General features: G+C 68.0%; 173 protein-coding genes, 14 tRNA genes and 1 other RNA gene (2 of these 188 only partly in view). 78 read left to right on the top strand and 110 right to left on the bottom strand.

Annotated elements, in window-relative coordinates:
* The 31 genes from ACRSCF_RS09675 to folC form a co-directional block, all read right to left on the bottom strand.
* Positions 1 to 13,893, bottom strand: the 5' portion of a protein-coding gene (locus tag ACRSCF_RS09675) for a non-ribosomal peptide synthase/polyketide synthase (RefSeq protein WP_432675622.1). 4,641 nt of this gene lie to the left of the window's left edge; the window shows 13,893 of its 18,534 coding nt (coding positions 1-13,893); it begins with the start codon at positions 13,891 to 13,893; its stop codon lies beyond the left edge, outside the window.
* On the bottom strand, positions 13,893 to 23,864 hold the full coding sequence (locus ACRSCF_RS09670; protein ID WP_244387951.1) for a non-ribosomal peptide synthetase: 9,972 nt from the start codon (positions 23,862 to 23,864) through the stop codon (positions 13,893 to 13,895). Before ACRSCF_RS09670 ends, ACRSCF_RS09675 begins: the two co-directional genes overlap by 1 nt.
* Positions 23,865 to 23,874: 10 nt before the next feature.
* Positions 23,875 to 28,572, bottom strand: coding sequence for an SDR family NAD(P)-dependent oxidoreductase (locus tag ACRSCF_RS09665; RefSeq protein ID WP_244387950.1), 4,698 nt, complete (start codon positions 28,570 to 28,572; stop codon positions 23,875 to 23,877).
* Complete coding sequence (locus ACRSCF_RS09660; RefSeq protein ID WP_244387949.1) at positions 28,572 to 33,926, bottom strand: non-ribosomal peptide synthetase; 5,355 nt, start codon at positions 33,924 to 33,926, stop codon at positions 28,572 to 28,574. The genes ACRSCF_RS09665 and ACRSCF_RS09660 overlap by 1 nt, the downstream gene beginning before the upstream one ends.
* A gap of 20 nt (positions 33,927 to 33,946) precedes the next feature.
* Positions 33,947 to 34,936 carry a TauD/TfdA family dioxygenase gene (locus tag ACRSCF_RS09655; RefSeq protein ID WP_016450666.1) on the bottom strand — a complete coding sequence of 330 codons (990 nt, stop codon included), beginning with the start codon at positions 34,934 to 34,936 and terminating at the stop codon, positions 33,947 to 33,949.
* Positions 34,933 to 35,622: a 4'-phosphopantetheinyl transferase family protein gene (locus ACRSCF_RS09650; protein ID WP_016451432.1), complete on the bottom strand. Its 690-nt coding sequence runs from the start codon at positions 35,620 to 35,622 to the stop codon at positions 34,933 to 34,935. The genes ACRSCF_RS09655 and ACRSCF_RS09650 overlap by 4 nt, the downstream gene beginning before the upstream one ends.
* Positions 35,600 to 36,343, bottom strand: a complete 744-nt coding sequence (locus ACRSCF_RS09645) for a thioesterase II family protein (protein ID WP_034363656.1) — start codon at positions 36,341 to 36,343, stop codon at positions 35,600 to 35,602. The genes ACRSCF_RS09650 and ACRSCF_RS09645 overlap by 23 nt, the downstream gene beginning before the upstream one ends.
* 5 nt (positions 36,344 to 36,348) lie before the next feature.
* The gene (locus ACRSCF_RS09640; protein ID WP_034363732.1) at positions 36,349 to 36,630 is read right to left on the bottom strand and encodes an MbtH family protein; all 282 of its coding nucleotides are present in this window, start codon (positions 36,628 to 36,630) and stop codon (positions 36,349 to 36,351) included.
* 151 nt (positions 36,631 to 36,781) lie between these two features.
* Complete coding sequence (locus ACRSCF_RS09635; RefSeq protein ID WP_034363653.1) at positions 36,782 to 37,306, bottom strand: sigma-70 family RNA polymerase sigma factor; 525 nt, start codon at positions 37,304 to 37,306, stop codon at positions 36,782 to 36,784.
* A gap of 730 nt (positions 37,307 to 38,036) precedes the next feature.
* Positions 38,037 to 38,113, bottom strand: a tRNA-Asp gene (locus ACRSCF_RS09630).
* 44 nt (positions 38,114 to 38,157) lie between these two features.
* A tRNA-Glu gene (locus ACRSCF_RS09625) sits at positions 38,158 to 38,233 on the bottom strand.
* A gap of 38 nt (positions 38,234 to 38,271) precedes the next feature.
* A tRNA-Ala gene (locus ACRSCF_RS09620) sits at positions 38,272 to 38,347 on the bottom strand.
* 126 nt (positions 38,348 to 38,473) lie between these two features.
* Entirely contained in the window at positions 38,474 to 38,809 is a 336-nt protein-coding gene (locus tag ACRSCF_RS09615) for a P-II family nitrogen regulator (RefSeq protein WP_016450797.1), read from the bottom strand.
* 16 nt (positions 38,810 to 38,825) lie between these two features.
* Entirely contained in the window at positions 38,826 to 41,915 is a 3,090-nt protein-coding gene (locus tag ACRSCF_RS09610) for an efflux RND transporter permease subunit (RefSeq protein WP_244387948.1), read from the bottom strand.
* Between the two features lie 4 nt (positions 41,916 to 41,919).
* Positions 41,920 to 43,137 (bottom strand): efflux RND transporter periplasmic adaptor subunit, encoded by a 1,218-nt coding sequence (locus ACRSCF_RS09605; protein WP_016450795.1) that lies wholly within the window; start codon positions 43,135 to 43,137, stop codon positions 41,920 to 41,922.
* A 38-nt stretch (positions 43,138 to 43,175) separates the two neighbouring features.
* Entirely contained in the window at positions 43,176 to 44,630 is a 1,455-nt protein-coding gene (locus ACRSCF_RS09600) for a TolC family protein (RefSeq protein ID WP_016451428.1), read from the bottom strand.
* A gap of 226 nt (positions 44,631 to 44,856) precedes the next feature.
* Positions 44,857 to 45,225: a hypothetical protein gene (locus tag ACRSCF_RS09595; RefSeq protein WP_017407525.1), complete on the bottom strand. Its 369-nt coding sequence runs from the start codon at positions 45,223 to 45,225 to the stop codon at positions 44,857 to 44,859.
* 278 nt (positions 45,226 to 45,503) lie between these two features.
* A tRNA-Asp gene (locus tag ACRSCF_RS09590) sits at positions 45,504 to 45,580 on the bottom strand.
* Between the two features lie 44 nt (positions 45,581 to 45,624).
* Positions 45,625 to 45,700, bottom strand: a tRNA-Glu gene (locus ACRSCF_RS09585).
* Positions 45,701 to 45,739: 39 nt separating this feature from the next.
* Positions 45,740 to 45,815: transfer RNA gene (locus ACRSCF_RS09580), tRNA-Ala, on the bottom strand.
* 13 nt (positions 45,816 to 45,828) lie between these two features.
* Positions 45,829 to 45,905: transfer RNA gene (locus tag ACRSCF_RS09575), tRNA-Asp, on the bottom strand.
* Positions 45,906 to 45,949: 44 nt separating this feature from the next.
* A tRNA-Glu gene (locus tag ACRSCF_RS09570) sits at positions 45,950 to 46,025 on the bottom strand.
* Positions 46,026 to 46,096: 71 nt separating this feature from the next.
* Positions 46,097 to 46,173: transfer RNA gene (locus tag ACRSCF_RS09565), tRNA-Asp, on the bottom strand.
* A gap of 44 nt (positions 46,174 to 46,217) precedes the next feature.
* Positions 46,218 to 46,293: transfer RNA gene (locus ACRSCF_RS09560), tRNA-Glu, on the bottom strand.
* Between the two features lie 38 nt (positions 46,294 to 46,331).
* A tRNA-Ala gene (locus ACRSCF_RS09555) sits at positions 46,332 to 46,407 on the bottom strand.
* A 70-nt stretch (positions 46,408 to 46,477) separates the two neighbouring features.
* Positions 46,478 to 47,884: a glutamate--tRNA ligase gene (gene gltX / locus ACRSCF_RS09550; protein ID WP_017404949.1), complete on the bottom strand. Its 1,407-nt coding sequence runs from the start codon at positions 47,882 to 47,884 to the stop codon at positions 46,478 to 46,480.
* Positions 47,881 to 49,095 carry an O-succinylhomoserine sulfhydrylase gene (locus ACRSCF_RS09545; protein ID WP_016449260.1) on the bottom strand — a complete coding sequence of 405 codons (1,215 nt, stop codon included), beginning with the start codon at positions 49,093 to 49,095 and terminating at the stop codon, positions 47,881 to 47,883. Before ACRSCF_RS09545 ends, gltX begins: the two co-directional genes overlap by 4 nt.
* 195 nt (positions 49,096 to 49,290) lie before the next feature.
* Entirely contained in the window at positions 49,291 to 50,799 is a 1,509-nt protein-coding gene (gene purF, locus ACRSCF_RS09540) for an amidophosphoribosyltransferase (RefSeq protein WP_016449259.1), read from the bottom strand.
* A gap of 133 nt (positions 50,800 to 50,932) precedes the next feature.
* Positions 50,933 to 51,424 carry a CvpA family protein gene (locus ACRSCF_RS09535; RefSeq protein ID WP_012206569.1) on the bottom strand — a complete coding sequence of 164 codons (492 nt, stop codon included), beginning with the start codon at positions 51,422 to 51,424 and terminating at the stop codon, positions 50,933 to 50,935.
* A 55-nt stretch (positions 51,425 to 51,479) separates the two neighbouring features.
* Entirely contained in the window at positions 51,480 to 52,412 is a 933-nt protein-coding gene (locus ACRSCF_RS09530) for an SPOR domain-containing protein (protein WP_016449257.1), read from the bottom strand.
* A gap of 71 nt (positions 52,413 to 52,483) precedes the next feature.
* Positions 52,484 to 53,806, bottom strand: coding sequence for a bifunctional tetrahydrofolate synthase/dihydrofolate synthase (gene folC / locus ACRSCF_RS09525; protein ID WP_016449256.1), 1,323 nt, complete (start codon positions 53,804 to 53,806; stop codon positions 52,484 to 52,486).
* A gap of 79 nt (positions 53,807 to 53,885) precedes the next feature.
* Between folC and ACRSCF_RS09520 the strand changes: the two genes are divergently transcribed.
* From ACRSCF_RS09520 to argG, 4 genes are all read left to right on the top strand, one after another.
* Positions 53,886 to 54,263, top strand: a complete 378-nt coding sequence (locus ACRSCF_RS09520) for an ArsC family reductase (protein ID WP_016449255.1) — start codon at positions 53,886 to 53,888, stop codon at positions 54,261 to 54,263.
* Positions 54,264 to 54,390: 127 nt separating this feature from the next.
* Positions 54,391 to 55,131 carry a glycine zipper 2TM domain-containing protein gene (locus ACRSCF_RS09515; RefSeq protein ID WP_034363652.1) on the top strand — a complete coding sequence of 247 codons (741 nt, stop codon included), beginning with the start codon at positions 54,391 to 54,393 and terminating at the stop codon, positions 55,129 to 55,131.
* A gap of 123 nt (positions 55,132 to 55,254) precedes the next feature.
* A complete protein-coding gene (locus ACRSCF_RS09510) occupies positions 55,255 to 55,572 on the top strand; it encodes a pyrimidine/purine nucleoside phosphorylase (protein ID WP_016449253.1) in 318 nt (105 codons plus the stop codon).
* A 120-nt stretch (positions 55,573 to 55,692) separates the two neighbouring features.
* Positions 55,693 to 57,027 carry an argininosuccinate synthase gene (argG, locus tag ACRSCF_RS09505; RefSeq protein WP_016449252.1) on the top strand — a complete coding sequence of 445 codons (1,335 nt, stop codon included), beginning with the start codon at positions 55,693 to 55,695 and terminating at the stop codon, positions 57,025 to 57,027.
* 201 nt (positions 57,028 to 57,228) lie between these two features.
* Here argG and ACRSCF_RS09500 read toward each other — a convergent pair whose 3' ends face one another.
* Positions 57,229 to 58,128 carry a LysR family transcriptional regulator gene (locus tag ACRSCF_RS09500; protein ID WP_034363649.1) on the bottom strand — a complete coding sequence of 300 codons (900 nt, stop codon included), beginning with the start codon at positions 58,126 to 58,128 and terminating at the stop codon, positions 57,229 to 57,231.
* A 138-nt stretch (positions 58,129 to 58,266) separates the two neighbouring features.
* Between ACRSCF_RS09500 and ACRSCF_RS09495 the strand changes: the two genes are divergently transcribed.
* Both ACRSCF_RS09495 and ACRSCF_RS09490 read left to right on the top strand, forming a co-directional pair.
* The gene (locus ACRSCF_RS09495) at positions 58,267 to 59,136 is read left to right on the top strand and encodes an MBL fold metallo-hydrolase (RefSeq protein ID WP_017407584.1); all 870 of its coding nucleotides are present in this window, start codon (positions 58,267 to 58,269) and stop codon (positions 59,134 to 59,136) included.
* Between the two features lie 98 nt (positions 59,137 to 59,234).
* Positions 59,235 to 59,597: an SPW repeat protein gene (locus ACRSCF_RS09490; protein WP_016451422.1), complete on the top strand. Its 363-nt coding sequence runs from the start codon at positions 59,235 to 59,237 to the stop codon at positions 59,595 to 59,597.
* 101 nt (positions 59,598 to 59,698) lie between these two features.
* Here the strand turns inward: ACRSCF_RS09490 and murB are convergent, their stop codons facing one another.
* A complete protein-coding gene (gene murB / locus ACRSCF_RS09485) occupies positions 59,699 to 60,799 on the bottom strand; it encodes a UDP-N-acetylmuramate dehydrogenase (protein WP_016449248.1) in 1,101 nt (366 codons plus the stop codon).
* 104 nt (positions 60,800 to 60,903) lie between these two features.
* Here murB and ACRSCF_RS09480 point away from each other — a divergent pair, with 104 nt between their 5' ends.
* From ACRSCF_RS09480 to ACRSCF_RS09470, 3 genes are read left to right on the top strand one after another with little or no spacing between them, the layout of a single operon-like run.
* Positions 60,904 to 61,389 carry a YajQ family cyclic di-GMP-binding protein gene (locus ACRSCF_RS09480; protein ID WP_012206580.1) on the top strand — a complete coding sequence of 162 codons (486 nt, stop codon included), beginning with the start codon at positions 60,904 to 60,906 and terminating at the stop codon, positions 61,387 to 61,389.
* A gap of 36 nt (positions 61,390 to 61,425) precedes the next feature.
* Positions 61,426 to 62,091, top strand: a complete 666-nt coding sequence (locus tag ACRSCF_RS09475) for a retropepsin-like aspartic protease family protein (protein WP_016449247.1) — start codon at positions 61,426 to 61,428, stop codon at positions 62,089 to 62,091.
* Between the two features lie 40 nt (positions 62,092 to 62,131).
* The gene (locus ACRSCF_RS09470; RefSeq protein WP_034363648.1) at positions 62,132 to 63,121 is read left to right on the top strand and encodes an HD-GYP domain-containing protein; all 990 of its coding nucleotides are present in this window, start codon (positions 62,132 to 62,134) and stop codon (positions 63,119 to 63,121) included.
* Positions 63,122 to 63,166: 45 nt separating this feature from the next.
* Here the strand turns inward: ACRSCF_RS09470 and ACRSCF_RS09465 are convergent, their stop codons facing one another.
* The 7 genes from ACRSCF_RS09465 to ybaK form a co-directional block, all read right to left on the bottom strand.
* Positions 63,167 to 64,927: an FAD-dependent oxidoreductase gene (locus ACRSCF_RS09465; RefSeq protein ID WP_052151617.1), complete on the bottom strand. Its 1,761-nt coding sequence runs from the start codon at positions 64,925 to 64,927 to the stop codon at positions 63,167 to 63,169.
* A complete protein-coding gene (locus ACRSCF_RS09460; RefSeq protein WP_034363641.1) occupies positions 64,906 to 66,450 on the bottom strand; it encodes a polyamine aminopropyltransferase in 1,545 nt (514 codons plus the stop codon). Before ACRSCF_RS09460 ends, ACRSCF_RS09465 begins: the two co-directional genes overlap by 22 nt.
* 87 nt (positions 66,451 to 66,537) lie before the next feature.
* Complete coding sequence (locus tag ACRSCF_RS09455; RefSeq protein ID WP_034363639.1) at positions 66,538 to 68,691, bottom strand: TonB-dependent receptor; 2,154 nt, start codon at positions 68,689 to 68,691, stop codon at positions 66,538 to 66,540.
* Positions 68,692 to 68,878: 187 nt separating this feature from the next.
* Positions 68,879 to 69,097 carry a DUF350 domain-containing protein gene (locus ACRSCF_RS09450; protein WP_016449242.1) on the bottom strand — a complete coding sequence of 73 codons (219 nt, stop codon included), beginning with the start codon at positions 69,095 to 69,097 and terminating at the stop codon, positions 68,879 to 68,881.
* A gap of 18 nt (positions 69,098 to 69,115) precedes the next feature.
* On the bottom strand, positions 69,116 to 70,648 hold the full coding sequence (locus tag ACRSCF_RS09445; RefSeq protein ID WP_244387947.1) for a DUF4178 domain-containing protein: 1,533 nt from the start codon (positions 70,646 to 70,648) through the stop codon (positions 69,116 to 69,118).
* 98 nt (positions 70,649 to 70,746) lie between these two features.
* The gene (gene plsY / locus ACRSCF_RS09440) at positions 70,747 to 71,427 is read right to left on the bottom strand and encodes a glycerol-3-phosphate 1-O-acyltransferase PlsY (RefSeq protein ID WP_016451416.1); all 681 of its coding nucleotides are present in this window, start codon (positions 71,425 to 71,427) and stop codon (positions 70,747 to 70,749) included.
* Positions 71,428 to 71,595: 168 nt separating this feature from the next.
* Positions 71,596 to 72,090: a Cys-tRNA(Pro) deacylase gene (gene ybaK / locus ACRSCF_RS09435; protein ID WP_012206589.1), complete on the bottom strand. Its 495-nt coding sequence runs from the start codon at positions 72,088 to 72,090 to the stop codon at positions 71,596 to 71,598.
* Between the two features lie 57 nt (positions 72,091 to 72,147).
* On the opposite strand from ybaK, the gene ACRSCF_RS09430 reads away from it, so the two are divergent.
* From ACRSCF_RS09430 to ACRSCF_RS09420, 3 genes are read left to right on the top strand one after another with little or no spacing between them, the layout of a single operon-like run.
* Entirely contained in the window at positions 72,148 to 72,696 is a 549-nt protein-coding gene (locus tag ACRSCF_RS09430; protein ID WP_034363636.1) for a DUF2975 domain-containing protein, read from the top strand.
* A gap of 2 nt (positions 72,697 to 72,698) precedes the next feature.
* Complete coding sequence (locus ACRSCF_RS09425) at positions 72,699 to 72,914, top strand: helix-turn-helix domain-containing protein (protein ID WP_013801570.1); 216 nt, start codon at positions 72,699 to 72,701, stop codon at positions 72,912 to 72,914.
* Positions 72,911 to 73,519: a hypothetical protein gene (locus tag ACRSCF_RS09420; RefSeq protein ID WP_244387946.1), complete on the top strand. Its 609-nt coding sequence runs from the start codon at positions 72,911 to 72,913 to the stop codon at positions 73,517 to 73,519. Before ACRSCF_RS09425 ends, ACRSCF_RS09420 begins: the two co-directional genes overlap by 4 nt.
* Before the next feature lie 17 nt (positions 73,520 to 73,536).
* On the opposite strand, the gene ACRSCF_RS09415 is transcribed toward ACRSCF_RS09420, so the two are convergent.
* The 3 genes from ACRSCF_RS09415 to ACRSCF_RS09405 form a co-directional block, all read right to left on the bottom strand.
* Complete coding sequence (locus ACRSCF_RS09415) at positions 73,537 to 74,598, bottom strand: aldo/keto reductase (RefSeq protein WP_244451702.1); 1,062 nt, start codon at positions 74,596 to 74,598, stop codon at positions 73,537 to 73,539.
* A 104-nt stretch (positions 74,599 to 74,702) separates the two neighbouring features.
* Positions 74,703 to 75,797 (bottom strand): 4-hydroxyphenylpyruvate dioxygenase, encoded by a 1,095-nt coding sequence (hppD, locus tag ACRSCF_RS09410; protein ID WP_016451413.1) that lies wholly within the window; start codon positions 75,795 to 75,797, stop codon positions 74,703 to 74,705.
* A 21-nt stretch (positions 75,798 to 75,818) separates the two neighbouring features.
* Positions 75,819 to 77,243 carry an amino acid permease gene (locus ACRSCF_RS09405; protein ID WP_016451412.1) on the bottom strand — a complete coding sequence of 475 codons (1,425 nt, stop codon included), beginning with the start codon at positions 77,241 to 77,243 and terminating at the stop codon, positions 75,819 to 75,821.
* 320 nt (positions 77,244 to 77,563) lie between these two features.
* Between ACRSCF_RS09405 and ACRSCF_RS09400 the strand changes: the two genes are divergently transcribed.
* A complete protein-coding gene (locus ACRSCF_RS09400; RefSeq protein WP_016449233.1) occupies positions 77,564 to 78,211 on the top strand; it encodes a TetR/AcrR family transcriptional regulator in 648 nt (215 codons plus the stop codon).
* Here ACRSCF_RS09400 and ACRSCF_RS09395 read toward each other — a convergent pair.
* From ACRSCF_RS09395 to ACRSCF_RS09380, 4 genes are all read right to left on the bottom strand, one after another.
* Positions 78,184 to 79,095: a LysR family transcriptional regulator gene (locus tag ACRSCF_RS09395; protein ID WP_016451411.1), complete on the bottom strand. Its 912-nt coding sequence runs from the start codon at positions 79,093 to 79,095 to the stop codon at positions 78,184 to 78,186. The two genes, ACRSCF_RS09400 and ACRSCF_RS09395, sit on opposite strands and share 28 nt — an antisense overlap.
* Positions 79,096 to 79,178: 83 nt before the next feature.
* Entirely contained in the window at positions 79,179 to 80,270 is a 1,092-nt protein-coding gene (locus tag ACRSCF_RS09390) for an ABC transporter ATP-binding protein (RefSeq protein ID WP_034363633.1), read from the bottom strand.
* 6 nt (positions 80,271 to 80,276) lie between these two features.
* The gene (locus ACRSCF_RS09385) at positions 80,277 to 82,016 is read right to left on the bottom strand and encodes an ABC transporter permease (RefSeq protein ID WP_012206599.1); all 1,740 of its coding nucleotides are present in this window, start codon (positions 82,014 to 82,016) and stop codon (positions 80,277 to 80,279) included.
* 97 nt (positions 82,017 to 82,113) lie between these two features.
* A complete protein-coding gene (locus tag ACRSCF_RS09380) occupies positions 82,114 to 83,442 on the bottom strand; it encodes an ABC transporter substrate-binding protein (protein ID WP_160852185.1) in 1,329 nt (442 codons plus the stop codon).
* A 209-nt stretch (positions 83,443 to 83,651) separates the two neighbouring features.
* Here ACRSCF_RS09380 and ACRSCF_RS09375 point away from each other — a divergent pair, with 209 nt between their 5' ends.
* Entirely contained in the window at positions 83,652 to 84,629 is a 978-nt protein-coding gene (locus tag ACRSCF_RS09375) for an alpha/beta fold hydrolase (RefSeq protein WP_034363632.1), read from the top strand.
* A gap of 35 nt (positions 84,630 to 84,664) precedes the next feature.
* On the opposite strand, the gene ACRSCF_RS09370 is transcribed toward ACRSCF_RS09375, so the two are convergent.
* Positions 84,665 to 87,199 (bottom strand): penicillin acylase family protein, encoded by a 2,535-nt coding sequence (locus ACRSCF_RS09370; protein ID WP_244387945.1) that lies wholly within the window; start codon positions 87,197 to 87,199, stop codon positions 84,665 to 84,667.
* Between the two features lie 185 nt (positions 87,200 to 87,384).
* Between ACRSCF_RS09370 and ACRSCF_RS09365 the strand changes: the two genes are divergently transcribed.
* Positions 87,385 to 87,765: a hypothetical protein gene (locus ACRSCF_RS09365; protein WP_034363630.1), complete on the top strand. Its 381-nt coding sequence runs from the start codon at positions 87,385 to 87,387 to the stop codon at positions 87,763 to 87,765.
* A 148-nt stretch (positions 87,766 to 87,913) separates the two neighbouring features.
* On the opposite strand, the gene ACRSCF_RS09360 is transcribed toward ACRSCF_RS09365, so the two are convergent.
* The 4 genes from ACRSCF_RS09360 to ACRSCF_RS09345 form a co-directional block, all read right to left on the bottom strand.
* A complete protein-coding gene (locus tag ACRSCF_RS09360) occupies positions 87,914 to 88,663 on the bottom strand; it encodes a sterol desaturase family protein (RefSeq protein ID WP_016449226.1) in 750 nt (249 codons plus the stop codon).
* Positions 88,664 to 88,682: 19 nt separating this feature from the next.
* Complete coding sequence (locus tag ACRSCF_RS09355; protein WP_034363628.1) at positions 88,683 to 89,675, bottom strand: LD-carboxypeptidase; 993 nt, start codon at positions 89,673 to 89,675, stop codon at positions 88,683 to 88,685.
* Between the two features lie 286 nt (positions 89,676 to 89,961).
* Entirely contained in the window at positions 89,962 to 91,281 is a 1,320-nt protein-coding gene (gene tadA / locus ACRSCF_RS09350; protein ID WP_432676086.1) for a tRNA adenosine(34) deaminase TadA, read from the bottom strand.
* 60 nt (positions 91,282 to 91,341) lie between these two features.
* Positions 91,342 to 92,583, bottom strand: coding sequence for a branched-chain amino acid ABC transporter substrate-binding protein (locus ACRSCF_RS09345; protein WP_034363626.1), 1,242 nt, complete (start codon positions 92,581 to 92,583; stop codon positions 91,342 to 91,344).
* A gap of 466 nt (positions 92,584 to 93,049) precedes the next feature.
* Between ACRSCF_RS09345 and ACRSCF_RS09340 the strand changes: the two genes are divergently transcribed.
* On the top strand, positions 93,050 to 95,056 hold the full coding sequence (locus tag ACRSCF_RS09340) for a peptidase U32 family protein (protein WP_016451402.1): 2,007 nt from the start codon (positions 93,050 to 93,052) through the stop codon (positions 95,054 to 95,056).
* Here ACRSCF_RS09340 and ACRSCF_RS09335 read toward each other — a convergent pair.
* Together ACRSCF_RS09335 and ACRSCF_RS09330 are read right to left on the bottom strand one after the other, a co-directional pair.
* Positions 95,020 to 95,301 (bottom strand): hypothetical protein, encoded by a 282-nt coding sequence (locus tag ACRSCF_RS09335; RefSeq protein WP_012206611.1) that lies wholly within the window; start codon positions 95,299 to 95,301, stop codon positions 95,020 to 95,022. The two genes, ACRSCF_RS09340 and ACRSCF_RS09335, sit on opposite strands and share 37 nt — an antisense overlap.
* A gap of 10 nt (positions 95,302 to 95,311) precedes the next feature.
* On the bottom strand, positions 95,312 to 97,654 hold the full coding sequence (locus ACRSCF_RS09330) for an FdhF/YdeP family oxidoreductase (RefSeq protein ID WP_244387943.1): 2,343 nt from the start codon (positions 97,652 to 97,654) through the stop codon (positions 95,312 to 95,314).
* Positions 97,655 to 97,782: 128 nt separating this feature from the next.
* On the opposite strand from ACRSCF_RS09330, the gene ACRSCF_RS09325 reads away from it, so the two are divergent.
* Positions 97,783 to 98,241 carry a GNAT family N-acetyltransferase gene (locus tag ACRSCF_RS09325; protein ID WP_034363624.1) on the top strand — a complete coding sequence of 153 codons (459 nt, stop codon included), beginning with the start codon at positions 97,783 to 97,785 and terminating at the stop codon, positions 98,239 to 98,241.
* Positions 98,242 to 98,253: 12 nt separating this feature from the next.
* On the opposite strand, the gene ACRSCF_RS09320 is transcribed toward ACRSCF_RS09325, so the two are convergent.
* Positions 98,254 to 101,004 (bottom strand): LuxR C-terminal-related transcriptional regulator, encoded by a 2,751-nt coding sequence (locus ACRSCF_RS09320; RefSeq protein ID WP_432675601.1) that lies wholly within the window; start codon positions 101,002 to 101,004, stop codon positions 98,254 to 98,256.
* A 177-nt stretch (positions 101,005 to 101,181) separates the two neighbouring features.
* Between ACRSCF_RS09320 and ACRSCF_RS09315 the strand changes: the two genes are divergently transcribed.
* The 15 genes from ACRSCF_RS09315 (at position 101,182) to ACRSCF_RS09245 (ending at position 117,504) form a co-directional block, all read left to right on the top strand.
* A complete protein-coding gene (locus ACRSCF_RS09315) occupies positions 101,182 to 101,964 on the top strand; it encodes an SDR family NAD(P)-dependent oxidoreductase (protein ID WP_016449219.1) in 783 nt (260 codons plus the stop codon).
* Between the two features lie 134 nt (positions 101,965 to 102,098).
* Positions 102,099 to 103,283, top strand: coding sequence for an acetyl-CoA C-acetyltransferase (locus tag ACRSCF_RS09310; RefSeq protein WP_016451397.1), 1,185 nt, complete (start codon positions 102,099 to 102,101; stop codon positions 103,281 to 103,283).
* Positions 103,284 to 103,352: 69 nt separating this feature from the next.
* Entirely contained in the window at positions 103,353 to 104,177 is an 825-nt protein-coding gene (locus tag ACRSCF_RS09305; RefSeq protein WP_046985185.1) for an ABC transporter ATP-binding protein, read from the top strand.
* Complete coding sequence (locus tag ACRSCF_RS09300) at positions 104,161 to 104,886, top strand: ABC transporter ATP-binding protein (RefSeq protein WP_034363622.1); 726 nt, start codon at positions 104,161 to 104,163, stop codon at positions 104,884 to 104,886. Before ACRSCF_RS09305 ends, ACRSCF_RS09300 begins: the two co-directional genes overlap by 17 nt.
* Before the next feature lie 5 nt (positions 104,887 to 104,891).
* On the top strand, positions 104,892 to 105,764 hold the full coding sequence (locus tag ACRSCF_RS09295; RefSeq protein ID WP_034363620.1) for a branched-chain amino acid ABC transporter permease: 873 nt from the start codon (positions 104,892 to 104,894) through the stop codon (positions 105,762 to 105,764).
* Between the two features lie 130 nt (positions 105,765 to 105,894).
* A complete protein-coding gene (locus tag ACRSCF_RS09290; RefSeq protein WP_244387941.1) occupies positions 105,895 to 106,932 on the top strand; it encodes a branched-chain amino acid ABC transporter permease in 1,038 nt (345 codons plus the stop codon).
* A gap of 29 nt (positions 106,933 to 106,961) precedes the next feature.
* Positions 106,962 to 107,816 carry an enoyl-CoA hydratase-related protein gene (locus ACRSCF_RS09285; protein ID WP_244387940.1) on the top strand — a complete coding sequence of 285 codons (855 nt, stop codon included), beginning with the start codon at positions 106,962 to 106,964 and terminating at the stop codon, positions 107,814 to 107,816.
* Between the two features lie 143 nt (positions 107,817 to 107,959).
* Entirely contained in the window at positions 107,960 to 109,180 is a 1,221-nt protein-coding gene (locus tag ACRSCF_RS09280; protein WP_244387939.1) for an ABC transporter substrate-binding protein, read from the top strand.
* Between the two features lie 35 nt (positions 109,181 to 109,215).
* Positions 109,216 to 110,871: a long-chain-fatty-acid--CoA ligase gene (locus ACRSCF_RS09275; protein ID WP_047218397.1), complete on the top strand. Its 1,656-nt coding sequence runs from the start codon at positions 109,216 to 109,218 to the stop codon at positions 110,869 to 110,871.
* 12 nt (positions 110,872 to 110,883) lie between these two features.
* Entirely contained in the window at positions 110,884 to 111,966 is a 1,083-nt protein-coding gene (locus ACRSCF_RS09270) for a CaiB/BaiF CoA transferase family protein (RefSeq protein ID WP_012206624.1), read from the top strand.
* Between the two features lie 9 nt (positions 111,967 to 111,975).
* Positions 111,976 to 113,538, top strand: a complete 1,563-nt coding sequence (locus ACRSCF_RS09265) for a long-chain-fatty-acid--CoA ligase (RefSeq protein WP_034363617.1) — start codon at positions 111,976 to 111,978, stop codon at positions 113,536 to 113,538.
* A 23-nt stretch (positions 113,539 to 113,561) separates the two neighbouring features.
* Positions 113,562 to 114,710, top strand: a complete 1,149-nt coding sequence (locus ACRSCF_RS09260) for an acyl-CoA dehydrogenase family protein (protein ID WP_046986420.1) — start codon at positions 113,562 to 113,564, stop codon at positions 114,708 to 114,710.
* Positions 114,711 to 114,787: 77 nt separating this feature from the next.
* Positions 114,788 to 115,678 (top strand): SDR family oxidoreductase, encoded by an 891-nt coding sequence (locus tag ACRSCF_RS09255; protein WP_034363614.1) that lies wholly within the window; start codon positions 114,788 to 114,790, stop codon positions 115,676 to 115,678.
* A gap of 17 nt (positions 115,679 to 115,695) precedes the next feature.
* Positions 115,696 to 116,508 carry a crotonase/enoyl-CoA hydratase family protein gene (locus ACRSCF_RS09250; RefSeq protein ID WP_034363612.1) on the top strand — a complete coding sequence of 271 codons (813 nt, stop codon included), beginning with the start codon at positions 115,696 to 115,698 and terminating at the stop codon, positions 116,506 to 116,508.
* Between the two features lie 258 nt (positions 116,509 to 116,766).
* On the top strand, positions 116,767 to 117,504 hold the full coding sequence (locus ACRSCF_RS09245; RefSeq protein WP_034363609.1) for a 3'-5' exonuclease: 738 nt from the start codon (positions 116,767 to 116,769) through the stop codon (positions 117,502 to 117,504).
* Here ACRSCF_RS09245 and ACRSCF_RS09240 read toward each other — a convergent pair.
* A complete protein-coding gene (locus ACRSCF_RS09240) occupies positions 117,501 to 118,559 on the bottom strand; it encodes a GGDEF domain-containing protein (RefSeq protein WP_227472559.1) in 1,059 nt (352 codons plus the stop codon). The genes ACRSCF_RS09245 and ACRSCF_RS09240 overlap by 4 nt on opposite strands.
* A gap of 434 nt (positions 118,560 to 118,993) precedes the next feature.
* On the opposite strand from ACRSCF_RS09240, the gene ACRSCF_RS09235 reads away from it, so the two are divergent.
* On the top strand, positions 118,994 to 120,283 hold the full coding sequence (locus ACRSCF_RS09235; RefSeq protein ID WP_016449204.1) for an O-acetylhomoserine aminocarboxypropyltransferase/cysteine synthase family protein: 1,290 nt from the start codon (positions 118,994 to 118,996) through the stop codon (positions 120,281 to 120,283).
* Positions 120,284 to 120,290: 7 nt separating this feature from the next.
* Here ACRSCF_RS09235 and ACRSCF_RS09230 read toward each other — a convergent pair whose 3' ends face one another.
* The 4 genes from ACRSCF_RS09230 to ACRSCF_RS09215 form a co-directional block, all read right to left on the bottom strand.
* A complete protein-coding gene (locus ACRSCF_RS09230) occupies positions 120,291 to 121,355 on the bottom strand; it encodes a hypothetical protein (RefSeq protein ID WP_432675593.1) in 1,065 nt (354 codons plus the stop codon).
* Positions 121,356 to 121,441: 86 nt separating this feature from the next.
* A complete protein-coding gene (gene egtB, locus ACRSCF_RS09225; RefSeq protein WP_034363602.1) occupies positions 121,442 to 122,752 on the bottom strand; it encodes an ergothioneine biosynthesis protein EgtB in 1,311 nt (436 codons plus the stop codon).
* The gene (egtD, locus tag ACRSCF_RS09220; RefSeq protein WP_034363599.1) at positions 122,739 to 123,797 is read right to left on the bottom strand and encodes an L-histidine N(alpha)-methyltransferase; all 1,059 of its coding nucleotides are present in this window, start codon (positions 123,795 to 123,797) and stop codon (positions 122,739 to 122,741) included. Before egtD ends, egtB begins: the two co-directional genes overlap by 14 nt.
* Positions 123,798 to 124,159: 362 nt before the next feature.
* On the bottom strand, positions 124,160 to 124,774 hold the full coding sequence (locus tag ACRSCF_RS09215; protein WP_016449200.1) for an OmpW/AlkL family protein: 615 nt from the start codon (positions 124,772 to 124,774) through the stop codon (positions 124,160 to 124,162).
* A 230-nt stretch (positions 124,775 to 125,004) separates the two neighbouring features.
* Between ACRSCF_RS09215 and ACRSCF_RS09210 the strand changes: the two genes are divergently transcribed.
* The 5 genes from ACRSCF_RS09210 to ACRSCF_RS09190 all read left to right on the top strand — a co-directional run bounded on the left by ACRSCF_RS09210 (position 125,005) and on the right by ACRSCF_RS09190 (position 131,678).
* Positions 125,005 to 125,520, top strand: coding sequence for a sigma-70 family RNA polymerase sigma factor (locus tag ACRSCF_RS09210; protein ID WP_016449199.1), 516 nt, complete (start codon positions 125,005 to 125,007; stop codon positions 125,518 to 125,520).
* Positions 125,517 to 126,554 carry a FecR family protein gene (locus tag ACRSCF_RS09205; protein WP_432675590.1) on the top strand — a complete coding sequence of 346 codons (1,038 nt, stop codon included), beginning with the start codon at positions 125,517 to 125,519 and terminating at the stop codon, positions 126,552 to 126,554. Before ACRSCF_RS09210 ends, ACRSCF_RS09205 begins: the two co-directional genes overlap by 4 nt.
* A 102-nt stretch (positions 126,555 to 126,656) precedes the next feature.
* The gene (locus ACRSCF_RS09200; protein ID WP_244387938.1) at positions 126,657 to 129,128 is read left to right on the top strand and encodes a TonB-dependent siderophore receptor; all 2,472 of its coding nucleotides are present in this window, start codon (positions 126,657 to 126,659) and stop codon (positions 129,126 to 129,128) included.
* A 279-nt stretch (positions 129,129 to 129,407) separates the two neighbouring features.
* Positions 129,408 to 130,940, top strand: a complete 1,533-nt coding sequence (locus ACRSCF_RS09195; RefSeq protein ID WP_244387937.1) for a hypothetical protein — start codon at positions 129,408 to 129,410, stop codon at positions 130,938 to 130,940.
* 117 nt (positions 130,941 to 131,057) lie between these two features.
* The gene (locus ACRSCF_RS09190; protein WP_016449195.1) at positions 131,058 to 131,678 is read left to right on the top strand and encodes a glutathione S-transferase family protein; all 621 of its coding nucleotides are present in this window, start codon (positions 131,058 to 131,060) and stop codon (positions 131,676 to 131,678) included.
* A gap of 35 nt (positions 131,679 to 131,713) precedes the next feature.
* On the opposite strand, the gene ACRSCF_RS09185 is transcribed toward ACRSCF_RS09190, so the two are convergent.
* Both ACRSCF_RS09185 and ACRSCF_RS09180 read right to left on the bottom strand, forming a co-directional pair.
* The gene (locus ACRSCF_RS09185) at positions 131,714 to 132,049 is read right to left on the bottom strand and encodes a type II toxin-antitoxin system YafQ family toxin (protein WP_034363593.1); all 336 of its coding nucleotides are present in this window, start codon (positions 132,047 to 132,049) and stop codon (positions 131,714 to 131,716) included.
* Positions 132,049 to 132,345 (bottom strand): type II toxin-antitoxin system RelB/DinJ family antitoxin, encoded by a 297-nt coding sequence (locus ACRSCF_RS09180; protein WP_016449193.1) that lies wholly within the window; start codon positions 132,343 to 132,345, stop codon positions 132,049 to 132,051. The genes ACRSCF_RS09185 and ACRSCF_RS09180 overlap by 1 nt, the downstream gene beginning before the upstream one ends.
* A gap of 262 nt (positions 132,346 to 132,607) precedes the next feature.
* On the opposite strand from ACRSCF_RS09180, the gene ACRSCF_RS09175 reads away from it, so the two are divergent.
* A complete protein-coding gene (locus tag ACRSCF_RS09175) occupies positions 132,608 to 132,862 on the top strand; it encodes a hypothetical protein (protein WP_016451380.1) in 255 nt (84 codons plus the stop codon).
* A 33-nt stretch (positions 132,863 to 132,895) separates the two neighbouring features.
* On the opposite strand, the gene ACRSCF_RS09170 is transcribed toward ACRSCF_RS09175, so the two are convergent.
* The 8 genes from ACRSCF_RS09170 to ACRSCF_RS09135 all read right to left on the bottom strand — a co-directional run bounded on the left by ACRSCF_RS09170 (position 132,896) and on the right by ACRSCF_RS09135 (position 144,042).
* Positions 132,896 to 133,702 carry a hypothetical protein gene (locus ACRSCF_RS09170; RefSeq protein ID WP_034363589.1) on the bottom strand — a complete coding sequence of 269 codons (807 nt, stop codon included), beginning with the start codon at positions 133,700 to 133,702 and terminating at the stop codon, positions 132,896 to 132,898.
* Positions 133,703 to 133,734: 32 nt separating this feature from the next.
* Positions 133,735 to 134,379, bottom strand: a complete 645-nt coding sequence (locus ACRSCF_RS09165; RefSeq protein WP_016451378.1) for a hypothetical protein — start codon at positions 134,377 to 134,379, stop codon at positions 133,735 to 133,737.
* Between the two features lie 340 nt (positions 134,380 to 134,719).
* On the bottom strand, positions 134,720 to 135,697 hold the full coding sequence (locus ACRSCF_RS09160; RefSeq protein WP_016449189.1) for a DUF808 domain-containing protein: 978 nt from the start codon (positions 135,695 to 135,697) through the stop codon (positions 134,720 to 134,722).
* A gap of 125 nt (positions 135,698 to 135,822) precedes the next feature.
* Positions 135,823 to 137,055: a VWA domain-containing protein gene (locus tag ACRSCF_RS09155; RefSeq protein ID WP_034363580.1), complete on the bottom strand. Its 1,233-nt coding sequence runs from the start codon at positions 137,053 to 137,055 to the stop codon at positions 135,823 to 135,825.
* Positions 137,052 to 139,619 carry a DUF5682 family protein gene (locus tag ACRSCF_RS09150; RefSeq protein WP_034363577.1) on the bottom strand — a complete coding sequence of 856 codons (2,568 nt, stop codon included), beginning with the start codon at positions 139,617 to 139,619 and terminating at the stop codon, positions 137,052 to 137,054. The genes ACRSCF_RS09155 and ACRSCF_RS09150 overlap by 4 nt, the downstream gene beginning before the upstream one ends.
* A 62-nt stretch (positions 139,620 to 139,681) precedes the next feature.
* Positions 139,682 to 140,764: an AAA family ATPase gene (locus ACRSCF_RS09145; RefSeq protein WP_016449186.1), complete on the bottom strand. Its 1,083-nt coding sequence runs from the start codon at positions 140,762 to 140,764 to the stop codon at positions 139,682 to 139,684.
* Positions 140,765 to 140,830: 66 nt separating this feature from the next.
* Positions 140,831 to 142,585 carry a DUF5691 domain-containing protein gene (locus tag ACRSCF_RS09140; protein WP_244387935.1) on the bottom strand — a complete coding sequence of 585 codons (1,755 nt, stop codon included), beginning with the start codon at positions 142,583 to 142,585 and terminating at the stop codon, positions 140,831 to 140,833.
* On the bottom strand, positions 142,582 to 144,042 hold the full coding sequence (locus tag ACRSCF_RS09135; RefSeq protein ID WP_026062073.1) for an SWIM zinc finger family protein: 1,461 nt from the start codon (positions 144,040 to 144,042) through the stop codon (positions 142,582 to 142,584). The genes ACRSCF_RS09140 and ACRSCF_RS09135 overlap by 4 nt, the downstream gene beginning before the upstream one ends.
* A gap of 481 nt (positions 144,043 to 144,523) precedes the next feature.
* Between ACRSCF_RS09135 and ACRSCF_RS09130 the strand changes: the two genes are divergently transcribed.
* Both ACRSCF_RS09130 and ACRSCF_RS09125 read left to right on the top strand, forming a co-directional pair.
* Entirely contained in the window at positions 144,524 to 145,843 is a 1,320-nt protein-coding gene (locus tag ACRSCF_RS09130) for a putative DNA modification/repair radical SAM protein (protein WP_016450772.1), read from the top strand.
* A 15-nt stretch (positions 145,844 to 145,858) separates the two neighbouring features.
* Positions 145,859 to 146,698: a TIGR03915 family putative DNA repair protein gene (locus ACRSCF_RS09125; RefSeq protein WP_244387934.1), complete on the top strand. Its 840-nt coding sequence runs from the start codon at positions 145,859 to 145,861 to the stop codon at positions 146,696 to 146,698.
* 65 nt (positions 146,699 to 146,763) lie between these two features.
* Here the strand turns inward: ACRSCF_RS09125 and purL are convergent, their stop codons facing one another.
* Complete coding sequence (gene purL / locus ACRSCF_RS09120) at positions 146,764 to 150,795, bottom strand: phosphoribosylformylglycinamidine synthase (RefSeq protein WP_244387933.1); 4,032 nt, start codon at positions 150,793 to 150,795, stop codon at positions 146,764 to 146,766.
* A gap of 178 nt (positions 150,796 to 150,973) precedes the next feature.
* Here purL and map point away from each other — a divergent pair, with 178 nt between their 5' ends.
* Both map and ACRSCF_RS09110 read left to right on the top strand, forming a co-directional pair.
* Entirely contained in the window at positions 150,974 to 151,789 is an 816-nt protein-coding gene (gene map, locus ACRSCF_RS09115; RefSeq protein ID WP_016450769.1) for a type I methionyl aminopeptidase, read from the top strand.
* A gap of 89 nt (positions 151,790 to 151,878) precedes the next feature.
* Positions 151,879 to 154,512 carry a [protein-PII] uridylyltransferase gene (locus tag ACRSCF_RS09110; RefSeq protein ID WP_046986780.1) on the top strand — a complete coding sequence of 878 codons (2,634 nt, stop codon included), beginning with the start codon at positions 151,879 to 151,881 and terminating at the stop codon, positions 154,510 to 154,512.
* 81 nt (positions 154,513 to 154,593) lie between these two features.
* Here the strand turns inward: ACRSCF_RS09110 and ACRSCF_RS09105 are convergent, their stop codons facing one another.
* Complete coding sequence (locus ACRSCF_RS09105) at positions 154,594 to 156,087, bottom strand: nucleobase:cation symporter-2 family protein (protein ID WP_016450767.1); 1,494 nt, start codon at positions 156,085 to 156,087, stop codon at positions 154,594 to 154,596.
* A 291-nt stretch (positions 156,088 to 156,378) separates the two neighbouring features.
* Complete coding sequence (gene def / locus ACRSCF_RS09100) at positions 156,379 to 156,918, bottom strand: peptide deformylase (protein ID WP_034368832.1); 540 nt, start codon at positions 156,916 to 156,918, stop codon at positions 156,379 to 156,381.
* 269 nt (positions 156,919 to 157,187) lie between these two features.
* Here def and ACRSCF_RS09095 point away from each other — a divergent pair, with 269 nt between their 5' ends.
* The 4 genes from ACRSCF_RS09095 (at position 157,188) to ACRSCF_RS09080 (ending at position 158,018) form a co-directional block, all read left to right on the top strand.
* Complete coding sequence (locus ACRSCF_RS09095) at positions 157,188 to 157,607, top strand: YbaN family protein (RefSeq protein ID WP_016450765.1); 420 nt, start codon at positions 157,188 to 157,190, stop codon at positions 157,605 to 157,607.
* Positions 157,608 to 157,693: 86 nt separating this feature from the next.
* Positions 157,694 to 157,769 (top strand) — tRNA-Asn (locus ACRSCF_RS09090).
* Positions 157,770 to 157,821: 52 nt separating this feature from the next.
* A tRNA-Asn gene (locus ACRSCF_RS09085) sits at positions 157,822 to 157,897 on the top strand.
* Between the two features lie 45 nt (positions 157,898 to 157,942).
* Positions 157,943 to 158,018: transfer RNA gene (locus tag ACRSCF_RS09080), tRNA-Asn, on the top strand.
* Positions 158,019 to 158,062: 44 nt separating this feature from the next.
* Here the strand turns inward: ACRSCF_RS09080 and ACRSCF_RS09075 are convergent.
* Entirely contained in the window at positions 158,063 to 158,389 is a 327-nt protein-coding gene (locus ACRSCF_RS09075; RefSeq protein ID WP_016447407.1) for a hypothetical protein, read from the bottom strand.
* 237 nt (positions 158,390 to 158,626) lie between these two features.
* Between ACRSCF_RS09075 and aat the strand changes: the two genes are divergently transcribed.
* The 3 genes from aat to ACRSCF_RS09060 all read left to right on the top strand — a co-directional run bounded on the left by aat (position 158,627) and on the right by ACRSCF_RS09060 (position 161,110).
* A complete protein-coding gene (gene aat, locus ACRSCF_RS09070; protein ID WP_016451369.1) occupies positions 158,627 to 159,412 on the top strand; it encodes a leucyl/phenylalanyl-tRNA--protein transferase in 786 nt (261 codons plus the stop codon).
* Positions 159,409 to 160,158, top strand: coding sequence for an arginyltransferase (locus tag ACRSCF_RS09065; protein WP_016451368.1), 750 nt, complete (start codon positions 159,409 to 159,411; stop codon positions 160,156 to 160,158). The genes aat and ACRSCF_RS09065 overlap by 4 nt, the downstream gene beginning before the upstream one ends.
* Before the next feature lie 127 nt (positions 160,159 to 160,285).
* Complete coding sequence (locus ACRSCF_RS09060) at positions 160,286 to 161,110, top strand: IclR family transcriptional regulator (RefSeq protein WP_016447410.1); 825 nt, start codon at positions 160,286 to 160,288, stop codon at positions 161,108 to 161,110.
* An 89-nt stretch (positions 161,111 to 161,199) separates the two neighbouring features.
* Here ACRSCF_RS09060 and ACRSCF_RS09055 read toward each other — a convergent pair whose 3' ends face one another.
* From ACRSCF_RS09055 to ACRSCF_RS09025, 7 genes are all read right to left on the bottom strand, one after another.
* Positions 161,200 to 162,297, bottom strand: coding sequence for a serine hydrolase (locus ACRSCF_RS09055; protein WP_016447411.1), 1,098 nt, complete (start codon positions 162,295 to 162,297; stop codon positions 161,200 to 161,202).
* A gap of 119 nt (positions 162,298 to 162,416) precedes the next feature.
* Positions 162,417 to 163,955, bottom strand: a complete 1,539-nt coding sequence (locus tag ACRSCF_RS09050; RefSeq protein WP_016447412.1) for a 2-isopropylmalate synthase — start codon at positions 163,953 to 163,955, stop codon at positions 162,417 to 162,419.
* 98 nt (positions 163,956 to 164,053) lie between these two features.
* Positions 164,054 to 165,739 (bottom strand): 2-isopropylmalate synthase, encoded by a 1,686-nt coding sequence (gene leuA / locus ACRSCF_RS09045; RefSeq protein WP_016451367.1) that lies wholly within the window; start codon positions 165,737 to 165,739, stop codon positions 164,054 to 164,056.
* Positions 165,740 to 165,965: 226 nt separating this feature from the next.
* Complete coding sequence (gene pssA, locus ACRSCF_RS09040) at positions 165,966 to 166,799, bottom strand: CDP-diacylglycerol--serine O-phosphatidyltransferase (protein ID WP_012206663.1); 834 nt, start codon at positions 166,797 to 166,799, stop codon at positions 165,966 to 165,968.
* A gap of 210 nt (positions 166,800 to 167,009) precedes the next feature.
* The gene (ilvC, locus tag ACRSCF_RS09035) at positions 167,010 to 168,026 is read right to left on the bottom strand and encodes a ketol-acid reductoisomerase (protein WP_034365514.1); all 1,017 of its coding nucleotides are present in this window, start codon (positions 168,024 to 168,026) and stop codon (positions 167,010 to 167,012) included.
* 73 nt (positions 168,027 to 168,099) lie between these two features.
* Positions 168,100 to 168,591 carry an acetolactate synthase small subunit gene (ilvN, locus tag ACRSCF_RS09030; protein ID WP_012206665.1) on the bottom strand — a complete coding sequence of 164 codons (492 nt, stop codon included), beginning with the start codon at positions 168,589 to 168,591 and terminating at the stop codon, positions 168,100 to 168,102.
* Positions 168,592 to 168,745: 154 nt separating this feature from the next.
* On the bottom strand, positions 168,746 to 170,527 hold the full coding sequence (locus ACRSCF_RS09025; protein ID WP_016447415.1) for an acetolactate synthase 3 catalytic subunit: 1,782 nt from the start codon (positions 170,525 to 170,527) through the stop codon (positions 168,746 to 168,748).
* A 277-nt stretch (positions 170,528 to 170,804) separates the two neighbouring features.
* Here ACRSCF_RS09025 and ACRSCF_RS09020 point away from each other — a divergent pair, with 277 nt between their 5' ends.
* From ACRSCF_RS09020 to ACRSCF_RS08995, 6 genes are read left to right on the top strand one after another with little or no spacing between them, the layout of a single operon-like run.
* Positions 170,805 to 171,377, top strand: coding sequence for an RNA polymerase sigma factor (locus ACRSCF_RS09020; protein WP_016447416.1), 573 nt, complete (start codon positions 170,805 to 170,807; stop codon positions 171,375 to 171,377).
* Positions 171,374 to 171,832, top strand: a complete 459-nt coding sequence (locus tag ACRSCF_RS09015) for a DUF3619 family protein (RefSeq protein WP_016447417.1) — start codon at positions 171,374 to 171,376, stop codon at positions 171,830 to 171,832. Before ACRSCF_RS09020 ends, ACRSCF_RS09015 begins: the two co-directional genes overlap by 4 nt.
* Before the next feature lie 20 nt (positions 171,833 to 171,852).
* Positions 171,853 to 172,704, top strand: coding sequence for a DUF3106 domain-containing protein (locus ACRSCF_RS09010; RefSeq protein WP_016451365.1), 852 nt, complete (start codon positions 171,853 to 171,855; stop codon positions 172,702 to 172,704).
* Positions 172,705 to 172,726: 22 nt separating this feature from the next.
* Positions 172,727 to 173,269 carry an RDD family protein gene (locus ACRSCF_RS09005; protein ID WP_016447419.1) on the top strand — a complete coding sequence of 181 codons (543 nt, stop codon included), beginning with the start codon at positions 172,727 to 172,729 and terminating at the stop codon, positions 173,267 to 173,269.
* Positions 173,270 to 173,307: 38 nt separating this feature from the next.
* Positions 173,308 to 173,721, top strand: coding sequence for a diacylglycerol kinase (locus ACRSCF_RS09000; protein WP_034365517.1), 414 nt, complete (start codon positions 173,308 to 173,310; stop codon positions 173,719 to 173,721).
* Positions 173,718 to 174,311, top strand: coding sequence for a TIGR00730 family Rossman fold protein (locus ACRSCF_RS08995; RefSeq protein ID WP_016451364.1), 594 nt, complete (start codon positions 173,718 to 173,720; stop codon positions 174,309 to 174,311). Before ACRSCF_RS09000 ends, ACRSCF_RS08995 begins: the two co-directional genes overlap by 4 nt.
* A gap of 88 nt (positions 174,312 to 174,399) precedes the next feature.
* On the opposite strand, the gene ACRSCF_RS08990 is transcribed toward ACRSCF_RS08995, so the two are convergent.
* Together ACRSCF_RS08990 and ACRSCF_RS08985 are read right to left on the bottom strand one after the other, a co-directional pair.
* Positions 174,400 to 174,738: a P-II family nitrogen regulator gene (locus ACRSCF_RS08990; RefSeq protein ID WP_012206673.1), complete on the bottom strand. Its 339-nt coding sequence runs from the start codon at positions 174,736 to 174,738 to the stop codon at positions 174,400 to 174,402.
* Positions 174,739 to 174,809: 71 nt separating this feature from the next.
* Positions 174,810 to 176,459 carry an NAD+ synthase gene (locus tag ACRSCF_RS08985; protein WP_016451363.1) on the bottom strand — a complete coding sequence of 550 codons (1,650 nt, stop codon included), beginning with the start codon at positions 176,457 to 176,459 and terminating at the stop codon, positions 174,810 to 174,812.
* 86 nt (positions 176,460 to 176,545) lie between these two features.
* Between ACRSCF_RS08985 and ACRSCF_RS08980 the strand changes: the two genes are divergently transcribed.
* The gene (locus ACRSCF_RS08980; protein WP_034365520.1) at positions 176,546 to 177,763 is read left to right on the top strand and encodes a GNAT family N-acetyltransferase; all 1,218 of its coding nucleotides are present in this window, start codon (positions 176,546 to 176,548) and stop codon (positions 177,761 to 177,763) included.
* A gap of 3 nt (positions 177,764 to 177,766) precedes the next feature.
* On the opposite strand, the gene ACRSCF_RS08975 is transcribed toward ACRSCF_RS08980, so the two are convergent.
* The 4 genes from ACRSCF_RS08975 to ACRSCF_RS08960 form a co-directional block, all read right to left on the bottom strand.
* Positions 177,767 to 179,593: a methyl-accepting chemotaxis protein gene (locus tag ACRSCF_RS08975; protein WP_016447424.1), complete on the bottom strand. Its 1,827-nt coding sequence runs from the start codon at positions 179,591 to 179,593 to the stop codon at positions 177,767 to 177,769.
* Between the two features lie 500 nt (positions 179,594 to 180,093).
* Positions 180,094 to 181,863 (bottom strand): methyl-accepting chemotaxis protein, encoded by a 1,770-nt coding sequence (locus ACRSCF_RS08970; protein WP_203400591.1) that lies wholly within the window; start codon positions 181,861 to 181,863, stop codon positions 180,094 to 180,096.
* Between the two features lie 180 nt (positions 181,864 to 182,043).
* Positions 182,044 to 182,571: an inorganic diphosphatase gene (gene ppa / locus ACRSCF_RS08965; RefSeq protein ID WP_013801496.1), complete on the bottom strand. Its 528-nt coding sequence runs from the start codon at positions 182,569 to 182,571 to the stop codon at positions 182,044 to 182,046.
* A gap of 153 nt (positions 182,572 to 182,724) precedes the next feature.
* Entirely contained in the window at positions 182,725 to 183,267 is a 543-nt protein-coding gene (locus tag ACRSCF_RS08960; RefSeq protein WP_034365523.1) for a DUF962 domain-containing protein, read from the bottom strand.
* A gap of 62 nt (positions 183,268 to 183,329) precedes the next feature.
* Between ACRSCF_RS08960 and ACRSCF_RS08955 the strand changes: the two genes are divergently transcribed.
* The 9 genes from ACRSCF_RS08955 (at position 183,330) to ACRSCF_RS08915 (ending at position 191,599) form a co-directional block, all read left to right on the top strand.
* On the top strand, positions 183,330 to 184,169 hold the full coding sequence (locus ACRSCF_RS08955) for a Crp/Fnr family transcriptional regulator (RefSeq protein WP_034365526.1): 840 nt from the start codon (positions 183,330 to 183,332) through the stop codon (positions 184,167 to 184,169).
* Between the two features lie 61 nt (positions 184,170 to 184,230).
* Positions 184,231 to 185,664 (top strand): aldehyde dehydrogenase family protein, encoded by a 1,434-nt coding sequence (locus tag ACRSCF_RS08950; protein ID WP_016447428.1) that lies wholly within the window; start codon positions 184,231 to 184,233, stop codon positions 185,662 to 185,664.
* Between the two features lie 73 nt (positions 185,665 to 185,737).
* Entirely contained in the window at positions 185,738 to 186,337 is a 600-nt protein-coding gene (locus ACRSCF_RS08945) for a DUF2889 domain-containing protein (protein ID WP_016447429.1), read from the top strand.
* A 24-nt stretch (positions 186,338 to 186,361) separates the two neighbouring features.
* Complete coding sequence (locus ACRSCF_RS08940; protein ID WP_016447430.1) at positions 186,362 to 187,147, top strand: SDR family oxidoreductase; 786 nt, start codon at positions 186,362 to 186,364, stop codon at positions 187,145 to 187,147.
* A 65-nt stretch (positions 187,148 to 187,212) separates the two neighbouring features.
* On the top strand, positions 187,213 to 188,349 hold the full coding sequence (gene moaA / locus ACRSCF_RS08935) for a GTP 3',8-cyclase MoaA (protein WP_016447431.1): 1,137 nt from the start codon (positions 187,213 to 187,215) through the stop codon (positions 188,347 to 188,349).
* Between the two features lie 62 nt (positions 188,350 to 188,411).
* Positions 188,412 to 189,107, top strand: a complete 696-nt coding sequence (gene mobA, locus ACRSCF_RS08930) for a molybdenum cofactor guanylyltransferase MobA (protein WP_074921390.1) — start codon at positions 188,412 to 188,414, stop codon at positions 189,105 to 189,107.
* Between the two features lie 29 nt (positions 189,108 to 189,136).
* On the top strand, positions 189,137 to 190,474 hold the full coding sequence (gene moeA / locus ACRSCF_RS08925) for a molybdopterin molybdotransferase MoeA (RefSeq protein WP_126312148.1): 1,338 nt from the start codon (positions 189,137 to 189,139) through the stop codon (positions 190,472 to 190,474).
* A gap of 14 nt (positions 190,475 to 190,488) precedes the next feature.
* Positions 190,489 to 190,821 carry a thioredoxin family protein gene (locus tag ACRSCF_RS08920; protein ID WP_034365530.1) on the top strand — a complete coding sequence of 111 codons (333 nt, stop codon included), beginning with the start codon at positions 190,489 to 190,491 and terminating at the stop codon, positions 190,819 to 190,821.
* A gap of 46 nt (positions 190,822 to 190,867) precedes the next feature.
* On the top strand, positions 190,868 to 191,599 hold the full coding sequence (locus ACRSCF_RS08915; RefSeq protein ID WP_223275354.1) for a TetR/AcrR family transcriptional regulator: 732 nt from the start codon (positions 190,868 to 190,870) through the stop codon (positions 191,597 to 191,599).
* Positions 191,600 to 191,646: 47 nt separating this feature from the next.
* On the opposite strand, the gene ACRSCF_RS08910 is transcribed toward ACRSCF_RS08915, so the two are convergent.
* The 7 genes from ACRSCF_RS08910 to ACRSCF_RS08880 form a co-directional block, all read right to left on the bottom strand.
* Positions 191,647 to 192,624, bottom strand: coding sequence for a Bug family tripartite tricarboxylate transporter substrate binding protein (locus tag ACRSCF_RS08910; RefSeq protein WP_026062757.1), 978 nt, complete (start codon positions 192,622 to 192,624; stop codon positions 191,647 to 191,649).
* Positions 192,625 to 192,678: 54 nt separating this feature from the next.
* Complete coding sequence (locus ACRSCF_RS08905; protein WP_016451352.1) at positions 192,679 to 193,500, bottom strand: TauD/TfdA dioxygenase family protein; 822 nt, start codon at positions 193,498 to 193,500, stop codon at positions 192,679 to 192,681.
* A gap of 38 nt (positions 193,501 to 193,538) precedes the next feature.
* Positions 193,539 to 195,782: a xanthine dehydrogenase family protein molybdopterin-binding subunit gene (locus ACRSCF_RS08900; protein WP_034365534.1), complete on the bottom strand. Its 2,244-nt coding sequence runs from the start codon at positions 195,780 to 195,782 to the stop codon at positions 193,539 to 193,541.
* The gene (locus tag ACRSCF_RS08895) at positions 195,760 to 196,206 is read right to left on the bottom strand and encodes a (2Fe-2S)-binding protein (protein WP_017404538.1); all 447 of its coding nucleotides are present in this window, start codon (positions 196,204 to 196,206) and stop codon (positions 195,760 to 195,762) included. The genes ACRSCF_RS08900 and ACRSCF_RS08895 overlap by 23 nt, the downstream gene beginning before the upstream one ends.
* 51 nt (positions 196,207 to 196,257) lie before the next feature.
* Positions 196,258 to 197,343: a porin gene (locus ACRSCF_RS08890; RefSeq protein WP_034365538.1), complete on the bottom strand. Its 1,086-nt coding sequence runs from the start codon at positions 197,341 to 197,343 to the stop codon at positions 196,258 to 196,260.
* A gap of 223 nt (positions 197,344 to 197,566) precedes the next feature.
* The gene (gene rnhA / locus ACRSCF_RS08885) at positions 197,567 to 198,013 is read right to left on the bottom strand and encodes a ribonuclease HI (protein ID WP_016447441.1); all 447 of its coding nucleotides are present in this window, start codon (positions 198,011 to 198,013) and stop codon (positions 197,567 to 197,569) included.
* The gene (locus ACRSCF_RS08880; protein WP_017404536.1) at positions 198,010 to 198,819 is read right to left on the bottom strand and encodes a class I SAM-dependent methyltransferase; all 810 of its coding nucleotides are present in this window, start codon (positions 198,817 to 198,819) and stop codon (positions 198,010 to 198,012) included. The genes rnhA and ACRSCF_RS08880 overlap by 4 nt, the downstream gene beginning before the upstream one ends.
* Positions 198,820 to 198,838: 19 nt before the next feature.
* On the opposite strand from ACRSCF_RS08880, the gene gloB reads away from it, so the two are divergent.
* Positions 198,839 to 199,612 carry a hydroxyacylglutathione hydrolase gene (gene gloB, locus ACRSCF_RS08875; protein ID WP_016447443.1) on the top strand — a complete coding sequence of 258 codons (774 nt, stop codon included), beginning with the start codon at positions 198,839 to 198,841 and terminating at the stop codon, positions 199,610 to 199,612.
* Complete coding sequence (locus tag ACRSCF_RS08870) at positions 199,612 to 201,150, top strand: transglycosylase SLT domain-containing protein (RefSeq protein ID WP_070080956.1); 1,539 nt, start codon at positions 199,612 to 199,614, stop codon at positions 201,148 to 201,150. Before gloB ends, ACRSCF_RS08870 begins: the two co-directional genes overlap by 1 nt.
* A 67-nt stretch (positions 201,151 to 201,217) precedes the next feature.
* Here the strand turns inward: ACRSCF_RS08870 and ACRSCF_RS08865 are convergent, their stop codons facing one another.
* From ACRSCF_RS08865 to dnaX, 5 genes are all read right to left on the bottom strand, one after another.
* Entirely contained in the window at positions 201,218 to 202,303 is a 1,086-nt protein-coding gene (locus ACRSCF_RS08865; protein ID WP_016447445.1) for an ABC transporter substrate-binding protein, read from the bottom strand.
* Between the two features lie 84 nt (positions 202,304 to 202,387).
* Complete coding sequence (locus tag ACRSCF_RS08860; protein ID WP_244387932.1) at positions 202,388 to 202,819, bottom strand: MAPEG family protein; 432 nt, start codon at positions 202,817 to 202,819, stop codon at positions 202,388 to 202,390.
* A 45-nt stretch (positions 202,820 to 202,864) separates the two neighbouring features.
* Positions 202,865 to 203,455 carry a recombination mediator RecR gene (gene recR / locus ACRSCF_RS08855; protein WP_034365541.1) on the bottom strand — a complete coding sequence of 197 codons (591 nt, stop codon included), beginning with the start codon at positions 203,453 to 203,455 and terminating at the stop codon, positions 202,865 to 202,867.
* A 146-nt stretch (positions 203,456 to 203,601) separates the two neighbouring features.
* Positions 203,602 to 203,934: a YbaB/EbfC family nucleoid-associated protein gene (locus ACRSCF_RS08850; RefSeq protein WP_012206701.1), complete on the bottom strand. Its 333-nt coding sequence runs from the start codon at positions 203,932 to 203,934 to the stop codon at positions 203,602 to 203,604.
* 47 nt (positions 203,935 to 203,981) lie between these two features.
* Complete coding sequence (gene dnaX / locus ACRSCF_RS08845; RefSeq protein WP_203400585.1) at positions 203,982 to 206,156, bottom strand: DNA polymerase III subunit gamma/tau; 2,175 nt, start codon at positions 206,154 to 206,156, stop codon at positions 203,982 to 203,984.
* A gap of 100 nt (positions 206,157 to 206,256) precedes the next feature.
* On the opposite strand from dnaX, the gene ffs reads away from it, so the two are divergent.
* Positions 206,257 to 206,353: signal recognition particle sRNA small type (gene ffs, locus ACRSCF_RS08840), an RNA gene on the top strand.
* Positions 206,354 to 206,418: 65 nt separating this feature from the next.
* Here the strand turns inward: ffs and ACRSCF_RS08835 are convergent.
* A complete protein-coding gene (locus tag ACRSCF_RS08835) occupies positions 206,419 to 207,795 on the bottom strand; it encodes a TIGR03862 family flavoprotein (RefSeq protein WP_034365544.1) in 1,377 nt (458 codons plus the stop codon).
* A 271-nt stretch (positions 207,796 to 208,066) separates the two neighbouring features.
* On the opposite strand from ACRSCF_RS08835, the gene trxA reads away from it, so the two are divergent.
* Both trxA and rho read left to right on the top strand, forming a co-directional pair.
* Entirely contained in the window at positions 208,067 to 208,399 is a 333-nt protein-coding gene (gene trxA / locus ACRSCF_RS08830; RefSeq protein ID WP_016447450.1) for a thioredoxin TrxA, read from the top strand.
* Between the two features lie 267 nt (positions 208,400 to 208,666).
* Positions 208,667 to 209,929 carry a transcription termination factor Rho gene (gene rho, locus ACRSCF_RS08825; RefSeq protein ID WP_016447451.1) on the top strand — a complete coding sequence of 421 codons (1,263 nt, stop codon included), beginning with the start codon at positions 208,667 to 208,669 and terminating at the stop codon, positions 209,927 to 209,929.
* Between the two features lie 66 nt (positions 209,930 to 209,995).
* On the opposite strand, the gene ACRSCF_RS08820 is transcribed toward rho, so the two are convergent.
* Complete coding sequence (locus tag ACRSCF_RS08820) at positions 209,996 to 211,405, bottom strand: CoA transferase (RefSeq protein WP_244387931.1); 1,410 nt, start codon at positions 211,403 to 211,405, stop codon at positions 209,996 to 209,998.
* A 100-nt stretch (positions 211,406 to 211,505) separates the two neighbouring features.
* Here ACRSCF_RS08820 and ACRSCF_RS08815 point away from each other — a divergent pair, with 100 nt between their 5' ends.
* From ACRSCF_RS08815 to ACRSCF_RS08800, 4 genes are all read left to right on the top strand, one after another.
* The gene (locus tag ACRSCF_RS08815) at positions 211,506 to 212,699 is read left to right on the top strand and encodes a citrate synthase family protein (RefSeq protein WP_034365545.1); all 1,194 of its coding nucleotides are present in this window, start codon (positions 211,506 to 211,508) and stop codon (positions 212,697 to 212,699) included.
* A 114-nt stretch (positions 212,700 to 212,813) separates the two neighbouring features.
* The gene (locus ACRSCF_RS08810) at positions 212,814 to 213,059 is read left to right on the top strand and encodes a type B 50S ribosomal protein L31 (protein WP_012206708.1); all 246 of its coding nucleotides are present in this window, start codon (positions 212,814 to 212,816) and stop codon (positions 213,057 to 213,059) included.
* A 155-nt stretch (positions 213,060 to 213,214) separates the two neighbouring features.
* Positions 213,215 to 214,954, top strand: a complete 1,740-nt coding sequence (locus ACRSCF_RS08805) for a hypothetical protein (protein WP_203400583.1) — start codon at positions 213,215 to 213,217, stop codon at positions 214,952 to 214,954.
* A complete protein-coding gene (locus ACRSCF_RS08800; RefSeq protein WP_244387930.1) occupies positions 214,951 to 216,318 on the top strand; it encodes an MATE family efflux transporter in 1,368 nt (455 codons plus the stop codon). The genes ACRSCF_RS08805 and ACRSCF_RS08800 overlap by 4 nt, the downstream gene beginning before the upstream one ends.
* 28 nt (positions 216,319 to 216,346) lie before the next feature.
* Here the strand turns inward: ACRSCF_RS08800 and phoR are convergent, their stop codons facing one another.
* From phoR to pstS, 7 genes are all read right to left on the bottom strand, one after another.
* Positions 216,347 to 217,741: a phosphate regulon sensor histidine kinase PhoR gene (phoR, locus tag ACRSCF_RS08795; protein ID WP_016447456.1), complete on the bottom strand. Its 1,395-nt coding sequence runs from the start codon at positions 217,739 to 217,741 to the stop codon at positions 216,347 to 216,349.
* A gap of 120 nt (positions 217,742 to 217,861) precedes the next feature.
* Complete coding sequence (phoB, locus tag ACRSCF_RS08790) at positions 217,862 to 218,557, bottom strand: phosphate regulon transcriptional regulator PhoB (protein ID WP_016447457.1); 696 nt, start codon at positions 218,555 to 218,557, stop codon at positions 217,862 to 217,864.
* A 20-nt stretch (positions 218,558 to 218,577) separates the two neighbouring features.
* On the bottom strand, positions 218,578 to 219,279 hold the full coding sequence (gene phoU, locus ACRSCF_RS08785) for a phosphate signaling complex protein PhoU (RefSeq protein ID WP_016447458.1): 702 nt from the start codon (positions 219,277 to 219,279) through the stop codon (positions 218,578 to 218,580).
* Between the two features lie 13 nt (positions 219,280 to 219,292).
* Positions 219,293 to 220,075: a phosphate ABC transporter ATP-binding protein PstB gene (gene pstB, locus ACRSCF_RS08780; RefSeq protein WP_016447459.1), complete on the bottom strand. Its 783-nt coding sequence runs from the start codon at positions 220,073 to 220,075 to the stop codon at positions 219,293 to 219,295.
* Between the two features lie 38 nt (positions 220,076 to 220,113).
* The gene (gene pstA / locus ACRSCF_RS08775) at positions 220,114 to 220,977 is read right to left on the bottom strand and encodes a phosphate ABC transporter permease PstA (RefSeq protein ID WP_034347746.1); all 864 of its coding nucleotides are present in this window, start codon (positions 220,975 to 220,977) and stop codon (positions 220,114 to 220,116) included.
* Positions 220,978 to 220,994: 17 nt separating this feature from the next.
* Positions 220,995 to 221,933: a phosphate ABC transporter permease subunit PstC gene (pstC, locus tag ACRSCF_RS08770; protein WP_016447461.1), complete on the bottom strand. Its 939-nt coding sequence runs from the start codon at positions 221,931 to 221,933 to the stop codon at positions 220,995 to 220,997.
* A gap of 172 nt (positions 221,934 to 222,105) precedes the next feature.
* Positions 222,106 to 223,146 (bottom strand): phosphate ABC transporter substrate-binding protein PstS, encoded by a 1,041-nt coding sequence (gene pstS / locus ACRSCF_RS08765; protein WP_016447462.1) that lies wholly within the window; start codon positions 223,144 to 223,146, stop codon positions 222,106 to 222,108.
* 249 nt (positions 223,147 to 223,395) lie between these two features.
* Between pstS and ACRSCF_RS08760 the strand changes: the two genes are divergently transcribed.
* The gene (locus ACRSCF_RS08760) at positions 223,396 to 224,880 is read left to right on the top strand and encodes a Ppx/GppA family phosphatase (RefSeq protein WP_016451340.1); all 1,485 of its coding nucleotides are present in this window, start codon (positions 223,396 to 223,398) and stop codon (positions 224,878 to 224,880) included.
* A 117-nt stretch (positions 224,881 to 224,997) separates the two neighbouring features.
* Here the strand turns inward: ACRSCF_RS08760 and ppk1 are convergent, their stop codons facing one another.
* Complete coding sequence (gene ppk1 / locus ACRSCF_RS08755; protein ID WP_034365571.1) at positions 224,998 to 227,442, bottom strand: polyphosphate kinase 1; 2,445 nt, start codon at positions 227,440 to 227,442, stop codon at positions 224,998 to 225,000.
* Between the two features lie 209 nt (positions 227,443 to 227,651).
* On the opposite strand from ppk1, the gene ACRSCF_RS08750 reads away from it, so the two are divergent.
* Complete coding sequence (locus ACRSCF_RS08750; RefSeq protein ID WP_016447465.1) at positions 227,652 to 228,623, top strand: Ppx/GppA family phosphatase; 972 nt, start codon at positions 227,652 to 227,654, stop codon at positions 228,621 to 228,623.
* Between the two features lie 109 nt (positions 228,624 to 228,732).
* On the top strand, positions 228,733 to 230,586 hold the full coding sequence (locus ACRSCF_RS08745; protein ID WP_016451338.1) for an EAL domain-containing protein: 1,854 nt from the start codon (positions 228,733 to 228,735) through the stop codon (positions 230,584 to 230,586).
* Positions 230,587 to 230,672: 86 nt separating this feature from the next.
* Here the strand turns inward: ACRSCF_RS08745 and glmM are convergent, their stop codons facing one another.
* Positions 230,673 to 230,686, bottom strand: the end of a protein-coding gene (glmM, locus tag ACRSCF_RS08740; protein ID WP_016447467.1) for a phosphoglucosamine mutase. It continues 1,330 nt past the right edge of the window; only the last 14 of its 1,344 coding nucleotides appear in the window; the start codon falls outside the window, past its right edge — the gene reads right to left on this strand; it ends in the stop codon at positions 230,673 to 230,675.

The raw sequence follows: 230,686 nt of genomic DNA, 5'->3' as shown, positions 1-230,686 counted from the left end.
GTTGATCTGCGTCCTGTAGGCCGCCGGCACGCGGCTGATCAGGGCCTCGGTGCGCTCGCGGTCCAGCCGCAGCTCGACGCTGGACTGCCATGCCAGGGTGTTGGCCCCCTCGGGGCGGGCACAGGGCAGGCTGGCCGGCACCTGGGCCAGCGCCTGCCAGAAGGCCAGCTCGCCGCCGCATTGCGCGGCATGGGCCTGCAGCGCCTGCGACCAGCGCTGGTAGCTGGCGGTCTTGTGGACCCTGGCGGGCTCCAGGCCCTGCAGCCGGCTGGCATAGGCCGAACGCAGGTCCTCGAGCAGGATGCGCCAGGAGACCCCATCGACGACCAGATGGTGGGCCACCAGCAGCAGGCGCCAGCTGCCGTCGCCCACCTCGATGCACAGCCCGCGCAGCAGCGGCCCGTGGACGATGTCCAGGCTGCGCTGCGCCTGTTCGCACAAGGCCTCGATCGCGCCGGCATCCCGTGCCTGGCGCACCCACAGCAGTGCCTGCAGATCGGCCTCGGACGGGCTTGCGTAGGCCTGCTCCCAGGCGCCCTGCGCCGTGGGGCGAAAGCGCAGGCGCAGGCTGTCGTGCCGGGCCAGCAGATCGGCCAGGGCCTGGCGCAGCGGCGCAGGCTGCAGCGGCTGCGTGCTGCGCAGCAGCAGGGCCTGGTTCCAGTGGGATCGCTGCGGCACGTCCGTTTCGAAGAACTCCGCCTGAATGGGCAGCAGGGGAACGCTCCCCTGGACCGGGGTCTCATGCTCCACGGCCTCGTCCTGCACGGGCTCGGCCACACGCGCCAACTCGGCAATGCTTTGCCGTTCGAACAGCTGCCGTGGCGACAGCTTCCAGCCGAAGCGGCGCAGGCGCGAGACGATCTGCAGGCTGAGGATGGAATCACCGCCCAGCGCGAAGAAGTTGTCGCTGCGCCCCACCCGCTCCAGGCCCAGCACCTCGGCCCAGATACGGGCCAGCAGCGCCTCCAGTTCGCCCTCGGGCGCCTGGCTGGCGGCTGGCATGCCGAACGCGGGCAGGGCCTGCCGGTCCAGCTTGCCGTTGGCGTTCTGCGGCAACTGGTCCAGCACCATGATGGCGCCCGGCACCATGTAGTCGGGCAGTACCGTGGCCAGGCGCTCGCGCATCTCCTGCCCGTCCAGGGTCCGCCCGCTGCGGGCAGACACATAGGCCAGCAGCCGCGTGCCCGCCGGTCCCTCGCCGGCCACGACCACGGCCTCGCGCACATCGTCCAGCGCCAGCAGTTGCGCCTGCACCTCGCCCAGCTCGATGCGCAGGCCGCGGATCTTGACCTGGTGGTCCACCCGCCCCAGGTACTCCAGCTGGCCCTGCGCATTCCAGCGCACCAGGTCGCCCGTGCGATAGAGTCTTGCGCCATCACGGCCGAAGGGGTCGGCGACAAAGCGCTCCGCGCTGAGCCCCGCCCGGTTCAGGTAGCCGCGCGACAGCAGGGGCCCGCCTATGCACAGCTCGCCGGCCACGCCCAGGGGCACGGGGCGCATCCGGTCGTCCACCACCCACATGTGCCGGCCCGCCAGGGGCCGGCCTATGGGAAGGTCCTGGGGCGCCGCGCCGGCGCCTTCCACCAGGCCCGTGCAGTCGAAGAGGGAGGCCGTGACGGTGGCCTCGGTCGGGCCATAGGCATTGAGCAGCCTCACATGGCCCAGCCCGGCATCGCGCCAGGCCTGCAGGCCGGCGCCCGGCATGGCCTCGCCGCCCACATGCACCTGCCTGAGCCGCCCGTACCCGCGCAGGCCCTGGCGCGCAAAATCCTGGACCAGCAGCAGCCAGTAGGCGGTGGTCAGATCGGCCACGCTGATCTGCCTGGCCATGAGTTCCCTGTGGAAGGTGGCGCTGTCCCAGAGTTCGGGCCCGCGCAGCACCATGGCCGCGCCGGCCACCAGCGGCGCGAACAGCTGCTCGATGCAGCCATCGAAATTCAGCGTGGCGAACTGCAGCACGCGGTCCTGCGGCGACAGCGCGGCAAAGCCGACGGCCAGCTGCGCCTGCTCGGCCAGGCAGCGGTGGGAGATGCCCACGCCCTTGGGCCGGCCGGTGGAGCCCGAGGTGTAGATCACATAGGCCAGGCATTCGCCATGCACGGCGGCGCCAGGGTTGTGGTCGGGCCCCGGCATCGCGCCGATGGCATCCAGGTCCAGCGCCTTCACGCGACCGGCCACCTCCAGCCCCAGGCGGGACTGCGTGAGCAGGCAGGCCATGCCGCTGTCCTCGACCATGTGGGCCAGGCGCTCGGCCGGATAGCCGGGGTCCAGGGGCACATAGGCCGCGCCCGACTTGAGCACGGCCAGCACGGCCACCACCATCTCCACCGAGCGTTCCACCGCAATGCCCACGCGCACCTCCGCGCCCACTCCCTCGGCGATCAGGCGGTGCGCAAGGCGGTTGGCACGCCGGTTGAGTTGCGCATAGCTGATGCATTCGTCGCCAAAGACCAGGGCCGTGGCCTGGGGCTGCTCGTCCGCCTGCTGCTCGAACAGCCTGTGCACCAGGGGCTGGGCGTCGCGGCGCGGCGGGTTGCATCCAGACTGCACCGATTGCGCCCATTGCGTCAGCAGCGCCCATTCGTCCCGGTCCAGCAACTCGATATCGCAGGCCGGCAGCGCGGGCGTTTCGGCCAGGGCCGCAACAATGCCTTCCACGGCGGCCAGCATGTAGGCGCACAGGCGCTGCGCGCCCACGGTCTTGCTGGCCTGCCCGACCAGGCGGAAGCCCTGGCCCAGGTCATCGATGGACATGTCCACCGGGTAGTTGGTGCGCTCCTGCCCGCCCAGCGCCGTCATGCCTTCCCACGCGCCCGAGGCTGCGCCCGCTGCCTCCGTCTCCTGCGGCGCTGCGGTGTAGCGGTAGTTGAGCAGGGCCGAGAACAGCGGCGTCCCCCCCGCCAGAGCGCTGCAGCGCTGCGCCAGCGACAGCGTGGCGTGCTCGTGGTGCATCAGCCCCGTCAGCAGCTCATGCGTCTGGCGCAGGCATTCCTGCACGCTGCGCCCGCCCAGCTGTATGCGCAGCGGCAGCGTGTTGATGAACATGCCCAGCGCGCTGTGCGCGCCCTCTCCGCCCTGCATGCGGCCAAAGAGCACGGTGCCGAACACCACGTCGTCCTTGCCCGTGGTCCTGCCCAGCACCAGCGCCCAGGCCAGGTGGAACAGGCTGGCCGCACTCACCCCATGGCGCTGCGCCTGCCGGCGCAGCTCGCGCGACAGCGGTGCATCCAGCGCAAGCCTGGCCTCCTCCACCGCGCTGCCGTCGCCCTGCACATCCAGCAGGCCAAACGGCGCCGTGGGCTCATCCACATCGCCGAGCATGGCGCGGAAGAAGTCCTCATGCTCGCTGGTGCTCACGCCCAGCCGGGCCTGGGCCACGAAGCGCCTGAACGGCAGGGGCCTGGGCAACTCCGCCTCGCGGCCCTGGGCCATCAGCGCAATCTCCTCGACGATGCGCTCCAGCGTCGTGTGGTCCAGCACCAGGTGGTGGGTCAGCAGCTGCAGCAGCCAGCGTCCGTTGGGCGCATCCTGCGCCGCCACGGCGCGGATCATGGGCGCGCGGCGCACATCGATGCGCTGCACGCGCGGGTCCAGGCGCTGCTGCAGTGCGGCGGCCACATCGCCTTCGCCCTCGCTTTCACCAGGCTCCAGCCAGTCGAGCAGCACCTGTGCCTGCCGGCACACCACCTGCACAGGCTCGGCCAACCCCTCCCACAGCACGGCCGTGCGCAGGATGTCGTGGCGTGCGATGACCCGGTTGAGCCGTTGCACAAAACCCAGCAGCCGCTCGCGCGTGTCGAAGCCCAGCAGCGTCGGCGTGGCATAGGCATCGCCCTGCTGGTGCAGGGTGTGGTGGAACAGAATGCCTTCCTGCAGCGGCGCCAGCGGATAGATGTCCTGGATGTTGGCCGCGCCACCGGGCACGGCGGCCTCGACCCGTGCAATCTCCTGCACGTCCAGTGCCACCAGTGTCAGCATGTCGGGCATGATGGCCGTGCAGCCTTCGGGAATGCCATTGGGCGGCACCTGCACCTGGGCGGCGTCGTCCGCCTGCATCAGCTGCGCCGCAAAATCCGCCAGCTGCGGATGCTGGAACAGGCTGCGCACCGAGGCCGACAGGCCATGCGCGCGCATGCGTTCCAGCATGCCCATGGCCAGCAGCGAGTGCCCGCCCAGCTCGAAGAAGTTGTCGCGCCGCCCCACGCGGTCCTGCCCCAGAAGCTCAGCCCATATCGCCGACAGCTGCTGCTCGACCCCGTTGTGCGGCGGCTCGTATCCACGCTGCGCCCATTCGGGCTGGGGCAGCGCCTTGCGATCCACCTTGCCGTTGGCATTGAGCGCAAGCGCAGGCAGCACGACGATGGCCGAAGGCTGCATGTAGTCCGGCAGCCGCCGGGCCAGCGCCTGGCGCAAGGTTTCGGCCAGCCCCGCATCGGCGTCCGGGCCGGCCACATAGGCGACAAGGCGTGCGCCCGCCGCGCCCGACGTGGCTTGTGCCGCGACCACCACGGCCTCGCGCACGCCGGGCTGGGCCAGCAGATGGGCCTCGATCTCGCCCAGCTCGATGCGCAGGCCGCGGATCTTCACCTGGTGGTCCAGGCGCCCCAGGTACTCGATCTGGCCGTCGCCGTTCCAGCGCACCAGGTCGCCCGTGCGGTACAGCAGGCCGCCCTGCGTGTCCAGCGGGTCGGCCACAAAGCGCTCGGCCGTCAGTGCGGGGCGGTTCAGATAGCCGCGCGCCAGGCCCATGCCGCCCAGGTACAGCTCGCCGGCCACGCCCTGTGGCGCCGGCCGCATGGCGCAGTCCAGCACATAGGTGCGGATGCCGCTGATGGGCCGGCCGATGGGAACCTGGCGCCGCCCGTCGTCGCGGCAGCGCCAGTGGGTGACGTCGATGGCCGCCTCGGTCGGGCCATAGAGGTTGTAGAGACCGGCCCCGGGCAGGAGCCTGAAGACGGCGTTCTGCGCCTCGGCCGGCAGGGCCTCGCCGCTGCACAGGATGCGCCTGATGCCCGTGCATGCCGCCACGCCCGCATGCGCCACAAAGGCCTGCAGCATGGAAGGAACGAAGTGCACGGTGGTGACGCCATGGCCCGTGATCAGCGCCACCAGCCTTGCGGGGTCACGGTGATCGCCAGGCGCGGCCATCACCAGCCGGGCGCCGGCCATCAGGGGCCAGAAGAACTCCCAGACCGACACATCGAAGCTGAACGGTGTCTTTTGCAGCACGGCGTCCGAGGCATCGAGCGCATAGGCCTGCTGCATCCAGGCCAGCCGGTTGTGCAGGGCCGCATGCCGGTTGGCCGCGCCCTTGGGGCGGCCCGTGGAGCCCGAGGTGAAGATCACATAGGCCAGATGCTCCCCATGCACGGCAACCACCGGGTTGCGCTGCGATTCACCGGCCACATCGATGCGGTCAATGTCCAGCCACTGCAGATCCTCGCCTGCGGGCAGGCGCTCGCGCAGCGCGCTGTGGGTGAGCAGGCGCCGCACGGCGCCGTCTTCGATCATCTGCGCCAGCCGTTCGGGCGGGTGATCGGGGTCCAGGGGCACATAGGCGCCACCGGCCTTCATGATGGCCAGCAGGCCCACCACCATCTCGATGGACCGCTCCATGGCGATGCCCACCCGGGTCTCCGGCCTCACGCCCAATGCCATCAGCCGGTGTGCCAGCTGGTTGGCGCGGCGGTTGAGCTGGTCGTAGCTCAGAACCTGATCGCCAAAGACCAGCGCCACGGCATCCGGCCGTGCCTGGGCCTGGCGCTCGATCAGCTGGTGCACCAGCTGCATCCCGGGTTCGGTTCGGGCGCCCAGGCTCCAGGCCTGCAGCTGCGCCCATTCCTTGCCGTCCAGCATGTCCAGCGCCGCAGCCTCCAGGCCGGGCTCGCTTTCCAGCGCGTGGACCAGGGAGGCCACGGCCGCCGCCATGTATCCACACAGCCGTTCAGCCCCCAGAGCAGCATCGGCCTGTGCCACGATGCCAAAGCCTTCGCCCAGGTCATCGATGGACACGGTCACGGGGTAGTTGGTGCGCTCCTGTCCGCCCAGCGCCGTCATGCCTTCCCATGCGCCCGAGGCTGCGCCCCCCTCCTGCGGCGCCGCGCTGTAGCGGTAGTTGAGCAGGGCCGAGAACAGCGGCGTTCCCCCCGCCAGAGCGCTGCAGCGCTGCGCCAGCGACAGCGTGGCGTGCTCGTGGTGCATCAGCCCCGTCAGCAGCTCATGCGTCTGGCGCAGGCAGTCCTGCACGCTGCGCCCGCCCAGCCGACCGCCCAGCCGACCGCCCAACCGTATGCGCAGCGGCAGCGTGTTGATGAACATGCCCAGCGCACTGTGCGCGCCCTCCCCGCCCTGCATGCGGCCAAAGAGCACGGTGCCGAACACCACGTCGTCCTTGCCCGTGGTCCTGCCCAGCACCAGCGCCCAGGCCAGGTGGAACAGGCTGGCTGCACTCACCCCATGGCGCTGTGCCTGCCGCCGCACGCTGCGCGCCAGGGGCTCGTCCAAGGCCATCCTTGCCTCCTCCACCGCGCTGCCGTCGCCCTGCACATCCAGCAGGCCAAATGGCGCCGTGGGCTCATCCACATCGCCGAGCATGGCGCGGAAGAAGTCCTCATGCTCACTGGTGCTCACGCCCAGCCGGGCCTGGGCCACGAAGCGCCTGAACGGCAGGGGCCTGGGCAGCTCCGCCTCGCGGCCCTGGGCCATCAGCGCGATCTCCTCGACGATGCGCTCCAGCGTCGTGTGGTCCAGCACCAGGTGGTGGGTCAGCAGCTGCAGCAGCCAGCGCCCGTGGGGCGCATCCTGCGCCGCCACGGCGCGGATCATGGGTGCGCGGCGCACATCGATGCGCTGCACGCGCGGGTCCAGCACGGCCTGCAGCCGGCCTGCCACGTCCGCAACCTCCCCTTCGCTACCCTTTTCGCTCTCGTCCAGCCAGTCGAGCAGCACCTGCGCCTGCCGGCACACCACCTGCACAGGCTCGGCCAACCCCTCCCACAGCACGGCCGTGCGCAGGATGTCGTGGCGTGCGATGACCTGGTTGAGCCGTTGCACAAAGCCCAGCAAACGCTCCCGCGTGTCAAAGCCCAGCAGCGTGGGCGTGGCATAGGCGTCGCCCTGCTGGTGCAGGGTGTGGTGGAACAGAATGCCTTCCTGCAGCGGCGCCAGCGGATAGATGTCCTGGATGTTGGCCGCGCCACCGGGCACGGCGGCCTCGACCCGCGCGATCTGCTGCGCGTCCATCGCCACCAGCGTCAGCATGTCGGGCGTGATGGCCGTGCAGCCTTCGGGGATGCCGTTGGGCGGCACCTGCACCTCATGCCGGGGCAGGCCCTGCTCGCGGCGCAGCGCCAGTGCCAGATCCGCCAGCCGGGGGTGCTGGAACAGCGTGCGCACCTGCGTCACCCAGCCCTGGGCGCGCATGCGCTCCAGCAGCTTCAGGGCCAGCAGCGAGTGCCCGCCCAGCTCAAAGAAATGGTCGTGGCGCCCCACGCGCTCCACGCCCAGCACCTCGCTCCAGAGTGCGGCCAGACGCTGCTCGCCGTCGCCCACGGGCGCCTCGTAGTGCAGGCTGGCCAGCAGTTCAGGCTCGGGCAAGGCGGCCCTGTCCACCTTGCCATTGGCATTCAGGGGAAGGCGGTCCAGCACCATGATGGCGGCCGGCACCATGTAGTCCGGCAGTTCAAGGGCCAGGCGCTCGCGCAGTTCGGCCGCCGTGACCTGCTGCCCTTCATGCGCCGAGACATAGGCCGCCAGGTGCATGCCCGCCGGACCCTTGCGGGCCACGACCACGGACTCCCGCACCTGGGGCTGGGCCAGCAGCCGGGCCTCGATCTCGCCCAGCTCGATGCGAAAGCCCCGGATCTTCACCTGGTGGTCCAGGCGCCCCAGGTACTCCAGCTGGCCTTCGTCGTTCCAGCGCACCAGGTCGCCCGTGCGGTACAGGCGGCCGCCGCCCTGGTCGAACGGGTCGGCGACGAAGCGCTCGGCGCTCAGGCCGGGCCGGCCCAGGTAGCCCTGCGCCAGCGCCTGCCCGCCCAGATAGAGTTCGCCGGCCACGCCTGCGGGAACCAGTCCCAGATCCTGGCCCAGCACCAGGGCCTTGGTCGCGCTGACGGGGCGGCCGATGGGGACCGGGCTGCGGCCATCGTCGCGGCAGGTCCAGTGCGTCACGTGGATGGCGGCCTCGGTCGGGCCATAGAGGTTTTGCAGGCTGACGCCGTGCAGGCGGCGCAGGGCCTCGCGCTGTGTCTCGGCCGGCATGGCCTCGCCGCCGCAGATCACATAGCGCAGGCGAGTCTCCTCCTCGATGCCCTCATGGGCCAGAAACGCCTGCAGCATGGCCGGCACGAAGTTCAGCGTGGTGATCTGGTGGCGGCGGATCAGCGCGACGATGCGCTCGGGATCGCGGTGGTCGCCGGGCCGGGCCACCACCAGGCGCACGCCCGCCGTCAGCGGCCAGAAGATTTCCCAGGCCGAGACATCGAAGCCGAAGGCCGCCTTGTGCAGCACCGCGTCGGCCCGCGTGAGCCGGTAGTGGTCCTGCATCCAGGCCATGCAATTGGACAGCGCGGCATGCCGGTTGGCCGCCCCCTTGGGCCGGCCGGTGGAGCCCGAGGTGTAGATCACATAAGCCAGATGGTCGCCATGGACCGCCACGCCGGGATTGTGGTCAGGCCCTGCGTCCAGGTCCAGATCGTCGAGCTCGACCACGTTCAGCGCCTGCGCGAACGGCAGGCGCTCGCGTGCCTTGCGCTCGGTCAGCAGCAGGGCAATGCCGCTGTCCTGGGCAATGTAGGCCAGGCGGTCCACCGGGTACTCCATGTCCAGCGGCACGTAGGCGCCGCCGGCCTTGAGCACCGCCAGCAGCCCGGCCACCATGTCCATCGAGCGCTCCAGCGCAACGCCCACGCGCACGTCCGGCCCCACGCCCAGGGCCATCAGCCGGTGGGCCAGCCGGTTGGCCCGGGCGTTGAGCCGGGCCGAGGTCAGCGCCTCGTCGCCATGGACCAGGCAGACGGCATCGGGCTGCTCCCGCACGCGGGCCTCGAATTCCCGGTGCACGGGCAGGGCCTGGGGATGGGACTTGCCATTGAGGCTCCACTGCAGCAGCCTGTCCCGTTCATGCGCGGGCAGCACCGCAATCGCGGTCACGGGCTGGCCGGGGTCGCGCGCCAGGGCATCGGCCAGGCCGTCCAGCGCCTCGTGCATGTAGCCGCACATGCTGTGGGCATTCACCGCATCGATCACATGCGCGATCAGCGTGAAGCCCTCGCCCGTGTCGTTGACCGACAGGCCGAACGGGAAGTTGGTGCGCTCGTGGCTTTGCAGTATCTGCACGCCGCTCCAGGCATCGCCAGCGTCCGCGTCCTGCAGCGCCGTGTGCCGGTAGTTGAGCAGGGCCGTGAACAGCGGCGCCCCGCCGGCCAGGCCGCTGCAGGACTGGGCCATCGACAGGCTGGCATGCTCGTGCTGCAGCAGGTCCGTCAGCGCGGACTGGGTCTGGCGCAGGGCCTGGGCCACGCCACATCCGGCCAGGCGAACGCGCAGCGGCAGCGTATTGATGAACATGCCCAGCGCGCGGGCCGCGCCCTGCTGCGCCTGCATGCGGCCAAACAGCACGGTGCCGAACACCACGTCGTCCCTGCCGCTGGTCCTGGCCAGCACCAGGGCCCAGGCCAGGTGGAACAGCGCGGCGGCGCTGACGCCGTGGCGCCGGGACTGCTGCCGCAACCGGGCGGCAAGGCCGCCGTCAAGCACCTGCCGCACCTCGTTCGTGCGCGCTCCGTCGCCCTGGACATCCAGCAGCCCGAAGGGCGCCGTGGGCTCCTGCACATCGCCCAGCATGGTGCGGAAAAACGCCTCATGCCCGGCCATGCCCTCGCCCGAGCGCGCCTGGGCCACGAACTGGCGGAACGGCAGCGGCCGGGGCAGCGCGCTGGAGCGGCCCTGCTGGATCAGCGCGATCTCACCGATCACCTGCTTGAGCGTGGTGTTGTCGTCCACCATGTGGTGGGCCAGGATCTGCAGCAGCCAGCGCTGGCCCGGCGCGTCGTGCGCGGCCACCAGGTGGATCAGCGGCGCCTTGCGCAGGTCGATGCGGTAGCCGTGGGCGCAGGCGGCCAGCCGGGCCAGCGCGTCCTGCGATGGTGCCGCCGTGCCTCCCTCCTCCAGCCAGGACAGCGGCAGGCGGGCCTGCCGGCAGACGACCTGCACGGGCGTCGCCAGGCCCTCCCAGAACACGGCCGTGCGCAGGATGTCATGCCGCGCGACCACCTGGTCAAAGCTCTCGGCAAACCGCTGCAGCCGCTCGCGCGAGTCGAAGCTCAGCGTGTGCGAGGTGACATAGGCATCGCCCTCGGACTGCAGCAGGTGGTGGAACAGAATTCCCTCCTGCAGCGGCGCCAGCGGGTAGATGTCCTGGATATTGGCCGCGCCTCCCGGCACCGCCGCGGCAATGCGAGCAATCTCATCTTCATCCAGCGCCACCAGGGTCAGCATGTCCGGCGTGATCGCCGTGCAGCCTTCGGGGATGCCGTTGGGTGGCACGTCGATCTCGCCGGCCACCTCCTCCCCTTGCTCACCCTGCTGCTCCTGCTGTTCCTCCAGTACCGCCTGCGCAAACTCCGCCAGCCTCGGGTGCTGGAACAGCGTGCGCACCTGCACGCGCAGGCCCTGGGCGCGCACGCGCTCCAGCAGGCCCAGGGCGAGCAGCGAATGCCCGCCCAGCTCGAAGAAGCCGTCCTGTCGGCCCACGCGCTCCACGCCCAGCACCTCGGCCCAGATCTTCGCCAGCGTTTCTTCGAGTTCACCTTGCGGTGCCTCGTATTGCTGCGCACTCGCCATCTCCGGCTCGGGCAGCGCCTTGCGGTCCACCTTGCCGTTGGCCGTCAAAGGCAGGGCATCGAGCACGACGATGGCCGAGGGCACCATGTAGTCGGGCAGCGCCTGGCCCAGGCGCTGCTTGAGCTGGCTTTCCTCCACCGCGTCACGCAGGGAGACATAGGCGATCAGCCTTGCACCATCCTTGGCCAGCACCACCGCCTCGCGCACCTCGGGCTGGGCCAGCAGCTGCGACTGCACCTCGCCCAGCTCGATACGGAAGCCCCGGATCTTGACCTGCTGGTCGGCACGGCCCAGGTATTCGAGTTCGCCCTGAGCGTTCCAGCGCACCAGATCGCCCGTGCGGTACAGGCGCTCGCCCGTCTCGCTGAACGGGTTGGCAACGAAGCGCTCTGCCGTCAGTCCTTGCCTGTTGAGATAGCCGCGTGCCAAGCCCTCGCCCGCCACATACAACTCTCCCGCCACGCCCTGCGGCAGCAGGTTCAGGCTGCCGTCGAGCACGTACAGGCCCAGGTCCGGAATCGCCACGCCCACCGGGCTGCGTCCGCCCTCCAGATCCTTCCGCGTGATCTGCCGGTACGTCACATGCACCGTGGTCTCGGTGATGCCGTACATGTTGATGAGTTGGGGGCCCTGGTCACCGAAGCGGTGGAACCAGGGCCGCAGGCTCTCGGGCTCCAGCGCCTCGCCGCCAAAGACCACATGGCGCAGCGCCAGGCCAGCGCCACCTTCTTCATCCTGCTCCACGGCATGGACCAGCTGCCCGAAGGCCGAAGGTGTTTGATTGAGAACCGTTACGCGCTCCGCACGCAGCAAAGCCAGGAAGTCCTGGGGCGAGCGGCTGACCCAGTACGGCACCACCACCAGCCGGCCGCCCGTGCACAGCGCGCCAAAGATCTCCCAGACCGAGAAGTCGAAGGCATAGGAGTGGAACAGGGTCCAGACATCGTCCGGGCCGAAGCCGAACCAGGCATCGGTGGCGTCCAGCAGCCGTGCCACGTTGCGGTGGCTCAGTTGCGCGCCCTTGGGGCGGCCCGTGGAGCCCGAGGTGTAGATCACATAGGCCAGGCTGTCGGCCGAGACTTCAACCTGCGGATCGGTACCGGGTTCGCCCGACAGGTCCAGCGTGTCGATCTCCAGCACCTGCAGCGCAGCAGCGCCCGGGAGGCGCTCACGCACCGCAGCCTGCGTCAGCACCAGAGAGATCCCGCTGTCGGCTACCATGTGCGCCAGCCGGTCGGCAGGGTAGTCCGGGTCCAGCGGCACATAGGCGCCACCGGCCTTGAGGATGGCCAGCAGGCCGACCACCATCTCCACCGAGCGCTGCATGGCAATGCCCACGCGCGTCTCCGGCCGCACGCCCAGGGCGATCAGGCGGTGGGCCAGGCGGTTGGCCTGGGCGTCGAGTTCGGCGTAGGCCAGTCGTGCGGACTCGCAGGTCAACGCCACCGCATCCGGCCGCTGCTGCGCGCTTGTGGCAAAGCGCTGGTGCAGGCAGGCGGGCTGCGCAGGGTTGAGGGCCGGTCCATTGCGGGTACTGCGGCGCGCACTGCGGTCCAGAAGCTGCGCCTGCTCATCGCCGGGCAGCAGTTGCACCTGGTCCAGCGCGCACTGCGGCGCATGCGCCAGCGCCTGCAGCAGCAGCGACAGATGCGCGCCCATGCGCTGCACCGTGGCCGGCTCGAAGCGCTCGCGCGCATAGGCAAAGCCCAGTTGCAGGCTGCCGTCGGCGCGGCGGCTGGCGTGCAGGGTCAGCTCGAACTGGGCGGCCAGGCCGTCCAGCTCCAGCTTCTGGATCTCCAGGCCCGCCAGGCCGGCCGCCTCTTCGTGCTGGTAGTTCAGCATCACCTGGAACAGCGAGCTGCCGTCCAGGCTGCGGCGCGGCTGCAGCGCCTCGACCAGTTGCTCATAGGGCAGGTCCTGGTGGGCCAGGCCCAGGCGGACCCGCTCGGCCAGCTGGGCCAGCAGCTCCTGCAGGCGCATGCGGGGATCGAGCCGGCCACGCATCACCAGCGTGTTGACGAAGAAGCCGACCAGCGGCTGGGCCTCGGGCTGGTTGCGGTTGGCCACGGGCACGCCCACGCGGATATCGGTCTCGGCGGTATAGCGGTGCAGCAGGGCCTGGAAACCGGCCAGCAGCGCCACGAAGAGGGAGGTGCCCTGCTCGCGGGCGCGCTGCTCCAGTCCGGCCACCAGGCTGGCGGGCAGCTCCAGCCGGTGCCAGGCGGCATGCCAGCGGTTCTCGGCGCCCGGCGCGCGGGCATGGTCGGCGGGCAGCTCCAGATGCAGGTCCTGACCACCGGCCAGCTCGGGCAGCCAGTAGTCGAGCAGGCGCTGCCTTTCCCCGGCCTCCAGCCAGTCGCGCTGCCAGGCGGCGTAGTCGCTGTAGGCAATGGGCAGCGGCGGCAGGCGGGTCGGGCGCTGCTGCACCAGTGCCGCGTACAGGCCTGCGAATTCCTCCAGCAGGATCTGCATGGAGCGGCCGTCGGAGATGATGTGGTGCATCACCACCACCAGCAGGTGCTGGCGGCTGTCCAGGCGGACGGCGGCCACGCGCAGCAGCGGGCTGCGCGTCAGGTCAAAGGGCGTGAGGCACAGGCGCTCGGCTTCGGCCAGGGCCCGTTCGCGCCGCTGTGCGGCAGGCAGGGAGCTGAGGTCGATCAGCGGCAGCTCCAGGGCCAGCTGCGGCACGATGCGCTGCCGCGCCAGGCCGTCGGGGCTTTCCTCGAACACCGTGCGCAGTCCGCCGTGGCGATCCAGCAGCACGCCGAACGCCTGCCGCAGGGCCGCCAGATCCAGCTCGCCATGCATCCACGAGGCCTGGGCGATGTGGTAGGCCGAGCTTTGCGGGTCCAGCTTCCACAGGAACCACTGGCGCAGCTGCGCATGGGACAGGGCTTCGGTCTGGTCGGGCGATGGTGCGCGCACCGGGATGGGGAAATGCGAGAGATCCAGTCCCTCGGCCCGGATCTTTTGCAATGCCAGCGTGCGCTGGGCAGGGCTCAGGCTTGCAAAGCGCTCGGCGATTTGGCGCAGGCGGCCACGGTCCATCAGATATCTCCCAGAGTTTCGAGAAAGGAATCCAGCGCATCGAGCGCCTGCGCATCCGCGCCTGTCGTGCCTGTCGTGCCTGTTGCACCCGCAGCACCCGCAGCATCCGCGCCGCCATGGGCCGGCAGGCGCACCAGGCCCGCCATGTCCTGCAGCACCGGGGTGCGGAAAATGTCCTGGGCGGTCAGCCCCGCAGCGCCTGCCCCCTGCAGTCGCGCCAGCAGTTGCACCACCTTGAGCGAGTGCCCGCCGCGCTCGAAGAAGCTGTCGCGGCGGTCCACGCGGCCACCGCCCAGCAGCTCGGACCAGAGCCCGGCCAGCATTTCCTCGGCCTGCCCCGAAGGCGCCTCGTAGGACGGGCCGGACGGTGCCTGCGCCGCAGGCAGCGCGGCACGGTCCACCTTGCCGCTGTTGTTCAGCGGCAGCGTGTCCAGCACCACGATGGCGGACGGCAGCATGTAGTCGGGCAGGCCGCTGGCCAGTCTTGCGCGCAGTGCCGCAGCGTCCAGGGGAGGGCCTGCATGTAGCGATACATGCGCCACAAGGCGCGTATCGCTGCCGGACCCCGCTGCCGTGACCACGGCCTCGCGCACCTCGGGCTGGGCCAGCAGCGCGGCCTCCACCTCGCCCAGCTCGATGCGGTGGCCGCGGATCTTGACCTGGTGGTCCAGCCGGCCCAGGTATTCGAGCGCGCCATCGGCATTGCGGCGCACCAGGTCGCCCGTGCGGTACAGGCGTTCGCCAGCCGCGCCCGGTCTCGCGAATGGATCGGCCACAAAACGCTCTGCGCTCAGGCCCGGCCGCTGCCAGTAGCCGCGCGCCAGGCCCTGGCCGCCAATGAACAGCTCCCCGACCACGCCTTGCGGCACGCAGCGCAGTCCTTCGTCAAGCACCAGCAGCCGGGTGGCCGCGATGGCCTGGCCCAGCGTGGCGGCATCGCCCTGCACCTGCTGCAGGCTGGACCAGATCGTGGTCTCGGTCGGGCCGTAGAGGTTCCAGAGGTCCACGCCCGCCGCGCGCAGCAGGGCAATCAGGTCCGGTGCAAGCGCCTCGCCGCCGCACAGCGCCTTCAGCGGCCGTGCCGCCTTCCAGCCACCGGCCAGCAGCAGGCGCCAGCCCGAGGGCGTGGCCTGCATCACGCTGGCGCGGCTGCGCTCCAGCAGCGCCGCCAGCGCGGCCGCGTCGCGCACCTGCTCGCGCCCGGCCACCACCAGCTGCGCGCCCACGGCCAGGGGCAGGAAGATCTCCAGGCCCGCAATGTCGAAGGACACGGAGGTCGTGGCCAGCACCACGTCCTGCGCCTGCAGGCCCGGCTGTGCCGCCATGGACTGCAGGAAGTTGGAGAAGGCCGCATGCCGCACCACCACGCCCTTGGGCCGGCCGGTGGAGCCCGAGGTGTAGATCACATAGGCGGCCTGGTCGCCATGCACCTCGACGCGGGGCGCGCGTTCCGTGCCTGCCTGCGGCCCTGGCTCCCTTGCCTCCACTGCCTCCAGCACCTCCAGTACCTCCAGCGCCTCCAGTTGCAGCACCTTCGGCACGCTGGCGGCGAGCAAGGCCAGCCGGCCCGGCGCCAAGCCCGAGGCCAGCGCCAGGCAGGCTCCGCTGTCCTGCAGCATGTACCGCATGCGCTCATCGGGCAGGGCTGGATCGACGGGCACGTAGGCAGCGCCCGCCTTGAGGATGGCCAGCAGGCCGGCCACCATGGCGGCCCCGCGCTCGGCCACCAGGCCCACGCGCTGCCCAGGCCGCAGCCCCTGGGCGCTCAAGGCCTGCGCCAGGCGGCTGGCCCGCCGGTCCAGATCGCCGTAGCTGAACACCTGTCCGTCCGCAGCCAGGGCCGGGGCCTGGGGCCGCTGCCTTGCCTGCGTCTCGAACATGCGGTGCACCGGCAAGGCCTGCGGCCAGGACCGGGGGTTGCCGGCCTGCGCCAGCAGCGCCTGGCGCTCGGCCGGGGGCACCACGTCCAGCGTGCGCAGGTCGCGGCCGGGCTGCTGCTGCAGCGCCTGCACCAGCGCCTGCAGGGCCTGCTGCATGTAGGCGCAGACGCGCCCGGCCCCTACGCTGCGCACCACCTGGGCGACGAGCACAAAGCCCTGGCCGTCGTCATCCACGGCCATGCCCACGGGATAGTTGCTGCGCTCGGGGCGGCCCAGCACCTGCACGCCGGCCCGGGCCAGCTCTTGCGCAGCGCCCTCTGCCGCGCCATGGCGGTAGTTCAGCAATGCGCCGAACAGCGGCGTTCCCGCAGGCAGGCCGCTGCAGCGCTGGGCCAGCGACAGGCTGGCATGCTCGTGCTGCAGCAGCGCCGCAAGCGCCGCCGCCGTGCTGCGCAGGCCCTGGAGCACGCTGCCTTCGCCCAGCGGCAGCCGCAGCGGCAAGGTGTTGATGAACATGCCCAGCGCCTGCTGCGCACCGGCGCCGCCGTCCATGCGGCCCATCAGCACGGTGCCGAAGACCGGCTCCTGCCTGCCGCTGGTCCGGGCCAGCACCAGCGCCCAGGCCAGGTGGCAGAGCGCAGCGGGGCTGACCCCGTGCGCACGCGCCTGGCGGCGCATGCCCTGGGCCAGTGGGGCGTCCAACCGCAGGCGGGCCTCCTCCATGCCACGGCCATCGCCTTGCACGTCCAGCAGGCCGAAGGCGGCCGTGGGCTCCTGCACATCGGCCAGCATGCGGCGGAAGAACCGCTCGTGCGCCTCGGCCGCCACGCCCTGGCGCGCCTGCGCCACAAAGCGCCGGAAGGGCACGGGCACCGGCAGCTCGGCCGCACGGCCCTGCTGGAGCCGCAGCACTTCCTGCAGCAGCAGGTCCAGCGTGATGCGGTCCATCACCAGGTGGTGACTCAGCAGCTGCAGCAGCCAGCGGCCTTGCCCGGCATCGTGCGCGGCCCGCGCCCCTATCATCGGCGCCTGCCGCACGTCCAGGCGCAGGTCGTGGCTGCGCAGTTGCTCCAGCATCTGCGGCACCAGCACCTCATGTGCCTCATATGCCTCATGTGCCTCATGCACCTCATGCGACCCATGCGCCTCATCCGCATCAGGCCACTGCAGCTGCAGCGGTGCCTGGCGCAGCACCACCTGCACGGGCTCGGACAGCCCTTCCCAGAGCACGGCCGTGCGCAGGATGTCATGGCGCGCAATCACCTGGTTGAGGCTGTGCACGAAGGATTGCAGCTGCTCGCGCGCCCCGAAGCTCAGCAGGTTGGGCGAGACGAATACATCGCCCCCGGACTGCAGCAGGTGGTGGAACAGAATCCCCTCCTGCAGCGGCGCCAGCGGGTAGATGTCCTGGATATTGGCTGCGCCTCCCGGCACCGCAGCGGCAATGCGTGCAATCTCATCCTCATCCAGCGCCACCAGGGTCAGCATGTCCGGCGTGATCGCCGTGCAGCCTTCGGGGATGCCGTTGGGCGGCACATCGATCTCGCCGGCCACCTGCTCCCCTTGCTCACCCTGCTGCTCCTGCTGCACCGCCTGCACAAACTCCGCCAGCCTCGGGTGCTGGAACAGCGTGCGCACCTGCACGCGCAGGCCCTGGGCGCGCACGCGCTCCAGCAGGCCCAGGGCGAGCAGCGAATGCCCGCCCAGCTCGAAGAAGCCGTCCTGCCGGCCCACGCGCTCCACGCCCAGCACCTCGGCCCAGATCTGCGCCAGCGTTTCCTCCAACTCGCCCTGCGGTGCCTCGTATTCCTGCGCACTCGCCATCTCCGGCTCGGGCAGCGCCTTGCGGTCCACCTTGCCGTTGGCGGTCAAAGGCAGGGCATCGAGCACGACGATGGCCGAGGGCACCATGTAGTCGGGCAGTACCTCGCCCAGCCGGTCCTTGAGCAGACCCTCTGCGATTTCTGCATTCAGCGACACATAGGCGATCAGTCTGGCACCGCCCGCCCCCTCCTTGGCCAGCACCACCGCCTCGCGCACCTCGGGCTGGGCCAGCAGTTGCGACTGCACCTCGCCCAGCTCGATGCGGAAGCCCCGGATCTTGACCTGCTGGTCGGCACGGCCCAGGTATTCGAGTTCGCCCTGAGCGTTCCAGCGCACCAGATCGCCCGTGCGGTACAGGCGCTCGCCCGTCTCGCTGAACGGGTTGGCAATGAAGCGCTCTGCCGTCAGTCCTTGCCTGTTGAGATAGCCGCGTGCCAAGCCCTCGCCCGCCACATACAACTCTCCCGCCACGCCCTGCGGCAGCAGGTTCAGGCTGCCGTCGAGCACGTACAGGCCCAGGTCCGGAATCGCCACGCCCACGGGGCTGCGTCCGCCCTCCAGATCCTTCCGCGTGATCTCCCGGTACGTCACATGCACCGTGGTCTCGGTGATGCCGTACATGTTGATGAGTTGGGGGCCCTGGTCACCGAAGCGCTCGAACCAGGGCCGCAGGCTCTCGGGCTCCAGCGCCTCGCCGCCGAAGATCACCTGGCGCAGCGCCAGGCCAGCACTGCCTTCTTCATCCTGCTCCACCGCATGGATCAGCTGCCCGAAAGCCGAAGGTGTTTGATTGAGAACCGTTACGCGCTCCGCACGCAGCAAAGCCAGGAAGTCCTGGGGCGAGCGGCTGACCCAGTACGGCACCACCACCAGCCTGCCCCCAGTGCACAGCGCACCAAAGATCTCCCAGACCGAGAAGTCGAAGGCATAGGAATGGAACAGGGTCCAGACATCGTCAGGCCCGAAGCCGAACCAGGCATCGGTGGCGTCCAGCAGCCGTGCCACGTTGCGGTGGCTCAGTTGCGCGCCCTTGGGACGGCCCGTGGAGCCGGAGGTGTAGATCACATAGGCCAGGCTGTCCGGGCTCACATCGACCTGCGGATCGGTATCGGGTTCGCCCGACAGGTCCAGTAGGTCGATCTCCAGCACCTGCAGCGCAGCAGCGCCGGGAATGCGCTTGCGCACCACAGCCTGCGTCAGCACCAGAGAGATCCCGCTGTCGGCCACCATGTGCGCCAGCCGGTCGGCAGGGTAGTCCGGGTCCAGCGGCACATAGGCGCCACCAGCCTTGAGGATGGCCAGCAGGCCGACCACCATCTCCACCGAGCGCTGCATGGCAATGCCCACGCGCGTCTCCGGGCGCACGCCCAGGGCGATGAGGCGGTGGGCCAGACGGTTGGCCCGGGCGTCGAGTTCGGCGTAGCCGAGAACGTGGTGCTCGAAGGACAGCGCCTGCGCCCCGGCTCGCGCCAATGCCTGGCTGGCGAAGCGGCCGTGCAGCGTCTGCGCTGCGGCCGGCCGACCGGCAGGCAGGCCGGCGGCGCGGCCCCATGCCTGCTGCCTGTGCAGTTCGGCCGCGCCCAGCAAGGCGACCTCGCCCACCTTGCGGGCCGGATCATCGGCCAGCGTCTGCAGCATGGCCACATAGTGGCCGGCCAGTGCGCCGATGGTGGCGGCCTCGAACAATTCGCGGGCATAGGTCAGGCGCAGGTGCAGGCGGCCCTGCGCATCCTCGATGGTGTCCACGGTCAGCTCGAACTGGGCGCCCTGGCCCTGCAGCGCATATTCCTGCAGCTCCAGCCCAGGCAGTTGCTGCAGCGCGCTGCGGTCCTGGCGCTGGTGGTTGAACAGCACCTGGAACAGCGGCTGGGTGCCGGCGTTGCGTTCGGGCTGCAGCGCCTCGACCAGTTGCTCGAAGGGCAGGTCCTGGTGGGCCTGCGCGCCCTGGGCGGCCTGCCGGGCCTGGTCCAGCAGCTGCGCCAGGCCCATGCGCCCGTCCAGCGTGGCGCGCAGAACCTGGGTGTTCACGAAAAAGCCCACCGTGCCCTGCGTTTCCACCCGGTGGCGGTTGGCAATGGGCACGCCCACGCGAATGTCTTCCTGGCCCGTGTAGCGGTGCAGCACGGCCTGCAGGCCGGCCAGCAGCAGCACGAACAGCGTTGCGTCCTGCGCCTGGGCGCGGCGGCGCAGGCTGCCGACCAGATCGGCCGGCAGTTGCAGGCCATGGCTGGCGGCCACATGGTCCGCGCCGGGCCGGCGCGGGTGGTCGGTGGGCAGTTGCAGCACGGGGTGCGTGTCGCCCAGCTGGGTGCGCCAGTAGGCCAGTTGCCGCTGCCGCTCGCCGGCCTCCAGCCACTGGCGCTGCCAGGCCGCGTAGTCGGCGTACTGCAGCGGCAGGGGTGCGGCCTGCGGCACCTGTCCCTGGCACCGTGCGCGGTACTGCTGCACGAATTCATCCACGATGATCTGCATGGACCAGCCGTCGGAGACGATGTGGTGCATGGCCACGACCAGCAGATGCGCCTCGGCCGACTCCCGGATCAGGCCCACGCGCAGCAGCGGCCCGGCCTGCAGGTCGAAGGGCTGGCGGTGCACGGCGGCCGCCGCCTGTTCCAGTTGCTCCTGACGCTGCGCAGCGGGGAGTCCGGACAGATCCGTTTGCTCGACCCGCACACCGCCCTGTGCGGCGATCACCTGCACCACCTGCCCGTCCCCGCCCATGCGGAACACCGTGCGCAGCGACTCGTGGCGCGCCACCAGCGCGTCGAAGCTTTGCTGCAGCGCCAGCACATCGAGCGTGCCCAGCAGACGCAGCGCGCCGCTGATGTGATAGGCCGTACCGGCCGGCTCCAGCTGCCACAGGAACCATTGGCGCAATTGCGCAAAGGACAGCGGCAGCGGGCCACTGCGGTCGGCCCTGGGCAGGGGCGCCGTGCCTTCGGTCTGCTCGGCGCCGGCAACCGGCCCCTCCACCAGCCGTGCCACACCCGCTGGCGTCTTGCCCGTGAACAGCTGCTTGGGCGTGAGCTTGACGCCGCGCTTGCGGGCGCGCGCCACCAGCTTGAGCGCGAGGATGGAGTCCCCGCCCAGCGCGAAGAAGTCGTCATGCCGGCCCGCGCGCTCCAGGCCGAAGAGGTCGGCCCAGACGGCGGCCAGCGCCTGCTCGGCCTCGCCTTGGGGCGCCTCGAAAAGATCGGCGGCCTCCTGCTCCGGCACGGGCAGGGCCTTGCGGTCGATCTTGCCGTTGGCCGTCAGGGGCATGCCTTCCAGCACGGTGATGCTGGCGGGGACCATGTATTCGGGCAGCGCCTGCGCCAGCGCGGCGGCCCACCCCGGCCTGTCGGCGGGAACGCCCGCCTGGGGCACGGCATAGGCATGCAACTGCATGCGCCCGTCCCCGCCTCCCTCCCCGTCCAGCCGCGCCACGACTTCGGCCTGGGCCACGCCGGGCACGGCCTGCAGCGCCAGCGCCACCTCGCGCAGCTCCACGCGGTAGCCGCGCACCTTCACCTGGTCGTCCATGCGGCCCAGGAACTGCAGGCTGCCATCGGCCAGCATGGTCACGCGGTCGCCCGTGCGGTACAGGCGCTCGCCCGGCTGGAACGGGCTGGCCACGAAGCGCTCTGCCGTCTGCCCGGGCCGGGCCTGGTAGCCGCGCGCCAGACCCGGCCCGCCCAGGTACAGCTCGCCGCTGGCGCCCAGGGGCACGGGCTGCAGGTCGGCATCCAGCACCAGGGCGCGGCTATTGGCCAGCGGCCTGCCCACGGGCAGGCTTTCGCCGCCGCGCAGCGCCTCGTCCGCCTCCTGGGTGAGGATGCCCACCGTGGTTTCGGTGGGGCCGTAATGGTTGAGCACGCGGCAGCCGGGCCTGAGCGCGGCGATGCGGTCCACCAGCGGCCAGCGCGTGGCCTCGCCGCCCAGCACCAGGCGGCTGGCAGGCAGCACGTCAGCGGGCATGCCGGCATTCAGCAGCCCCTGCAGATGGCTGGGCACGATCTTGAGCACGTCCACGCGGTGCTCTGCCATGTAGCGCGCGAAGCCGTCGGGGTCGAAGGCCAGTTCGGGCGCCATCAGATGCAGCGCGCGCCCCGAGCACAGCGCGCCGAACAGCACGGTGTGTCCCAGGTCCGCCGCCACGGTCGAGACCATGGCCATGCTGCGCGCCGCCTCGGGCAGGTCCAGCCGCTGCAGCACGGCCTGCACATAGTGGGCCAGCGCCCCGTGGCTGACGACCACGCCCTTGGGCTGCCCGGTCGAGCCCGAGGTGTAGATCACATAGGCGCCCTGTGCGGAATGCGGCGGCGCGGCCGGCAGCGCCTGCCCCGCAATGCACGGCTCCTGGCAGGCATTCGGGTCCAGGCTCAACACGGGAACGCCCGCGTCCCAGGCGGGCGCCTGCTGGCAGAGCATCAGCACCGCGCCGCTGTCGCGCAGCTGCCAGGCCAGCCGCTGCGCCGGCAGGCCGGGGTCCAGGGGCACACAGGTGCCACCGGCCTTGAGCACGGCGAGCAGGCCCAGCACAAAGGCGCAGCTGCGCTCGGCATGCAGGGCCACGCGCACATCGGCCCCCACGCCGCGCGCCACCAGGGCCCGGGCCAACTGGTCGGACTGCCGGTCCAGCTGCGCGTAGTCCAGGGCCGAGCCTGCGTCCCTGACCGCCGTGCCATCGGGCTGGGCCTGCACGGCGCGCGACCACAGCTGCAGCACGCTGTCGGCGCCAAAGGCCTGCACCGGGCCTGCAGACTCCGACACGCGGCCTGGCAGCGACAGCTCGCACAGCCTGGGCTGCCTGTCGCTGATTGCGCCGGTGACCTGCAGCGCAAGGTCCTGGAATGCGGCTGCCATGTCACGCACCACGGCTTCGTCGAACAGTTCATCGGCATAGATCAGCACGCAGTCGATGCCGTCCTGCCGGTCGGTGAAGTCCAGGCTCAGGTCGAAATGCGCCTGGCCGCTGGAGACGGCCTGCATGGCGATCTCCAGGCCGGCGATGTGGCGCGCGGCCGATGCATCCTCCTGCTGGGTGCACTTGACCTGGAACAGCGGGTGAACGCCCGGCTGGCGGGCTGGCTGCAGCGCCTCGACCAGCAGGTGGAACGGCAGGTCCTGGTGGGCCTGCGCGCCCAGCACCGCCTCGCGCACCTGCGCCAGCAGCGCGCCGAAGTCCTGCGCGGGATCGATGTGCGTGCGCAGCACCAGCAGGTTCAGGAAGTAGCCGATCAGGCCATGCGTCTCGGCCTTCTGGCGGTTGGCCACGGGCGTACCCACGCGCAGCTCGCGCGTGCCGCTGAAGCGGTACAGCACCAGCTTGAGCAGGGCCAGCATCACCATGAACAGAGAGGCGCCATGGGCGCGGCCCAGGGCACGCACGCGGGTGGCCAGTGCGGCGGGGAGCGTGAACTCCAGGCGCTGCTCCTGTGCCTCCTGCGCGGCCGACCTGGCCTGCTTCATCGGCAGGGCCAGGGCCTCGTGCTCGGTGCCCAGCCGGGCGCGCCAGTAGTCCAACTGCCGCTCGCGCTCACCGGCATCGAACCAGCGGCGCTGCCAGACGGCGTAGTCGGCGAACTGCAGGGCCATGGCCGGCAGGCGCGATGGCTGCTGCGTGCGCAGGGCCTCGTACAGGTGGAACAGTTCCTCGACCACGATGCCGTTGGACCAGCCATCGCCCGCAATGTGGTGCAGCGACAGGCCCAGCACATGCTCCTGCGCGCCCAGCCGGCACAGGACGGCGCGCAATGGCGTTTCCGTGTCCAGCGCAAAGGGCTGGCGGGCCAGCAGCAGCACCTGGCGCTGCGCCTCGGCCTGCGGATCGCCGTCCGTCCATGCGCCCAGATCGACATGGCGCAGGGGCACGGGCGCGGCGGGCTGGATGGACTGCCGGGGCTCGCCGTCCTCGCCGGCCGGATAGCAGGTGCGCAGGATCTCGTGGCGCTCGGCCAGGGCCTGCAGCGCCTGCTCCAGCGCCCACGCATCCAGCGGCCCCTTGAGCGACAGCGATCCCACCATGTTGTAGGCGGGGCTGGCGGGCTCCAGCCGCCAGGTGAGCCAGAGGCTGCGCTGGGCGGGGGACAGGGCAATGGCCAGCGTGCGGTCGCAGCGGGTGATGGTGTGGGCCGTGTTGCGGGTGTCGCCGTCCGGCAGGCCACCTGCGCCACCTGCGCCAGATGCAGCGGGTGCACCGGATGCACCCCGGAGCCTCAGGGCCAGTGCGGCACGCTGCGCATCGGACAGGCGGGACTTGCGGGAATCGAGATCGTTCAGGGACATGGTGGTCTTCTCACGCAGATGCGAAGGCGGCAAGGGCATCGCCTTCATCGGTAACGGTGGCCTCGATCTCCTCGATCAGCCGGGTCTCCACCAGCACGGCCAGCTCGCCGACGGTGGGGGCCTTGAAGAAGGCCGCAGGGTGCAGCTCGACACCAAAGCGCTTTTTCACGCGGCCCAGGATCTGCAGGGCCAGCAGCGAGTCGCCGCCCAGCTCGAACAGGTTGTCGTCCACGCCCACCGGGGCAATGCCCAGCATGTCGGTCCACAGCGCGGCCAGGGCCTGCTGCAGTTCGCCTTCGGCCGCAACGTAGGCGGTCTGCAGCGCCGGGCGCGGATGGCCGCCACGGGCCTGCGATCCGTTGGCAGGTTCGGCGACGGCTTCGGTGGCAGGTTCTGCCAGCGCATCCACCAGCCCGGCATCGATCTCGCCCAGGCGCTGCTGCAGGTCGGTGGTGGAGATGACCACCTGGTGCGGCACATCGCCGTTGACGATGCGTTCGAACACCGCTGCCGCTTCTGCGCCGCTCCAGCCTATGCCCTCGGGAATGCGCATGCCGGCGGCCATGCCCAGGTCACGCCAGGCGTCCCAGTCCACGGAGATGACGGGCCAGGCGCGCTGGCGGCTGGCCAGTGCCGCCAATGCATCCATGCAGGCATTGGCGGCGGCGTAGTCGCTCTTGCCCAGGCCTGCGGTGAGGCTGGAGATGGACGAGCACAGCAGCACGAAGTCCGGCGCCTGCATGTCCTGCACGTCCTGCACGTCCTGCGTGCCCAGCGTGCCCAGCAGGTCCAGCAGCAGCCGGGTGCCGCGCAGCTTGGGGGCGAACGTGCGCTCCACGCTGTCCCGCGTGCGGGTGGACAGCATGCCGCTGTTGGCATGGCCTGCGGCATGGACCACGCCATGCAGCGTGCCAAAGCGCTGGTGCGCCTGCGCCAGCGCCGCCTGCATCTGCGCGGCGTCGGCCAAATCGGCCGCCAGGGTCAGCACCTGGGCGCCCTCGGCCTCCAGGGCCAGCAGCTGCAGCAGTTGCTGGCGCAGGGTGCTCGGCTGCCCGTCATCGGCGGCCAGCGCCTCCCATTGGCTGCGTGCTGGCAGCGCCGTGCGGCCCAGCAGCACCAGGCGGGCCTGCCAGTGCGCGGCCAGATGCCGGGCCAGCGCCAGGCCCACGCCGCCCAGGCCGCCCGTGATCAGGTACACGCCCTGCCTGCGCAGGCGCGGCGCCGCGGCGTCCTGCCATTGCAGGGGCTCGTAGGTCTTGCGCCAGCGGTGGGTACCGCGCAGGGCGATGGCCGTGTCGGCCGCGCGCAGCCCATGCGGCGCGCGGGCTTCGTCCAGCAGCTGGCGCGCCAGCCGGGCCTGCATTGCGGGCGAACCCGCCTGCACCACATCGACGAAACGGCAGTCGATGGACGGGCATTCCTGCCCTATCGCCTTGCACAGCGGAAAGACGGCGGCCATCTCGGGGTTCAGCGCTTCCGCTCCGGTCACATCTTCCGAACCGCCTGCGGCCACCAGCAGCAGCCGCCGTGTGCGCGGGCCTCCAGCGCCGTGCGCACGGGCCTCCAGCGCCTGCGCCAGGGCCAGCACGCTGTGAAAGCCGCGCTCCAGCGGCGCAGGGGCGGCCGCGTCCATGGCCCACAGGTGGTAGATGGCGCCCACGGGGCCGAACTGCGCCTGCACCGCATCGAGCAAGTCCTCGCAATCGCGGCGCTCGCCGGGGCGCACGGCATGCCGGCCCGGGGCCAGGCAGGCGGGGGCGGCGCCCGCTTCCACGCAGACCACATCGGCGCCCTGCGCGCGCAATGCGTGCACCAGGGCCTCGGCCGTGGCACTGCCGTCGCCAAACACCAGGGCCACCTGGGCTGCGGCGGCAGCGGTGCCTGCCGCCAACTGCAGAGGACTGCGCTGCCAGGCGGCTGCGTAGAACGGACCCGCAGTCGCCGAGGGACCTGCCGTGCCTGCCGCTTTCGGTGCATCGCCACCCTGCCCCGCCGCCTGCACCCAGAAGGAGCGGCGCTGGAAGGCATAGGTCGGCAACGGCACGCGCCGGCCTGGCCGCCCGCCCCGGCAGGCAGTCCAGTCGATGTCCACGCCCGCGCACCACAGTCCGGCAACGGCCTGCGCCAGCAGTTGCGCGCTGCGTGCGGTCTGCTGGGGATGGGCCTGGCTGGGCCAGATGCCGGCCGCCGTGGCGGCGCGCGCATGCTGGCGGGCCAGGGCGGCAAGGGCCTGGCCGGGGCCCACCTCCAGCAGCACGCGGCCCGGCACGCTCAGCAGCTCGTCCAGCCCGTCCGCAAAGCGCACGGTATGGCGCAGGTGGCGGGCCCAGTAGGCGGGGTTCATGGCCTGCTCGGCCGTGATGGGCTTGCCGGTCACGCTGGAGATGAAGGCCAGGCGCGGCGCATGCCGGGGCACGCTGGCCACCATCTGCTCCAGCTGCGCCAGCAGGGGCTCGGTCATGGCCGAGTGCGAGGCCACGGCAATGTGCAGCCGGCGGGCGGTGATGTCGCGCGCGCGCAGCGCCTCTTCGGCCGCCTCGATGGCGGCCAGCGGGCCGGACAGCACGCACAGGCGTTCGCCGTTGACGGCACCCAGGTCGCAGCCCGCATCCAGCAGCGATTGCAGCTCGGCCTCGGCCAGGGGCACCGAGGTCATGGCGCCCTGCGGCAGCGACTGCAGCAGGCGGCCGCGCGCCGCCACGATGCGCAGGGCATGCGGCAGTTCGAACACGCCGGCCAGGCAGGCCGCCACATACTCGCCCAGGCTGTGGCCCAGCATGGACACGGGCTGCACGCCGCGCGCCATCCACATCCGGGCCAGCGCATAGCCGATCACGAACAGTGCCGGCTGGGCCTTGTCCATGGCGGACAGCGCCGCGTCGGCCTCCACCTCTTCACCCGGGGCGGGGAACAGCCACTGGCGCAGGTCCCAGCCTGTTTCGGCCTGCAGCAGCTCGCAGCAGCGGTCCACCTCCTGCCGGAACACACCGCCGTCGCGGTACAGGTCCAGGCCCATGTTGGCGTGCTGCACGCCCCCGCCCGGGAAAAGAAAGGCCACGCCGGGCGGCTGTGCCGGCACCTCGGTGGCCTGGCCTGCCGACGCCGCCACCGCAGCAGCAGCAGAGAGGTGCAGGCCCTCCACCGCCATGCCCATGCCGTCGGCCACCACGGCACGGCGATGGCCGAAGGCGCGGCGGCCCTGCTGCAGGGTGTGGGCCACATCGTCCAGCGACAGGCCGCTGCCGGCCTGCTGCAGATGGGCAGCGAGGCGGCGCGCCGACTCATCCAGCGCACGGGGGCTGCGAGCGGACAGCGGCAGCACCTGCCAGCCCCGGGCTGCATCCGCCTGTGTAAGGGAAGGGGCGGCAGAGGTGGCAGGGGCGGCAGCAGCCTCCTGCAGCACCACATGGACATTGGTGCCGCCAATGCCGAAGGCGCTCACGCCCGCGCGGCGCGGTGTGGCCGCCTGGGGCCAGGGCCTGGCCACGGTGTTGACATGGAAGGGACTGCGCTCGAAGTCGATCTGCGGATGCGGCCGCTCGAAATGCAGGCTCGGCGGCAAGGTGGCATGCCGCAGCGAGAGCACCGCCTTGATCAGGCCCGTGACACCGGCGGCCGCATCGAGATGGCCGATATTGGTCTTCACCGAGCCGATGGCGCAGTAGCCCCTGCGCTGCGTGCTGGCGCGAAAGGCCTGGGTCAGCGCCGCGATCTCGATGGGGTCGCCCAGCGCCGTGCCCGTGCCATGGGCTTCCACATAGCCGATGGTGTCGGCCGGCACGTCCGCCAGGGCCTGCGCCGCGCGCACCACGGCGGCCTGGCCGTTGACGCCGGGCGCCGTGAAGCCCACCTTGTCTGCGCCATCGTTGTTGGCGGCGCTGGCCAGGATGACGGCGTGGATGGTGTCGCCGTCGCGCAGCGCATCGTCCAGGCGCTTGAGCACCACAATGCCCGCGCCGCTGCCCTGCAGCGTGCCTGCGGCCTGGGCATCGAAGGCGCGGCAATGCCCGTCCGGCGAGAAGATGGCGCCGGCCTGGTAGCGGTAGCCGCCGTTTTGCAGCAGGTTGAGCGAGACGCCCCCGGCCAGCGCCATGGCGCATTCATGGCCCAGCAGCGCCTGGCAGGCGGTGTGCACCGCCATCAGCGAGGTCGAGCAGGCCGTCTGCACGGTGACGGCCGGGCCGCGCAGGTCCAGCTTGTAGGCCACGCGCGTGGCCAGGGCATCGGCCATGTTGCCGCTCATCAGACCCAGCAGATCGGCGACCTGGGCGCCAGGGCCCGGCGCATGGCGGGGCAGCAGATGGCGCATCAGGTAGACGCTGGCGCCCGTGCCCGCATACACGCCGATGGCGCCGGGGTAGCGCCGTCCCTCGTAGCCCGCATGCTCCAGCGCCTGCCACGCGCATTCCAGGAAAAGGCGGTGCTGCGGGTCCAGCTGCTCGGCATCGCGCGGGGTGTAGCCGAAGAAGTCGGCATCGAAGAGGTCCATGCCGGCCAGCGGCACGCCGGCCTTCACGTAGCCGGCATCGTCCAGCAGGGCCTGGGGCACGCCCATGGCGCGCAGCTCATCGTCGCTGTAGCGCTTCACGGACTCGACGCCGTCACGGATGTTGGCCCAGAAGCGGTCGATGTCGTCGGCGCCCGGAAAGCGCCCGGCCATGCCGATGACGGCGATCTCCAGGCCGGTGGTTTCGGAGGAAGAAGACATCAGAGGGTCCTTTCGATGTGGCGCTTGCGCTGCAGCAGCGCCTCGCGGCGGCGCTGGGCCGCGTCCATGCCGTCCCGGGCGGCGGCCGCCTGCGCGGCGCCGTCGCCCTCGCCCTCGCTATCTGCGCCCTGCTCAATGCGTCGCGCCAGGGCCGATACCGTGGGGTGCTTGAAGAGATCGACCAGGGACAGCTCCCGGCCCAGCCGCGCCTCCAGCAGGCCATGCACGCGGATGAGCTGCAGCGAATGCCCGCCCAGGTCGAAGAAGTTGTCGCTGGCGCCTATGCGCTCCACGCCCAGCACCTGGGCCCAGAGGGCGGCAATGGTCTCGGCCACGCCGCCTTCGGGCGGCTCGTAGGCCTGGTGCTCCAGGGCCGGCAGGGTGGGCGCCTCGGGCAGCGCCTTGCGGTCCACCTTGCCGTTGGCGTTCAGCGGCAAGGCATCCAGCACGGTGATGGACGAGGGCAGCATGTAGTCGGGCAGGGCTGCGGCCAGCGCGCTGCGCAGCGCGGCCATGTCCAGGGTCTGCCCCTGCTGCACCGAGACAAAGGCGGCCAGCCGCGCGCCGTCGGCCGCCTGGCGGGCGACCACCACGGCCTCGCGCACGGCGGGGTGGGCCAGCAGTTGCGCCTCCACCTCGGCCAGCTCGATGCGAAAGCCGCGGATCTTCACCTGGTGGTCCACGCGGCCCAGGTAGTCGATCTGGCCGTCGCCGCGCCAGCGCACCAGGTCGCCCGTGCGGTACAGGCGCTCGCCCGTGCGGCTGGCGGGGTCGGCGACAAAGCGCTCGGCGCTCAGGCCCGGCCGCCGCCAGTAGCCGCGCGCCAGGCCCACACCGCCCAGATACAGCTCGCCGACCACGCCGCGCGGCACCTCGTTGAGCGCGGCATCCAGCACATGGGTACGCAGCCCGGCCACGGGGCGGCCTATGGGCACGGACAACGCGCCCTCGTCCCGGCAGTCCCACCAGGTGACCTCGATGGCCGCCTCTGTGGGACCGTAGAGATTGAGCAGGCGGGTGCCGGGGAAGGCCTGCAGCACGGCCGCCTGCAATTCGGCGGACAGGGCCTCGCCGCTGCAGATGATGCGCTGCAGCCCCTGGCAGGTGGCGGCCACCGGGTGCGCCATGAAGGCCTGCAGCATGGACGGCACGAAGTGGATGGTGTTGACCTGGTGGCGCGCTATCAGCTCGGCCAGGCGCCGGGGATCGCGGTGGTCGCCGGGGGCGGCCAGCGCCAGGCGTGCGCCGGTGGTCAGCGGCCAGAAGAATTCCCAGAAGGAGATGTCGAAGCCGAAGGGCGTTTTCTGCAGCACCGTGTCGCCCGGGCCCAGCGGCTGGTGCATCTGCCCCCACGCCAGGCGATTGCACAGCGAACGGTGGCGGTTGGCCGCGCCCTTGGGCCGGCCCGTGGAGCCCGAGGTGTAGATGACATAGACCAGGCTGTCGCCATGCAGGGCAACGGCCGGGTTGTGGGCCGGCATGTCCTGCAGCCGGGACGCCAGGCCCGGCACATCGACCCATTGGGCACTGCAGTTGGCCGGCAGGCGGTCACGCACCTGCGGCTGCACCAGCACCAGGGACACGCCGCTGTCCTCCAGCATGTAGGCGATGCGGTCGGCCGGGTGCTCGGGGTCGATGGGCACATAGGCCGCGCCGGCCTTCATGATGGCCAGCAGCCCCACGACCATCTCGATGGAGCGCTCCATGGCAATGCCCACCAGCACGCCGGGCCGCACGCCCGATGCAATCAGGTGATGCGCCAGCCGGTTGGCGCGCGCATTGAGTTCGGCGTAGCCCAGCGTGGCCTCGCCCAGGCACAGGGCCGGGGCATCGGGGCTGCGCGCCACCTGCTGCTCGAAGCGGCGGTGCACGATGTCGCCGCCGTGCAGGACCTGGTCATTGCAGCTCCAGGCCGCCAGTTGCTGGCGTTCTTCGGGACCCAGCAGCGGCACCTCGTCCACGGCACATTGGGGCTGGTGCGCCAGTGCCTCCAGCATGGCCGCATAGTGGGCGGCCAGGCGCTGCATGCTGCCCGGCTCGAACAGCTCGCGGGCATAGACCAGGCTGATGCCCAGGCTGCCATCGGAGCGCTCGCGCACTTCCACGGTCAGCTCGAACTGCGCATCTGCGGCCGCCAGCGGCCGGCCGGCCACCGTCCAGCCCGGCACCTGCTGCAGCGCGTGCCAGTCCTCCACCAGATGATTGAACAGCACCTGGAACAAGGGGCTGTGCGCCAGGCTGCGCTGCGGCTGCAGCGCCTCCACCAGTTGCTCGAACGGCAGCGCGTGGTGGGCCTGCGCGCCCTGCGCCGCCTCGCGGGCCTGCTGCAGCACGTCGGCCAGGCGCATGCGCCCGTCGATGCGGTTGCGCAGCACCAGGGTGTTGACGAAAAAGCCGACCACGCCCTGCAGGTCGGCATGCGCGCGGTTGGCCACGGGCACGCCGACGCGGATGTCCTCCTGGCCCGTGTAGCGGTACAGCAGTGCCTGCCATCCTGCCAGCAGCAGCGTGAAGAGCGTGTCTGCCTGCTGGCGGGCCTGCGCGCGCAGTGCCTGCAAGGTCGCGCCGGGCAGCTCGAAGCCGTGCCGTCCCGCCCGATAGCGTGCCAGCGCCTGGCGCGGATGGTCGGTGGGCAGGGCCAGCACAGGCTGGGCCTCGCCTGGGGGCACCTGCAACCGTTCCAGCCAGTAGGCCAGCGAGGCCTGCTGGCCTTGCTGGGCCTGTTGAGCCTGCTCCCGCTGCCAGACGGCGTAGTCCACGTACTGCAGCGCCGGGCCGCTGTCCGGGGCGCCGGCATACAGCGCCGCCAGATCGTCCAGCAGGATCTGCATGGAGGCGCCGTCGGAGACGATGTGGTGCATCACCAGCGCCAGGATGTGCTCATGGGCCTGCAGCCGCACCAGGGCAGCCCTGGCCAGCGGCCCCTGCTGCAGATCAAAGGGCTGGGCGCACAGCGCCTGCAGCCATTGGGCGGCGTGCTCCTCGCGCTGCGCGGGCTTGCCCTGCGCGGCCTGCGCGGCATCCAGCCACTGCAGCTCCAGCCTGCCCTGGGGGTCCAGGCGCTGCTCGACCTCCCCATCGGGCCGGGCGTTGAATACCGTGCGCAGCGAACCGTGCCGTTCGGCCAGGCCCTGCACGGCCGCACGCAGGGCGCCTGCATCCAGCGGCCCGGTGATGCGCAGGGCGCCCTGCACGTGGTAGGCCGTGCTGCGCGTATCCATCTTCCAGAGAAACCATTGGCGCTGCTGGGCCGGCGTCAGCGGCAGGGGCATGGCGCGGCGGGCCTCGGCCAGCGGGGCAATGCGCTGCAGCGCCATGCCCGGCTGGCGCTGTTGGCACAGCCGGTCGATGTCCTGCGCCTGGTCGCGCAGCCGCGGGTGCTCGAAGACCCGCCCGGCCGGATACTCCAGGGACCATTGCCGGCAGATGCGCGCAGCCAGCCGCACGGCGGCCAGGGAGTTGCCGCCTTGCGCGAAGAAGTTGGCCTCGCCGGCCGGCCCGGGCTGCGCATCGCCACCGAGCACCTCGCGCCACAGGCCGGCCAGCGTGCTTGTGGTGGGATCTGCCGCGCCCGCCTCCTGCGGTGCCTGGCTGCCGCCGCCCGCGAAGCGGCCCGACTCGAACACCGCCCAGGCATCCAGCGTGCGCGCGGACCAGCCTTGGCGGCAGGCTGCGCGCTGCAGCTTGCCGCTGGAGGTGCGGGGCAAGGCGCCGGGGTTGAGCAGCACGATCACCCGGGGTGCCTCGCCGCACTGCGCGCCCACGGCGGTGCTCAGTGCATCGACCAGGGCCTGGGCCGGCACCAGCTTTTGCATGCCGAACGAGACTTCGGCAGCGATACCTATGCCCTCCCGGCCATCGATGTCCACCGCAAACGCGGCCACGCGCCCCTTGCGCACGGCTTCGACCTCGGCCTCGACCACGCGCTCGATGTCCTGCGGGTAGAGGTTGTGCCCGCGCACGATGATCAGGTCCTTGATGCGGCCCGCCACATGGACCTGCCCAGCATGCACGAAGCCCAGGTCGCCCGTGCGCAGCCAGCGCCGGCCTGCATGCTCGACAAAGGCCTGCTGCGTTTGCTGCGGCTTGCCCCAGTAGCCCTGGCTGATGCTGGGGCCGTGCGCCCAGATCTCGCCCACGCGGCCGGGCTCCAGCACCTGCAGGCTGTGCGGATCGACGATGGCCACCGCATGGCCGGGAACGGCGGGGCCGCAGCCCACCAGCGCGGTGGTCTGCGAGGCGCCGGGGCTTTCCTCGGCCCGGCCCTGGCCCAGGGCCTCGGTATCGAAGGACGTGATCGTGGCGCCTGCGCCGCAACTGCCGCCGGTGATGAACAGGGTGGCTTCGGCCAGGCCGTAGCAGGCATAGGCCGCGTCGGGCCGCAGGCCGCAGGCGGCAAAGCGCTGCGCGAAGGCCGTGACGGTGTCGGCACGCACGGGTTCGGCGCCGGTGTAGGCCAGCCGCCAGCTCGACAGGTCCAGCTGCACCAGCTGCGACGGCTTGATGCGCTCCATGCACATGCGGTAGGCGAAGTCGGGGCCGCCGCTGATGGTGGCGCGGTGGCGCGAGATCAGCTCCAGCCAGCGCACAGGGCTTTCCAGGAAGAGGCGCGGCGAGGTCAGCACCAGCGGCAGGCCGCTGTACAGGGGCTGCAGCAGGCCGCCGATCAGGCCCATGTCGTGGTACAGCGGCGCCCAGGACATGAAGCGGTCGCCCGCGCCGATGTCCATGCGCTGCTGGATGGCGGCCTCGTTGGCGATGAGGTTGCCGTGGCTGACCATCACGCCCTTGGGCGCCGAGGTGGAGCCCGAGGTGTATTGCAGAAAGGCGATGTCGTCGGCAGCCGGCGCATGGGGCCGCCAGGCCTCGGCATCGGCCAGGTCCACCTGGTCGGCGGCCACGGCGGCAATGCCGGCAAAGCGCGCATCGGCGCCGGGCAGGGCCTGCATCACTTCGGCCGTGCTGATCACGCAGGCCGCATCCGCGTCGCCCACGATGCCCAGCAGCCGCTCCAGGTGCTGCACGCGCAGCGATTCCAGCGGCGGCACCGGCACGGCGACCACGCCCGCGTAGAAGCAGGCCAGCATGCTGGCGGCGTAGTGCTCGTCGTTGTCCATCATCACCAGGGCGCGCGCGCCCACGGGGCACAGCTGCTGCAGCCGGGCGGCCAGCGCGCGCACGCGGCGGTCGAACTCGCCATAGCTGTGGCTGCGCTCGACCACGCGGCCGTCCTGCACGGCGGCCACGGTGAGCCAGATGTCGTCGGGCCGCTGCTGCGCCAGTCCCCTCAGATGCTCGACCAGGCTGGCCGGCGCCTGGCCTGCTGCCGCGATTGCACTTTGTCCACTCAGCATGTCAGCTGCCTCCCGGGTTCTCAGAAACGGTCCAGATTGCTGCGCGGCTCGGCCATGGCGACGATGACCTTGCGCGGCCCCTTGAAGGGCGAGCGCGCATGGGCCACGAGCATGTTGTCCAGCATCAGCACGTCGCCCTGCTCCCAGGGGAAGCTGACGGTCTCGGCGTCCAGCGCGGCGCGCACCTCGGCGAAGATGTCGTCGCCGATGGTGGAGCCGTCGGCGAAGAAGGTGTTGCGCGGCAGGTTCTCGATGCCGTAGACCTCCTCCAGCACCTCGCGCTCCTCGGGCTCGCGCGCCGAGATGTGGAACAGGTGGGCCTGGTTGAACCAGACCATCTCGCCCGTGACGGGGTGGCTTTCCATGGCCTGGCAGAGCTGGCGCGTGCGCAGGCCGTCGTCCTCCTTCCACTCCCAGTCCATGCGCGCATGGCGGCAGAAGGCCTCGACCTCGGCGCGGCTTTCGGTGTTGAAGACCTTCTGCCAGGGCACGTCCATCTCACCGAAGTTGCGCACGTAGAGGATGCCGGGCTCGAACAGCTCGCGGATGCGCGCCGGAATGCGGCGGTAGACCGCACGGCTGTCGGCAATCGGCGTCTCGCCGCCCTCGGGCGATGCGGTGACGCAGTGGAACCAGATCTTCATGGGCCACTCGCGCGTGTAGGCCTGCTCGTTGTGCAGCGGAATGCTCTGGTGGGCCGGGTATTCGGTGGAGGTGTAGACGCCCGCGCCGCTGGAGGCCTCGACCGCGCTGCGCGGCGTGGAGGCGAATTCGTACTTGAGCAGCGGATGGCCGAAGGCCGAGGCGAAGCGCTGGAAGGTCTCCACATCGGGCACGCCAAAGCCGCGCAGCAGCACGCCGCCCGTGGTCAGCAGGGCTTCGTCGATGTCGCGGCGCAGCGGCGGCAGCGCGGCCAGCAGGTCCTGGCCCGGCTGGGCGGGCGTGATGAGCTGGGGAAGCAGCGAGCCCGCGGGGGCCTTGCGCTCGAAGCGCTGGAGGGTTTCGTTCATGTCGATTCCTTGGTGCGCCACGCAAGAGCTGCCGCGTAGCCCGGCGGCGCTGGAAGCGCCATCGCTTGAAAACGGTTCCATTCGGGAACGGCGCAGGCAATGCCCAGCCGGCCGTCCCCCGCAGGGCTGATGCCAATGGAGCGCAGGTGCTCGGCCACGCCAATGCCGATGGCCTTGAGCACGGCCTCCTTGCCCACCCAGCGCTGGTAGAAGGCCGCCAGCCGATCAGGCGCACGGCGCACGCTGGCGCGTTCCTGGTCGGTGCAGACGGCGTCGAGCATGACCTCGGCATCGAGGTCGGGCTTGTGCTGCTCTATGTCCACGCCCAGGTGCAGCACGCCACCGGGGTCGGCCAGCGCGATCAGCGCATGGCCGCCCGAATGCGAGACGTTGAACACAGGCGCCCTGTGCGGCTCGTCATCCACGAAGGGCTTGCCGTGCGTGCCGATGGCCAGCGGCACATCGGCCGGGCAGCAGCCCAGCCTGCGCCCCAGCAGCCGCCGCGTGGCAGCGCGCGTCTGTGCGAAGCGCAGCCGGTCGGCGGCCCGCACGAAGCGCGCGGCGCGACCGCGCTCCTCGGGGGTCAGGTGCGGCAGGCTGTCGCTCAGTTCGGCCGACAGGTCCAGGTCCAGCCTGAAGACCTCGATGCCCTGGCTCATGGCCTCACGCACGGACACGAGCTGCATGGATTTCCCCCTGGAGTGACTGGGACCCGGCCAGGCGCTGCGCCAGCACGGCCAGCACATCGCCTTCGCGCTGCCTGATGAAGAAATGCCCGCCCTCGAACCAGTCCAGCGTGAAGGCCCCGGCGGCCTCCTGCGACCAGGCCTGGACGCGGGGCGCCTCGATGTCGTCCTGCCGCCCCGCAAAGACGTGCACCGGCAGCGGCAGGCCCGCAGCGGGCACATGGCCGAAGCTCTCGCAGACTCGGTAGTCGGAGCCCAGCACATCCAGCGTGATGCGCATGAGCTCGGGGCTGGCAAACACCTCTTCGGGCGTGCCGCCCTGCCTGCGCAGATCGGCAATCAGCGCCGCATCGTCGCCCTTGCCCGCAAAGCGCTCGGGATCGCGGCAGGCCGGTGCCGGGCTGCCCGAGGCAACCAGGGCCAGCGGCAGCTCCCTGCCCTGCTCGCGCAACTGCCGCGCCATGCCGAAGGCCAGCAGCGCGCCCATGCTGTGGCCCAGCAGCGCAAAGCGGCCGCGCATGGCCTGGCGCTGCTCGGCGCACAGCAGCGAGACCAGCTGCCCGAAGTCCTCGACCGCAGGCTCGCCCAGCCGGCTGCCCCGCCCCGGCAGCTCCACGGGCGCAATGCGGATCCAGTGGGGCAGCAGCCTGCGCCAGCGCAGGTACATGGTGGCGCTGGCGCCTGCGCACGGCAGGCACAGCAGGGTCAGCGGCGCGTGCATGCGCGTCAGCCCGCTGCGGTTTCGGTATCGGTATCGGCCTTGTGCAGCGCGGCGCCGGCACCCGCCTGTTCCTGCTGCTGCATCCACACGCGCAGCGACTTGGGCCGCATGTCGGTCCAGGTGGCGTCCACGTAGTCGAGCACGGTTTTCTTGTCGCCCTTCACGCCCTCCACGGCGGTCCAGCCGCCGGGCACGGCCTTCCAGTGCGGCCAGATGGAATACTGTTCCTCGTGGTTGACCAGAACGATGAAGGTTTCGTCTTCGCGGTCGAAGCAGCTTGTAGACATGCAGGCGTCCTTAATGCGGTTGAACATCGGTGAGGCCAGTACGGGATCGCGGCGACCCGGTACTGCGCCTCTGTTGAACATGACGTTCCGAACCCGAAACTGTTCACGCCGCGTGCGCGCCGGTTCCGGGTCGTGCGCCGGGCTGCACCGTTCAATGGTGGTCCAGCAGCGAGCGGTGGACATGGATGGCCTTGCAGGCGTCGGCAATCCTGGCGTTCACCAGGCCCAGCGCGCACTCCATGTGCTCGGCGATCTGGCGCTGCGTGAGTCCCTTGATGCGGTACAGCTCGAAGGTCTCGCGGGTCTTGGGCGGCACCTCGTCCAGGGCCTGGTCGATCAGGCGTATGGCCTGGGACTCGAACAAAAGGCGCTCGGGCGAGCGGCTGTCCGGTATCTCCAGCGTCTCCACATCCACGCCGTGGGTGCGGTAGGTGTTCTCGCGCTCCTGGCGGCGCAGGTAGTCCAGCGCCATGTTGCAGACGGCGCGCGTCCAGTAGGCGGCGGGCCTGGCGATCTCGGCATCGCTGCGCATTTCGGCAACGCGCAGATAGGTGTCCTGCACGGCCTCGTCGGCCAGTTCGGGATTCCTGAGAATTCTTCGCGCGACCCTCACCAACTGTCCACGCGAAGCAATGAAGACCTCTTCCAGCGAAGAATGTGTGTGATTCAAGGACACGATGCAGTTCCTCTCGCAAGCTAGGCAAGAACATCAAGGGGAAATGTCGACCGCAGGTCGATGGACGGCCGGCGTGCCGCCCGTGCAATAGGGCGGAGCGGGCCTCGGCACAGGCGGCAAGCGGCGGCACAACCGCTGACCGCAGGGCATCAGTGCGCGCCGATGCGCATCGGCGTGACTTGGGAGGCAGGCCTAGATCGGGCCTAGATCGGCCTCATGACGGCCTCAGGGCGGCGGCCGCCCTCGCCGGATCCATGCGTCCTGCAACAGGATCGGCAAGGGCTGTGCAGCCTTGCAGACGTGCTGAAACTTGAACCGGGACCATGGCATTCAGTGGCGCTCCTTTGACGTTTTCCAACATTGAAATGAGAAGCATTACCAGTTCCGGCGACAGGACCGGGCCTGGAATGGCTGCTCACACCTGCCTGGAAGACGTCCCGCCAGTGCAAACGGAGACACGGCTATCGGCTGTGGAAAATCGGCAGGCATCGCCTATGGCGCATCGCATCACCATGGCTTTCCCTCGCCGTGGATGATGGGCCTGGATCATGACGGACTGGTGATGCCCGATACATCGGGATGGAAGCAGGAACTGCCTGCAGCGCAGGCCCCTGCCATCGCACTGGGCAGGCCCCATCGAGACGCGGCCCGCAGCGAAACTGCAGACGAAAAAAAGCCACCTTGCGGTGGCTTCTTGTCTGCGCAAACGCGGTGGTTTGCACAAGGAATCTGGCGGAGTGGACGGGACTCGAACCCGCGACCCCCGGCGTGACAGGCCGGTATTCTAACCAACTGAACTACCACTCCTGGCAGACAGCTTTTGCGCTCTTGCGAGCCAAGTGCTGCAAACTTGGCGACCCTACGGGGATTCGAACCCCGGTACTCACCGTGAAAGGGTGATGTCCTAGGCCTCTAGACGATAGGGTCAATCCTAGAACTTGCGTAAATACTCAAGTCTCAATTTTTGGTGGAGGTAAACGGGATCGAACCGATGACCTCTTGCATGCCATGCAAGCGCTCTCCCAGCTGAGCTATACCCCCTTGCTGCAACGTTGCACTGCTTCGTTGCTGCGATTCAAAAATTGTAGCACAGCGTTTTTGGGGCAATTCCGGAATGCATGACTTTTTTATGTCGCCCTGCATTCCGGCGCCCTGCTGCAGCCCGGGTCAGGCCAGGCTTTGCCCGTCGCGTATGCGGTGGATCTCGGCGATGTCCACCACCCAGACCAGGCCGTCGCCGACCTGGCCCGAGTGACAGGCCGAGGTGATGGCCGCGCGGATGGGCTCGACCATGGATGCCTCGGCCAGCACGCAGACCATGATCTTGTCGGAGAAGTCGGTCAACTCCTCCTTCACGCTGCGCTTGTCGATGGCGGCCGGGGCCGTGAAGCCCTCGGCACGGAACAGCGTCACGCCGGGGAAGTTGGGAATGGCGCGCAGCGCGTCGCGCAGGCGCTCCAGGCGGCTGGGGCGCACGATGGCCCGGATTTCCTTCATGGTCATTGCAGTGTCTCCTTCATCAGGCTTCCAGCGGTTTTTCGTCAAACCAGCGGTACAGGGTCGGCAACACCACCAGCGTGAGCAGGGTGGACGAGATCAGGCCACCGATCACCACGATGGCCAGCGGGCGTTGCACCTCCGAGCCGGGGCCGGTGGCGAACAGGAAGGGCACCAGGCCCAGCAGCGCGACGGTGGCCGTCATCATCACGGGGCGGAAGCGCTGCACGCAGCCTTCGCGCACGGCCTCGGCCACGTTCATGCCATCTTCGCGCAGCTTGCGGATGCAGGAGACCAGCACCACGCCGTTGAGCACCGCAATGCCCCACAGCGCGATGAAGCCCACCGACGCCGGCACGCTCACGTATTCGCCCGTGACGAACAGGCCTATCAGTCCCCCGATGGAGGCGAAGGGCAGCACCAGGATGATCAGCCCGGCCAGCTTGACCGAGTTGAACAGCAGGAACAGCAGGAAGAAGATGGCCACGATGGTCAGCGGCACGATGATCTGCAGCGTGCCCATGGCGCGCTCCATGTTCTCGAACTGGCCACCGTACTTGAAGTAGTAGCCATCGGGCAACTGCACTTCACTGTCGATGCGCTGCTGCACTTCGGTCACGAAGCCGCCCAGGTCGCGCCCTTCCACGTTGGCTCCCACCACCACGCGGCGCTTGCCGCCTTCGCGGCTGATCTGCGCGGGGCCGTCCACCAGCTCGATGCGGGCCACGCTGCTCAGCGGCACCTGGGCGCCCGTGGCCGTGGTCAGCAAGGTGGCGCCGATGGCGGCGGGCGAGCCGCGGAACGGCTCGGGGAAGCGAACCACCACGTTGTAGCGGCGCTCGCCCTCGTAGACCGTGGTCACTTCCTTGCCGCCGATGGCCGACTCGATCACGCCCTGCACGTCGGTGACGTTCAGGCCGTGGCGGGCGATCGCCTTGCGGTCGATATCCACGGTCAGCGCCTGCTGGCCTGACAGGCGCTCGACGCGGATGTCCGTGCTGCCCGGCACGCTCTTGAGGATGCGTGCGACCTGCTCGGACACGTCGCGCAGCTCGCTCAGCTCGTCGCCGAAGACCTTGATGGCCAGTTGCGAGCGCACGCCCGTGACCATTTCGTCCACGCGCTCGGAGATCGGCTGGGACAGCACGATCTGCACGCCCGGGATCGAGGACAGGCGCTGGCGGATGTCTTCGTCGATCTCATCCTGGGTGCGGTCGGACTCGGGGTCCAGCAGCACGATGGGGTCGGACTCGTTGGGGCCTGCGGGATCGGCCGGCGATTCGCCGCGTCCGAGCTTGGAGACCACGCTGAGCACGCCGGGCACTTCGGCCACGGACTTCATCGCCGCCATTTCCATGCGGATGGACTCGTCCAGCGAGATGCTGGGCACGCGGTTGATCTGCGGCGTCAGCGCCCCCTCCTTCATGGTGGGCATGAAGGACTTGCCCAGCAGCGGGAACAGTCCCAGCGAGCCCAGCAGCAGCGCCACGGCCACGGCCAGCGTGGCGCGGTTGCGCGCAGTGGCCAGGTCCAGCAGGCGCAGGTAGTGGCGCTTGAGGAAGGCGATCAGGCGCGTGTCATGGTCCGCGCCGCCCTTGAGGAAGTACGAGCACAGCACGGGCGACAGGAACAGCGACACGGCCAGCGAGACGGCCAGCGAGATCGCGATGGTCAGCGCCAGCGGGCCGAACATCTTGCCTTCGATGCCTTGCAGCGTCATCAGCGGCAGGAACACCAGGATGATGATGGCGATGCCGAAGATGGTGGGCGTGGCCACCTCGGTGGTGGCCGACAGCACGGTGCGCACGCGTGCGCCCATGCTGTCGCCGGCCTGGCCGAGCTTGTGGAACACGTTCTCCACCACCACCACGGTGGCATCGACCATGAGGCCGATGGCGATCGCCAGCCCCCCCAGCGACATGAGGTTGGCCGAGATGCCCCAGCGGTTCATCATGATGAAGGTGGTCAGCGGCGTGATGATCAGCGTGGCCACCACGATCAGGCTGGAGCGCACGTCACCCAGGAAGATGAAGAGCACCACGACCACGAGCAGGATGCCCTCGATCAGCACCTTGCCCACGGTCCACAGCGCCGAGTCGACCAGATCGGTACGGTCGTAGTAGGGAACGATCTGCAGGCCGCCGGGGAGCATGCCCTTGGAGTTGATCTCCTGCACGCGCTCCTTCACGCGGGTGACCACCTCCTTGGCATTGCCGCCGCGCATCATCAGCACGATGCCGGAGACGCCTTCGGTATAGCCGCCCTTGATGATGGCGCCCTGGCGCACTTCCTGGCCCAGCTGGACCTCAGCCACATCGCGCACGAAGACCGGCACGCCGCCTTCCTGCTTGAGAACGATGTTGCCGATGTCATCCAGCGACTGGACCAGGCCCACGGCGCGGATCAGGTACTGCTCGGTGACCTGGGGCAGGATGCCGCCGCTGGCATTGGCGTTGTTGTCGGCGATGGCCTGGACCACATGGCGCACGGACAGGCCGTAGTGGCGCAGCCGGCCGGGATCGACCTCCACCTGGTACTGCTTGACGTAGCCGCCCTGCGAGTTGATTTCGGCCACGCCGGGAATGGAGCGCAGCAGCGGGCGCGCCACCCAGTCCTGGATGGTGCGGCGCTCGGTCAGCTCCTCGGGCGTGAGGGCCCGCTTGCCGTCGTTGGGATGGTCCAGCGTGTACTGGTAGACCTCGCCCAGGCCCGTGGACACCGGCCCCAGCACGGGGATGATGCCTGCGGGCATGCGCGGCGTGACCTCCATCAGCCGCTCGGTGACGAGCTGGCGAGCAAAGTACACGTCGGTGGCATCGGTGAAGACCAGGGTGATGATGGACAGGCCGCTCTTGTTGAGCGAGCGCATCTCCACCAGGCCCGGCATGCCGGTCATGGCGATTTCCAGCGGCACGGTCACGAAGCGCTCGATTTCCTCGGGCGAACGGCCTGGCGCCTCGGTGGCCACCTGGACCTGGACGTTGGTCACGTCAGGAAAGGCATCCACCGACAGATTCATGGCGGCGCGCAGGCCGAAGCCGCACAGCACCAGCGAGAGCACGATCACGATGAGCCGCTGGCTCAGTGCGGCCCGGATCATGGAAGCGATCATGGGCTTACTCCAGCTCTGCGCGCTTGCGCTCGTTGTTCAGGTGGAAGGCTCCCGTGGTGACGATGACCGTGCCATCGGCCACGCCCTTGTTCACGGGGCGCATGCCGCCGCTGGCGGTGCCCAGCTCGACGGGCGTGAGGCGGTAGTGGTTCTCGCCCTTCTTGACGAAGACATGGTCGCGGTCGTTCTCGCGCACAACGGCCTCGGCCGGCACGGCCAGCAGCTGGCGCACCTCGCCCTGGATGCGCATGGTGGCCAGCATCTGGGGCTTGAGGTCGCGCTCGGGGTTGTCCACCTGGGTGCGGATGGTGACGGTGCGGGTCTCGGGCGTGACGGTGTCGCCCACATGCACGATCTGGCCCGACAGCACCCGCTCGCCCAGGGCGGGCACGGCGATCTCCACGGCCTGGCCGGCACGCACGCCGCTGGCCATCTGCTCGGGGATCGCGCCCACCACCCAGACGCTGCTCAGGTCGGCCACGGTGAACAGCGGATCGCCGGGCTGGGTCACCTGGCCGGAGCTGACCTTGCGCTCGATCACCACGCCGGCCCCTGTGGACAGCACGGCCGCATGCGACTGCAGCGTGCCCTTGTCGCGCAGCTGGGCGATGGCGCTGTCGGGAATGCCGATCAGGCGCAACTGGTCGCCGGCAGCGCGCTGCTCGGCGCGCGCAATCGACAGCTCGGACTCGCGGCGCTGCAGCTCGGCCGAGCCGATGACGTCGGCGGCTATCAGCTGGCGCGCGCGCTCCACGCCGCGCTCGGCCAGCGTGGCGGCGGAGTGTGCACGCAGATAGGCCAGCTGGGCGGTGGTCAGCTCGGGGCTGGCCACGCGGGCCAGCACCTGGCCCGCGCGCACGCGGTCGCCCACTTCGACCAGCACTTCGGTCACGCGTCCCGTGGCGGCCGCGCCAATGCGGGTGACCTGGCGCTCATTGGCCTCGATGCGGCCGGACACCTCCTGCAGCAGCGCGATCTGCGCCTGCGCCACGGGCTTGACGGCGAAGTTGGGCGCCATCTCGGCGGTGACGCGGACCTCCATCGGGTCCTGCTCCTGCGCAGCGGCCGCTGCGGGCGCCGCCTTGGCTTCGGCCTCTTCGTTCTTGCCGCAGGCGCTCAGCGCCAGCGTTGCGGCCAGCAGGCCGGCCAGGGCCAGGGAGTTCACCAAGGTGCTGCTGCCTGCGCGGGCGGCGATGGGTTGCGGATGCATATTCAAGGACATGTTCGTTTCTGATTTCGGGTGTGAGGCAGGGGCGCGCTTCACAGCGCGGACGGATCGTCGTAGCGGCCCGCCAGGTATTCGAGCTGTATGCGCGCCGCCTGCAGCTGGTAGCGCGCGTCGAGCAGGTCTGCACGGATGGAGCGCAGCACGCGCTGCGCATCGAGCACATCGAGAATGCCGCGCTCGCCGAAGCGGTAGGCGGCCTCGGCCACGCGCAGGGCCGACTCGGCCTCGCGCACCGAACCCTGGCTCAGTGCCTGGGTGCGCAGTCGCGCCATCTCCAGCTCCTTCCAGGCCTGCAGCGTCTGCTGGCGCAGCTCGATCTGCCGGCCCTCCAGCTGCAGACGCGCGCGCTCCAGCTCGGAGGCCGCCTCGTCGATGGGGCCGCGGTGCTGGTCGAGCAAGGGGATCTGGATGCTCACGCCCACCGTGTTCAGGCGCACATCGGGCTCGCGCGTCTGGCCGTAGCGCAGCTCCACGCCCGGCCAGCGCGAGGCCTTGGCACCGTCAAGCCGCGCCTGGGCACGCTCGACCTCCGCCTTGAGCTGGCGCAGTTCGGGATGCTCCATGGGATCGATCTCGCCCATGTCCTCGATACGCAGCGGATCCTCCAGCGACACATCCAGGCGGAAGCGCACGGGCAGCTGGCCTGCGGCCAGGCGGCCCAGCGCCAGCTGCGCCTGCTCGGCACGCAGCCGCGCGGTCTGCTCCTGCTGGCGCGCCTGGATGATTTCGGCATCGGCCTTGATGATTTCGTAGCGGGCCGCCTCGCCGCTGTCCACGCGGACGCGGACGCGCTCATGGGCCTGCTCCAGAAGGCGCACCGCCTCCTTGGCGGCCTCGACCTCCGCCTCGCGCAGCACCATCTCGTAGGCGCGCAGCCGCACCTGGGCCACCAGCGCATTGCGCGTGGTCGCCACGAAGTGCACCGAGCCCTGCTCGCCTGCCCTCGCGGCCTCCACGCGCGCACCGCGCACGGCGGGGTTCTCGATGGGCAAGGCCACGGCCCAGCCCTGCACCGTGCCGGCTGCTGCGCCCGGAACGCGGGCGCTGTTGCGGCCCTGGTTCCATTCGAGCTTGGGATTGGGCAGCGCCGAGGCGCTGACCACGCCTGCGCGCGCCGTGGTCCGGGACTGCTCGACAGCGCGCAGATCGGGGTTGTGGTCCAGCACGGCGCGAACGACCTCGTTCAGGCTCAGCTGGGGCAGGCGCTGTGCGGCGGCCGAAGCCACCGAAGGCGCCTCTGCGGCCGAACCGGCCTTCGGCACGATCGGCGTACGGGACGCCGCGGCCTCGGCGGCCTCGGCGGCGGCCGGAGCCGCCTGCGTCAGGGGCGCCTGGGACGCCTGGGGCTTGCCAGGGGGGTGGGCCTGCGCCGAAGCGCCAGCACCCCAGCCCACCAGCAGGCTGCAGATCGCGCCTTGCAGGACCTTGCGCGAACAGGATGGAAAACGGGCGGGGGCCATTCCCGCCAATACCGTTGGATTCACCATGGCATGCATCTGCCGCAAAGCGACAGTCGAGGGGTTGAGTAAGAGATGGGCCCTTCCCTGCGGACCACGCGGGAACGGGCATGGCCGCGCCGTGCGCAGTCAGCGCGCGGACGACGGCATGGCGTGCACGCCAGCAAGGCGCGCAAGAGCAGTGATCAGGCAGTGGGATGCGTCAGCCGACAAGGGGCGCAAGGGGCACAAGGCATGCCTGCGCCGCAATATGCGGTCAGCCGAGCAGGGAAGGTCTTGGAGGGCGCAGCAGCTGGCCCGGGGCGGGCGACAGGTGCGCCTGGGAATAGGTCGAAGGCGGGGCCCACAGCGACACCACCTGCACGGCGATGGGCTCGGGCGGCCAGTACATCTCGGCGGAGCGGTCCTCGCCGCAGGCCAGCAGGGCCAGCAGCTGGCGCTTGTTGCCGCTGTGTGCCGTCAGCTCGGCAAACTCGGTCTCGTCGTCTTCCTCCACTTCCGCGAGTTCCTCGAGGAATTCCTCATCGATGGTCACGACGGGATGGTGCGCCAGCAGGCCATCGCCTTCCAACCCATCGGAAGATGCCGAAGCTGCCACCTGCCCGCAGAAGATGGACAGCAGCATCAGCAACGAAAAGACAAACGATGGCGCAAGGCGCATGGAGCGGGGCAGACGAGTCGGTGAAAGATGGACGCCCTGCAAACAGGACACCGTCTATTGTTACGAATGTTGAGGGAAAGTTCCGGGTTTGCCCTTAAAAAATCTGGGCAATAGATCGTGTTTTGTGCACAAAGGCTTTCCATGTGAAGAAGTCACACCGAAAACTGCAACAACCAGAAACAAAAAAGCCACCTTGCGGTGGCTTCTTGTCTGCGCAAACACGAGGGTCTGCACAAGGAATCTGGCGGAGTGGACGGGACTCGAACCCGCGACCCCCGGCGTGACAGGCCGGTATTCTAACCAACTGAACTACCACTCCTGGCAGGCAACTTTTGCGCTCTTGCGAGCCAAGTGCTGCAAACTTGGCGACCCTACGGGGATTCGAACCCCGGTACTCACCGTGAAAGGGTGATGTCCTAGGCCTCTAGACGATAGGGTCAATCCTAGAACTTGCGTTACAAACTCAAGTCTCGATTTTTGGTGGAGGTAAACGGGATCGAACCGATGACCTCTTGCATGCCATGCAAGCGCTCTCCCAGCTGAGCTATACCCCCAAGAATCCGATACTGGCGGAGTGGACGGGACTCGAACCCGCGACCCCCGGCGTGACAGGCCGGTATTCTAACCAACTGAACTACCACTCCTGGCAGACAGCTTTTGCGCTCTTTCGAGCCAAGTGCTGCAAACTTGGCGACCCTACGGGGATTCGAACCCCGGTACTCACCGTGAAAGGGTGATGTCCTAGGCCTCTAGACGATAGGGTCACAGCCTGTGATCCGCCGATAAAAAAGCGCCTTCGTGTTTCAAAGGCGCTTACATACCAAGCGACAAATTTTGGCGGAGTGGACGGGACTCGAACCCGCGACCCCCGGCGTGACAGGCCGGTATTCTAACCAACTGAACTACCACTCCTGGCAGACAGCTTTTGCGCTCTTGCGAGCCAAGTGCTGCAAACTTGGCGACCCTACGGGGATTCGAACCCCGGTACTCACCGTGAAAGGGTGATGTCCTAGGCCTCTAGACGATAGGGTCAATCCTAGAACTTGCGTTACAAACTCAAGTCTCAATTTTGGTGGAGGTAAACGGGATCGAACCGATGACCTCTTGCATGCCATGCAAGCGCTCTCCCAGCTGAGCTATACCCCCTTCATGCTGCAATCGCTGCTTCTTGTTAGTTGCTGCGTTTGCATCAGAGACTCGAATTATAGACAGGTTTTCAGCGGTTTTTCAAACGCGCCAGAATTTTTTCACGACCCAGCAGCTCCAGCACCGCGTCCACCGAAGGCGTGTGCGCCGTGCCCAGCGTCAGCACGCGCACCGGCATGGCCAGTTGCGGCATCTTCAGGCCCTGGGCCTTGAGCACTTCCTTGATCAGGGCAGCAATGGCTTCCTTGCTCCACTCCACCGAGGCGATGCCTTCGGCGAAGGCGTCCAGGGTGGGCGCCACGGCGTCGGTCACGTGCTTTGCCAGGTCCTCGGCGTTGCGGTCGAAGGCGTCCACATAGAACAGGCGCACCCAGCCGGCCAGATCGACCAGGGTTTCGCAGCGGTCCTTGAACAGGGCGCAGATGCGCGGCAGGCGGTCGTCTGCGTCGAGCAGGGCCTGGTCCAGGCCGGTCTTGAGCACGAAGGGGCGCACCAGCTCTGCCAGGGCCGCGTCGTCCAGCGCCTTCAGGTGCTGGGCGTTGACCCAGCGCAGCTTGGCCTCGTCGAACTGGCCTGCGCTGCGGCCCAGGTGGTCGAGGTTGAACCACTCCAGGAACTGGGCGCGGCTGAAGATTTCGTCGTCGCCATGGCTCCAGCCCAGGCGGGCCAGGTAGTTGACCATGGCGTCGGGCAGGTAGCCTTCGTCGCGGTACTGGGTGACGGCCTTGGCGCCGTTGCGCTTGCTCATCTTCTCGCCCTGCTCGTTGAGCACGGTGGGCAGATGGGCGAACACGGGCACGCTGGCGCCCAGGGCCTCGAAGATGTGGATCTGGCGCGGCGTGTTGTTGACGTGGTCGTCGCCACGGATGACATGGGTGATGGCCATGTCCATGTCGTCCACGCAGACGCAGAAGTTGTAGGTGGGCGTGCCATCGGGGCGCGCGATCACCAGGTCGTCCAGCTCGCTGTTCTGGAACTCGATGCGGCCCTTGCACTTGTCTTCCCAGGCCACGACGCCGCCCTTCGGCGTCTTGAAGCGCAGCACGGGACGCACGCCTTCGGGCACGGGCGGCAGCACCTTGCCTTCCTCAGGGCGCCAGGTGCCGTCGTAGCGCGGCTTTTCCTTGTTGGCCATCTGGCGCTCGCGCAGGGCGTCGAGTTCTTCCACGCTCATGTAGCAGGGGTAGACATGGCCCGAAGCCTGCAGGCCGGCCAGCACCTCCTTGTAGCGGTCCATGCGCTGCATTTGATAGAACGGACCTTCGTCATGGTCCAGCTGCAGCCAGGCCATGCCCTCGATGATCACGTCCACCGAGGCCTGGGTGGAGCGCTCCACGTCGGTGTCCTCGATGCGCAGGATGAAATCGCCGCCAGTGGCGCGCGCAAAGGCCCAGGGATACAGGGCCGAGCGGATGTTGCCCAGGTGGATGAAGCCCGTGGGAGACGGGGCAAAACGGGTACGTACTTTTTGTGTCATTGCAGGGTATCCAGTCCGCGGGAGAGATCGTTCTTGAGGTCGCCCAGGTATTCCAGTCCGACGGAGATGCGCAGCAGGCCCTGGCCGATGCCGGCGGCACGGCGCTGCTCTTCGCTCAGGCGGCCATGCGAGGTGCTGGCCGGATGGGTGATGGTGGTCTTGACGTCGCCCAGGTTGGCCGTGATCGAGCACACCCGGGTGCTGTCGGCCACATGGAAGGCGTTGGCGCGCAGCTGTTCGGCGCCCTCGCCCACCACGTCGAAGGACAGCACGCCGCCGCCCATGCCGTTTTGCTGGCGCATGGCCAGCTCGTGCTGCGGGTGGCTGGCCAGGCCCGGGTAGTAGACGCGGGCGACCTTGGGATGGGCTTCCAGCCAGGTGGCCAGCTCCAGCGCGGAGGCGCTTTGCGCCTTCACGCGCAGGGACAGCGTCTCCAGCCCCTTGAGCACCACCCAGGCGTTGAACGGCGCCAGGTTCAGGCCGCCGCTGCGCAGGAAGGTGCCCATGACCTTGTCCACCAGTGCCGTCGTGCCGCAGACGGCGCCCGACATGACGCGGCCCTGGCCGTCCAGCAGCTTGGTGCCGGAGTGCACGACCAGGTCGGCACCGAACTTGGCAGGCTGCTGCAGCACGGGCGAGGCAAAGCTGTTGTCCACGGCCAGCAGCGCGCCATGGGCGTGCGCCAGCTCGGCCAGCGCGGCGATGTCGCACAGGTCGGTCAGCGGGTTGGTCGGCGTCTCGGCGAACAGAAGGCGCGTGTTGGGACGGATGGCCGCCTTCCAGGCCTGCACATCGGTCTGCGAGACAAAGCTGGTCTCCACGCCGAAGCGCGCCATCTCGCCGCCCAGCAGCTTGATGGTGGAGCCGAACATGGACTGCGAGCAGATCACATGGTCGCCGGCCTTGAGCGTGGTCAGCGCCACGAGCAAGATGGCCGACATACCCGTGGACGTGGCCACCGCGCATTCCGTGCCCTCCATGGCGGCCAGGCGCTGCTCGAAGCTGGTGACGGTGGGGTTGGAGGTGCGGCTGTAGGTGTAGCCGGGCTCTTCATTGGCGAAGCGGCGTGCAGCCGTTGCACAGTCGGGCTGCACGAAGCTGCTGGTCATGTACAGGGCTTCGCTGTGCTCACCCCACTGGCTTCGCTCCACGCCCACGCGCAGGGCCAGCGTATCGGGATGCAGGCCTTCGGGAAGTGTCTTGTTGGTCACGTTGATGGTCCTTGGGGATCGGGCGCAGCCCGCCAGCGGTGGCGGTGCCCGGAAAAAAGGAGCTAGAAGCACTTGTCACCTGGCGGCTTCCAGGGCCTTGCGGCCCTGGTCTCTCCAGCACCAGCGCTTTTAGCTCATTTGTCAAAAAAGGCGGGCCACAGGCCCGCCCGACATTGTCACTGAATGCCCTGGCGCTCAGGCTTCCTGGGCATTGGGCAGGGACAGGCGCGACGCATCGCTGGCCTCTTCCTCCCCGCCCCGGTTACGACCCTCGTTGAGCGCCGTGACCTCGTCCTCGGAGATGTCGCCCGTGATGTAGACGCCGTCGAAGCACGAGGCCTCGAAGCCCTGCACCTGCGGATTGATCTTGCCCACGGTCTGCTTCATGGCGGCCACGTCCTGGTAGATCAGCGCGTCGGCGCCGATGACCTGGCGGATTTCCTCGACCGTGCGGCCATGCGCCACCAGTTCGGCGCGCGTGGGCATGTCGATGCCGTAGACGTTGGGATGGCGCACCGGAGGAGCGGCCGAGGCCAGGTAGACCTTGACGGCGCCGGCGTCACGCGCCATCTGCACGATCTCCTTGGAGGTGGTGCCGCGCACGATGGAGTCGTCCACCAGCAGCACCTTGCGGCCCTTGAACTCGCTGCCGATGGCGTTGAGCTTCTGGCGCACGGATTTCTTGCGCGAGGCCTGGCCCGGCATGATGAAGGTGCGGCCCACGTAGCGGTTCTTGACGAAGCCTTCGCGGTAGGGAATGCCCAGCAGCTGGGCCAGCTGCATGGCGCTGGGCCGGCTGGATTCCGGAATCGGGATGATGGCGTCGATCTCGTTGGGCGGCACGGTGGAGACCACGCGCTTGGCCAGCGTCTCGCCCATGTTCAGGCGCGCCTGGTAGACGGAGATGCCGTCGAGCACCGAGTCCGGACGGGCCAGGTACACGTACTCGAACACGCAGGGGTGCAGCTCGCTCTTTTCGGCGCACTGGCGGGTTTCGACCTGGCCGTCGCTGTGCACGAACACGGCTTCACCCGGAGCGACATCGCGCTCGAGCTGGTGCAGCGTGCCTTCCAGGGCCACGGATTCGCTGGCCAGCATCACCGTGCCGTCGGCGCTGCGGCCCATGCACAGGGGACGGATGCCGAAGGGGTCGCGGAAGGCCAGCAGGCCGTAGCCCGCAATCAGCGCGATCACGGCGTACGAGCCCTTGATGCGCTTGTGCACGGCGCTGACGGCCTGGAAGACGTCTTCGCTCTTGAGCGGCGCGCCACTGCTGGCGCGGGCCAGCTCGTGGGCCAGCACGTTGAGCAGGACTTCGGAGTCGCTCTCGGTGTTGGTGTGGCGGTGGTCGGTGTCCGACAGCTCCTCGCGCAGCTGCTTGGCATTGGTGAGGTTGCCGTTGTGCACCATGACGATGCCGAAGGGCGCGTTCACGTAGAAGGGCTGGGCCTCTTCCTCGCTGGTCGCGTTGCCGGCCGTCGGGTAGCGCACCTGACCCAGGCCCACAGTGCCCGGCAGGGCACGCATGTTGCGGGTGCGGAACACGTCGCGCACCATGCCCTTGGCCTTGTGCATGAAGAACTTGCGCTCCTGCTGGGTCACGATGCCTGCGGCATCCTGGCCACGGTGCTGCAGCAGCAGCAGGGCGTCATAGATCAGTTGATTCACGGGCGCGGTGCTGACTACACCAACGATTCCACACATAGTTGCGTTCCATCCGTTTGCGAAGGTCGCCCTTCGCTGTCTGGGCCGTAGCAGCCACCCATTGGCCACGCCTGCGCCCGATTTCTCTATCCAAACTGTTTCTGCCAGCCGACTCCTGCGCTGCAGCGCCTTGTCATGCAGCCGGCAGATAGCGTCCCCATTCCTGCGGCAGCTGTGGCAAAACCACAGCCAGCGCCTGCATCAGCCATGGTGCCAGGGCTGAATCCTGCCACCACTGCCCCTGATGCAGCGGCGTGTAGCTGATCACCATCGTTGCCACCAGGGCCAGCAGCGCCCCGCGCAGCACGCCGAACAGCGCGCCCAGCGTGCGGTCCACGGGCCTCAGGCCCACCGCCTCGATCAGCCGGCGCGACAGCCAGGACACCAGGCCCCAGCCGAACAGCGCCAGCACGAACAACAGCACAAAGCCTGCGGCGTAGCGCAGCTGCATGTCCCAGTCCTGCATGGGCAGCCACAGCGCCACGTCGGCCGCCCAGATGCGGGCCACGACAAAGGCCACCAGCCAGCCCAGCAGAGACAGCACCTCGTACACCAGCCCGCGCCAGGCGCCAAGCAGCATCGAGGCCAGCACGCAGGCCAGCAAAACCCAGTCCACCGTGGACATACGCTATCTCTGTGCGCCTGTGCTGCTTTGCAAGATCAAGATGTACGTCACCGCCTCAGAGCTTGAGCACCGACGCCGGCAGGCCCTGGCCCTTGACGCGCGCCGCCGCCTTGTCGGCTTCGGCACGGCCGTTGAACGGGCCCACACGCACACGCGTGCGCTTGCCGTCCTTGGTGTCCACCACCTGCGTGAAAGTCTTCAGGCCCGCCAGCTCCAGCTTGGCGCGGATTTCCTGGGCCTTGCCGGCATCGGAGAAGGCGCCGACCTGCACGATGAAGCGCTCGTCCGTCGCCGCAGCAGCCGCCGGTGCCGCCGGTGCGCTGCGACCTTCCAGCAGGGCCCGGGCACGCGCGGCGTCGTCGCTCCTGGACGGCTCGGGCTTGGGTTCGGGCTTTGGCTTCGGCTCGGGTTTGGGTTCGGGCTTGGGCTCCGGCTTGTGTTCGGGTTTGGCCGGCTCGGGCTTGGGCCTGGGTTCCGGCTTGGGCTCGGGTTTGGTCTCAGGCTTGGCGGCGGGCTTGGGCTCAGGCTTTGCCTCGGGCCGGGTTTCGGGCTTTGCTTCCGGCTTGACCGGAGCCACCTGCGAGACGGCCGGCGCCACGGGCACGGAAGGCCTGCCCATGGGAACCTCTTCCTCGTCGGCGCCCAGCGAGGCCTGGGCCGGCACGCGGCCTGCCGGGGAAGCGGCGCCCTGGTGCGGATGGGCGTCCACGGCATTGGCGCCGGGCACGACCAGAGGAGCGACCTTGTCGCGGTCGGGAATCTCGATGGGGATGTCCACGGGAATCGGACGCGGCTGCGTGTCGAACAGCAGGGGGAATCCCACCACGCCCGCCAGGACCAGCACGGCCGCGCCGATGAGGCGGTGGCGCGCCCGGCGGCGCATGACATCGACGCTTTCCGCCTGTCCCAGCCGTGTGGGCCGCCTCGATGCGGACGACGAATCACCGTCGTCTTTTTTGCCGGGCCAACGAAAATTGAAAAATGCCATGGAGTGCGGACTCGTTCAGATCGGCCACCACAGGCAGCCACGATGGCCGTTTGCGGTGCGGATCACTGGATTCAGGTGCCCAGATGCTTGGCGTTCAGCCGGGGCGGGCCGTCCTGCAGCACGCCGCCCACCGTGAAGAACGAGCCAAAGACCACGATTCTATCAGTGGGACCTGCTGCAAGAACCGCGGCATCCAGCGCCAGCTGCGGGTTTGCGAAGGTGGCCAGCGAGATCTCGCGCGGCACGCCCGGCGCGGGCGGCAGGGCTTCGATCTTCTGGCGCAGCACCTCGGCGCTCTCGGCGCGCGGCGTGGGCAGGTCGGTCAGATACCAGCGGTCGATCAGCGGGGCAATCCTGGCCAGCATGGGGGCCAGGTCCTTGTCGTGCATGGCGCCGAACACCGCATGCGTGCAGGGGAAGTAACCCATGGCGTCGAGGTTGGCCGTCAGCGCCGCCACCGAATGCGGGTTGTGCGCCACGTCCAGCACCAGCGTTGGCTGGCCCGGAATGATCTGGAAACGCCCCGGCAGCTCGACCATGGCCAGCCCCGTGCGCACGGCCTGGGCCGTGACCGGAAGGCGGCTGCGGATGGCTTCGAGCGCGGCCAGCGCACCCGATGCATTGACCAGCTGGTTGGCGCCGCGCAGCGCCGGATAGGCCAGGCCCGCATAGCGCCGCCCGCGTCCGGCCCAGCCCCACTGCTGCTTGTCGCCCGAGAAATTGAAGTCCTGGCCCAGGCGCCAGAGATCGGCGCCAATGGCCTGTGCATGGTCCAGCACGCTTTGCGGCGGCATGGGATCGCTGACCACCACAGGCCGGCCGGCGCGCATGATGCCGGCCTTCTCGCGGCCGATGCTCTCGCGGTCCGGCCCCAGGAATTCCACATGGTCGATGTCGATGCTGGTGATGACGGCGCAATCGGCGTCGATCACATTGGTGGCATCCAGCCGCCCGCCCAGGCCCACCTCGAGAATCGCCACATCCAGCCTGGACTGGCTCATCAGCCGCAGGATGGCCAGCGTGGTGAACTCGAAATAGGTGAGCGCCACTTCCGTGCCCTGCACGCGCGCCTGCTCCACGGCCTCGAACTGCGGCAGCAGCTCGGCGGCCTTCACGATCTCGCCGCCCACGCGGCAGCGTTCCTCGAAATGCACCAGATGCGGCGATGTGTAGACGCCGGGGCGAAAGCCCGATTGAAGCGCCACGGCCTCCAGCATGGCGCAGGTCGAGCCCTTGCCGTTGGTGCCCGCCACCGTGATCACGGGGCAGTCGAAACGCAGGTCCAGGCGCTGGGCAACTTCGCGCACGCGATCCAGGCCCAGCGCAATATTCTTGGGGTGCAGGCGCTCGCAATAGGCGAGCCATGCATCCAATGTGGGAAATGAGGTGTGCATACTGCGCGCTATTGTTACCCAGGGACAGTGTCCTTATGGGGTCCTCGCCATCCATTGACTGCGGCAACTGCAACCAATCATGACCACTGCAAACACTGTGACGCTCTACGGCATTCCCAACTGCGACACCGTCAAGAAGGCCCGCGCCTGGCTCACCGACCAGGGCATCGCCTACGAATTCCACGACTTCAAGAAACAGGGTGTTCCCGCCGAGCAGTTGCCCGCCTGGATGCAGGCTGTCGGCTGGGAAAAGCTGCTCAACCGCCAAGGCACGACGTGGCGCAAGCTCGATGCCGACACCCAGGCCGCCGCCCAGGATGCGGCCGGTGCCGCAGCCCTCATGCAGCAGCAGCCCAGCGTCATCAAGCGCCCGGTCGTCCAATGGCCGCAGGGACGCATCACCGTGGGTTTTGCGCCCGACGCCTGGGCAGAGATGGCCCACGGGGGCAAGCGCTGACTCTGCCATCAGGCCTGGAACAGCTTATTACGTGGATTTACGCGACCGCAAACTGCTTTCCAGGCCCGAGGAATACACTTGCATGGAGCCTGGCAGGAAATACCGCCAGCGCAACAGGAGTGCAATCATGAAATCCCTGGTTCTTTTGACGCTGGCGGCCACGACCGCCACCGTGGCCCTGGCCCAGGAGCAAGGCCGGGTGCTGTCGGTGACCCCGGTGACCCAGCAGGTGGCCGTGCCACAGCAGGTCTGCCGCGATGAAAACGTCTATACCGGCCAGCGCACCTCGGGCGCGGGCGCCGTTCTGGGTGCCCTGGCGGGCGGCGTGGTCGGCAATGCCATCGGGCATGGCGGCGGACGGGCGGCCGCCACGGCGGCCGGCGTGATCGGCGGCGCCATGCTGGGCAACCAGGCCGAGGCCACGGGCCAGCCCCAGTACCAGACGGTGCGCAACTGCACTACCCAGACCTACTACCAGAACCGCGCCGTGGCCTATGACGTGGTCTACGAGTACGCAGGCCGCAACTACACGACGCGCACCACCACGCCGCCCGGGGACTGGATCGCGCTGAGCGTGCAGCCTGCCGCCAACAGCGCGGCCTATGGCAGCAACGGCTACTACGGCACCAACCAGCCGCCCCAGGCCGCGTACTCCACCGCACCCGTGCCGCCGCCCGTGGTCTACCAGAACAACTACTACGACGGCAGTGGCTACTACGCCCCCCAGCCTGTGCAGCCCGTGTATTCGGCCAGTGACTATGTGGCCCCCGTGGTGATTGGAGCAGCCCTTGCTGCCGGCGTGTACTACGCCTCGCGCCCCAGCTATCACGGCTGGCGCGGCGGCTACCGCCACGGCTGGCGCCGCTGAGACGGACCTGCGCATGCAAAGCCCCGACAAGGGGCTTTTTGCATGGCGGCGGCCAGCACGTACGGGCAGCGGCCGGGTGCTGGCCTAAAATGGGCGGTTTAGTCCACCCTCTGCCCAGCTTCCATGACCACCGAAACCATCTCTGGCATCACCCTGACCACCAAGGCCAATGTCTATTTCGACGGCAAATGCATCAGCCATGGCTTCACGCTGGCCGATGGCACGAAGAAGTCTGCGGGCGTGGTGCTGCCCAGCCAGCTGACTTTCGGCACGGCCGCCGCCGAGATCATGGAATGCGTGGCCGGCTCCTGCGAGTACAAGCTCGACGGCACGGACCAGTGGCTGACCTCCAAGGCCGGCGAGTCCTTCCAGGTGCCTGCGAACTCCAAGTTCGACATCCGCGTGACCGAGGCCTACCACTACATCTGCCACTACGCCTAAGAGCGCCTGAGCGCCTGGGCAGACCGACGCATTCGACCTGACGGCGCCCAGGCGCCTTCCGTGTTTTCCGGCAGCCGCGTCCCGCACGCCAGCCGCCATCGTTATTGAGAGAAGCATCGTATGGAAACCATCCTGCAAAACGTCCCCGTCGGCCAAAAGGTCGGCATCGCCTTCTCGGGCGGCCTGGACACCAGCGCCGCCCTGCGCTGGATGAAGAACAAGGGCGCCCTGCCCTACGCCTACACGGCCAACCTGGGCCAGCCCGACGAGGCCGACTACGACGAAATCCCCCGCAAGGCCATGGAGTACGGCGCCGAGCAGGCCCGCCTGATCGACTGCCGCGCGCAGCTGGCCGGCGAAGGCATTGCCGCCATCCAGGCCGGCGCCTTCCACATCTCCACGGGCGGCATCACCTACTTCAACACCACGCCCCTGGGCCGTGCCGTGACCGGCACCATGCTGGTGGCCGCCATGAAGGAAGACGACGTCAACATCTGGGGTGACGGCTCGACCTTCAAGGGCAACGACATCGAGCGCTTCTACCGCTACGGCCTGCTGACCAACCCCGCTCTGAAGATCTACAAGCCCTGGCTGGACCAGACCTTCATCGACGAGCTGGGCGGCCGCGCCGAGATGTCGGCCTTCATGACCAAGGAGGGCTTCGGCTACAAGATGAGCGCCGAGAAGGCCTACTCGACCGACAGCAACATGCTGGGCGCCACGCACGAGGCCAAGGACCTGGAGTTCCTGAACAGCGGCATCCGCATCGTCAACCCCATCATGGGCGTGGCGTTCTGGAAGCCCGAGGTCGAGGTCAAGGCCGAGGAAGTGTCGGTGACCTTCGAAGAAGGCCGCCCCGTGGCCCTCAATGGCAAGGAAATCGCCGATCCCGTGGAGCTGTTCCTGGAAGCCAACCGCATCGGTGGCCGCCACGGCCTGGGCATGAGCGACCAGATCGAGAACCGCATCATCGAAGCCAAGAGCCGCGGCATCTACGAAGCCCCCGGCATGGCCCTGCTGCACATCGCCTACGAGCGCCTGGTGACCGGCATCCACAACGAGGACACCATCGAGCAGTACCGCATCAACGGCCTGCGCCTGGGCCGCCTGCTGTACCAGGGCCGCTGGTTCGACCCGCAGGCCATCATGCTGCGCGAAACCGCCCAGCGCTGGGTGGCCCGCGCCGTGACCGGCACCGTGACGCTGGAGCTGCGCCGCGGCAATGACTACTCCATCCTGAACACCGAATCGCCCAACCTGACCTACGCGCCCGAGCGCCTGTCGATGGAAAAGGTCGAGGACGCGCCCTTCAGCCCCGCCGACCGCATCGGCCAGCTGACCATGCGCAACCTGGACCTGATGGACACCCGCGACAAGCTGGCCATCTACGCCAAGGCCGGCCTGCTGTCCCTGGGCACCAGCACCGCCCTGCCCCAATTGGGCGGCAAGGAATGACCTACACCCCCTGAGCGGCTGACGCCGCTTCCCCCTCTCTACTCGCTTCGCGAGGGAGGGGGACGACGCCCTCGCTGCGGGGCGGCCCTTGCTCGGCGTCCCTGGCATGGGACGCGCCCGCCAAGCACGCGACGCCATGGGCCAGAAAATCGCACACTTGCATCCCACAAGCCGCCGCAAGGCGGCTTTTTTACGCCCTTGCTACCAGCGCGCGCCCTCGAAGCGCTGCACGAGAAAATCCAGCAGCGCGCGCACGGCCACCGGCAGGTGACGGCGCGAGCTGTACAGCGCATGCACGGTCAGCGGCTGCGGGCGCCAGTCCGGCAGCACCAGCTCCAGCTGGCCGGCCTGCAGCATGGGCTGGACCAGGTAGGTTGGCTGCAAGGCGATGCCCGCACCCTCGACGGCAGCGGCGGCCAGCACGGTGGCTTCGTTGGCGTTGAACCAGGTGGTGACGGCGATCTGCTGCTCATCGCTTTCGTCGTCACGCCGCGCCAATTGCCAGACATTGCGGCCCACGCGCATATGGCCCAGGCAGCGGTGGGCCTGCAACTGGGCCGGTGTCTGCGGCCGCCCTGCCGCGTCCAGGTAGGCGGGCGAGGCCACCAGCACCGATTCGCACACGGCCAGCGGCCGGCCGATGAGTGCGGCGCCCGGATCGGCGCTGATGCGTATGGCCAGGTCGATGCGCTGCTGCACCAGGTCCAGCGCGCCGTCGTCCACCAGCAGGTCGATCTTGAGGTGCGGGTGCAGCCGCATGAACTGCGCAATGGCCGGCGCCATCTGCGCATGGCCGAAGGACATGCTGCAGGTCACGCGCAGCAGGCCGCGCAACTGGCTGTCGCCGGCGCGCATCTCGCCTTGCACCTCATCGGCCAGGGCCAGCATCTGCTGGCTGTAGCGCAGGCACTGCGCACCGGCATCGGTAAGCGAGACACGGCGCGTGGTGCGGTGCAGCAGGCGCGCGCCCAGCCACTGCTCCAGCGACTCCACATGGCGCGTGGCCATGGCGCGCGACAGGTCCAGCCGCTCGGCCGCCGCCGTGAAGCTGCCGCATTCGGCCACCGTGGCAAACACCTGCATCGCCAGCAATCGGTCCATGGATATGCTCGATTTCCGCAACAAACAAGCGCATATTTTGCCGTTTATCTGCTCGATTTCAAAAACTAAAGTACCACCCATGGCAGCACGGCGCTGCCACCCGCTTTCTGTCTTGTGCTTTTTTCAAAGGAAATCGACATGCTTCGCACCACCTTGCTTTCGCTCACCCTGGCCCTGTCGGCCGGCCTGTCCCATGCCCAGGCGCCCGCCCCGCTGCAGATGAAGGTCTACCAGGCCGACGAACACAGCTTTGCCGTGACCTCCACCCTGATCACCGGCGCCAAGGAGGCCGTGGTCGTGGACAGCGGCTTCACCCGCGCCGACGGCCTGCGCATTGCCGCCAATGTGCTGGACAGCGGCAAGCAGCTGACCACCATCCTCATCAGCAATGCCGACCCCGACTACTACTTCGGCGCCGAGGTGCTCAAGAGCCTGTTCCCGCAGGCCAAGGTGGTGGCCACGCCGGCCGTGCGCGAGAAGATCGAGTCCAAGCTGCAGGGCAAGCTGGCCTTCTGGGGCCCCAAGATGGGCGCCAACGCCCCCAGCCATCCCGTGCTGCCCGAGGCCCTGCAAGGCAATACGGTGATGGTGGACGGCCAGGCGCTGGAGCTGCGCGGCACCACCGGCCCGCTGGCCCACCGCCCCTATGTCTGGGTGCCTGCGCTGCAGGCCATCGTCGGCAACGTGGGCGTGTTCGGCAACCTGCATGTCTGGACAGCGGACACGCAAAAGAGCGCCGAGCGCAAGGCCTGGCTGGCGCAGCTGGACGAGATGCAGGCCCTCAAGCCCGCTGTCGTCGTGCCCGGCCACATGCAGGCCGGCACGGCCATGGACGCCAGCGCCATCGCCTATACACGCGACTATCTCCAGCGTTTCGAGGCCGCCGCCGCCAAGGCGGGCAACAGCGCCGAGCTGATCGGTGCCATGAAGCAGGCCTACCCGCAGGCCGGCATGGCGCTGTCGCTGGACATCGGCGCCAAGGTGAACAAGGGCGAGATGCCATGGTAAGCATGCACTTTCGCAAAAATCCTCATGGAACCTGCATGCTGCGCCCTTGATCCAACCAGCTGCCGCCCTCATTCGTCGTGGCGGCAGGAGGTGCAGCCATGAAATACATGAAGCATTGGCAGGACCCGCTCAACGTCCTGCTGGGAGTCTGGTTGGCAGTCTCGCCCTGGGTGCTGGGGTTCCAGGACCAGATGGCGCCCACGGCCAACGGCGTGGTCATCGGACTGGCGCTGATTGCCGCTGCGCTGGGAGCCATCTTCATGCCCCGCGCGTGGGAGGAATGGACCGAAGGCCTGCTGGGTCTGTGGATGGTGATCTCGCCCTGGGTGCTGGGCTTTGCCGGCCAGATGGACGCCATGCGCAATGCCGTGGTGTCGGGCATCGTGGTGCTGGTGCTCGCGCTGTGGGTGCTGATGACCGACAAGGACTATATGGACTGGCGCAGTCACTCCGCCCACTGAGGCGCTGATGCGCAGCGGCCCGCAGGCGGCAATGCCCTGCGGGCCGCTGTTTTTTTGCCGCCGTGCCCCTCAAGAACCGCCCAAGGACCGCCCAAGGCCGCTCAGACTACGACGGGCTCGGGCTCCAGGCGGATGCCGAATCGCTCGTAGACGCTGGTCTGTATCGCTCCGGCCAGCGTCATGACCTCGCCGCCCGTGACGCTGCTGTCCACGCTGTGCCGGTCGCCCCGGTTGACCAGCACCAGGGCCTGCTTGTCATACACCCCGGCGCGGCCCATGGACTTGCCCTTCCAGCCGCAGGCATCGATCAGCCAGCCGGCGGCCAGCTTGATGGAGCCGTCGTCCATGGGGTAGTGCACGATGCGGGGCTCGCGCGCAATGATGTCGGCGCACTGCTCGGGCGTCACCGTCGGGTTCTTGAAGAAGCTGCCCGCGTTGCCGATGTGCTCCGGATCGGGCAGCTTGGCGCGGCGGATCTCGCACACCCAGTCGAAGATCTGGCGGGCCGTGGGCTCGGCCACGCCCGCCTCGGCCTGGCGGCGCTGCAGGTCCAGGTAGCCCAGGCCGGGCTTCCAGTCCTTGGGCAGGGCCAGGCGCACGCGCGTGATCACGGCGCGGCCCTTGAGGCCCATGCCGCGCGGCGGCACGCCGCTCATGCGCGCACGCGCCACGGGCGTGGGCTCGGCCGGCGCATGCTTGAACACCGAGTCGCGGTAGCCGAAGGCGCATTGCGCGGCATCCAGCGTGAAGGACTCCCCCGTGGCCAGGTCGATGGCATCCAGCGACTCGAAGCGGTCCTGCAGCTCCAATCCGTAGGCGCCGATGTTCTGCACCGGCGACGCGCCCACGGTGCCGGGAATCAGCGCCATGTTCTCCAGGCCGCCGTAGCCCTGCGACAGGGTCCAGGCCACCAGGTCGTGCCAGCGCTCGCCGGCACCGGCCTCGACGATCCAGTGGCGATCGGTCTCGCGCAGCAGGCGCATGCCCGCTATCTCCATCTTGAGGACCACGGGATCGACGTCGCCCGTGATCACCACATTGCTGCCGCCGCCCAGCACGAACACGGGCTGGCGGCCCCACAGCGGATCGGCCAGGAAATGGCGCACGTCCTCGTCGCTGCGCACGCGCACCAGGGTGTGGGCACGGGCGGCGATGCCGAAGCTGTTGCAATGCTGCAGCGGAACATTTTTCTCGACTAACATCGACCGGATTGTCGCACCGCCTCCCTGCGCCGCCGGCCCCGCGCCCGCATCGCCCGGCCGCGCGCTGCGGTACTTTTTCAGAACATTTACAGGAAATATTTGCCATGCCTTCTTTTGACACCGTGTGCGAAGCCGACTTCGTCGAAGTGAAGAACGCCGTGGAGAACACCGCCAAGGAAATCGGCACACGCTTCGACTTCAAGGGCACCTCGGCCGCCATCGAGCTCAAGGACAAGGAAATCACGCTGTTCGGCGATGCCGACTTCCAGCTGCAGCAGGTCGAGGACATCCTGCGCAACAAGCTGACCAAGCGCAGCGTGGACGTGCGCTTCCTGGACATCCAGAAGGCCCAGAAGATCGGCGGCGACAAGCTCAAGCAGACCATCAAGGTCAAGAACGGCATCGAGGCCGAGCTGGGCAAGAAGCTGCAAAAGCTGATCAAGGACAGCAAGCTCAAGGTGCAGGCGGCCATCCAGGGCGACGCCGTGCGCGTCACCGGCGCCAAGCGCGACGACCTGCAGGCCGCCATGGCCCTGATCCGCAAGGACCTGGCCGACCATCCCCTGTCCTTCAACAACTTCCGCGACTGATCGCCTGGCACCCGCCTCTGCGCCACAAGCCACCCCATGCGCCACCTACGTGCCGTACTTCTGAGCCTGGCCGCAGCGGCCGCGCTGGCTCCACCGTCGGCGACGGCGCAGTCAGTGGCGCTCAGCGGCGTGCTGGGCAGCAAGGCCTTGCTGGTCATAGACGGCGGCACGCCGCGCGCGCTGGCGGCGGGCGACAGCCTGCAGGACGTGCGCGTGCTGCAGGTATCGGGTGACACGGCCGAGGTGGAAATCAAGGGCCGCCGCCAGACATTGCGCCTGGGCGAGGCGCCCATCAGCCTGGGCGGCCGGGGCGCGGCGGCGGGCGATCCTGCGCTCGGCCGGCGCGTGGTGCTCAAGGCCGACAACCGGGGGCACTTCATCGAACGCGGCCAGATCAATGGCAAGACCATGGTCTACATGGTGGATACGGGCGCCAGCTCGGTCGCCATCGGCCGGTCCGACGCCGAACGCATGGGCCTGCCCTTTCTCAAGGGCCAGCCGGTGATGATGCGCACCGCCAACGGCGATGCCCAGGGCTGGCGCCTGCGGCTGGATTCGGTGCGCGTGGGCGATGTCGAGGTCTTCGGTGTGGACGCCGTGGTCGCCCCTCTTCCCATGCCCTATGTGCTGCTGGGCAACAGCTTTCTTGCCCACGTCCAGATGACCCGCCAGGGCAGCGAGATGGTGCTGGAGCGGCGCTGATGCGGCCTGCATGCGCCCCGCTTCCCGCACCCCGCCAACGATGAGCCGACGCCCCGACGATTCCTACGAAGACCTGCTGGGCCTGTGGTCCGACCTGGAGGCCGCACTGTCCGTGCTGCTGTCCGCGCCGCTGCAGGTGCAGGGCTTCCTGGTCAAGCTGCAGCAGATCGACCTGTGGCTGCAGGAGCTGATCGCCCACGACAGCGATGCCGCGCTGTACCTGATGTTCCAGCGCGCCTGCTCGTCCACCGTGGGCTACAGCGCCTCCCATGCCCTGGTCTGCGCCTGCCTGTGCCATGTGCTGGCGCGCGAGCTGCGCCTGGACGAGTCCGAACACCGCACCCTGGTGTATGGCGCACTGACCATGAACATCGGCATGAACGCGCTGCAGGACGAACTGGCGCTGCAGCGCGAGCCGCTGACTCCCGCCCAGCAGCAGGCCGTACAGCGCCACCCGCTGCACAGCCAGGCCCTGCTGGCGCGGCTGTTCGTCAACGACGCGCTGTGGCTGGAACTGGTGGCCCGCCACCATGAAGCCGTGCCCCAGCAGCCCTTGGCCACACTGCCCCCGGTGCAGCGCCTGGTGCGCATCCTGGGCACGGTGGACCGCTACGCGGCCCTGATCAGCCCGCGCAAGTCACGCGAAGGCCGCAGCGCCGCCGAGTCGCTGCGCGCGCTCACCCAGCAGCAGCGCTACTCCGACGAGGTGGGCTTCGCGCTGGTGCGCGCCGTGGGCCTGTGCCCGCCGGGCACCTACGTGCGGCTGGACAACGGTGACATCGCCGTGGTGCTGCGCCGTGGCGAGCCGCCGCAGCCGCCGCTGGTGGCCAGCGTGATCGGCGCCGACGGCGCGAGCCTGTATCCGCCCGTCATCCATGAAGGCGAGGACGGCCCCCGCATCCGCTCGGCACTGGCGCGCGCCGCCATCACGCTGGAGCTGGACCCGCGCACGCTGGCCCAGCTGGGCGTGCTGGCCGCACGCGGCAGCCAGTCGCTGTACCGCATGGTGCAGATGCCCGGGCCTGTCTGACCGATCTGGCGCCTGAAGCGCGCGACACCGGCGCCGCGGCCCGTGTCAGGTCCGCGCGCCAGCCCACAGGCCCGCATGGTGGCCACGCGTGAAGGCCTCCTCCAGTACCGAGTAGCCGGCCCAGTCGGAATGTGCGAACCACAGGCGGCGCGTGCCCGGCGTGGGCAGCAGGGCCACGCGCTCGCCGGCGCACAGCGCGCTGCGCCCCCGGTGCAGCGACTGCAGCGCCACCTGGCTGAGCAGCTGCTGGTCACCGGGCCGGGGTATGGCCATGGCGTGGCCGTAGCGCGTGATCTCCATGCGCGTGGCCTTGTGCAGCAGGTCGGGATGGGGGACGAGCAGGCTGCCGACGATGCGGTCCCGCCAGAAGCCGAAGGGCTGGCCCAGCAGTTGGGCGCGCCCGTCAGGCCAGTCGCCCAGCGCCTGGTAGTAGCTGAGCACCGTGGGCCGGGGCGTGAGCCGGTCCAGGCCCTGGTGGCCCGCGTCCACGTAGCCCAGGCCGCCCGCATTCGGATCGGCAAACAGCACGTTGTCCCAGGCCGGATCGGCGCCGGGCCGGTCGGCCAGCGGCCGCTGCAGATGGATGTTGGCCACCAGCCAGGGCGCCCAGTCCAGCCGGCCCGCCACCGCGCGCAGGAAGTCCGGCGCATCGCGCGCCACGCGTGCCGCGATGAAGCTGGGCAGGGCCACGACGCAGCGCGCGGCCAGCCAGCGCTCGTGCTGCTGGCGACCGTGGTGGTAGACGTCGATCTCCACGCCATCGGCACTCTCGGCAATGGATAGCACGCTGCAATCGGTCTGCAGGTCGGTGGAGCCCAGCCCGGCCACCAGTTGCTGCGACAGCCAGCCATTGCCCTGGGGCCAGGTCAGCACGGCATCACCCGCGTCTTCGGGCGTGCGCTCATCCTGGCGGCGCGGGGCCGAGAAGCCGTGGCGGCTGGCGAAATAGTGAATGCCTGCCCAGGCCGACACCCGCGCCAGGCCCGCGCCGAAATCGTCGCGGCAGCAGTACTCCAGATACCAGATCAGCTGCGCATCATCGATGCCCTGGCTGGCCAGCCAGGCCTGCATGGTCTGGCCGTCCAGCGCGGCATGGGCGGCGGGCAGCCGGCCCTGGCGCTGCCAGACGCGGATGGACGGCATGGCAAAGGGCGCCCTGTCCATCTCCTGGGCCACGCTGCGCGCAAAGAGTTCGTACTGCTCCAGCGTGCGCGGCGCCACGCCATCGACGGGCAGCAGGCCCTCATGCCAGGCGCCCTGCCAGAACAGGCGCTCCTGCGGGCTGTGGCACAGATGGCGCTCGTCGTACTGCCAGCGGCCTGCGCGGCGCTGGCGCAGGCCCAGGGCCTCGAGCCAGTCCTGGACCTCGGATGCATCGTCGCCAGGCAAGGGCAGATAGTGGGCGCCCAAAGGACAGGCCAGCCCGGACATGCTGCCGCCCTGGCTGTTTCCGCCCATGGCCGGCTGCGTGTCCAGCAGTGCCACACCCTGCACCCCCGACAGCTCCAGCGCCCGCGCAGCCGCCAGGCCCGCCATGCCGCCACCGGCAATCACCACGTTGGCGCGGTGCACCACGGCCGGCGCCGGCAGCGCCAGGCCCTGGCCCAATCGCTGCCAGAACGCGCGCAAGGCATGGCCACGCTCCAGCGCCACGCCGCTGAAGCCACCAGGCAGGTCTTCCAGACGAGGCGGCGTTGGCGTGCAGCCGACCAGGCCTGCGGCCGCACCGCCGGCCAGGCCCTGCAGCCATTGGCGCCGGCTCCACAAAGACGGGCGGTCGGGGCTCAACGCTCCACCCTGCCCCATTCGCGTTCGTAGGTATTGACCAGCACCTGGTTGGACAGGCGGTTGACCTCGGCCGGCACACGCGCCATGTCCAGCGGAAAGTCGAACATCAGCGCCATGGTCTGCGCGCTCAGAAAGCGCAGGCCCGCAGGCAGGGCATCGGGCTCGCGCCAGGGCCGGTGGCTGGCGATGACGAAGCCCCACTCGCCAAAGCTGGGCACATGGGCGTGGTAGGGCGTGGCCTGCAGGCCGATGGATTCGATGGTCTGCACCACGGTCCAGTAGCTCTTGCGCGCGATCAGGGGCGACGTGGTCTGCACCACGGCGTAGCCGCTGGCGGCCAGGCGCTTGTCCAGCAAGGCATAGAAGCTGTTGGTGAACAGCTTGCCGATGGCGAAATTGGTCGGGTCGGGGAAATCGACGATGACCACGTCGAAGGTGTCTCCGCCCTGCTGCAGCCAGTGGAAGGCATCGGTGTTGACGATGCGCACGCGCGCATCGCTGAGCGCATCGCCGTTGAGCCGGCGCAGCATGGCGTTGTCCTTGAACAGGTCGGTCATGGCCGGGTCCAGTTCCACCAGCGTGACCGACTCCACCGAGGGGTACTTGAGCACCTCGCGCACGGCCATGCCGTCGCCGCCGCCCAGCACGGCCACGCGCTTGGGCGCGCCATGCGCGGCCATCACGGGATGGACCAGGGCTTCGTGGTAGCGGTACTCGTCGCCTTGCGCGAACTGCAGGTTGCCATTGAGGTACAGCCGCGCGCCCTGGCGTCCCTGCGTCACCACGATGCGCTGGTAGGGCGAGCTGCTGGAGAGCACGATGCGGTCCTGGTAGAAATGGTCGTCGGCCAGGCGCGTCAGATGGTCGGCGCCCCAGATGCCCGTGCCCAGCAGGGCCAGCACGGCCGCGCAGGCCAGGGCATGGGCACGCGGGCGCCGCAGCTCATGCCGAAACAGCAGCAGTGCCCAGACCGCCACCGCCGCATTCATGAAGCCGAACAGCAGCCCCGTGCGCACCAGGCCCAGCTTGGGCACCAGCAGCAGCGGAAATGCCAGCGACACGGCCAGCGCCCCCAGGTAGTCGAAGGTCAGCACCTGGGACACCAGGTCCTTGAGCGTCACATTGCGCTTGAGGATGCGCATCACCAGCGGAATCTCCAGCCCCACCAGCGTGCCCACCACCAGCACCATGCCGTACAGCAGGAACCGGAACGCGCCGGGCGCGTAGGCATTGGCAATGAACAGCGTGGCCGGCAACGCACCGCCGATCAGGGCCACCATCAGCTCGATGCGCAGAAAGTGCGCAGGCAGGTGGTCCTCGAAATAGCGCGACAGCCAGGAGCCTATGCCCATGGCGAACAGGTAGCTGCCGATGATGGTGGAGAACTGCAGGACGGAATCGCCCAGCAGATAGGAAGCCAGCGCGCCCGCAGCCAACTCATAGAGCAGGCCGCAGGCCGCGATCACGAAAACGCTGACCAGCAGGGCGATGTCGATGGGGCGCGCCGGCTGCGCGCCGGCAAGAGAGGCTGAGGTTTGCACGGCCGGTATTGTGCGCGATGCGCCCCCCGTGTGCGCGAGAGGCGCCGTGCAACGGGAGAAGGCGCCGCGCGCCTCCTGGGGGTTCCGTCAGAACTGGTAGTTGGCGCTGACCAGCACGCTGCGCGGTGCGCCCGGCATGGAGCCGGAGCGCCAGTACTGCTTGTCGAACAGGTTGGACAGGGCCACGGTCACAGTCCAGGCGTCCTGGCGCCAGCCCACCAGCGCATCCCAGCGCGAGTAGCCGGGCAGGATGGCCGTGTTGGCGGCGTTGGTGAAGCGGCTGCCCGTGTAGGTCACGCCGACTTCGCCGTACCAGGGTCCCTTGGGCGCATAGCGCAGGAACAGGTTGCCGTTGCGCTTGGCCGTGTCACGCAGGTACAGGCCCACGTTGGCAGGGTTTTGCGCGTCTTCAGCCACCTTGGCCTGCATGAAGGCCACGCCGCCGCGCACATACCAGGAACCGGCCACGCGGCCGGCCGCGCTGAACTCGATGCCGCGCGAACGGTCCTTGCCCCGGATGGCCCAGATGTAGGGATCATTCTCGGGATCGGGGCGGTAGCGGATGTTGTACTTCTCCAGCTGGTAGACGGAGACCTGGGTGGACAGCGCACCGCCCAGCCAGTCGCTCTTGACGCCGACCTCGGACTGGCGCGAGTACTGGGGCTCGTCGTCCGGCACCGCGCCCACGGCGGTTTCCACGGTCAGGATGCCGCGCCCGCCATAGGGCGAATAGCTCTTGTTCCAGGACGCATAGAAGCTGTGCTCGCGCACCGGCTGCCACACCACGCCCACGCGCGGGCTGAAGCCGTTGCCGTCGGTCTTGCGCGTGAGGTTGGCGATCTTGTTGGTGCTCTGGAAGTCATAGCTGTCGTAGCGCAGGCCCAGCAGCAGCTTCCACTGCTCGGTCAGGCTGACCAGGTCCTGCATGTACAGCGCCTGGCCTTTGCCCTTGTGATAGTTGTCCTGGGTCGGCTTGCCCTGCGCCGGACGGCTGGGCCAGACGATGGGCTGCAACGGGTCATAGGCGAAGGTGCTGCCGGGCTGGCCGACGCGCGGCGCGCGCTCTTCCTCGCTGGCCTCCAGACCCACCAGCAGATCGTGCCGGATGCTGCCCGTGCTGAACTTGCCCGTCAGGTCCAGCGTGTTGGACAGCGTGGTGTTGCGGGTCTGCTGCCAGGCGTAGTTGGGCGTGATCTTGCCGGTCGCGGCACGGTAGGTGCCGGCGAAGTAGTGGTCGAAATCCTGGCTGGCCTCGCGCTTGCTGGCCACCCAGCGCAGACTCCAGCGGTTGTTGAAGTCGTAGGACAGGTCGGAGCGCAGCACGCGCAGGCGGTCTTCCACATAGTCGCCCGGCGCCGCAAAGCCCTTGCGGATGGAGACACCGGCCGGCAGCTGGTCATAGACCGGACCGCGATCGGGCACGCGCCAGACGTTGTCATAGGTGTACTGGCCGGTCCAGCGCCAGCCCGTGCGCGAGTCCACCAGGATGCTGGGCGAGACCATCTCGTTGCGGTTGCGTATGCCTTCGCGGAAGCTGTGGGCCTGCTCGCGGTCGGCCGTCAGTCGCACGGCCACGTTCTCGTTGAGCACGCGGTTGATGTCGATGGTGCCGCCCACGTTGTCCCAGGAGCCGCCGCGCAGCGTGATGCTGCTCTTGGCATCGAAACGCGCCTGCTTGCTCACCATGTTGACCACGCCGCCGCCTGCGCTGCGGCCATAGAGCACCGAGGCCGGGCCCTTGAGGATCTCGATGCGCTCCACATTGGCGGTGCTGCGGCGCACCTGGCCGCTCTCGCGCACGCCGTCGCGGTAGATGTCGCTCTCGTCGGCCTTGAAGCCTCGGATGTACACGCCTTCGCCGCGCATGTCGTAGCTGGTGTTCACGCCGGGAACGCCGTCCAGCATGGTGGCCAGGTCGTTGATGCCGTAGCTCTTGTACTTGTTGACCTCCAGCGTGTCGATGGTCTGCGGGATGTCCTTGGGCGCCAGGTAGGTCTTGGTCGCCGTGGTCACGCCTTCGGGCCGCACGTCGTCAGGGTCGTACTGGGAGGCGTTGACCTGCAGCGTAGGCAGGGTGTGGGCCTGTTGAGGCTGCGTCTGCGTCTGTGCCTGGGCCGGATCGGCTGGAACGGCTGGGGCGGCCTCCTGGGCATGGACCGCGCCCGCCAGCGCGGTGGTGATGATGCCAGCGGTCACACCCACTGAAAGCCTTGCCCTGCGGGCAGCTTGATGGTCTGTCATGGAAACCCTCTCTTCGAATGAAGGGGGCGATTTTATTTAGAATGCAAACGAATATCATTTGCAAACTCACTATCAACAAGGAATTTGTTGCGACGCAGCAACGCCGCCATGCGCAGCGCAGCCGCACCTTTTCAGGCGGGCTGCGTGTCGGCAGGAGATGGGGAATGCGGGGGCCAGGCAGCCCCGTTCAGTGGATGGCGGCAGCGACGATGATGCTGATGCCCAGGCACATGGCGGCCACCACCATGGCCAGCGCCTTGTTGTGCTTCTCGACGATCTCGGCCCACATGTCCACGGGTGTGATCTTGTCGATGATGAAGAAGCACAGCCAGAACACCACCACGCCCACCAGCGCATAGAGGATCGAGCCGAAGAAGGCGGCGGGGTTGAGCCAGTCGAAGTTCATGATCAGTTTCTCCGTTGTTTACTTGTGGCTGCCGCCCGAGGTGTAGCCACCCCAGGAGCCGCCGCTGCTGCGGGTGTAGCTGTTGCAGTTGGCGTCGGTATTGGGGTCGCAGTTGGGGCGCGATGCGCAGCCGCGCAAGGTGACGAACACCAGCCAGAGGATGAGCAGCCCGATGATGATGGTCCACAGCCCGAAGCGGCTGCCCGACATCACACCGACCTGCGAGCGGTCACGCAACTGCTTGAGGCCGAAGGCCATTGCCAGCGTGGTGGCCGAGACGGCGCTGCCATGCGACCAGGTGGTCTCGCCGCTCTCGGTCTCGCTGGCCAGGAAGGCCTTGTTCTGCGCGCCTGCGCTCACATAGTCCACATTGCGCGTGGTCTGGCCGCGCTGCACGGGCCAGTAGAACTCGCCCAGGGCGTAGGTGGTCTCGGCCGTGTAGCGCGATTCAAGCTGGTACTGCCGGCCCATGTACTTGGCCGTGCTGCGGTTCTTGGAGAGCTTGGGCACGCCCGTGGTCACGCGGGCCATGCTCCAGCCATCGGAGGAATCGACCAGGAATGCGAAGCCGGCCTTCCGGTTGAACAGCAGGTACTCCTCCCAGCCAAAGCTCTCGTCGTCGCCAGGCTCCTGGCCCATGCGGTGCTGAAAGCCCACCACCTGCCATTGCTGGCCTTCCAGCACACCCTTGCTGCCCAGCGGGATGGCCGGGCGCACGGGCTCGTTCTGTTCCGCATAGGCCAATTCCTTGCCAATGCCCTGGCTCAGGTCCACCAGCGATCCGCAGCTGGGGCAGCTCAGGCTCTTGGTGGTGGAAAAGCGCACGGGCACCACGGCGCCGCACTTGGGGCAGTTGAAGTGCCGGCCCTGCTCACCCTTGAGCGAGGCGCCGTCGCGCAGCCCCTGCATCCTGAGGTCGTCCAGCACCACGCGCTCGCCCAGGCTCAGCGCGGGCGGCTGGACGGAGAAGTCCACGGACAGCACCTGGCCCTGCTCGCTGCGCAGCTCCACCAGCCGGTACGGTGTGCCGGGCTCGGGCAGCTGCGCCAGCTCGCCCTGGGCCGATACCAGCCGCGCGTTCTGCACGCTGCTGACCGTGAAGCTCTTGCCGCCCAGCACACGCTGCGAACCCAGCAGCCAGTCGGAGGCCTTGAACGACCCGTTGCGCAGGGCCTCGGCCTCCCAGGGCCAGGACCAGACGAACTGGCCGTTGTCCTCGCTCAGGAAGCCCAGCGCGCCATCGCTGAACGCGGCCACCCATTCGCTCCAGGCGCCCGCCTCGCTCTTGAGCTGCAGCCGCCCGACCAGGGTGAAGTGCTCGGGCTTGCCGTTGCGCAGCATCTGGCCCGTGGCGCCGATGCGCAGGGGGCTGTAGTCCTCGAAGACCTCGGCCATGGAGCCACGGCGCTGCAGCACATCGCCCTGGCGCACCACGGTGCTGCGGCAGAACTCGCAGACGGCATAGCTGGCCTGGGCGCTGGCAAATTCCACGGGCGCGCCGCAGCCGGGGCATGGTGCGCGGTACACGCGCTGCGATGGACTGGATGCCATGTGTGAAGGTCGTCAGTGAAGAGAGGGCCTGGAGCGTGACCGGCCGGCCACGCCCCGCACGCAAGCTGCGCCCGTGGTGCGCGGCGCGGCGACGACGGTCAATGCGGCTTGCCTTTGGCCGTGCCGGGCTTGGCCGCGGCGGCTGCCGGGTCGGCCTTCTTGCTGCCCAGCCTGGATTCCTTGCCGGCCATCAGGCGCTGGATGTTCTCGCGGTGGCGCCAGATCAGCAGGGCCGCCATGGCGACGATGGCGGCGGCAATCGGTGTCTCGGCATACCAGACCACGCCGCTGCACAGCAGGTAGTAGACGGGAGCGAACACGGAGGCCACCAGGGCCGCCAGCGAGGAATAGCGGAAGAACACGGCAATGATCAGCCAGGTCAGCGCCACCGCCAGGCCCAGCCAGACGCTGATGCCCAGCAACACGCCCAGGGCCGTGGCCACGCCCTTGCCGCCCTTGAAGCGGAAGAACACCGGGTACAGGTGGCCCAGGAAGGCAGCCAGCGCCACCATGGCCACCGTGCCATCTCCCATGCCGAAGCGGCTGCCGAACCATTGCACCAGGGCCACGGGCAGCCAGCCCTTGGCGGCGTCCAGCAGCAGGGTGACGGCCGCTGCCGCCTTGCTGCCGGAGCGCAGCACATTGGTGGCGCCGGGGTTGCCGCTGCCATAGGTACGCGGATCATTCAGGCCCATGGCCCGGCTGACGATGACGGCGAACGACAGCGAGCCGATCAGGTAGGCCGCCACGGTGGCGAGAAGGGGGTAGAGCGCGTTCAATTGAAATCCTTGGCCGGTCTGTGGAGCGCCGGCGCGCGATCCGGCCGGCCCTGATGGCCCGCCCTCCCTGATCGCCGACACATGTTTTTCATCAGGACCTGCGCGAACCCGGTGGAGGCGGCGGCCGCCTTCCCGTGGGCGCAAGTCGTGTTCATTTCTTCAGGGCATCTATTCTGCCAGCGCGCAGTGCACGGGCCGTGCATCCAGCAGCTGCACGCAGACCTGCGGGTCCAGCTGCACCAGAAAGCCCCGGCGCCCGCCGTTGATGGCGATGCGCGGCAGCGCCAGGATGCTCTCTTCGATATAGACCGGCATGTCGCGGCGCGTGCCGAAGGGCGAGGTGCCGCCGACCAGGTAGCCGCTGTGGCGGTTGGCGACTTCGGGCTTGCAGGGCTCCACGCTCTTGGCGCCGATCTGCCGCGCCAGGTTCTTGGTGGAGACCTTGCAGTCGCCATGCATGAGCACGATCAGCGGCCTGGCGTCCTGGTCCTGCATCACCAGGGTCTTGACCACCATGTGCTCGTCCAGCCCCAGGCTGGCCGCGCTGTGCTCGGTGCCGCCGTGTTCCAGGTACTCATAGGGGTGCTCGGTGAACTCCACCTTGTGCGCGCGCAGCAGTTGGGTGGCCGGTGTCTCGCTGACATGAGAGTTTTTCTTGGACATGAATTTTTTATCGTTTTACAATAATTTTTTATCGATTCATCAATACAAGGCTGTGCCATGAACTATACGCCCCACGCCGCAGGCAACGCCCTCAGGCGCCACTCCCAGGCGGCGCGCATCCTGATTGCCCTCGGTGCCGTCGCGCTGCTGGCCCTGCCGGTAGCCGCCCTGCTGTCGCCGCAAGATCTTTCGGGCCAGGCGCAAGGCCTGCTGGGCATGCCGCCCGGCCAGCCGCTGGACATGGCTGCGCGCTGGCGCACCGCACTGGTCAGCCTGCTGCCCGTGGGCTGCGGCCTGTATGCGCTGCGCCAGCTGTGGACACTGTTCGGCGAGTACCTGCAGGGCCGTGTCTTCGGCCAGCAGGCGCAGCACGCCCTGATGCGCTTTGCCTGGACGGTGCTGGCGGGCGCGCTGGCCCTGCCCTTCACGCGCGCGCTGATGTCGGTGGCCGCCAGCATGGGCAATCCGCCAGGGCAGCGCTTCGTCACGCTGGGCCTGTACTGGCACGATGGCCTGCTGGTCCTGCTCGGCGTGGTGCTGGTCTCCATCGCCCATGTGATGCTGCAGGCGCGGCGCATCGCCGACGAGAACGCGGGCTTCGTCTGAGCATGCCCATCATCGTCCACCTCGATGTGATGCTGGCGCGCCGCAAGATGCGTTCGCGCGAACTGGCCGAGATGGTCGGCATCACCGAACAGAATATTTCCCTGCTCAAGAGCGGCAAGGTGCGCGGCGTGCGCTTCGACACGCTGGAGCGCATCTGCGAGGCGCTCCAGTGCCAGCCCGGTGACCTGCTGGAATGGGTGGCAGGGCCCGAGGCTTGAGCAGCGGGCGGCTGCGGCTGATCGCGGGCCTGCTGCTGTCGCTGCTGCTGCATGGGGCGCTGCTGTGGCAGGGTCTGGCCCCGGACATTGCGCGGCCCGGCACCGGGCAGGCCGAGGCGCACCGCCTTCAGGTGGTCTGGGTCGAGGCGCCGACGCCGGCCCCCTCTCCTGCTCCAGCGGCTGCCCGGCCCGGACCGGCGCCCGCGCCCGCGTCCCCGCCTACGCGACGGCCGGACACTGCCGCCGTCGCACCGCCTTCAAGGCAAGGCGCAGGGGCTGCAAAGGCCACGGAGCAGGCCGCGACAGCCGCCGCGCAAGCGCCTGTGCTCGCCGACACCGAGGCCGCTCCGGACGCCGCGCGCAGCGCCAGGGCCATGGGCCGCCTGCTGGACTCGGCCGCAGGCCGCGAGGCCGTGCAGTCGGCGGCCCGGCAAGGCCTGGTCAGGCCCCAGATCCATGCGCAGCGCGAGGACCCGCTGGCCAGCGGCATGCGCGAGGCCGCCCAGGGCGACTGCATGAAGGGCGAGTTCAAGGGCGGCGGCATGGGCCTGCTGAGCCTGCCCATGCTGGCGGCCGCTGCGCTCAAGGGCGAGTGCAGCCGCTGAAGGCGCAGGGCCGAGGCCTATTGCGCAGGGTCGCGCACTTCCCAGCGGATGGCGTCGATGGCCGACAGCAGTTCGGGCGACAGTTGCGTGCCCCAGGCGTTCAGGTCCTCATCGAGCTGGGCCACCGAGGTCACGCCGATGATGGTGCTGGCCACCTGCCACTTGGTGTAGCAAAACGCCAGCGCCAGCTGCGTGGGCGTCATGCCGTGCTCGCGCGCCAGCGCGTTGTAGCGGCGCGCGGCGGCCAGGGCTTCGGGCCGGCCCCAGCGCTGCTTGCGCACGGACTCGTAGCGCGCAATGCGTGCGGCCTGCGGCGCAGCGGGATCGGTGGGAGCATGCACGTCGAACTTGCCCGTGAGCAGGCCGAAGGCCAGCGGCGAATAGGCCAGCAGCGAGACACCCAGGCGGTGGCAGCTTTCATCCATGCCGTTTTCCCAGCTGCGGTTGAGCAGGCAGTAGGCGTTCTGCACCGAGGCCACGCGCGGCAGGCCGTGCTGCTCGGCCAGGCGCACGAATTCGTGCACGCCCCAGGGGGTTTCGTTGGACAGGCCGATGTGGCGCACCTTGCCTTCCCGGACCAGGCGGCCCAGCGCCTCAAGCTGCTCATGGATGCCGGTCTGCGAGCTTTCCTTGGCCGGGTCGTAGTACAGCTGGCCGAAGGCCGGCACGTTGCGCTCGGGCCAGTGGATCTGGTAGAGGTCGATCACGTCCGTGCCCAGGCGGCGCAGGCTGCCTTCGCAGGAGGCGGCGATGTCGGCCGCCGTCATGCCCTTGCCCTCGCGCACCCAGGGCATGCCCCGCGAAGGACCGGCCACCTTGGTGGCCAGCACGACCCTGGCGCGCGCGCCAGGGCGCTGGGCGAACCAGCGGCCGATGATGGTTTCGGTGGCGCCGCAGGTTTCGGCGCGTGCGGGCACGGCATACATCTCGGCCGTGTCGAAGAAGTCCACGCCGCGCTCCAGCCCGCGGTCCATGATGGCAAAGGCCTCGGCCTCGCCGACCTGCTCGCCGAACGTCATGGTGCCCAGGCAGATGGGGCTGACTTGCAATGCGCTTTGACCGAGCGCCACCGGTTGCATCGAGGGGGAATTCATGGGCACCGAGTGTAGGGCCGCCCGTGTTTACCCTGACGACAGCGCGCCCACCCGGCCAGGGCCGGGCGGGCGCGTTGCGTCCGTCGGGATCAGGCGCCCTGCGGTGCCTCGGTCTGCAGCACGCCGCGGTTGATCTGGTCGCGCTCCATGGACTCGAACAGGGCCTTGAAATTGCCTTCGCCGAAGCCTTCGCGGTAGTTGCCCTTGCGCTCGATGAACTCGAAGAACACGGGGCCCAGCATGGGCTGGGAGAAGATCTGCAGCAGCAGGCGCGGCTGGCCGCCCTCGGTCGTGCCGTCCAGCAGGATGCCGCGCGCCTGCAGCTCGCCCACGGGCTGGCCGTGGCCGGGCAGGCGGCCTTCCAGGTTCTGGTAGTAGATGTCGTTGGGCGCGGTCAGCAGCGGAATGCCGGCCATCTGCAGCTGGTCGATGGAGTCCAGCAGGTTGTCCGTCAGCAGCGCGATGTGCTGGATGCCCTCGCCGTTGAACTGCATGAGGAATTCCTCGATCTGGCCGCCGCCCTGGCGCGATTCCTCGTTCAGCGGAATGCGGATCAGGCCGTCGGGCGCCGTCATGGCCTTGGAGGCCAGGCCGGTGTACTCGCCCGAGATGTCGAAGTAGCGGATCTCGCGGAAATTGAACAGCTTGCTGTAGAAGTCCGCCCAGTAGGTCATGCGGCCGCGGTAGACGTTGTGCGTCAGGTGGTCCACCACCTGGAAGCCGTGGCCCTTGGGGTTGCGGTCCACGCCGGGCAGGAACTCGAAGTCGATGTCGTAGATGGACTTGCCTTCGTCGAAGCGGTCGATCAGGTACAGCGGCGCGCCGCCGATGCCCTTGATGGCCGGCAGGCGCAATTCCATGGGGCCGGTGGGAATTTCCACGGGCTGCGCGCCCAGCTCCAGCGCGCGCTTGTAGGCCTGGTGCGCATCCTTGACGCGGAAGGCCAGGCCGCAGGCCGAGGCGCCGTGCTCGGCCGCGAAATAGGCGGCCTGTCCCGGCTCATTGTTGATGATGAAGTTGATGCCTCCCTGGCGGTACAGCAGCACGTTCTTGGAACGGTGCCTGGCCACCAGCGTGAAGCCCAGCTTCTCGAACAGCGGCTCCAGCACGCCGGGCGTGGGCGATGCGAATTCCACGAATTCGAAGCCCATCAGGCCCATCGGGTTGTCGAACAGGTCTGCCATGGTTGGTTCTCCTTGAAGGTTTCAACGGGGGATGTGCGCGGGTTCCAGTACGGATTCCAGCACAGGCGTGGGACGTTGGCGGAACACGAGGCGATAGGCCCCGTAGACCACCAGGACCCAGATCGGAATGGCCAGCGCGGAGGACCGCACCGACGGTGTCAGCAGCATCACGCCCACCACCAGGGCCATGGCGGCCAGGCAGATGGCATTGGTCAGCGGCGCGGCCGGTGCGGGAAAGCCCAGCACGGTCCCGCGTGCCGCATGGGCCCGGCGAAAGCGCCAGTGCGCCACGATGATGATGGTCCAGGTGATCACCAGGGCCGCCACGATCAGCGACATCAGCAGCTCCAGCACGCCGGCCGGCGCCACATAGTTCAGCACGATGGCCAGCGCCGTGAAGATGGCCGGATAGACGATGGCCCGCACCGGCACGCCGCGGCGGTTGACCTGCATCAGCGAGCGCGGTGCATTGCCTTCGCTGGCCATGCCGTACAGCAGGCGGCTGTTGCTGTAGACCATGCTGTTGTAGACCGACAGCGTGGCCGTGAGGATCACGAAGTTCAGCAGGTGGGCGGCCACGTTCTCGCCCAGGCCCGAGAACACCAGCACGAAGGGGCTGCTGCTGTAGGTGTCGCCGCCGGCCTTGAGCTGGCCCAGCAGGTCGGTCCACGGCATCAGCGACATCAGCACGGCCATGGAGCCGATGTAGAACACCAGCACGCGGTAGATCAGCTGGTTCACGGCCTTGGGGATGACGGTGCGCGGCTGGTCGGTCTCGGCCGCCGCGAAGCCTAGCATCTCCACGCCGCCGAAGGCGAACATGATGAAGGCGAAGGCCATCACCAGGCCTGAGAAGCCGTTGGGGAAGAAGCCGCCGTGCGTCCACAGGTTGCGCACGGTCTGCTCGGGCCGGTCGGCGCTGAACAGCAAATACAGGCCTGCGCCGATCATGGCCATCACGGCCACGATCTTGATCAGCGCGAACCAGAACTCGAACTCGCCATAGGCCTTGACGTTGATGAAGTTCACGCCGTTGATCAGCACGAAGAACACCGCCGCCGTCACCCAGGTGGGTATGCCGGGCCACCAGAACTGGATGAACTTGCCTGCGGCCGTCAGCTCCAGCATGCCCACGAGCACATACAGCGCCACACAGTTCCAGCCCGCCAGAAAGCCCGCGAAGCGGCCCAGGTAACGGTTGGCGAAATAGCTGAACGAGCCCGCGTTGGGCTCCTCGACCAGCATCTCGCCCAGGAAACGCATGATGAAAAAGATGATCAGCCCGCCAATGGCGTAGCCGAGCAGCACGGACGGGCCGGCCAGCTCGATGATGCCGGCCGAGCCCAGGAACAGGCCCGTGCCGATGGTGCCGCCCAGCGCGATGAGCTGGATATGGCGGTTCTTGAGCCTGCGCTCCAGATGGCCCTGCGAAGAAGAACTGTGCATCAAGGGGGTGCTCCGGCTCTCAGCAAGGCGCGCGGCGGCGCAGGGGTTGGAACACTTCGGTGGTCTTCACGGCAATGTCTCCTCGTGGGGTGCCTGTTGGAATACGGGGCCTTGTGCGCCCCTTGTTGATGGGTATCAACTATAAAAAACAATAAATTATTATTTCTTGTAATTTATCCCTATGGACAAGCCCAAGAAGAAGGAGTAGCGAAGGCCATCGACGCATTGCCGCCCGCCATGCCGCACTGCGGCAACGGTTGAACGCCCGCAACAAACAAAAACAATCTACTATTATTTTTTTGCCCTCTGGAGCCCAGAACATGACGACGTCCGCCACGCAGCGGCGCGCACGCACGCCGCAGACCGAGCGTGTGGAGACAACGCAACGCAAGATCATCGACTCCGCCCTGGCGCTGCTGCGCGAGGGCGGCTTCAAGAGCGCCACGCTGCAGGCCATCGCGCGCGGCGCCGATGTGTCGCTGGGCGCGCTGCAGCACCACTTCGAGAGCCGCGACGCGCTGATGGAGCGGCTGGTCATCGAGGTCATGGAGCCGCTGAGCGACCAGGGCACGGTCTGGCCCGACAAGGCCCTGCCCCTGCGCGAGCGTGCCGAGGCCTTCGTCACCCTGGCCTGGGACAACATCTTCGGCGCGGCCAACTACCAGGCGGCCTGGAGCATGTTCTTCGGCTGCAAGGCCTCCCCCTCGCTGTTCGACCGCGTGGACGCGCGCCGGGTACATGTGGACAGCGTGTTCTACACCCGCTTCCTGGACGTCTTCCCCGAGATCGCGGCCCACCATCCCCGCCCCCAGGGCTTTGCGGCCATGGCCTTCGCCATCCTGCGCGGCACCGGCGTGCTGGAGCTGTTCGAGGTGGGCGAGCAGGAACGCCAGGGCAGCCTCGATGCGCTGGTCGAGGCCATCGTCCAGGCAGGCACCCCTCAGGCCGGCGGCGGCGCCGCCGCCTGAACCTCGGTCAACCCCCAGACCCTGCGCAGCTGCGACAGCGTGGCCACCAGGGCCGGGTCGTGCTCGGCCTCGCGCGGGTGGATGAAGCCCAGCTGCGCCGACACGCGCGCATGCGGCCAGATGGCCACGCAGCCATGCTCGGCCGCGGCCAGGGCGCGGTCCTCGCGCAGCAGCGCCAGGCCCAGGCCGGCGCGCACCAGGCTCTCGGGCGCGGCGGCGGCATCGCTTTCCACGATCTGATTGGGGCTCAGCCCCTGGCGGGCGAACAGCGCCAGCAGCAGGGCCTGCTCATGGTGCTGCGCTGGCGCGCCGATCCAGGGCAGTTGCGCCAGGTCCTTCCAGCCCGATTGCAGGACGCGCTCGCGCAGCGCGGGCGGCGCCGCCACGCGGTAGTGCAGTGTCTGCAGCACCAGCGCGCCCAGGTCGCGCGGCATGTGGGCGCCGATGTAGAACGCGCCCTGCAGGCCGCCGGCCGCGACCTGCGCGCGCAGCTCCTCGGCCCAGCCCTGGCGTGTCTTGATGTCCAGCAGCGGCAGCGCCTCCACCAGGCCATGCAGCAGCGAGCCCAGGCGCAGCGCCTCGGGGTCGGCCACCGTGCCCAGCAGCAGCTGGCCGGTGACCTCGCCCTGCAGCTCGCGGGCCTGGCCCTGCAGCCGTCCTGCCGCATCCAGCACCTGCCGGGCGGGCTCCATCAGGGCCTCGCCGGCCCGCGTGAGGCTGATGCGGCCCGGGCGCCGGTCGAACAGCGCCACGCCCAGCTCTTCCTCCAGCGCCTTGATCTGGGCCGTGATGGCGGGCTGCGTCAGGTGCAGGGCCTCGGCCGTGCGCGTGACGCTGCCCAGCGTGGCCGCCGTGACGTAGGCGCGCAGCTGATACATCTCCATGGGCGGCCAGCCTAGCGCAGGCGCCAGGGCCTGCGGCCCGGGCAGGCCCGGGTGTCAGGGAACATCCCTAGCCGTCTCATCGTTCACTCATCGAGGTAGCGCAGCTGCGTGGGCTCGATGCCCAGGCGCACCGGCATGCCCATGGGGAACATGGTAATGCCCGCGTAGTGCGCCTGGTCGGCGACCACCGCCACCTCGCCCACGCGCACGCGGTAGCGCGAGAACTCGCCCAGGAATTCGGCGCTCTCGATCTGCCCTTCCACCCACACGCGCGAGGCATCGCCCGCATCGTCGCGCACCGCAATCTGCACCTGGTGCGGCCGGAAGGCCAGCGCTGCGCGCCCCGGCACGGGCGGCTGGGCCGGGCGCGGCAGGGTCAGCGTGCCCAGGCCCGGCACCTTGAAGACCAGCGACTCGCCTGTCGTCGGCAGCACCTCGCCCTCCAGCACATTGGCCGTGCCGACAAAGCCCGCCACGAAGCGGTTGGCCGGATAGTCGTACAGCCCGGCCGCCGAGCCCACCTGCTGCAGCACGCCCTTGTCGAGCACGGCCATGCGGTCGGCCGTGGTCATGGCCTCTTCCTGGTCGTGGGTGACGAAGATGGTGGTCAGGCCCAGCTTGCGCTGCAGGCTGCGCAGTTCCTCGCGCATCTGCACGCGCAGCTGCTTGTCGAGGTTGGACAGCGGCTCGTCCAGCAGCAGCAGCTTGGGCGCGATCACCACGGTGCGCGCCAGCGCCACGCGCTGCTGCTGCCCGCCCGACAGCTGGCCCGGGCGGCGCTGCGCGTACTGCGACAGGCCCACCAGCTCCAGCACCTCGCCCACCTTGCGGCGGATGGTGTCGCGGCTTTCGCGGCGCTCGACCAGGCCGAAGGCCACGTTGTCGTACACCGTCATGTGCGGCCACAGCGCGTAGTTCTGGAACACCATGCCGATGTTGCGCGCATGCGGCGGCACGCCCGTGATGTCCTGCCCGCCCACCAGCAGCTCGCCGCGCTGGTGCCGGTTGAAGCCCGCGATCAGCCGCAGCAGCGTGGACTTGCCCGAGCCCGAAGGCCCCAGCAGCGCGAAGAACTCGCCGGGCTCGATCTTGAGGTTGACGTCGCGCAGCACTTCGTTGCTGCCGTAGCTCAGGCTGATGTGCCTGCATTCGAGGGAGACAGGGTCCAGGTGCATGGCGTTTCACTCCGAAGTCGATTGCACGGTGGCGCGCGAGCGCTCCACGAAGCGGTGCGAGAAATACGTGCCCAGGCCGACCACGACCACGGCCAGCACGCCCAATGCCGCACCGGGCCCGCGCCCCGAGATGCTTTGCATGTACAGGTAGATGCCGTAGCTCATGGGCGCCTGGCTCTGGGCCGAGGCCAGCATGATGGTGGCCGACAGCTCCACCGCCGCCGTGATGAAGCTGGTGACGAAGCCGGCCAGGATGCCGCCGGCCATCAGCGGCACCATCACGCGCCGTATCACGCTGGTGCGGCCCGCGCCCAGGCTTTGCGCGGCCTCCTCCAGCGAGATGTGCACCTGCTGCAGCGCCGCCATGCACGAGCGCAGCGCATACGGCAGCCGCCGCACCGCATAGGCCAGCATGATCAGCACCCAGGTGGTGACGATGGGCGTATCGGTGAAGGGCAGGTTCACGCCCTTGAACAGCCGCAGGTAGCCGATGGCCAGCACCAGCCCCGGAATCGCCAGCGCCACCGAGGCCAGGTAGTCCAGCCACTGCCGGGCAGGCAGCCGGGTGCGCAGGATCAGGTAGGCGATGGCGGTGCCGATCACCACGTCGATGCCCGCCGCCATCAGGCAGTACAGCAGCGTGTTGCCGATCATGTAGCCCGAGTCGGTGAACACCGTGGCGTAGTGCTCCAGCGTATAGCTGTCGGGCAGCACCGAGAAGCTCCAGACCTTGGAGAACGACATCAGCAAGATGCCGATGTGCGGCGCCAGCACCACCAGCAGCACCAGGGCGATCCAGCCATAGGCCAGCAGCGCCTCCCAGGCCGACAGCCGGCGCTTTTGCAGCGCGCTTCCGCCCTTTTGCAGCGTGGCGTAGTCCTTGCCCTTCATCACCCGCGCAGCCAGCCACAGGGCGACGATGGAGAACGCGATCATGATCACGCTGATCACATAGCCCAGCGGATCATCGAGCCCCACCGAGGTGATGCGCAGATAGGCCTGGGGCGCCAGCATATTGGTCACGCCCATCACCAGCGGCGTGCCCAGGTCGTCGAACACTTTCACGAACACCAGGGCCGCGCCCGCCAGGTAGCCGGGCATGGCCAGCGGAAAGATCACGCGCCGGAACAGCCGGAATCCACGCGAGCCCAGGTTCAGCGCCGACTCCTCCATGGCCCCGTCGATATTGCGCATGGCCGCCACGAGGTTGAGCAAGATGAACGGGAAGTAGTGGATGCTCTCCACGAAGATCACGCCCGTCAGCCCCTCCATGATGGGCACGGTGAAGCCGAACCAGTCGTCCAGCAGCAGGTTGACCGAGCCGCTGCGCCCGAAGATCAGCTGCAGCGCCACCGCCCCCACGAAGGGCGGCATGATCAGCGGCAGCACGCCCAGCGTCTGTATCAGCAGCGCGCCCCGGAACTCGAAGCGCACCGTCAGGTAGGCCAGCGGCACGGCGATCAGGCTGGCGAAGAACACGCTGGCCAGGGACACGCCCAGGCTGTTGAAGAACGACTCGCGGAAGACGGTCTGGCCGAAGAAATTGCCGAAGTGCCCCAGCGTGAGCCCGCCGCCCTCATTGACGAAGGCCGTGTAGACCACCATGCCCACGGGCACGATGAGAAAGGCCAGCAAAAAGGCCAGGATCAGCGCGAAGGCCAGCCACGGCCCCCAGCCCGACGGAATGCGCCGTGCGCGCGCAGCAAGGGGGGCGGCGCCGGGCGCCGCCATGGAATCGATGCTCATGCGAATGCTCCGCAGCGAAAGAGACTGTCAAGGGGAGTGCATGCAGGCGCCCGGTGCCGGGCCCCTGCGCCACCTACCACGCCACCTACTGCGCCACCTACCGGGCCAGGCCGCGCGCCTCGGCCGCCAGCTTGGCCGCGCGCTCGTAGTTGGCACGCGCCTTGTCGGCCCACATCTGCTCCAGGCCCGTCAGCTCCTTGGACACGGCCACATCGCGCCGGCTCTTGCGGAACAGCTCCAGGAACTGCTCGTCCTTCACATTGGCTTCGCCCACCAGCGGCGAGTAGGCGATGTCGCGCGCCTGCGCCAGCAGCTCCTGCCCCTTGGCATTGGGCTTGGCCTGCAGGGCCTTGTGCGCCTCCTGGATGGCGCGCGTGGCCGCCTGCAGCTCCTTGAGGCGGAAGGTCACCATCTGGTCGAACAGGCTGATCACCACGGCATAGCGCGACTCGGACAGATTGGCATCGAACTGCACCTTGGCGCGCTGCGCCACCTCCTGCGGCACGGGGTAGCCGGCCGGCGCCTTCAGCTGGTTGTAGGGCAGGATGGGCAGGCGGCTGATCTTGGGGTCGAACAGCAGCTGCTGGCCGGGCACCGACATGGTGAAGGCCATGAACTTGCGCGCCTCGTCGGCATTCTTGGCGCCCGCGATCAGCGCGATGTTGGCCGGCACCACGGCCGTCATCGCCGGATAGGCGAAGTCCACCGGGAAGCCCGAGTACTTGCCCGCCAGCCCGAAGAAATCGATCACGATGCCTATGCCGTACTGGCCGTTGTTCACGCCATCGGGCACGGCAAAGCTGCGGTCGGTCACGGCGGCGGCGTTGCCCATCATGGACAGCAGCTGGCGCCAGCCCTTGTCCCAGCCCTCGCCCTGCAGGATGGTCTCCACCGTCAGCTGCGTGGTGCCCGAGCGCGAGGGCGAGGAGATGGCGATGTGGCCGAAGTACTCGGGCCGCGTCAGGTCGCTCCACTCCTTGGGCGCCGCCAGCTTGTGCGCCTTCAGGTAGCGCGTGTTCCACATGATTCCGTAGCCTGCCAGCGCCTGGCCGTAGTACAGGCCCTGCGGGTCGTTGAGCGGGTAGTTGCCGATCTTGGCGGGCGCGGCCGGATTGCGCGTCTCGGGCGCGGCGGTCAGCAGCTTGTTGCGCGCCAGCACCTCGAAGGCATCAGGGGCGCTGGCCCACATGATGTCGGGCCGCTGGCCCTCGGGCAGCTCGCGCACATAGGCCACGGCGGCCGTGGTGTTCTTGTTCAGGATCTCGATCTTGATCCCCGGATTGGCCGCCTCGAAGGCCTTCTGGTAGGCCGTGGTCAGCTCCTTGGGAAACGAGGTCAGCACCGTCACCGTGCCGGCCTGCGCCGCCATGGCGGCGCCCCACAATCCTGCGGCCATGGCGGCCGTCAGCCATCTGCGTTGCTGCATTGCTGTCTCCTTAGGGTTGTTGTGCGGTCAATCTGCAACCCACTGTAGGCAGCGCCGGCCCGGCCGGCCAATCATTGTTTCTGATGCCGTGCATCAGCGGCGGCGGCGCTCGGGTTACTACCTGCGGGTCTGCCGCCACAGGGAAATCCCGCGCCACCGCTGTCCCGCCCCTGACTGCTGCACAGCAGCAAACCGGAATAATCGGCGGGATGCTGCAAGCCCCCTCTTCCCTCCCCGCCACGGCCGCTGAAGAAGCGCCCATCTACGCTCCCACACGCCCCTGGCGCTCGCGCATGGTGCCGGTGCGCACCATGGAGTACCACGTGCGCGAGTGGGGACCCGTAGATGGCGATCCCGCGCTGGCGCCGCTGGTGCTGGTGCACGGCTGGATGGATGTGGCGGCCTCCTACCAGTTCGTGGTCGATGCCTTTGGCGAGGCCTTCATGGCGGGGCGCCGCATCATTGCGCCGGACTGGCGCGGCTTCGGCCTGAGCCGGCCGGCCTGGCCTGCCGACCGGCATGACTTTGCCGACTACCTGGGCGACCTGGACCATCTGCTGGACACCCTGGCGGGCGATACGCCCGTGGACCTGGTGGGCCACAGCATGGGCGGCAACGTGTCCATGATGTATGCGGGCGCGCGGCCTGCGCGCATACGCCGGCTGGTCAACCTCGAAGGCTTCGGCATGCCGGCCACCCGGCCAGACCAGGCGCCTGCGCGCTATGCGCAGTGGATGGACGAGCTGCGCCAGCTGCGCAGCGGCGGCATGGAACTCAAGAGCTATGACAGCGTGCAGGACGTGGCGCGCCGGCTGATGAAGACCAACCGCCGCCTGCCCGAGGACAAGGCGCTGTGGCTGGCCCACCACTGGGCGGCGCCCAATGCGCAGGGCCGCTGGGAAATCCTGGGCGACACGGCGCACAAGCTCATCAGCGCCCAGCTGTTCCGCGTGGAAGAAATCCTGGCCCTGTACCGGGCGATCACGGCGCCGGTACTGGCCGTCGAGGCCAGCGACGACAGCCTGGGCATGTGGTGGAAGGACCGCTACACGCTGGCCGAGTACCACGAGCGCATCGGGCAGATTGCCGACTGCCGCACGGCCGTGGTCCGGGACGCCGGCCACATGCTGCACCACGACCAGCCGGCGGCCGTGGCCGGGCTGATCGAGCAATTCCTCGGCACCTGAGGCCTGCGCGCGCCGCTGCTGCAGCCTGCTGCAACCTACTGGGGCCGCAGCATCATGGAATGGCGCCAGCGCGCGGGCGCCATCTGCAGCGGCCGGTAGCGGCCGTCGGCCCATTCGGCAGACATGTCCGCATAGCGGCTGGACAGGGCCACGCCGCTTTGGCCGGTCTGGTAGATGAACAGCGAGCGCTCGGGCTCGGCCAGGTCGTAGATGGCGCGCAGCGATGCCGCATGGCGGTTGGCGAACGGCGCCCTGGCATCGCCGGGCAGGTACTGGCCCACGTTGACGGTGTAGCTGTCGCCGCCCGAAGGCACGCTGACATTGAAGATGCCCGCCAGCAGCCCCACGCTGCCCAGCGGCCGGTGGCTGCTCAGGGCCGCATGCACCGCGCCCCAGCGCCAGCGGCCCAGGTCGCTGCCCTGCGTGGCCTGCAGGCGCGCCAGCGCCCGGTCCAGCGCCTGGCTGACCTGGGCGCTGCAGCCCGCCGCTGCGCACCACCAGCCATCGCGGCGCTCCAGCATGCCTTCGATGCCCGCGCGGTAATCGCGCTTGCCATAGGTGGCCGCAAAGGTCTGGGCGCCAATGCGCGGGATCACCAGGCCGCGCGTGAGTTCGTCCACCCAGGCGGCAAAGATCAGGGGCGCGGCCTGCGCGGCATCCATGCGGCCGTCGAACTGCGCCATCACCCGGCGCGCCTGCCCGGCCAGCGGATGTGTGGCCGGCGCTTCGTCCAGGGCCTTGAGCATTTGCGGCAGCAGGGCGCGGGCGGCCAGCGAGGTCTGGTCGTTCTGGATGGAGGCCATGCTGACCACGTCGTGCCTGTCCTTCGCATCGATGAGTTCGGTGATGCGCTGGTGCCGGTACGGCAGGCTCCAGTCCTGGGTGAGGAAGTGGGCATAGCCCTCGCGCGTGATGCGCTGGTTGGCGGTGGCCAGATAGCCCTGCGCCGTTCCATCGTCCTGCGGGGCCTGGTCGTAGGGCAGCCAGCCCTGCCAGTCGTAGCGTGCCTCCCAGCCCGGCGCGGGCGCCACGCCGCGCAGGTCGTTGTCGGCCGCGCGCAGCGGCACCCGGCCTGCGGCCTTGAAGCCGATGTCGCCATGGACATCGGCCGCGACGATGCTCTGCATGGGCGAGTGGTAGTCGGCAAAGGCCTCGAACAGCTGGGCCACGCTGCGCGCCTCGTTGGCGCGCAGGCCGGCCTGCACGGTGAGGTTGTCGGTGTCCAGCGCCGCCCAGCGCAGGGCCACGGCGTAGCGGCGCTTGTCGAGCACGGCCTCGTACTGGGGCTGCACATCGCTGATCACGGGACCGTGGCGCGTGCTGCGCAGCGTGAGCTGCACATCGGCCCGGCCCTTGACCCTGATGCGCTCGCTGCGCTCGGTGAAAGGCGCCCAGCCGTCCGGCGTGCGGTAGCGGCCCGGGTTGCCTGGATCGATCTGCTCCAGGTACAGATCCTGCACATCGGGATTGGTGTTGGTAAAGCCCCAGGCCACCTCGCGCGTGCGCCCCAGCACCACGAAGGGCAGGCCCGGCAGGGTGGCCCCCACCACATCGATGGGCGCCAGCGGCGTGCCGTCCTGCGCATGGCCGGCGGGCGACTGCAGGCGCGCGTAGTACCAGATGGCGGGCGCGCTCAGGCCCAGATGGGGATCGTTGGCCAACAGGGGCTTGCCGCTGACCGTGCGGCTACCCGACAGCACCCAGTTGTTGCTGCCCTTGCCGTCGTTGGTGCCCGCATCGCGCACCATGTCGCGGGACCAGCGGGCCCAGGCATCGCTCGCCTCGCCGGCAGCAGCCACCTTGGGCGCAGACGCCGCCTGTGCCTCCTGGCGGTACACGCCCAGCCCTCGGTAAAGCGCGGCCAGATCGGTGGCGGTGGCCGGCGCCTCGCCCGGATAGGGCGGCATCAGCTGCCACAGCTGCTGTGTGTCCAGTTGCGAGAGCGCGGCCAGCCGCGCGAACTCGTTGCCCCAGTTGCCGCCCAGGTCCAGCGCCATCATCAGCGCCCAGCCCACGCTGTCCTCGGGCGCCCAGGCCGAGCTGTCGCCTCCGCCCGGCGTGGTGCCCAGCAGCATGAATTCGGGCACCTGCGGATGCTGGCGCATGGGCAGGGCCGCATAGAAGGCCGCGATGCCCTCGCTGTAGGCCTGCAGCGCCTCCCGCGCGTTGGCGGGCAGGGATGCGTACTGGCGCCGCGCCGCGCCGCGTATGTCCAGCGCACGCATGAGCTTGTCGGTGTCCAGCGTGGCCGGCCCGAGGATCTCCGACAGCGTGCCGTGCATCAGGCGGCGGTTGAACTCCAGCTGCCAGCCGCGCTCCTGCGCATGCACATGGCCCAGCGCGCGCCACAGGTCCTGCGGCGTGAAGGCGCTGATGTGGGTGATGTCGGCCTCGTCGCGCCGCACACGCACGGGCTGCTCCAGGCCGGCCAGCGTGAGCTGTCCGTCGAGCACCGGCTGCACGCGCACGGCATAGATGGCCACCGCGCTGCCGGCCAGCAGGGCCGAGCCGACCAACGCCACGGCGCCCACGCTCCACCATCGCGAGTTCAGGATTCGCATGATTCCCATTCTTCTCCCTTCCCCCTGCTTTTTTTCATATCGTAGTGTTGCAGTTTGTAGCATATGAACTGGTCCATTGCTCACATTGCTCACGACGAATCGTCAGCAAGTCTGGCCCCGCCTTCAGGCGACAATCAGCGCCCGCCCTGCGCAAATGGATGCAGGGCGCCAGACAGAAACAGGAAGTACCAGGAATGTGGCCTTTCAGCCTCTTGAAGAAGCTCAGCCAGGACCCGCCCGTGGGCCAGCCCCGTGGTGACTACATAGGCTGCTACCTGCTGGGAACCGAGGCGCCGGGCCAGGCCGGTGTCAGCTACGTCTCGCTGGCCACCACGCGCGAGCAGCTGCAGGCCGATGCCCGCGCCTACCTTGAAGGCTTCGTGCGCGACCACCCCGAAGCGGCCGACACCGACCTGTCCGCCATCCGCTCCCTGCTGGAGAACCTGCCCCAGCGCCTGGACGCCCACCTGTCCGGCGACACGCGCGCGCCGCTGGCCGAGCAAGGCGGCACCGTGCTCTTCCTGCGCACCGGCATGCGCGCCCGCCGCAAGGAAAACGGCCGCTACCTCGAATAGCAGTCAGCCCCCCGCCACCGGACAGAGCATCAAAAACTGGCGCGGCCAAGAACAAGGGACAGCGAGCAAGGGCCTACGCCGGCCGCGCCGCCCCGCAGCGAGGCTGTAGTCCCCCCCGCGAAGCGAGAGGGGGAAGGCGCGCAGCGCCTCAGGGGGAGTTCTGCTTGTGCACGTCTTGCCAGCGCAGCATGTCGGTCACGCGCTCGGCCTTGTCGGCATCAAAGCCCAGGCGCTCCACCCGCTCGGCCGGATTGGCCCAGGTGCCGAACAGCAGATCCCAGACGGGCAGGCCGTAGTTCTGCGCATGGTGGCCGTACTGGTGGTGCACGGTGTGCATCTCGGGCCGCTGCACGATGTATCCCAGCCAGCGCGGCGTGCGGATGTCGGCATGCAGGAACAGGTCGAACGCCCCCGTGAGGCCGATGGCAAAGGCGGCAGCCAGCGGGCTGGCCCCCAGCACCCAGTAGCTGGACAGCGCGCTCAGCAGCACGGCGGCGGCCGTGTCCATGGGATGGGCGAAAAACGCCGTGAGCGCCTCCACGCGCGGCGCGCTGTGGTGAAGCTGGTGGAACAGGCGCCACAGCGTGTCCGACCGGTGCGTGGCGCGGTGCCACCAGTAAAAGACAAAGCTGGTGAGCACAAAGCTCAGTGCGCCCACGGCCCAGGCCGGCCATTGCCGGCCCACGTCCAGCAGCGCATGGCGGCGGATGCCGTCCGAGAACAGATGGCCTACCGCCAAGGTGGTGGCCAGCGTGCCCAGGCCCAGCAGCGTGGACAGGATCAGCCAGCGCCGGTCGCAATGGTTGCGCGAGGCCGGCGCGATCACCTCGCGCGTGAAGATGCCGACGAACATCAGCGCCAGCAGCGGGTAGGCCGCGAACTCCCACATCTGCAGCATGCCGTCTGCTCCTTGCCGCTCAGTGCACGTGGCCCCAGTAGATCAGCGCATCGCGCCCTTCGACCGACAGCGACACGGGCGCGCCCACGGGCAGCATCACCTTGGTCGGCACATGGCCGTAGGGCAGGCCCTGCAGCACGGGGCACTTGACCTGGCTGCGCAGCCAGTCGATCACGGTCTGCAGCTTGAAGCCCTTGTCATGCGAGCTGAGCTTGAACTCGCTGAACTGGCCGAACACGATGGCCTTTTGCTGGGCCAGCACGCCCGCATGCAGCAGCTGGGTCAGCATGCGCTCCACGCGGTAGGGATGCTCGCCCACGTCTTCCAGGAACAGGATGCCGCCCTTGATCTGCGGGAAGTACGGCGTGCCCAGCAGGGACACCAGCACGGCCAGGTTGCCGCCCCACAGCGTGGCGCCGCCGCTGATGTAGAAGTCCTTGACGGCAGGCTTGCCGTCTTCGCGCAGGCCGATCTTCGGCATCTGCCAGCCTGCGCCCTCGCCCTGGCCGCTGAGCAGGTCGTTGAAGCAGTCCAGCATGATGTCGTCCACGCCGCCCTCGTCGTCGGGGCGGCCGAAGTCGTGCACCAGCAGCGGGCCGGCCCAGGTGGTGGCGCCGGTCTTGGCCAGCAGGGCCAGCGACAGCGCCGTGAAGTCGCTCAGGCCCACGAAACGCGTGCCGCCTGCGATGGCCTTGGCCACGGCCTTGTACTTGATGCCCGGCAGGATGCGCGTGAGGCCGTAGCCGCCGCGCGTGGGCAGCGCCAGGTCGGCACCGCTGGCCGCCGCACGGTCGATGGCCGCCAGGCGCGTGGCGTCGTCGCCGGCAAAGCGCTGGTGGCTGCTCAGCGCATCGGCATCGATCTCCACCTGGTGGCCCATGGCCTCCAGGCGGCGCACGGCCCGCTTGAAACCGGCCTTGTCGCGCACGGCGCCGGCGGGCGAGTAGATATAGATGTGGCGCGGACCCTGGTCATGCGCGTGGCCGCAGCAGCTGCCGTCGGCGGCGTGCACATGCTCGTGGTCGTGGGCATCCCCATGGTCATCGACACGCCCGTGGCCATGCGCGCAGCACTGGCCGTCGGCTGAATGCACATGCTCGTGCGAGTGATCTGCGGGAGCAGAAACGGGGGCTGAAACGGTAGCGGTAGCGGCTGCCGTTTTGCGGGGGGTGCGGGAACTGCGCGAAGTGGCCAAGGTGGTTCCATGCCGGCCCTGGCCGGCATGCTCCATATTGCAAGGGGAGTGAAGACGGGGACCTTGCGCCGCGCAGCCCCGGCAAGGGGCCGGCGGCGCTGGCCTATGGGCGGAAGTATTCCACAGCGTCGGCCACCATGCCGGCTGCGCACAGGGGAACCCAATGGCCGCACGGGGATAGGCGCAGCTGCGCCGGCGGCAGCTGTGGCAGCGCCTGCAGCCAGGCCTGTCGCCATGCGGGCGCGGGCAGCAGCACATCGTGCTCGCCGCCTTGCACCCACAGGCGCTGCTGCTGGCTCCACTGCGCCAGCAACACCATCGGCAGCGCAGGCATTTCGGCCCGCACGCGGGGCCAGGCCTGCAGCGCGGCGCGGTGGCCGGGTTGGGAAAACGGCAGGTTCCAGGCCTGCGGCTGTGCGCCGGCCTCCTCGCCCACCTCGCGCATGGCGCGGCCCACGGGCCATGACGGCTTGCGCGCCGCCTGCGCAAACCATTGCATGCAGGCATGGGGCGCCGGGCCTGCGGGCCAGGCATTCATGAGCCAGGCGCCGCAAAAACGTGCGGGCTCGGCCTGCGCCACGGCCAGGCCCAGGTGCACGCCATCGTCATGGCCGACCAGCACGATGTTCCGCAGGTCCAGCGCCAGCACCAGCTCGCGCAGCACTTGCACATGCCAGGCCGCGCTGTGCGCCTTCTCCTTCTTGGGCTGGTCGCTGCGGCCAAAGCCCGGCAGGTCGGGAACGACCACGCGATGGCCGGCCTGGAGCCACCCGGGCAGCATGGGCTGGAACAGCTGGCCCCATGCCGGGCTGCCGTGCAGGCACAGCCAGGTCAGCGGTGCATCATGCGGTCCTTCATCGACCACGGCCAGGCGCAGGCCTGCCAGCGCCGGCAGGTCGCTGCGCCACTGCGGCTGGGCAAAGCCGCCAAAGGTGGAATCCGCATGGCGCAGCGCCGTGTCCTTGAGCGGATGCGGCTGGGCCGCGCGCTGCTCGGCGCGGCGCATGCGAAAGAAGTCCGACATCAGGGCCGCGCATTCGCCGGCCAGCACGCCGCGCGTCACCTGCGTGTGGTGGTTGATCTGCGGCAGCGCAAACACGTCCAGCACCGATCCGGCCGCGCCCGTGCGCGGCTCGGCCGCGCCATAGACCACGCGGCCCAGGCGCGCATGCAGCATGGCGCCGCTGCACATGGTGCACGGCTCCAGGGTCACGTAGAGCGTGCAATCGTCCAGCCGGTAGTTGCCCAGGTGCGCGGCCGCATCGCGCAGCGCCAGCACCTCGGCATGGGCCGTGGGATCGCCGTGGGCCACGGGCGCGTTGCGGCCCCGGCCGATGATGGCGCCGTCCTTGACGATGACGGCGCCCACGGGCACCTCGCCCGCCCCGGCAGCGGCGCGTGCCAGCTCCAGGGCGGCGCGCATCCAGGCCTCGTCGTCGGCCTGCGGCAAGAAAGGGTGTTCGGCAGCCACGTTGTCAGCGCGTCAGGGCAGCGCCTTGCGCACGCCCTGCGCGTAGTGGTACAGCGTGACCACCGGCGCCTGCAGCTCGCCCTGGGGCGTGAAGGCAATCGGCGCCGTCACGCCCTCATACCGGGTCTGGCGCAGATAGGGGATATAGGCATCGGGCCGGATGGAGTCGGCCCGCACCATGGCCTGGGCCAGCACCATGGTGGCATCGTAGGCGTAGGGGCTGAAGACCTGGTACTGGTCGGCAAAGCGCTGGTCATAGCGCTGCTTCCAGGCAGCGCCGCCCGGCATGCGCTCCAGCGGGCTGCCGCCGACGGCGCAGGTTACGTTGCGCAGCGGCGCCGCGTTGCCGGCCAGCTCGGGCAGGCGCAGCGTGCACTGGCCGTCGCCGCCCAGAAAGCGCACCTTGTCCATGGCCAGCTGGGCCATCTGCCTGAGCATGGGGCCGGCCTGGGCATCCAGGCCGCCGAAGAAGATGGCGTCGGGCTTCTTGCCCTTGATGGCCGTGAGGATGGGGACGAAGTCCGTGGACTTGTCGCCGGTGTACTGCTTGTCCACGATCTCGATGCCCTGCTCGCGCGCCTGGGCCTCGAACAGCGCCACGATGCCCTGGCCGTAGGCCGAGCGGTCATCGATGATGGCCACGCGCTTGACGCCCAGCTTGCCCACGGCGTGGGACACCAGCGCATCGACCATGGCGCGGTCGTCGGCGATCACGCGGTACGTGGTGTCATAGCCCGACTGGGTGATGGCCGGGTTGCTGGCCGCCGGCGTGACCATGACGATGCCGCAGTCCTGATAGATGGACGTGGCCGGCAGCGTGGTGCCCGACTGCAGGTGGCCGACCACGGCCGCCACCTTCTTGTCGCACAGGCGCCGGGCCAGGGCCACGGCCTGGCCGGGGTCGCCGCCGTCGTCGCCGGCCTCCAGCTTCCAGTGCAGCTTGCGCCCGCCGATCTCCAGGCCCTTGGCATTGAGATCGTCCAGGGCCATGCGCACGCCGTTTTCCTCATCCTTGCCCAGGCTGGCAATGGGGCCGGACACCGGCCCGGCATGGGCAATGCGCACCACCAGGGGCGCATCGGCTGCACCCGGTGCAGCGGCCGTACCGGGTGCAGCCGCCGCAGCGGAAGCCCCTGCCGCCTGCCCGTTGGCCGGGCCGCTTCCCGGCAGCGCCCAGGCCAGGCCACCGCTGCCCAGCATGGCGCACAGCAGGGCCGGGCCGGCCCACGGGAAATGGCGAATCGAGGCGTGCATGGCAACTCCTGGAAAAAACGGTCAATCAGTGAAACGGCGCCTTGGCCAGCGAAATCCGCTGCGGCGTGGCCAGTCTGGCGCTGCCCGGCCGGTCAAGGACTGGCGCAGCGAAAGCGCACCAGGCAGAGGGCGGAGCAGGCACGGGCCAGGGTGTCCGGCATGGCGGCCCGGCCCGTGCAGTGCGCATCCTAAAGGATAGGCAAAAACCGGCGCTGCGCGTCCGGGCATCGGGCGCATACCCCCTGGCGCACGTTTTTTCGGGGCTGCGGCGATAATGCTGCGCCTCACCGCAAACGGGCTGCGAGGTTTTCGTCGCCGGACCGCCCCAAGACAAAAAGCGGCCCCCTTGGGGGGCAGCGGACCTTGCGCAGCAAGGGTAGCGTGGGGGCCAGTTTCCCCCGCATTGCGCCCGACGCCCGGCCCCCCACGCCGGTGCGGGTACGAACACAGAACACCACAAAGCCCCATGTCCCTCCTGCCCCACCAGCTCGAACTCCTGTCTCCCGCGCGCGATGCCGACATCGGCATCGAGGCCGTGAACCATGGCGCCGACGCCGTCTACATCGGCGGCCCGGCCTTCGGCGCGCGCGCCACGGCGGGCAACGACATCCGCGACCTGCAGCGCCTGATCAACCACGCGCACCGCTTCGGCAGCCGCATCTTCATCACGCTCAACACCATCCTGCGCGACGATGAACTGGAGGCCGCGCGCAAGATGGCCTGGCAGATCTACGAGGCCGGTGCCGACGCGCTGATCATCCAGGACATGGGCCTGCTGGAGCTGGACCTGCCGCCCATCCAGCTGCACGCCAGCACCCAGACCGACATCCGCACCCCCGAGAAGGCCCGCTTCCTGCAGGACGCCGGCCTGTCGCAGATCGTCGTTGCGCGCGAGCTGGACCTGCAGCAGATCGCCGCCGTGCGTGCGGCCACCGACCCGGCGCGCACCACCATCGAATTCTTCGTGCACGGCGCGCTGTGCGTGGCCTACTCGGGCCAGTGCTACATCACCCACGCCCACACGGGCCGCAGCGCCAACCGCGGCGACTGCAACCAGGCCTGCCGCCTGCCCTACGAGGTGCTGGACGCCAGCGGCCGCATCATTGCCCACGAAAAGCACGTGCTGTCCATGAAGGACAACAACCAGAGCGACAACCTGCGCGCACTGATCGACGCCGGCGTGCGCAGCTTCAAGATCGAGGGCCGCTACAAGGACATGGGCTATGTGAAGAACATCACGGCCCACTACCGCAAGCTGCTGGACGAAATCATCGAGGAGCGCGAATTCTCCGACACGCCGCTGGCGCGCTCGTCTTCGGGCAGCACCACGTTCAGCTTCACGCCCGACCCCGACCAGAACTTCAACCGCGAGTTCACCGACTACTTCGTCAACGGCCGCAAGGACGACATCGGCGCCTTCGACACGCCCAAGACACCGGGCCGCGCCATCGGCTGGGTCACCAAGGTGGGCGAGAACTTCGTGGAGATCGAGACCTCGAGCCGCGACACCGAACTGCACAACGGCGACGGCCTGTGCTACTACGACCTGCAAAAGGAACTGGTGGGCCTGCAGATCAACCGCGCCGAGTCGGTGGATGCGAAGAAGTCGCTGTGGCGCCTGTTCCCCAAGGACCCCATCGCCGGCTTCAAGGATCTGCGCAAGGGCCTGGAAGTCAACCGCAACCGCGACATGGCCTGGGTGCGCACGCTGGACAAGAAGTCCAGCGACCGCCGCATCGGCCTGTGGGCCGAACTCAAGGAAACGCCCGACGGCTTTGCGCTCACGCTGACCGACGAGGACGGCTTCACCGCCACCGCCGCCATCGTGCAGGAACACCAGGCCGCCACCGACGCAGCCCGTGCCGAGGCCACGCTGCGCGAGCAGCTGGGCCGCTTCGGTGCCACCATCTTCTCCGTGCATGACATCGGCCTGCAGCTGAGCCAGCCCTGGTTCGTGCCGGCCTCGGCCCTGAACCAGCTGCGCCGCGACGCCGTCGCCGCGCTGGAGGCCGCGCGCCAGGCCGGCTTCGTGCGCCTGCCGCGCGCCCTGCCCGTGGAGCCGCCCGTGCCCTTCCCCGAGGACACGCTGACCTACCTGGCCAACGTCTACAACCAGAAGGCGCACGACTTCTACATCAAGCACGGCGTCAAGGTCATCGACGCGGCCTACGAGAGCAAGGAAGAAGAAGGCGAAGTCAGCCTGATGATCACCAAGCATTGCGTGCGCTTTTCCATGAGCCTGTGCCCCAAGCAGGCCAAGGGCGTCATCGGCGTCAAGGGCACGATCAAGGCCGAGCCGCTGCAGCTGATCAACGGCAAGGAAAAACTCACGCTGCGCTTCGACTGCAAGCCCTGCGAGATGCACGTGGTGGGCAAGATGAAGCGCGCGGTGATCAACCAGCACGCCAAGGAAATGCAGGAGTTTCCGATGCAGTTCTACCGCACGCGGCCCGTGCCCTCGGCCAGCGCCTGACAGGCCTCGGCCTCCACCCACAAGCGCCCGCGCTCCGTCAGGGCCGCCAGCCACCGCCCCTCTTCCTGCTCCAGCCTGACCCAGCCCGGCCCCGGTGTGCCGGCAATGGGTGCATCGCCCATCAGCGCCAGGCAGCGCATGAGCACGCTGGCGCCCTGCCCCAGTCGCTTGCCCAGCCTGGGCAGGGACATGGGTGCGGGCTCGGTGGCCAATTCGCGCAGGATGGCGGCGGCCAGTTCTTCCATGCCTTGCACTTCAGGCCGCCATTTCTTCCAGCGCAAGAGACGGCACGGCAGGCAGCCTGTGCGCCACCAGCTGCACGGGAATGGACTTGGAGCTGGGCGTGCCGGCCACGATGGCCGTGGCCGACAGCGGCACCAGCGGATTGGTCTCGGGATAGTAGGCAGCGATGCAGCCGCGCGGAATGTCGTAGGCCACGAGCCTGAAGCGCTCGGCGCTGCGCTGCTGGCCGTCATCCCACACCGTCTGCAGGTCCACCCAGTCGCCATCCTTCATGCCCAGGGCGCGGATGTCCTCGGCATGGATGAAGACCACGCGGCGCTGTCCGAAGACGCCGCGGTAGCGGTCGTCCATGCCGTAGATGGTGGTGTTGTACTGGTCGTGCGAGCGCGTGGTGAACAGCGTGAACACCGGCGATGCGCCGGGGCTGCGCGCGGCGCGTGCGCGGTGCACGGGCGTGTCGCGCGGCACGGCGTGCACGAAGAAGCCGGCCTTGCCCCGGGGCGTCTCCCAGATGCGCTCGCTTGCCGCATTGCGCAGCTTGAAGCCGCCCGGCACGGCCACGCGCGCGTTGAAGTCGTGGAAGTCGTCGAAGACCTGCTCGATCAGCTCGCGTATGCGTGCATAGTCGCCGGCCAGCTCCAGCCAGGGCACGGGCCGCTGCGCGCCCAGCGTGGCGGCCGCCAGGCGCGCGACGATGGCGATCTCGCTGAGCAGGTGCTCCGACGCAGGCGGGTTGATGCCGCTGGAGATATGGACCATGCCCATGGAGTCCTCCACCGTCACGCCCTGCGGGCCGCCGGCCTGCATGTCGATCTCGGTGCGGCCCAGGCAGGGCAGGATCAGCGCCTCGCGGCCGTGCACCAGGTGGCTGCGATTGAGCTTGGTGGTCACATGCACGGTCAGGTCGCAGCGGCGCAGCGCCTGCCAGGTGGCATGCGTGTCGGGCGTGGCCGCCGCGAAGTTGCCGCCCAGCGCGAAGAAGACCTTGCCCCTGCCCTCGAGCATGAGGCGGATGGACTCGACCACGTCCACGCCGTGGGCACGCGGCGGCTCGAAGCCGAAGACCTGCTGCAGCCGGTCCAGCAGCGCGGCCGGCGGCTTTTCCCAGATGCCCATGCTGCGGTCGCCCTGCACATTGCTGTGGCCGCGCACCGGGCAGGCGCCTGCGCCGGGGCGGCCGATGTTGCCGCGCAGCAGCAGCAGGTTGACCAGCATCTGCACGGCGGCCACCGAATGCATGTGCTGCGTGATGCCCATGCCCCAGCAGACGATGGTGCTGCGGGCGGCGATGTAGACCTCGGCCGCCGTCTGCATCTGCGCGCGGCTCAGGCCGGACTCGGCCTCCAGCAGGCCCCAGTCCTCGGCACGCAGGTCCTCGGCCAGGGCCTCGAAGCCGGTCGTGTGTTCGGCGATGAAGGCATGGTCCAGCACGCCGCCGCACCCGTGCCCCAGTGCATCGTCCTGCGCGATCACATGCTTCATGATGCCCTTGACGGCCGCGATGTCGCCGCCCACGCGCAGCTGGAAGTAGTGCGTGCTGATGGGCGTGGCGCCCAGGGTGGCCATCTCCAGCTTGCTTTGCGGATCCTGGAAGCGCTCCAGCCCGCGCTCGCGCAGCGGGTTGAAGCTCAGGATGCGCGCGCCGCGCTTGTGGGCTGCGCGCAGTTCGCCCAGCATGCGCGGGTGGTTGGTGCCGGGGTTCTGGCCGAAGATGAAGATGGCATCGGCCTGCTCGAAATCGGCCAGCTGCACCGTGCCCTTGCCCACGCCGATCTGCGGCTTCATGCCGCTGCCGCTGGGCTCGTGGCACATGTTGGAGCAGTCGGGGAAATTGTTGGTGCCGTAGGCGCGCACGAACAGCTGGTACAGGAAGGCCGCCTCGTTGCTGGCGCGGCCCGAGGTGTAGAAGATGGCCTGGTTCGGGTCGGGCAGCGCGTTCAGGTGGCGGGCAATCAGCGCAAAGGCATCGTCCCAGCCGATGGGCCGGTAGCGGTCGCTGGCCGCGTCGTACACCATGGGCTCGGTGAGCCGGCCCTGGTCTTCCAGCCAGAAATCGCTTTGCGCCATGAGCTCGGCCACCGTGTGCCGGGCAAAGAATTCGGGCGTCACGCGGCGCGCCGTGGCCTCGGCCGCCACGGCCTTGGCGCCGTTCTCGCAGAACTCGAAGGTGGAATGGTGGTTGCGGTCGGGCCAGGCGCAGCCCGGGCAGTCGAAGCCGTCGGGCTGGTTGGCCGACAGCAGCGTCTTGGCGCCCTTGACGGCGATATCCTGGCGCATCAGGGCCTGGCTCACGCTGCGCAGTGCGCCCCAGCCGCCAGCGGCGCCCTTGTAGAACTCGATCTTTTGTTCGGACATGGGCCAGGAGTGTTCCGCCTGTCCATGATCCAGGTCAAATCACATCTCCAAATGGAGAGATTCAGCAAAGATATGAGCACGGCATCCTTGCCCTGCGCCATGCTGGCAACCTCAGCCCCGGACCACCGATGAACTCCACAGCCATACACACCGCCATCCCCGAAGACGCCGAGCTGATCGCCCCGCTGTTCGATGCCTACCGCCAGTTCTACGAGCAACCTGCGGATGCCGACGCGGCGCTGGCCTTCATCACGGCGCGGCTGGAGCGCGGCGAATCCGTGATCCTGCTGGCCCGCCGACCGGACGGCAGCGCCCTGGGCTTTTGCCAGCTCTACCCCTCGTTCTGCTCGGTGCTGGCCGCGCCCATCTACGTGCTCTACGACCTCTTCGTGGTGCCCGATGCGCGCCGCCTGGGCGTGGGCCGCGCCCTGCTGCTGGCGGCCGAAGCCCATGCCCGCGCCACGGGCCATGCACGCATGGACCTGACCACGGCACGCAACAACCTGCGCGCCCAGGCGCTGTACGAGTCGCTGGGCTGGGTGCGTGACGAAGTGTTCCTGACCTATGCGCGCCATCTGCAGGCTTGAGCCGCCAGCGGCCTAGCGCAGAACCCGCAGCTCCCGCGCCAGCGCCACGGCCTGGGTGCGGCTGCGCGCGCCCAGCTTGAGGTTGATGCTGCGCAGGTGGGTGCGCACCGTGCTGTCGGAGACGAAGAGTTTCTCGGCCATGGCCGCATTGGAGTAGCCCGAGGCCAGCAGCTCCAGCACGCGCAGCTCCTTGCGGGTCAGGGGCTCGGCAAGCGCCGTGGCCGGCGCCGGGCCCTGGGGCGCATCCGCTGCCTGCAGCTCGGGGGGATCGGCGGGCTCGGCAGGCTCGCCCAGGGCAGACAGCAGCCGCTGCGCATGGGCGGCCGCCTCCGGCTCCGCCGCTTCCGCGCGGCGTGACAGTGAAAGAGACAGTGAGGGCGACAGCACACGCTGCAGCACGGGCGCGAGCAGCGGCCCCTCATCGAGCATCAGGCGCACAAAGCCTTCGCTGGCCCCGTGGCGCAGCGGCTGGGACAGCATGGCGGCTGCGGCGTCCAGGTCGCCGCAGCCCGCCTCGGCCAGCGCGAACAGCACCTGCAGCTTGAGGCTGCGGTGGCGGCGCCCGCGCAGTTGCGCATCGGCCAGCAAGGGGGCGATGGCATCGCGCACGTCACGGCAGTCGCCAAAGTGCAGCCCCCAGCGCAGCCGGGCGATGGCGATGTCCTCCACCTCGTGCGGCGGCAGGCGCAGGCGTTCCACGCGCGGCCATACGCCAGGGTCGTCGGCACGCTCCAGCGCCTCGGACGCGGCCGCCCGGTTGCCCTGCAGCACGAAGATGCGCGCATGTTCCAGCCGCGCGCTGGCCGTCACGCGCGGCAGCTGGCGCTCGTGCCCCAGGTATTCCAGTTCGGTGAGCAGGCCCACGGCGGCATCCACGTCGCCGCGCAGGAAGGCGATGCGCGCGCGCATGCGGTAGCTGGCGATCACGTGGTCGGGCAGGCCCACATCGCGTGCCAGCGGCAGGTAGACCTGCAGCAGGTGATCGGCGCCGTCGATGTCATTGCCCTCGTAGAGCACCCCCGCGTACAGGACGCCTGCCCAGGCATTGCCGTTGGTGGGGTTGTAGGCCGCGCTGCGCGGCGTGGCAGCCAGCGCCACCCTGAAACGCGCTGCCGCCTGGCGCAGCCGGCCGGCGGACAGGTCCAGCACGCCTTCCATGGCCTCGGTGTACATGCGGCTGAACAGGCTGCCGGCCTGGGTGCTGCGTGCCGCATCCAGCAGGCGGCGGGCCTCGTCGGTATCGCCCAGCACCGATGCCACGTAGGCCATGGCATTGGTCAGCGAGCTGTCCGCAAAGGGCCGGCAGCTGGGCAGGCGCGCCAGCGCCTCGCGGCCCAGTGGCGCAGCCTCTTCCACGCGGTCCATCATGGCCAGCAGCAGCGGCCGCAGGGCGATGACCAGGGCCTGCGCCGCAGGGTCGGCGGCCATGCCGGGCTCCAGCGCATCCAGCCACAGCTGTGCCTGCACGGGACCACGGGTGAAGCAGTCGGCATAGGCGGCCACGGCCTGCAGCAGCGGCTCGCGCGCCAGCAGCGGCGCCGGCAGGGCCGTGAACCAGCGCGACAGCAGGCGCATGCGGCCCTGCTCCATCAGCGCCTCGGCATGGCGCGCCAGCAGGGACAGGGCATGCGGCAGGTCGCCGCCTTCCAGCGCATGCTCGATGGCTGGCACGGGCCGGCCGCAGGATTCGTACCAGCCGCTGGCCGCCAGATGCAGGCGCTGCACGTCGCCGGGGCGCTCGCGCTGCAGCTGGGCGCGAAGAAAGTCGGCAAACATGCTGTGGTAGCGCCAGCTGCGCCTGCCCTGCCCTTCGTCGGCCAGCGGCAGCAAGAACAGATGGGCCTGCTCCAGCGCCTGCAGCATGGCGGCGCCATCGGCGCGCGGCACCAGGGCCTGGCAGACCTGGGCATCCAGCGTGCGCAGGATGCTGGTGCGCAGCAAAAAATCGCGCACGGGCGCGGCCTGCTGTGCCAGCACGTCCTCGGCCAGGTAGTCGGCCACGGCACGCTCCGAGCCCGAGAAGCGCTCGATGAAATCGCTGTGCGCCCCATGCCGCTCCAGCGCCAGCGAGGCCAGCCACAGCGCGCCTATCCAGCCTTCGGTCTTGTCCACCAGGCGCGCCACGGCCTCGCGCGGCAGCGCGCAGCCGCGCAGGCGAAAGAACTCCTCGGCCTCGGCCGCTGAAAAGCGCAGCAGCGCCGCATCGATCTCCAGCAGCTGGCCGCTGGTGCGCAGCCGCCCCAGTCCCAGGGCCGGCAGCGCGCGCGAGCCTATGACCAGCCGGCCGTGCACGGGCAACTGCTCCATCAGCTGGCGCACCAGGCCCAGCACGGCATCGTTGTGCAGCACCTCGAAATCGTCGATGAACAACGCAAACGACCGGCCCTCGCCGGCCAGCGACTGCAGCGCCCGGGACAGCTCGCCCGGCCCGTCCGCCTCGCGCTCGGCCATGCCACCCAGGCCGCGCACGGCCGCACCCAGGCATTGCAGAAAGCGCGAGACATCGTTGTCGGCGGCATCCAGCGTGAGCCAGGCCGTGGCCTGCCCTTCGGCCTGCAGGCGCTCGCGCATCTGGCGCATGGCCGTGGTCTTGCCGAAGCCGGCAGGCGCACGCACCAGCACCACGCGGGCGCGCAGCGCCTCGGGCCAGCGCGCGGCCACCGCCAGGCGCGCCACCTGGGCTGCGGCCGCGCGCGGCGGGCTCAGCTTGGCCTGGGGCACATAGCCGGAACCGGGAGCAGGAATGGGCACTGGGGACGGCATGCGGGCGAGGAGCACATGGCAGGAGTGAAGGAGCGGGCACTTTCGTCGGTTTCGACGATGGCGGCAATGCGGGGTGATTCCTAGACTGGCCTGCAGATCATAGGCAGCGCAGCGCGCCCTGTCGCGAGCCAAGGCGACAGAGCGCGCGGCAAAGACTCTCACAAAGGAGACCCACACATGAAGCTTGACGCAAGCATCAGCGCCGTCGTCACGGGCGGGGCATCGGGCCTGGGCGCGGCCACCGCGCGCCGCCTGGCCGCCAGGGGCGTGCGCGTTGCCCTGTTCGACCTCAACGAGACGGCCGGGCAGGCGCTGGCGCGCGAGACAGGCGGCCTGTTCTGCCGCGTGGACGTGACCGACGAGGCCAGCGTGGACGCGGGCTTTTCCCAGGCCCGCGCGGCCCACGGGCAGGAGCGCATCCTGATCAACTGCGCGGGCACGGGCAATGCCGTCAAGACGGCCAGCCGCGACAAGGCCACAGGCGAGATCCGGCACCTGCCCGTGGCCAATTTCGACCGCATCATCCAGATCAACCTGGTGGGCACCTTCCGCTGCATCGCCAAGTCGGCCGCGGGCATGCTCACGCTGGAGCCGCTGGCCGACGGCGAGCGCGGCGCCATCGTCAACACGGCCTCGGTGGCGGCGCAGGACGGGCAGATGGGCCAGGCCAGCTACTCGGCCAGCAAGGCCGGCATCACGGGCATGACCCTGCCCATTGCGCGCGACCTCATGGGCGAGGGCATCCGCGTGAACACCATCCTGCCCGGCATCTTCGACACCCCGCTGCTGCAGGGCGCGCCCGACAACGTGAAGGCGGCGCTGGCCGCCTCCGTGCCCTTCCCCAAGCGGCTGGGCCAGCCCGACGAATACGCCCACCTGGCCGAGACCATGATCACCAACGGCTACTTCAACGGCGAGTGCGTGCGCCTGGACGGCGCCATCCGCATGGCGCCGCGCTAGGCGTACCGCCCAGGCACCACGGCAGGCACCGTCCCCGCGTTTTCCCTGGCCGGAATCGTCGCTTGCGACGATGCCCGGCCCGCGCCGGCCGGGCCACCATCCCCCCCAGGAATACAGGAACAGGAGACATATCCATGGCACAGGCATACATCGTCGCCGCCACGCGCACGGCGGGCGGCAAGCGCGGCGGAAAGCTCTCGGGCTGGCATCCGGCCGATCTCGCGGCCCAGGTGCTGGACGAGCTGGTGCGCCGCAGCCAGGCCGACCCGGCCCAGGTCGAGGACGTGATCATGGGCTGCGTCAGCCAGGTCGGCCAGCAGGCGACGAACGTGGCGCGCAACGCGGTGCTGGCCTCGTCCCTGCCCGAGTCCGTGCCGGGCACCACGGTGGACCGGCAGTGCGGGTCGTCCCAGCAGGCCCTGCATTTCGCGGCCCAGGCCGTGATGTCGGGCAGCATGGACATGGTGATCGCCGCAGGCGTGGAGAGCATGTCGCGCGTGCCCATGGGCACGCCCAACGCCCTGCCCGCCAAGTCCGGCCTGGGCGTGTACATGAGCCCGGCCATGCAGCAGCGCTATCCAGGCGTGGAGTTCAGCCAGTTCATGGGCGCCGAGATGATGGCCGGCAAGTACGGCCTGGCCAAGGACCAGCTGGACGCCTATGCGCTGCAAAGCCATGAGCGCGCCGTGCAGGCCGCGCGCGAGGGCCGCTTCGACCGCGAGATCCTGGCCGTGCAGGCGCGCAGCGCCGAAGGCGGTGCCGAGGGGGAAGGCCAGCCGCACACGGTGGACGAAGGCATACGCTTCAACGCCACGCTGGAAGGCATTGCCGGCGTCAAGACCATCCGCGAGGGCGGCTGCGTGACCGCCGCCACGGCCAGCCAGATCTGCGATGGCGCCAGCGGCGTCATGGTGGTCAGCGAGCGCGGCCTCAAGGCCCTGGGCGTGCAGCCGCTGGCGCGCATCCACCACATGAGCCTGCTCGGGCACGACCCGGTGATCATGCTGGAGGCCCCCATCCCCGCCACCCAGGCCGCGCTGAAGAAGGCCGGCATGCGCATCTCCGACATCGACCTGTACGAGGTCAACGAGGCCTTTGCCCCCGTGCCCCTGGCCTGGCTGCAGGCCACGGGCGCCGATCCGGCGCGGCTCAACGTCAACGGCGGCGCCATTGCGCTGGGCCATCCGCTGGGCGCCTCGGGCACCAAGCTCATGGCCACGCTGATCCACGCCCTGCATGCGCGCGGCGGGCGCTACGGCCTGCAGACCATGTGCGAGGGCGGCGGCATGGCCAACGTCACCATCATCGAGCGCCTGTAGGCGCCGCCATGCCACCGTGCGACCGGCGCGGCCCGCGCCGGCCGCCCACCATAGGGGGGAGGGAAAGCCATGAGCCAGGACTCGCAGCCCCTGCTGCGCATTGAAGGCGTTTCGCTGCGCTTCGGCGGCATCGTCGCGCTGGACGGCGTGAGTTTCGATGTTGCGGCAGGCCAGATCTGCGGCCTCATCGGCCCCAACGGTGCGGGCAAGAGCAGCCTGTTCAACTGCCTGTCGCGGCTGTATGCCTGGCAGGCCGGCCACATCCGCTTTCGCGGCCAGCCGCTGGCCACGCTGGCGCGCCACCGCATGGCCGCGCTGGGCATGGGCCGCACCTTCCAGAACCTGGCCCTGTTTTCCAGCATGACGGTGGCCGACAACGTGCGCCTGGGCACGCACAGCCACCAGCACGCAGGCTTTGTGCGCGACGCCCTGCGCCTGCCCGGCGTGCGACGGCGCGAGGAAGAAGCCCGCGCCCAGGCGCAATCGCTGATGGCCCTGCTGGAGCTGACGGGCGTGGCAGAGCGCCGCGTGGCCGACCTGCCCTTCGGCACGCAAAAGCGCGTGGAGCTGGCGCGCGCCCTGGCCTGCCGCCCGCAGTTGCTGCTGCTGGACGAGCCGGCCTGCGGCCTCAACCATGAGGAGCTGGCCGGCCTGGGCGACCTGATCCTGTCGCTGCGCGACCGGCTGGGGCTGACCGTGCTGCTGGTGGAGCACCACATGGGCCTGGTCATGCGCGTGAGCGACAAGGTCGTGGCGCTGAACTTCGGCCGCAAGATCGCCGAAGGCACGCCGGGCGAGGTTCGCGCCCATGCCGAAGTCATCCGCGCCTACCTGGGTTCGGACATGCAGCCGCAGGATCAGGACAGGGAGGTGGCGCATGCCGGCACTGCTTGAAATCCGCGGACTGCATGCGGCCTACGGGTCGGTGCGCGTGCTGGACGGCATCGACATGGACCTGGCCGAAGGCCGCGTCACGGCCCTGCTGGGCGCCAATGGCGCGGGCAAGACCACCACGCTGCGCGCCATCTGCCGCCACCTCGTGGACACGCGCGGCGAGGTGCGCCTGGCCGGCGAACGCATAGACCGGCACAGCACCGAGCGCATCGCGCGCCAGGGCGTGGGCCATGTGCCCGACGGGCGCGGCACCTTCGCCCAGCTCAGCGCCGAGGAGAACCTGCGCCTGGGGGCGCAGGCCCGGCCCACGCGTGCGGCCCGTGCCGACGTGGCCGGCGATATGGAGCGCATGTTCGGCTACTTCCCCCGCCTGCGCGAGCGCCGCACCCAGCAGGCCGGCACGCTGTCGGGCGGCGAGCAGCAGATGCTGGCCATTGCCCGCGCCCTCATGGGCCGCCCGCGCCTGCTGCTGCTGGACGAGCCCTCCTTCGGGCTGGCGCCGCTGGTGGTGCGCGACATCTTCGGCATCCTGCGGCGCATCAACGCCGAGCAGGGCACGACCATCCTGCTGGTGGAGCAGAACGCGCGCCTGGCGCTGGAGCTGGCGCACAGCGCCTACCTGTTGGAGACCGGCCGCATCGTGCTGCACGGCCCCAGCGAAGCCATGCGCCGCAACGATGCGGTGCGCCAGGCCTATCTCGGGGAGTAGCGGCCATGGACGCCTTCATCCACCAATTGCTGGCCGGCCTGGCCACGGGCGGCATCTACGCCACCGTGGCGCTGGCCCTGGTCATGATCTACCAGGCCACGCACCACATCAATTTCGCGCAGGGCGAGATGGCCATGTTCTCCACCTTCATCGCCTGGGCGCTGCTGCAGGCGGGGCTGCCGTACTGGTGGGCCTTCCTGGCCACGGTGGCGCTGTCCTTCGTGCTGGGCGCGGCCGTGGAGTTCGCCATCATCCGCCCCATGCACAAGGCGGCGGACCTGGCCCAGGTGGTGGTCTTCATCGGCCTGCTGATCGTCTTCCACAGCCTGGCCGGCTGGATCTTCGGCTACACCATCAAGGAGTTCCCCAGCCCGTTCCCGGCCGACGCCTGGTATGGCAGCGCCCTGATGTCGGCCCATGAGGTGGGCACCATCTTCGTGGCGCTGTCCATCGTGGCCCTGCTGTTTGCCTTCTTCCGGCTCACGCCGCTGGGGCTGGCCATGCGCGCGGCCGCGCAGAACCCAGCCTCCTCGCGCCTGGTGGGCATCTCCGTGGGGCGCATGCTGATGCTGGGCTGGGGCCTGGCCGGCGCCATCGGCGCGGTGGCCGGGATGATGGTGGCGCCCGTGGTTTTCCTTGATCCGCACATGATGAGCGGCGTGCTGCTGTATGCCTTTGCGGGCGCGCTGCTGGGCGGCATCGACAGCCCCGCGGGCGCCGTGCTGGGCGGCTTCATCGTGGGCGTGCTTGAAAACCTCGTGGGCAGCTACGTCGTTGGCACCGAACTCAAGCTCTCGGTGGCCCTGGTACTGATCGTGGGCGTGCTCATCGTGCGGCCGGCCGGGCTGATGGGCCGCAAGGTCGTCAGGAGGGTTTGAACAATGCCCCCCCTGAGCGGCTACGCCGCTTCCCGTTGCACGGCGCCCCCTCTCTCGCTACGCGGGAGGGGGACGACACCCTCGCTTTTGGGCCACGCCAGTTTTGTGCCAAACGCCCTGGAGAACAATGATGTCCACACGATCCGCCTCCTCGTCTGACGCGCTGGTCGCCTCCACCAGCGCGCGCCGCCCCCTGCCCCTGGGCACGGTACTGATCGCGGCGCTGGCGCTGGCGGCCTGCTCGCTGGTCTTCGTGGCCAAGGGCTACCAGTTGTTCCAGGCCACCATGGTGCTGGCCTATGCCGTGGCCCTGGTGGGGCTGAACATTCTCACGGGCTACAGCGGCCAGATCTCGCTGGGCCATGGCGCCTTCTTCGCCATAGGCGCCTATGCGGCCGGCATCCTGATGGACCGCGCAGGCCTGGCCTACTGGCTGGCCGTGCCTGCAGCGGGCCTGGTGAGCCTGGCGGCGGGCTACCTGTTCGGGCGGCCCGCGCTCAGGCTGGAAGGGCTGTACCTGGCGCTGGCCACCTTTGCGCTGGGCGTGGCCATGCCCCAACTGCTCAAGTACCGCCACCTGGAGGCCTGGACCGGCGGCGTGGGCGGCATCGTGCTGACCAAGCCCGAGGCGCCCTGGGGCCTGCCGCTGGATGCCGACCAGTGGTTCTACCTCTATGCATTGGCCGTGGCGGCCCTGCTGTTCTGGATGGCGCGCAACCTCATAGACAGCGGCAGCGGCCTGGCGCTGCGCGCCATCCGCGACCATGCCATGGCGGCCGAGGCCATGGGCGTGGACAACGCGCACTGCAAGTCCATGGCCTTTGCGATTTCGGCCGGCTACACAGGCGTGGGCGGCGCGCTGTCGGCCATTGCCGTGCAGTTCGTGGCGCCCGACTCCTTCACCATGTTCCTGTCCATTTCGCTGCTGGTGGGCGTGGTGGTGGGCGGCGTGGGAACGCTGTGGGGCGCGCTGTTCGGCGCCCTGTTCATCATGTTCATCCCGGGGCTGGCCGAGCAGGTGTCCAAGGCCGCGCCCTGGGCCGTCTACGGCACCGTGCTCATCGTCTTCATGTTCGCCATGCCCGGCGGCGTGATGGGCCTGCTGCACCGACTGGGCCGACCGGGCCGGCCGGGCCGGCGCCTGCCCCGGCAGCGGCCGCGTGCCTGACTTTCCATCCCCACCCACAGGAGTCCCCCATGAATTCCAGTCCGGCCGTCCGCATGGAACGCCACGGCAACAACGGCGACAACGGCAACAACGGCGAGATCGCCCTCATCGTCCTCCAGGACAGCGCCCGCATGAATCCGCTGGGCAGGCCCTTGCAGTTGCGGCTGCGCGAACTGCTGGCCGAGGTGCGCGAGGACACATCCCTCCGCGCCCTGGTGCTCACCGCCGAGGGCCGGGGCTTTTGCGTGGGCGCGGACCTGTCGTCCATGGGCGGGGCACAGGGCGGGGCCCAGGCCGATGGCCGCACGCTGGGCGCGCAGACGGCCGACAACATGCACCAGCTGTCCAACCGCCTCATCCTGGACCTGCAGCAGTTGCCCGTGCCCGTGGTCTGCGCCATCAACGGCGCGGCAGCCGGGGCAGGCGTGGGCCTGGCCCTGGCCGGCGACGTGGCGCTGGCGGCGCGCTCGGCCTACTTCTACCTGCCTTTCCTGCCGCGCCTGGGCATCGTGCCGGACCTGGGCACCACCTGGTTCATCGAGCGCCGGCTGGGCCGTGCGCGCGCCCTGGGCCTGTCCCTGCTGGGCGACAGGCTGGGCGCGCAGCAGGCTGCCGACTGGGGCCTGGTCTGGGCCTGCGTGGACGACGAGGCCCTGCGCGAGCAGGCCCTGGCCACGGCCGCCCGCCTGGCGCGGCTGCCGGCCGGTGCCGTGCTGGAAGCCCGCCGCGCGCTGGACCACGCAGCCGCTTCCACGCTGGAGCAGCAGCTTCACTACGAGGCCGAACGCCAGCGCGACCTGGTGGGCGCGCCGGCCTTCATGGAAGGCGTGCAGGCCTTCATGCAAAAGCGCGAGCCCGTGTTCGCGCCCCGCCAGCCGGGCTGAGCGCCACACCTTCCCGACGCACCTTGCTGCGCCCGCACATGCATTCGTCGGAATCGACGATGGGCGCGCGCCGGGCCGGTTCCTACCATGGACCGGCCACCACAAGAAAAGCGGGCACGGCGCCCGCAAGCCAGGAGACCACCATGCGCAACCCCTTCGCCCGCGGCCCCCGGGCCCTGATCGCCTGCCTGGCGCTGGCCCTGCCGGCCATCACCCAGGCGCCAGCCCAGGCCCAGACCCAGACCCAGAAGAAGTACGACACCGGCGCCAGCGACACCGAGATCCGCATCGGCAACTTCGTGCCCTACTCAGGTCCCGTGTCGGCCTATGGAACCATAGGCAAGACCCATGCGGCCTACTTCGCCAAGATCAACGCCGAGGGCGGCATCAACGGCCGCAAGATCACCTACCTCTCGGCCGACGACGCCTACAACCCCGCCCAGAGCGTGGAGCAGACGCGCAAGCTGGTCGAGCGCGACGGCGTGCTGCTGATGTTCGGCGCGCTGGGCACCTCGCACAACCAGGCCGTGCATCGCTACATGAACCAGCGCAAGGTGCCCCAGCTGTTCGTCTCCACGGGCGCCACGCGCTGGGGCGATCCGAAGAACTTCCCCTGGACCATGGGCTGGCAGCCCACCTACCAGCTCGAAGGCCGCACCTTCGCCCAGCACATCCTGGCCACGCGGCCCCAGGCCAAGGTGGCCGTCCTGATGCAGAACGACGACTTCGGCAAGGACTACCTCAAGGGCGTGCTCGACGGCTTCGGCGAGCAGGCCAAGCAGCGCATCGTCGTGCAGCAGACCTACGAGGTCGGCGACCCCACGGTGGACAGCCAGATGGTGGCGCTCAAGGGCTCGGGGGCGGACACCTTCATCAACATCAGCACGCCCAAGTTCGCGGCCCAGTCCATACGCAAGGCCGCCGACATCGGCTGGAAGCCTGCGCACTACCTGGTCAGCGTCTCGCTGTCCATCAGCTCGGTGCTCAAGCCCGCGGGCCTGGACAACGCGCGCGGCGTGATGACGGCCGGCTACCTGCGCGAGCCCTCGGACCCCACCAACCAGGGCACGCCCGAGCTGGCCGGCTACCTGGCCTTCATGCAGAAGTACTACCCGGCCGGCGACCCCAACGATTCGCTCAACGTCATCGGCTACTCCCAGGCCCAGACCCTGGTGCAGGTGCTCAGGCAGGCAGGCGACGAGCTCACGCGCGCCAACATCATGAAGCAGGCCGCCAGCCTGAAGATGGACCTGCCCATGCTCTACCCGGGCATCAGCCTGCAGACCGGTGCGGACGATTTCTTCCCCATCAAGAAGATGCAGCTCGTGCGCTTCGACGGCAGCCGCTACGCGCCCGTGCAATGACCCCGGCCTTCAGGACAACGACAGGAGACACCCCCATGCCCGCCTTGCAAGGACTGATGCAGGACCGCCCGCTCATGATCTCGTCGCTGATCGAGCATGCGGCGCGCTTTCATCCGCACACCGAGATCGTCTCGCGCCTGCCTGAAACCCGGGACGGTGGCCTGCACCGCACCGACTGGGCCGGCATGCGCCGCGCCTCCTGCCAGGTGGCCAACGCCCTGCAGTCGCTGGGCGTGCAGCCTGGCGAACGCGTGGGCACGCTGGCCTGGAACAGCTGGCGCCACCTGGCGCTGTACTTCGGCGTCTCGGGCAGCGGCGCGGTGCTGCACACCATCAACCCGCGCCTGTTTCCCGAGCAGATCGAATACATCGCCAACCATGCCGAGGACCGGGTGCTGTTCTTCGACGTGACCTTCGCGCCGCTGGTGGAAAAGCTCGCACCGCATCTGAAGACCGTCACCACCTATGTCTGCATGAGTTCGCGCGAGCACATGCCCGCGCTGGACCTTCCCGGCCTGCACTGCTGGGACGAGCTGGTAGGCAACCAGAGCGAGGACTTCGAGTGGCCCGAGTTCGACGAGCGCACGGCCTCCTCGCTGTGCTACACCTCGGGCACCACGGGCCACCCCAAGGGCGTGCTGTACTCGCACCGCTCCACCGTGCTGCACACGCTGATGGAGCTGGCGCCCGACACCTTCGGCCTGAACGCGCGCGAGACCGTGATGCTCATCGTGCCCATGTTCCATGCCAATGCCTGGGGCACGCCCTATGCGGCGGCCATGGCCGGCGCACGGCTGGTGCTGCCCGGCCCGCACCTGGACGGCCAGAGCGTCTACGAGCTCATGCGCGACGAGAAGGTCACCTTCTCGCAGGGCGTGCCCACCGTGTGGCTGATGCTGTTCCAGTACCTGGATGCGCATCCTGACATCGACCCGCGCGCGCTGGGCGTCAAGAGCATAGGCATCGGCGGCGCGGCCGTGCCGCGCGCCATGCTGGAGCGCTTCGAGAACCAGTTCGGCGCCCAGGTCGTGCAGGGCTGGGGCATGACCGAGACCAGCCCCATCGGCGTGGTCAGCAAGCTGCTGCCCCGGCACGACGCGCTGTCGGGCGAGGAACTGGTCAAGGTCAAGCTCAAGCAGGGACGCGGCGTCTGGGGCGTGGACCTCAAGATCGTGGACGACGACGGCCGGCCCCAGCCCTGGGACGGCCAGGCCCGGGGACACCTGCGCGTGCGCGGCCCCTGGATCGCCAGCGGCTACTTCAAGGGCGAAGGCGGCTCGCCCGTCGATGAGGAAGGCTTCTTCACCACGGGTGACGTGGCCACCATCGATGCCGACGGCTTCCTGCAGTTGGTGGACCGCGCCAAGGACGTGATCAAGTCGGGCGGCGAGTGGATTTCCTCCATCGACGTGGAGAACGCCGCCATGGGCCATCCCGGCGTGGCCGAGGCCGCCATCATCGGCGTGGCCCATCCCAAGTGGCAGGAGCGGCCGCTGCTGCTGGTGGTGCCGCGCGCAGGCCACAGCGTCAGCCGCGAGTCCATGCTCGACTTCCTGTCCACGCGCATCGCCAAATGGTGGCTGCCCGACGATGTGCTGCAGGTGGCCGAGCTGCCGCACACGGCCACGGGAAAACTGCTAAAGACCAAGCTGCGCGAGCAGTACAAGAACCATCCACTGCCCACGGCCTGAAAGGAGACCTCCATGCCAGGACCGCTTGAAGGCGTGCGCGTTGTCGAGTTCGCGGGCCTGGGCCCGGGGCCGTTCTGCGCCATGCTGCTGGCCGACATGGGTGCCGAGGTGCTGCGCATCGCGCGGCCCGGCACGCCGGTCGATGCGCAGGACATCACCACGCGCAGCCGCAGCCAGGTCGAGATCGACCTGCGCGGCGAGGAAGGCCAGGCCTCGGCCCTGGCGCTGATCGCACGCGCCGATCTGCTGATCGAGGGCTTTCGGCCCGGCGTGATGGAGCGCCTGGGCCTGGGGCCCGAGCCCTGCCTGGCGCGCAACCCGCGCCTGGTCTACGGCCGCATGACCGGCTGGGGCCAGCACGGGCCGCTGGCGCATGCGGCGGGGCATGACATCAACTACATCGCCATCTCCGGCGCGCTGCACGCCATCGGCCGCGCGGGCGAGGCGCCCGTGCCGCCGCTCAACTACGTGGGCGACTTCGGCGGCGGCGGCATGCTGCTGGCCGTGGGCCTGCTGGCCGCACTGCACGAGGCCGGGCGCAGCGGCCGGGGCCAGGTCATCGACGCGGCCATGACCGATGGCACGGCCCTGCTGTCGGCCTTCATGTACGGCTTCAAGGCCAAGGGCCAGTGGAGCAACCAGCGCGGAGAGAACCTGCTGGACGGCGGCGCGCACTTCTATGACACCTATGCCTGCGCCGACGGCAAATACATCGCCATAGGCGCCATCGAGCCGCAGTTCTACGCCGAGCTGCGCCAGCGCTGCGGCATACAGGACCCGCTGTTCGACGCGCAACTGGACGCCGCACGCTGGCCCCTGCTCAAGCTGCGTCTGGCCGATGTGTTCCGCACGCGCACGCGCCAGCAATGGTGCGAGCTGCTGGAAGGCAGCGATGCCTGCTTCGCCCCCGTGCTCGACTGGGACGAGGCGCCCCAGCATGCCCACAACCGCGCGCGCGCCACGTTCACCGAGGCCGGCGGCGTACTCCAGCCCGCGCCGGCGCCGCGCTTTTCGCGCAGCGTGCCCGAGCAGCCCCGCCCCCCGCGCGCCGCCAGCCTGCAGGACACGCTGGCCGCCTGGAATGCCCGCTCCTGAGGAAACCCCATGCCCATGTATCTCACCCAGGCCATCCACAAGGGCCGCCGCGAAAGGGCCGGCGCCACGGCAGCCATCTGCGGCGCAGAGCAGGCCAGCTGGTCGCAGCTTGCGCAGCGCATCGAACGCTGCGCCGGCCTGCTGCGGGCGCTGGACGTGGCGCCCGGCGACCGCGTCGGCATGATGGGCCTGAACTCCATCCGCTACCTTGAATACTTCTATGGCTGCTGGTGGGCAGGCGCCGCGGTCAACCCCGTCAACATCCGCTGGAGCGCGCACGAGGTGGCCTACTCGCTGGACGATTGCGACACGCGCGTGCTCTTCGTGGACGATGCCTTCGCGCCCCTGGTGCCCCGGCTGCGCGAGCTGTCCTCCAGCCTGCGCACCGTGGTGTTCTGCGGCACGGGCGCCGCGCCCGAAGGCGCGCTGCACTACGAGCAATTGCTGGCCGCCGCCACGCCCTGCGCCGACGCGCTGCGCAGCGGCACCGACCTGGCCGCCGTGATGTATACGGGCGGCACCACGGGCCGGCCCAAGGGGGTGATGCTCAGCCACGACAACCTGTTCATCAACGCCCTGTCCAATGCCAGCAACGTGCCGCGCCAGCATGTGAAGGTGGGCATGGTGGTCACTCCCATGTTCCATGTGGCCGGCTGCGGCCTGGCCCTGCTCATGGCCCAGCGCCTGGTGCCCCAGGTCATCGTGCCGGCCTTCGACGAGCTGGCCATCCTGAACGGAGTGCAGCAGCACGGCGTGAACGAGCTGTTCCTGGTGCCCACCATGATCCGCCGGCTGATCGAGCATCCGCGCATGGCCGAATTCGACCTGTCCAGCCTGCGCCTCATGCTCTATGGCGCAGCCCCCATAGACGCCAGCCTGCTGGAGCGCGCCATGCAGGCGCTGCCCGGCGCCGACTTCGCCCAGGCCTACGGCATGACCGAGCTGTCGCCCACCATCGTGTCCATGGGCCCGGCCGAGCACCGCCCCGGCCCGCAGCGCGAGCGCCTGCTGCGCGCGGCCGGCCGGCCCGTGACCATTGCCGAGGTGCGCATCGTCGATGGCGAGGGCCGCGAGCTGCCTGCCGGCGAGGTGGGCGAGATCACGGCACGCGGCCCCATGGTCATGCAGGGCTACTGGAACAGGCCCGCCGAGACGGCCGCGGCGCTCAAGGACGGCTGGATGCACACGGGCGACATGGGCCGGCTGGATGCCGACGGCTACCTCTTCGTCGTGGACCGGCTCAAGGACATGATCGTCAGCGGCGGCGAGAACGTGTACTCGGCCGAGGTCGAGAACGCCATCGCCCAGCTGCCCCAGGTCGCCATGTGCGCCGTCATCGGCGTGCCCGACGAACGCTGGGGCGAGCGCGTGCACGCCGTGATCGTCGCGCGCGAGGGCCAGCCGCTGACCGAGGCCGAGGTCATCGCCCACTGCCGCGAACGCATCGCGGGCTACAAGTGCCCGCGCTCGGTGGAGTTCCGCAGCGAGCTGCCGCTGTCGGCCGCGGGCAAGCTGCAGAAATTCCAGCTGCGCGAGCCCTACTGGCAGGGCCGCGAACGCCGCATCAACTGAACCTCAATCCACCGATCCAAGCCATGCCACTGCAACTGACACGCTCCTGGAGCACCCCCGAACTGGAAAGCCTGCGCGCCACCGCCGTGCGCTTTCTGGAAACCGAAATGCAGCCGCAGGACGAGGCCGCACGCCAGCGCGGCAACGTGGGCCATGCCATCTGGCGCCGCGCCGGCGAGCTGGGCCTGCTGTGCACCGACATCCCCGAGGACTACGGCGGCGGCGGCGGCGACTTCCGCCACGAGGCCGTGATCCACGAGGAGATGGCGCGCCGCGCCCTCTCGGGCATGAGCAACTCCGTGCATTCCATCGTGGCCCACTACCTGCTCAACCACGGCACCGAGGCGCAAAAGCGCAAGTACCTGCCCGCCATGGCGCGCGGCGAACTGGTGGGCGCCATCGCCATGACCGAGCCCGGCGCGGGCTCGGACCTGCAGGGCGTGCGCACACGCGCAGAACTCAGGGACGGCCGCTACCGCATCAACGGCAGCAAGACCTTCATCACCAACGGACTGCTGGCCGGCCTGATCCTCGTGGTCTGCAAGACCGACCCGGCCCAGGGCGCGCGCGGCACCTCCATCCTCATCGTGGAGACCCGGGACTGCGCGGGCTTTCGCGTGGGCCGCGTGCTCGACAAGATGGGCATGAAGGCCCAGGACACCTCGGAGCTGTTCTTCGACGACGTGACCGTGCCGCAGGACGCGCTGCTGGGCGGGCGCGAAGGCCAGGGCTTCTACCAGCTCATGGGCGACCTGCCCTACGAGCGGCTGATCATCGGCCTGGCCGCCCTGGCCTGCATGGAAGGCGCCTATGAGGCCACGCTGGCCTACGTGCGCGAGCGCCGCGCCTTCGGCCAGGCCATTGCCGACATGCAGAACACCCGGTTCAAGCTCGCCGAGGTGGCCACCACGCTGACCGTGGGCCGCGCCTTCATCGACCGCTGCGTGGAGCAGCTGGTGGCCGGCACGCTGGACACGGCCACGGCCTCCATGGCCAAGCTGTGGGGCTCGGAAGCGCAGGGCCGCGTGCTCGACGAACTCGTGCAACTGCATGGTGGCTACGGCTACATGAACGAATACATGGTCACGCGCATGTACGCCGATGCGCGCGTGCAGCGCATCTACGGCGGCACCAGCGAAATCATGAAGGAAGTGATCGCTCGCGCGCTCTGACGCTCCGATCCCCTGGCGGTGCCAAGCGCTGCCGCAGTCCCCCTATCCCTTCCCCGGCAGCACAGGAGACAGCAGCCATGACCCTCGACGACCTCATCTACAAGCCCGGCCTGCTCCAGGGCGAACGCATCCTCGTCACCGGCGGCGGCACCGGCCTGGGCCGGGTCATGGCCGAGGCGTTTCTCATGCTGGGCGCCGACATCCACCTGTGCGGCCGGCGCGGCGCCGTGGTCGAGCAGACAGCGCAGGAGCTGATGCAGCAGCACGGCGGCCGGGCCACGGGCCATGCCTGCGACGTGCGCCAGCCCGAGGCCGTGGAGCAGATGATCGAGGCCATCTGGGCCGACGGCGGCGCGCTCACGGGCCTGGTCAACAACGCGGCCGGCAACTTCGTGAGCCGCACCGAGGACCTGTCCATGCGCGCCTTCGACGCCGTGGCCAACATCGTCATGCGCGGCAGCTTCAACCTCACGCTGGAGTGCGGCCGCCGCTGGCTGGCCGAGGGCCGCAAGGCCAGCGTGCTGTCCATCCTCACCACCTGGGTCTGGAACGGCTCGGCCTTCACCGTGCCCTCGGCCATGGCCAAGTCGGGCGTGCATGCCATGACGCAGTCGCTGGCCGTGGAATGGGGCAACCGGGGCATACGCTTCAACGCCATCGCGCCGGGCCTGTTTCCCACCGAAGGCATGAGCGCGCGGCTGAACCCGCAGGGCGGCGAGCATGTGCGCGCCGACAACCCCATGGGCCGCAACGGCCGCATGCCCGAGCTGGCCAACCTGGCCGTCTTCCTCATGAGCCGCCAGGCCGAGTACCTGACGGGACAGACCATCGCCATAGACGGCGGACAATACCAGGCGACGGGCGGCAACTTCGCCGGGCTGGCCAGCTGGAGCGACCAGGACTGGGCGAATGCGCGCAGCGCCATCGAATCGCGCAACGCAGCCGACCGCCAGCAAAGAACCGCATAGACACAAGGAGACAAGCCATGAGCCAAGAACGCGTGCGCATATCGGTGGACCACGGCGTGGCCGAGGTGACCCTGGCCCGGCCCGACAAGATGAATGCGCTGGACCCCGCCATGTTCGACGCCCTGATCGACGCATTGGCGCGGCTGCGGGACACGTCCGGGTTGCGCGCCGTGGTGCTGCATGGCGAGGGGCGCGCCTTCTGCGCGGGCCTGGACATGGGCAGCATGGCCGGCATTGCCGACGGCCAGCAGACGGCAGACATGACGGACCTGGCCGCGCGCACGCACGGCATTGCCAACCGCTTCCAACAGATCTGCTGGGGCTGGCGCGAACTGCCCGTGCCCGTGATCGCCGCCGTGCACGGCGTGGCCTACGGCGGCGGCCTGCAGCTGGCGCTGGGCGCGGACATCCGCCTGGTGGCCGAGGATGCGCGGCTGTCCATCATGGAAATCAAGTGGGGACTGTTGCCCGACATGGCCGGCTGCGCGCTGGCCGCGCCGCTGGTGCGCGGCGACGTGCTGCGCGAGCTGGTCTACACGGGCCGCATCGTGCCCGGCCCCGAGGCCGTGGCCCTGGGCCTGGCCACGCGCGTGAGTTCCGCGCCGCTGGAGGAAGCGCGCCACCTGGCCCGCCAGATCGCGGCCAGCAGCCCGCACGCCATGCGCGCGTCCAAGCGCCTGATGCAGCTCAGCGAAACGGCATCGCCCCAGGACATCCTGCTGGCCGAGGCGCGCGAGCAGCAGGCCCTGCTGGGCAGTGCCAACCAGGCCGAAGCCGTGCGCGCAGGCCTGGAAAAACGGGCCCCGGTGTTCAGCGACCAAGGCCTTTAGACACCTCTTGAAACAACCACCGGACCCTGCCCACGGGTCCGCCGCGGCCATCCGTAATTACCCTTAATCGACGCCCTTTCGCCACTGCGCTGATTTTTTAGGCATTCCGTGGAAAGCCTTGCGGGGCGCGGATTCGGCAAGTTACACCCGGAGTTTTCCACAACTCCGTCCACATGCATCGGGGATAAAAACCCGGGGCCGAAGGGACATGCAGGAGCAGGCATACTTGACGGCTCGCCTCGGCCTCCCCCCTTTCCCATGCCCCGCCTGCACGCCCCCAGCAAGGAAGACAGCCGCCTGCTGCCGCCTTTTTCCGCCCTGCCGGAACGCTGCATCCACGTGCCCGCCACCGACGCCGAATTCGCGGCCGCCCGCGCCGCGCTGATGGCCGCGCCCGTGCTCGGCTTCGATACCGAGAGCAAGCCTCTTTTCCACGCCAGCCAGACCGACACCGGCCCCCATGTGGTGCAGTTGGCCACCTGCGACCAGGCCTGGCTGCTGCAGTTGCACCATGCGCAGGCACGCGCGCTTGCGGCCGACGTGATGGCCAGCGAGGCCATCTGCAAGGCCGGCTTCGGGCTGGACCATGACCGCAGCGCGCTGCCCGCGCGCCTGGGCGTGGCGCTGAACAACGTGATCGACCTGGACCGCGTGTTCAAGCGCCATGGCTACGCCAGCTCGGTAGGCGTGCGCGCGGCCGTGGCCCTGGTGCTGGGGCAGAACTTCCAAAAGTCCAAGAAGATCTCCACCTCCAACTGGGCTGCACCGCAACTGAGCCTGGCCCAGCGCCACTACGCGGCCAACGACGCCCACGGCGCCGCCATGGTGCATGCCGCGCTGCCGGGCTGGGAGCTGCGCCAGCCGGCAGCGGCCCAGCGGCCTTCCAGGCCTGCGCTTGAACCGCGCGGGCCGCGCGAGTCCAGCGCCCCGCAGACACCGCGTCCGCCCCGCACCGCTCGCCTGCTGCAGGCTGCGGTCGCGCCGGCCAAGTCCTAGAGCGTTTCCTCTTCCTTCACCAGCCGCACCCGGTCCCGGCCTGCGCGCTTGGCCTCGTAGAGCATGGCGTCGGCACGCGCGAGCGCCTGCTCCAGCGTCTGGCCCGGCGCCATCCAGGCCACGCCGAAGCTGGCGGTGATGCGCACCTCGTCGGGCAGTCCGCTGAAGCCCATCAGGCGCAGCTGGGTCTGTATGCGCCGGGTGATCGACTGCACGGCCAGAGGGTCCGCACGCGGCAGCAAGGCCACGAACTCTTCCCCGCCAAAGCGGGCCACCAGGTCCTGCTGGCGCGTGCTGCGCAGCAGCAGTCGCGCAAAGCGCTGCAGCACTTCGTCCCCGGCCGCGTGGCCCCAGCCGTCGTTGACCCGCTTGAAATGGTCCAGATCACAGACCAGCACGGCGGCTGAAAGCTGAGGGTGCTCGGCCCGCCGGCGCTGCACCTCCTCCTTGAAGGCGCGCCGGTTCAGAAGCCCTGTCAGCGGATCGCGGTCGCGCTCCTCATGCAGCTCCTGCACGGTGTCGCGCACCGCCGCCGCCAGGAACACAATGGCGAACAGCAGGCCGAACACCAGCAGGCTCAGCTGCTTCGCCAGGCACGCGGAAGAAACGCCCAGCCATTCACTGGCCGCGTCGGCCGGTGGCGAGGCGCCAGGCGGTGTCAGCCACAGCGCACGAACGAAAAAGCTCAGCGCAAAGACCACGAACACCCCCAGCAGCAGCCGGTCCCAGTCCGTACCGGGATGCCTGCGCGGCAAACGCCACAGCGGCAGGGCCAGTTGCAGTCCCAGGCCGAAATTGAGCACATGCTGGCGCGCCTGCGCATCGGGAACGACCCAGGCGTAGTAGCCCAGCACCGCCAACACTGCACTGCCAAAGACAGCCGCCAGCGGCGCATCCGGTCGCACGCCCTGGCGCATGGCCATGGCCTCGGTGATGAACCAGGCCGCACACAGCTGCAGCGCGGCCGTGGCCAGCGCATTGACGGGCACGGCCGCAGGCCGCTCCAGGACCTGCAGCAGCAGCGCCAGGCTGAATCCGGTGAAGGCGAGGGACATGCTGCGCAATTCGCGCCGGGCACGCAGATGCCGCCAGCAGACATAGAAACAGCCGGCCAGCAGCGAGGTGCACAAGGGCACCGCCAGCGCCAGAAAATGTCTTGCTGTCAACGTCACCATCAACTCCCGAATGGAGTCTAGCGATCAGGTCACGTTACAACACGTTGTTAACAAAAATACACATTCACTCACGATCCTGGCAAAGCCAGGCCGGACATATCTGCGCACGGCAGAGGAGCAACCGGTCTGCGGCGTATATGTTCGTAACCAACGCATCGTTGGGCACCGGAGGCCGGCACGCCACAATGCCAACCGTCCTCCGCTTGTAAAACCTCAGGACTTACGCAAACAGGATGCGGGAACGCGCTGCTGCCCATGGCAAATGGCCCGCCCTGCCCTTCTTGCGTAAGCCGTCACCAGAAAGGCAATCTTCCATGCGCATCGAAACCCTGGCCGTCCACGCCGGCTACTCGCCCGACCCCACCACCAAGTCGGCCGCCGTGCCCATCTACCAGACCGTGGCCTATGCCTTCGACAGTGCCCAGCATGGCGCCGACCTGTTCGACCTCAAGGTGGCCGGCAACATCTACACGCGCATCATGAACCCCACCACCGACGTGCTGGAAAAGCGCGTCGCGGCGCTGGAAGGCGGCATTGCCGCCGTGGCCGTGGCCTCGGGCATGGCCGCCATCACCTATGCCATCCAGGCCATCGCGGAGGCTGGCGACAACATCGTCTCGGCCAGCACGCTCTACGGCGGCACCTACAACCTGTTCGCCCACACCTTCCCGCAGCAGGGCATCACGGTGCGCTTTGCCGATCCGCGCGACCCGGCCAGCTTCGCCCAGCACATCGACGAAAAGACCAAGGCCATCTTCATCGAGTCCATCGGCAACCCGCTGGGCAATGTCACCGACATCCGCGCCCTGGCCGACGTGGCCCACGCCCATGGCGTGCCGCTGATCGTGGACAACACCGTGCCCAGCCCCTACCTGCTGCGCCCCATCGAGCATGGCGCCGACATCGTCGTGCACTCGCTGACCAAGTACCTGGGCGGCCACGGCAACAGCGTGGGCGGCGCCGTCGTGGACAGCGGCAAGTTCCCCTGGGCCGAGCACAAGGCCCGCTTCAAGCGCCTGAACGAGCCCGATGTCAGCTACCACGGCGTGGTCTACACCGAGGCCCTGGGCGAGGCCGCCTACATCGGCCGCGTGCGCGTGGTGCCGCTGCGCAATACCGGCGCCGCACTGTCGCCGCACAACGCCTTCCTCATCCTGCAGGGCATAGAGACGCTGGCCCTGCGCATGGACCGCATCTGCGAGAACACCCAGAAGATCGCCGAGACGCTGCAAAGGCATCCCAAGATCGAATGGGTGCGCTACGCCGGCCTGCAGGACCATCCCGACCACGCCCTGGTGAAGAAGCAGCTGGGCGGCCGCGCCTCGGGCATCCTGTCGTTCAGCCTCAGGAACGGCAGCGGCGACAGCGACACCCGCGCCGCCGGTGCGCGCTTCCTGGATGCGCTGCAGCTGTTCACGCGCCTGGTCAACATCGGCGACGCCAAGTCCCTGGCCACGCACCCCGCATCGACCACGCACCGCCAGCTCGACGCCGAGGAACTGGCCAAGGCCGGCGTCACCGAAGGCATGGTGCGCCTGTCCGTGGGCATCGAGCACATCAGCGACCTGCTGGCCGACCTGGAGCAGGCGCTGGACAAGGTCTGAGACGCCCTCAGCGCCTGCGCGAGCGCTCGCGCAGTTCCTGCGAGGAATAGAAGATCAGCGGGTCCGGCGTGCGCTGCGGATTGGCGCAGGGCTCGATGGCATGGCCGCGCGGCGGGGCGCAGCGGGCCAGGTCACGCAGCTGGGCCTGGGTTCGTTCGGCATGGCGCGCGGCGGTCTCTCCTTCGGAGGGGCGGCTGCCGGGCACGATCAGGCGCAGCTCCATCTTGCGGATGGCCGGCTCCACGGCGTAGGTGCCCTGGAACTGCAGCACCACGCGGCGCTCGGGCAGGTCCACCGTGGCCAGCACGGCACGCATGGGCACGGGAATCATCGCTCCCGACTGGTAGCGCACCAGCACGAAGGGCGCAAAGGGCTTGGGCAGCTTCAGCGCCAGCGTCTGGCCCTTGCCGTTTCCATTGCCGTTACGCGCATCGGCACGCACGCGCAGCTGTCCGCCATCGGGCAGATAGCGGTCCAGCCGCCAGCCAGTGGCCACGCGCTGCGCGCCCACACAGGGCGCGTAGTAGTACTCGGTGGGGTCGGCATCCTTGCCTGTGTACAGCATCTGGGCGCCTTCATGCTCGGTCAGCGTCTTGATGGCCGCATCGGCGCCATCCGCCTGGGCGCCGACCAGCGTGCCGCCGCGCACGAACACGCCCGTATACGGGAACCAGGTGGTGCGCTGGTTGGCCACGGCGCCATAGGGCTTGCATTCGGTGGACATGCTCTGGTCCTGCATGTCGGCATGCGGGGCCACGGGCTCGCCGCCCTGGCCGCCGCCCTGGTCGACCAGGGTCAGGCGGCCATCGGCCTCGATGGTGAAGGTGGCCTTGGCCACCATGGAGTAGTAGCGGCCGGCTGCGTCTTCGCCGATCAGCAGCAGGCTGGGCAGGGGCGTGAGGTTGGCCACCTCGGGCTCGGCGCGCGGCGTGTCGGCCGGGGCCTGGGCAGGCACCTGGGGCCGGGGCTGCTCCTGTGGCTGGCTGGGCGCCGGAGCCTGGGGCGGCGCAGTGGCGCAGCCGGCAAGGACCAGGGACAGCGGCATGGCAAGAACAAGCGAACGCAACAACATGGAACTCCCTCGGATCATTGAGGCCGACGATGCTACTGCATGCACCGGCGGGCGGCGCAATGCATGGGGATGCGGCAGGGGCAGGCTCAAGCCGGATCCCGCGCCAGCCGCAGGCCGGTCATCTGCCAGCGCGCCTGCGTGGGAAAGAAATTGCGGTAGCTGGCGCGCGCATGGCCTGGCGGCGTGAGGCAGGAGCCGCCCCGCAGCACATACTGGTTGACCATGAACTTGCCGTTGTATTCACCCACGGCGCCCTCCGCGATCTGGAAGCCCGGGTAGGCGCCGTAGGCGGACTGGGTCCATTCCCAGACCTCGCCCAGCGCAAGGCTGCCGGGCTGCATGGCGCGCGGGTGCACGGGGCCGGGCGGCTCGTCGTGCTCGGGGCGCTGCGCCATGGGCGCGGCAAAGGCCGCCTCCCATTCCGCCTCGGTAGGCAAGCGCGCGCCGGCCCAGCGCGCATAGGCGTCGGCCTCGAAATACGAGATGTGGCAGACGGGGCGGCGCCCGTCCAGCGCCAGCGCGCCATGCAGGCTGAACTCCTGCCACGTGCCGTCCGATGCGCCATCCAACGCGCCGCCTGCATTGCGCCGCCAGTACCAGGGATGCTCCAGTTGCTGCGCGCAGCGCCAGTCCCAGCCTTCGGCCAGCCACCACTGCGGCTGGGCATAGCCGCCGTCCTCGACGAAGCGCAGGAACTCGGCATTGCTCACGGGCCGCTGCGCGATCTCGCAGCCTTGCACAAACACCTCGTGGCGCGGGCGCTCGTTGTCGAACGCAAAGCCCTCGCCGCCATGGCCCACGGCATGCATGCCACGCGGCACGGTCTGCCACTGCAGCGGGGCAGGCGTTCCATCTGCCGGCCCAGGCGCAGGCATGCCCTCTTCCTGCTCTCGATAGGCAGGCCACAGCGGGTGGCACGACAGCAGGTGCTTGATGTCGGTCAGCAGCAGTTCCTGGTGCTGCTGCTCATGCTGCAGGCCCAGCTCCAGCAGCGCGGCCAGACGCGCAGGCGGCTGCGTGCCCCAGTCCTCGAACATCTGCAGCATGCGCTGGTCCACCGCCTCGCGATAGGACAGTACCCGTGCCAGCGAGGGCCGGGTCAGCAGCCCGCGCTGGGCACGCGGATGCCGCGCACCCACCTGCTGGTAGTAGGAGTTGAACAGCACGCGGAAGTCGGGATCGAAGGGCGGCACGCCGGGCGCGTGCTCGGCCAGGACAAAGGTCTCGAAGAACCAGGTGGTATGCGCCAGATGCCATTTGGCAGGGCTGGCATCGGGCATGGACTGTACGCAGGCATCCTCGGCGGACAAGGGGGCGGCCAGCAGCACGGTGGTCTGGCGCACGGCCTCGTAGCGCTGCACCCAGCGGAAGACGGCGGGCATTTCACGCATGGGCATGGATCACGGCAAACCACTGGCGCTCATCGGTCCAGACCTGGCAGGCCCCGAAACCCGCACAGGCCAGCATGTCCAGGAAGTCGGGCAGCGGGTATTTGTAGCTGTTCTCGGTGTGTATGGTCTCGCCGGCCGCGAAGTGCCGCAGCCCCTGGGGCCAGCCCACGATCAGCGGGCGCCGCGCGCGCAGGTGCATTTCGATGCGCGAGTGCTCGGTGTTGAAGAAGGCCACATGTTCCCAGTCGCCCTCGTTGAAGTCGCTGCCCAGCAGGTGGTTCACATGGCTGAGCAGGTTGAGGTTGAAGCGCGCCGTCACGCCCTGGGCATCGTCATAGGCAGGCTCCAGCCACTGTATGGGTTTGGGCAGGTCTATGCCGATCAGCAGCCCACCGTCGTCGCTGAGCAGGGCCCGCATCTGGCCCAGCATGCGCTGGGCCTGTTCAGGGTCGAAGTTGCCTATGGACGAGCCCGGGTAGAACAGCAGCCGGCCGGCCTGCGGGATGTAGGGCGGCAGGGCCAGCGGCTCGGTGATGTCGGCCGTGACGGCATGGGCCTGCAGCTGCGGAAACTCCTCGGCCAGGCGCCGCACGGACTGGCGCAGGAAGGCGCCCGCAATGTCCACGCCCACGAAGTGCCGTGGACGCAGGCTGCGGCACAGGCCGCGCACCTTTTCGCAATTGCCGGCGCCCAGCTCGATCAGCACCTCGCTGCCGCGCAGGGCCTCGGCCATGGCCGGACCGGAGTCGGCCAGGATGGCAGCCTCGGTGCGCGTGGGGTAGTACTCGGGCAGCCGCGTGATCTGCTCGAACAGGTCGCAGCCGCGTGAGTCATAGAGAAACTTGGGCGAGACCCGGGCCTGCGGCTGCATCAGCCCGTGCTGCAATTCGGCCAGGGTTGCTCGCAGGGCGCTGTCTGCCAGTTCCGGCGCAGCCTCTCTCCTGCCACCTTCGGCCGGTGGGCGCGGAGCCGAAGGCAGGGGCAGGGGCACGCGCTGGGCGCGCGACGCCAATGGAGGGGAAGACACGGAATGATCGTGGGCATACAGCATGGTGGGGGCCTCGCGTTGTGCGCCGACCGCCTCAGCATGGTGAATGCCGCGCCCCCGCCTTGCAGCGGGGAGCGGTCGCCAAGGGGGCGGGCAGCCAGAATGAAGCCTGCAAACTGGCGTCCCGCCTCGCAAGGCGCGCGCCGACAGGCCGAGGCACCAGCCTAGGCGCCCGCCCCAGGCACGCGGGTAGGACAGTTTCCAGCGAGCGTGTCTTTTTCATGACCTGCAGATCTGGTGCGCTGCAGCATGCCGGACGAAAAAAATCCGGTATGCCGCGAACGGCATACCGGACCAAGTACCCATCCTTGCCTCACTACGCGCTGCCGGATGAAGCAGCGCGTGCCTCGCTCATGATCCGAAGATCAGAAGCGATAGCCCAGTCCCACGCCAACCAGCACGGGGTTCACCTTGAAGGTGCCCACCTTGGTGCCGCCAGCGCGCACGTCCGTCTCGATGAAGACCTTCTTCACGTCGAAATTCAGCGACCAGTTCTTGTCCAGCGCATAGTCGAAGCCGATCTGCAGCGCGCCGCCAAAACTGTTCTTCTTGATGGAGGGGTTCAGCGCGGCCTGCACGGCGGGATCGAAGTTCACGCTGGAAAAGCGCGTGAAGTTGACACCGGCGCCCACGTAGGGCTTGAACGCGCCGAAATTGGTGAAGTGGTATTGCGCCAGCAGCGTGGGCGGCAGGTGCTTGAGGCTGCCGATCTGACCCAGGCCGTTGGCACGCAGGTCATGCTTTTGCGGGTAGGTCAGCACCAGCTCGGCCGCGATGTTGGGCGTGAAGAAGTAGGACACGTCCAGCTCGGGCATCCACTTGTCATTGATCGACAGGCCCAGGCCCGTGCTGTCCTTGTTGACGCTGTCCAGGTGGACGGCGCGCACGCGCACCATCCAGGGGCCTTCGGCCTGCTGCGCAAAGGCGGCACCCGACGACAGGGCGCAAACGGCAGCAACGGCGAGCAGAGTTCTTTTCATGATGGAGAGTCTTGGAGTAGCCCGGGGCAAATCCCGTAGCTGTATTGCAGCAGGGGCAGGCAAGGCCGGTCTTGTCCTAGCTCAAATCCGAAGGTGGGCGCCGTCGCATGGCCGGATCGCGTTGGATGCATGCAACGCCATGCGCGGCAGGCCAGTTGCGGCCAGGCTGCAGCCATTGCTCAAATAGAATGCGAATCATTATCAAATCCGCTTTCCCAGGAACCCGCTCCATGGCCGCCGCGCCTTCGCACCCCGATATCGCCCTGCTCTACAGCGACCACCACGGCTGGCTGGTGGGCTGGCTCAGGCGCAGGCTGGGCAATCCCTGCGATGCGGCCGACCTGGCCCAGGACACCTTCATTCGCGTGCTGGGCAAGCCCCAGTCCCTGCATGGCGTGCGCGAGCCGCGCGCCTGGCTCACCACCATCGCCCACGGCCTGGTCGTGGACCACACACGCCGCGCCGCGCTGGAGCGCGCCTGCCTGGACGCCATCGCCAGCCTGCCCGAGCCGCTGGCGCCCTCGGCCGAGGAGCGCCATCTGCTGATCGAATCCCTGGTGCGCATGGACAACCTGCTGGCCGGCCTGCCGCCCAAGGCCCGCAGCGCCTTTCTGCTCTCCCGCCTGGAAGGCCTGAGCTACCCGGAAATCGCCCTGCAGCTGGGCGTGTGCCTGAGCTCCGTCGAGAAATACATGGCCACCGCCATACGCCACTGCCTTGCCCTGCGCAGGGAACTGACGGCGTGAGCACAGACCAGGCCCCCCAGGCGCTGGAACAGGCCATTGCCTGGGCCGTGCGGCTGGCCTCCGGCACGGCCACCGATGCCGACCGCGCCGCCTGCCAGGCATGGCGCAGCAGCCACGCCGCGCACGAACAGGCCTGGCAACAGGTCCAGGCTGTGGAGGCCCAGTTCGCCCTGCCCGCCGGCCAGGCGGGCCTGGCCCACGGCGTGCTGCGGTCCGCCGGCCCAGGGCCGGCGCGAGGCCGGCGCGCAAGCCTGCAGCGGCTGCTGTTCCTGGGCCCCGCGGCCCTGCTGCTGGGATCCATGGCTTGGCGCTGGGCTGCACCGCGCGAGCAGATCGCGCTGGAAACGGCCATCGGTGAGCGCCGCAGTACCCTGCTGGCCGACGGCAGCCGCCTGCACCTGGCACCGGACACGCTGGTGCAGGTGGATTTCACCTTGCTGCGCCGCGTGGTCCGCCTGGCACGCGGCGAGATCTTCATCGACACCGGCAGCGACCCGCGCTCCCTCGCAGGCCGACGCTCCTTCTGGGTGGAAACGCCGCTGGCCCGCTTCGAGGCCCTGGGCACCAGCTTCGGCGTGCGCCACGAAAAACACCCGGACACGGCCACGCGCCTGTACGTCACCGAGGGCCGCGTGGCCATCCATGTCAGAGCGCTGGGCGGCACTGCGCCAGGCCCCCTGGACGCCATCGTCGCCACCTCCGGCGAAACCCATGTGCTGCACGCCGGCCAGCACCGCCCTGTGCGCCTGCCCGACGAAGGCCTGGTGCCCGACGCATGGACCGACGGCGTACTGGTCGCCCGCCGCATGCGCCTGGACGCCTTCGTGACCGAGCTGTCACGCCAGACCGGCATGCCCATGGAATGCGCCGACGACGTGGCTGCCCTGCGTGTTTCAGGCGTATTCCAGCTGGACGGGCCGGATCCGGCGGGTCGTGCGCTGGCCGCCATTGCCCGCACGCTGCCTGTGCGTGTGGAGCGCGGACAAGGTGCAGCCAGCGGTGCCCGCAGCGCCATGCGCCTGGTCAAAGCCTGAGCCGGAATTTTTTCAGGCAGTCATTACGGGTTTCACACCGCCCGTTCGGCATAGGAGCAAAGACATCGCTTTTTCCTTTGCCGCTTCTCAAGGACTGCCTCCATGCCCAGCCTGCCCAGCACCCGCCGCGCCGCCCATCCACCCTCGTGCACACGCCCCACGGCGCTGGCTGCACAGGCCTTGATGCTGGGCCTGTTGATCACGCTGGGCCTGCCCATGACCGCCCTGGCCCAGAGCCCGAGCTCCGCCCCGGATGCCAGATCCATCCGGTTCGACCTGCCGGCCGGTGAACTGGAGACCAGCCTGCACAGCCTCGCGCGCCAGGCAGGCATCACCCTCTCGTTCGATCCAGCCCTGGTCCAGGGCCGACAGTCGGCGGCGCTGAGCGGTACGCGCGGCGTGCACGAAGGGCTTGCCGCCCTGCTCGCCCCGCACCAGCTGCAGGCCACGCGCACGGCCGAAGGCGGCTGGGCCGTGCACCGTGCGCGGCCCGGGGCCGCGGCCGAGCATGCGCTGCCCACCGTGAACGTGCTGGCCGATGCCGAGCATGAAAGCGCCTGGGGCGCCGTGCCCGGCTACGGGCCGCGCCGCAGCGCCTCGGCCATGAAGATGGATGTGCCGCTGCTGGAGACGCCGCAGCAGGTCAGCATCATCGGCGAGGCCCAGATCCGCGACCAGGCCATCTCCAGCGTGGCCGAAGCCGTGCGCTACAGCGCGGGCGTGCGTCCCATGGACTACGGCATCACCGATGACGACGTGGCCGTGCGCGGTTTCTATCTGACCGGCACGGGCCTGTACCGGGACGGCATGCGCATGGTCCACAACGGCTTCATGACCAACCTGGAGCCGTATGGACTGGAGCGGCTGGAAGTCGTGCACGGCCCGGCCTCGGTGCTGTACGGCCAGTCCGCGCCCGGCGGCCTGATCAATGCCGTCACCAAGCGCCCGCGCGCCGGCATGCAGCGCGAAGTGGGCGTGGAATTCGGCAGCCACGACCGGCGCCAGCTCACGGCCGACATCGGTGGCGCCATCAATGAACAGGGCACGGCGCTGGCACGGCTGACCGTGCTCAAGCGCGAATCGGGCACGCAGTGGAACGGCCTGCGCGCCGACCGCAGCTACATCGCCCCCTCCTTCACACTGCTGGGCGAGCGCACCAGCCTCACCGTGCTGGCGCAGTACCAGGAGGACGAAACCGGCTTCGTCATCCCCTACTACCGCCAGACGCCTGCGGGCTGGTCGGCCACGGACATCAACGTCAGCGGACCGGGATCTGGCCACCACAAGCGCAACGCCAGCGTGGGCTGGCTGCTGGAGCACCGGCTGAACGACCAGCTCACGCTGCGCAACAACCTGCGCTACCTGGACGGCCGCAACGACCGGCGCGAGATGCGCAACCGGGGCCTGACGGCCGACCAGCGCGGCATGGCACGCCTGGCCATGGTGCGGCCCGACGCCGAACAGACCTGGGTCATGGACACGCAGATCGAAGGCCGCCACCGGACGGGTGCCGTCTCGCACCAGTGGGCCGTGGGCTTCGACTACTACCGCTCCAGGCTCGACTGGCGCATCTACTCGCTCAACGGCGCCGTGGCGCCGCTGGACCTGGTCAACCCCATCCACATCGCGCCGAACTGGAATGACAACTACCTCAGCGACCGCGCGCTGGCCCGCACGCACCAGGCGGGCCTGTACGTGCAGGACCAGATCAAGTTCGGCGAGCGCTGGGTGCTCAGCGCCGGCCTGCGCCGCGACAGCGCACGCATAGACACCGACTACGACGCGCGCGCCGCAGCCAACGCGCCCTTCGCCATCACCACCGTGCGCCGCACCGACAGCGCCGTCACCGGACGACTGGGCCTGATCTACCTGGCGCCCAGCGGCCTGGCTCCCTATGTGTCCTTCAACAACTCCTTCCAGCCGCCGCTGACCACGGTCACGGCCACCGACGCCAACGGCAGGCCCTACGAGCCCGAGACCGCGCGCCAGTTCGAGGCCGGCCTGCGCTACGCGCCGCCGTCGGCCGGCTACACGCTCAGCGCCGCCGTGTTCGACCTGCGCAAGCGCAATGTGCGCACGCCATCCACACTCAACCCGCGCTTCGACGTGCAGACCGGCGAAGTGCGCAACCGGGGGCTGGAACTGCAGGCCCAGGGCGAGATCGGCGGCGGCTTCTCGGCCATTGCGGCCTATACCTACCTCGACTCCAGGGTCACGCGCAGCAACAACGCCATCGAGATCGGCGCGCGCCCCGGCGCCACGCCGCGCCATGCCGCATCGCTGTGGGGCAAGTACCAGCGCGGCGCCCTGGAGCTGGGCCTGGGCCTGCGCCACATCAGCGCCACGCCTGGCGAGCTGCCCATGGACGGCGTGAAGACCCCCATGAACGACGCCTACACGCTGTGGGACGCCATGGCCGCCTACACCACCGGCCCGTGGCGCTTCTCGGTCAACCTCAGCAACCTCACCGACAGGCAGTACCGCACGCAATGCAACACCTTCCGTGGCGGCGCGCAATTTTGCGCGCTGGGCTTCGGGCGCGAGGTGCGTGTGGCTGCGGCCTATCGGTTCTGAGTGCCTCCATTGCTGCCCGCCAGGGCGGGACCAATGCAGGCCCCGCTCTTGGAACAACGCCTGGCGGACAGCAACAGACAGCCCACTCGGCATGCATCTGCAGCACGCTCGGTGCAGCCTGCATCCAGCACAGCGCATCGCGGACCTGCTCGTCTGGATCGGATGGCGTTGCACCGCCGCAGCTGCATTGGTTCAGCCGCGCACCACGCCATCGACTTGACATTTCGCCCAGTCCACACCGCGCTCTGCTGGCGACAATCAGGTTTTTGAAAGGCGCGCATGCACTACGGCAAATCCCAGGCCATTGGAGACAAGAGCATCTTCATCATCGACACCGCCATGAGCGTGGTCGATGGCCGGCTCTACTACGAGTACTGCAACAAGGGGGACAGCACAACGTCCTTTCTGCGCGCCGTTGATGTGGCCACCGGCAACGTGCTCTGGGACCACCGCATGCGCGAGAGCGAGGGCATGTCGTGGTTCGTGGACGAGCGGCATCTGATGCTCTGCGACCAGGTGCTTGATGCCCGCACCGGCGAATGCCTGTTCGACTTCCATGCCGTGCCGGGCATGCAGGCCAGGCATTGGCCCGTTCCCGTGGAGCTGGACGCGCATCGCTGGCTCGTCGCGATGGAGGAGAGCAGTCCCGAGGGCCGCTATCTGCTGCTGGACCGTCGCACCTGGCAGGGCAGCACGCTGGCGCTGGGCCTGCAGGGTGCGTTTGTGCTGGAGGGGGCGGTCTACGGCTGGATCGTCCACCCTGAGCGCTCGGAGCTGCGGCGCTGGCATGAAACAGACGGGCACACCGAGCATGTGCTGTGGGTGGACAGTGCCCGCGACCTGTACTCGCCCGCCATTGCAGGCGCGTGGGCCGTGTTCGGCCCCGGCAGCAGAGACCACGTGGACATCGATGCACCCTGGCTTCGCATCCATCCTTGCAGCGGCGAAGTCCTGGCCATCACACCTCCTGTTCAACCTGACGATGAGCGCCGGCATGTGCATGCCCAGCGGGCAGCGCATCGTGACGGCGTGGTCTATTTCTGCTTTGCACGCCAGGGCATGTATGGCTATGACATTCGCAGCAACCGTTTCGGACCGTGCCTGTCGCCTACCCATGTCAGCGCGCCGCAATGCCATGCCGGCGTCCTCTATGGAATACAGGACAGGCACGAGGACGGCATGGAGCGGACCTATCTTGTCGCCGTGGACCCAGACACCGGCGCCCCGCTTTGGGAAACCCCGTGCAGCAGCCGCAACTACAGGCATCTGAGCGTGAGCGAATGCGGTGTCTTTCTGGGCATTGCGGGCGGCAAAATCCAGCACCTTCCGCCAGCGGGCCGCAGGCGCAGCACCCCAACGGCAGAGCCTGCCAAACGCGCCAAACGCGCCGAAAGCGCCAAAAGCGCCAAGGCCGCCACCCGGCCAGTACGCACCGTGCCGCCCGAGTCTCCCTATGCACACATGCTGGACGACATGCCCACGCTGCTCGATGCCCTGCAGGCGCGCGCCTGCGCGCAGAGCCCGGATAGCACCCTCACGGCCGTGGCCGTCTCCAAGCCCTGGGCCATGGTGGCCTGCATCGAATATGGCGAGGACCCCGACTTCCCCCATCTGCGCCTGCTGGATCTGCAGACCGATGCCTGGATCGCGCTCGACTGCAACGACCTGATCGACGCCCCCATGATTGAAGGCATCACGTTCGTGGATGGCCAGGACGGGAAGCTGGACCTGCTACTGCATGACGGCGGCCGCCACACCATCCACATTGACCTGCCCGCACGCACCGTGCGCTGGAATGCCGAGCAGGCATAGGACAAGACAACGATGCCGCTTGCACGACCGTGCAATCCGCACTAAGTTGGGGGGCCGGTCCGGCCATCGGCGCCGACGGCAGAATCTGCCCGTATCCCACCCCTACCCGTCTCTTTCATGACCACCCTCAAGCTCTACTACGCTCCCGGCACCTGCGCCCTGGCCGCCCGCATCGCCCTGATCGAGGCCAATGCGCCCCATGAAGTCGTCAAGCTCGATTTCTCCAAGGGCGAGCAGCGCAGCCCCGAATACCTGGCCATCAATCCCAAGGGCCGCGTGCCCGCCCTGGTGACCGAGCGCGGCGTGCTCACCGAAACGCCGGCCCTGCTCGCCTATATTGCCCGGCGCTTTCCCGAAGCACGGCTTGCCCCGCTGGACGATGCCTATGCCTTCGCCCACATGCAGGAGTTCCACGGCTACCTGTCCTCCACCGTGCACGTGGCCCACGCCCACGGCCGGCGCGCAGGCCGCTGGGCCGATGACGAGGCGGCCATTGCCTCCATGCAGCGCAAGGTGGCAGCCAACATGGCCGAATGCTTTGGCGTGATAGAGCGCCACTACCTGGGCGACGCGCCCTGGGTGCTGGGCTCCGACTATTCCGTGGCCGACGCCTATCTGTTCACCATTGCCGGCTGGCTGGAGGGCGACGGCGTGGACATCGCCGGCTTCCCCAAGGTGCAGGCGCACTTCAAGCGCATGGGCGAGCGCGCTGCCGTGCGCGGGGCGCTGGGGAGCTGAGGGGGGAGGCTGCCCGCGGCCTGCGATGGCCGCGCTCAGCCAAACAGATCGCTGTGGGTTCCAAGGCGCTTGAAGATGACGATCTCCATGTCCTTGGCTTCGGTATGCGGATCAATGCGATAGATCAGCAGGAAGTCCCCTCCCAGATGGATATCCCGATCGCCCGCGTCCCATTCATCGTCGGCGATCAAGGCGTGATCGCTCCACTGCGCCGCCAGCACCTGCTGCGCCGTGTGGGCAATGAGCAGGCCGCCGACCTGGTTCACCAGTGTCATGTCGTAACGGCCTGATGCCGCCATGCGCTGGTAGTCCTTCCTGAAGGTCTTGGTGTACGCGATGGTGCGCAGCCTGTAGCCCTTCTTGCCGGCCATCAGGCTTCATCCTTTTCCATGGCCTGCAGCATGGCTTCAACAGAGGCATGTCCAGGTTCACCGCCTCTGGCGATTTCTCTCGCCTCCAAAGTGGCCTGCCGGTTTGTCTCTCTACGCAGCCGCATCGCCTGCACCTGCTCCGCAGTCAGCCGCAGGTCAAAGGGAATCCCGTTGTGCAGCACAACGCCCTGCAGAAACATGCGCACGGCGGCGTTCACATCCATGCCCAGCGTAGAAAGTATGTCGGCAGCGCTGTCGTAGATCTTGTCATCTACGGTAGTACGGATGATGGTCATTTTTTGCTCCTTTGAGGTCACTTGCCGACATATTCTAGGCAATCTCAAATCAACTGTTGCTGCAACCTTCCACACGCATTCACTTGCAAAAACAAAAAACCAGACAGCCATTCGTAAATTTCCCTTGGCAGTCCACCAAGCCCCGGGCCTCTACCGCCGCCCCCAAGCCTTGCCTAAAGTCGCCAGGACAGGCAGGGGCGTTGCGCAAGGCGGCGCCTTTTCGCCATTCCAGAAACGACGGATTCAGACGACAGGGTGGAGCATGCAAAGACAAGCCAGGGTGATTGCCATCAACAACCAGACAGGGCTCATCGGTCTGCAGCCGGAGGGAGAGGACAGCTGCGTGCTGGCGCAGCAGCTCGATACCCGCCCCGTGAATACGGGCCAGATGCTGTCAGGGGAGATGGACAGCGTGGGCATGGAGACGTTTGTGAACGCGCAGACGCAGGACCGCATCGAGGTCTTTGTCGAGGCCTACGGGCTGTCTGCGGAGGCCGTGGAGCTGGCGATGCGCTGAGTGGGCCGGCCAGCGAAGGTGCGGGTGCCGGTCTCAAGGCCGCGCCCACTGCGCCAGCGTGTGCCGCGCCAGCGCCTCGACATCCAGCGGAGACCGGGGGTCCACCGCCAGCTCTCCCAGCATCACCATGGCCTCGGGAATCTGGTTGCGCTCGCGCAGCAGCAGGGCCTTGTTCAGCAGCAGAAAGCCGCGGGTCTGGGCATCGGGGCCGGCCTTCAGGCCGCTGTCCAGCAGGGCAAGGCATTGGTCGGGGTCGTCCTCCATCAGGGCGGCTGTCTTCCAGGCGGGGGCGAAGCCAGGGGTTTCGCGGGTCATGGCCAGGGCGGCCTGGCGCACCTTGCTCCTGTCGGTCTCCCACTCCAGGGCGAGGTAGCGCAGATAGGTGCCTTGCGGGAGCTTGCCATCGCGCTCCATGCGCAGGCTGTGCACGGCCGTCTTGGCCGTGAAGAAACCCCTGGGAGCCATTGCATCCACGCGCCGGTAGTGGCGATAGGCCGCATCGAAGTCCTTTTGCCGCAGGTAGGTGAATGCGGCGTCGTAGACGGGATAAGGCCAGTCCGGCGCCAGCTTCGAGGCGGTCTCGAAATGCGCCAGCGCAGCCCGGTTGTCACCGCGCTGCCCTGCGGCGCGGCCCAGGGCATGGGCATCGCGCGCCGCCTGGCTGACGGGTGTGGCGCGGGGCAGTTCCCAGCTGAAACGGCCATCGGCCTTGTCCAGGTCGCTGCGCTTGAGCACGCGGCCGGCACTGTCCTTGAAGACGATGTCGTCGGCTGCCATGGCGGGCGCTGGCGCCAGCAGCTGCAGTGCAAGGGCCATGGCGGCAAGCAAGGGGAGCTTCATGGTGTGCTGAGCTTGGTTCGGGAAAGCCGATATTAGGGCGCAGAAGCAGACGCAGACGCAGACGCAGGAGCGGAGCCGGCAGAAGGGGATTCACCTGCAGGCCTGCCAGTTGAGGGGGCCGTGGCGGCGGCACGCCTTCCCCTGCCCCTGGCGCGCGGGCGGGCAAGGTGATTCATTTGCCATTCCAGCGATTCGGTATCGAAGTCGAAGGCATCCAGCAGGGCAATGGCTTTCCTGGCCTCCCTGAAGTCCACTTCCGTGACGGGCGGACTGTGCCGCAGCGACAGATCGTGCTTGAGCAGCCATTGCTGCAGATCGGCCAGCGCGACGATGGAGATGCCCTGGTTGATGAGCTGTGACGCGGTGACTTGCGCCAGCATGGCCGGCGTCAGTTGCCTGCAGGAGCGCAGGCCCAGGACCTGCCTGAGTTTGGCCACCAGGGGAGTGCGCAGCTCGAACTGGGGCAGGCTCTCGAAATGGGCCAGGGATTCGAGGTACAGGTCCGGCTCCGCATGTATGGCGTCCAGGTCGTTGGGCAGATTCAGCAGTTCGCAGATGCGATTGAGGGCGGTGCGTGCGCGTTCGGTGCCGAGTTTCTCGGCCTTGCCCGCTTGCGCGACCGAGCAGCCGGCGATGACGGAGCGCAGCACATTGGCCTTGGTGAGATTGGAAATCATGGAATCCCCCTGATGAAAATCCAGGGACCCGCGCGGAATCAGCTTCAGCCGCCCGGTCCCGACAATGGCTCTGGCGCGGCGATGGGCCGTTCACGGAACCTCGGAGGCCGGCAGGCGCAAGTGCATTGCGCCGCCGCCAAGGGACAGGAGGACGCCAGGCCTTGCAGAGTTCCAGGGGAAATGCACGTGCTTGCGCCCACAGTCAAATGCAATGCGCTGAGGTGCAAATTCCATGCAAATTCCATGCAGATTCCATGCAGATTCCATCGAAAAGGGGGCCTGACGGCCCCCCTGGTGTGCTCTGCCGGCTGCAGCCCCGGCAGGCCTTGCTTGCGGCGACTCAGCGGCGGCGCAGGCGCTTGATGCCTTCGACAGCCGCCAGCACGATGGCGCCGGCCACGATGCCGGCCACCGCGTTGAGCACATTCACCGCCAGCACGCGCCACAGGCCGCCCAGCGCGCCCTGGGCCACGGCATCGCCCAGGCCCTCCACGGCGTGGTGCAGCGCAGGCACGCCGTGTACGAGGATGCCGCCACCCACCAGGAACATGGCGGCCGTGCCCGCAACGGACAGCCCCTTCATGAGCCAGGGCGCGGCGGCGACGATGCCCCGGCCCAGCGCGCGGGCCGCGGCGCTGGCACGCTGGCCCAGCCACAGTCCCAGGTCATCGAGCTTGACGATGCCGGCCACCAGGCCATAGACGCCCAAGGTCATGATGAGGGCAATGCCCGCCAGCACGGCGACCTGCTGCCCGAACGGCGCCGAGGCCACGGTGCCCAGGGTAATGGCGATGATCTCGGCCGAGAGGATGAAGTCGGTGCGCACGGCGCCCTTGATCTTGTCCTTTTCCATGGCGACGAGATCGACGCTCGCATCGGCATTGGCCTGGGTGAGGCGCTCGCGCTCCACGGCATCTTCCTCGGGCGAATGCAGGAATTTGTGGGCCAGCTTCTCGCAACCCTCAAAGCACAGAAAGGCGCCGCCGACCATGAGCAGCGGCGTGACAGCCCAGGGAATGAAGGCGCTGATGAGCAGCGCCGTCGGCACGAGGATGACCTTGTTGACCAGCGAGCCCTTGGCCACGGCCCAGACCACGGGAATCTCGCGCTCGGCGCGCACGCCCGTGACCTGCTGGGCGTTGAGGGCCAGGTCATCGCCCAGCACGCCGGCCGTCTTCTGCGCAGCCACCTTGGTCATGACGGACACATCGTCGGCCATGGCCACGCTCTTGCGGGCCGCGACCTTGGTCATGAGGGCCACGTCGTCAAGGATCGCTGCAATATCGTCAAGCAGCATCAGCAAACCAGCACCAGCCATCGCGTTTCTCCAGTGAATTGTTGGGGGGCCTTGCGGCCTGGGCGCCATCATGGGGCACGGGCATGTCCTGCCCGTGTAGGAGAGGCCCGGCGGCCGGCCGGGCCACCGGCCTGAGCGGCCATCCGCTACTTGCTTGTCTTGAAGCCCTGCCCTGCCGCCCAGGCCGCCACGTCGTCGCGGCGGATGGCGGCGGCCATGAGCTGCGGGAAGGCGTCCGGCGTGCAGGCAAACGAGGGCACGCCCAGCGCGGCCAGCTTGGCGGCCAATTGTGCATCGTAGGCAGGCGCGCCTTCGTCGCTGAGCGCCAGCAGCGTGATGAACTGCACGCCCGACTCCACCAGCTCGGAGGCACGTCGCAGCAGGCCGCTTTCCACGCCGCCTTCGTAGAGGTCGGAGATGAGCACGACGATGGCATTGCGCGGCTCGCTGATCAGGCCCTGGCAGTAGCCCACGGCGCGGTTGATGTCGGTGCCGCCGCCCAGTTGCACGCCGAACAGCACGTCCACGGGGTCGGAGAGCTTGTCGGTCAGGTCCACCACCGCCGTGTCGAAGACCACCAGACGGGTAGCGACGGCCGGCAGGCTGGCCATGACGGCACCGAAGATGCTGGAGTAGACGACGGAGTTGGCCATGGAGCCGCTCTGGTCTATGCACAGGATGACTTCGCGCTGCGGGCGGCGGACCTTGCGGCCGTAGCCGACCAGGGTCTCGGGCACGATGGTGCGGTAGTCGGGCTGCCAGTGGCGCAGGTTGGCGCGGATGGTGCGGTTCCAGTCGATCTCGGAATGGCGCGGGCGGCGGTTGCGCTGGCTGCGGTCCAGCGCGCCCGAGACGGCGCTGCGCATGGGCTCTTCCAGGCGGCGCATGAGGTCGTCCACCACCTTGCGCACGACGATGCGCGCGGTCTCCTTGGTGTTCTGCGGGATGACGGAGCCCAGGGAGATGAGGTCGGCCACCATGTGCACGTCGGGCTGCACATGCTCCAGCATTTCGGGCTGGAGCATGAGTTCGCGCAGGTTCAGGCGCTCCATGGCGTCGCGCTGCATGACCTGCACGACCTGGCTGGGAAAGTACTTGCGGATGTCGCCCAGCCAGCGGGCCACGCTGGGCGAGGAGTTGCCCCGGCCGCCCCGGCGCGAGAGGCTGCCGTCCTTGTTGTCTTCTTCGTAGAGCGCGGCCAGGGCCTTGTCCATCTCATCGAGGGAGCCGCCCTTGGCGCCCAGCCCGCCGCAGCTGCCCTCGGCCGGCTGGCCCAGCACCAGGCGCCAGCGCTGCAGCCGGTTGGTGGGCTGGACGGCGGGGTCCTGCGGATCGGCGTCGGCAAGGGATGCATCGTTCACGGTGGCAGCGGTGTTCATGGCTGGGCCTCCTGCGGGCTGGACAGCAGTTGCGCGGGCAGGTTCAGGCCCAGCAGTTGATCGAGTACGGGAAGGGCAAGCACGGCGCGCGCCTCGTTCCAGGCGCCGTCGTCACCGCCGCCTGCCGCGCCTGCGGCACCTGCGGATGCAGCCGCCACGACGGCCGCACTGCCCTGCCCTCGCCGGGCCTTTTCGCCCAGGCTCTGGCGGTCATGGTTGGAGAAGGCCGAGAAGCTGCGGCGCACCAGCGGCAGGATCTGGGTGAACTGGGTCTCGCCCAGCTGGGCCAGCCAGGCATCGACGGCACCCCAGATGGCGTCGTCGTGCAGCAGCACCAGGGCCTGGCGGTTGAGAAAGCCGTCCAGCCAGGCGGCAGCGTCCAGCGGCGGCACGCCCAGCGAGAGATTGCGGCCCAGTTGCGTGGCCACGGCCTCGCTGTCCAGGCGGTGGGCATCCAGCAGCAGGCGGCAGGACGTGCCGCGCAGCAGGGCCGCGCCGGCATCGCCCAGGGCAATGCTGCGCAGGGCGCCGAACCAGACCTCGCGCGGCTCCTCGGCATCGCGCAGGCGCAGGGCCTCGTGGGCCTGCAGCACCGTGGCCTGCATGTGCCTTGCGGCGTCTTCATCCAGCGCCATGCAGGCCAGGGGCAGGCCGATGGCGGCACGCAGCGCCATGCTGTCGATCACCGTGGCCAGCGCCTGGGTGTCGGTCTGGCGCACGCTGCCGTAGCGCAGCACATTGGCCAGCGGCGGCAGCGCCTGCATGAGCTGGGAAACGTCGCCGGTGCTGGCAGAGCGGTCGGCCAGGTCGTGCATGAGGGCATCGACCAGGTGCGGCAGGTCGGCCAGCAGGGCGTCGTCGATGGTCTTGGCCAGCTCGGGCAGCGGTGTCTCGGGCGTCAGCGCCTGGCGCACCTTGGCGGCTGCAGCCTGCACCAGGGTGCCGCCGTAGCGGCTGGCCTCGATGACGCGCACGGCCAGCTCGGGCTCCCACTGCAGCTGCCAGCTTTCGCGGAAGGTGCCCCGGTTGCGCTGCTGGTCGGTGGTGACGCTGCCCCACTCTATGCCCAGCAGGCGCAGCCGGTGCAGGAAGTGGCTGCGGTCGCGGTCCGTGTCCTTGCGCAGGTCCAGGGCCAGGACCTTGGCGGCCGCCTCGGGCTTGAGGCGCAGGCTTTTTTGCTGCTGCTCGATGTCGCGCTGCAGCGGCACCTGGGGCACGTCGGCGGGCACGCCGCCGATGCGGTCGCCCACGCTGAGTTCGCGCTCGATCAGGCGCAGCGGAGCGCGCTCGCCCATGCTGATGACGGTGACGATGGCCTCGTCCAGCTCGGGCAGGCCCGGGCTGGCGTGGCCGCGCAGGGCGGCCAGGCTTTCGGCCAGGCGCGTGGCCTCGATGATGTGGGCGCTGGAGCAGTCCAGGTCCTTGGAACGCAGCAGATGGGCCACGCGCGCCAGCCAGCCGACGGTGCGCCGGGTGCTGGCGCGTGCCGGGTCGGCAGCAGGTGCGGACTGGAGCAAGGACTCGGGCGCAGGCTCGGAGCAGCGCCACAGGTGTTCATACCAGCCCGGCGAATCCACGCCCGCTCCATAGCCGCTGGACGAGCACAGGTTGCGGTAGGTCCAGGGCGCCCAGGTGGCCTGGACCTTGGCCTTGGGCAGGCCCTTGAGCGTGGCGGCATCGGCCTTGGCGGTGACCTGGGCCTGCAGGGCCGGCACATGCCATGCGCCGCAGACCACGGCAATGCGCTGGTGGCCGGCCTTGACGGCCTCGCGCATGCACTGGCGCATCCAGGCTTCGCGCAGCGCCTCGCGCCGGGCGTGGCGTTCTCCGCGCACTTCGTTGGGCAGCTCGGCGCGCACCACGGCCATGGCTTCGGCAATGCCCTCGAACAGGGTGGCGCCGTCGCCGCGCTCCTCGACCATGCGGTTCCACCAGCTTTCGCCGTCGGGGTAGCCTGCGGCCTCGGCCAGCAGGTCCAGCGGATCGCGCCAGTCCCGCCTGCCGGGGTCCGAGGGATCGACGGCGAGGTCGGCAGCCGGCACGGACTGCGTGGTGTCGTCGCGGTCCAGGGCCTCGGCGGCATTGCTCTGGAGCTGGCCGCCGTCTGCCGCAGCGGCGCCGGAATCGGAGCCGGTGTCTGCATCCTGGCCTTCATCGCCCGCATCCTCGCCTGCATCACCTGCATCTGCTGCCGCCGCCTCGGCCCGGCGCCGCTCCTGCTCGGCCATGTCCAGCGCCATGCGGTGGGTCTGGGGCAGGTCGATGAAGCGCGTGGCCACGCCCTGGCGCGCCGCCCATTGCAGGGCCTGCCATTCGGGCGAGAACTCGGCGTAGGGATAGAAGGCGGCATGGGCCGGGCTGTCCTGCACATAGACCAGCATGGCCACGGGCGGCTGCAGGTCGGCATGCTGGAGCATGGGCAGCAGGGACTCGCCCTCGGGCGGGCCTTCGACCAGCAGGCAGTCGGGCTGCAGCTGCTCCAGGGCCTGCAGCAGGCTGCGCGCGCAGCCCGGGCCATGGTGGCGGATGCCGAAGAAATGAAGCGGATTGGCAGAGGTGGCCATACGGGAAGTGCGCAGGAGATGCGCAGAAGATGCGGTCGGTCAGCGGTGCGGGAGTGCGGGCTTCAGAGCTGCTCGCGGCAGGCGCGGTACAGGTCCTTCCAGTCGCTGCGCTCCTTGACCACGGTCTCCAGGTATTCCTTCCAGACCACGCTGTCCTGCACCGGGTCCTTGATCACGGCGCCCAGCAGGCCCGAGGCCACATCGCCCGCGCGCAGCACGCCGTCGCCGAAATGCCCGGCCAGCGCCATGCCGCTGTTGATGACCGAGATGGCCTCGGCCGTGGACAGCGTGCTGCTGGGCGACTTCACGCGCACGGTCTTGCCGTCCTCGGTCTGGCCGTTGCGCAGCTCGCGGAAGATCTGCACCACCCGGCGCACTTCCTGCAGGGCCGGCGGCTCGGCGGGCAGGGCCAGGGCGCGGCCCTGCTCGGCCACGCGCTTGGTGACGATCTGCACTTCCTCGTCCTGCGATGCCGGCACGGGCAGGACCACGGTGTTGAAGCGGCGCTTGAGCGCGCTGGACAGCTCGTTCACGCCCTTGTCGCGGTTGTTGGCCGTGGCGATGACCGAGAAGCCCTGCACGGCCTGCACCTCGGTGCCCAGCTCGGGCACGGGCAGTGTCTTTTCGGACAGCACGGTGATCAGCGTGTCCTGCACGTCGGCCGGGATGCGGGTCAGCTCTTCGATGCGGGCGATCTTGCCCAGCTTCATGGCGTTGACCAGGGGGCTGGGAATCAGCGCCTTCTCGGACGGGCCATGGGCCAGCAGCTGCGCGTAGTTCCAGCCGTAGCGCAGCTGCTCCTCGCTGGTGCCGGCCGTGCCCTGCACCAGCATGGTGGAGTCGCCGCTGACGGCGGCCGACAGGTGCTCGGACACCCAGGACTTGGCCGTGCCGGGCACGCCGTACAGCAGCAGGGCGCGGTCGGTGGCCAGGGTGGAGACGGCGATTTCCATCAGGCGCGGATTGCCGATGTACTTGGGGCTGACCTCGAAGCCGTTGCCGAGCTTGCCGCCCATGAGGTACTGGAGCACGGCCCAGGGCGACAGCTTCCAGTTGGGCGGACGCGGACGGTCGTCCACCTTGCGCAGGGCTTCGAGTTCTTCGGCGAATTGCTGTTCGGCATGCTGGCGCAGGACTTGGCTCATGGTGTGCTTCCGGAAAGGGATGGGAATGGGATTCGGTAGGGGGTGGGTGGCAAAGCGGGCCCGGCCTCAGGCCTGGCCGCGCAGTGCGATGAAGGCCTGGTGCAGGCCCAGGCGCAGCTCGACGATGCGCTCCAGGTGGCCGCGCATGCGCTCCTCGTCCCAGGGCCGCGCGCGGCTGCGTTCGAGGCGCGCCTGCTGCTGGGGCGTGAGGGCAATGGCCGGGGCGGCTGTTGCTGCAGATGCCGAAGCGGCTGCGGTCTCTGCAACAGGCTCGGCCGGGGGCTCCGGCTCGGGCTCGACCTGTGCATCCAGCACCGAGGGCTTGCGCCACAGCTCGGCAAAGCGCTCCAGCGCGGTCACGTCCAGCATGCGCGCGCAGGACAGCAGGGCCTGGTCGGCGCGGTAGCTGTGCCAGTTGCCCGTGATCTGCTTGCCGCCCACGGCCACATGCAGTGCCTCGGTCAGCCGCGCCGACAGCGCGGGCGAGAGCAGTTCGGCACCGCCCAGCGACTGGGACATGCCCTCGATGGCGTCGATGAGCTTGTGCCTGTCGCGCTCGAACTGTGCAATCCAGCGGGACTCGCGTTCTTCGGGGGACAGCCGGGCCATGAGGGCGGGCAGCAGCGCATCGTGGCGCATGTCGCGGCCCAGGGCCTGGGCGGCATCGATCCATTCCACGTCCAGCTGGTACTGCAGGGCCCGCACCCAGCCCTGGCGCAGCGAGGATTTCCAGTCGCTGCGCCGGCTCCACTCCATCACTTCCAGGGGCGTCAGGCCCAGGGCGCGGGTCCAGAAGGACACCGGGGTGAGCTGCACCATCTGCTCCAGCAGCCAGGCCTTCTTGCCGCCACGGAAGTAGGCATCGGGCTTGAGCGTGATGCCGTCGCGCTCCCATTCCTTGAGGCCTTCCTCGGGAGGCTCCACGTTCCACTGGCCCTTGTCGTCCTGCTGAAGCATGGACTGCATCCAGCCCATGACGCGCTGGCTGTGTGCGCTGTCCGGCAGGCACGAGAGCATTTGTGCGGCGTTCTCGCGGATTTCCTTGCTGCGGTCGGACAGCAGTTTTTCGAGCAGCGGCTCGTCGTCCATGCCCAGCCCCACGGTCAGTGCCTGGACCATGGGCAGGCGCTCCTTGGCGCCCAGTTCCTTCAGGCTGCCTTCCAGCCGCGCACGGGCCTGGGCGGCATCGGCCGCGCGCTCGCTGCGCAGCAGGGCCACGCGCTGCTCGACCGAGCCCTCCTGCCAGACCAGTTCGGGGTCGGCGGTTTCCTCCACGCCGCTGGCATAGCTCCATTGCGGATTGAGCGCGCCCAGCCAGCGCCCGCGCTCGCCCAGCACCGGGGCCAGCCACTGGCGCAGCTCCACGGACTGGCGGCCCTGCTCCAGCGCAGGCACCAGCAGGTCATGGGGCAGGCGCTGGCCCGCCTGGTCCAGGGTGCGCAGCATCGAGGCCTGCAGCTCGAACGGCCCGTCCTTGAGCACGTCGCCCATCAAGGTCTGCAAGCGAGCATCGGCAGGCGCGGGGCGCGATTCTGCAGGCGCCGCGGCCGGCACGGCCAGCGGCGCCGGCAGGCGCACCTGCGCGCCGGGCTGCCAGCCTGCGCGCTCGAACACGGCCGCCACGGCGCTGGCGCGCAGCAGTTGCTGGGCGGGCGAGTCGCCGGGCAGGTCCGCCCGGGGCAGCAGCGCGGCCTGCACGGCCTGCTGCGACCACGGGGCAGACGGATCAACGCCCGAAGCCAGCGCAGGCGGCACGGCCAGCCGGTCCGAGCCGACCATGGCCGATTGCTGCAGCGCAGTCCAAAGTTGTGTGTTGCTCATACCGGTTCACCCTGGTTCTGCCAGATACATTGCCGGGCGCTTTCGCCCTCGCGGGCCTGCCAGGCGCTCAGCAGGCGCCAGCGGCCCACGGCCGGGCCGGGCTCCCATTCGCCAAACAGCTGCATGGGCGCGCCGCCGCTGAGCGCCAGCAGGCGCCAGGCTTCGGCATCGTCAATGGCCACGGGAACGGGTTGCACAGGCGCGGCAGTGCCGTCAGCAGACACGCCGGGCGCAGCCGCCGATGCGCCCGGCGCATCGGGCCAGGCCGCAAACCATTGGCCCTGGGCAGGTACCAGGCGCAACCCGTCCTGGCACAACGGCTGCGTGGCCTGCAGCGGGTTGGCGGCAATGCGCCGGCCCATCTGCTGCAGGACGTCGCCCACGGCCGAGGTGTCCAGCGGGCTGGCGTCCTCGGCAGGCAGCGCAGGCCCGTTGCCGTTGGCGGCAATGGCGCGCAGCGGCGCATGGCCCGGGTAGAAATTCAGCGCGCAACCGTAGCGATGGCCAGGCACCCACGCCGATTCGAAGCCGCGCCCGCCCTGCGCATAGTCCAGCACCAGGGCCATGCGGCCCGTGCGCTGCCCGTGCAGCCAGACGCGACGCTCCATGAGCCGGCCTTCGCGCTCGATCATGCGCAGGCCGGCCACCAGCCATTCGTCCTCGACCAGTTGGCCGCGGGCCTGCACTTCGGCCTTGTCCATGGGCCAGCCCAGCGCGGCCATCACGTCGGCCTTGACCTCGGGGCTGAGCGATTCACGGCGGCGCACGGCGTCGATGATCAGCTGCCAGTGGCCCAACTGCACCAGCATGTCGCGTGGCCAGTCGCGGTGGCTGTCCACCAGATCCCGGCAGTCCTTGATGCGTGCCGCCATGCCCGTGGCCTGCGCATCTACCATGCGCGCGGCCATGGTGTTCCAGCGCTGGCGCATCTGGGAGTCGCCGGCCTGGTTGGCCAGGCCCGCGCGCACCATGTCCTGCATCCACAGCGACAGTTCCTGCAGGCCCGCCTCGACCTTGTCCCAGCGCTTGTCTTCGCGCCTGGCCTGCTGCCTGGCCGCAACCTCGGGATCGGGTGGCGGCTCGGCCGCCGCGGCGGCAGCCTTGGCCTCCTTCTTCTCGGCCTTTTCCTGGCGGCTGTCCAGCCAGGTCTGCACCCAGGCCGGTGGATCGCCGCCCTCGGTGACCTGGCCGCCCGCACGCATCAGCATCAGCGCCAGCCCATGCTTGCAGGGGAACTTGCGGCTGGGGCAAGAGCATTTGAAGGAGGGGCCCGACAGGTCCACCTGGGTCTGGTAGGGCTTGCTGCCGCTGCCCTGGCACTCGCCCCACACCGCCACATCGTTGGCACCCATGGTGGGCCATTTGGCGGGCGATTGCAGCCCCTTGGCGGCCTTGCTGGAGGAAGCGTCCGGCGATAGCGCCAGCACTTCGCTCTCTGTTCCTAATACACGCGACACCGAAGCTCCCTCTCCAAGTGTTTGTCATCGCCAGGCGCATTGAATGAAGAAACGACCGCGCCCGGCAAGCCCGAAAGCCTATCAGCAATAGTTATCGGCAATTTGAAACAAATCACAACAACGTCAAACCTCTCTCCCATGAACCGGGAACCCCATGGCGCGCAGCCAGCTGCGCTATATCAGCGCATGCATTGATGGCACCAAGCCGTACCAGCCTTCAGACATTGCAAAAAGACGCAGGAAACACGCATTCACCATTTCCTGCGATGCACATCGCCACCCATTGAAAGCAAGCACTCATTCCGCACTGAAAACGGTTTCATTCCATTGCACTGGCAACCATTGCAATCCGCCGGCCATTGCGATAGCCCGACAGTGCGTTCAAACCGGAACCAGGCAAGGCCGGACCAGACCCTGGCTGGGGGATGGGCTCTCGAAAAACCGGATGTGCCAGGCAAATATACTGTATATTCATACAGCCATGGAGCTGCAACGCAAACTTTTCATCCTCGCCGACGCCGCCAAGTACGACGCCAGCTGCGCCTCCAGCGGATCGCAGGGGCGCGACTCGCTGGACGGCAAGGGCATGGGCTCGGTCACCGGCATGGGCATCTGCCACAGCTATGCGCCCGACGGGCGCTGCATCTCGCTGCTCAAGATCCTGCTGACCAATGTCTGCATCTTCGACTGCCGCTACTGCATCAACCGCAAGAGCTCCAACGTGCAGCGCGCCCGCTTCACGGTGGCCGAGGTGGTGCAGCTGACGCTGGACTTCTACCGGCGCAACTGCATCGAGGGGCTGTTCCTGTCCAGCGGCATCATCCGCTCCAGCGACTACACCATGGAGCAGCTGGTGGAAGTGGCCCGCCGCCTGCGCGAGGAGCATGACTTTCGCGGCTACATCCACCTCAAGACCATCCCGGATGCCGCCCCCGAATTGCTGGCCCAGGCAGGCCGCCATGCCGACCGCCTGAGCATCAATGTGGAACTGCCCACGGCCAGCGGCCTGGCGCAGTTCGCGCCCGAAAAGGACGGCCGGCGCATACGCCAGGCCATGCAGGGCGTGGACCGGCATGTGCAGGCCTGGCGCGCGGCCACGCGCGAGCAGCGCCAGGCGCAGTCCCTGCCCGGCGCGCCCGCGCAGCGCGCCGCCGTGCCGCGCTTCGCGCCGGGCGGGCAGAGCACGCAGATGATCGTGGGCGCCGACCGCGCAACCGATGCCGACATCCTCGAGTCCAGCCATACGCTGTATGCGGGCTACGGCCTGCGCCGCGTGTACTACTCGGCCTTCAGCCCCATTCCCGATGCCTCGCGCGACCTGCCGCCGCAGGCGCCGCCCCTCATGCGCGAGCACCGGCTCTACCAGGCCGACTGGCTCATGCGCTTTTACGGCTACGGGGCGGGCGAGATCGCGGCGGCCAGCCGCCACGGCATGCTGGACCTGGAGATCGACCCCAAGCTGGCCTGGGCACTGGCCAACCGCCAGCAGTTCCCCGTGGACCTCAACCGTGCGCCTCGCAGCCTGCTGCTGCGCGTGCCGGGCCTGGGCACGCAGACGGTGGAGCGCCTCCTGGCGGCGCGCCGCGTGCGCCGGCTGCGGCTGGACGACCTGCTGCGGCTGCGCGCCCCCGTGCAAAAGGCCCTGCCCTTCGTGCTGATCGACGGCCACCGCCCCCTGCTGGGCGAGACCGACTCGGCCGCGCTGCGCACGCGGCTGATCGCGCAGTCGCAGGCCAGCCAGGCCCAGGCGCGGCACAGCGGCATGCGCGTGCAAAGCGCACTGCAGGCCAGCCTGTTCTAGAACCTGGAGCACGCCATGCACGGACAGGCCCTCACCATCGAACTCGACAGCCCCGACGACTGGCCCGGCTTTCGCGCAGCCTGCCGGGCGCTGCTGGCCCACGGCGCCGACCCCGCTGCGGTGCGCTGGCGGTGGCCCGACACGCGGGGTGCGCAGCCACTCGGCGCGGGGGTGGATCTGTTTTCCAGCGCGCCGCAGCAGGCCATGCCCGCCTCGGCACTCGCCGGGCTGGCCGGCCCCGGCGAGGCAGGGCTGTCCCTGTCGGACACCCAGATGTCCGCCCTGCGCCATGCCTGCATGCACCGCGCGGCGGGCCGCTTCGAGCTATGCCACCACTGGCTGGCGCGCATGCAGGCCCGGCCCGAACTGCGGCTGGATGCGCTGGATGCGGACTGGCGCGCCATCGAGGCCCTGGCCCGCCCCGTCTCGCGCGAGATCCACAAGATGCACGCCTTTGTGCGCTTTCGGACGACACAGCGGCAGAACCTGCCCGAGCTGCACATCGCCTGGTTCGAGCCCGAGCACCACATCGTGCGCGCGGCGGCGCCCTTCTTCTGCAAGCGCTTTGCCAACATGCACTGGGCCATCCTCACGCCGCAATGCAGCGCGCACTGGGACGGCCATGCGCTGCGCCTGGCGCCCGGCGCACGCCGCAGCGATGCCCCGCCAGCCGACGCGGGCGAGGCCCTGTGGCTGACCTACTACGCCAGCACCTTCAACCCCGCGCGCCTGAAGGAGCAGGCCATGCTGCGCGAGATGCCGCGCCGCTACTGGCACAACCTGCCCGAGACGGTGCTGATCTCCACCCTGGTCCAGCAGGCCCGCGCGCGCACGGGACAGATGCTGGAGCAGTAAGGACAGGCGCAAAAAAACAAAGGCCCCGAAGGGCCTTTGTCTGCTTTGCAGCGTCGCTCAGTGCATCAGCCCAGCCACTTGCGGGCGTTGCGCCACACGCGCATCCAGGGGCTGAATTCCGACTTGTCGCCGTTGGTCCAGCTCATCTGCACGTTGCGGAACACGCGCTCGGGGTGGGGCATCATGGCCGTGAAGCGGCCATCGGCCGTGGTCACTGCCGTCAGGCCGCCGGCCGATCCGTTGGGATTGAACGGGTACTGCTCGGTGGCCTTGCCGTGGTTGTCCACATAGCGCATGGAGGCGATGGCCTTGTCCGCATTGCCGCGGAAGCGGAAGTTGGCAAAGCCTTCGCCGTGGGCCACGGCGATGGGCAGGCGGCTGCCGGCCATGCCCTGCAGGAACAGGCTGGGCGACTCCAGCACTTCCACCATGGACAGGCGCGCCTCGAAGCGGTTGCTCTGGTTCTGCGTGAAACGCGGCCAGTCCTGGGCACCGGGAATGATGTCGGCCAACTCGGCAAACATCTGGCAGCCGTTGCACACGCCCAGGCCGAAAGTGTCGCTGCGGCCGAAGAACTGCTGGAACTGCGCGGACAGGCTGTCGTTGAAGGTGATGGAGCGCGCCCAGCCGATGCCGGCGCCCAGCGTGTCGCCGTAGCTGAAGCCGCCGCAGGCCACCACGCCGGCGAAGTCCTGCAGCTGCGCGCGGCCGCTTTGCAGGTCGGTCATGTGCACGTCCACGGCGTCGAAGCCGGCCTCGGTGAAGGCGTAGGCCATTTCCACATGGGAGTTCACGCCCTGCTCGCGCAGCACAGCCACGCGGGGCCGCGCGCCCAGGTTCAGGAAGGGTGCGGCCGGGTTCTCGGCCGGGTCGAACGTCAGGTGCAGGTGCATGCCCGGGTCGGCAGGCTCGCCGGCTGCGGCGTGCTCGCTGTCGGCGCAGGCCGGGTTGTCGCGCTGCTGGGCGATCTTCCAGCTGACGGCATCCCAGACCTGGTGCAGGTCGCTGAGCGAGGCGCCGAAGACGGACTTGGCATCGCGCCAGACCTGCAGCTCGCCCTTGCCCGCATCGACCTTGGAGGAGGCAGGACGCGTCTTGCCGATGATGTGGCTGCAGGTGGACAGGCCATGCTCGCGCAGGGTCTGCAGCACGGCGGCGCGGTCGGCCGTGCGGATCTGCAGCACGGCGCCCAGTTCTTCGTTGAACAGCGCGCGCAGCGTCATGTCGTCGCGGCGGCCGCTGATCTGGGAGGCCCAGTTCTTGCCTTCGCCCGAGTCCATGCGGCTGTCGCTGATGCCGTCGCCTTCGGTGACCAGCATGTCCACGTTGATGGCTACGCCCACATGGCCGGCAAAGGCCATCTCGGCCACGGTGGCCAGCAGGCCGCCGTCGCCCTTGTCGTGGTAGGCCAGGATCAGGCCCTTGGCGCGCAGGTCGTTGACGGCATCGACCAGGGCAATCAGGTCCTTGGCGTCATCGAGGTCGGGCGTCTCGTTGCCGGTCTGGCCCAGCACCTGGCCCAGGATGGAGCCGCCCATGCGCATCTTGCCGCGGCCCAGGTCCACCAGCACCAGGGTGCTGTCGTCTTCCGAGGCGTCCAGCTGGGGCGTGAGCGTGCCGCGCACATCGTCGATGGAGGCAAAGCCCGTGATGATCAGGCTGACCGGCGAGGTCACCTTCTTGACCTGGCCGCCCTCGTTCCACTGGGTGCGCATGGACAGGCTGTCCTTGCCCACGGGAATTGAGATGTCCAGCTGCGGGCACAGCTCCATGCCCACGGCCTTGACGGTGGCGTAGAGCGCCGCGTCTTCGCCGGGCTCCCCGCAGGCCGCCATCCAGTTGGCCGACATCTTGACCCTGGACAGTTCGATGGGCGCGGCCAGCATGTTGGTGATGGCCTCGGCCACGGCCATGCGGCCCGACGCCGGCGCGTTGATGGCCGCCAGCGGCGTGCGCTCGCCCATGGCCATGGCCTCGCCCTTGAAGCCCTGGAAATCGGCCAGCGTGACGGCCACGTCGGCCACGGGCACCTGCCAGGGGCCGACCATCTGGTCGCGGTGGGTCAGGCCGCCCACGGCGCGGTCGCCGATGGTGATCAGGAAGCGCTTGGAGGCCACGGTGGGGTGGGCCAGCACGTCGATCACGGCCTTTTCCAGGGGCACGCCGGTCAGGTCCATGGGGGGCAGCTCGCGCTGCACGGTGGCCACGTCGCGGTGCATCTTGGGCGGCTTGCCCAGCAGCACGTTCATGGGCATGTCCACGGGGAACTTCTGGTCGCCCGAGGCCACGGCCGTGTCCTCCAGCACCAGCTGGCGCTCCTCGGTGGCCGTGCCGATCACGGCAAACGGGCAGCGCTCGCGCTCGCAGAAGGCCGTGAATTCCGCCAGCGATTCGGGCGCGATGGCCAGTACATAGCGTTCCTGGCTTTCGTTGGACCAGATTTCCTTGGGCGCCAGGCCGGATTCCTCCAGGTTGACGGCGCGCAGGTCGAAGCGCGCGCCACGGCCCGCATCGTTGGTCAGCTCGGGGAAGGCATTGGACAGGCCGCCGGCACCCACGTCGTGGATGGCCAGGATGGGGTTCTTGTCACCCTGGGCCCAGCAGTGGTTGATGACTTCCTGGGCGCGGCGCTCGATCTCGGGGTTGCCGCGCTGCACGGAGTCGAAGTCCAGCTCGGCCGCGTTCGTGCCGCTGGCCATGGAGCTGGCAGCGCCGCCGCCCATGCCGATGCGCATGCCGGGGCCGCCCAGCTGGATCAGCAGGGTGCCGGCGGGGAATTCGATCTTGCGCGTCAGCTCGGAGTCGATCACGCCCAGGCCGCCCGCGATCATGATGGGCTTGTGGTAGCCGCGCATCACGGCATCGGCACCCACGCCGACCTGCTGCTCGTACTCGCGGAAATAGCCGGTCAGGTTGGGACGGCCGAACTCGTTGTTGAAGGCCGCGCCACCGAGCGGGCCCTCGATCATGATCTGCAGCGGGCTGGCGATGTGCTCGGGCTTGCCCACTTCGCTGCCCCACAGCTTGGAGACCGTGAAGCCCGACAGGCCGGCCTTGGGCTTGGAGCCGCGGCCCGTGGCGCCCTCGTCGCGGATCTCGCCGCCCGCGCCGGTCGATGCGCCGGGGAAGGGAGAGATGGCCGTGGGGTGGTTGTGCGTCTCCACCTTCATGAGGACATGGTTGACGGCCTTCTTCTTCTGGTAGCTGGGCGCCTTGATCTTGTCCAGGGCTGCCTCGAAGGTGGCGACGAAGCGCTCGACCTCATGGCCTTCCATGATGGAGGCGTTGTCCGAGTACGCGACCACCGTGTGCTGGGGCGAGACCTGGTGCGTGTGGCGGATCATGCCGAACAGGCTCTTGTCCTGGGCCACGCCGTCAATGGTGAACTGGGCGTTGAAGATCTTGTGGCGGCAGTGCTCGCTGTTGGCCTGCGCGAACATCATCAGTTCCACGTCCGTGGGATTGCGCTGCAGGCCCTTGAAGGCGTCGACCAGGTAGTCGATCTCGTCGTCGGCCAGTGCCAGGCCCCATTGGCGGTTGGCAGTCTCCAGCGCCGCGCGGCCGCCGCCCAGCACATCGACGAACTCCATGGGAGCGGCTTCCAGGGCGGAGAACAGCCGCTCGGCCTCGGCGCGCGTGGCGAAGACCGATTCGGTCATGCGGTCGTGCAGCAGGGCCGCGATCTGCGCGGTCTGCTCGGCCGACAGCTCGGGCTTGCCACCGAGCAGGCCGCTCTTGAGGACCACGCGGTACTCGGTGATGCGCTCGACGCGGAAGACTTCAAGGCCGCAGTTGCGCGCGATATCGGTGGCCTTGGAGGCCCAGGGCGAGATCGTGCCCAGGCGCGGGGTGACCACCAGGGCGGTGCCATCGGCCGGGCCTTGCGGGCCTTCGTAGGGATCTCCATAGGTCAAGAGCGCCTGGAGGCGCTCTTGCAATGCGGGCGTGGGTGCGGCGTCCGTGGCCACCAGGTGCACGAAGCGCGCGGCAATGCCGGTGATTTTGGGATGGATGGCGACCAGGTCGGTCAGAAGCTGCTGGGCGCGGAACGAGCTGAGAGCGTTTCCACCCTCGAACTGTGTCAGATGCAAGGTCACGTGGCGGCCTGTTGGGTGAGGAGGCTTGTGAAAAGCGCCCTGCGGCCCCGCCCGGCTGGGGGCAGGCCGCAAGGCGCTGAATCGGTGAGGCCGCCATTTTACCGGGCTGCGCCGTCCCGGTGGCGACAGCCGCCCCTTACCCCTGCACGTCCAAAGGCGCAATGGGATAATTGCGGGCATGAGCATCACCATCAAGAGCGCCGAAGACATCGCAGCCATGCGCGTGGCATGCCGCCTGGCTTCGGAAGTGCTGGACTACATCACCCCCCACATCAAGCCCGGCATCACCACGGCCGAGATCGACCGGCTGGGCGCCGAATGCATGGCGCAGCAGGGCACGGTCTCCGCCACCATCGGCTACCAGCCGCCTGGCTACCCGCCCTATCCCGGGCACCTGTGCACCTCGGTCAACCATGTGGTCTGCCACGGCATCCCCAATGACAAGCCGCTCAAGAAGGGCGACATCGTCAATGTGGATGTCACGGTCATCACCAAGGACGGCTGGTACGGCGACAACAGCCGCATGTTCCTGATCGGCGAGTGCTCCATCGCGGCCAAGCGCCTGTCGGCGCTGACCTTCGACGCCATGTGGCTGGGCATCCAGCAGGTCAGGCCCGGCGCCACGCTGGGCGACATCGGCAACGCCATCCAGACCTTTGCCGAAGGCCACGGCCTGTCGGTGGTGCGCGAGTTCTGCGGCCACGGCATCGGCCAGAAGTTCCACGAAGAGCCGCAGATCCTGCACTATGGCCGCCCCGGCACGGGCACCGTTCTCGAAGAGGGCATGGTCTTTACCGTCGAGCCCATGCTCAACCTGGGCAGGCGCGAGATCAAGGAACTGGGCAAGGACGGCTGGACCATCGTGACCAAGGACCACAGCCTCTCGGCCCAGTGGGAACACACCCTGGTGGTGACCAAGACGGGCTACGAAGTCATGACCCTGTCGGCCGGCTCGCCCGCGCTCCCGCCCTTCGTGACCGCCACGAGCTGCTGAGGCTCGGCATGTTTCTTGCGTGATGCGCAGGCAAAATGGCACTGCGCCCGGGGCACCCGCTCCAGGCGCCTCCCCTGCCCTGGCCGCGCATGAAACAGATCACTGACCACACTCCTTCCAACTCTGCGCCCGCAGCCCCGGATTCGCTGGAGCAGTTGCGCGCGCAGTACGCCCTCGATCGCGGACGCTGGATAGGCTCGCTGCTGGCGCCCACCATGGGCCGGCGCGGCGTGCGCCTGGTGCTGCAGCACCTGAGCGATCTGGCCGACACGCTGCTGCGCGCGCTGTGGCACCGCGCCGGCATGCCTGCCGAGGCCTGCCTGGCCGCCGTGGGAGGCTATGGCCGCGCCCAGTTGTTTCCCTACTCCGACATCGACGTGCTGGTGCTGCTGCCGGCCACCGGCACGGCAGACCCGGAGCTGACCTCGCGCATAGAAAAGTTCATCGGCAGCTGCTGGGACGCGGGCCTGGAGATCGGCTCCAGCGTGCGCACGCTGGCCGAATGCCTGCAAGAGTCCGGGCGCGACCTCACCGTGCAGACCGCCTTGCTGGAGTCGCGCCGCATCTGCGGAAACGAGCCGCTGTTCGGCGAGTTCCAGCAGCGCTACCAGGCACAGATGAATGCGCGCGCCTTTCTGTCCGGCAAGCTGCTGGAAATGCGCCAGCGCCACAACAAGTACGAGAGCACGCCCTACTCGCTGGAGCCCAACTGCAAGGAATCGCCCGGCGGCCTGCGCGATCTGCACACCATGATCTGGCTGGCCCGCGCCGCAGGCCTGGGCCACAGCTGGCAGGCCCTGGCGGAAAAGGGACTGATCACCGATTTCGAGCGCCAGCAGCTCGAAGACAACGAGGCCATGCTCAGCCTGATACGCGCGCGCTTGCACGCCGTGGCGGGCCGGCACGAGGACCGCCTGGTCTTCGACCAGCAGACCGCCGTGGCCGAGGCCTTTGGCTACCGCTCCACCTCGGCCGAGGGCCGCAAGCTGGCCATGCGCGCCAGCGAGACGCTGATGCGCCACTACTACTGGGCAGCCAAGGCCGTGACCCAGCTGTGCCAGATCCTGCGGCTGAACATCGAGGAGCGCCTGAACCCGCGCCCCACGCCGCGGATCCGGCTGAACTCGCGCTTCTACGAGAAGGCAGGCACCATCGAAGTGGCCAGCGACGATCTGTACGAGCGCGAGCCGCATGCCATCCTCGAAACCTTCCTGATGTACGAGACCCATGTGGGCCTCACCGACCTGTCGGCACGCACGCTGCGCGCGCTGTACGGCGCGCGTGACCTGATGGATGCGGCTTTCCGGCGCGACCCCGTCAACCGCGCCACGTTCATGAAGATCCTGCAGCAGCCCAGCGGCATCACGCATGCCATGCGGCTGATGAACCAGACCTCGGTGCTGGGGCGCTACCTGTGGCCCTTCCGGCGCATCGTGGGCCAGATGCAGCACGACCTGTTCCACGTCTACACGGTGGACCAGCACATTCTCATGGTGCTGCGCAATGTGCGGCGCTTTTTCATGGCCGAGCATGCGCATGAGTACCCGTTCTGCTCCCAGCTGGCCAGCGGCTGGGACAAGCCCTGGCTGCTGTACGTGGCCGCGCTGTTCCACGACATCGGCAAGGGCCGCGGCGGCGACCACTCCATCATCGGCGCCGTGGAGGCCAAGCGCTTTTGCCGCGCCCACGGCATTGCGCGCGCCGACGCCGAGCTGATCGAGTTCCTCGTGCGCGAGCACCTGACCATGAGCCAGGTTGCACAAAAGCAGGATCTGTCGGACCCCGAGGTGATCCAGGCCTTTGCCGAGCGCGTGGGCAACGAGCGCAACCTTACGGCGCTGTACCTGCTCACCGTGGCCGACATCCGTGGCACCAGCCCCAAGGTGTGGAGCGCCTGGAAGGGCAAGCTGCTGGAGGACACCTATCGCCTGACCCTGCGCGTGATGGGTGGCCGCGCGCCCGACGCGGCCGCCGAGATCGAGGCGCGCCGGCGCGAGGCGCTGGTGCAGCTGGCGCTGACGGCCCAGCCCTTCGAGTCCCACAAGAAGCTCTGGGACACGCTGGGCGTGGACTACTTCATGCGCCACGAGGCGGCCGACATCGCCTGGCACACACGCCACCTGTCGCGCCACGTGGGCACCACCCGCCCCGTGGTGCGTGCGCGCCGCTCACTGGCGGGCGAGGGCCTGCAGGTGCTGGTCTACGCACCCGACCAGCCCGATCTGTTCGCGCGCATCTGCGGCTACTTCGACCGCGCAGCGTTTTCCATCCTGGATGCGCGCGTGCACACGGCCCACAACAGCTATGCGCTGGACACCTTCCAGGTGGTGGCGCCCGCCATGCAGGAGCAGTACCGCGAACTCATGCACATGGTCGAGAACGACCTGGTCGCCGCGCTGATGGAGGGCGGGCCGCTGCGCGAGCCCTCGCCCCGGCGCCTGTCGCGCCGCGTCAAGAGCTTCCCCTTCGCGCCGCGCGTCACGCTGCGACCCGACGACAAGGCCCAGCACTGGCTGCTGTCCATCTCGGCCACGGACCGCGCCGGCCTGCTCTACACCGTGGCGCGCATCCTGGCCCAGCACCACCTGAGCGTGCAGTTGGCCAAGGTCAGCACGCTGGGCGAGCGCGTGGAGGACAGCTTCCTCATCGAGGGTGCGGAGCTGCAGAACAACCAGCGCCAGCTGCTCATAGAGACCGAGCTTTTGCAGGCCCTGGCAGTCTGAGCCGATTGCGCAAAAAAAGCCCGCCCTGTTGTGCAGGGCGGGCTCGTCGGGTTCATGCGCTGGCAGGCGGGGATGCAGCCATCAGTGCATGGCGGACGCAGGCGCCGACACCGTGGCCACTTGCTTGCCCTCGCGGTCATAGAGCTTGCCGTCGACCACCCGGTCGCCATCGGCCAGGGCAGACAGCACAGCCTCGCTGAGCACGCGCTCCGATCCGGCGCCGAACACCGATGGCTCTTCGGGGTTGCCCTGCTTGAAGTGGTTGAAGACCAGGTTCAGCAGCAGCACGGTCACCGCAGTGGAGCTGATGCCCGAATGGAACATGGTGGCGAACCAGTCCGGGAAGTGGTGATAGAAGTCCGGCTTGACCATGGGCAGCACGCCCATGCCGATGGACGCCGCCACGATGATCAGGTTCATGTTGTTGTGATAGTCCACCTTGGCCAGCGTGCGGATGCCGCTGGCTGCCACCGTGCCAAAGAGCACCAGGCCCGCGCCTCCCAGCACCGAGGGCGGCACGCAGGCCACGATGCGCCCCATGATGGGCAGCAGTCCGAAGGCGATCAGGATCAGCCCGCTGAAGGCCACCACATAGCGGCTCTTGATGCCCGTGACCGCGACCAGGCCCACGTTCTGGGCAAAGGCGCTCTGCGTGAACGAACCGAAGAACGGGGCCACCACGCTGGACAGCATGTCGGCACGCAGGCCGTCGGCCAGGCGGCGCGAATCCACGCGCGTGCCCACGATGTCGCCCACGGCCAGGATGTCGGCCGAGGTCTCCACCAAGGTCACCAGGATCACGATGGACATGGAAAGCGTCGCCGCCAGGCTGAAGGTCGGCCAGCCGAAGTGCAGCGGCATGGGCACGGCGAACCACGCACCGCTGCCCACCTCGGAAAAGTCGGACTTGCCGATCATGGCCGCCACCGCCGTGCCGATGACGATGGCCAGCAGGATGGACAGGCGCGAGATCATGGCGTTGCCCAGCTTGCTCAGCGCCAGCACGATGACCAGGGACAGCCCGGCCAGGCCGATGTTGCCCATGCTTCCGTAGTCGGCCGCCTGGGGATTGCCACCCATGGCCCAGTGGGCGGCCACCGGCATCAGCGACAGGCCGATGATGGTGATCACGCAGCCATTGACCAGCGGAGGAAAAAAGCGCGTGAGCTTGGAGAAGATGGGCGCAATGATCAGGCCGAACACCGAGGCAAAGAGCACGGCGCCCAGCACCCCCTGCATGCCGCCGCCCGTATGCAGGATGCTGACCATGGTGGCCACGCCCGAGAAGGACACGCCCTGCACCAGCGGCAGGCGCGAGCCGAAGAACGGAATGCCCAGCGTCTGCAGCAGCGTGGCCAGCCCGCCCATGAAAAGGCAGGCCGTGATCAGCAGGCCCGTGTCGGCCGCCGACATGCCCGCCGCATTGGCCATGACCAGGGGCACGGCCACGATGCCGCCGTACATGGTCAGCACATGCTGCAAACCATAGAGGGTGTTGGCCGTGAGGCCGAGTTGCTCGTCCTCCGGGCGGATGTCTGCGCCCAGGGCCGGCGCATTGCCAGAACTTTTTTCCATCGCTGTCTCCTTGTCCTCTTGTTCACAGAACGCCGGACAAGTACGCGGCAGCCGGATGGCGGCAGGCACACCCCCGCGCACCCTTTGCCGCCGACCCGATAGGCCGCGCTCTCCTGCATCCTGCATCGCGAAGCCCGGTGGCTGCTTGGCAGCTCTTGGCGGGCGCACGCACACAATCCCCGCCTTCGCGGGAAGTGCCACTGTACGGCGCCAGCATGGAAAAATTGTCTACCGATTTGTATACAAAGACCTGACCGCAGATCCTGGAATTACAGCGGCAAGCAAGTCCGCTCAGTCATCCTCGGCAGCGCTGATGCCGGGGAACAGCACATCGGTGAAGCCGAACTGGCGGAAGTCGCGCATGCGCATGGGATAGAGCTTTCCCCAGAGGTGATCGCACTCATGCTGGACCACCCGCGCATGAAAGCCATCCACCGTGCGATCGATCGCATCGCCAAAGACATCGAAGCCCGTGTAGCGGATACGGCTCCAGCGCGGCACCATGCCACGCATGCCGGGTACGGACAGGCAGCCTTCCCAATCCAGTTGCTCGTCCTCGCCCATGGGCGTGATGACCGGATTGATGAGCACGGTGCGCGGCACCACCGGTGCATCGGGGTAGCGCGGATTGGGCAGGCCGGAGCCGAACACCACCATCTGCAGGTCCACGCCAATCTGCGGCGCGGCCAGCCCCGCGCCATTGGCGGCATGCATGGTGTCCAGCAGGTCGCTGAGCAGCAGGTGCAGTTCGTCGGTGTCGAATTCGGTCACGGGCTGGGCGACGCGCAGCAGGCGCGGATCACCCATTTTCAATATGGTGCGTACAGTCATGGCAGTGCACGGTGATGCAGGAAATGCGGGTCGCCAAGCATAGCGGGCGCACCGCGCACCGCGCACCTTGACCACACCCACCTGCTTCGCCCCCCGATCACCCCCTCTCGGTCCCCTTGGCCGCCATGGCCACACCGCGCTGGCACAATCGCAGCATGCCCAGCACCGCCAGAGAGTCATCCGCCGCGTCCCCAGAGGACCGTGACACAGGCGCGCAGCAAACACCCGCGGCACAGGCCCGGCAGCCGGATACCACTGCGCAGGCAGGCATGGCGCAGGCGCAGGCCTTCAATGATGATGATCCCCCTCCCCTGCACCGCATGCCGGCCGCGCCGTTGCGCTGGGCGCTGCAGCTGTTTGCCTGCCTGAGCCTGGCGACGGGCATTGCCGGCATCTTCATTCCAGGATTGCCCACCACGGTGTTCGTGCTCATGGCCGGATGGGCAGCGGCGCGCAGCTCGCAGCGCATGCACACCTGGCTGTGGCGCCATCGCCTGTTCGGGCCCATGCTGCGCAACTGGGCGCGGGGTGGCTGCGTGAGCCGGCGCGCCAAATGGAGCGCCAGCGCCATGATGAGCCTGTGCGCCGTCATCCTGCTGTGGACACGCCCGCCCGCCTGGGTACAGGCCGTGGCGCTGACGTCCATGGGCTGCGTGCTGGTGTGGCTGTGGTTCAGGCCAGAGCCCTGAGAATGAAGGCCTGCGGCAGGCCTGCTGAAAAAAATTCCCCGAGTTTTCTGTGACGTGTTTTTTACGTCATATAATCTAGGTCTTGTTCCTCAATAGCTCAGTTGGTAGAGCGCCGGACTGTTAATCCGTAGGTCCCTGGTTCGAGCCCAGGTTGAGGAGCCAAAGAATTTCAAGACCCTGCAATCGCACAGGATCTTTGTCGATAGACACGTATTCCTCAATAGCTCAGTTGGTAGAGCGCCGGACTGTTAATCCGTAGGTCCCTGGTTCGAGCCCAGGTTGAGGAGCCAAATTTCAGCGGCCTTGCAATCGCACAGGGCCCAGCACCAACATATTCCTCAATAGCTCAGTTGGTAGAGCGCCGGACTGTTAATCCGTAGGTCCCTGGTTCGAGCCCAGGTTGAGGAGCCAGATGAAAAGCCCGCATGCCAGCGCATGCGGGCTTTTTTGTTTGCTCAGGCTGCGCGCACCATGCCGACAGTCGGCGTGCTCGGCGCTGCGGCAGGGGCGGCCGACTCCACGGTGACAGGCTTGCCGTGCTTGGCATGTGCGCGACGCGCACCGTGCGCAGCGCGCGCTTGCTCCACGCCCTCTTCCCATGCACGCAGCTCTTCTTCCAGCCGCGCAGCCCGCTCCGCATACATGTCCGCAGAGGACTTGTAGTATTCGGCAGCAATGGTGTGCTCCAGCATCGCCATGCGTGCCTCCTGCAGGTAGGCCCGGGTGCGACGGATATAGCGCGGCTCGGCAAGGCTTGCGCCAAAGATTTTGCTGAAAAACATCGCTCATCCTCCTTCGATGTCTTCGCAGCGAAAGCCATGCATCCGCAAGAAGACAAGCCCAGGATAGCCAACCCGGCCTGGCGGCGCTGTCCCCTGGCGGGACAAGGCCGCGTAGGAGGTTCACTTACCCCGGCCAGGCGATGCTCTCGCATCCACGCAACCCTCTTCACCATGGTTTGTGCAAGACTGCGGCTGCAGAGAAGCACGAATCCATTATTTTTCAGTCCGCACCCGATCATGTCCCACCCCCTCCCATGGCTCATTCCCCACCAGGCCTTCCCTCCTGTGGAAACGGCATGGGGCCCCAACGACCCGATTCCGGGCCTGCTGGCCGCAGGCGGCACGCTGGATGCGGCGCACCTGCGCATCGCCTACAGCCAGGGCATTTTTCCCTGGTTCAGCGAAGGCCAGCCCACGCTATGGTGGTCGCCCGATCCACGCATGGTGCTGCAGACATCGCAGTTCCGGCTGCACCGCAGCCTGCGCAAGACATTGCAGCGCTTTCGCTCCACCGCCGGCTGCGAGATCCGCATCGACAGCGCTTTCGAGGCCGTGATGCAGCACTGCGCCCAAACGGTGCGCCGTGATCAGGATGGCACCTGGATCGTGCAGGAAATTCTCGACGCCTATACCGAACTGCACCGCCAGGGTGCAGCCCACAGCGTGGAAACCTGGATCGACGGGCGCCTGGTGGGCGGCCTGTACTGCGTGGCGCTGGGCCGCGCCGTATTCGGCGAGTCCATGTTCGCGCATGCCACAGACGCATCCAAGATCGCACTGTCGGCACTGGTGGCGCTGTGCCGGCACCAAGGCGCCGCGCAAATCGATTGCCAGCAGGCCACGCAGCACCTGGCTTCGCTGGGCGCGCGCGAGATGCCCCGCTCCCAGTTCCTGCGCACCGTGGCAGAGCAAAGCCAGCTGCCGCCCATGCACTGGCAATTCGAAAACGTATACTGGAACGAGTTGCTGCCGCCGTCCGGTGACGCCGGCAGCACATCACCGGCTGCCGCCAGCACACCATGACGCACCCGAACGATCTTCCGCTGCAGGCCCTGCAGTTCTACGCCACAGCCGCCTATCCATGCAGCTACCTGGATGGCCGGCTGGCGCGTTCGCAAGTAGCCACGCCCAGCCACCTGATCCAGAACAGCGCCTATTCGGAGCTGGTCTCCCTGGGGTTTCGCCGCAGCGGAATGTTCACCTACCGGCCGTATTGCGATGGTTGCCGGGCCTGCGTGCCCATGCGCATCCTGGTCCATGATTTCCGCCCGGACCGCAGCCAGCGCCGTGCCGCCGTGCGCCACGCCGATCTCACGGCATCGATCCAGCGCCTGCATTACTCGAACGAGCATTACCAGCTGTACCTGCGCTACCAGCAAAGCCGTCACAGCGGCGGCGGCATGGACCACGACAGCGTGGACCAGTACACGCAGTTCCTGCTGCAAAGCCGCGTCAACTCACGGCTTGTGGAGTTCCGCGCACCGGCGGCCGACGGCGCAGTCGGCAGGCTGAAGATGGTCTCCATCCTCGATGTGCTGGAAGACGGGCTGTCCGCCGTCTACACCTTCTACGAGCCCGATGACCAGGCCAGCTACGGCACGTTCAACGTGCTGTGGCAGATCGATCAGGCACGCTCCATGAGCCTGCCCTATGTCTACCTGGGCTACTGGATCGCCGACAGCCAGAAGATGAATTACAAGGCGCGCTTTCTTCCCCATGAAGTGCGCGTGGACGAGCGCTGGCAGCGCGTGGATCAGCTCCCACGCTGATATGGCGCCACCGCGCCCTTTTCAGCGACATTTCTTATGCACATGGCCGCTGTTTGCAGGCGGCACATATGCCGCCAAGCCATGCCCGCCGCTAGAATGACCGAATCCCGAAATCCCCTTGCGCCTCATGAAAAAAGACGATAACGCGGCCTCGCCCAAGCCCAGCGTCCAGGTCCTGGAACGCATGTTCACGTTGATCGACGTGTTGGCCTCGCGTGAGGAAGCGGTATCGCTCAAGGAGATCAGCGAGCGCACCGGCCTGCACCCCTCCACCACGCACCGCATTCTCAACGACCTGGCCATCGGCCGCTTCGTCGACCGCCCCGAATCGGGCAGCTACCGGCTGGGCATGCGTTTCCTGGAGCTGGGCAACCTGGTCAAGGCCCGCCTGAGCGTGCGGGAAGCAGCCCTGATTCCCATGCGCCAGCTGCACAAGCAGATCCAGCAGCCGGTCAGCCTCAGCGTGCGCCAGGGCGATGAAATCGTCTATGTGGAACGCGCCTACAGCGAGCGCTCGGGCATGCAGGTGGTGCGCGCCATCGGCGGCCATGCGCCGCTGCACCTCACATCCAATGGCAAGCTGTTTCTGGCGGCCGATGATGCGCAGCAGGTGCGCGCCTACGCCACACGAACCGGCCTTCCCGGCAAGACGCACTTCAGCATCACGCGGCTTGCCGACATGGAAAACGAGCTGGACAAGGTACGCCACCATGGCGTCGCCCGCGACAACGAGGAGCTGGAGCTGGGTGTGCGCTGCATGGCCGCCGGCATCTATGACGACCAGGGCAAGCTGGTGGCCGGCCTGTCCATCTCCGCTCCCGCCGACCGGCTGGACGAAAGCTGGTTGTCCAAGCTCCAGGCCACCGCGCAGGAGATCTCGGGCGCCCTGGGCTTCAATGCGGTCCGCCCTGCAGCCCCGCCCCCCAATCCCTACGCGCGCAGCAGCCACTGATCTGCAAGCAGCCATCCGCAAGCAGCAAGACCGGTCATCAAAAACAACAAAGGCGCCCAGGGCGCCTTTGTTGTTGAGGGAGAGGAAACTCAGCCCTTGACCTTGTGGATCATGGAATCGCCGGCCACCTGCCCCATGGATTCCACCCAGTGGCGTACGCGCTCGGCATCGCCCAGGCGGCTGAACTTTCCGGCGGAGTCCAGGAAGACCATGATGATCTTGCGGCCAGCCACCTGCGCCTGCATGACCAGGCAACGACCCGCTTCGGAGATGTAGCCGGTCTTTTGCAGGCCGATATCCCAGGTCGGGCTCAGCACCAGGCGGTTGGTGTTGTTGTACTGCAGCGTGCGGCGGCCCACGGCCACTTCATAGCCGGGCGAAGTGGTGTACTCGCGCACCAGCGGATCACTGTGCGCCACATTCACGAGCACGGCCAGATCACGGGCGCTGGACTGGTTGCGGCTGGACAGCCCGGTGGGCTCCACGTAACGGGTATCGGTCATGCCCAGCAGGCGCGCCTTGGCATTCATCTGCTGGACGAAGGCATCCAGGCCACCTGGGAAGGTGCGACCCAGCGCATGGGCAGCACGGTTTTCGCTGGACATCAGGGCCAGGTGCAGCATTTCGGCACGGGTGAGCGTGGTGCCCACGGCCAGGCGCGAACTGCTGCCCTTTTCGGTATCCACATCATCCTGCGTGATGGTGATGGATTCATCCATGGGCAGATGGGCCTGGGAAATCAGCAGACCCGTCATCAGCTTGGTCAGCGAGGCGATGGGCAGCACGGCATGGTCGTTCTTGCTGAGCAGCACTTCGTGGGTGTCCTGGTCCATGACCAGGGCCACGCTGCTCTTGAGATCAAGAGGATCGGCCACTGCATGCAGCCCGGCCATCTGCCCGAACGACAGGCGTGGCTCGTAGGCAACGGCACGAATGGGGCTGGCAGCGCTGCGGGCGGCCACGCGGCTGGGCTGGCGCGCGCTCTTGGCAACGCGCTTGCCCTGAGGAGCCGCCGTGGCGCGCTCCTTCACGGCCTTCTTCTTGACAGGGGCCACGGCCACCTGTTTCTTGGCAACTTTCTTGGCCGGTGCGGCATGCGCGCCCGGGGCAGTGAGAGCACAACTCAGGGCCAGCAACGAGAGAACCTGAGCAAATCGACCGAGGCGGGCACGGCGTAGGGTGGGCATGAGAAATGCTCCAAGCAGCAAGAATTTGTGACTAGACCTTACATTAATCGAAAAAGTCGCACTGTGACAATAACTTGTGCGACTTTTCGATAATTTAAATGAAATTATAAGGCGAGTGCTTACCCCTGCGCAGCCACGACCTCTGCATTGCTGTGTAATTTGTTCAACGCGCTCAGATAGGCCTTGGCCGAGGCCACGACAATGTCCGGGTCCGCGCCCACGCCGTTGACCACGCGCCCGCTGCGCTGCAGGCGAACGGTCACTTCGCCCTGGCTCTCGGTGGAGCCGCTGATGGCGTTGACCGAGTACAGCAGCATCTCGGCACCGCTCTTCACCTCGGACTCGATGGCCTTGAACGAGGCATCGACCGGGCCATTGCCGTCGGACTGGGCCTTGATCTCACGGCCATCGCGGCTGAACACCACCGACGCGTGTGGGCGCTCACCCGTTTCGCTTTGCTGGGCCAGCGAGATGAACTGGAAGGGATCGGCCTGCTGATGCGCATCCTGCTCGGTCACCAGGGCCAGGATGTCCTCGTCGAAGATTTCACTCTTGCGGTCGGCCAGTTCCTTGAAGGCCGCAAAGGCAGTGTTGATCGCGGCTTCGCTGTCGAGTTCCACGCCCAGCTCCTGCAGGCGCTGCTTGAAGGCATTGCGGCCGCTGAGCTTGCCCAGCACGATCTTGTTGGCGCTCCAGCCCACATCCTCGGCACGCATGATTTCGTAGGTGTCGCGCGCCTTGAGCACGCCATCCTGATGGATGCCCGAGGCGTGGGCGAAGGCGTTGGCGCCCACGACGGCCTTGTTGGGCTGCACCACGAAGCCCGTGGTCTGGCTGACCATGCGGCTGGCGGCCACGATGTGCTGGGCGTCGATGTTGACGTCAAGGCCGAAGTAGTCCTTGCGCGTCTTGATGGCCATCACCACCTCCTCGAGCGAGCAGTTGCCCGCGCGTTCGCCCAGGCCGTTGATGGTGCACTCGATCTGGCGCGCCCCGCCAAGCTTGACGCCGGCCAGCGAGTTGGCCACGGCCATGCCCAGGTCGTTGTGGCAATGCACGCTCCAGACGGCCTTGTCGCTGTTGGGCACGCGCTCGCGCAGGTTCTTGATGAAGGCGCCGTACAGCTCCGGAATGGCGTAGCCCACGGTGTCGGGCACGTTGATGGTGGTCGCGCCTTCGGCAATCACCGTCTCGATGACGCGGCACAGAAAGTCCGGGTCGCTGCGGTAGCCGTCTTCGGGGCTGAACTCGATGTCGGCGATCAGGTTGCGCGCAAATCGCACCGACTGGCGCGCCTGCTCCAGCACCTGCTCGGGCGTCATGCGCAGCTTTTTCTCCATGTGCAGCGCACTGGTGGCGATGAAGGTGTGGATGCGCGCGCGGCTGGCGTCCTTCAGAGCCTCGGCCGCACGGGCGATGTCGCGGTCATTGGCACGGGCCAGCGAGCAGATGGTGGAGTCCTTGATGGCGCGCGCAATGGCCTGCACCGACTCGAAGTCGCCATTGGAACTCGCCGCAAAACCGGCCTCGATCACATCGACCTTCAGCCGCTCGAGCTGGCGCGCGATGCGCAGCTTTTCGTCGCGGGTCATGGAGGCACCGGGCGACTGCTCGCCGTCACGCAAGGTGGTGTCGAAAATGATCAATTGGTCGGTCATGGGAGTCTCGTCTTTCTTGTGGATGCGAATCTCCTGCCCACTGGCAGGTGATGAAAAAAGCCGGTGCGCTTGTGGCTGCACCGGCTAGGCAATGGAATTTAAGCGGCAACCGCCTCCTGCACCGTCACCTTCTCGGCAGAGGGCACGCGCTGCAAGCCCGACATGATGGCCCGGAACGAAGCGGAGACGATATTCGCATCAACCCCGACGCCGTAGCACACGTGCAACTCGTCCACGCGCAGTTCCACGTAGGCAATGGCCTTGGCATTGGCACCCTCGCCGATGGCATGCTCGTTGTAGTCCAGCACGCGCACGGCCCGGCCGCTGTGCTCGCTCAGCGCCTGCACGAAGGCATCGATGGGCCCCGTGCCTTGCGCCTCGACCGTGCGCTTGCCGCCGTCAACGGACAGATCGGCCGACAGGCTGACCACGCCGTCGTTCTCGCTGAGGCGGTAATGCGGTGCCTGCACGGATTGCAGGCCGTACTCGCGCTGGAACAGCGACCACAGGTCGGCCGCGGCCAGCTCCTTGCCGCTGGCATCCATCTCGCGCTGCACCACCTGGCTGAACTCGATCTGCAGGCGACGCGGCAATTGGAGGCCATACTCGCTTTCAAGCAGATAGGCGATGCCGCCCTTGCCGGACTGGCTGTTGACGCGGATCACGGCCTCGTAGCTGCGGCCCAGGTCCTTGGGGTCGATGGGCAGATAGGGCATGTCCCAGATGTCGCCGTCCTTGCGATCGGCGAAGGCCTTCTTGATGGCATCCTGGTGCGAGCCCGAGAACGAGGTGTAGACCAGATCGCCCACATAGGGATGGCGCGGATGCACGGGCAGCTGGTTGCAATGCTCGACCGTGCTGCGGATGCCGTCGATATCGGAGAAATCCAGGCCAGGCGACACGCCCTGGATGTACATGTTCAACGCCACGTTGACCACATCGAGGTTGCCCGTGCGCTCGCCATTGCCGAACAGGCAGCCTTCAAGGCGGTCCGCACCGGCCATCAACGCCAGCTCGGCCGTGGCCGTGCCCGTGCCGCGGTCATTGTGCGGATGCACGGACAGCACGATGGAGTCGCGGCGCTGGATGTGGCGATGCGTCCACTCCACCATGTCGGCGAAGATGTTGGGCGTGGAGTGCTCCACGGTGGTGGGCAGGTTGATGATGCACTTGCGCTCGGGCGTGGGCTGCCATACATCGGTGACGGCATCGATGACGCGCTTGGAAAACTCCAGCTCGGTGTCCGAATACATCTCGGGCGAGTACTGGAAGGTCCACTGCGTCTGGGGATAGCCGGCAGCGATCTCGTTGAACATGCGGGCATTGGTGGTGGCCAGCTCGACGATCTCGTCCTCGCTCATGTTCAATACCACGCGGCGCATCACGGGCGCGGTGGCGTTGTAGAGGTGGACGATGGCCCGGGGCACGCCTTCGAGCGCCTCGAAGGTACGGCGGATGAGGTGCTCGCGCGCCTGGGTCAGCACCTGGACGGTCACGTCATCGGGAATGCGGTTTTCCTCGATGAGCTTGCGCATGAAGTCGAACTCGACCTGGGACGCGGAAGGAAAGCCGACCTCGATTTCCTTGAAGCCGATCTTCACCAGCTGCTCGAACATGCGCATCTTGCGATCGATATCCATGGGCTCGATCAGCGCCTGGTTGCCATCGCGCAGGTCCACGCTGCACCAGACCGGGGCCTGGGTGATCACCGCATCGGGCCAGCGGCGGTCTTGCAGGCGGACCGGAGCGAACGGACGGTACTTGGTCGAAGGGTTTTGCAACATGGCTGAAGTGCTTTCTATCGTCTAGGTAAAAACAAGACCCACCTGCTCCAGCGACCCCACAAACGCAAAACGGCCCGTCGCTGGTGCAAACGGGCCGTGAAAGTAGGAATGTACGCGCGCGCTACTGTCTCTGCCCGTGGGACATCAGTAGTAGAGCTAGCGACAGGTATTGCATGCGGATCACTTTAGCACAGGTTCTCAGGCGCTGTGAAGATGCTGCGGCGCATCATTTGTGCAGGCCGCGCTCTTCAGGCTCATCGGTCGAGGTGCTGATGACGCTGGTGCGCTGGCCCTTGGCCTTGCGCCATGCATAGACGCCGTAGCCCGAGAAACCGTAGAGCAGGAACACGCCGAACAGCACGATGGGCGGATGGATATTGATGATGGCGATGCCCAGGGCGATCAGCACGATGGCCGCAAAGGGCACGCTCTTCTTGAAATGCACGTCCTTGAAGCTGTAGAAAGGCACGTTGGTGACCATGGTCAGGCCCGCGTACAGCGTCAGGAAGAACATGATCCAGGTGATCTGCGTCCAGCTCAGCCAGGCATCCTGGCCGCGCAGCAGGCCCGCCTCGTCCAGCAGCCAGATGAAGCCGGTGACCAGCGCTGCAGCGGCGGGCGAAGGCAGGCCCTGGAACCAGCGCTTGTCCACGGTGCCGGTGTTGACGTTGAAGCGCGCCAGCCGCAGCGCAGCGCAGGCGCAATAGACGAAGGCTGCAATCCAGCCCCAGCGGCCAATGCCCTTGAGCGCCCACTCATAGGCGATCAAGGCGGGAGCGGCGCCGAAGGACACCATGTCTGACAGCGAATCCATCTGCTCCCCGAAAGCGCTCTGCGTATTGGTCATGCGTGCCACACGGCCGTCAAGGCTGTCGAGCACCATGGCGCAGAACACGCCTGCAGCAGCCAGTTCGAAGCGGCCGTTCATGGCCATCACGATGGCGTAGAAGCCACCGAACAGCGCAGCCAGCGTGAACAGGTTGGGCAGGATGTAGATACCCTTGCGGCGCTTGCGCACCACCACGCCTTCGATTTCGTTGGACTCATTGTGGTTTTGCATCAATCCGGCCTCCAGCACAGCGCACGCAAGCGTGAGCAGCTATTAAAACGATAGTATTCTAAGGGAGCGGACAGTGCCGCCCCGAAAGGGTCAGTGTACCTGCGCGCTGCCCCCCTTCTGTGCACGAAAAAGGCCACCCGTCGGGGTGGCCTTGTCCTGCACCTTGCGTAGGCCGCATGCGCGACCCATGCAAGATGGAATGCAGCAATCTCAGTTGCGGCTCTGGTCAACCAGCTTGTTCTTGGAGATCCAGGGCATCATGGCGCGCAGCTGGCCGCCTACCTTTTCGATGGCGTGTTCGGCGTTCATGCGGCGGCGGGCCGTCATGCTCGGGTAGTTGGTGCGGCCTTCCTGGATGAACATCTTGGCGTATTCGCCGGTCTGGATGCGCTTGAGGGCAGCACGCATGGCTTCGCGCGACTTGTCGTTGATGACTTCTGTACCCGTCACGTACTCGCCGTATTCGGCGTTGTTCGAGATCGAGTAGTTCATGTTGGCGATGCCGCCTTCGTACATCAGGTCCACGATGAGCTTGAGCTCATGCAGGCACTCGAAGTAGGCCATTTCGGGAGCGTAGCCGGCTTCGGTCAGGGTCTCGAAGCCCATCTTCACCAGTTCCACCGCGCCGCCGCACAGAACGGCCTGCTCGCCGAACAGGTCGGTCTCGGTTTCTTCCTTGAAGTTGGTTTCGATGATGCCGCCCTTGCCGCCACCGTTGGCCATGGCATAGGACAGGGCCAGGTCACGGGCCTTGCCGGACTTGTCCTGGTATACGGCGATCAGCGAAGGCACGCCGCCGCCCTTGAGGTATTCGGAGCGCACGGTGTGGCCAGGGCCCTTGGGGGCGACCATGATCACGTCCAGATCGGCGCGCGGCACAACCTGGTTGTAGTGGATGTTGAAGCCGTGGGCAAAGGCCAGCGTGGCGCCTTGCTTGATGTTGGGGGCCACGTTGTTGTTGTAGACCTCGGGGATGTTCTCATCCGGCAGCAGGATCATGACCAGATCGGCGGCCTTCACGGCGTCGTCGACTTCAGCGACGGTCAGGCCAGCCTTGGCGACCTTGTCCCAGGAAGCGCCGCCCTTGCGCAGGCCGACCACGACCTTCACGCCGCTTTCGTTCAGGTTTTGAGCGTGTGCGTGGCCCTGGCTGCCGTAGCCGATGATGGCAACGGTCTTGCCCTTGATCAGGCTCAGGTCACAGTCCTTGTCGTAGAAAACTTTCATGTTGGCTCCAGGCTTCGTGTGTGTGTAGGGGTTGAAAGGGGAAGGGGACAGGTTTCAGGTGCGTTGCAGCGCATCAAACGCGCAGAATGCGTTCGCCGCGGCCGATGCCGCAGGAGCCGGTACGCACGGTTTCCAGAATGGCCGTGCGGTCCAGCGCCTGCAGGAAGGCGTCGTTCTTGGATTGGTCGCCGGTCAGCTCGACCGTGTAGCTCTTTTCGGTCACGTCGATGATGCGGCCGCGGAAGATGTCGGCCATGCGCTTCATCTCCTCGCGTTCCTTGCCCACGGCGCGGACCTTGACCATCATGAGCTCGCGCTCGGTATAGGAGCCTTCCGTCAGGTCCACGACCTTGACGACCTCGATCAGGCGGTTCAGGTGCTTGGTGATCTGCTCGATCACGTCTTCGGAGCCATTCGTCTGAATGGTCATGCGCGACAGCGATGCGTCTTCCGTGGGAGCCACGGTCAGCGATTCGATGTTGTAGCCGCGGGCCGAGAACAGGCCCACCACGCGCGACAAGGCTCCCGGCTCGTTTTCGAGCAGCACGGCAATGATGTGTTTCATGAAAGAAAGATTCCTCTTTTCGCTGCCCTCCCCCGGCGCCGGTAAACGTCGGGCTTGGCAGGCAATAGATTCGTCAAGGGGTTGCCGCCTTGAGGGCGGCTACTGAAGAAGATGCGGCAGGAACAGGCCCTGGCGACCCCGACCAAGGGTTCGCTCAGAGGTCGTCAGCTCCCAGCAGCATCTCGGTGATCCCACGGCCGGCCTGCACCATGGGGAACACATTCTCGGTGGGATCGGTGCGGAAGTCCATGAACACCGTCCGATCCTTGAGCTTGCGGGCCTCGCGCAGGGCGGGCTCCACGTCCTCGGGGCGCTCGATCAGCATGCCCACGTGGCCATAGGCCTCGGCCAGCTTCACGAAGTTGGGCAGCGAGTCCATGTAGCTGCTGCTGTAGCGGCCCGAGTACTCGATCTCCTGCCACTGGCGCACCATGCCCAGGTAGCGGTTGTTCAGCGACACCACCTTGACCGGCGTGTTGTACTGCAGGCAGGTGGCCAGCTCCTGGATGTTCATCTGGATGGAGCCTTCGCCCGTGATGCAGAACACCTCGGATTCAGGCTTGGCCAGCTTGATGCCCATGGCGTAGGGCAGGCCCACGCCCATGGTGCCCAGGCCGCCGGAGTTGATCCAGCGGCGCGGCTCGTCAAAGCGGTAGTACTGCGCAGCCCACATCTGGTGCTGGCCCACGTCGGACGTGATGTAGGCATCGGCGTCGCGGGTCATGTTCCACAGCGTCTCCACCACGTACTGGGGCTTGATGACCGAGCCGTCGCCACGGCTGTACTGCAGGCAGTCGCGGCTGCGCCAGCCTTCGATGGTCTCCCACCACTGGCCCAGGGCCGCAGCGTCGGGACGGGCGCTGGCCTCGCGGATCATGGAGATCAGCTCGGTCAGCACTTCCTTGACGTCGCCGACGATGGGCACGTCCACCTTCACGCGCTTGGAGATGGAGGAGGGATCGATGTCGATATGGATGATCTTGCGCTCCACCGACATGAAATGCTTGGGGTTGCCGATCACCCGGTCGTCGAAGCGCGCACCCACGGCCAGCAGCACATCGCAGTTCTGCATGGCGTTGTTGGCTTCGATGGTGCCGTGCATGCCCAGCATGCCCAGGAACTTGCGGTCGCTGGCCGGATAGGCACCCAGGCCCAGCAGCGTATGCGTGACCGGGTAGCCCAGCATGTCCACCAGGGTGCGCAGCTCGTTGCAGGCATTGCCCAGCAGCACGCCGCCACCCGTGTAGATATAGGGACGCTTGGCAGCCAGCAGCAACTGCAGCGCCTTGCGGATCTGGCCGGCATGGCCCTTGCGCACCGGGTTGTAGGAGCGCATCTCCACCTTTTCGGGGTAACCGGTGTAGAGAGCCTTCTTGAAGGACACATCCTTGGGGATGTCCACCACCACGGGGCCGGGGCGGCCGGTGCGCGCGATGTGGAAGGCCTTCTTCATGGTGTCCGCCAGCTCGCGCACATCCTTGACCAGGAAGTTGTGCTTGACGATGGGGCGGGTAATGCCGACGGTGTCGCACTCCTGGAATGCATCGGTGCCGATGTAGGCCGTCGAGGTCTGGCCGCTGATCACGACCAGGGGAATGGAATCGGTGTAGGCGGTGGCAATGCCGGTGACGGCGTTGGTCAGGCCGGGACCCGAGGTCACCAGGGCCACGCCGACTTCACCCGTGGCACGGGCAAAGCCGTCTGCCGCATGCACAGCCGCCTGCTCGTGGCGCACCAGCACATGCTGAATGGTGTCTTGCTTGTAGAGGGCGTCGTAGATGTACAGGACCGCACCGCCCGGATAGCCCCAAAGCTGCTTGACGCCTTCGGCCTGCAGGGACTTGACGAGGATCTCGGAGCCCATCAGCTCCTGGGATGCATGGGACTGCGACGCCGCTGCTGCCGCGCTGGAGTACTCGGCTTTGGAAATTTCCATGATCAACCTTTGTGAATTTCTCTAACGAAAAACCTTGGGTGCCCCTTGCCTGAAGCCCTTGTGAGGCCGGTGCGGGACTTAGGACCAACAGACATGGGCGAGTGAGTAAACGCCGGACCGTGACCCGTTTGCCTTTTTGAATTGCAGCAGACATTATCGCACTGCAACAAGCCTGTGCGCCATCGTGCGAAAAAAATTGACACTGCGGTGCGATAATCGGGTCCCGCGTCCGTTCAGCCCCCCCTCAACGAGCCCCTCATCCGGGCCTGCGTTCCTTTTGGCAACCGAGCAAGAACTATCCGACTTCCTCAAAAGCGTAGAAAAGCGTGCCTTCAAGCGCAGCTTTTTCCACGTCCGGGACGAGGAGGCGGCGCTGGACATCGTGCAGGACAGCATGCTCAAGCTGGCGCAGCACTATGGCGACAAGCCCATCACCGAGCTGCCCATGCTCTTCCAGCGCATCCTGTCCAACAGCACACTGGACTGGTTTCGCAGGCAAAAGACGCAGAACGCCCTCTTCACCCGCATGAGCGATCTGGAGGCCTCGGCCGGCGACGATGCGGACTTCGACTGGCTCGAGACCTACGCCGACTCCGCACAGAACGGCGAAACCGCCCGCAGCGCCGAGGATCTGACCGAGCGGGCGCAGATTTTGCAAAGCATTGAAAAAGAGATACAGGAGCTGCCGGCGCGTCAACGCGAAGCATTCCTGATGCGTTATTGGGAAGAGATGGACGTTGCGGAGACCGCTGCCGCGATGGGGTGTTCCGAAGGAAGTGTAAAAACACATTGTTTCCGCGCCATCCAGACATTGAGCAAGGCACTGAAGGCCAAAGGAATCGAGCTATGAAGACTGCGCCCACTCTCACTCTCCACAGCGAAATGGCGGCCGACCGCATCGCACGCCGGATCACCGCGCGCCTGGGTGACGGCGAGGCGTTGCTGCCATACGACATCACCGAGCGGCTGCGCGCTGGGCGCGAGCGCGCCCTGTCCGTTCGCCGGCGCGAACTGCGCGCTGCGCCCGTGCAGGCTGCCAGCGCAACCCAGGCTCAGGGTGGCGCCATGACGCTGGGCTCTGGCGACGAAGGCGGCACCTGGTGGCGCGCGCTGATCTCGGCCGTGCCGGTGCTGGCACTCATCATTGGCCTGGTGGTCGTCAACGTGCAGACCGATCAGATTGGCCTGACCGAGGTTGCCGAGGTCGATACAGCCCTGCTGACTGATGACCTGCCCCCTGCCGCCTATGCCGACCCCGGTTTCATCCAGTACCTGAAGACTTCGGCCACCAACACGGAACGCTGATACCCGCCTTGCCTGCCTGCATGCCCACTGATTCACGCGCCGCGTTCCACCGATCACCCGCCGCCATCCTGGCGGCGGTGCTGTTGATGGCGCTGGCCTGGACCGGCTGGCGCGTCGTGCAACAGGTGCGGCTGGCGCCCAGCACGGTGTCGCCGGCCACCATTGCGGCCTCCAAGACCCTGCATGGCGACGCAGCCACGCGCCAGCGCGCCACGGCCCTGGCCTCCGGCCCACGCTGGGCCGAGCTGACGCCTGCGCAAAGCAGGGTGCTCGAGCCCCTTTCCGAGCGCTGGTCCATGATGGACGCGCTGCAAAAGCGCCGCTGGATGGCATTGGCCGAAGGCTGGGACAAGCTCAGCGAAAAGGAGCAGGAAAAGCTGCGCGACCGCATGCAGACCTGGTCCAGCCTCAGCGCCCAGCAGCGCAGCCAGGCCCGCCTGAATTTCGCCCTGACCAACCGCCTTGCCACGGACAAGCGAGCCCAGTGGGAGGCCTACCAGGCGCTCAGCGACGAAGAAAAACGCCTTCTGGCTGCACGCGCCGCGCCCAAGGTCAAGGGCGCCGCCAATGCCATACAGCCCGTGGCGCCCAAGCGTCTGGCGCGGATTCCTGCGGCCTCGGTGGCACCGGCCACCATTCCGAATCCCCCCAAGATTCCACCAGCCACCATCTACAATCCGCCGCCTCCGGTTCCACCGGTCGCGCCGCCTTCGGCCGTGGAAACCCATCCCGTGCGCCCGCCTGCGCTGGTGGAGACAGCCCCGGTGGAAGTGCCTTCGGCCACACCCATGCCCTTGCCGCCCATGGAACTGCATGACGGCGCCGAGGCCACCCCACAGCCCTCGCACGGCGAAGCAGCCCCTTCGCATTGATGCAGCGCCCCGACACGCCCGCATGACGAACGCCACCTCCCCCGCCTCCACGGCAGCCGGCTCCGCCGCCGATCCACGGATGGCCCCGCGCCTGGCCCGGCGCATGGCCTGCTGGCTATATGAGGGCATGCTGCTGTTCGGCGTGGTCTTCATCGCCGGATATCTGTTTGGCACCTTGTCTCAGACGCGCAACGCCATGGACAACCGCCATGCGCTGCAGGCCTTCATGTTCGTGGTGCTGGGCATCTATTTCGTCTGGTTCTGGTCCAAGGGGCAGACATTGGCCATGAAGACCTGGCACATCCGCCTGGTGGATGCTGCAGGCCAGCCCGTCAGCCAGCTGCGCGCCCTGCGGCGCTATGTGCTGAGCTGGATCTGGCTGCTGCCACCGCTGGCGGCCTACTCCACCGGCGTGCCGGCCTTGACCACCTTGGTGCTGCTGGTGCTGTGGGTGGCACTCTGGGCCCTGCTCAGCCGCCTTCATCCGCGCCGCCAGTTCTGGCATGACGCCTGGGCCGGCACACAGCTGATCCACCAGGCCCCGCCGCCCAGGAAAAAACGCTGAGCGGCAAAGGCAGCATCGCATCTCCTACACTCCCCAGCATGCCCGCCGCTTCACCCAAGTCCAACGACAGCACGCCTGTCAATCCCCAGAAAAGCCGCACGGGCCTGAACCGTGTCTGGCACGCTGCGGGTTATTCGCTGTCCGGCCTTCGTGCCGGATGGAATGAGAAAGCCTTCCGCCAGGAAGCGCTGGCCGCCATCGTGCTGATCCCTGCCGCTTTCTGGCTGGGACGCAGCTGGATCGAGGTCTCGCTGCTGGCGGGCACGGTCTTGCTGGTGCTGATCGTGGAATTGCTCAACAGCGGCATCGAGGCCGTGGTCGATCGCATAGGCCTCGAATGGCACGCCCTGTCCAAGCAAGCCAAGGACATGGGCAGCGCCGCCGTGCTGCTGGCGCTGCTGCTGTGCACGGGCGTCTGGCTGGCGGCTCTCTATCAACGGTTCATTGCATGACAAATCCCACGTTTTCCATTTGTGTGTATTGCGGCTCGCGCCCCGGCGACCAGCCCGGTTTCATCGAGGCCGCCCGCGCCACCGGCCGCTGGATTGGCGAGCACGGCGGCCAGTTGGTCTACGGCGGCGGGCGCAGCGGCCTGATGGGCGAGGTGGCGGAGGCCACGCGGCAGGCCGGTGGCCGCGTCGTGGGAGTGATCCCGCAGGCGCTGGTGGACAAGGAGCTGGCCAACCATGCCTGCGACGAACTGCACATCGTCCAGACCATGCACGAGCGCAAGGCCATGATGGCCGAGCGCAGCGATGCCTTCGTCGCCCTGCCCGGCGGCATAGGCACCTTCGAGGAATTGTTCGAGGTCTGGACCTGGCGCCAGCTGCGCTACCACGACAAGCCCATCGGCCTGCTCAATGTGGACGGCTACTACGACAGCATGCTGCAGTTCCTGCAGACCTGCGTGGGCCATGGCTTCATGGGCGAGTGGCAGATGGGACTGATAGAAAGCGGCAGCGACATCCCCTCACTGCTGCAATCCCTGGTGCAGAACGCCGGCACGGGCCTGGAAACGGCCCCCTTGCGCGCCGTGATCTGAAACGGAAACGGCCACCCGTTCAGGGGTGGCCGCTGGAATCCGGATGTCGAGCCCAGGGCGCCGCGTGCGCCCTGCACTGCTGCCGGGTTCAGATGGCTCCGTCGTCGAGTTCGCCGGTACGGATGCGCACCACGCGCTCCACGGCGGTGACGAAGATCTTCCCGTCACCGATCTTGCCCGTGCGGGCCACGTTGACGATGGCATCCACGCAGCGGTCCACGTCTTCCGTGCGGACCACCACCTCGATCTTCACCTTGGGCAGGAAGTCCACCACGTACTCGGCGCCACGGTAGAGCTCGGTATGGCCCTTCTGGCGACCAAAGCCCTTGACCTCGGTGACGGTCAGGCCGTTGACGCCGCAGTCGGCCAGTGCCTCGCGGACCTCTTCCAGCTTGAACGGCTTGATGATGGCGGTGATCATTTTCATGGGGTGAACTCCTCAGTGCATGCAATACGGGGCAAGACGGCTGGCCAGGAAACCCCGCCGCCTCAGGTGCTTCAAGCGCGAAAGCGGTTGGTGATCGGGTAGCGCCAGTCCTTGCCGAAGCTGCGGCGCGTCAGCCGCGGCCCCACGGGCGCCTGGCGGCGTTTGTATTCGTTGATCTGGATGAGGCGCGTCACTCGCTCCACATCGGCGCCGGCATATCCGTCGGCCACGATGGAGGCGATGCTTTCGTTATTTTCCATGTATCGGCGCACGATGGCGTCGAGCACCTCATAAGCGGGCAGGCTGTCCTGGTCTTTCTGGTCCGGGCGCAGTTCGGCGCTGGGCGGGCGCGTGATGATGCGATCCGGAATGGGGTCCAGCCCCGTGCCGAACGGATCGTTGGCATTGCGCCAGCGCGCCAGCGCAAAAACCTCGGTCTTGAGCACGTCCTTGATCACGGCAAAGCCGCCGGCCATGTCGCCATAGAGCGTGCAGTAGCCGGTGGACATCTCGCTCTTGTTGCCGGTGGTCAGCACCACGGAGCCGAACTTGTTGGACAGGCCCATCAGCAAGGTGCCGCGGATGCGGGCCTGCAGGTTCTCTTCGGTCGTGTCCTCGGCGCGGCCCGCGAAGGCCGGGGCCAGGGCGGCCTTGAAGGCCTCGAACTGGGGCGCGATGGAGATTTCGTCATAGCGCACGCCCACACGCTCGGCCATGTCGCGCGCATCGATCCAGCTGATGTCCGCCGTATAGGGCGAAGGCATCATCACCGTGTGCACCTTGTCCGCGCCCAGCGCATCGACCGCAATCGCCAGCACCAGCGCAGAGTCGATCCCGCCCGACAGGCCCAGCAGCGCGCCGGGGAAACGGTTCTTGCCCACGTAGTCGCGCACGGCCAGCACCAGGGCGGACCACAGAGCCGGCAGGTGCTCCACCGGTGGCTGCACATCGGCGGCCAGCGTCAATTCCTGCGCGCCGGCACGCACTTCCACCAACGGCAGCGCCTCGGCAAAGGCCGCCGCGCGTGCGGCAATGCTGCCGTCGGCGTGCACGGCAAAAGAGCTGCCATCGAAGACAATTTCATCCTGGCCACCGACCAGATGTGCGTAGACCAGGGGCAGGCCGGTCTCACGCGCACGTGCAGCCAGCGTGGCTTCACGTTCGGCCTGCTTGCCCTCATGAAAGGGTGAAGCATTGATCACGGCCAGCAATTGCGCACCCGCCGCGGCAGCCGCGCTTGCCGGCCCGGGATGCCAGGCGTCCTCGCAGATCAGCAAGCCCACGCGAACTGCCTGGACCTCGACCACGCAAGGCGACTGGCCGGCCACAAAGTAGCGCTGCTCGTCGAACACGCCGTAGTTGGGCAGGCATTGCTTGGCGTAGCTGCATTCCACGCGCCCGTCGCGCAGCACACTGGCTGCATTGCGCAACGCGCCACCAGCGCCGGGGTCGCGCCAGGGATGGCCCAGCACCAGCGCCAGGCCCGGCCATTGCGCGGTCTCCAGCGCCAGCTGCTGCACGGCCTGATCGCAGGCGTCCAGAAAGGCGGGACGCAGATAGAGGTCTTCGGCCGCATAGCCGCACAGGGCAAGCTCGGGAGTCAGCAGCAAGCGCGCTCCCGTGGCATAAGCTTCACGGGCTGCGGCAATGATTTTCTGGACATTGCCGGGCAGATCGCCCACGACAAAGTTGAGCTGGGCAGTGCAGATGGAGAGCGTCATGGAATGCAATGGAGCCAACAGGGCCGACAAGGCCACCCCACAGCGCAAGGCGGCAGCGCGCGTCACACGGGCCTGCAAGGAATGGCATGGCTGAAACCGCAATTATCACCCGCGTGCTGGACAGCGTGCAGCAGCTCGATGCCCAGGCCTGGAATGCGCTGCTGGCATCGCAGGCTGCGCCCACCCCCTTCATGCGCCACGAGTACCTGAGCGCGCTGGAATCCAGCGGCAGCGCCGTGCCGCAAACCGGCTGGGCCGCCCGCGTGGTCACGCTCTGGCAGGGCGGCGAGCTGGTCGCCGCCTGCCCGGTCTACGCCAAGGCGCATTCCTATGGCGAGTACGTGTTCGACTTTGCCTGGGCGCGCGCCTACGCCCAGCATGGGCTGGATTACTACCCCAAGGGCGTGCTCGCCGTGCCTTTCACGCCTGTGCCGGGCAGCCGGCTGCTGGCACGCACGCCGCTGCTGCGTGCGGCCCTGGTGCGCGCCGTGCGCGAATGGGCCCAGGCGCAGCAGCTGTCTTCCCTGCATTTGCTGTTCAGCGATGCCGAGGATCTGGCCGCCTGCGACGCCGACGGCTGGATGCAGCGCAGCACCGTGCAGTTCCACTGGAGCAACCAGAACGCCGGGGGCGCGGGCCACCGGGACTTCGACCACTTTCTGTCCACGCTGAACCAGGAAAAGCGCAAGAAGATTCGCCAGGAACGGCGCAAGGTGCACGAGGCCGGCGTGCGCTTTCGAGCAGTGCACGGCCCCGACATGAGCTCCCAGGACTGGGCCTTCTTCTACCGCTGCCACGAACGCACCTATCTGGAACACGGCAACGCCCCGTACCTCCAGCCGGCCTTCTTCGAGGCCATGGCGCACCAGATGCCCGAGAACTGGCTGATGTTCGTCGCCGAGCGCGACGGCCAACCCATGGCCTGCAGCCTGATCGCACTCGATGCGGCAGCCGCACGGCTTTCGGCCGGCAGCTGCGACCGCGACACGCCGCAGATCCCGCAGGGCACGGCCTACGGCCGCTACTGGGGCGCGCTGGAGCGCGTGGACTGCCTGCATTTCGAGGCCTGCTACTACCAGCCTATCTCCTGGTGCATAGAACGCGGGATTGCGCACTTCGAGGGAGGCGCCCAGGGCGAGCACAAGATGGCGCGGGCGCTGCTGCCCGTGGTGACGCCCAGCGCCCACTGGATTGCCCACCCGTCCTTCGCCGACGCCATCTCGCGCTTTCTGGACCGCGAAGGCGAAGGCATGGCCGGCTACCTGCAGGAGCTGCAGGCGCACAGCCCGCTGCGCCAGGACTGAGGCTCAGAAGGTTTCCCAGTCGTCATCGCCCTGACCGGGCTGGCGCGGAGCCGGCTTGCCTGTTGCTGCGGGCCCAGGGCGTGGCTGGATGGGAGGCGTGGCATCGCGCTCAAGCCGGCGGGCCAGTGTCTCGCCACCCGCTGCAGCACCGCCGCCCCCCAAGGCCGCAGGCCGTGCGGGGCTGGCCGGCGGGTTCGGCCGGACAGGCTGCGCTGCGGCGCGTGGCGCGGCGCTGGCCTGCGCCACCATCCTGTTGGGCACATGCGCATGGCTGTCCATGGCACCGCGCGGCAGCTGGAACACGGCCACGGCCTCGACCAGGTCCTGCGCCTGCTTGCGCAGCGAGGCAGCGGCGGCCGCGCTTTCCTCGACCAGGGCAGCGTTTTGCTGCGTGGTCTGGTCCATTTGCGTGACGGCTTCGCTGACCTGGGCGACGCCGGAGCTCTGCTCGGTACTGGCCGCGCTGATCTCGCCCATGATGTCGGTGACCTGGCCGATGGCAGCCACCACTTCGGTCATGGTCGTGCCTGCGCGGTCCACCAGTTGCGAGCCCTGCTCCACACGCTCCACGCTGGCCGTGATCAGCGCCTTGATTTCCTTGGCCGCCTCGGCGCTGCGCTGCGCCAGCGAGCGCACCTCGCCCGCGACCACGGCAAAGCCCCGGCCCTGCTCACCGGCACGCGCAGCCTCCACCGCGGCATTGAGCGCGAGGATGTTGGTCTGAAAGGCAATGCCGTCGATCACGCCGATGATGTCGCCGATGCGCCGGCTGCTGTCATTGATGCCCTTCATGGTTTCCACGGCCTCGGCCACCACGTCGCCGCCGCGGCGCGCAACGCTCGATGCATTGAGCGCCAGCTGATTGGCCTGGCGTGCGTTGTCGGCGTTCTGGCGCACGGTGGAGCCCAGCTCTTCCATGGATGCCGCCGTCTGCTCCAGCGCGCTGGCCTGCTCCTCCGTGCGGCTGGACAGGTCGGCATTGCCGGAGGCAATCTGCGCACTGGCCGAGGCCACGCCTTCGGCGTTCTGGCGCACGCTGCGCACGGTCTGCACCAGGCTGGACTGCATGCGCTGCAGCGCGCCCAGCAGCAGGCCGGTTTCGTCATGGCGGTCGATGTGAATGGTCCCGCCCAGATCGCCATTGGCCACGCGGTCTGCGGCATCGACCGCATGGGCCAGCGGCGTGCGGATGGAGCGCGTCAGCCACAGCCCGGCCAGCACGGCCAGCAGCACGGCGGCCAGCGCCGCCACGCTGAGGACGACGACCGAGCGCCCATAGACAGCCTCGGCATTGCGGCTTTCCTGCACGGCCGCATCGCTGTTGAGCTTGACCAGCAGATCCAGCGTGTTCGACGAATCGTTGTAGAGCTTCAGCGACTCGCCGCCCAGCACGGCCTGGGCCTTTTCCTTTTCGCCCTGGCGTGACAGCGCCAGCACCTGCTGGCTCAGTTGCTGGTAGCGCTCGCGTTCCTGGAGCAGTTGGGCGTAGAGCCTTCGCTCTTCGTCGGAAGACAGCAGCGGCTCGTAGGCCTTCTTGCGCTCGGCCAGGCGGCGCTGCAGTTGCTCCAGCTGCTTTTCCGAATCGGTCTTGTAGGCGACATCATCATTGTTGACGTGGCGCACCTCCAGCAAGCGGGTACGCACGACATCGGTGCCTATCTGGTTGATCACTTCCACGCTGGGCATGGCATTGCCGGTGATGACTTCCATGCTGGTGCGCATGGAGCGCAGTTGCACCAGGGCCGCGGCCACCACGGCCAGCAGCAGCAGCACCAGCAGGCCGAAGGTGCCCAGCATGCGCGTTGAAATCTTGAGGTTTTTCACATTCATCTCTCTTGTAGAGGTCCCGTCATCTTGTTGCGTCTTGCTCTGTCTCGCGCCATGGGCAGGCTATCAGCCAGGCCCGGCGCGAACCTTGCAGAAACAGGCCAGCCGCACCGGCCGATGGCAGCTGGCAGGCAAGGCTTGGAGAGAGGGAGGACGGGACCCCGCGGGAGCGCGGTCTGCTGGATGGCCGATGGCCGCCAGGCCAGGCGGCCATGAGAACAAGGTAATCATGGGATATCCCTTCGTTCCGAGCGAACGAGGCCAGGAGCGGCCGTTCCTCAATCTGTAAGAATAGGACTACATCTATTTACATTCTGCCAGTATCCAAGCATTGTTCAGGACAAGTTCAGGTACTTGCAGTAGGCAGAAACCTTCACTGGAGGATTTGCGCCACAGCCTCCTGCCACCCGGCGTGCGCAAGCTCAACGCAGCACGCAAAAAGAAAGCGGCCCCATGCAGGGCATGGGGCCGCCAGAGGATGGGGCGCAGCTGCGGGCAAGGCCTCAGAACGCGGCCCACTCCTCGTCGTCGGCGGTCGCGGTCCTGCTGACCTGGGCTGGCGTGGCAGTTTTCGCTGGCCGGGCTGCGATGGGCGCCAGGACCGGCGGTGATGCCAAAGGGGCGGCCGCCGTTGCGCGCGGCACCGCCACGGCCGCCTTGGCGGTCTCAGCCACCTCGGGGACCGCTGTCGAGTCTCCCGGCGCCGTGCGAAACACCGATACCGATGCCACCATGGCCCGCGCCTGCTGCTGCAGCGACTGGGCAGCGGCCGCACTTTGCTCGACCAGGGCGGCGTTCTGCTGGGTGGCCTGGTCCATTTGCGTGATGGCATCGCCCACCTGGGCCACGCCCGCGCTCTGCTCGCTGCTGGCGGCGCTGATCTCGCCCATGATGTCGGTCACGCGCCGGATGGCGGCGACGATTTCGGACATGGTCTCGCCGGCCTTGTCCACCAGCTGCGTGCCCTGCTCCACACGCTGCTCGCTGGCCTGGATCAAGGCCTTGATCTCCTTGGCCGCCTCGGCACTGCGCTGGGCCAGCGTGCGCACCTCGCCGGCCACCACGGCAAAGCCCCGGCCCTGCTCGCCAGCGCGGGCCGCCTCCACGGCGGCGTTCAGCGCCAGGATATTGGTCTGGAAGGCAATGCCGTCGATCACGCCGATGATGTCGGCGATCTGGCGGCTGCTGTCGTTGATGCCCTTCATGGTGTCCACCACCTGGGCCACAACCTCGCCGCCACGCGCGGCAATGCCCGAGGCGGAGGCAGCCATCTGGTTGGCCTGGCGCGCGTTGTCCGCGTTCTGGCGCACGGTGGCGCCCAGCTGCTCCATGGAGGCCGCGGTTTCTTCCAGAGCACTGGCCTGGCTTTCGGTGCGCGCCGACAGGTCCGCATTGCCCTGGGCGATCTCGCCAGCGGCCAGCGCCACGCCGTGCGCATTGCCGCGCACATCGCCCACCAGCTCGGCGAGCTTGCGGCGCATGTCCTCCTGTGCGTTGATGAGCTGGCCCATTTCATCCCGGCGCCGGCTGGTGACCGGCTTTTCCAGATGGCCGGCCGCCACATTGCGCGCCACGGCCACGGCCTGGGCCACCGGGCCGGTGACAGCACGCGTGATGGCCCAGCCCACCAGGGCCGCAATCGCCACCACCGCGGCCAGCGTGCCCAGCACCCAGATGCGGGCCAGGTCAAAGCCTGCCTGCGCCTGCTGCCGCGCCTGCTCGCCCGCCTCGCGCTGCAGGGTCAGCAGGCGGCCGGCGCTTTCGGCCAGCTTGCCGAACTGCGCCTCGGACTCGCCGGCGAACATCAACCCCATCTCGTCGGCCATGAAGGCCTGCTCCTCGGTGGTGGAATAGTTGCCGGCGCGCGCACGCTCCAGCAATCGCGCATGCATGGCCAGGAACTGTTGCTTGAAGCCGAGGTAGTCGTCGAAGGCCGCGCGCAAGGCCTGCTGGTCGATCAGCGAACGCAGGGCCGTCTCATGCTCGCCAATGGTCTGCAGCCGGTCCTGCACCTGCTTGGCAAAGCCATCGACCTCGGCCAGGCTGCGCGCGGAGGCAATGCCGGCCTCGTGGCGGCGCAGGCGGTTGTATTCGGATCGCATGGCGCCCGCATGGAACATGCTGGGCAGGGCCACATCCGACAAATGCAATGCGTTGCGGTGCATCTGCGCCAGTTGCAACCAGGCTACCGCCCCCAGAACCGCCGAGAACAGGACCATGATGAGGAATCCCATGCCCAGCTTCGTGCCCATGCGCCAATCTGCCACCTTCATTTGCTCGCTCCCGGGCCGATGTCCCCATCAGCGCCTGATTGATCTGTCCAAACCCTGATCCATGACAAAACAAAAAACGCACCCGGCGCCTAGGCATCGGGTGCGTTTCAAATTGTATCAACTGCGAAGCGGGCATTTACCTCAGCGCAGTTGAGACTCCCTCGACGGGAGTGAAAGGGATCAGCCCTTGTAGTTGGCGATGCCGTCCACGACTTCCTTCTTGGCCTCGTCCACGCCCTTCCAGCCCAGAACCTTGACCCACTTGCCCTTTTCCAGGTCCTTGTAGTGCTCGAAGAAATGCTGGATCTGCTTGAGGGTGATCTCGTGGATGTCTTCCAGCGTGTTGATCTTGTCGTAGGCGGGCAGCAGCTTTTGCGTGGGCACGGCCAGGACCTTGCCATCCACGCCGGACTCGTCTTCCATGAGCAGGATGCCGATGGGGCGGCAGGCCACGACCACGCCCGGGGGCAGCGGGAAGGGCGTCATCACCAGCACGTCCACCGGATCGCCGTCGCCGGACAGCGTCTGGGGCACATAGCCGTAGTTGGCCGGGTAGTGCATGGCCGTGCCCATGAAGCGGTCCACGAAGACGGCGCCGCTTTCCTTGTCCACTTCGTACTTGATGGGATCGGAGTTGGCCGAGATCTCGATCACGACGTTGAAGGATTCAGGAGCGTTCTTGCCCGGTGTGACTTTGTCGAAAGACATGATGGATGAGGAGAGTTGAAACAAAAAAGCCCCCGCAGGGGGATAGCAGCGTGATTTTAGGCTCAGGCACACGCCCCCACGGATGGCTCCGCAGGAACGCCTGCCATGCTACGGCGGCAAGCCTGCGCCAAGCTTGCAGCGCCCGGGCCGTTTTCAGGCGTGTGCGCCGCCCGCGCGCCGCTGCACGGGACCGCTGCGCTGCTCCACCGCATGCTGCACTTCGCGGCGCAGGCCCAGGGCAAAGCCCAGCTCGGCCAGCACGAACAGCGGCCCGATGACCAGGCCCACGATGTCATCCAGGAAAGCCGGCTTGCGGCCCTCGTAGTAGTGGCCCACGAACTGGATCACCCAGCCCACGGCAAAGATGCCCAGCCCCCATCCCAGCCAAGCCCCCAACGGCAGCATGGCGATGGGCTGTGCCAAGGCCAGCATCAGGGCAAGCACCACAGCCATGGCATTGCCGTAGCGCAGGTCCAGCAAACAGTAGTAGATGCCTGCCGCCAGCGCCGCCAGCAAGGCCAGGCTCAGCGGCAGGGCAGGCAGGCCGTCGCCCAATGGCATCGCCCATTGCAGACGTGCCAGCAGGATCACCACGGCCCACATGATCAGCGGCACGCCAAAGAAGTGCGTGAGGATGTTGCGTGGATCACGGTGATAGTCCGCGTACTGGGACAGTTGGTCGATGAGGGTTTTCATAGGCTGCACCGGCAGTGGATGTTGCGCAACCATGGTGGTGTCATCAAGGATTGGCGTCTGTCATGGATCCGACACAAGCCTCATCGCACACCTCGGGCTTACCCGCACCGGTAGCTCCGGCAGCCACGGCAACTGTCGCCGCCACGCGCGGCGTACGGCGCCGCGCAGTGGCCGGTCCACCGGGCATGGCCGATCTCTGGGCCACCGTCGAGGCAGGCCGCTGGTTCCACGCCCTGCCGCCAGAGCTGGCCGCGCAGCTCAAGGCACTGGCCCAGCCCCGCACGCTGGCAGCAGGCGACTGGCTGTTTCGCCGGGGCGACCCGCCCTGCGGGCTGTACGCGGTGGCGCGTGGCGCCCTCAGCATCTCGGGCACGGCCGCCTGCGGCGAGCAGGCCCGCACGGCGCTGCTGGCCCTGGTGGAGCCGCCGATGTGGCTGGGAGAGATTGCCCTGTTCGATGGCGCACAACGCACGCACGACGCCCAGGCCGCCACGGCCTGCATCGTGCTTCACGTGCCCCAGGCACCGCTGATGGAGTGGCTGGCCGCCCACCCCGGACACTGGCAAGCGCTGGCGTTGCTGCTGACGGACAAGCTGCGCGTGTGCCTGGTGGCGCTGGAAGAGCACACGCTGCTGCCGGCCCCCCAGCGCCTGGCGCGGCGCCTGGTGCGCATGGCCGAAGGCTTTGACCAGTGGCAGCCCGACGGCCAGGGCCGCCAGCGCTGGCGGCGCGAGTTGGATGTGTCCCAGGAGCAGCTGGCGCGCATGCTGGGCCTGTCACGCCAGACCACCAACCAGATCCTGCAAGAGCTGCAACTGGCCGGCTGCCTGCAGTTGCGGCGCGGCAAGATGGAGGTGCTGGACCGCCAAGGCCTGCGCGACGCGGGCTGGCCTGCGCAGTAGGCAGGCGCGCTGCAACGCCCGGGACTGGACAAGCGTCCCGGGCGCCCCACAATCGGGCTCCATGCAATACCACCACATCGGCAATGCGTCCGTGCCTACGGAATCGGGACGCACGATCCCCGTGCTGGACCCGTCGGACGGGCAGGCTTTCGACGAGCTCCAACGCGGCTCGCCCCAGGACATCGACCTGGCCGTGCGCTCTGCGCGCGAATGCCAGGACAGCGTCTGGAGCAAGCTCTCGGCCGCCGAACGCGGGCGCCTGCTGATGCGCCTGTCGGGCAGCGTGCTGCAGCATGCCGATGAACTCACGGCCATCGAGCAGCGCGACTGCGGCAAGCCCACGCGCCAGGCCCGCGCCGATGCGCTGGCGCTGGCGCGCTACTTCGAGTTCTATGCAGGCGCCTGCGACAAGCTGCACGGCGAGACCCTGCCCTACCAGCAAGGCTACAGCGCCCTGACCTGGCGCGAGCCCCACGGAGTGACCGGCCATATCGTCCCCTGGAACTACCCCATGCAAATCCTCGGCCGCAGCGTGGGCGCAGCGCTGGCCGCGGGCAATACCTGCGTGGTCAAGCCCTCGGAAGACGCCTGCCTGTCCGTGCTGCGCGTGGCGCGGCTGGCCACCGAGGTCGGCTTTCCGGCAGGCGCCTTCAACGTGGTCACCGGCCTGGGACACGAGGTGGGCGAGGCCCTGGCGCGCCATCCAGGAGTGGACCACCTGAGCTTCACGGGCAGCCCCGGCGTGGGCACGCTGATCCAGCAGGCTGCAGCCGAACGGCACTGCCCCGTCACGCTGGAGCTGGGCGGCAAGAGTCCGCAGATCGTGTTCGCGGATGCGGACCTGGACGCCGCCGTGCCGGCCATCGTCAACGCCATCGTGCAGAACGCCGGCCAGACCTGCTCGGCAGGCTCGCGCGTGCTGATCGACTCGCTGATCTACGAGCCGCTGCTCGAACGCCTGGGCCAGGCCTTCGAGGCGCTGCGCGTGGGTCCGGCCGCCATGGACCTGGACCTGGGTCCGCTGATCCGCGCCAGCCAGCAGCAGCGTGTCTGGGATTTCCTGTCCGACGCCCAGGTGGCAGGCATTGCCGTGGTGGCGCAGGGCCAGATCGTGGAGCATGCGCCCGACAGCGGCTTCTACCAGGCGCCCACCCTGCTGCGCGACGTGCCACCCGAGCACCGGCTGGCGCAGGAAGAGATCTTCGGCCCCGTGCTCTGCGCCATGCCCTTCCATGACGAGGACCATGCCGTGCAACTGGCCAACGGCACGGCCTACGGCCTGGTGGCCGGCCTGTGGACCCGTGACGGCGCGCGCCAGCTGCGCCTGGCGCGGCGCCTGCGCTGCGGCCAGGTCTTCGTCAACAACTACGGGGCGGGTGGCGGCGTGGAGCTGCCCTTCGGCGGCGTCAAGTCCAGCGGCCATGGCCGCGAAAAGGGCTTCGAGGCGCTCTATGGCTTCACCACGCTGAAGACCGTCGCCATACGGCATGGCTGATCCTGGCGCATGACGGAAAATCGCAAGGTGCCCGGCGCCAGCCGGCCGCACGCGACAGAAAGAAGAATTCCCCATGCCCTTGTCTCCCGTTCCCGACCGCACGCCCCAGCATGAACGCGACGTGCGCTACCGCAGCTACGCCCGCGCCGATGGCCTCTGGGACATCGAAGGCGAGCTGCGCGACAGCAAGACCCATGACATCGAACTGAGCGGCGGCCGCCACATGCCGGCCGGCACGGCCATACACCACATGTGGATACGCACCACGGTCGATGCCCGCCTGGCGGTGCAGGCCATCGAGGTCGTCATGGACTCCCATCCGCTGGGCCACTGCCCCGAGGCCACGCGGGCCCTGCAGAAAATGGTCGGCTGCAGCATGGCGCGCGGATGGCGCAAGGCCATCAACGAGAACCTGGGCGGCGTGGCCAGCTGCACGCATCTGCGCGAGCTGCTGTTCAACATGGCCACGGCCGCCTTCCAGTCCGTGCCCGGCGTCTTTGGCGATGCCGACCCCAGCCAGCCGCCACGCCACCTGGGCCAGTGCCTGGGCTGGGACTTCAATGGCCCCGGCGTGGCGCGCTACTACCCGCAGTTCGTGGGCTGGCAGCCCGGCACAGGCGGCGTGGCCCCGACCCCGGCGACCACAGCAACCACCGAAACCCAGGGGGCCTGACCCCCGACCGAGGAGCAAAGCCCGATGCGTGTCCAGGACAAATCCATCATCGTCACAGGCGCCGGCAGCGGCATAGGAGCCGGCATCGCCATGCGGCTGGCCGCCGAAGGCGCACATATCGTCGTCAACGACATCGACCGCGAGGCCGGCACGCGCGTGGCACAGGCCATCAACGCCGTGGGCGGCCGCGCGCTCTATGTGCAGGCGGACATGACGCAGGGCGAACAGGTCAAGGCCCTGGTGGCCGCCACACTGCAGGCCCACGGCCGGCTCGATGTCTTCGTCAACAACGCAGGCTGGACGCACCGCAACCGTCCCATGCTCGAAGTCAGCGAGGCCGAGTTCGACCGGGTCTATGCCATCAACGTCAAGAGCATTTATCTCTCGGCCATCCACGGCGTGCCGGCCATGCGCGCCAATCCGCCGATGGCCGATGGCCGCCCCGGCGGCGGCAGCTTCATCAACATCGCCTCCACGGCAGGCCTGCGCCCGCGCCCGGGGCTGACCTGGTACAACGGCTCCAAGGGCGCCGTCATCGTGACCAGCAAGTCCATGGCCGCGGAACTGGGCCCGGAGAACATCCGCGTCAACTGCATCAACCCCGTCTTCAACCCCGACACCGGCCTGGCCGCCGAGTTTGCCGGCGGCCCCGTGGACGAGGAGCGCCGCGCGCGCTTTCGGGCGACGATTCCGCTGGGCCGCTTTTCCACGGCGCTGGACGTGGCCAATGCCGCGCTGTATCTGGCCAGCGACGAGGCGGCCTTCATCAGCGGCACCTGCATCGAGGTGGATGGAGCGCGCTGCGTCTAGACGCAGATCAAGATCTGCAGGCTTGCGCAGAGCCTGGACATAGGCATTCGGGCAAAATCGCGGGCATGGCAGAACGAGTGATCCCCCTGGTCGACGAGCGCGCCCCCACGCGCCCGGCCACCGTGCCAAGACTGCTGCAGGCGCCCACCGGCGATCTGCGTGACAGGCTTGGCCGGCCGCTGCGCGACCTGCGCATCAGCATCACCGACCGCTGCAACTTCCGCTGCAGCTACTGCATGCCCAAGGAAGTCTTCGACAAGAACTACCGCTACCTGCCGCACGGCTCGCTGCTGAGCTTCGAGGAGATCACGCGCACGGCCCGCCTGTTCGTGCAGCATGGCGTGCGCAAGATCCGCCTGACCGGCGGCGAGCCGCTGCTGCGCAAGAACGTGGAAACGCTGGTGGAGCAGCTGTCTGCCCTGCGCACGCCCGACGGCCATCCGCTGGACCTGACGCTGACCACCAACGGCTCGCTGCTGGCGCGCAAGGCCCGGGCGCTCAAGGCGGCCGGCCTGAACCGCGTCACCGTCAGCCTGGACGGGCTGGACGACGCGGTGTTCCGCAGCATGAACGACGTGGACTTCCCGGTCTCCGACGTGCTGGCCGGCATCGAGGCGGCCCAGGCGGCAGGCCTGGGCAACATCAAGGTCAACATGGTGGTCAAGCGCGGCACCAACGAGGACCAGATCCTGCCCATGGCGCGCCACTTCCAGGGCACGGGCGTGACCTTGCGCTTCATCGAATACATGGACGTGGGCGCGACCAACGGCTGGCGCATGAACGAGGTCCTGCCCTCCGACGAAGTCATCGCCCGGCTGCGCGCCGAGCTGCCCCTGGTGCCGCTGCAGGCCAGCAGCCTGGGCGAGACCGCCGTGCGCTGGGGATATGCCGATGCGCAGGGCCTGCACGATCCCTCGCTGGGCGAGGTCGGCGTGATCAGCAGCGTCACCCACGCCTTTTGCGGCGACTGCAACCGTGCGCGCCTGTCCACCGAGGGCCGGCTGTACCTGTGCCTGTTCGCCTCCGAAGGCTGGGACCTGCGCAGCCTGCTGCGCAGCGGCGCCAGCGACGAGGAAGTGGCAGCCGCGCTGGCCCCCATCTGGCAGCAGCGCACCGACCGCTATTCCGAACTGCGCGCCAGCCTGCCGTCCAGCACGGACACGCAGCGCAGGCGCATAGAGATGAGCTACATCGGCGGCTGAGCCCGCGCGTCGCGCGCGGCTCCCTTTCCCTTTCCCCTCGGTTTCTCCATCACAAGCCACACATGCCCGTTTCCTCTCTGCCCGACACCCTGCCCTTGAGCGACATCACGGGCTGCGTGCTGGCAGGCGGGCGCGGCATGCGCATGGGCGGCATCGACAAGGGCCTGCAGCCCTTTCTGGGCCAGCCGCTGGCGGGCCACGCGCTCAGCCGCCTTGCGCCCCAGGTCGGGCATCTGATGCTCAACGCCAATCGCCATACCGAGGCCTATGCGCAACTGGGCGCCCCCTATGGCGCCCCGGTCTGGCCCGATGCCGAACCCGACTACCCCGGCCCGCTGGCCGGCTTTCTGAGCGGCCTCACCCATTGCCAGACACCCTGGCTGGTCTGCGTGCCCTGCGACACGCCGCTGTTCCCCCAGGACCTTGTACAGCGGCTCGCGCAGGCTGCGCTGGCGCAGCAGCCTGCGGCCGACATCGTCGTCGCCCATGGCTGGGAACGCTCGCTTGATACAGATCAATCCAGGCTGCGTGCCCAGCCCGTGTTCTGCCTGATGCGGTCATCGCTGCGTGATAGCCTGCAGTCCTTCATACGTTCGGGCGGCCGCAAGATCGATGCCTGGACGGGCCAGCACCGCTGCGCCACCGCCCTCTTCGATCGCGCGGACGACAGCCCGCTGGCCTTTGCCAACGCCAACACGCAGCAGGAGCTGCAGGCCCTGGCGCAGGCCGCGGCCTGTGTGCCCGTGACGCCGCCGTGACCGGCCTTGCCCCACCGGATTCCGTTCTGATGACCGCCACCTTCCAGCCCGCCTCCGCCCCCATCGCCTCCGCCCAGGACCTGAGCGTTGATCAGGCACTGTCCCAGCTGGCCAGCCTGCTGCAGCCCCTGGGCCCGGTGGCGGATGTGGAAACACTGGCGCTGGCCGACGCGCTGGACCGCATGCTGGCCGAAGACATCGTCTCCCCCATCGACGTGCCCGCACATGACAACGCCGCCATGGATGGCTATGCCTTCGACGGCAGCCAGCTGCAGGCCGGCGCCCCGCTGGTGCTGCGCGTGGTCGGCCAGGCCCTGGCCGGCAAGCCCTGGCATGGCACGGTGCGGGCGGGCGAGTGCATCAAGATCATGACGGGCGCCGTGCTGCCGCCCGGTCTGGACACGGTGATCGCGCACGAACGCACCGAGCCCGCCGATGCGGCCTCGCCCGACCATGTACGCATCCCCGCCGGCAGCGTGCGCACCGGAGACAACCGCCGCAGGCGCGGCGAGGATCTGAGCCAGGGCTGCGTGGCGCTGGCGGCGGGCCAGCGCCTGCATCCGGCAGCCCTGGGCCTGATCGCCAGCCTGGGCCAGTCTCAGGTGCATGTTCGCAGGCGGCTGCGCGTGGCCTATTTCTCCACGGGCGATGAAATCCTGCACCCCGGCACGGCGCTGCGCGAAGGGGCGGTCTACGACAGCAACCGCTTCAGCCTCATCGGCCTGCTGCAGCGCATGGGCGTCAAGGTGCTGGACCTGGGCGTGGTGGCCGACCAGCCCGAAGCCTTGCAGGAGCGCCTGCGCGAAGCCGCCTCCCTGGCCGACGTGGTGCTGACCAGCGGCGGCATCAGCGCGGGCGAGGCCGACCATACGCGCGCCATGCTGCAACGCATGGGCAGCGTTCATTTCTGGCGCCTGGCCATGCGGCCGGGCCGGCCGCTGGCCGTGGGCCTGTTGCAGCCCGATGCGGGCACGCCATTTGCCGCCAGCCGGCCACCGGCACGCACCACGGTACTGATCGGCCTGCCCGGCAATCCCGTGGCTGCCATGGTGAGCTTTCTGGTCTTTGTACGGCCGGCGCTGCTGCAGCTCATGGGCGCCGCCGCCGTGGACGGTGAACCGGCCGCCCTGCCCCAGGCTGTGGCTGCGCAGGCCCTGTCCAAGCGGCCAGGCCGCACCGAGTACCAGCGCGGCATTCTGTCCAAGGGCGCCGATGGCCTCTGCATGGTGCGCACCACGGGGCCGCAGGGCTCGGGCGTACTCAGTTCCATGGCCGAGGCCGACTGCCTCATCGTGCTCGAACATGAGCGCGCTGCCGTGCAAGCCGGCGAAACCGTGTCCATCCTGCCGCTGCAGGCCTTTCCCTGACAGGAGATTGCCCCATGCCCTTCCAGTCCAAGCACCTGACCGACGCCCCCGATCGCAGCACCGTCGATACGCTGCCCGGCGCTACCTTGCTGGAGTTCGGCACCGCCTGGTGCGGCCACTGCCAGCGCGCGCAACCGCTGATTGCCCAGGCGCTGGATGCCGCCCCGCAGGTGGCCCACATCAAGGTGGAAGACGGCCCCGGCAGGGCCCTGGGACGCAGCTACCGCGTCAAGCTCTGGCCCACCCTGGTCTTTCTGCGTGACGGGCAGGAGGTGCAAAGGCTGGTGCGGCCCCAGCAGGCCCGCGAGATCGAGGACGCGCTGGCCCGCATCACCGCCCAGCCCTGACACTTGCGGCGCAGCCGCTGCCTGTGTATCGCCGACAATGGCCCGCATGCCGTCCCAAAAGAAGCCTGCCGATTCCGCGCCCAAGAAGCCCCGCCGCAACAGCGGCCGCCCGCTGGCCGACGATGCCGTCGGCCGGGACATCATCCTGCAGACCACGGTCAACCTGCTCAAGACCCGCACGCCGGAGCAACTGAGCATTCTGGAAATCGCGGCGGCGGCCGGCGTCACGCGGGCGCTGGTGCGCTACTACTTCAGCAGCCTCAAGGGACTGCTGCAGGAAGTGACGGAGTCCCTGATGCGCGAGTTGCAAAACCGCATGGAAGTGGCGCTCAGGACGCAGGGCACGGTGGAAGAGCGCGTCTACCAGCGCCTGCTGCTGCGGCTGGATTTCATGCGCGAGCACCCGCAGTTCGAGCGGCTGGCGCTGTCCGAGATCTACCACTATGAAAGCGAAGAAGAGCCTCCGCCCTCGGGCACGCCGCTGCAGCGCATCACGCGGCGCGGGCTGGAGCTGACCTCGACCATGCTGATGGACGGAGCGCAGGCCAGCCACCCGGCACAGGTGGACCCGCGCTTCATCCACCTGGCCATCCTCAGCATTTCGGCCTTCCTGCCCACAGCACGGCCGCTGCTGGCCGAACTGTTCGGGGAAGGGCCGCAGGCAGACCAGCAGGTCGAGCACTATCTGCGCTTCATGTCCCACCTGCTGGCCGAGCGCATCAGGCAGGATGCGCCGGCGCAAGACCACCCACCACACCCGGGCCACCACCCGGATTGACTTGCGCCGGCGCCCGCTGCTCCCTCCTTTCGTCCGGTGCGCTGCCCTCAGTCGGACTGTATGCCCAGCTCCTTGACCAGCCGCCCGAAGCGCTCGAAGTCGCTGGCATTGGTCTTGCCCAGGCGCTGCGGCGGGCCGCCCACAGGGACGGTTCCCAGCGTGGCCATGCGTGCCACCACGTCGGGCATCTTGAGGACCTCGTTCAGGTGCGTATTCAGCAGCCTGACCACGTCGGCAGGCATGTTCCTGGGGCCGAACAGGCCGTACCAGGCCGTCAGCTCCACGTCCTTGTAGCCCAGTTCGGCCAGCGTGGGCACGTCGGGCGCCAGCGGCGAGCGCTGGGCGTCGGCCACGGCCAGCGCCACCAGCTTGCCGCCGGGCAGGTAGGGCGCGATGGAGCCCAGCGTGCTGTAGGTGAAGGGCACATGGCCGCCCACCACGTCCGTGACCGCAGGCGCCACCCCCTTGTAGGGGATGGACTCGAAGCGGGCGCCCGTGGCGCGCCGGACCATCTCGCCCAGAAAGTGCATGGGCGAGCCATTGCCCGGGGTGGCGTAGCCCAGCGAACGGCCCTGGCTCGCGGATACGGCCTCCTTGAGCGTGCGCACGCCCGCGCCGGGTCCGGCGACAAGGAACAGCGATGTGGAGCCGACCTCGATCACGGGCGTGAATCCGTTGAGCACGTCATATCCGTGGCCTGCGCCCAGCTTGAGCACCAGCTGGGCCATGGCAAAGGTATTGGGCGCCAGCAGCAGCGTATAGCCATCGGCCGGCGCCTTGGCCACATAGCTGCTGCCGATGGTGCCGCTGGCGCCTGCGCGGTTGTCCACAAGCACCGACTGTCCGATGCGGGCCGACAGCTTCTCGCCCAGCAGGCGCGCCAGCGCATCGGTGTCACCGCCTGCGGGATAGGCCACGACGATGGTGACGGGCTTGTGGGGATAGGCCTGCGCCTGGGCAGGACCGGCCAGCAGGGCCATGGCCAGGGCCATGCCTAGGGCAAGCGTTTTGCGTTTCGCTTTCATGGGATGGGCTTTCATCGTGGGTTTTGTCATTTTCAGCAAAGGCCGGGGCCGGGCTCACGCCTGGCGTATCGCCACGCGGTGCATGCGCCGCGCTGCGGGGTGGTAGTCGTTGACCGCGTAATGCTGGGTGGCCAGGTTGTCCCAGATGGCCACCGAGCCCTTGCGCCAGCGAAAGCGCACCTGCCACTCAGGCACCTTGGCCAGGCCGCTGAGCATGGCGATCAGCGCCGCGCTCTCGTCGCTGGTCACGCCCTCGATGTGCGTGGTGTAGAGCGAGTTCACAAAGGCCACGGGCAGGCAGGTCACCGGGTGCACCAGGACCACGGGCTGCTCCAGCGGCGGATGCTTGAGGCGCGTGGCCCGATAGGCCTCGCCCGAGGGATCGCGGCGCATCAGGCTTTGCCTCAGGGCCGGCGCCTCCCAGTTGTGGGTGGCGCGCAGCGTGCGCAGATAGGCCTGCAGCTCGGGCGCCAGCGAGGCGAAGGCCGTGGTCATGCTGGCCCACATGGTGTCGCCGCCCGTGGGCGGCACGTCCACGGCGTAGAGGCAGGCACCGGCGGGCGGCTTGGTCTGCCAGGTCAGGTCGGCATGCCAGATGTCGGTGCCGGTGCGCGTGCCCTGGCTGATCAGCAGCTCGACATGGGGATCGTCCGGGTGCGAGGGAAAGGTGGAGGACACGGGCTCGACCTTGCCGAACACCTGGGCCACGCGCACCTGCTGCGCAGGGTCCAGCGTCTGGTCGCGGAAGAAGATGACCTGGCGCTCGGCCAGCAGCTTGCGCAGCGCGTCCGCATGGTCATGCACCTGCGCCGGGTCCGAGAGATCGATGCCGTATATCTCCGATCCTATGCACGGGGTGATGTGTTCGACTTGCATGAAATTCCTTTTCTCAAAAAAAGCGGGTTGGGGGGTGATCAGGTGGACGCGATGTCCTGCGGCAGCGGCATGGAGCGGAACCGGCGGCCCGTGGCATGGAACATGGCCGTGGCCACGGCAGGCGCCGTGGGACCCAGGGCCACTTCGCCGCAGCCCTGGGGCGGCCGGTCGCTTTCGACCAGGACCACCTCCACGCGGGGCATTTCGGACAGTTGCAGCAGCGGGTAGTCGTGGAAGTTGCTTTGCTGTACCGCGCCCTTGTCGAAGTCCAGCCGGCTCTTGAAGGTGTTGGTCAGCGCAAAGCCGATGCCGCCTTCCACATTGGCCTTGACCAGGCCCGGATTGACCACGCGGCCCGCATCAATGGCGCAGATGGCACGCTCCAGCCGCACGCGGCCTTGCACAACACGCAATTCCATGACCAGTGCGACAAAGGTCTGGAAGCTCTCGCCCCGCCCCGTGTAGACGTTGAAGGTCATGGCGCGGTGCAGGCCTGCCGGCGCGGGCTGCTCCCAGCGCGCGGCGCGCGCCGCCGCATCCAACACGCCCAGCGCCAGCGGCTGGCCGGCCAGCAGGCGGCGCCGGTACTGGTAGTCGTCCACGCCTGCGGTGTGGGCCAGCTCGCTGATGAAGCTTTCCAGGAAGAACACGCTGGACGTGGTGCCCACGCTGCGCAGGTAGCTCAGCGGTATGGGCTGCTGCACGTCCACGGCATCCACCAGCAGGTTGGGCACGCCGTAGATCAGGTCGTAGATGGACTCGACCATGGTCTCGTCCCAGCCGCCGGCATCGGCCATCTTCTTGGGGTTGATGGCCCCGTACAGCGACTGTCCCGAGATGCGCGCATGCAGCGCGGCCGGCAGGCCGTCGGCGCCGAGCACGGCGCTCAAGCGCCCCGATGCGCCGGGCCGGTAGTAGGAATGCCGTATATCGTCCTCGCGCGAGCGGATGACCTTGACGGGCCGGCCCACGGCCTTGGACGCCGCCGCCGCATGCAGGGCGAAGTCGGGCATGTACTTGCGCCCGAAGCTGCCGCCCAGGAACGTGGTGTGCACGATCACCTTGTCTGCAGGCACGCCGCAGGCCTTGCCGAGTTCGCCGCGCAGGAAGTCCTGGCCCTGGTAGGGTCCCCAGGTCTCGACCTCGCCGTCGCGCACATGCACGGTGGCGGCCAGCGGCTCCATGGTGGCGTGCGTGATGTAGGGCGAGTGGTAGTCGGCCGTGATGGTCTTGCCGGCCGCCAGCACTTCACGCGGCTTGCCCAGGCTGCGGGCCACGACGGCCTTGTCGTTCGACAAGCCTGCGACGAACTGCGCATGGATGCGCTCGCTGTCCACGCCAGCCGCCGCGCCGGCGTCGAATTCGATGTCCAGCGCATCGGCAGCCTGCTTGGCAATCCAGTACGAATCGGCCACCACGACCACGGTGCTGGGCTCGGGGTCGGGCCACTGCGTGGTGCGCACGACGGCATGCACGCCGGGGCGCGCGCGCACCTCTGCCTCGTTGCGGATGCGCACGATGCGCCCCGTCACGCTGGGCGCCATGCGCACGGCGCCGATCAGCATGCCGGGCACCTCGACATCGATGCCGAACACCGCGCTGCCGTCGACCTTGGAAGGCGTATCCACACGGCGCAGGTTGCGGCCGATCAGGCCCTGCTCGGAAGCCGACTTCATGCGCGGCCGCGCGGCCAGGGGCAGCCTGGAGGCATCGGCCACGATCTCGCCATAGCCCACGCTGCGGCCCGTCGCGGGGTGCAGCACGCGGCCGGCACGCGTCATGCACTGGGAGGCACGCACACCCAGGCGGCTTGCGCCGGCGCGCAGCAGCACATCGCGCGCCTGGGCGCCGGCCAGGCGCATGCGTTCATAGAAATAGTTCATGGACATGGAGGCACCCACGAACTGCTGGAACGGCATCTCGCCCGCATCGTTGCGGTAGGCGTCGCGCCCCGTGACGAAGCGCACGGTCACGCTGGCCCAGTCGGCATCCAGTTCATCGGCCAGCACCTGGGGCAGGCCTGTGTAGATGCCCTGGCCGACCTCGCACTGCGAAACGCCGATCACCACCTGGCCCGAAGGCTCGATCCAGACCCAGTCGCCGATGGCTGCTGCCGCCGCCGCACCGGCTGCCGGCGGCGCGGCCTGCGCCAGCGGAATCAGCAGGCTGCCTGCAGCAGGCGCCACCAGCAGCGCAGCGGCGCTCTGGAGCAGGTGCCTGCGCCGCAGCGAGATGGCCGAATCGGCCACGCGGCCCCGTTCATTGCTTGGACGCTGCGGCATGGATGGCCTCCCGGATGCGGTGGTAGGTGGCGCAGCGGCACAGATTGGTCATGGCCTCGTCGATCTGCGCATCGGTGGGCTGCGGATGGGCCTTGAGCAGTGCTGCAGCGGCCATGACCATGCCGGACTGGCAGTAGCCGCACTGCGGCACGTCCTTGTCCATCCAGGCCTTCTGGATGGGGTGGGAGCGGTTGCTGGACAGTCCTTCGATGGTCGTGACCGCCTTGCCGCCCACCGTCGAGACGGGCAGCACGCAGGAACGCACGGGCTCGCCATCGACATGGACCGTGCAGGCCCCGCACATGCTGATGCCGCAGCCGAACTTGGTGCCCGGCAGCTTGAAGTGGTCGCGCAGCACCCACAGCAAGGGGGTCTGCCCGTCGCCGTCAAAGGCCACGCTTCGGGAATTGAGGGTGAATTTCATCGTGGGGTCTCCAATGCGCCCGCATCGACCGGGCTGCATGTCTCATGCCTCTCAGAACGAGTGGTGTATGCCTGCTGCAATCACGGTCTGCGTGCGCCCGCTGGCAACGCCCACGGAATTCATCGCCGCCACGCCATCGGAGGCGCGCTGGTGCGTGACCGAGGCATGCAGCTGCGTGCGCTTGGAGAAGGCGTAGCGCGCGCCCAGGTGGACCTGGTTCCACTTCGTCTGCTCGAAACGGCTGAAGGAGTAGCCGGTGTTGATGGTCACCGCCTGGCTGGTCTGCCAGGCCAGGCCCAGGTCTAGCGCGCTCATGTGGCTGGAGGCTGCGCCGTACTTGAGCGTGGAGCGCGTGAGCAGCGCGTTGAGGCGGACCGGAAGCGCATCGAGCTGGTAGCCGCCGCCGATGCCCAGCACCTGGAAGGTATCGAGCACCAGCGGCCGGCCCGCCACCAGGTCCTGGCCCAGCGCGTTCGCCAGGCCCGTGCGCCCGGCGATATCGAAGGCACGGCCACGCGCATCGGTGTAGGCCACGGCCAGATTGAGCTTGGCACTGGAATAGCTGCCCATGACGCTGTAGGTGCGGTTGGCCTGCGAGCGGCCCGGCACCTCGCCAAATCCATACTGCGCGCCGAACTGCATACCGCCCATGCGCGGCGTCAGGTAGACCACGGAGTTGTCCACGGGGAACTGGCTGGACAGGCCGTCCAGGTTGCCCGGGTGGTACAGATAGAAGTTGTAGAGCTGGTAGCCATTGCCCCATTGGCTCAGCGTGCCGGCCGTGAAATCGACCTGGCGCCCCAGCCGCAGCGTGCCCAGCGAAGCACTGTCCAGGCCCACCCAGGAAGCCCGGTTGAAGTAGCTGGTGGGCGAGATCGGCGAGCCGATGTCCGTGAGGAATCCGTTTTCCAGCTGGAACGAGGCCTTCAGGCCGCCCCCCAGGTCCTCGGAGCCGCGCAGGCCCCAGAGGTCAGGCTGGGAGATGGCCGAATCCATGCGCGTGAGCCGGCTCCCGCGCACATCGCTGATCCAGGGCATGGTCAGGTCCATGCTGCCGTACAGCGTCACCGAACTCTGGGCCAGCGCCGCTCCCGCGCCGCCCAGCATCGCCAATGCGGCAATTGCTTTGTATTTCATCGCAAGGCTCTTTCATCGTGAGATGGTTTAAAAATTCCACAAGTGGCAATTTCAAACACCACACCACGGAAGATGCCTGGCAGGGCGTGCATTAATTTCCACTTATGGAAATATTAGCTGCACCCATCGAGTCCTGTGTCTGGGGTTTTCATCTACCGCGTTTGAGGTAGTCCTCGGGAAGAGGAGCAAGGGACAGGCATTGCACCTGTCCCGCACAAGGCGTTCAGCGTCCCAGCGCCTGATCCACGCCCATGTTGGCCAGCGCGTCGGCGCGCTCGTTGCCGGGATCGCCCGCATGGCCCTTGACCCAGCGCCAGTCGATGCGGTGCCCGCCACCCTGCACCAGGGCGTCCAGCCGCTGCCACAGCTCCACGTTCTTGACGGGCTCCTTGGAGGCCGTCTTCCAGCCCTTGGCCTTCCAGCCGTGGATCCACTCGGTGATGCCCTTGAGCACGTACTGGCTGTCGATGTAGAGCACCACGTCGCAGGGCCGTCTGAGCGCAGACAGCGCCTCGATCACGGCCATCATCTCCATGCGATTGTTGGTGGTGTTCAGCTCGCCGCCGAACAGCTCCTTCCTGGCGCTGCCAGCCTCCAGCACCACGCCCCAGCCGCCAGGACCCGGATTGCCCTTGCAGGCACCGTCCGTATAGATAACAACTTGATTCAAAAAAAATCCTTGATATGAATGGCCCGGCCGTCAGGCCGGTTGGAATGCAGATCACCGTCGGGCGCGGCCTGTGCCGGCATGCGACGGGCGACCGGCACCGTGGCGCCCGACACGACCGCGCGGCCGCGCCAGGCAGGCTCCAGCATGCGCGCACCCGGCACACGCTTGACGGCCACCACGCAGTACACACCGCCCAGCATGGGCCAGCCCAGCCGTCCCACGCGGTCCATGAACTGCCAACGGCGCAGCCAGCGATCCGTCTGCACGGCGGGACGATAACAGCCGAATTGCACGGCCTCGATCTCGAAGGCCAGCAATCGCAGCCAGTCGCGCAGCCGCCAGTAACCCACGCCCCAGCCCACATCGGGCAGGTACACGCCACGCTCGGCACGCCGCTGCACGCCCAGCAAACTGGCAGGATTGAGTCCGCACACCACGATGCGGCCTTCAGGCATCAGCACCCTGGCCGCCTCGCGCAGCACGGCATGCGGGTCCGGCGAGGTCTCCAGCGTATGGGGCATCACGACCAGGTCGAGGCTGGCCTCGGGAAATGGCAGCGCGGCGGGATCGGCCAGCAGCGCCACGGGAACCTCCAGCGGGGCAGCGCCGTCCGCTGGCGCTGCATCCTGCGTGGAATCCAGCGCCAGCCAGCGGTGCGGCATGCGGTTGGCACGCAGCCCCTGGAGCATGGGCATGCCCAGCTGCAGGCTGTGATAGCCGAAAATATCGGCCACCGCCTCGTCGCAGCGCTGCTGCTCCCATTCCAGCAGGTAGTGGCCGAGGGCAGATTGCGTCCAGTGATGCATCCCTATAATTTTGCTGCTCATGAACCTGTTGCCCATTCCTGCTTTTTCCGACAACTACATCTGGCTGCTGCATGACGCCGGGCAGGCCCTGGTCGTCGATCCCGGCGATGCAGCGCCCGTGCTCGCCACGTTGCACCGGCTGGGCCTGCAGCTGCAGGGCATTTTAGTCACCCACCACCATGCCGATCATGTCGGTGGCGTGGCCCAGCTGCACCAGGCCACGGGCGCCCAGGTCTGGGGTCCTGCCTACGAGCAGTTGCCCGAACCCGTTCAGCGCGTGCAGGGAGGCGATGCCGTGCAGGCACTGGGCGGCCCCTGGCAGGTCATCGATGTACCAGGCCATACCAGCGGCCACATTGCCTTCTACAGCACGGCGGCACAGGCACAGCCCGTGCTGTTTTGCGGCGACACGCTGTTTTCCGGGGGGTGCGGCCGCCTGTTCGAGGGCACTGCGCAGCAGATGCAGCAATCGCTGGACGATCTGGCCTCGCTGCCGGGCAATACACTGGTGTGCTGCGCACATGAGTACACAATGTCCAACCTGCGCTTTGCCCAGGCCGTGGAACCAAACAACGAAACCCTGGCTCACTACCAGCGGCATTGTCAGGCGTTGCGCGAGGCCGGTCGGCCCACGCTGCCATCCCTGATGGAGACCGAGCGCTCCATCAATCCCTTTCTGAGAACGCGCGAATCCGCGGTGGCCGCGGCCGCCGCAGGCTTCGACGCACAGGTGAGACAGCAGGACCCAGCCAGCGTGCTGGCCGGCCTGCGCCAATGGAAAAACGTCTTCTGATGAAACTGCTACACACCCTGCTGCTGGGCAGCCTGCTGGTTCTTGCCGGCTGCGCCACCACCAGCGGCCCGGACTTGGCCGGCACGACGGATACCTCCCCCAGCCCCGCACCCCACTCCCCCATGTATCCCAAAGGGCCGCTGAGCCCGCTGGGCACAGGCAGTGCCAGCAACGGCGACGTGGCCTCGCTGGAGACCACGGGCGATCTGTGGGTACGCATCCGCCAGGGCTTTGCCATGCCCGACCTGGACCAGGATCTGGTCAAGGACCGCGAGCAGTGGTACGCCAGCCGTCCCGACTACATACAGCGCATGACCGAGCGCTCCAGCAAATACCTGTTCCACATCGTCGAGGAACTGGAGCGGCGCAACATGCCCACCGAGCTGGCGCTGCTGCCCTATATCGAGAGCGCCTTCAACCCGCAGGCCGTCTCCACCGCCAAGGCGGCCGGCATGTGGCAGTTCATGCCGGCCACCGGCACCTATTTCGACCTCAAGCAGAACGCCTTCCGCGACGACCGCCGCGACGTGCTGGCCTCCACGCGCGCCGCGCTGGACTACCTGCAAAAGCTCTATGACATGTTCGGCGACTGGCACCTGGCCCTGGCCGCGTACAACTGGGGCGAAGGCAGCGTGGGCCGCGCCATCAAGCGCAACGAGAAGCTGGGGCTGCCCACGGGCTACACCGACCTGCAGATGCCGGCCGAGACCCGCATGTACGTGCCCAAGCTGCAGGCCGTCAAGAACATCGTGGCCAACCCCGATGCGTTCAACACCGAGCTGCCGGTGATCGAAAACCACCCCTACTTCCAGACCGTCACCATCACCCGCGACATCGACGTGGAACTGGTGGCCAAGCTGGCCGACGTATCGACCGAGGACTTCAAGGCGCTGAATCCCAGCTTTCGCAAGCCGGTGATCTTTGCGGCCGGCACGCCGGAGATCCTGCTGCCCTGGGACAACGCCAAGGTGTTTCGCCGCAACATGCAGGCCTTCGACGAAGGCCAGTACGCGAGCTGGACCGTCTGGACCGTGCCCTCCACCATCAGCGTGGCCGAGGCGGCCCAGCGCGTGGGCCTGGGCGAGTCCGACCTGCGCGCCCTCAACAACATTCCGCCGCGCATGCTGATCAAGGCCGGCTCCGCGCTCATGGTGCCGCGCGGCGCCAACGTGCGTGCCGACGTGGCCGGCCACGTGGCCGACAACGGCCAGATCAGCTTTGCCCCCGAGATCATCACGCGCCGCACCACCATCAAGGCACGCAAGCGCGACACGCTGATCAGCGTGGCCAACCGCTACGGCGTCAGCGTGTCCAACCTGGCGGACTGGAATGACCTGAAGTCCTCGGCCACGCTGCATGCAGGCCAGTCGCTGGTGGCCTATCTGCCGGTACGCGCCAGCAGCGGCGGCAACGCCCGCGCAGCCAAGTCCACGGGAACCGCACGCAAGGTGGCCGTTCAGCCGCAAAGCCGCAACGCCAAGACGGCCGTCACCACGGCACAGCGCGGAGGCAAGCCATCCAAGGTGAAAAAGCGCTGAGGAATCCCTCTGGCACCCGCTTCACGGAGCCCGCTTTCGCGGGCTTTTTTGCGTGCGGCCGCCGGGCTCAGGTGTGAAAGCGCTGGCGGGACTGGCGCACGAATTCGTTGGTGTACGAGCGCTCCAGGTCAATGCCGCCGCGCGCCAGCGCAGGGTCGAGCCGGACCAGCGCACGCAGGGCCGTGGCGGGCCCGTCATCGGGCATCATCCCATCGGGCGAAATCGTGGTGCGCATGTGCTCGAAGGCCGACAGATAGGCGCGCCGGGAGCCCAGCAGATAGGGCGCAGGCACGGCCCGCAGCACATCCATGGGCGCGGCAGTCTGCAGCCACTTGAGCGAGCGCACCATGGCGTTGCTGAGCGCCTGGGCCTTGGCCGGGTTCCTGCGCAAGAAGGCCTGTGTCGCATACAGCGTGCCCGAGGGCATGGAGCCGCCATACAACTGCGCGCTGCTGCGCAGATCACGCAGGTCCCGCACGATGCGCACGGCGCCCTTGTCCTCCAGCACGCTCATCAGCGGGTCCGCATGGCACAGCGCATGCACACGCCCGGTGCGCAGCGCCTCCATGGCATCGGGCCCAGAGCCCACGCCCACCAGTTGCACCGCAGCGGGATCCAGGCCATCGCCCAGCAGCATCAGCTGCATGGCCCGGGCCGTGGATGCGCCCAGCGAGGAAACACCCACGCGCCGCCCGCGCAGATCGGCCAGCGTCTGGTAGCGCGGCATCCAGCGCGCAGCCACGCCCAGCGCGATCTGGGGTGCACGCCCCTGCACGACGAAGGCCCGCAGCTGGCTGCCGCGCTGCTGGGCAAGAAGCGTGTGTTCATAGGCGCCCGCGCAGACATCGGCGGCGCCCGACTCCAGGGCCTGCAGCGACTGCGATCCGCCTGGATAGTCCTCAATGCGCACGGCCAGGCCTTCGGCCTCGAAATAACCCAGCTGCTGCGCAATCACCAGCGGCAGGTAGTACAGCAGGCCCTGGCCGCCCACGGCAATCGTCAGCAGCTCGGCCGAGCCGAGCACAGGGAGCGACCAAAGAGGAGCCAGCCCCAGAAGGCTCAACAAGGTTCGGCGATCAAGCACGTGGGAAGACATGATGGTTATTTTGCTGCAGTGCAACACGATCATGCCCAGAGCCCGCATACGCAGCATCGGTGCTTGCCCGTACGTGAAACACCGCAGGGCCTGTGGTGCAGGCCCTGCGCGGGACGAGGGCGCCGGATGCGGCCGCAGGCCTCAGCGGTAGCCTGCGAAAAACAGCAGCAGATTCACCACCAGGGCCAGGGCCCAGGCCAGACTGCGCAGCGTGGCGCGGTCCGTCACATAGAAGGCGATGTAGGCGATGCGCAACACCACGAAGGCCACGGCAAGGCCATCGACCCGCGCAGCTGGCGCGCCCAGTTGCCAGGCAACCAGCAAGGCACCAATGAAGAACGGCAGGCACTCGAAACTGTTGGCCTGCGCCGCATTCGCCCGCGCCTGGTAGCCGGTCTGCTGGGCGAGCCAGGCGCGGGGGTCGTGGTTGTCGAAGCCGCGCTGCCCCGGCCGGTGCTTCATTCCGGGCGCCTTGGCGATGTAGGCGCAGACCAGCGGCAGCAGGGCCGCCACCAGCAGGCACCAATGGGCAAGGGAAAAACCGCCGGGCGGCAGGACGACAGAGGTCGGCATACGGGCTCCTGATGAAAAGACAAGGAATGCTGGCCGCCTCCACCACTACCGGCGATCCACCAGCGCATGGGCGATCGTACCCAGGTCCACGTACTCGAGTTCGCTGCCGATGGGCACGCCGCGCGCCAGCCGCGTCACATGGATGCCGCGCGCTTTCAGCGCCTCGCTGATCGCATGGGCCGTGGCCTCGCCCTCGGCCGTGAAACTGGTGGCCAGGATCACCTCCTGCACCTTGCCGTCGCCGGCGCGCTCCAGCAGGGATGACAGATTCAGGTCGCGCGGACCTATGCCGTCGAGCGGAGACAGCCGCCCCATCAGCACGTAGTAGTAGCCGTTGTAGGCCCCCGTGCGTTCCATGGCCCCCATGTCGGCAGGCGCCTCCACCACGCACAGCCGGGCCGAGTCGCGCCCGTCGTCCTGGCAGATGGAGCAGATGCGGCCTTCGGTGAAGGTATGGCAGCGCTCGCAATGGCTTACCGACTCCACGGCCGTGGTCAGGGCACGGGCCAGCTGCCGCGCGCCGTCCTGGTCGCGCTGCAGCAGGTGAAAGGCCATGCGCTGCGCAGACTTGATGCCCACGCCCGGGAGCCTGCGCAGGGCTTCGATCAGACCATCGAGCGATTGCACATCCGACATGGCGGCTTCCTTTCAATGAAGAAGATTCTCAGAAAAAAAGCGACCTGCAAGGGCAGATCGCTCGATGGCCGCTCAACGCAATTGAGTGGCTGGGGAAACCGTCACGGCCTCTCCCGGCTGTTCGGCACAACCTCTCGGGGCCAGCCTCAGAAAGGGAACTTCATGCCGCCCGGCAGGCCGGGCATGCCGGCCGTGAGCTTGCCCATCTTTTCGTTGGAGGTTTCTTCTGCCTTGCGCACGGCAGCGTTGAAGGCGGCAGCCACCAGGTCTTCCAGCATGTCCTTGTCTTCGGCCAGCAGGCTGGGGTCGATGGTGATGCGCTTGACGTCGTGCTTGCAGGTCATGACCACCTTCACCAGGCCCGCGCCGGACTCGCCTTCCACCTCGATGTTGCCCAGTTCATCCTGGGCCTTCTTGAGGTTGTCCTGCATGGCCTGGGCTTGCTTCATCAGGCCGGCCAGTTGTCCTTTGTTGAACATGTGAGTTCCTTCTTCTGTAGGGTAAAAACGAAACGCTCTAGAGCGTGTCAGGGCTGAATGGATACGGGCTTGATACTGCCAGGCACGATTTTCGCGCCATGGCTGCGGATCAGGGTCTGCACCAAAGAATGATTCATCACGATGTCTTCGGCAATGCGCTGGCGCTCATGGCTGGCCACCGCATTGCGCCGCGCGGGGCTATCCACCACGGCGCCCTGCTCGACATGCAGTTGCCGGGCCAGGCCGGCAGCCTCCAGCGCCGCACGCAGGCGCTCGCGCGTGGCGGGCTGGGCCAGCGAGCTGCTTTCCACACGCAGCTTCCAAGTATCGCCCTCGCGCGCCACCAGCTGCGACTGCAGCGCCAGCTGGCGCGCCAGCGCAGTGACGGCCTCGGCCTGCACCAGTTGCTGGACGGCAGCGTGCCAGACATCGCCCTCGGCCGTGCGCTCCACGGTCGGTGCGGGAGGCGCATCCGGGGACTGGCGGCCACGTTCGGGAGCGAAATCCTGCACATCGATCTGAGTGTCGATCTGCGGTTCGGACTGCCGTGCCACGGCAGCGGCAGGCGGCTCCAGGGCCAGATCTCCGTCATCGCTCCAGCGGCCTTCGTCGGCCCAGCCTTCATCGGGCATCCCGGCCCAGGCACCCTCGTCCGGCGCATCGGCATCCTGCACCTGCGGCGCCTCATCGGCAGAAGAGTCTTCGTCTTCCTGCACATCGTCCACAGGCTCGTCCAGGGGCTCTTGGGCGACACCGGCGGCCGGCTTCAGCTCTGGAGCAGCGGAAGGCCTGGCCTCTTGGACAGGCGCAAGCACAGGTTCCGGCCTGGCAACTGCGGCCACGGCCACGGGCGCCTGAACAGGCGCTGGAGCCGCAACGGCTTGCACCACGGGAGCGACCACGGCGGGCGCAGCGGTCACGGGAGATGCGACAGGCGCGACAGGAGCAGGAGGCGCGACCGGGACGGGCATGGCCGCCTTGGCTGGGGCAGCGGGAGCCTCGGGCAAAGCGGGCTGTGCGGGCCGCGTCTGCGCAACGGGCGCGGGAGATTCAGGCTTCGCCGTGGAGGGGGTCAGCGCTGGAGTTTTTTTTTCAGCCGCGCCCGGGGCGGGCTCTGCAGATTGCGGCTTGAACGCCAGCAGCCGCAGCAGCGCCATGGTCAGCGCCGCGTACTCGTCGGGTGCCAGGCCCAGTTCGGCCCGACCATGCAGGCAGATGCTGTAGAGCAGCTGGGTTTCGTCGCGCGGCATCAGCAGCGCAAGACGGGCAATTTCAGCGGCCTCCGGATCGCTGGCGTCGGCGGCCATCTGTGGCACAGCCTGCGCCACAGCCATGCGTTGCAGCACGGCGCACATCTCCTCCAGCGTGGAGGCTGCAGACAGGCCGTTGCGGCGCAGCGCCTCGGAGGTTTCCACCACCACCTGGCCATCGGCCTGGGCGAGCGCCTCGATCAGGCGGAACACATGGCTGTGGTCCACGCTGCCCAGCATCTGGCGCACCATGGACTCCTGCAGCTGGCCGCTGCCAAAGGCAATGGCCTGGTCGGTCAGCGACAGCGCATCGCGCATGGAGCCGCGCGCGGCGCGAGACAGCAGGCGCAGGGCCTGGGGTTCGGAAGCCACGCCTTCTTGGCCGAGCACCTGGCCCAGATGCTCCAACACGGTCTCGGGCGCCATGGGCCGCAGGTTGAACTGCAGGCAGCGGCTGAGCACGGTCACGGGCACCTTCTGCGGATCGGTGGTGGCCAGCACGAACTTCAGGTATTCGGGTGGCTCCTCCAGCGTCTTGAGCATGGCGTTGAAGGCCGTGTTCGTGAGCATGTGCACTTCGTCGATCATGAAGACCTTGAAGCGTCCCTGCACCGGCTTGTAGACGGCCTGCTCCAGCAGGCTTTGCACCTCGTCCACCCCGCGGTTGGAGGCGGCGTCCAGCTCGGTGTAATCGGGAAAGCGGCCGCTGTCGATTTCGGTACAGGCCGCACAGACGCCGCAGGGCGTTGCCGTGATGCCGCCCTGGCCATCGGCGCCCTGGCAGTTGAGCGACTTGGCCAGAATGCGCGAGACCGTGGTCTTGCCCACGCCGCGCGTGCCGGTGAACAGATAGGCATGGTGCAGGCGCTGCTGCGTCAGGGCATTGGTGAGCGCCTGAACGACATGCTCCTGCCCCACCATTTCGGAGAAATTGCGGGGGCGGTATTTGCGGGCCAGCACAAGATAAGACATCCCGCGATTCTACGGGGCTGAGCACCCTCGCCCGGTGCGCCCCGGGTTTGGCCGGCCTTGTCGCCCGGGCAGCCCGGTGTTTGCCCCTATAATCGAGAGTGACGGGCCTCCTCGCATGGGGAAGCGGCCAACCGGGTCAGGTGGGGAACCAAGCAGCCCTAACCGTGAAACCAGTGCCGAGGGCAAGGCTCGTCACCTTCCATTGAACAGCAGGCCCTGCGGGCGCCTGCCCCGTCCACGCCCGCAGCGGCCCCTTCTCTCCTCAACGCGTCTCGCCATCCACCTTCAGATAGCGGGCAACGCCCTGTGCCGCGTGCACGCCGCTGGCCATGCATGCCGTCAGCAGGTAGCCACCCGTGGGAGCCTCCCAGTCCAGCATTTCGCCGGCACAGAAAACGCCGGGCGCAGCCACGCACATGCCATTGGCATCCAGCGCCTGCAGCCGCACGCCACCTGCGGTGCTGATGGCCTCGTCGATGGGCCGGGCCGCCACCAAGGTGATGGGCAGGGCCTTGATGGCCTGGGCCAGCCGCGCGGGATCGGCCACGCCGTCCTTGCCCAGCACCTCATGCAGCACGGCGGCCTTGATGCCGTCCAGGCCCAGGCGCCCCTTCAGATGGCTGGCCAGGCTGCGTGAGCCACGCGGATGGCGCACCTCCGCCAGCACGCGCTCGGGTGTCAACTGGGGCAGCAGGTCGAGATGGACGGTGGCATGCCCGTCGCGCGCAATGACTTCGCGCAGCGCGGCAGAGACGGCATAGACCAGGCTGCCCTCCACGCCCGTGGTCGTGGCCACGAATTCGCCCTTGCGCGAGAAAACGTTGCCCCGACCATCATCAAAGGACAGCGCCACCGACTTGAAAGGCTGGCCGGCAAAGCGCTCGGTGAAATAGGGGCTCCAGCCGCGCGCAGGCTGGGGGCTAGCCCCCAGCAGCTCGGCCATGAATTCCCTGCGATCGATCTGCCCGCCCGGCGCCGCACCGCCCAGGCCCACATCGAACCCGCAGTTGGAGGGCTTCAACGCAGCGACTTCCACGCCGCGCTGCTCCAGCCAGGGCATCCAGGCGCCATCCGAGCCCAGCCGCGCCCAGCTGCCGCCGCCCAGCGCCAGCACCACGGCCTTCGCGTGCACCTGCAGCCGCCCTTCGGGGGTATCAAAGCCCAGCGCATCGCCATCCAGCCAACCCAGCCAGCGGTGGCGCGTGTGCAGGACCACGCCCTGGGTCTGCAGACGCACCAGCCAGGCACGCAGCAAGGGCGCAGCCTTCATGTCCTTGGGGAATACGCGGCCCGAACTGCCCACAAAGGTTTCCACGCCCAGCTCGCCGGCCCAGGCACGCAGCTGATCCGGGGGCAGCAGCTCCAGCCAGCGCGAGACCTCGGCACTGCGCTCGCCATAGCGGGAGACAAAGGCGGGCAGGTTTTCGGAATGGGTCAGGTTGAGCCCGCCCTTGCCGGCCATGAGGAACTTGCGTCCTGCGGAGGACTTGGCCTCGAACACATGGACAGTCAGCCCCTTGCCGGCCAGCCCTTCGGCCGCCATCAGGCCCGCAGGCCCGGCGCCGATCACCGCCACATCGCAGTCCATCGTGCGCGCCGCCGCGCTGTGTTCAAAAGCATCCATCACATCAGTTCCCATTCCAAGCTCGCATTCAACTTTGCGCTGCCGGCAGACTCATATGCCTGCAGCGCGGGCGCGCAGAATACCCTGCCGCAGGCCGGCCTGCGCGCAGGCGCCACTAATTCCCGATGACCCCGCAACCCTGCTGCCGCCCCGTAAACAGCTATGACAGTCATAGCATCCAGCTACCGCCCATACGGTGCAGCAGGTGATAGGTTTCTGTCACAATCATTTCGCGGTGCGGATTTTCCTGCGCCTTCCTCATTGCGAAAAATCAAGGACATCACCCATGGCCAGCGAACTGATCAAACACATCTCCGACGCAAGCTTTGAAGCTGACGTCTTGCAACCCGGCTCCACGGTGCTGGTCGATTACTGGGCCGAATGGTGCGGTCCCTGCAAGATGATCGCCCCCATCCTCGACGAAGCAGCCCAGACCTACAAGGACAAGCTGTCCATCGCCAAGATGAATGTGGACGAGAACCGCGAGATCCCGGCCAAGTTCGGCATCCGCGGCATCCCCACGCTGATGCTGTTCAAGGACGGCCAGCTGGCCGCCACCAAGGTCGGCGCCCTCAACAAGGCACAGCTGTCTGCTTTCCTGGACCAGCACCTGGCCTGATTCTCCTGGCTGCCCCCTACACCGGGGCAGCCAAACATGCGGCCCGGCGCTGACCGCTGCACCGCATCACACTGGCGCACAAACCCTGCGCCAGCGCAAATTTCCCTATGACCTGCGGATTTTTTCCTGTCATAATGCCCTTCATCACCGGCCTTATGCATCGAAGGCCGCGCTGAGACCCTCAGGCAAGCCAGCCCACTTCCACAGTGTTTCGCTTGGCTCAACGCCTCCCCCTGGTTTCTTTCCACTCCGTTCTGGAGTCTCTCCATGCACCTTAATGAACTCAAGGCACTGCACGTGTCTGAAGTCCTGAAGCAGGCCGAAGCGCTTGAGATCGAAAACGTCGGTCGCATGCGCAAGCAAGAGTTGATGTTCGCCATCATCAAAAAGCGCGCCAAGGCCGGGGAACAAGTGTTCGCCGACGGCGTGCTGGAAATCCTGCCGGATGGTTTCGGCTTCCTGCGCAGCCCCGACACCAGCTACACGGCCAGCACCGACGACATCTACATCTCGCCCAGCCAGGTCCGCCGCTTCAACCTGCACACCGGCGACATGATCGAAGGCGAAGTGCGCACACCCAAGGATGGCGAGCGCTACTTTGCCCTGACCAAGCTCGACTCCGTCAATGGCGGCTCGCCCGAGCAGAACAAGCACAAGGTGCTGTTCGAGAATCTGACCCCCCTGTTCCCCACCCAGCAGCTGCGCCTGGAGCGCGAGATCAAGGGCGAGGAGAACATCACCGGCCGCATCATCGACATCATCGCCCCCATCGGCCGCGGCCAGCGCGCGCTGATCGTCGCGCCGCCCAAGAGCGGCAAGACCATGATGATGCAGAGCATCGCCCACGCCATCACGGCCAACCATCCCGACGTTCACCTGATGGTGCTGCTGGTCGATGAGCGCCCCGAGGAAGTGACCGAGATGCAGCGCTCGGTCAAGGGCGAGATCATCGCCTCCACCTTCGACGAGCCCGCCACGCGCCACGTGCACGTGGCCGAGATGGTGATCGAGCGCGCCAAGCGCCTGGTCGAACTCAAGAAGGACGTGGTCATCCTGCTGGACTCCATCACCCGCCTGGCCCGCGCCTACAACAACGTCGTGCCCTCGTCGGGCAAGGTGCTGTCGGGCGGCGTGGACTCCAACGCGCTGCAGCGCCCCAAGCGCTTTTTCGGCGCGGCGCGCAATGTGGAAGAAGGCGGCTCGCTGACCATCATCGCCACGGCCCTGGTCGATACCGGCAGCCGCATGGACGAAGTGATCTTCGAAGAGTTCAAGGGCACGGGCAACAGCGAACTGGCCCTGAACCGCCGCCTCTACGAAAAGCGCGTGTTCCCCGCCATCGAACTCAACAAGAGCGGCACGCGCCGCGAAGAACTGCTGCTGGCTCCCGAGATCCTGCAGAAGACGCGCATCCTGCGCCAGTTCATGTACAACATGGACGAGATCGAGGCCATGGAGCTGATGATCAAGAACATGCGGGCCACCAAGACCAACGTGGACTTCTTCGACATGATGCGCCGCGGCGGCTGATCTCAGAGATCCAGCCCACGGCACCTCTGCGAACGCCTCGCTCACGCGGGGCGTTTTGCATTCAGCTCACCATGCAGCGGCAGCCGTACCCAGGGCGCAAGCCGCACGCTCCCAGTGCATGGGGGCGCCCGCCACCTCCACCGGCGCCCGCAGGCGCCGCGCGGGCCCCCAGGAAGTGGCCTCGACGGCCGCGCCGAAATCCGCACAACGGTCCACCGGCGCCAGTGTGCAGGAGTCCGGATCACCGACGCCCTGGCCCGCCAGGAGATGGGCCGTGCGCGCCAGCGAGGCTTGCACCGTGCTGCCGCCCAGCCCCTGGCTGCGCCGCACCAGCGCCATCACCACGGCGGCCGCCATCAGATAACCCGTTGCATGATCCAACGCCTGCAGCGGCAACGGCGTGGGCCGGTCGCGACCCAGCTGACGCATGCCCGCATCGGCAATGCCGGCGCTCATCTGCACCAGACTGTCGAAACCGCGCCGCTGCTGCCAGGGCCCGCTCCAGCCATAGGCATTGAGCGACACGTCGATGAGCGAAGGATTCACCTGCCGACGCCACGCGGCACCGAATCCCAGGCCTTCCAGCGCGCCGTCCCGGTAGCCATGGACCAGCACATCGGCCCCGGCCAGCAGTTGCTCGAACACGGCACGATGCTGTGGCGCCCGCAGATCCAGCCGGGCACAGCGCTTGCCCAGCGTGACCTCGGGCACCGTGCCGGGCTCCTCCCAGCCCGGCGGATCGATGCGCAATACCTCGGCGCCGTGACCCGCCAGCCATCGCGTGGCAGCGGGGCCGGCCAGAATGCGCGTCAGGTCCAGCACGCGCAGCCCCTGCAGCGGCCGCCTGGCCGATGGCTGCCAAGCACCCGCATGCCGGCTCGATTGCGGATGCGGATGTGGATGCATCTGCCACGCCAGCAAGGGCTCCCGCTGCACTGCGCGACCCTGCGGGTGCGCGGCCCATTCAGACAGCCCGCGCATGGCTGCGGCACAGCCGCCTTGCGCCACAACGGCCGACTCCAGTTCTTGTGCTGCCCAGCGCTCGACCGCGGCAGCCACGGCCTCGCGTTCGGCGGGCGCATCCAGAACGGCCAGTGCCGCTGCACGGTGATGGGGCGCATTGGTATGCAGGCGAATCCAGCCGTCCGCCGTGCGGTAGTCGCCGGCCACGGAATCCCACAGCGCGGGCATCTCCCAGCCCTGCGGATGCAGGCTATGGCCAAACCACAAGGAGGCAAGCCTGCGATCCACCACCACACGCGGCGCTGCAGCGTCGAGCTGCGCGATCAACTCGGATAGGCAAAGGCCTGCCACACCCAGGCTGGCGGCCGCCAGATCGGAGACCGGGAACACGGAGGCCAAGGAGCCACGACCTCGCTGCTCCAGACGTTGGAGCGCCACCGGATCACCATCCAGCGCCTCCCAGATCTGGCCGGTGCAATGGTCGAAAGCGCAGGGAAAAGGGAGACGGGACATGGAGCACTCCTGGCAGCTGAAACAAGGCTTGGAACTCGCACCATAGGTTCCTGGCAAATATTGTCAATATTGATTCAATTAATCAACATATGATCGACCCATGCCCGACTACCTGAACTCCACCGAGGCCACCGCGCTGCTGGGCGTGAGCCGTGCCACGCTGTACGCCTATGTCAGCCGAGGCCTGCTGCAGGCCCACGCCGCAGACACGCCGCGCCAAAGCCGCTACCTGCGCGAAGAGGTCGAGCAGCTCGCACGCCAGCGCGGCCAGGGCCGCAAGCCGCGCGAAGTGGCGCAGGCCGCGCTCAGCTGGGGCCTGCCGGTACTGGAGTCCACGATCACATTGATAGAAAAGGGCCGCCTGTACTACCGGGGCGAGGACGCCGTGCACTGGGCGCGAACCCGCACGCTGGAGGAGACAGCCGCCCTCCTGTGGCAATGCCCGACCCAGGCAGCCTTCGCTGCAAACGCCGTGGAGGCCGCGCCTTTGCTGTCCGACCTGCAGCAGCGCATGGCAGGCCAACCGTGCGAAAACACATTGCTGCCCCTGTTCACCGTCGCCAGCGATGACACGGCCACCGCGGCCTGGCAACAATCACCCGAACGGCTGGCGGCAGGCTGCGGTGCGCTGTTGCGCCTGCTGGCTGCCTGCCTGCTGGGCACCGTGCCGGACAAGGCCGCCATCCATCTGCAGTGCGCACGGGCCTGGAAGCTGGATGCGCCAGGCGCGGACCTCGTGCGCATGGCCCTGGTGCTGTGCGCCGACCATGAACTCAACGCATCAGGCTTCACGGCGCGCTGCGTGGCCTCCACGGGCGCAAGCCTGCGCGCTGCCGTGGTGGGAGGCCTTGCCGCCTTGACAGGCGGGCGCCACGGCGGCACGACCGCGCGCGTGGAAGCGCTGTGGGACGAGGTGGGCGAGCAGCAGATCGCCACCCGCCTGCGCCAGCGTCTGGCGCGCAGCGAATCCCTGCCCGGCTTCGGCCACCACCTCTACCCTGATGGCGACGTGCGTGCCGCCCTGCTGCTTGACATGCTGCCGGCGCATGGCCCGGCAACGATGCTGGCCAAGGAGGTGATGGCGCTGACGGGGCAGGCGCCTTCGGTCGATTTCGCGCTGGTGGCCCTGCGACGGCATCTGCAGCTGCCGCCGGGCAGCGCCTTCGGCCTGTTCGCGCTGGGCCGCTGCGCCGGGTGGCTGGCGCAGGCGCTGGAGCAGCGTGCCACCCGGCAAATCATCCGTCCGCGCGCGGCGTACACGGGCCCCAGGCCTGCCGGTTTGGCACGGAACTGAGCACTATGCGATAATGCAGGGCTTTTTCTTGCGGAAAGTACGCTTGATTTGAACCGCTACAAAGGTTGCAGCGGGTCAGGCACGGCTACCGCACTTGCATCAGAAGGAAAGATCATGAAAGAAGGCATCCACCCCAACTACCGCGAAGTGCTGTTCGTGGACCTGTCCAACGGCTTCAAGTTCGTGACCCGCTCCTGCGTGAACACGAAGGAAACCGAAACCTTCGAAGGCAAGGACTACCCCCTGTTCAAGCTGGACACCTCGTCCGAGTCGCACCCCTTCTACACCGGCACGCAAAAGTCGGTGGACAACATGGGCGGCCGTGTGGAGCGCTTCCGCAACCGTTTCGGCAAGAAGTAAATCCTGCTTCTCCGGCCAGAAGGGCAGCACGGGCAACCGCGCTGCCCTTTTGTTTTTCGCAGTCCGGCCAATCCATGCCGGCCAGGCATGCCCCATTCTTTTCGAGGCCCTTGCTTCGCGTATTCTTGCGCCCTCCGTTGCAGAAAGTCCTGTGAGTGAACCAGCCCACCCCTGCCATCGTTGCCCAAAGCGCCGTGCGCCGCCTGCCGCGCTGGTCGCTGCTGCTGCTGTGCCTGGCCTATGTCGTGCCCGGATATGTGGGGCGCAGCCCCTGGCGCATGGCCGACATGGAGGCCTTCGGCTACATGCGGGAGCTGGCCCTGGGCCATACCTCCTGGCTGGCACCGCGCATGGCGGGGCTGCTGCCCGAATCCGAAGGCCTGCTCTCGTACTGGCTCGGTGCGCTGGCCATGCAGGGAGCACCTTCCTGGCTGCACCCGGAGATGGCGGCACGCCTGCCCTTCATCGCCATGCTGGTGATCACGCTGGCGGCCACCTGGTGGGGCGTGTACTACCTGGCGCGCACACCGGGCGCACGCCCCGTGGCCTTTGCCTTTGGCGGTGAGGCCCAGCCTACCGACTATGCGCGCGCCATGGCCGACGGAGGGTTGCTGGCCCTGGTGGCCTGCCTAGGACTGGCCCAGCTCTCCCACGAAACCACCAGCTACATGACCCAGCTGGGCTGCACGGCCCTGCTGTTCTTTGCCGCCGCCGCCATGCCCTACCACGGCCGCACGGCCACGCTGGCATTGCTGCTGGGCCTGCCCGGCCTGGCACTGAGCGGCGCGCCGACTGTGGCCACGCTGTTCGGCCTGGGCGGTACCGCCATGGCTTTCTTCTCGCGCACCTGGGGCGACGAAGCCACGCCCGCCCCACGCGCATCACGCCTGTGGACCGTGCTGTGGCTGGCGGTGACGATCTTGGCGGCCGCACTGTCCTGGTGGCTGGACCAGTGGGCCTGGCGCGTGGTGGACAGCGGCACTGCCAAGGAATGGCAAAGCCTGGTCAGGCTGCTGCTGTGGTTCAGCTGGCCCGCCTGGCCGCTGGCACTGTGGACGCTGTGGGTCTGGCGTCGCCAGATCGCCACGCCCCGGCGCTATCCCCATCTGGCGCTGCCGCTGTGGTTTGCCATCATTCCGGTGATCGCTTCGTTGAGCACGCTGCCAGCAGACCGCGCCCTGCTGCTGGGCCTGCCCGCCATCGCCACGCTGGCGGCCTTTGCCCTGCCCACGCTGCGCCGCAGCATCAGCGCCCTGATCGACTGGTTCACCCTGCTGTTCTTCAGCGCCGCGGCCATTGCCATCTGGGTGATCTGGCTTTCGCTGCAGACCGGCATTCCCGCCAAGCCCGCCGCCAATGTGGCAAGGCTGGCCCCGCAGTTCACGCCGGAATTCTCGGTGCTGTCCTTCGCCGTGGCGGTGGCTGCCACCCTGGCCTGGTGTGTGCTCGTGGCCTGGCGCACCTCGCGCAACCGTGCGGCCATCTGGAAGAGCCTGGTGCTGCCCGCCAGTGGCGCCACGCTGGCCTGGCTGCTGCTGATGACGCTGTGGCTGCCGCTGATGGACCATGCGCGCAGCTTCGAGCCACAGATGCGCCTGGTACTGGCCGAACTGCCCAGGGACGGCAGCTGCGTTCAAACCTATGGCCTGCCGCGCGCCCACATTGCCGCGCTGCGCTACTACGGTGACATCGATACCCAGCGCCTGAGCATGGCCGGTGCCGCGCGCTGCGACTGGATGGTGGCCGAGGAAGAAACCTGGCTGGATCCTCACAGCGCACGTCTGCAGGCCACCTGGGAGACCGTGGCCCGCGTGGTACGCCCCACCGACCGCAAGGACTTCCTTCTGGTCTTGAAACGCAGGCCTGAGGCGAGGCCCGTCCAGGTCAAGCCATGAACCTGCCAGCGCACGCCCCCCTGAGCGCAGAGCGACGCACCATTGCCCAGCATGCCCTGACCGTGCTGGCCGGGCAGTTGGCCGTGATGGCCTTCGGCGTGACCGACACCATCGTGGCGGGCCGCTATTCAGAGGAGGCGCTGGCGGCGCTGTCCGTGGGATCGGCCATCTTCGTGAGCGTCTACGTCTCGCTGATGGGCATCTTCCAGGCCCTGCTGCCGCTGTGGGCCGAGCACCGCGGCGCCGGACAGCCCCAGGCCATAGGCCGCACGCTGCGGCAGGCCATGTACATGCTGCTGGCGGCCTGCGCCGTGGGCATGGGCGTGCTGCTGTTTCCCGATGCACTGCTGCGCTGGGCCGATGTTCCGCTGCCGCTGCAGGTGCAGGTGCGGGCCTATCTCTCGGTGCTGGCCTGGAGCCTGCCGGCCGCCCTGCTGTTTCGCATCTACAGCACGCTCAACCAGGCGCTGGGCCACCCCTTGCTGGTGACCTGGCTGCAGCTGGTGTCGCTGCTGATCAAGATCCCTTTGTCCATCTGGCTGGCCTTTGGCGGAGCCGGCCTGCCGGCCTTGGGCGCCGAAGGCTGCGCCTGGGCCACGCTGATCGTGAACTACGCCATGGTCGCGCTGGCCTTGTCTTTGATGCGCAGCCAACGCCTGTACGCACCGCTGGCGCTGTGGCAGCGCATGGAGCCGCCGGACTGGCCCCAGCTGGCGCAGTTCGCGCGCCTGGGCATTCCTGCGGGACTGGCGATTTTGGTGGAGGTGACATCGTTCACGCTGATGGCCTTGTTCGTGGCGCGTCAGGGCACGCTGGCCTCGGCCAGCCACCAGATCGCCGCCAACCTTGCAGCGCTGTGCTACATGGTGCCTCTGTCACTGGCCATTGCCACCAGCGCACGGGTCAGCTACTGGCTCGGCGCCGGCGACGAGGTCACGGCGCGGCGCCTGGTCGCCATGGGCTGGCGACTGGCGGCAATGGGCGGGTTGGTGCTGGCCTGTGCACTGTTCCTTTCCCGCGAGGGCCTGGCCCGCATCTACAGCGGCAACCCCGAGGTGGTGGCCATCACCGCCAGCCTGCTGGCCTGGGTGGCTGCCTACCATGTGGCGGACGCCATCCAGACTTTCTGCATCTTCGTGCTGCGCTGCTACCGCATCACCGTGGCGCCACTGGTCATCTATTGCCTGCTGCTATGGGGTGGCGGTCTGGCCGGCGGATACTGGCTGGCCTATGGCACGGACAGCGTCCTGCCCGCCTGGCTGCACCCGGGCACGCCCGCCCCCTTCTGGGCCGGCAGCGCCTGTGCGCTGCTGGTGACCGCAGTGGTGTTCAGCGCGGTCGTACGCAAGGCCACAAACCGCTGAGCGGGTAGCGGCCATCCGTCAGAGCGCGCTATGCGGCGCGGCTGCCCCGGCTGTCGCTGCTGTCACGGGCCTCGGGCGCAGGAATGCGCACCCGGCTGGCCGGAAAGGTCACCGAAAACTCCGATCCCTGGCCCGGCGCGCTGGTGATGCCCAGCTTGGCACCATGGCGCTGCAGCACATGCTTGACGATGGCCAGGCCCAGGCCCGTGCCGCCGGTATCGCGCGAACGGCTGCGGTCCACGCGGTAAAAGCGTTCCGTCAGGCGCGCCAGGTGCTTGGGCTCGATCCCTGGCCCGGAGTCCTGCACGGCAAAGCGTGCCGATCCATCGGGCAAGGTCTCCCAGGTGACGTCGATGCGCCCGCCTGCCGGTGTGTAGCGCATGGCGTTGGCCAGCAGGTTGGAGAAGGCGCTTTGCAGTTCGGCGCTGGCGCCGGCCACCTCGCCGGCCTGCGCCAGCATCTCGGCCGACGGAAAGCTCAGCGCATGCGGCAGGGATTGCTTGCGCGTCAGCATGGACGACAGGCCGCGCGCCTCGTTTTCGCAGCGCTGCATGAGCTGGGCCACGGGCACCCATTCGTTGCTGCTGGGCAGCGGACTGCCCTCCAGGCGCGACAGCGCCAGCAGGTCTTCCACCAGATGCTGCATGCGCTCGGCCTGCTGGGCCATCAGGCCCAGGTAGCGGTTGCGTTCCTCGGGCTCCAGCGGCAGGTTCTGCAGCGTCTCGACAAAGCCCACGAGCACGGTCAGCGGCGTGCGGATTTCATGCGAGACGTTGGCCACGAAGTCACGGCGCATGGCCTCGGCCTGCTCCACCGCGGTCACATCGCGCGCCAGCAGCAGCTTGCGTCCTTCGCCATAGCCGTACAGTTGCACCGACAGCTTGACGGGGCGCGAGGCCGTGCTTTCGCGGCCCTGCATGACCAGATCGCGCGAGAAATCCTGGGTGGCGAAATAGGCGCTGAACTCGGGGTCGCGCACCAGGTTGCCAATGCTTTGCAGCAGGTCCCGTTCGGCATCGAAGCCGAACTGGCGCGCCGCGATCTGGTTGCACCATTCGATGCGGCCGTCGGCATCCAGCAGGACCACGCCGTTGGGACTGGCCTGCAGGGCAGAAAGAATGTCATTGAGCCGCTGGTCGCCCTGCTGCACCTGCTGCACGCTCTGGCGCAGCCAGCGGCGCATGCGCACGCTGGCTTCTCCCCAGATGCCGCTGAGTTCAGGCGCCTCCCGCAGCTCCGACTGGCGCAGCCAGGACAGCAGGCGCATGGCGTTCCAGCTGTCCACCAGCCACCAGATCCAGCCCGCGCACAACGCACCCGCCAGGGCCGCCACGGCCTGTGACGCCATGCCAGGGCTGGAGGCCGCCATGGCGCCCCACAGCCACCATCCCAGCAATGCGCCCGCGATCTGGGACGCCAACAAGCGAAAACCTCGCCAACCCATACTTGCGCCTTCTTTGCGTTGTATTCGCTGCCTGGGGCAGCGGCGCCCGGGCATGGCCTGCGGGGGCCATGCGTGGATTCATTGGAACGCAGGACCGCCTCAGGCCAGCGCCTGCGCGCTGAGCCGGTAGCCGGCGCCCCGCACCGTTTCGATCAATGCACCGGCCATGCCCAGCGCCTCGCGCAGCCGCTTGACGTGGACGTCCACCGTGCGCTCCTCGATGAAGACGTGATCGCCCCAGACTTTGTCCAGCAACTGGGCACGGCTGTGCACACGCTCGGGGTGCTTCATCAGATAGTGCAGCAGCTTGAACTCGGTGGGGCCCACCTTGATCATGTCGCCCTGCCAGCTCACGCGGTGCGCGGCGGCGTCGAGCACCAGCTCGCCGATGCTGACCTTGTCCTGGATCTGCTCGGGCGCGCGGCGCCGCAGCACGGCACGGATGCGCGCCAGCAGCTCCTGGGTCGAGAAAGGCTTGGTGATGTAGTCATCGGCACCCGCATCGAGCCCCGCCACCTTGTCCGGCTCATCGCCGCGCGCCGTGAGCATCAGGATGGGCACGGCCTTGGTGCGGCTGTCGGCGCGCCACTTGCGCGCCAGGGCAAGACCGCTGGCACCGGGCAGCATCCAGTCGAGCAGGATCACGTCGGGCAGCACGGCATCGAGCTCGCGCTGCGCGGTCACGCCGTCCTCGGCCCAGACCGGCTGGAAGCCGTTGTGCCGCAGGTTGACAGCGATCAGCTCCGCGATGGCGGGCTCGTCCTCGACGATAAGGACCATGGGCATCTTCTTCATCCGTTGTTCGCCTCCGGCACTTACAGCACTGCCGACTCGATGGCATCCATGGTCTGGTGGCGGACATCCTTGCCCTCCACCAGATAGATGATCAGCTCGGCCACATTCTTGGAGTGGTCACCGATGCGCTCAATGGCCTTGGCCAGGAACAGCAGGTCCAGGCTGGCCGAGATGGTGCGCGGGTCTTCCATCATGTAGGTGATGAGCTTTCGCACAAAGCCGTCAAACTCCTGGTCGATCAGGTCATCTTCCTTGAGGATGGCCACGGCCGCCTTGGTGTCCAGCCGCGCAAAGGCGTCCAGCGTCTTGCGCAGCAGGCCCGAGGCCATCTCGGCCGCAGTGCGCAGGTCGCCCGTGGGCAGGGAGCGTGCGGCGCCGCTTTCGATGATGGACTTGACCATGCGCGCCATCTTGTGCGCTTCGTCGCCCATGCGCTCCAGGTTGGCCGTGGCCTTGGAGAAGGCGATCAGCAGGCGCAGATCGCGCGCCGTGGGCTGGCGCCGGGCAATGATGGACGACAGTTCGTGGTCGATCTCCACTTCCATGGCATTGACGCGCTTTTCTGCGGCATCGACCTGCTCCACGGCCTCGATGCTGAAGCGCGACAGCGCATAGACGGCCTGGCGGATCTGGGACTCGACCAGGCCGCCGAGTTCCATGACGCGCGCCGAGACGCGGTTGAGTTCGCTGTCGAACTGGCTGGAAAGGTGTTTTTCGGTCATCGATGGCTCCTGCTCAGCCGAAGCGGCCGGTGATGTAGTCTTCCGTTTCCTTGCGCTGGGGCTTGAAGAACATCTGCTCGGTGTCTCCGAATTCCACCAGGTCGCCCAGGTACATGTAGGCCGTGTAGTCGCTGCAGCGGGCCGCCTGCTGCATGTTGTGCGTGACGATGACGACGGTGTAGTCGTTCTTCAGCTCGGCAATCAGCTCCTCGATCTTGGCCGTGGAGATCGGGTCCAGGGCCGAGCAGGGCTCGTCGAGCAGCAGCACTTCGGGCTTGATGGCAATGCCGCGTGCAATGCACAGGCGCTGCTGCTGGCCGCCGGACAGGCCCGAGCCGCTTTGCTGCAGCTTGTCCTTGACCTCGCCCCACAGGGCCGCCTTGCGCAGTGCCCATTCCACACGGTCGTCCATGTCGGAGGAGCTGAGGTTTTCAAACAGCTTCACGCCGAAGGCGATGTTGTCATAGATGGACATGGGAAACGGCGTGGGCTTCTGGAACACCATGCCGACCTTGGCGCGGATCAGCGCCACGTCCTGCTTGCTGGTCAGCAGGTTCTCGCCGTCCAGCAAGATCTGGCCTTCGGCGCGCTGCTCGGGATACAGCTCGAACATGCGGTTGAAGGTGCGCAGCAGCGTGGACTTGCCGCAGCCCGACGGGCCGATGAAAGCCGTGACCTTCTTTTCGGGAATGTCCAGGTTGATGCCCTTCAAGGCGTGGAACTTGCCGTAGTAGAAGTTCAGGTCGCGCACCGTCAGCTTGGAAGAGGTCAGCGCGCTGGAAGAGGTCGCAGTCATTGCGGAATCCTTGTCCTGGTTGATTGCTTGTTGCTGCATTACTTCTGGCGTGTCAGGAAACGCGCCAGGATATTGAGACCGAGCACCGCCACGGTGATCAGGAACACACCGGCCCAGGCCAGTTGCTGCCAATTCTCGTAAGGGCTCATCGCGAACTTGAAGATGGTCACCGGCAGGCTGGCCATGGGCTTGGACAGGTCGGCATTCCAGAACTGGTTGTTCAGCGCCGTGAACAGCAGCGGGGCGGTCTCGCCGGCAATGCGGGCCACGGCCAGCAGCACGCCGGTGATCACGCCGGCGCGCGCTGCACGCAGCGTCACCATGATGATGACCTTCCACTTGGGCGTGCCCAGCGCGTAGGCGGCTTCGCGCAGGCTGGCAGGCACCAGCACCAGCATGTTCTCGGTGGTGCGGATGACCACGGGAATCACGATCAGCGCCAGCGCCACCACGCCCGCATAGCCGGAAAAGCTCTTGAAGCGCGCCACGACCACGGTGTAGACGAACAGGCCGATCACGATGGACGGCGCCGACAGCAGGATGTCGTTGACGAAGCGTGTGGTATTGGCCAGCCAGCCACGCGCATCGTATTCAGCCAGGTAGACACCGGCCATCACGCCGATGGGCGTGCCCACGAACGTGGCCAGCGCCACCATGATCAGCGAGCCGAAGATGGCGTTGGCAATGCCACCGGCCTCATTGGGCGGAGGCGTCATCTCGCTGAACAGTGCCAGGCTCAGGCCGCCGATGCCCAGAGTGATGGTCTCCCACAGAATCCAGATCAGCCAGAACACGCCGAAGGCCATGGCAGCCAGGGACAGGGTCAGCGCCACCTGGTTCACACGCTTGCGCTGGGCATACTTGGCCTGGCGCACGCGCGACAGCTCGGCGGCATTGATCATCTTGGTGGAGGTGCTGCTCACGAGCGTGCTCCTTCATTCTTTTGCAGGCGGTTGAGCAGGACCTTGGAGCAAGCCAGCACCACGAAGGTGATGAAGAACAGCACCAGACCCAGATAGATCAGCGAAGCCTGGTGCAAGCCCTCGCCCGCTTCGGCGAACTCGTTGGCCAGGGCCGAGGTGATGCTGTTGGCAGCCTCGAAGACCGACAGCGAGTTGAGCTGGTTCATGTTGCCGATCACGAAGGTCACGGCCATGGTCTCGCCCAATGCACGGCCCAGGCCCAGCATCACGCCGCCGAGCACGCCGGTCTTGGTGTAGGGCAGAACCACCTTCCAGACCACTTCCCAGGTCGTGGAACCCAGGCCATAGGCGGACTCCTTGAGCAGGGCCGGAGTGACCTCGAACACATCGCGCATCACGGAGGCGATGAAGGGAATGATCATGATGGCCAGGATGATGCCGGCCGACAGGATGCCGATGCCCACCGGCGGGCCGGACACGAAGGCCTCCAGATAGGGAACGCCCTGGAACAGCTTTTGCAGGGGCTGCTGCACATAGGTGGACAGCACGGGGCCGAACACCATCAGGCCCCACATGCCGTAGACGATGGAGGGCACGGCGGCCAGCAGCTCCACGGCCGTGCCCAGCGGGCGCTTGAGCCAGGCCGGTGACAGCTCGGTGAGGAACAGCGCGATGCCGAAGCTCACGGGCACCGCAATCAGCAAAGCGATGGCCGAGGTGGCCAGCGTGCCGTAGATCATGACCAGGCCGCCGAATTCGTTGCGAACGGGGTCCCAGACACTGCGGCCGAGGAAACTCAGGCCGTATTCATAGATGGCGGGCCAGGCACCGACCAGCAGCGAGGCCAGGATGGCCAGCAGCAGGCCCAGCGTCAGCAGCGCGGCCAGACGCGCGAGAGCGCCAAACAAGCGATCCGCCACGCGCCCCGACAGCATCGGGGGGCGTAGCGGAGAAGGTGTGCGTCGCTGGGAAGCCTGTGCAGAGGCGGCCAGCGAGTTCGAGGGCGACGTTGTGGACACGTGAGGCGCCTTTATTCGCGGTTTGTGAAGGGATCAGGGGAGCCATGATGCACCTGCCGGCGGTGCGCCATGGTCCCCTTTTCAGGGTTTACTTCAGGGAAATGGCAGTGCCGGAGGTGTCCTTGATCTGGCCCCAGGATTGGAAGATCACGTTCTTGACGGCGTCAGGCATGGGCACGTAGTCCAGGTCGGTGGCGGTCTTGTCGCCGGACTTGTAGGCCCACTCGAAGAACTTCAGCGAGGCAGCGGCCTGTGCAGGCTTGTCCTGGGCCTTGTGCATGATGATGAAGGTGGCCGAGGTGATGGGCCATGCCTCCTTGCCAGGCTGGTTGGTCAGGATCTGGTAGAAGCTCTTGGCCCAGTCGGCACCAGCAGCAGCGGCCTTGAAGGTGGCGTCATCAGGGGACACGAAGGTGCCGCCTGCGGTCTGCAGCTGGGTGTAGGTCAGCTTGTTTTGCTTGACGTAGGCGTACTCGACGTAGCCGATGGAGTTGGGCAGGCGACCCACGAAGGCGGCCACGCCTTCGTTGCCCTTGCCGCCTGCGCCCGTGGGCCAGTTCACGGCCTTGCCTTCGCCAACCTTTTCCTTCCACTCGGCATTGACCTTGGACAAGTAGTTGGTGAAGCCGAAGGTGGTGCCCGAGCCGTCAGCGCGGCGCACGGGAGCGATGGTGGCGTCAGGCAGGTTCACGCCCGGGTTCAGGGCCTTGATGGCCTCGTCATTCCACTTGCTGATCTTGCCCAGGTAGATGTCGCCCAGCACCTGGCCGGTCAGCTTGAGCTGGCCGGGCTGGATGCCCTTGATGTTGACCACGGGCACGATGCCGCCGATCACGGTGGGAAATTGCACCAGACCCTTCTTGGCCAGTTCTTCATCCTTGAGCGGCTCGTCGGAGGCGCCGAAGTCCACGGTCTTGGCTTCGATCTGCTTGATGCCGGCGCTGGAGCCCACGGACTGGTAGTTGATCTTCACGCCGGTGGCCTTGTTGTAGTCCGCAGCCCACTTGGAGTACAGCGGAGCCGGGAAGCTGGCGCCTGCGCCGGTGGCTTCCTGCTGAGCCAGGGCCTGGCCCACGCCGCCCGCAGACAGAGCACCAGCCACCAGAATGTGAATCACAGACAACTTCATGTACAGACCTCTTAGGGGTTGAAAGATGCGATGGCTGGACTGTAAGAAGGCTTTGTGACATTGATGTGACATGGAAAAAAGGCGTCACAAACAGCAGGACTTCCCATGTAAGAACCCGGTCATCGCGATGTCACAATTCCGTCTTAGTCTTGTGTGTCGCACGAGCAGGCACCAGACAGGTGCAGCCCTGCCCCCCCTCGGACATCGCTGTGCAATCGTGCTCGACGAATCTTGATTGGCGTTTCTTTCATGGCACCAGAATCCCTGCTCGCTGCCGTTGACCTCGGGTCCAACAGCTTTCGCCTCGAAATAGGCCGCGTCGGCAGCCACCAGCGCATAGAGCGCGTGGAATACCTCAAGGAAACCGTGCGCCAGGGCAATGGGCTCAACGAGCGCCATGAACTGACTGACGAAGCCATGCAACGCGGCTGGGACTGCCTGGCACGCTTTGGTGAACGGCTGGCCGGCTTTGCGGCCGACCAGGTCCGCGCCGTGGCCACACAGACCCTGCGCGAGGCCCGCAACCGCGATGTCTTCATCGCGCGAGGCAGCACCCTGCTGGGCTTTCCCATCGAAGTCATCTCGGGCGAGGAAGAGGCCCGGCTGATCTATCGCGGCGTCTCCAGCCTGCTGCCGCCATCGTCTCAACGGCGTCTGGTGGTGGACATTGGCGGGCGCTCTACCGAAGTCATCATCGGCCAGCATGGCGAAGCGCGCCAGGTGGCCTCCTACCCCATAGGCAGCGTGGCCTGGAGCACGCAGTTCTTTGGCGAGGGCACGCTGTCGCGCGCGCACTTCTCGGCCGCCATCAAGGCGGCGCAGGCAGCCCTCACCCAGACCGTATCGGCCTATCCAGCCACCGCCTGGGACTGCGCCTATGCATCGTCAGGCACGGCCAACGCCGTGGGCGACATCCTGGCTGCCAACGGATATTCCGGCGGGCTGATCACGCCCGACAGCCTGCGCTGGCTGCATGAGCAGCTGATGGAGGCCGGCCATGTGGACCGCATCCGCCTGGCCGGACTCAAGGAAGACCGGCGAGCCGTCATCGCCGGCGGCCTGAGCATTCTGATGGCCGCCCTGGGCCTGCTGGGCATCGACGAACTGGAGGTTGCACAGGGCGCGCTGCGCCAGGGCGTGCTGCACGATCTGCTGGAACACGAGCCGCCTGCCGATCGCGAAGCCGCCGAGATCGCGGCGCTGCAACAGGACTTCGGCATTGACACATCCCACGCTCTGCGTGTTCGCAAGGTGGCACGCTGGGCCTGGCAATCGCTACAGGCGCAGCAGCCGCCCGATGCACTGGCCACGCACGCACTGGACACGGCTGCCAGCCTGCATGAGATCGGCATGCGCATCTCTCTGAGCGCCTACCACCGCCACGGCGCCTACATCACCGAACACTGCAGTGCTGCCACCTGGCCCGTGGAGCTGCGCGAACGCATCACACAGCTGGTGCTTGGCCACCAGGGCAAGCTGCGCAAGCTCGAGGCTGCCATCGAGGACCGGGCCGTGGCCTGGCCATTGCTGGCGCTGCGCCTGGCCGTGCAGCTGTGCCACGCCCGGCGCGATCCCGATCTGCAGGGCATGCGCCTGCACCGCTCGGACAGCGTCTTTCACCTGACCGTGCCGGAAGGCTGGACCAGAAGCTACCCCCAGTCCGCCCAGTTGCTGCGCACCGAAGCCGTGGCCTGGCAGAAGACGCCCTGGACGCTGCAGTTGCATCTGCACTGAACGCCGAACGTCTCCGGCTGCCGCAGCGACAAGCAAAAAACCCTGCCAGCGCAATGCGTTGGCGGGGCTTTTCGATTGCACAGGGCAGGCGCACGGCGCCCTGACAGGATATGCGGCTCAGGCCCGAGGGCCGTAACGCTCCATCAAGGCGTTCTGCGCCCCCAGGCCCGTGGTCGGATAGGGTGCGCGCTGGTAGGCGCCATTGGCTTCCAGCGTCCAGGCGTCGCGGTTGTCATGCAGGCTGGCGACAAGACATTCGTCTATCACCTGCTGGCGCAACGCCGGATCGCGCACAGGCCAGGCCAGCTCCACCCGGCGCATCATGTTGCGGTTCATCCAGTCCGCACTGGACAGCAGCAACTCCTGCTGATTGCCCCAGGCGAAGTAGAAGACGCGCGAATGCTCCAGGAAGCGGCCGATGATGGAGCGCACGCGGATGTTGTCCGTCCAGCCCTTGCGCTGCGGCGGCAGCATGCAGGCGCTGCGCACGATGAGATCGATGCGTGCGCCCTGCTGACCGGCACGCACCAGGGCCTGCATGAGCAGTTCGTCAGTCAGCGCATTCATCTTCAGCACAATCCGCGCCTCTTCGCCGCGCTGTGCGGCCTCGCCCACCTGGGCAATCAGCGCCAGCATGCGATCGTGCAGCTGGAACGGTGCAATCACAAGCTGGTGCAGCTTGGGCAAGCGGTTGTGGCTGGACAGGTGGCTGAATACGGCATCCATATCGGCCGTGATCTGTGCATCGCAGGTCAGTTGGCTGATGTCCGTGTACAGGCGCGCCGTGCGCACGTTGTAATTGCCGGTGGACAGGTGCCCATAGCGCTTGAGCTGACCGCTGCGCTTTTCGCGCCGGGTAATCAGCAGCATCTTGGCGTGCGTCTTCAGGCCCAGCACGCCGTAGACCACCTGGGCGCCCAAGGCCTCCAGCTTCTCGGCGGAGTTGATGTTGGCCTCTTCGTCAAAGCGGGCCTTGAGTTCCAGCACGGCCAGCACTTCCTTGCCGCGGCGAACCGCCTCGGCCAGCAGCTGCATGATCTCGGAGTCCGACCCCGTGCGGTAGATGGTCTGCTTGATGGCCAGCACCTCAGGGTCATTGACGGCTTCGCGCAGCAGCTCCAGCACGCCGTCGAAGCTCTCGAAGGGCTGGTGGATCAGCACATCACGCTTGCGGATCTGGGCCATCACCGAGCGGCCCGGCTGCAGCTGGCGCGGCCATGCCGGACGCCAAGGCGGAAACAGCAGCGCGGGGTCATCGACCAGATCCACCAGTTGCGACTGGCGCACCAGGTTCACGGGCCCCTTGACGCGGAACAGTGCCTCGGTCGGCAGGCCGAACTGGCCCAGCAGCAGGTCGGACAGCATGGGCGAGCAGGCAAAGGACACCTCCAGCCTCACCGCCTGGCCGTAGTGGCGATGGTGCAGACCCTGGCGCAGGGCCGTGCGCAGGTCGCTGACGTCTTCCTCATCCACTGCCAGGTCCGAATGGCGCGTGACACGGAATTGCGCAAACTCCGCCACCTCACGCCCCGGGAACAACTCGACGAGATGGGCGCGCACGATGCTGGAGATGCTCACGAACAGGCGCTGCTTGCCCGCGATCTTCTCGGGCAGGCGCACCAGGCGCGGCAAGACACGCGGCACCTTGACGATGGCCACCTCGTTGGCACGGCCAAAGGCATCGACACCTTTGAGGCGCACGATGAAGTTCAGCGCCTTGTTGGCCACCTGGGGGAATGGATGGGAGGGGTCCAGGCCCACGGGCATGAGCAGCGGCTGGACTTCGCGCAGGAAGTAATCGCGCACCCATTTGCGCTGGGCGCTGCTGCGCTCGCCATGGGATACCACGCGTATGCCCTGCCCCGCAAAGGCGGGAATCAGCGACTGGTTGTACAGCGTGTATTGGCGCAATACCAGCTCATGCGCCTTGTCCATCAGCGAGCGGAAGCTCTGCAGGGTGTACAGGCCCTTGGCGTCGCCGGCCTTGGCGGCCGTCACATGCGGGGCGCAACGCACCTCGAACCATTCGTCGAGATTCGAGGAGACGATGCACAGATAGCGCAAACGCTCCAGCAGCGGCACATCTTCACGCACGGCCCAGTCCAGCACGCGCTCATTGAAGGCCAGGATGCAATGGTCACGGTCAAGAAACTGTTGCTGCTGCTCTTGCACTTCACCGCTTTCGGCTGTGGCGTGCAGTCCAGTGTATCCGGGGGCGGGAAGCCTTGCAGAAGAAGCAGAGGCAGAAGCCGCAATGGCCTGGCCCTGCAGCTCCGACAAGGCGGTGGAGAGGCTTTTCGCCAGGGGCATCATCGGGACATTCAGGGGTGCAGAGACGGGTATGGGAGCTGTCTGGCGGGCCATGCCCAGCGAAGCCGGCCCTTCGGGCACGGCACGCGCTCCCTGTTCATGTTCTGGTTCGGCAGGTGCGGCAGAGGCGCCACCGGGAATCGGCGTGAATGTCTGGGGCATGGATGCAGGGGCCCGGCCTGGGCAGGACCCGGTAGTCACCCCGCTAGCCGGGGATTCGGGCAGTCTGCCCCGGATTTGTGACATGTTTATGACATGCATTCCTCTGTTCATGACATCTGTCATACAAGCCAAGCCAGGCGCAAGCAACGGCGCAGAAACCGTCACGCAAAGGTCATGACCCAGTCACACCGGCACGAGAGCGACGCGACATCGCCGGGGTGCTAAGCTAGCTGCCTTCCCCTGGATGCCGTTGGCTGCTGCAAACCTGCCGCAGCCGTGCCGTCGTCCGCCTTTCGCGCATGTCCTCTTCCAATCCCCCCGAAAGCCGCCTGGCCGCCATCGACATTGGCTCCAACAGCTGCCTGCTGGCCATGGCCCGCAGCGACGGCGCAAAGGTACAGCTGCTCAGCCATCGCAAGGAAGCCATACGCCTGGGCAGCGCCCTCGACGCCCAGGGCGCCTTGAGCCTGGAGGCCATGCAGCGCGGCTGGGCCTGCCTGGAGCGCTATGCGCAGGTGCTGGGTGATTTGCCCCGCCACCGCGTACGTGCAGTGGCCACGCAGACGCTGAGAGAGGCATCGAATCGCCAGATCTTCCTGGACGAAGGCCAGCGCATCCTAGGCTGCCCCATCGAGGTCATTGACGGCGAGGAGGAAGCACGCCTGATCTATCGCGGCGTCGCCCAGTTGCTGCCGCCCGGCGCCCAGCGTAGGCTGGTGGTGGATATCGGCGGCCGCTCGACCGAGCTGTGCCTGGGTCAGCAGCGGCAAGTACTGCAGGCACGCTCCTTCGCCTTCGGCAGCGTGACCTGGGCCTTGCGCCACTTCCCCGATGGCGAGTTGTCGGCCCAGGCCCTGTCCCAGGCCGAAGCAGCCGTGGCCGACATCATTGCGCCCGAAGCAGGACTTTTCGCTGCCGGGCAATGGAGCCATGCCTATGGCTCCTCGGGCACGGCCGGTGCCATTGTCAAGGTCCTGGCCCATGCGCCCGGGGGCACGGCCGGCTGGATCACGCGGCAAGGGCTGGACTGGCTGCATGCGCAGTTGCTGCGCGCAGGCCATGTCGACCGTGTGAACATGGACGGACTCAAGGAAGAGTTGCGCCCCATGATCGGCGGCGGCATGAGCGTGATGCGGGGCATCTTCTCCAGCCTGGGCATCGAGCGCATGCGCGTCACGCACGGCGCCCTGCGCCATGGCGTGCTCTATGAATTGGCCCACAAGCTCGATGCGCAGGCCAAGGGCCGGCAACGACAGTCCACCGGCACCTGAAAACCAAGGCCCTGCCCTCGCCAGGGAACGACAAAATGCTGTTTTGCGCGCAAGTGCTACACTTTGTAAGTTCCCCCTCATCCCTTTACCACCGCCCTACCGCTTCGCCATGTCCGCGCCGACGATTGCGTACGACCCTGTACTCGAACGTCCGTCTTCGATGATGGCGGCGTCGCTGCAGCGCAGCCTGCGCGAGCAGCAGGCACTGCTCGACAATGCCGGCGTGGGCATCGTCTTCATCCGCCAGCGCGTCATCGTCCGATGCAACCAGTGCTATGCCGACATCTTCGGCTACGCGGGCGAACATGCGCTGGTCGGCATCAACAGCGAGCACCTGCACCCCAGCCGCGACGAGCTGCGCAGCCTGGGGCGCGAGGCCTATCGCACGCTGAGCGCGGGCCTGTCCTTTCGCACGCAGCGCCGCCTGCGCCGCAAGGATGGCAGCCTGTTCTGGGGTGAACTGACGGGCCGGCTCATCAATCCGGGCGATGCACGCGAAGGCTCCATCTGGATCGTCAGCGACATCGACGACCGTCTGCGCGCCCAGCAGGCCCTGAGCCAGGCCCACGAACTGCTGGAGCAGCAGGTGCGCGACCGCACACGCGAACTCAGCGCCACGGTGGAGAACCTGCACCGCGAGATCGCCGACCGCAAGCTGGACCAGGAACGCATCTACTGGATGGCGCACTACGACGCGCTCACCGGCCTGCCCAACCGCACGCTGCTGGCCGAGCGCAGCGCCCGCGCCATCGAGCTGGCCAAGGTCAACGACACGCCACTGGCCGTGATGTTCCTGGACCTGGACCATTTCAAGCATGTCAATGATTCGCTGGGCCATCGCGTGGGCGATGCCCTGCTGGTGGAGATTGCCCGCCGCCTGCGTGCCGTGGTGCGTGACCGCGATACGGTGGCCCGCATCGGCGGCGACGAATTCGTGCTGCTGCTGCCCGGTGCCAATGCCCAGGGTGCGGCCCGCGTGGCAGGCAAGCTGCAGGAGGCGTCGCGCCAGGCCTACCAGATCGACCGCCACGAACTGACCATTGCGCCGTCCATGGGCATCGCGCTGTACCCGCGCGACGGCCACGACATCGACTCGCTGACACAGGCCGCCGACGCGGCCATGTACCACGCCAAGCAGGCCGGCCGCAACACCTACCGCTTCTTCACTCCGCAGATGCAGGCCCAGTCCCTGCGCGCCCTGCAGCTGGAGAACGCCTTGCGGCGGGCGCTGGAGCGCAATCAGCTGTATCTGCACTACCAGCCGCAGATCACCCTGAGCACCGGGCGCGTGCGCAGCGTGGAGGCACTGCTGCGATGGGAGCACCCCGAGCTGGGCTCGGTCTCGCCCGCGGAGTTCATCCCCGTCGCCGAGGACAGCGGCCAGATCCTGCAGATCGGCGAATGGGTGCTGCGCAGCGCCATGCAGCAACTGCAGGCCTGGCGCAATGCGGGGCTGCGGGACCTGAAGGTGGCCGTGAACCTGTCGGCCATCCAGTTCCACCAGCAGCAACTGCCCGAAATCATCAACCGCATCCTGCTCGACAGCGACCTGCCGGCAGATTCTCTGGAGCTGGAGCTGACCGAGGGCGTGGCCATCCATGATCCGCGCCAGGCCACGGCCACCATGGACCGGCTGCGCGAGCATGGCGTGCGCCTGGCCATGGATGACTTCGGCACCGGCTATTCATCCCTGAGCCAGCTCAAGCGCTTTCAGATCTACAAACTCAAGATCGACCAGTCCTTCATCCAGGACCTGGACCACGACAGCAATGACCGCGCCATAGTCAGCGCCATCATCCGCATGGCCCAGGCCCTGGGCATGCAGACCACGGCCGAAGGCGTGGAAACGGAGGCGCAGCTGCAGTTCCTGCGCGAGCAGGGCTGCGATGAAGCCCAGGGCTACCATTTCAGCCGCCCGCTGCCGCCCCAGGCGCTGGAGGCCTTTCTGCGCAGCCAGGGCTGAACGGCTCACCGCGCCACGGTCTGCAGACGAAAAAGCCGAAGACTGCAGCTTCGGCTTTCCATGGCAGAGAACGTGCCGCCCGCCGCTCAGGGCATGGGTG

The sequence above is a fragment of the Delftia sp. 11MD genome (assembly GCF_050907895.1).
Lineage (GTDB): Bacteria > Pseudomonadota > Gammaproteobacteria > Burkholderiales > Burkholderiaceae_C > Comamonas > Comamonas tsuruhatensis.
The sequence above is the reverse complement of the archived record's forward strand: the minus strand, read 5'-3'. Positions and strand labels throughout refer to the sequence as shown.

What these genes read in the sequence shown, in the direction of transcription:
- ACRSCF_RS09670 (WP_244387951.1), bottom strand. Translation starts at nt 23,864, where the DNA reads ATGTCCCTGAACGATCTCGATTCCCGCAAGTCCCGCCTGTCCGATGCG.
- ACRSCF_RS09665 (WP_244387950.1), bottom strand. Translation starts at nt 28,572, where the DNA reads ATGTCTTCTTCCTCCGAAACCACCGGCCTGGAGATCGCCGTCATCGGC.
- ACRSCF_RS09660 (WP_244387949.1), bottom strand. Translation starts at nt 33,926, where the DNA reads ATGCTGAGTGGACAAAGTGCAATCGCGGCAGCAGGCCAGGCGCCGGCC.
- ACRSCF_RS09655 (WP_016450666.1), bottom strand. Translation starts at nt 34,936, where the DNA reads ATGAACGAAACCCTCCAGCGCTTCGAGCGCAAGGCCCCCGCGGGCTCG.
- ACRSCF_RS09650 (WP_016451432.1), bottom strand. Translation starts at nt 35,622, where the DNA reads ATGCAGCTCGTGTCCGTGCGTGAGGCCATGAGCCAGGGCATCGAGGTC.
- ACRSCF_RS09645 (WP_034363656.1), bottom strand. Translation starts at nt 36,343, where the DNA reads ATGCACGCGCCGCTGACCCTGCTGTGCCTGCCGTGCGCAGGCGCCAGC.
- ACRSCF_RS09640 (WP_034363732.1), bottom strand. Translation starts at nt 36,630, where the DNA reads ATGTCTACAAGCTGCTTCGACCGCGAAGACGAAACCTTCATCGTTCTG.
- ACRSCF_RS09615 (WP_016450797.1), bottom strand. Translation starts at nt 38,809, where the DNA reads ATGACCATGAAGGAAATCCGGGCCATCGTGCGCCCCAGCCGCCTGGAG.
- ACRSCF_RS09610 (WP_244387948.1), bottom strand. Translation starts at nt 41,915, where the DNA reads ATGATCGCTTCCATGATCCGGGCCGCACTGAGCCAGCGGCTCATCGTG.
- ACRSCF_RS09605 (WP_016450795.1), bottom strand. Translation starts at nt 43,137, where the DNA reads ATGTCCTTGAATATGCATCCGCAACCCATCGCCGCCCGCGCAGGCAGC.
- ACRSCF_RS09600 (WP_016451428.1), bottom strand. Translation starts at nt 44,630, where the DNA reads ATGGTGAATCCAACGGTATTGGCGGGAATGGCCCCCGCCCGTTTTCCA.
- ACRSCF_RS09595 (WP_017407525.1), bottom strand. Translation starts at nt 45,225, where the DNA reads ATGCTGCTGTCCATCTTCTGCGGGCAGGTGGCAGCTTCGGCATCTTCC.
- gltX (WP_017404949.1), bottom strand. Translation starts at nt 47,884, where the DNA reads ATGACACAAAAAGTACGTACCCGTTTTGCCCCGTCTCCCACGGGCTTC.
- purF (WP_016449259.1), bottom strand. Translation starts at nt 50,799, where the DNA reads ATGTGTGGAATCGTTGGTGTAGTCAGCACCGCGCCCGTGAATCAACTG.
- ACRSCF_RS09535 (WP_012206569.1), bottom strand. Translation starts at nt 51,424, where the DNA reads ATGTCCACGGTGGACTGGGTTTTGCTGGCCTGCGTGCTGGCCTCGATG.
- ACRSCF_RS09530 (WP_016449257.1), bottom strand. Translation starts at nt 52,412, where the DNA reads ATGGCATTTTTCAATTTTCGTTGGCCCGGCAAAAAAGACGACGGTGAT.
- folC (WP_016449256.1), bottom strand. Translation starts at nt 53,806, where the DNA reads ATGCACACCTCATTTCCCACATTGGATGCATGGCTCGCCTATTGCGAG.
- ACRSCF_RS09520 (WP_016449255.1), top strand. Translation starts at nt 53,886, where the DNA reads ATGACCACTGCAAACACTGTGACGCTCTACGGCATTCCCAACTGCGAC.
- ACRSCF_RS09515 (WP_034363652.1), top strand. Translation starts at nt 54,391, where the DNA reads ATGAAATCCCTGGTTCTTTTGACGCTGGCGGCCACGACCGCCACCGTG.
- ACRSCF_RS09510 (WP_016449253.1), top strand. Translation starts at nt 55,255, where the DNA reads ATGACCACCGAAACCATCTCTGGCATCACCCTGACCACCAAGGCCAAT.
- argG (WP_016449252.1), top strand. Translation starts at nt 55,693, where the DNA reads ATGGAAACCATCCTGCAAAACGTCCCCGTCGGCCAAAAGGTCGGCATC.
- ACRSCF_RS09500 (WP_034363649.1), bottom strand. Translation starts at nt 58,128, where the DNA reads ATGGACCGATTGCTGGCGATGCAGGTGTTTGCCACGGTGGCCGAATGC.
- ACRSCF_RS09495 (WP_017407584.1), top strand. Translation starts at nt 58,267, where the DNA reads ATGCTTCGCACCACCTTGCTTTCGCTCACCCTGGCCCTGTCGGCCGGC.
- ACRSCF_RS09490 (WP_016451422.1), top strand. Translation starts at nt 59,235, where the DNA reads ATGAAATACATGAAGCATTGGCAGGACCCGCTCAACGTCCTGCTGGGA.
- murB (WP_016449248.1), bottom strand. Translation starts at nt 60,799, where the DNA reads ATGTTAGTCGAGAAAAATGTTCCGCTGCAGCATTGCAACAGCTTCGGC.
- ACRSCF_RS09480 (WP_012206580.1), top strand. Translation starts at nt 60,904, where the DNA reads ATGCCTTCTTTTGACACCGTGTGCGAAGCCGACTTCGTCGAAGTGAAG.
- ACRSCF_RS09475 (WP_016449247.1), top strand. Translation starts at nt 61,426, where the DNA reads ATGCGCCACCTACGTGCCGTACTTCTGAGCCTGGCCGCAGCGGCCGCG.
- ACRSCF_RS09470 (WP_034363648.1), top strand. Translation starts at nt 62,132, where the DNA reads ATGAGCCGACGCCCCGACGATTCCTACGAAGACCTGCTGGGCCTGTGG.
- ACRSCF_RS09465 (WP_052151617.1), bottom strand. Translation starts at nt 64,927, where the DNA reads ATGGGGCAGGGTGGAGCGTTGAGCCCCGACCGCCCGTCTTTGTGGAGC.
- ACRSCF_RS09455 (WP_034363639.1), bottom strand. Translation starts at nt 68,691, where the DNA reads ATGACAGACCATCAAGCTGCCCGCAGGGCAAGGCTTTCAGTGGGTGTG.
- ACRSCF_RS09450 (WP_016449242.1), bottom strand. Translation starts at nt 69,097, where the DNA reads ATGAACTTCGACTGGCTCAACCCCGCCGCCTTCTTCGGCTCGATCCTC.
- ACRSCF_RS09445 (WP_244387947.1), bottom strand. Translation starts at nt 70,648, where the DNA reads ATGGCATCCAGTCCATCGCAGCGCGTGTACCGCGCACCATGCCCCGGC.
- ybaK (WP_012206589.1), bottom strand. Translation starts at nt 72,090, where the DNA reads ATGTCCAAGAAAAACTCTCATGTCAGCGAGACACCGGCCACCCAACTG.
- ACRSCF_RS09430 (WP_034363636.1), top strand. Translation starts at nt 72,148, where the DNA reads ATGAACTATACGCCCCACGCCGCAGGCAACGCCCTCAGGCGCCACTCC.
- ACRSCF_RS09425 (WP_013801570.1), top strand. Translation starts at nt 72,699, where the DNA reads ATGCCCATCATCGTCCACCTCGATGTGATGCTGGCGCGCCGCAAGATG.
- ACRSCF_RS09415 (WP_244451702.1), bottom strand. Translation starts at nt 74,598, where the DNA reads ATGCAACCGGTGGCGCTCGGTCAAAGCGCATTGCAAGTCAGCCCCATC.
- hppD (WP_016451413.1), bottom strand. Translation starts at nt 75,797, where the DNA reads ATGGCAGACCTGTTCGACAACCCGATGGGCCTGATGGGCTTCGAATTC.
- ACRSCF_RS09405 (WP_016451412.1), bottom strand. Translation starts at nt 77,243, where the DNA reads ATGCACAGTTCTTCTTCGCAGGGCCATCTGGAGCGCAGGCTCAAGAAC.
- ACRSCF_RS09400 (WP_016449233.1), top strand. Translation starts at nt 77,564, where the DNA reads ATGACGACGTCCGCCACGCAGCGGCGCGCACGCACGCCGCAGACCGAG.
- ACRSCF_RS09395 (WP_016451411.1), bottom strand. Translation starts at nt 79,095, where the DNA reads ATGGAGATGTATCAGCTGCGCGCCTACGTCACGGCGGCCACGCTGGGC.
- ACRSCF_RS09390 (WP_034363633.1), bottom strand. Translation starts at nt 80,270, where the DNA reads ATGCACCTGGACCCTGTCTCCCTCGAATGCAGGCACATCAGCCTGAGC.
- ACRSCF_RS09385 (WP_012206599.1), bottom strand. Translation starts at nt 82,016, where the DNA reads ATGAGCATCGATTCCATGGCGGCGCCCGGCGCCGCCCCCCTTGCTGCG.
- ACRSCF_RS09380 (WP_160852185.1), bottom strand. Translation starts at nt 83,442, where the DNA reads ATGCAGCAACGCAGATGGCTGACGGCCGCCATGGCCGCAGGATTGTGG.
- ACRSCF_RS09375 (WP_034363632.1), top strand. Translation starts at nt 83,652, where the DNA reads ATGCTGCAAGCCCCCTCTTCCCTCCCCGCCACGGCCGCTGAAGAAGCG.
- ACRSCF_RS09370 (WP_244387945.1), bottom strand. Translation starts at nt 87,199, where the DNA reads ATGGGAATCATGCGAATCCTGAACTCGCGATGGTGGAGCGTGGGCGCC.
- ACRSCF_RS09365 (WP_034363630.1), top strand. Translation starts at nt 87,385, where the DNA reads ATGTGGCCTTTCAGCCTCTTGAAGAAGCTCAGCCAGGACCCGCCCGTG.
- ACRSCF_RS09360 (WP_016449226.1), bottom strand. Translation starts at nt 88,663, where the DNA reads ATGCTGCAGATGTGGGAGTTCGCGGCCTACCCGCTGCTGGCGCTGATG.
- tadA (WP_432676086.1), bottom strand. Translation starts at nt 91,281, where the DNA reads ATGCGCGCCGCCCTGGAGCTGGCACGCGCCGCTGCCGGGGCGGGCGAG.
- ACRSCF_RS09345 (WP_034363626.1), bottom strand. Translation starts at nt 92,583, where the DNA reads ATGCACGCCTCGATTCGCCATTTCCCGTGGGCCGGCCCGGCCCTGCTG.
- ACRSCF_RS09340 (WP_016451402.1), top strand. Translation starts at nt 93,050, where the DNA reads ATGTCCCTCCTGCCCCACCAGCTCGAACTCCTGTCTCCCGCGCGCGAT.
- ACRSCF_RS09335 (WP_012206611.1), bottom strand. Translation starts at nt 95,301, where the DNA reads ATGGAAGAACTGGCCGCCGCCATCCTGCGCGAATTGGCCACCGAGCCC.
- ACRSCF_RS09330 (WP_244387943.1), bottom strand. Translation starts at nt 97,654, where the DNA reads ATGTCCGAACAAAAGATCGAGTTCTACAAGGGCGCCGCTGGCGGCTGG.
- ACRSCF_RS09325 (WP_034363624.1), top strand. Translation starts at nt 97,783, where the DNA reads ATGAACTCCACAGCCATACACACCGCCATCCCCGAAGACGCCGAGCTG.
- ACRSCF_RS09320 (WP_432675601.1), bottom strand. Translation starts at nt 101,004, where the DNA reads ATGCCGTCCCCAGTGCCCATTCCTGCTCCCGGTTCCGGCTATGTGCCC.
- ACRSCF_RS09315 (WP_016449219.1), top strand. Translation starts at nt 101,182, where the DNA reads ATGAAGCTTGACGCAAGCATCAGCGCCGTCGTCACGGGCGGGGCATCG.
- ACRSCF_RS09310 (WP_016451397.1), top strand. Translation starts at nt 102,099, where the DNA reads ATGGCACAGGCATACATCGTCGCCGCCACGCGCACGGCGGGCGGCAAG.
- ACRSCF_RS09305 (WP_046985185.1), top strand. Translation starts at nt 103,353, where the DNA reads ATGAGCCAGGACTCGCAGCCCCTGCTGCGCATTGAAGGCGTTTCGCTG.
- ACRSCF_RS09300 (WP_034363622.1), top strand. Translation starts at nt 104,161, where the DNA reads ATGCCGGCACTGCTTGAAATCCGCGGACTGCATGCGGCCTACGGGTCG.
- ACRSCF_RS09295 (WP_034363620.1), top strand. Translation starts at nt 104,892, where the DNA reads ATGGACGCCTTCATCCACCAATTGCTGGCCGGCCTGGCCACGGGCGGC.
- ACRSCF_RS09290 (WP_244387941.1), top strand. Translation starts at nt 105,895, where the DNA reads ATGTCCACACGATCCGCCTCCTCGTCTGACGCGCTGGTCGCCTCCACC.
- ACRSCF_RS09285 (WP_244387940.1), top strand. Translation starts at nt 106,962, where the DNA reads ATGAATTCCAGTCCGGCCGTCCGCATGGAACGCCACGGCAACAACGGC.
- ACRSCF_RS09280 (WP_244387939.1), top strand. Translation starts at nt 107,960, where the DNA reads ATGCGCAACCCCTTCGCCCGCGGCCCCCGGGCCCTGATCGCCTGCCTG.
- ACRSCF_RS09275 (WP_047218397.1), top strand. Translation starts at nt 109,216, where the DNA reads ATGCCCGCCTTGCAAGGACTGATGCAGGACCGCCCGCTCATGATCTCG.
- ACRSCF_RS09270 (WP_012206624.1), top strand. Translation starts at nt 110,884, where the DNA reads ATGCCAGGACCGCTTGAAGGCGTGCGCGTTGTCGAGTTCGCGGGCCTG.
- ACRSCF_RS09265 (WP_034363617.1), top strand. Translation starts at nt 111,976, where the DNA reads ATGCCCATGTATCTCACCCAGGCCATCCACAAGGGCCGCCGCGAAAGG.
- ACRSCF_RS09260 (WP_046986420.1), top strand. Translation starts at nt 113,562, where the DNA reads ATGCCACTGCAACTGACACGCTCCTGGAGCACCCCCGAACTGGAAAGC.
- ACRSCF_RS09255 (WP_034363614.1), top strand. Translation starts at nt 114,788, where the DNA reads ATGACCCTCGACGACCTCATCTACAAGCCCGGCCTGCTCCAGGGCGAA.
- ACRSCF_RS09250 (WP_034363612.1), top strand. Translation starts at nt 115,696, where the DNA reads ATGAGCCAAGAACGCGTGCGCATATCGGTGGACCACGGCGTGGCCGAG.
- ACRSCF_RS09245 (WP_034363609.1), top strand. Translation starts at nt 116,767, where the DNA reads ATGCCCCGCCTGCACGCCCCCAGCAAGGAAGACAGCCGCCTGCTGCCG.
- ACRSCF_RS09240 (WP_227472559.1), bottom strand. Translation starts at nt 118,559, where the DNA reads ATGTCCCTCGCCTTCACCGGATTCAGCCTGGCGCTGCTGCTGCAGGTC.
- ACRSCF_RS09235 (WP_016449204.1), top strand. Translation starts at nt 118,994, where the DNA reads ATGCGCATCGAAACCCTGGCCGTCCACGCCGGCTACTCGCCCGACCCC.
- ACRSCF_RS09230 (WP_432675593.1), bottom strand. Translation starts at nt 121,355, where the DNA reads ATGTTGTTGCGTTCGCTTGTTCTTGCCATGCCGCTGTCCCTGGTCCTT.
- egtB (WP_034363602.1), bottom strand. Translation starts at nt 122,752, where the DNA reads ATGCCCATGCGTGAAATGCCCGCCGTCTTCCGCTGGGTGCAGCGCTAC.
- egtD (WP_034363599.1), bottom strand. Translation starts at nt 123,797, where the DNA reads ATGCTGTATGCCCACGATCATTCCGTGTCTTCCCCTCCATTGGCGTCG.
- ACRSCF_RS09215 (WP_016449200.1), bottom strand. Translation starts at nt 124,774, where the DNA reads ATGAAAAGAACTCTGCTCGCCGTTGCTGCCGTTTGCGCCCTGTCGTCG.
- ACRSCF_RS09210 (WP_016449199.1), top strand. Translation starts at nt 125,005, where the DNA reads ATGGCCGCCGCGCCTTCGCACCCCGATATCGCCCTGCTCTACAGCGAC.
- ACRSCF_RS09200 (WP_244387938.1), top strand. Translation starts at nt 126,657, where the DNA reads ATGCCCAGCCTGCCCAGCACCCGCCGCGCCGCCCATCCACCCTCGTGC.
- ACRSCF_RS09195 (WP_244387937.1), top strand. Translation starts at nt 129,408, where the DNA reads ATGCACTACGGCAAATCCCAGGCCATTGGAGACAAGAGCATCTTCATC.
- ACRSCF_RS09190 (WP_016449195.1), top strand. Translation starts at nt 131,058, where the DNA reads ATGACCACCCTCAAGCTCTACTACGCTCCCGGCACCTGCGCCCTGGCC.
- ACRSCF_RS09185 (WP_034363593.1), bottom strand. Translation starts at nt 132,049, where the DNA reads ATGGCCGGCAAGAAGGGCTACAGGCTGCGCACCATCGCGTACACCAAG.
- ACRSCF_RS09180 (WP_016449193.1), bottom strand. Translation starts at nt 132,345, where the DNA reads ATGACCATCATCCGTACTACCGTAGATGACAAGATCTACGACAGCGCT.
- ACRSCF_RS09175 (WP_016451380.1), top strand. Translation starts at nt 132,608, where the DNA reads ATGCAAAGACAAGCCAGGGTGATTGCCATCAACAACCAGACAGGGCTC.
- ACRSCF_RS09170 (WP_034363589.1), bottom strand. Translation starts at nt 133,702, where the DNA reads ATGAAGCTCCCCTTGCTTGCCGCCATGGCCCTTGCACTGCAGCTGCTG.
- ACRSCF_RS09165 (WP_016451378.1), bottom strand. Translation starts at nt 134,379, where the DNA reads ATGATTTCCAATCTCACCAAGGCCAATGTGCTGCGCTCCGTCATCGCC.
- ACRSCF_RS09160 (WP_016449189.1), bottom strand. Translation starts at nt 135,697, where the DNA reads ATGGCTGGTGCTGGTTTGCTGATGCTGCTTGACGATATTGCAGCGATC.
- ACRSCF_RS09155 (WP_034363580.1), bottom strand. Translation starts at nt 137,055, where the DNA reads ATGAACACCGCTGCCACCGTGAACGATGCATCCCTTGCCGACGCCGAT.
- ACRSCF_RS09150 (WP_034363577.1), bottom strand. Translation starts at nt 139,619, where the DNA reads ATGGCCACCTCTGCCAATCCGCTTCATTTCTTCGGCATCCGCCACCAT.
- ACRSCF_RS09145 (WP_016449186.1), bottom strand. Translation starts at nt 140,764, where the DNA reads ATGAGCCAAGTCCTGCGCCAGCATGCCGAACAGCAATTCGCCGAAGAA.
- ACRSCF_RS09140 (WP_244387935.1), bottom strand. Translation starts at nt 142,585, where the DNA reads ATGAGCAACACACAACTTTGGACTGCGCTGCAGCAATCGGCCATGGTC.
- ACRSCF_RS09130 (WP_016450772.1), top strand. Translation starts at nt 144,524, where the DNA reads ATGGAGCTGCAACGCAAACTTTTCATCCTCGCCGACGCCGCCAAGTAC.
- ACRSCF_RS09125 (WP_244387934.1), top strand. Translation starts at nt 145,859, where the DNA reads ATGCACGGACAGGCCCTCACCATCGAACTCGACAGCCCCGACGACTGG.
- map (WP_016450769.1), top strand. Translation starts at nt 150,974, where the DNA reads ATGAGCATCACCATCAAGAGCGCCGAAGACATCGCAGCCATGCGCGTG.
- ACRSCF_RS09110 (WP_046986780.1), top strand. Translation starts at nt 151,879, where the DNA reads ATGAAACAGATCACTGACCACACTCCTTCCAACTCTGCGCCCGCAGCC.
- ACRSCF_RS09105 (WP_016450767.1), bottom strand. Translation starts at nt 156,087, where the DNA reads ATGGAAAAAAGTTCTGGCAATGCGCCGGCCCTGGGCGCAGACATCCGC.
- def (WP_034368832.1), bottom strand. Translation starts at nt 156,918, where the DNA reads ATGACTGTACGCACCATATTGAAAATGGGTGATCCGCGCCTGCTGCGC.
- ACRSCF_RS09095 (WP_016450765.1), top strand. Translation starts at nt 157,188, where the DNA reads ATGGCGCAGGCGCAGGCCTTCAATGATGATGATCCCCCTCCCCTGCAC.
- ACRSCF_RS09075 (WP_016447407.1), bottom strand. Translation starts at nt 158,389, where the DNA reads ATGTTTTTCAGCAAAATCTTTGGCGCAAGCCTTGCCGAGCCGCGCTAT.
- aat (WP_016451369.1), top strand. Translation starts at nt 158,627, where the DNA reads ATGTCCCACCCCCTCCCATGGCTCATTCCCCACCAGGCCTTCCCTCCT.
- ACRSCF_RS09065 (WP_016451368.1), top strand. Translation starts at nt 159,409, where the DNA reads ATGACGCACCCGAACGATCTTCCGCTGCAGGCCCTGCAGTTCTACGCC.
- ACRSCF_RS09060 (WP_016447410.1), top strand. Translation starts at nt 160,286, where the DNA reads ATGAAAAAAGACGATAACGCGGCCTCGCCCAAGCCCAGCGTCCAGGTC.
- ACRSCF_RS09055 (WP_016447411.1), bottom strand. Translation starts at nt 162,297, where the DNA reads ATGCCCACCCTACGCCGTGCCCGCCTCGGTCGATTTGCTCAGGTTCTC.
- ACRSCF_RS09050 (WP_016447412.1), bottom strand. Translation starts at nt 163,955, where the DNA reads ATGACCGACCAATTGATCATTTTCGACACCACCTTGCGTGACGGCGAG.
- leuA (WP_016451367.1), bottom strand. Translation starts at nt 165,739, where the DNA reads ATGTTGCAAAACCCTTCGACCAAGTACCGTCCGTTCGCTCCGGTCCGC.
- pssA (WP_012206663.1), bottom strand. Translation starts at nt 166,799, where the DNA reads ATGCAAAACCACAATGAGTCCAACGAAATCGAAGGCGTGGTGGTGCGC.
- ilvC (WP_034365514.1), bottom strand. Translation starts at nt 168,026, where the DNA reads ATGAAAGTTTTCTACGACAAGGACTGTGACCTGAGCCTGATCAAGGGC.
- ilvN (WP_012206665.1), bottom strand. Translation starts at nt 168,591, where the DNA reads ATGAAACACATCATTGCCGTGCTGCTCGAAAACGAGCCGGGAGCCTTG.
- ACRSCF_RS09025 (WP_016447415.1), bottom strand. Translation starts at nt 170,527, where the DNA reads ATGGAAATTTCCAAAGCCGAGTACTCCAGCGCGGCAGCAGCGGCGTCG.
- ACRSCF_RS09015 (WP_016447417.1), top strand. Translation starts at nt 171,374, where the DNA reads ATGAAGACTGCGCCCACTCTCACTCTCCACAGCGAAATGGCGGCCGAC.
- ACRSCF_RS09010 (WP_016451365.1), top strand. Translation starts at nt 171,853, where the DNA reads ATGCCCACTGATTCACGCGCCGCGTTCCACCGATCACCCGCCGCCATC.
- ACRSCF_RS09005 (WP_016447419.1), top strand. Translation starts at nt 172,727, where the DNA reads ATGACGAACGCCACCTCCCCCGCCTCCACGGCAGCCGGCTCCGCCGCC.
- ACRSCF_RS09000 (WP_034365517.1), top strand. Translation starts at nt 173,308, where the DNA reads ATGCCCGCCGCTTCACCCAAGTCCAACGACAGCACGCCTGTCAATCCC.
- ACRSCF_RS08995 (WP_016451364.1), top strand. Translation starts at nt 173,718, where the DNA reads ATGACAAATCCCACGTTTTCCATTTGTGTGTATTGCGGCTCGCGCCCC.
- ACRSCF_RS08990 (WP_012206673.1), bottom strand. Translation starts at nt 174,738, where the DNA reads ATGAAAATGATCACCGCCATCATCAAGCCGTTCAAGCTGGAAGAGGTC.
- ACRSCF_RS08985 (WP_016451363.1), bottom strand. Translation starts at nt 176,459, where the DNA reads ATGACGCTCTCCATCTGCACTGCCCAGCTCAACTTTGTCGTGGGCGAT.
- ACRSCF_RS08980 (WP_034365520.1), top strand. Translation starts at nt 176,546, where the DNA reads ATGGCTGAAACCGCAATTATCACCCGCGTGCTGGACAGCGTGCAGCAG.
- ACRSCF_RS08975 (WP_016447424.1), bottom strand. Translation starts at nt 179,593, where the DNA reads ATGAATGTGAAAAACCTCAAGATTTCAACGCGCATGCTGGGCACCTTC.
- ACRSCF_RS08970 (WP_203400591.1), bottom strand. Translation starts at nt 181,863, where the DNA reads ATGAAGGTGGCAGATTGGCGCATGGGCACGAAGCTGGGCATGGGATTC.
- ppa (WP_013801496.1), bottom strand. Translation starts at nt 182,571, where the DNA reads ATGTCTTTCGACAAAGTCACACCGGGCAAGAACGCTCCTGAATCCTTC.
- ACRSCF_RS08960 (WP_034365523.1), bottom strand. Translation starts at nt 183,267, where the DNA reads ATGAAAACCCTCATCGACCAACTGTCCCAGTACGCGGACTATCACCGT.
- ACRSCF_RS08955 (WP_034365526.1), top strand. Translation starts at nt 183,330, where the DNA reads ATGGATCCGACACAAGCCTCATCGCACACCTCGGGCTTACCCGCACCG.
- ACRSCF_RS08950 (WP_016447428.1), top strand. Translation starts at nt 184,231, where the DNA reads ATGCAATACCACCACATCGGCAATGCGTCCGTGCCTACGGAATCGGGA.
- ACRSCF_RS08945 (WP_016447429.1), top strand. Translation starts at nt 185,738, where the DNA reads ATGCCCTTGTCTCCCGTTCCCGACCGCACGCCCCAGCATGAACGCGAC.
- ACRSCF_RS08940 (WP_016447430.1), top strand. Translation starts at nt 186,362, where the DNA reads ATGCGTGTCCAGGACAAATCCATCATCGTCACAGGCGCCGGCAGCGGC.
- moaA (WP_016447431.1), top strand. Translation starts at nt 187,213, where the DNA reads ATGGCAGAACGAGTGATCCCCCTGGTCGACGAGCGCGCCCCCACGCGC.
- mobA (WP_074921390.1), top strand. Translation starts at nt 188,412, where the DNA reads ATGCCCGTTTCCTCTCTGCCCGACACCCTGCCCTTGAGCGACATCACG.
- moeA (WP_126312148.1), top strand. Translation starts at nt 189,137, where the DNA reads ATGACCGCCACCTTCCAGCCCGCCTCCGCCCCCATCGCCTCCGCCCAG.
- ACRSCF_RS08920 (WP_034365530.1), top strand. Translation starts at nt 190,489, where the DNA reads ATGCCCTTCCAGTCCAAGCACCTGACCGACGCCCCCGATCGCAGCACC.
- ACRSCF_RS08915 (WP_223275354.1), top strand. Translation starts at nt 190,868, where the DNA reads ATGCCGTCCCAAAAGAAGCCTGCCGATTCCGCGCCCAAGAAGCCCCGC.
- ACRSCF_RS08910 (WP_026062757.1), bottom strand. Translation starts at nt 192,624, where the DNA reads ATGAAAGCGAAACGCAAAACGCTTGCCCTAGGCATGGCCCTGGCCATG.
- ACRSCF_RS08905 (WP_016451352.1), bottom strand. Translation starts at nt 193,500, where the DNA reads ATGCAAGTCGAACACATCACCCCGTGCATAGGATCGGAGATATACGGC.
- ACRSCF_RS08900 (WP_034365534.1), bottom strand. Translation starts at nt 195,782, where the DNA reads ATGCCGCAGCGTCCAAGCAATGAACGGGGCCGCGTGGCCGATTCGGCC.
- ACRSCF_RS08895 (WP_017404538.1), bottom strand. Translation starts at nt 196,206, where the DNA reads ATGAAATTCACCCTCAATTCCCGAAGCGTGGCCTTTGACGGCGACGGG.
- ACRSCF_RS08890 (WP_034365538.1), bottom strand. Translation starts at nt 197,343, where the DNA reads ATGAAATACAAAGCAATTGCCGCATTGGCGATGCTGGGCGGCGCGGGA.
- ACRSCF_RS08880 (WP_017404536.1), bottom strand. Translation starts at nt 198,819, where the DNA reads ATGCATCACTGGACGCAATCTGCCCTCGGCCACTACCTGCTGGAATGG.
- gloB (WP_016447443.1), top strand. Translation starts at nt 198,839, where the DNA reads ATGAACCTGTTGCCCATTCCTGCTTTTTCCGACAACTACATCTGGCTG.
- ACRSCF_RS08870 (WP_070080956.1), top strand. Translation starts at nt 199,612, where the DNA reads ATGAAACTGCTACACACCCTGCTGCTGGGCAGCCTGCTGGTTCTTGCC.
- ACRSCF_RS08865 (WP_016447445.1), bottom strand. Translation starts at nt 202,303, where the DNA reads ATGCTGCGTATGCGGGCTCTGGGCATGATCGTGTTGCACTGCAGCAAA.
- ACRSCF_RS08860 (WP_244387932.1), bottom strand. Translation starts at nt 202,819, where the DNA reads ATGCCGACCTCTGTCGTCCTGCCGCCCGGCGGTTTTTCCCTTGCCCAT.
- recR (WP_034365541.1), bottom strand. Translation starts at nt 203,455, where the DNA reads ATGTCGGATGTGCAATCGCTCGATGGTCTGATCGAAGCCCTGCGCAGG.
- ACRSCF_RS08850 (WP_012206701.1), bottom strand. Translation starts at nt 203,934, where the DNA reads ATGTTCAACAAAGGACAACTGGCCGGCCTGATGAAGCAAGCCCAGGCC.
- dnaX (WP_203400585.1), bottom strand. Translation starts at nt 206,156, where the DNA reads ATGTCTTATCTTGTGCTGGCCCGCAAATACCGCCCCCGCAATTTCTCC.
- ACRSCF_RS08835 (WP_034365544.1), bottom strand. Translation starts at nt 207,795, where the DNA reads ATGGGAACTGATGTGATGGATGCTTTTGAACACAGCGCGGCGGCGCGC.
- trxA (WP_016447450.1), top strand. Translation starts at nt 208,067, where the DNA reads ATGGCCAGCGAACTGATCAAACACATCTCCGACGCAAGCTTTGAAGCT.
- rho (WP_016447451.1), top strand. Translation starts at nt 208,667, where the DNA reads ATGCACCTTAATGAACTCAAGGCACTGCACGTGTCTGAAGTCCTGAAG.
- ACRSCF_RS08820 (WP_244387931.1), bottom strand. Translation starts at nt 211,405, where the DNA reads ATGTCCCGTCTCCCTTTTCCCTGCGCTTTCGACCATTGCACCGGCCAG.
- ACRSCF_RS08815 (WP_034365545.1), top strand. Translation starts at nt 211,506, where the DNA reads ATGCCCGACTACCTGAACTCCACCGAGGCCACCGCGCTGCTGGGCGTG.
- ACRSCF_RS08810 (WP_012206708.1), top strand. Translation starts at nt 212,814, where the DNA reads ATGAAAGAAGGCATCCACCCCAACTACCGCGAAGTGCTGTTCGTGGAC.
- ACRSCF_RS08800 (WP_244387930.1), top strand. Translation starts at nt 214,951, where the DNA reads ATGAACCTGCCAGCGCACGCCCCCCTGAGCGCAGAGCGACGCACCATT.
- phoB (WP_016447457.1), bottom strand. Translation starts at nt 218,557, where the DNA reads ATGAAGAAGATGCCCATGGTCCTTATCGTCGAGGACGAGCCCGCCATC.
- phoU (WP_016447458.1), bottom strand. Translation starts at nt 219,279, where the DNA reads ATGACCGAAAAACACCTTTCCAGCCAGTTCGACAGCGAACTCAACCGC.
- pstB (WP_016447459.1), bottom strand. Translation starts at nt 220,075, where the DNA reads ATGACTGCGACCTCTTCCAGCGCGCTGACCTCTTCCAAGCTGACGGTG.
- pstA (WP_034347746.1), bottom strand. Translation starts at nt 220,977, where the DNA reads ATGATCAATGCCGCCGAGCTGTCGCGCGTGCGCCAGGCCAAGTATGCC.
- pstC (WP_016447461.1), bottom strand. Translation starts at nt 221,933, where the DNA reads ATGCTGTCGGGGCGCGTGGCGGATCGCTTGTTTGGCGCTCTCGCGCGT.
- pstS (WP_016447462.1), bottom strand. Translation starts at nt 223,146, where the DNA reads ATGAAGTTGTCTGTGATTCACATTCTGGTGGCTGGTGCTCTGTCTGCG.
- ACRSCF_RS08760 (WP_016451340.1), top strand. Translation starts at nt 223,396, where the DNA reads ATGGCACCAGAATCCCTGCTCGCTGCCGTTGACCTCGGGTCCAACAGC.
- ACRSCF_RS08750 (WP_016447465.1), top strand. Translation starts at nt 227,652, where the DNA reads ATGTCCTCTTCCAATCCCCCCGAAAGCCGCCTGGCCGCCATCGACATT.
- ACRSCF_RS08745 (WP_016451338.1), top strand. Translation starts at nt 228,733, where the DNA reads ATGTCCGCGCCGACGATTGCGTACGACCCTGTACTCGAACGTCCGTCT.